Below are 228274 nucleotides of genomic sequence, written 5' to 3'. Positions count from 1 at the left end.
CGCTGCCCGCGCCCATCTGCGTATACGAAGCCTCCAGGCCGACCGAGGCGCCGCAACCATTGGACAGCAGGGTCTGGGTCAGCACGATCAGGTTGTCGCGCATTGACATGCGGCCGCCGTGCAGCGCATTGGCTTCGACCGCATCGAGCAGGGGCCGCTTGAGCCGGGTCGCGGCCAGGCTGACCAGGCCGACCAGCAGGCCACCCAGTGGCAGCACCAGCAGCGCGGTCCAGGTCAGCGAGGGCAGGGAGCTCAGGCGCATGCCGTCGTCCAGCCCGTACAGGGTGCCCTGCAGCCAGCGTGCGATGCCCGACTGCAGCAATGTCAGGTAGCCGGCGATCAGGCCGACCAGCAGGGCAAGCGCGATGAACCACAGGTCACTGCCACGCAGGCGCAGGCGCAGGCCCTGGAAGGCCAGGTGCAGGCGCGATGGCGAAACAGGCAATGACATGGTGGCGGCATGATACGCCGCCACCGTGAGCACCGCCGTCACTGTATCGGGCGGCTATCGCCTCAGAACCGGTAGCGGCCCTGCACGTAGAAGGTGCGCGGCGCAGCCACCATGCGGCCGGCATTGCCATCGACGTTGCGGGTATACCAGCGTTTGTCGGCCAGGTTGTTCACGCCCAGCGCGATCTCGCTGTCACCCAGTCCCGGCACCTGCCAGGCCACCTGTGCATTCCACAGGCGCACGCCGGGCACGCGGCCCACGCGCGCATCGGCGGTTTCTTGCCAGGTGTTGGCGGCATCGGAGAACTGGCCGCTCTGGTGGGTGCTGGAGACATTGAAGGTCCAGCCGGCCAGCGCGTAGCGGGCGCCGACGCTGTCGGTGTCGCGCGAGTAGAACGGCACGTCCAGGCCGCGGTTGTCACCGGACTGCTGGATCGCCTTGGTCCAGGTGTAGTTGGCGTACAGCTCCAGCCCGGCCAGCGCGCTGTCCTCGGCGAAGCGGTACTCCAGCGCGCTTTCCACACCCTTGTGGTCGGTGGCGCCGATGTTCTGGAAGGTCGGCGGGGTGATGCCCGGTACCTGCAGGATCTGGTTGTCGAAGCGCATCTTGAACACGGTGACTTCCGCGCGCAGTGCACCGTCCTGCCAGCGCGCACCCAGTTCGGTGGTCCTGGCGATTTCCGGGTTCAGCGGGTTGCTGGCGCTCTGCGAATTCAGCTGGATGTTCTGCACCGGCCCGAACGAGGTGGTGTAGTTGCCGAACACGGTCAGCTGCGGGGTCAGCAGGTAGGCGATGTTGATCGAGGGCAGGGCCTTGTCGTTGCGGCTGCTGAAGGTCGCCGCGCCACCGGCCTGGCGGCGGTCCATGTCGATCCATTCCATGCGGACGCCCGGGGTGATCCGCCACTGGCCGATCGCGATGCGGTCGTCGATGTAGACCGCGTGCGCGTCGGTGGCGTTGTCGAAGCGGTTGGTGGCGCTTGCCACGCCGGTGCGGCGGGTGACGGTGTAGCTGCGGTCGTTGCCACGCTCGCACAGGAAACGGTAGCCGGCGGTGATGTCGTGCACGCTGGCGCCCCAGTGCAGGCGCTGGGTGTAGCGCGGCTCGATGCCGAGCACACGGTAGTCGCGCGGCTGCACGGTCACCTGCGTACTGGTGGCGTTGATCAGCGAGCTGGCACGGGTGCTCTCGTTGTAATAGGCCAGCACCTCGAACTCGCTGTTGTCCGACAGCGTGTTGGTGTAGCCCAGGTCGATGCCGGTGCGGTGGCCCTTCCAGAAATCGGTGGGACGGGTGTTCTGGAACGGGTCGGCCTCGTACTGCGCACGGGTCAAGCCGCCCGGGGTCAGCGAGCGCACATCGTAGTAGGACAGCTTGGCACGCAGTTCCTGCTGGGCGTCGATGGCGTAGGCGAACTTCAGCGCCAGGTCGTTGAAGCGGTCATCGCTGCCCTGGCGCCAGCCGCGGCCATCCTGGCCGGAGTAAAGCAGGGCCGCGCCCAGGCCATTGCCGCCGGTGCCGCCCAGGAAGGCGTTGTATTGCGTGCTGTCTCCGCCGCCATGGTCGTAGGCGGTATGGCGCACGCCGGCTTCGCCGTGCAGGCCGGCTTCGGTGGGAATGGCGCGGGTGCTGAAGTTGATGATGCCGCCCACGTTCTGCGGCCCATAGCGCACCGCGCCGCCGCCACGCACCACGTCGATCGATTCGATGTTGGACAGGCTGGTCGGCGCGAACGACAGCTGCGGCTGGCCATACGGCGCCACCGCCAGCGGCACGCCGTCCAGCAGTACGGTCGAACGCGGCGAGTAGCGCCCGGTCAGGCCGCGCACGCCGATGTTCAGCGACACCGAGCTGCCGGCGGTGCCGGAGTTATCGGTGACCTGCACGCCCGGGATGCGGCGCATGGCATCGCCGATGCTGGCCGCGCCACTGGCCTCGATGCGCTGGCGGTCGACCACCGTGCGTGCGCCGGCAAAGCGCTTGACGCTGTCATGCAGGCCGGTGCCCAGCCAGCTGCCGGAGACCTGGATGCTGTCCAGCGTGGTGGCGCCGTCCTGGGCGAAGGCACTGGTGGCCGGGAGCAGGCACAGGGCGAGGGCGGCAGCCAGGGGCAGGCGGGCCGGTTGCAGGGCGTGGATGGGCATTGGCGCGGGTCGTGGAAGGTGGTAAATGAGAATTATTGCTGATTCCATTCGCCATTGGAATGCGCCGCCGGTTCATGCCGATGGCCCGGTGGTAGAGTGGGCGATTGCTTCCTGACTCGCTGAGATCTGCCATGTCCCAAGCCGCTTTCTACCCCGTCGGAACCCCTGGCCAGCCGTGGGGAGCGGCGGAACGGGAGGCGTGGCGTGGCCGCCAGCAGCGCCTGCGTCGCTATGACGAGGAGGTGCTGCCGCGCATCGAGGCGCTGGCCTCGCGCTTCGACAAGGTGGCCTATGGCCAGCTCGACTATGCCGGCGAGACCTACACGCTGTTCGCTCTGCGCAGCCGCGACTGGAACCCGGCGCTGCCGGCCGCGCTGGTCACCGGTGGCGTGCATGGCTACGAGACCAGCGGCGTGATGGGCGCGCTGGAGTTCCTCGAGAAGCACGCGGCCGACTATGCCGGCAGGGCCAACCTGCTGGTGGCGCCGTGCGTGAACCCGTGGGGCTTCGAGCGCATCAACCGCTGGAACTTCGATGCGATCGACCCGAACCGCAACTTCCGCGCCGATGGCCCGGCCCGCGAGTCGACCGCGTTGATCGAACTGGTTGCACCGATCAAGGACCAGTTCGTGCTGCACATCGACCTGCACGAGACCACCGATAGTGACGAGAGCGAGTTCCGCCCGGCGCTGGCCGCGCGTGATGGCAAGCCGTTCGAGCCGGGCCTCATTCCCGATGGCTTCTACCTGGTGGACGACAGCGAGAACCCGCAGGCAGCCTTCCAGCAGGCAGTGATCGCTGCGGTGGAGAAGGTCACCCACATCGCGCCGGCTGACGACAAGGGCGAGATCATCGGTTCGCCGGTGGTGGCGCATGGCGTGATCGAATACCCGCTGGTGAAGCTGGCGCTGTGCGCCGGCATTACCGGTGCGAAGTACACCACCACCACCGAGGTCTATCCGGACAGCCCGCGGGCGACCCCGCAGCAGTGCAACGACGCCCAGGTGGCGGCGGTGTGCTCGGCGCTGGATTACGCGCTGGCGCATCGCTGACAGATAAAAGGGGACGGAGGGGATTAAGTCGTTTGTGCCCAGTACCGCCGGGGCACAAACGACTTAATCCCCTCCGTCCCCTTTTTCACCCCAGCGCGTCGGCCCACCAGAGTGCGGCCGGTCCCGGCGGTGTGTCGCGGCGCCACAGCAGGTCGCTGTGGATGCGCCTCGGCCAGCCGGGCAGCACTACTTCCACCAGCCGCCCGCGGTCGTAGCGCTGCACCAACGCCCGCGGCAGTTCGGCCCAGCCGATGCCGTCCTCAGCCATCTCCATCACCATCAGGTAATCGGTGGCGGTCCAGGCCAGGCCGGTAACCACGCGCGCGTGGTCGACCTCGGCGCTCAAGCGCACCTGCCGGTGCCGCGCCAGCTGCGCGGCAGCGCGACGGCCGGCGCTGGCCAGCGGATGTTCGCGCGCCACATACACCGACAGTTCGCTGTGGTGCGCCAGCGGCCGTGCCATCAGTTCATCCGGATAGCGCTCCTGGCGCGGCAGCAGGCCCAGCGCGGCGCGGCCGCTGCTCACCAGTTCAAGTACGTCCTGGCCTTCGGCATCCAGCCATTCCAGCTCGATCTCCGGGAATGCCTCGGCGAACCGCTGCAGGATCCGCTGCTCCGGATCCAGCTGGTAGACATCGGAGAACACCACGGTCAGGCGCGACTCGACCGGCGCAGCCAGGCGCACGCTCAGCTGCTGCAGACGGGCATCGGCGGCAAGGATCTCCTGCGCGTGGCCCAGCACCTGCCGGCCGGCCTCGGTCAATTGCGGATAGCGCCCGCTGCGGTCGAACAGGCTGACGCCCAGATCAGCTTCCAGGTGGGCGATGGCGGTGCTGACCGTCGACTGCGTCTTGCGCAGGCGACGTGCCGCCGCCGAGAAGGAGCCCAGCGCCGCGGCTTCCACGAAGGCCTGCAGGGATTCAGGGGAATACGGCATTGATCCATCGCTCCTGTCGATGGAATCCATTTTGATACCACCGCAAAAGGCGATGATACTGGCTTCCGTCGCCCCCGTCTGCGGGGCGTTCCGGACCCTCCACGCACGGCGTGGCTTGACTGAAAAAGGCGGCGCGGTCCCCGCCCTGCAAGGAGCTTCACATGTCCCGTACTGTTCCTGCCCGTGGCGCGCTGGTCGCCTGGGCCTGTCTGACCGTGGCGATCGTCGCCGAAGTGGTCGGCACCTCGTTCATGGCCCATGCCGCCCGCGATGGCGGCTGGACCGGCTATCTGATCATGGCCGGCGCGCTGGCGCTGTCCTACTTCTTCCTGGCGCAGTCGGTGCGCCGCATCGCCGTGGGCGTGGCCTACGCAGTGTGGGAAGGCCTGGGCCTGACCCTGCTGACCGTGGTCGGCCTCACCGTCTTCGGTGAAAGCCTGTCGCTGCAGCAGCTGGCCGGCCTGGTGCTGGCGGTGGTCGGCATCGTCTGCGTCACCCTCGGGGAGGCGCACTGATGAACGCCCTGGCGCTGTTTTTCGTGATCTGTTCTGCGCTGATCGACGTTGCCGCCAACATGATGGTGGCCAAGTCGGAAGGCTTCCGTCGCTGGCGCTGGGGCGTCGCTGCGATCGTCATGGTCTGGATCGCCTTCGCCCTGCTGGGCCAGGCCGTGCGTTACATGGATCTGGCCACCGCCTATGCGATGTGGGGTGCGATCGGCGTGATCGGTACCGCCACCTGCGGCCGCCTGTTGTTCGGCAACCGCCTGCGTCCGATCGGCTGGGTCGGTATCGCACTGGTCACCACCGCGGTACTGCTGCTCAGTACCGCGCAGTAACGCGTCGCTGTGCCAACCAAGGTTGGCACTTACCAGAGCGTGAGCCGCCGCAAGCCAACGCCCCGGGGACGATCTCCCCGGGGCGTTGCGGTTTCTGCAGCACTCAGAAACGTGCGGTGAAGTTCAGCCGCGTGGTGCGGCCCGGGCCGGGCATCAGGCTCATCGCCAGCGTGTCCATGTAGTAGGTGTTGCGCAGGTTGCTGACCACCAGCTCCACTTCGCTGCGTGGGGTGAACTGCCAGCGTGCGTAGAAGTCATAGATCGCGGTCGGCAGGTAGATGTTCTGCAGGCCGGTCGAACCGGTGGTGTTCCACGGCTTGTCCAGTTCGTGGGTGGGGCCGCTGTTGTAGGTGCGGCGGATGCCGGTATCCAGCCGCTTGTCGAACAGGCGGAAGCCCAGTGTGCTGTGGATCGAGTACTTCGGCGGGTTCTGTGCGTTGACGAACGAGGTGCCGAAGCCACCGTCCACGCAGTCCGGCGTGGTGTCCAGCTTGCTCCACTTCGCATACGGGTCTTCGCGCAGGCGCTTGGCGGTGGCCGCATCGCAGGTGCGCGCGCGCTGGTAGTAGCTGGCCGACAGGTCAAGGTAGGCGATGCCAGCGTCATAACCGGACTGCAGCTCGTAGCCGGACACCGTGTAGTTGTCGACGTTGTCGACGTAGAACGCCCAGTTGCTGGAATCGAAGCGACGGGTGATCGCGTTGTCGATATCGTTCTTGAACCAGGCCACCTTGAACGCCAGGCGGTCACCGTCACGCCACAGGTCCTGCTTGAGCAGGCTGAAGCCGATGTCCCAGGAACGGTTCTTCTCCGGCTTCAGGTCAGCCACCGGTGCCGAGGTGCTGTTGCCAAGCGTCGACTCGAACAGGCTGGGCATCTTCCAGCCCTGCGCGTATTTCACGTAGAAGAAGATGTCCGCGTCCAGGTTGAAGCGCGCCTCGGCATACGGCGCAAAGCCGTGGCCCGAGCGGCGGATCGCCGGCTTGTAGCCCCAGGCGGTGGGAATCTGCTTGGTGTAGAAGCCGTTGGCGCCGCGCGGATCGGGAATGAAGCCATCGAAGTCATAGGCCTGGCCCAGCGTGCTGTCGCCATAGGGCGTGGCACGCAGCGAGTCATAGGTGTAGTTGCCCTGTGCATCCGGGTACCACTCCTTGTACCAGCCCGGCAGCAGCTGGCCACCCTTGCTCAGGCGCGCGAAGGTGTAGCGCAGGTCGCGCGATTCGCTGACGAAGGCCACGCGGTTGCGGTCACGGGTGCGGTAGTCGATGAAGCGGCCGCCAGCGGTCAGCGACAGCCAGTCCCACGGCTGCCATTGCAGCGATGCCACCACACTGGCCTCGCGGCGCGTGCCCGAGCGCAGGTAGCGGTTGTTGTTGTAGTCCACCGGCAGCACCGGCGAGTTGGGGGCGGTGTCTTCATGCTGGAAGGCGGCGCCATAGCGCAGCGTCCAATCGCCCAGGCTGTTGCTGAAGCGCGTGGTGTTGCTGCTGTCCACGCCCCAGCGCCGGGTCTTCACGTCCGACTGCAGGCCGGGGCCGTAAGTCTCGCCCAGCGTGTCGGGCATCTGGTCGGATGCCATTTCCTTGAACAGCGGCGTATTGGCGATATTGCTGTTGAACATGCGGCTGGTGGCGGTGGTGAACCACAGCGTGCTGCTCAGGTCCAGCCACGGATGTGCCTCGGGCCGGTAGCGGTGGCGCAGCGAGGTGGCGTTGACCCGCATTTTCCCCGGCTCGAACTGGAACATGGTGTTGGCCTGGTCCACGTAGGTCACCCATTCGTTGGACTCGCCCACGCGACCGATCGCCGACGGCATGATCTCGCCGAAGCTGGAATTGAAGTAGCGGTGGCTCAGCTCCAGGCGCTGGTCCGGGTTGGGTGTCCAGGTGAATTTCAGCAGCGCCGATTCGTTGTCGGTGTGCGTGTTGAGCACTTCATCGCCCGGGTGGTACATGTCCGAGACCGCCTGGCTGGACATGCCCGTGCCGCCGCTGGACAGGTGCTGGTCGTCGTAGCGATGCGCACCGTTGCTGCCGGCGAAGTAGTTGCCCTGGCGTCGGCGTGCGTAAGCGGCCACCAGCTGCCAGTCTTCGCCGCGCTGGGCGAAGGCCACGCTGCCATTCCAGTCACGCGGGTCGCGCAGGCTGTTGCGGTTCTCGCTGCCACGCGCCACCTGCTTGAACACGCGCGTGCGGTCGATGCTGTTGTCGGCCACGCCGCCGCGCACGCGCAGGCCCCAGGCCTGGCCGTCGTCGAGGATGTCATCGACATTCAGTGTTTCCATGTAGACCACGCCGCCGATCGCGCTGGCCGCGTTGGCGGCCAGGCTCGGCCCCTTCTCGATGCTGACTGCGCTGATCAGGTCCGGGTCCAGATAGCTGCGCTGCTGCACGCCGGCATAGCCGCGGTACACGTCGATGGCCTGCTGGCCACCGTCGATGATCACCGGCACCCGGTTCTGGCCCTGCAGGCCGCGGATGTTGACGTCGAGTGCGCCGCCATTGCGCACGTCTGCGGTATGCACGCCCACCGCACCGGCCAGCACGTCGCCGATCGACTGGCCGCGGAAGCGTTCCAGTTGCTGGTGGTCCAGGTGCACGCGCGAGCCGCTGTCACGGTAGACCGCATCGGCATCGGCGAGCCCCCACGGCGAAGCGCCTTCGCTGGCCTCGCCGGCCACGCGCAGGGTGCCGATCTGGCGCACGCCGGCTTCGGCGTTCGGTGCCGCCTGCAGCACCACGCCGCTGGCATCACGCTGGAACGCCAGGCCGGTACCGGCCAGCAGCTGTGCCAATGCGGCATCCGTGCCGAGCGTGGCCTGCACGCCGTTGCTGTGGCGGCCGCGGGTCAGGTGCGCGTCGGCGGCGATGGACAGGCCCGATTGCTGGCCGAACGCGGTCAGGGCCTGGTCGAGCGGGCCAGCCGGGATCTGCCAGCGAGTGGCGGCCGCAGTGTCCTGTGCATGGGCGGCCGCCGGCAGCAGGCACGGGGACGCCACGGCCAGGCACAGCGCGATGGCCAGGGGGCGAGGGGAGGGGCAGGGCAGTTTCATGGGGGCGGCAACATCCGCAATGGGTTCCCTTGTAGTGCCCGGTGAGCGCACAGAAAGGGAACCGCGATTTCAAAGCGGACGCACGACGGTCCACCACGGCCAGCGCTGCTCGATGCGGATCGGCAGGGCGCGGGCCAGCAGTTGCAGCGCCTGCAGGCTGTCCAGGCGCGGCAGTACGGCAGTGACATTCAATGCGGCGAGCGCCGGATCACAGCCCAGATAGCCCTGGTGGTGGCGCGCCAGTTCGTCGATGACGCTGATCAGGGGCGCGTCCTGCACATGCAGTCGGCCGTCCTGCCAGTCGCCACGCAGCGGATCCGCAGCCACCGGGGAGAGTCCGCCCATCGGGCCGATCTGCACCGCACGGCCGGCGGGCACGTCCAACGATGCGCCGAACAGCGGCAGGCAGCGCACCACACCGTCGAACACGTCCAGGCGGCTGCCCTGCGCCTCGCGGCCGACCGCGAAGCGGGTGCCGATCGGCTGCAGGCGTGCGCCCGGCACATGCACGCTCAAGGGCATGTCGGCGAAGGCGGGGTGGTGGCCGGTCTGCAGCAGCAGTTCGCCACGCAGCAGGTGCAGGGCGCGGCGGCCGCTGCCGATGTCGATGGTGACTTCGCTATCGGCGTTGAGCCACAACTGGCTGCCATCCATCAGCGTCCAGTGCCCGGTATGTCCGGCAGCGGTGCGCTGTGTCTGCAGGCCGCGTTGTTCGCGCAGCCCGTGCAGGCCGAGCAGGGAGACCGCACCGATGCCGAGGGCGCCACCGAGACTGCGAAGCGCGCGACGGCGGCGACGGCCGGCAGCATCGAGCGCCGTTGCTGCCGCCGGTGCAGAGAGGGGAGCAAAAGACTGCCAGACCGTCTCGACCCGGCGCCACGCATCGGCATGACGGGTATCGGCCTGCAGCCATGCGCGCCAGCGCTGCTGGTCGCCGTCACTCCAGCCCTGCTGGCGCAGCGCGAACCACTCTGCCGCCTGCTCCAGCGCGGGGCTGGCCAGTGCGGCATTCATGCCGGGGCGTCGCCGGACAGGCGCAGGCAATGCAGCATCGCCTGCGCCATGTACTTCTTGACCATGCGCTCGGACACGCCCAGCTGTTGGCCGATCTCCGCATAGCCCAGGCCGGACAGTCGTGCCAGCAGGAACGCACGGCGTGGGCGTTCGGCCAGGCCGGACAGCATGTCGGCGATGGCATGCAGCAGCTGCAGCGCCTGCGTGCGCTCCTCCGCGGACGGGTGCACCGGCTCCGGTTGCGCAGCCAGTGCGGCCAGGTAGGCGCGCTCCAGGTCCGCGCGCTGCCAGTGGTTGACCAGCAGGGCGTGCGCGATGGTGCTGAGATAGGCACGCGGCAGGCGCAGTTCGGACGGATCGACGCGACGGCTGAGCAATCGCAGGAAGGTGTCCTGGGTCAGGTCGGCGGCGCAGTCGGCATTGTGGGTACGTCGGCGCAGCCAGCCGAGCAGCCAGCCATGGTGTTCGCGGTAGAACCCCGCCAGCGCAGTGCTGGAGGCGGCGGGCACGGCCATCGGCATCGATCATTAATGAGAATGATTCCCATTATAGGGTGATCGAGCGGCGCGCGACAAACCCTGTGCACGCAGCAGCGGGCCGAAGGCGTGCATTTGCGATGCCCGCCGCGCTCGCCGACACTGCGGCTTTCCACAAGGAGTGCCCGCATGTTCAGCCACATCACTGTTGGAACCAACGACATGGACGCCGCGCATCGCTTCTACGATGCCCTGTTCACAACTCTGGGCGCCCGTGCGGGTGTCTTCGATGACAAGGGTCGGCTGGTGTACTTCAAGGATGGCCGCATGTTCATCGTCACTGCACCGATCGATGGGCAGCCGGCGTGCCATGCCAACGGTGGCACCATCGGCTTCACCCTCGACAGCGCCGAGGCCGTGCGTGGCTGGCAGGATGCGGGCGTGGCCCATGGCGGCACCGCCATCGAAGACCCGGCCGGTATCCGCACCATGGCCGGGCGCCAGCTGTTCCTGGCCTACCTGCGCGATCCGGATGGCAACAAGCTGTGCGCGGTGCACGTAATGTCGTGATTGGCCAATACGCGCGTGGCCGCGACACACGCGGCCCGCGCGGCTGTGCTCGCAGGCACGCGCCGGCGCGCGCGTGATAACACGGAATCACCAGTGCGGCCTGCGACAGCAGGCCGCAACTTCATGCTCTGTCCACTGCGGTTCAGCCAGAATCGGTCGGCTAACCCTTTGATCTGCCGGAGAACGCCGCCCCATGGAAGCATTGGAGCCGCAACAATCCCCGGTGCGCACCCTTCGGCCTGTGTTCGCCTTCGCGGCGATCATTGTCGTGGCGTTCGCGCTGTTCGTCAGCCTGTTCCCGCTCGGTGCGGGCCGCCTTCTGGTCAAGGCGCAGGACTGGGCCGCCCTCAATGTCGGCTGGTACTACCTGCTGGCGATGACCCTGTACCTGGTGTTCGTGGTCGGCGTGGCGCTGTCCAAGTACGGTGGCATCAAGCTTGGTGCCGACCATGACGAGCCGGAGTTCAGCTACCTTTCCTGGGCCGGCATGCTGTTCGCCGCAGGCATCAGCATTACGCTGTTCTTCTTCTGCGTCTCCGAACCGCTGACCCATTACCTGCAGCCGCCGCAGGGCGATCCGGCGGCCGGTGAAGCCGGTGCGCGCCAGGCCATGCAGCTGCTGTTCCTGCACTGGGGCCTGCATGGCTGGGGGGTGTTCGCGCTGGCGGCGATGGCGATGGCCTACTTCGCCTACCGCCACAACCTGCCGCTGGCGCTGCGCTCGGCGCTGTACCCGCTGATCGGCAAGCGCATCAATGGCCCGATCGGCTACACCGTGGACGCGCTGGGCATTGTCGCCACCGTGTTCGGCATCGGCGCCGACATGGGCTTCGGCGTGCTGCACCTCAACGCCGGCTTGTCGCACCTGTTCAACATCCCGCACTCCAACCTGGTGCAGATCATCCTGGTGGTCAGCATGATGGGCGCGGCGGTGGCCGTGGCCGTCTCCGGCGTGGAGAAGGGCGTGCGCTGGATGGCCAACATCAACATGCTGCTGGCGATCGCGCTGGTGCTGTTCATGCTCTGCGCAGGGCCGACCCAGTACCTGCTGAGCACGCTGATGCAGAACCTGGGCGACTACCTGGGCAGCGTGGTCGGCAAGAGTTTCGACGTGTATGCCTATGGCGGCCGGCCGGAATGGCTGGGTGGCTGGACGGTGTTCTACTGGGCCTGGTGGATCGGCTGGGCGCCGTTCGTCGGCCTGTTCATCGCGCGCATTTCGCGTGGCCGCACCATCCGCGAGTTCGTGTTCGGCGTGCTGCTGATCCCGCTCGGCTTCACCCTGGCGTGGTTGTCGATCTTCGGCAACAGCGCGCTGGACCAGGTGCTGCACCACGGCCAGCAGCAATTGGCGCAGCTGGCGGTGGATGACCCACCGACCGTGCTGTATGCACTGCTGGATGGTTATCCGTGGAGCCGCACGGTGATCGCGGTGACGGTGCTGGTCAGCTTCATCTTCTTCGTGACGTCGGCGGATTCGGGGGCGGTGGTGTTGTCCACGCTGTCCTCGCACGGCGGTGCGCCGGAGGACGATGGCCCGCGCTGGCTGCGTGTGTTCTGGGGCACGGTGATCGCGGTGCTGACCGCTGGTCTGCTGCTGGCCGGCAGCATCGATGCATTGAAATCGGCAGTGGTGCTGGCGTCGCTGCCGTTCTCGGCGGTGCTGTTGCTGATGATGTGGGGCCTGACCCGCGCCTTCAGCGATGAGTCGCATCGCAAACGCGCGCAGCAATACCGGCCTTCGCCGCTGATCGGCGATGACCGCCACCACCAGGGCTGGCGCCAGCGCCTGAGCCAGGCCATGCACTTCCCGGTGCGCGACCAGGTCTACCGCTTCATGGACGACACCGTGAAGCCGGCGATGGAGGCGGTGGCCGAGCAGCTGCGAGGGCAGGGTTGGGATGTGGCGACGCGCTTCGAGGCCGGTGACATGGAGCTGTCGGTGAATCACGGCGAGCAGCAGGATTTCCAGTACCGGGTAATCCTCAGTGGCTATCTGACCCCGTCGTTCGCCGCACAGCAGCTGCGCAACCAGCGCTACTACCGCGCCGAAGTGCATCTGTACGAAGGCAGCCAGGACTACGATCTGGTGGGCTACAGCCGCAAGCAGATCATCAACGACATCATCAGCCAGTACGAACGGCACCTGCAGTTCCTGCACCTGAGCCGCTGATTCGGTGGGTGCGGACCGTTGGTCCGCACTCCTCCCGGGGGTCAGCTCCTTTCCAACGCAAAGGGATCTGACCCCGGTTGCCCGGCCATCACGGCCGCAGCAACACCTTGCCGTTGCGGCCCGATCCGGCACCAGCCTTCACCGCCTGGGCGATGTCGTCCAGTGCAAAGACCTGCTCCACCGGCAGTGTCAGTTCACCACCGGCCGCACGCTTGAGCAGCTCGCCGACCAGCCGGCGCTTGTCCTCCACCGCCATCGCCTGGCTGACCTTGCTGCCCCAGAAGCCTTTCACCGTGGCTTCCTTGTAGATCAGGCCGCCGGCGGGAATGCGCATCGGCTCGCCGCTCATCACCCCGAACGACACCAGGGTGCCGTGGTGACCGAGCAGGTCGACCAGATCACCACTGGCATCACCGCCGATCGAATCCACTGCGGCCGCCGCCTGCGCTTCGCCAGTGGCGGCGCGCACGCGATCCTTCCAGCCGTCCACCGAGGTATCGAACACGTGATCGATGCCCAGTGCCTGCAGCTGCGCGACGGCATCGGCGTTGCGCACCAAGTTGGCCACGTGCACGCCGCGCGCCCGCGCCAGCATCGCCAGCGACTTGCCGACGGCACCGTTGGCGGTGTTCTGCACGATCCACTGGCCCGCTTCGACACGCAGGAACTCCAGCAGCATCAACGCGCTCAGCGGCATCGCGATCAGCTGTGCGGCCATTTCGTCGGGGATCGCCTCCGGCATCGGAATCACCATGCGTGCCGGTGCAATGAACGCTTCGGCCCAGGTGCCATGCACCGAGGCGGCGGCCACCCGCTGGCCAACCTGCAGGCCGTCGACGCCGTCGCCGAGTGCATCGACCACGCCCAGTGCTTCACTGCCACCGATCGCCGGCAGCGTCGGCTTGTAGCCATACAGCCCGCGCACGGTCAGCAGATCGTGGTTGTGGATCGAGGCCAGCACGGTGCGGATGCGCACCTCACCGGGGCCGGGCTCGGGCAGGGCGGCATCGGCAATCGCAAGGACGTCGGCCGGGTTGCCGAAGGAGGAGTACTGGGCAGCGCGCATGGGCGGTGTTCCGATGAAAGTTGAAGTTGTATCGAACTGGGGACGCAGGGGATGTCGACAAGGCGTCGCCGCTGCAACACGGCATCCTGCGACGGATCGTCGCGGCATGTCGTGATTACCGCATCTTGTGTTGACGACTCGGAACATCCCCACTATGTTGTGGCCGTCACTCCCGGTCAGCCGCCGCCGCCGGACATGCAGCAAACGTCCCGCGGCCCGCCCCTGAAGGCTTGCCGTGTCGACGCGGCCGCCATCGTGCGGACACAGGTCGCCCCCACGGCCCGGATACCGGCCGCAGGCGCAGGCGCATGCCGACGACCTGATGTTCCCGCGCTTTGGCATCCCACCCCGATCGCCCCGTGCGCCGGTATCGCGTGCAGGGCTGCCACGGCATCGACGCCACCGTGCGTGCGAGCCTGGAGACGCAGGACCATGACCGACAACACCTACCGCGCGGCCGATCTGGCCGGCGCCGGCGACGCTTTGCTCGCTGGTGGCGAGCGCGTGCCGACCTGGATCACCAAGGAAGCCGGCAACCGCCGCCTGCCGTTCGACGCCGAGCGCCTGCAGCGCAGCATCGATGCGGTGCATGCCGAGTTCCCGCAGCTGGATGTGAGCGACTACCGCCGCGTGGTGCAGGCGATGGTCGAGCGCAAGCCGAGCATCAGCGCCGACGATCTGGTCGATCTGCTGATCCGTGAGGCCGAATCACGCGTGGACCTGGTCGCGCCGGAGTGGGAGCAGTTTGCCGCGCGCATCTACCTGCGCCGCCTGTACAAGCGTGCCAGCCGCAACCGTTTCTACGATGTGAGCCTGAAGTACGGCTCCTACGTGGGCCTGCAGGAAAGCCTGGCTGACCGCGGCATCTACAGCAACGACATCCTGCGCTGCTATTCCAAGGAAGAGCTGCAGCAGGCCGGTGAGATGATTGATCCGGATCGCGACCGCCTGTTCGCCTACAACGGCCTGTACCTGCTGGCCACGCGCTACCTGGCCAGCGACCGCAGCCGCGAGGTCTACGAACTGCCGCAGGAGCGCTGGCTGACCATCGCGCTGTACCTGATGCAGGAGGAAAAGCCGCGCGAGCGGCGCATGCAGCTGGTCGGCGAAGCCTACTGGGCGCTGTCCAACCTGTACATGACCGTGGCCACGCCCACCCTGGCCAATGCGGGCAAGGTCGGCGGCCAGTTGTCCAGCTGCTTCATCGACACGGTGGATGACAGCCTGCAGGGTATCTACGACTCCAATACCGATATCGCCCGCGTGTCCAAGCACGGCGGCGGCGTCGGGGCCTACCTCGGTTACGTGCGCAGCAGCGGCGCGCCGATCCGTGGCGTGCCCAATTCCTCCGGTGGCGTGGTGCCGTGGATCAAGCAGCTCAACAACACCGCGGTATCGGTCGACCAGCTCGGCCAGCGCAAGGGCGCGGTGGCGGTGTACCTGGACATCTGGCATCGCGACATCGAGGCCTTCATGGACCTGCGCCTCAACAACGGTGACCAGCGCCTGCGCGCGCACGATGTGTTCACCTCGGTGTGCGTGCCGGACCTGTTCATGGAAGCGGTCGAGCGCCGTGCCGACTGGTACCTGTTCGATCCGCACGAGGTGAAGCAGGCCAAGGGCTGGTACCTGCAGGACTTCTACGACGAGAAGCGTGGTTCGGGCAGTTTCCGCGACCGCTATGCCGAGCTGGTGGCCGACGAGCGCATCAGCCGACGCACGGTGAAGGCCATCGATCTGTTCAAGCGGATCATGCTCAGCCAGCTGGAGACCGGCAACCCGTTCCTGTTCTACCGCGACGAGGTCAACCGGCGGAACCCGAACAAGCACGCGGGCATGATCTATTCCAGCAACCTGTGCACCGAGATCCTGCAGAACATGAGCCCGACGCGGATGATCCAGGAGATCGTCAGCGGCGACCAGATCGTTACTACGCGCCGCGCCGGTGACTTCGTGGTCTGCAACCTGTCCTCGATCAATCTCGGCCGGGCGATCAGTGCACCGGATGACCTGCTGGCCACCGACGTGCTGGAGCGCCTGATCCCGATCCAGGTGCGCATGCTCGACAACGTGATCGACCTCAATGCACTGCCGGTGCCGCAGGCCACGATCACCAACCGCAAGTACCGCGCCATCGGCCTGGGCACCTTCGGCTGGCACCACCTGCTGGCGCAGCAGGCGATCCAGTGGGAATCGCCGGATGCCGAACAGCTGGCCGACCGCCTGTACGAGCGCATCAATTTCCTGACCATCCAGGCCAGCGCGCAGCTGGCGAAGGAGAAAGGGAGCTACCCGATGTTCGCCGGCAGCGATTGGCACAGCGGGCGCTACTTCAGTGATCGCGACTACAGCGGCGCGGCCTGGGAGAGCCTGGCCCGCGAGGTCGCCACGCACGGCCTGCGCAACGGTTGGCTGCTGGCGGTCGCGCCGAACATGAGCACCGCGCAGATTGCCGGTTCCACTGCCTCGATCGACCCGATCTACAGCGCGTTCTACTACGAGGAAAAGAAGGACTTCCGGCGGCCGGTGGCAGCACCGGGGCTGTCGCTGGAAACCTGGCCGTACTACGAGAAGGGCGCCTACAAGGTCGACCAGTTCGCCAGCGTGCGCCAGAACGCCCGCCGCCAGCGCCATGTCGACCAGTCGATCAGCTTCAACCTGTACGTGCCCAGCACCATCCGCGCCAGCACGTTGCTGGAGCTGCACCTGAGTGCCTGGCGCGAGGGCCTGAAGACCACCTACTACGTGCGCTCCAACGACATCGACATCAGCGAATGCGAGTGGTGCTCCAGCTGACCTCCGCTGACCCACGGTAGTGCCGGCCGCTGGCCGGCAACACGATAGAAAGAGAACGAAGGCAGAAACCCATGGCAACCCCCCTCGACCGCATCAAGATCCTCGAACCGCGCCATCCCAACCGCAGCACCGGCATCATCAACGGCCGCACCAGCGGCATCCTCAACTGGAACGACATCCCATACCCGTCGTTCTATCGGGCCTACAAGGAGCTGTCGACCAACTTCTGGATTCCCGACGAGGTCGACATGAAGCTTGATGCCCGCCAGTACGGCGAGCTCAACGCGCGCGAAAAGAACGCGTACGACTCGATCATCGGCCTGCTCGCCACGCTCGATTCGCCGCAGACGCGGTTCATCTACAACGTGGCGGAGTACATCACCGACCCGGCCGCGCATGCCAACGCGGCGATCATCGGCCAGCAGGAAGTGATCCACAACGAAAGCTACAGCTACGTGCTGGCCTCGATCACCGACCTGCCGAACCAGAACCGGGTGTTTGAACTGGCGCGTACCCATCCGACCATCATCAAGCGCAACGCACCGATCATGGGCGCGTATGACGACTTCATGCGCGAGAAGACCGCCGAGACCCTGCTGAAGTCGCTTATCCAGTCCTCGATCCTGGAGGGCATCAACTTCTATTCCGGGTTTGCGTACTTCTACAACATGGTGCGGCAGAACCGCATGACCGGCACCGGCAAGATCATCAGCTTCATCAACCGCGACGAGCTGGCCCATACCAAGTTCATCAGCGAGCTGATCCGCGCCATCATCGGCGAGAACCCGGAACTGCAGACCAACGAGCTGACCGCCTATGTGCACCAGGCGTTCGAGCACGCCATCGAACTGGAGACCGAGTGGTCATCGGAAGTGCTGGACGGCATCGACGGCATCGATGTGGAGGAAATGACACGCTACGTGAAGTACCGCGCCAACAAGATGGCCGGCATGCTCGGCATCGAGCGCCTGTACAGCGACACCACCGACAACGTGATGCCGTGGATCAAGGCCTACGCCGACAACTTCACCGAGACCAAGACCGACTTCTTCGAGATGCGCAATGCAAGTTACAAGAAGACCAACGTCGACAACGGCTTCGACGACCTCTGAGCCCGGCGCGGCGCTGAGCATCCTGCTGGTGGTGGCCTCGCTGAGTGGCAACACCCGCGAGCTCGGCCGGCAGATTGCCGAGCGTTGCCGCGCTGCGGGGCATGCCGTGCACTGGCAGGAGGCCGACGACCTGCGCCAGGCACCGCCGCTGGCGGCCGATGAGGCCGACCTGGTGCTGCTGGGCTGCTGGACCGACAACGCCGGCCGCACGCCGGCAGAAATGAAGGCGTGGGTGGCCGGCATCGCCGAGCGTGGCGAGCGGCCACGGCAGCTGGCGGTGTTCGGAACCGGCGAGACGCAGTGGGGGCAGGAGTACTACTGCGGTGCCGTGCACCGCCTGATCCGCTACTTCCGCAGCGACTACCCGCCGCTGGAGATCGAACAGATGCCGCACGGCGAACGCCATGCCGCGGCCATCGAGGCCTGGACCGATGCGGTCCTGGCCCATTACTGGAGCAACACCGATGCAGATCATCGACGCCACCACGCCTGAGCAGTTCCAGCAGTTGCTGGCCGAACACCCGAGGGTGCTGGTGGACTTCCACAAGGACCAGTGCCCGGGGTGCCGGATGCTGGAGATGTCGCTGCACCGTGTGGCCAACAGCGTGGCGGGGCAGGGCACCACGTTGCTGCGCGTGCAGCTGGAGGTGCTGGGCGAGGCGTTCTTCAGGGAACTGGGGCTGCGGCAGACGCCGACGCTGTCGCTGTTCCGTGACGGCGACGAACGCACGCGCCTGGCCGGGTTCCAGTCGCCGCAGCAGATCGAGGCCGCGATCGCGTTGCATCTGTAGCGTGGAGATGGCGGGGTCGGATCCCTTGCCAGAGGCAAGGGCTCTGACCTCACACCGCGTAAAGGCATCCACGCATGGCGTGGATCTACTGGGGCAGGACCGATCCCGGCATTGGCGTCACCCGCCGGTGAAGGTGTCGACCAGCAGCTTCACGTTCAGCACCACGATCACCAGTGCGATTGCCCACGCGATGCCGCCCAGCCAGCGTGGCGCCACCAGCGCGCCCATCGTCACCTTGTCAGTCACGATCCGCACCAGCGGGATGATCGCGAACGGCAGCTGCATCGACAGCACCACCTGGCTCAGCACCAGCAGCTTCACTGCGCCCTGATCGCCGAACAGCATGATCACCACCACCACCGGAATGATCGCCAGTGCGCGGGTGGCAAGACGCCGCAGCCACGGCGGCAGGCGCAGGTGCAGGAAGCCTTCCATCACGATCTGGCCGGCCAGCGTCGCGGTCACTGTCGAATTCAGGCCGGATGCCAGCAGGGCAATCGCAAACAGCGTGGCCGCTGCACCCACGCCCAGCATCGGCGCCAGCAGTTGATGTGCCTGCTCGATGTCTTCCACGTCGAACCGGCCATTGGCATGGAAGACCGCCGCCGCCAGGATCAGGATGCTGGCGTTGATGAACAACGCCAGGGTCAGCGCTATGGTGCTGTCAGTGACCGCCCAGCGCAGCGCACTGCGACGGCCTTCGTCGGTACGCGGATAGGCGCGGGTCTGCACGATCGACGAGTGCAGGTACAGGTTGTGCGGCATCACCGTGGCGCCAATGATGCCGATCGCGATGTACAGCGCTTGCGGATCGGTCACCACCTGTGCGCGCGGAATGAACCCGCCCAGCACCGCCATCACCGGTGGTGCGGCCATCGCGATCTGCACCACGAAGCAGGCGAAGATCACCATCAGCAGCGCGATCACGAAGGCTTCCAGCGCACGGAAGCCGCGGTTCATCAGCAGCAGTACCAGCAGCGTGTCCAGTGCGGTGATCACCGCACCCCACAGCAGCGGCAGGTCGAACAGCAGCTTCAGCGCGATGGCAGTGCCGATCACCTCGGCCAGGTCGCAGGCGATGATCGCGGCCTCGCACAACGCCCACAGCGCCAGGTTCACCGGCTTCGGGTAACGCGCGCGGCAGGCCTGGGCCAGGTCCATGCCGGTGGCGATGCCGAGCCGGGCCGACAGCGCCTGCAGGATCACCGCCATCAGGTTGGAAATGAGGATGACCGACAGCAGCAGGTAGCCGAAGCGCGAACCGCCGGCGAGGTCGGTTGCCCAGTTGCCCGGGTCCATGTAGCCGACCGAGATCATGTAGCCCGGGCCGAGGAAGGCCAGCAGGCGGAACCACCAGTGGCCCTTGTCGGGCACCGCCACCGAGGCGTTGAGCGCGCCCAGGCTGGCCGGAGCAGAGGCCGAAGGGTTGCCGGGCGCCAGAGTGTTCATGGACTCGAATATAGCCCCTGCTATAGTCATTAGCAACGTGAAACAATCGTCTTTATCGCGTTACTGGTCCAGAATTCAGGTTCAACACCGGAGCACACCGGAAGGACAGGCGCAGGCGTGGGCAAGACCGACGATTCGACATCGCTGAAAAGCACCCCCTTGATCGAGGCCGAGCGCCAGGTCGAGAGCTTCCGGCAGGTGCGCGAGGCGCACCGGATGGAGCTGGTGGAGGACTATGTCGAGCTGATCTCGGACCTGCTGGCCGATGGCGGCGAGGCCCGCCAGGTCGACATCGCCACCCGCCTGGGCGTGGCCCAGCCCACCGTGGCGAAGATGCTGCGGCGGCTGGCCCGTGATGGTTGGGTGGTGCAAAGGCCGTATCGCGGCGTGTTCCTCACTCCCGAAGGCGAGGCGCTGGCCCATGCCAGCCGCCAGCGCCACCAGACCGTGGAGCGTTTCCTGCTGGCGCTGGGCGTTGACCCGGATACCGCACGGCGTGATGCCGAAGGTATCGAGCATCACGTGAGCGAGCAGACGTTGGCGTTGTTCGAAGCGTTCGTGCGCAAGGCCGAGGGCGGGGCGCCGTAGCGGTAGCGCCGGGCCATGCCCGGCGCTACCGTGATTGGATGCCGGCGTTGGGACAATGGGCCTGCTGCTGCGCGCACGCCCGTTTCGTCCATTCCTTCAATACAGGTTGCAGTCCTTCGTAGCGCCGGCCTTGCCAGCCATTGGCCAGCACTGCACCGTCGGCATCGATCAGCACCAGGTTCGGTGGTCCCAAACCGGCCAGGGCCTGCAGTGCAGGCATGCGCGCGGCGCGGCGCGGGTCCAGCACGGGCCACGGCATGTCCTGCGCGTGCATGTAGCGGCGCAGCGCAGCCTCGCTCTCATCGAGGCTGACATACACCACTTCGGTGTCGGCGCCGGCCTCGCGCAGCGCGTCGCGCACGCTGCGCAGTGTGGGTACGAAGGCATGGCACGGCGCGCACCAGTCGGCACCGAAGTACAGCGCCACCAGTTTCGGTGGCGGCGACCACTGCATCGGCCGCAGCGAGCGCTGCTCGGGCCGCATCAGCGAGGCGGAAACCTGCGCATGCAGGTCCGCGCCCGTCGCCGGTGCAGCCAGCAGCAAGGCACACGTCAGCAACAGCGTTCGCAGGGCCTCAGAACGCATAGCGCAGGTTTACGTACCACGAGCGCGCGAAACGCGGCCCGTAGACATAGTCGCTGTCACGCAGCGCGCCCACTTCCAGGTCCTTCTGGCGCTGGTCGAACACGTTCTTGACGCCTGCGGCCACCGATACTTCCTGGTGTGCCTGCGCGCCCAGGTGACGGTGCCAACGCGCACCGAGGTCGGTCACCAGGAATGAACGCGTGCGGTGCAGTTCGCCCAGCCGGTTGTTCAGCACCGACATCGGTCCGGTGTGGCGCAGCGCCACGAAAGTTTCCCACGGCTCGGCCGGCATCCAGCTGAGCTGGGCCAGGCCGGTCCAGCGTGGCGTCTTCAGGTAGTCGCGGCTTTCGATGACCGTGTCGCCACCGTCGCCGGTGTCGTCGAAGATGCGTTGCGGTTCGCGGAAGCGCGAGCGGTACCAGGAGGCACCGGCGGTCAGGCGCCACTGTGGCGACGGCTGCCAGCCGAGGTTGGTCTCTGCGCCCAGCACATTCGAGCCGGAGGCGTTGTAGCGCAGCTGGCTGAGCTGGCCGTCATCACCGCGCTGGATCTCGCCCAGCGCGAAGGTATCGCGGATGCGCGCATACGAGGCGGTGGCATCCCAGCTCCAGACCGGATTGGCCGGGTCCGAACGCCAGTCGAAGCCGAACAGGGTGGTCAATGCGCGCTCTTCCTTCAGGCCGTCGGCGTTTCGCACGCGCACCTGTTCGCCACCCAAGGTATCGACATGCACGTCCTCAACGAAGATCTCCGGGGCGCGGAAGCCGGTGGCGATGCCCGCGCGCCACTTCAGGTTCGGGGTGGCCTGCCAGGCCAGCGCGATGCGCGGCGAGAACACCGCGTTGTCCAGCTCCGAGCTCTTGTCCACGCGTGCGCCCAGCACCAGGTCGACGTCGTCGCGCAGGCTCCATTCGTCCTGGATGAAGGCGCCCAGGTTGTGGAAGGTTGCATCCTCCAGCACGGCAAGACGCTGGCCGTCACCGGTGCGGTTGTCGTCGCGCAGCGCCTCGTGCTTGTACTGCACGCCGAAGGCCAGCGCGTGCGCGCCCAGCCGCCAGTTCAACTGGCTGTCGATGTAGTGCAGCGGGTTGTGGGTACGGCCGTACTGGCGCCACGAGCGCGAGGCCGCGCTGCCAGCCACGTTGGGGTCCAGCTGCGAAGGGTCATAGCCAGGGGCAGAGGGATCGGTGACCACGTCACCCAGGCCACCATAGAAGCTGTCACGGTCGATGTCGGCGAAGGCATAGGCCAGGCGGAAGTCGACGTCGGCATTGATCTCCTGGTCCCACGACACGCTGCCGCGCCGGTACTTCGTATCCAGCGATTCGGCGATGTTGGCCAGGTACTCGGGCTGATCCAGGCGGTTGCCGCCGCGGCGGGTTTCATCGGTCACCTGCAGGTCCAGGCGCAGCCGCGTGCCCGGCGTGGGCGCGTACCAGGCCTGCAGCCCGCCGACCTTGAGGTTCTTGCGGGTGATTTCGGTGTAGCCGTCACCGTTGTAGTCGATGCCGCTGTTCCAGTTGCGCTGGGCAATCACCGACAGCCCGGCATCGGCGTCCTTCGCCACCAGGTCCAGGCGCACGTCGGCATTCTTCTGCGGTGTGCCCTTCAGCACGTCCACGCCGGCCTGCACATGGCCACCGCTGCGCGCCGGCAGCGGGGGAATCAGGTTGATCACACCGGCCACCGCACCCGGCCCATAGAGTGCCGAGCCGCCGCCCTTGACCACTTCGATGCGGTCGACGAAGCCGGCCGGAATCTGTTCCAGGCCGTACACGCTGCCCAGCGTGGACAGCAGCGGAATGCCATCGAACAGCAGCTGGTTGTAGGCGCCCGGCAGGCCCAGCAGCTGCACCTCGCTGGTGTTGCAGTTCTGGCAGTTGCTCTCCACGCGCAGGCCGTTGATCAGCTCGGCGGCACGCGAGAAGTCGGTGGCCGCACGCAACGCGATGTCTTCCTTGCGCAGCACCTCGGTGCGGATCGGCACGTCCGACAGCAGGCGTTCGCTGCGGGTGGCGGTGCTGACTTTCACCTGCACCCTGTCCAGTTCGGTGGGTTTCGGCGCGGCCGCCAATGCGGGCAGTGGCAGGGTGAGGGCAATGGCGGCAGCCAGTGGCAGGCGGCGAATGAGGGAAACGGGCATGAGGCGTCGTCCTTGGGGAGGGAGGGCGGCGAGGGCGACCTGGCTGGTGCATATGAAAGCAGTGGCTTATGAATATAGCAAGGGCTATATAACGAAGCTGCAGCAATTTGGTGAGGAGCACCATCCAGGCGGATCATGCGAGTGTTATAACATTACATAAGGCAGCCGCAACCCTGCCGGTGGTCATGCACGGAGGATGGCGTTGCCGTGTGGTGCAGGGGGACGGGGTCAGGGCCCTTTCCTTTGGAAAGGGATCCGACCCTGGAGCGGATCGTCAGCCGCGGCGGAATGCGGCGGGAGTGCGCGCGCCGACGATGATCATGCGGATCATCGTGGAGATCTGCTCGACCAGCTCCGGATCCTTCTCAGGCGGCAGGTCCATGGCAGTGGCGCCCATCGCGAACACCAGCCGGGTGATGGCCTTGGCCACCAGTTCCGGGGCATGCAGCACGGCGCCATCCAGCGCGGCCAGGCGCACGAGGTCGTGCTGCAGCTCTTCCTCGAAATAGTGCAGCTCGCGTTCGACCGCGTGCTTGAAGTCGTCCGAGCCGACCGCGCCCTCGCGCAGCAGCACGTGCAGCAGCTTGTCGTCGGCGCGCAACTGTTCCATGAAGGTCTCCACCGAGACCCGCACGACGCTGCTGGCGGTAGAGGTGGCGCGCTGGCGGGCCTCGCCGATGATGGTGCGCAGCGAGCGGCCGGCGGCATCGATCAGCGCCACGGCCAGTTCGTCCATGTCGCGGAACTGCCGGTAGAAGCTGTTCGGCGCGATGCCGGCCTCACGTGCCACTTCGCGCAGGCTGAGCGTGGACAGGCTGCGGTGCGGCCCGATCAGTTTCAGGGCGGCGGCCAGCAGATCCTCGCGGCTCACCGTACGGCGGGCCGGGCTGTTGGCATCTTCGGGCGTCGACAAGGCGGTGGCGGCGGCCATGGGGGTTCCGGTGGGGCCAGGCTGAATCATACCCAATCCGGTTCAATATACACATGTATACACAGGTGTATGTGCGCCCGTATAGTTCGCCCATGAGCGCTGTCGTCCGTCCGTCCCTGTTCTCTCCGTACCGCTGGGTCTCGCCGTCGCTGTTCGATTTCTGGGCGGGCCAGCTCAATCCCCTGTGGACCCTGCATGAGCCGGTGGCCCGCCTGGTCCGGCGTGAGCCGGCCGGCGACGTCGCGTCGACCCTGGTCCTGCGCACCAACCGGCACTGGGCCGGCATGCGCGCCGGCCAGCACGTCACCCTGGGTGTAGAGATTGAAGGACGCCTGTGGCAGCGCAGCTACAGCCCCACCGCGTTGGGGCGGCGCGAGCTGGCGCTCACCGTCAAGGCGGTCGATGGCGGCCGGGTCAGCCAGCATCTGGTCCACCATGCGCAGCCGGGCGAGTTGTTCCGCCTGGGGGCTGCGTTCGGTGAATTCCAGTTGCCGGCGGCGGCGCCGGCGCTGTTGTTGGCCGCCGGCAGTGGCATCACGCCGATGCGCAGCCTGCTGCGCGAGGCTTGCCAGCGCCCGCTGGCCGCGCCCGTGGATCTTTTCTACTGGGAGCGCAGTTCCGCCCACCTGCAGTTCCGTGATGAACTGCAGGCGCTGGCCGCGAGCCAGCCGAACCTGCGCGTGCACCTGTTGACCACCCGCGAAGGCGATGTACCCGCCGCACGCATCGATACCCACGACCTGCAGGTAACCGGCGATGACACGCCGCTGGCGCAGCGCCATGTACTGGCCTGTGGCCCGAATGGATTCGTTGCCGCTGCGCGCGAACGCCTGGCGCACCAGGTCGCGGGTTTCCAGGCAGAAGCGTTCACTCCGCCAGCGCCCCTGAACGACGCCAGCAGCGAAGGCGAGGTGGTGCTGACGTTGGCCCGCAGTGGCCGCCAGCTGAGCGTGCCGCGCGGCAGCTCGTTGCTGGAAAGCCTGGAAGCCCATGGCATCAAGCCCAGGCACGGCTGCCGCATGGGCATCTGCAACACCTGCAGCTGTGACCGCGTCAGTGGCGCCACCCGCCACCTGCGCACCGGCGCCCTGCAATCCGGATCGGCGCAGCCGGTGCGGATCTGCGTGAGCGCACCGACCACCGACCTGACCCTGGATCTCTGAGGACGCCTGCCATGACCCGCGCTACCGACCGTGCCCTGAGTACTGCCGAGATGCATGCCTTCGGTGAGGAACTCGACGCGATCCGCGACCGTGTGATCGGCAGCCTCGGTGCCTCCGATACCCGTTACATCCGCCGCGTGGCCGCCGCCGTGCGCTGGTTCGGCGTGGGTGGCCGTGGCCTGTTGTTCCTGGCGGCGTTCTCGCCACTGTTCTGGATGCCGCTGCTGTGGCCGGCCGCGATCACCGGCACGCTGCTGCTGGCGCTGTCGAAGATCCTGGAGAACATGGAGCTGGGCCACAACGTGATGCACGGCCAGTTCGACTGGACCGGCGACCCCAAGCTCAACGGCAACACCTACGAGTGGGACATCGTTGCCACTGCCGACAACTGGCGCAAGACCCACAATTTCCGCCACCACACCTACACCAACGTGCGTGGCATGGACGATGACATCGGCTACGGCCTGCTGCGGATCTTCCCGGAACAGCGCTGGAAGCCGTTCTACCTGCTGCAGCCGATCATCGCGCCGATCTTCGCACTGCTGTTCCAGTGGGGCGTGGCTGCGCAGGACCTGCGCCTGGGCCGCTGGCTGAAGGGCCGCATGAGTGCGCGTGCGATGTGGCTGCAGACCCGCCCGGTGGCGCGCAAGATGCTGCGCCAGGTGCTGAAGGACTACGTGTTCTTCCCGCTGCTGGCCGGCCCGTTCTTCCTCACCGTGATGCTGGGCAACCTGGTGGCCAATGGCCTGCGCAACATCTGGACCTACGTGATCATCTTCTGCGGCCACTTCACCGCCGAATCGGAGACCTTCCCGAAGGAGTGCCTGCGCAATGAATCGCGTGGACACTGGTACCTGCGCCAGCTGCGCGGTTCGTCCAACATCAGTGGTGGCTTCCTGATCAACGTGCTGTCGGGCAACCTCAGCCACCAGATCGAGCACCACTTCTACCCGGACCTGCCGGCCAACCGCTATGCGGCCATTGCCAAGGAAGTGAAGGACATCTGCCGCCGCTACGGCCAGCACTACAACAACGGGTCGCTGCCGCGCCAGTTCGGCCAGGTGGTCTGGCGCATCCTGCGCCACGCGTTCCCGAGCAAGCCACGCCGCCTGCCGATGTCGGACATCATGTCCGCACCGGCATCGGCCAACGCGGGCTGATCGGCTCAGCCCGCTTTCGCCAGGGCCGCTTGATCGCGGTCCAGGCGTCGCAGGAACACCTGCATTTCCTTGCGTGCCTGCTGGTCGCCCTTGCTGCCGGCCACGCTCAGGCCGCGTTGCCAGGCCTCGCGTGCCGCCTGCGGTTGGCCACTGGCCAGCCAGGCTTTGCCCAGCAGCTTCCACGCCGCCGAGTACTGCGGATCAAGCACCACGCAGCGGCCCAGATGGGTGGCCGCGCGCACCGGGTTGCCGGCATCCAGCCAGCCCTTGCCCAGGCCGAAGCGCAGCAGCGCGCCGTCCTTGCCGCTGGCAAGCATGCATTCCAGAGCCTCGATGTTCATCCGCGCACCTCCACAAGCAGCTCGGCCGGGCCGGGCTGGAAGCGGCCACGATGGAACAGCAGCGGCGCGCCGCCGTTCTCGTTGACCTCGATGATGCGGCCGGCCAGCAACAGGTGATCGCCCACCGGCCACTGCGCGTGGCGGGTGCAGGTGAGATGGGCCACCGCACCGGCAATGCGCGGCGGTGCCTCTTCGTCGTCGTCCAGCAGTGGCAGGTCGTCGAAGCGGTTGCGTACCTGCGGATCGGCGAAGCGCCGTGCCAGCCCCTCCTGATCGGCTGCCAGCACGCTGATCGCAAAGCGGGTGGCACGCTGGAAGGTGGACAGGCTCTGTGCATGCAACGCCAGGTTCCACAGCACCAGTGGCGGCTGCAGCGACACCGGTACGAACGAATTGATGGTCAGGCCGACCGGCTTTCCCTGCGCATCGCGTGCGCAGACGATGGCCACGCCGGTAGGGAAATGGCCGAGCAACCGCCGCAAGGCACGCGGCGGCATCTCGACCGACGGCACCGGGGCCGGGGCAGGGAATACCCCCGCCCACGGCCCGGCGTACGGCAGTGTCTCACCGCTCATGAGGCCCGGGCCTGGCGGTAGCGCCGGCCGACCTCGGCCCAGTTGATGATGTTGAAGAACGCACCGATGTAGTCCGGGCGACGGTTCTGGTAGTGCAGGTAGTAGGCGTGCTCCCAGACGTCCAGTGCGAGGATCGGGGTATTGCCGGACAGGCCGACGGCTGCACCCATCAGCGGGCTGTCCTGGTTGGCACTGCTTTCGACCTGCAGGCGGCCAGCGCGATCACTGGTCAGCCAGGCCCAGCCGCTGCCGAAGCGGGTCTGTGCGGCCTTGGTGAAGGCGTCCTTGAAGGCATCGAAGCTGCCGAGGTCGCGGTCGATGGCGGCGGCCAGCTCATCATCGGGCGTGCCGCCGTTGGCGCCGAGCACGGTCCAGAACAGGCTGTGGTTGGCGTGGCCACCGCCGTTGTTGCGGACTGCGCCACGCTGCGCCTCGGGCACGGCATCGAGGTTGGCGATCAGCGCCTCGACCGGTTGCGCAGCCAGGCCGGCCTGCTCGATGGCGGCATTGAGGTTGTTGACGTAGGTCTGGTGGTGCTTGCTGTGGTGGATTTCCATCGTGCGCGCATCGAAGTGCGGCTCGAGGGCGTCATAGGCGTAAGGGAGCGGGGGAAGCGAGTAAGGCATCGAAGCAATCTCCGTGGGGAAGGCCAGCGGGCTGGCCGTGGGGAGATTGTTATCGCACCTCAACATTGGTTGAGGTCAAGGGGCGGGATTGAAATGCTTGCGCGTTCGTCGCCTTGATTCTTCCTGGCAGGCAGGGGCTGATGGGCCAGCGCAGGACACGCCGTTAACCCCGCTCCGCGGTCCGGCCCAGCCGCTGGCGGCTGTGCGTTCGGGCGCTTGCGAAGCAGTGCTTCGCAAGCAAAGCGCCCTCACCCATGGGGGCTCGATGGCGCCATCCATGGCGCCAACGGTCCTGCGCTGACCCATCAGCCCCTGCAGGACAGCTCCCTGCGCTGGCGCGGAGACGGAGTCAAAGGCAGGAGCAGAAGCGACGTGGTAGTGCCGGCCGCTGGCCGGCAATCAGCGAAGGTCGGGTTGCCGGCCAGCGGCCGGCACTACCAGAACCCGCTTTTCGAACCTCACCGGCGCGTTGATGCGCTGCCCGCGCTCGCAGGAAACTGTCAGGAGGGGGCGGGGGCCGCTGGACAGGACCGTTGGCGCCAAGGATGGCGCCATCGAGCACCATGGAGGGGCTTTTGCGTGTCCTGGCCAGCGGCCCCCGCCCCCTCCCACACGGATCAACAAAAGCGCCGGCAGGCGAACCAGCCGCCAGCGCTTTCATCAACTCAGCTCAACCAGTCCTTGCAGGCACCATCCACCTGTTCACCGCATGCCTGCTGCATCCGCTGCTGCAGTCGTGCCAGTGTCTCTGCGCCCCGGTGCTTGCTGCTCCACGCCTTCAGCTGCCCGGCCAGGCGCTCGAAACGCTGGCGGGTACGCTGGTGATAGCCCGACGGTTGTGCCTCAAGCTCGGCAATCAACGAGGCGGTGGCCTGCTCGATGCGCGGTGCATCGTCCGGCGCCAGCTTGAGCAGGCCTTCCACGTAGAGCACGCCCCACTGCACGCGGGTGGCCGGGCCCTGCGCGCCATCGTAGGCGCGCTTCAGCCACGCCAGCGCACCGGCGGTGTCGCCGCGCTGCTCGGCCAGTTCGGCCAGTTCGGGCATGTAGTAGTACGGCTGTTCGCTGCGCTTCAGCTCGGCCAGCAACAGCGCCTCTGCCCCCGTGTCGTCGCCGACCTCGCGCAGGGCATAGACCGCACTGCTGATGGTGGCCTGGCGTGCATGCGCATCGGTGGCGGCGGCATCGGCAGCGGCCACGAGCTGCTTCACCCGTTCCACCAGCGCGGCCGGCAACACGCCCTTTGGCTGCTGCTGGCGGGCCAGCGATACTTCGGTCAACGCACGCGACAACGCATCGTCGGCGCGGTCGCCGCGTTCGGCATCGGCGCGCTCCAGTGCGACCAGCAGCTGCTGGCCCAGTGTATTGGACGTGGCCGGGCCTGCGCTGGCCTGCTTCACGAGTTTGGCGCCGGCATAGCCCAGCAGCTCGCGGTTGCGACGGACCTCCGCAGGTTGCGCCAGCACGGCCTGCAGCAGTTCGCGCACTTCGGTGGGCGAGGCATCGGGCTTTTCGGCTGTAGCCAGGGCAAGAAGGGCGAAACGGCGCTGCAGGGCGGCGCCGGGTGCGGCCTTGGACAGCTGGCGCAGCACGTCCTGGCTGTTGCGCTCGCCGGCCAGGCGATTGGCGTCGACCTCCCAGCCGTAATCGCCCAGCACCTGCCAATCTTCGGTGGCCAGTGAGCCCGGTGTAGCCAATGCGGTAGCCAGGGTGGCAGCAACAGCACTGCGGCGGCCTGCAGCCACGGTCAGGGCCCGGGTCAGTTCGGCGGCGTCATTGCCACCGGCCACGCGGGTGATTTCGTTGCGCTGCGGGTCCAGCACGATCAGCGTCGGGTAGCCGCGCACGCCGAAGCGCTCGCCCCAGGCCTGCGCGCCTTCCTCGTCGCCATCCAGGTAGACCGGCACGAACTTGCTGGTCAGCGCGATGAACGCCGGGTCCTTGAACAGGCCGGCCTTGAGCTGGTTGCACGGTGGGCACCAGACGGCGCCCCAGTACAGCAGCACCGGCTTGCCGCTGTCGGCGGCCTCGGCGAAGGCATCATCGACGTCGCCCTGGCGCCAGGCGATTCCCTTGGCCGGTGCGGGCGCCTCGGCGGAGTTGGCGGTGGAAACCGGGGCCGGGGTGCAGGCGCTCAGCGCCGAAGCCAGCAGCAACACGGAAAGCGCGACGCGCATCGGCAGCATCTCGAAGGGCGGGGTGACAGGCCATTGTAGGAACGGCCGGCGCAGGCGCTGATTCAGTTTGCTTATGACGGGCGTGCTGCAGGGCATGACGGCCGGCGCGCATTGCAGGGCAGTTGCCTTCAGGCCGTTGCCCGCACCATCTGCTGATACACCAGACCATTGAACTCGCCTACATCACCATCCAGCACGAAGCCATAGCGGAGGTAGGTCGGCACTGCATTGAGGGATGCGCGCACGGTCAGCACCGGTTCGCGCACCTGCGGCAGCACCGCCTCGAACAGCGCATGGCCGATGCCCTGGCCCTGGCAGGCGGGATCGACGAACAGCATCGCCAGATGCCGGCCTTCCTTCAGTTCGATCACGCCGACGATGAGGCCGTCCTGCTCGGCCACCAGGATGTGGTTGTCACCCTGCAGGCGCACAGCGAACGCATCCGCTGCAGCGACACTGCCGAACGTGGCAATGCCGGCAGCGCCGAGCGTCGGCGCCACTGCCTCGTTGAACGCGGCCAGGCACAGCGTACTGATCGCAGGCAGGTCATCGGCATGAGCGGGACGGATCTTCGGCATGCAGCGTTCTTCCTGTGGTGTGTGGCGTGTCATCGTCGCCAGGTACCTGCACGCTAAGCTGGCGGCATGAGTGAATTCAATCCCGCCTACGCTTCGTTGTTTCCGCAACAAGGACTGAGCCTGGGCCTGATGACGCCCGTTGCGGCGCATGGGCTGGCCGATCCGCGCGAGGCGCGGCGCATTGCACGGCTGGCCGATGACCTGGGCTTTGCCGCGTTGTGGACGCGCGACGTGCCGTTGATGGTACCGCAGGGCCCGGATGCGACAGCGAGCGCACTGGATGACCCGTTCCTGTGGCTGGGCATGCTGGCCGCCGCGACCGAGCGCATCGTGGTCGGCAGCGCGGCCATTGTGCTGCCGCTGCGGCAACCGCTGCAGGTGGCGAAGTCGGCCTTGAGCCTGGACCGGATCAGTGACGGGCGCTTCGTACTGGGCCTGGGTTCGGGTGACCGCCCGGAGGAGTTCGCGGCGTTCGGCGAGGATCTGGAGGGGAGGGCGGCCACGTTCCGCGAGCGCTGGTCGCTGCTGCGCGCCGCACTGTCACCCGATGCCGGGGAACGGGCGACAGTGCTGCAGGCGACCGGTGGCTTTGATGTGCTGCCGGCGCCGGCCACGCGCATCCCGATGCTGGTTGTGGGTACCGCGCGGCAGAGCCTGCAGTGGATCGCGCGCGAAGCCGAGGGCTGGGCCACGTATCACCGCGAGGAGGCCGCACAGGAAGGGCGCATCGGCCTGTGGCAGCAGGCGCTGGGGCAGCGCAGTGGGCCAGGCAAGCCGTTCGTGCAGTCGATGCTGCTGGACCTGCAGGCGGATCCGCAGGCGCCAGCCGAGCCGTTGCCGCTGGGCCTGAAGGTCGGCCGCGACGGTCTGCGCGCCTATCTGATGCGCGTGCATGCGCAGGGCGTGGCGCATGTGATGTTCAACCTGGTCGACACCGGGCGGCCGATGGACGCGGTGCTGCGCGAGATCGGGGAGCAGGTGCTGCCGCATATGCTCCGGTAGGTGTCCACCTTGGTGGCCCGGCGCTACCCGGCGCTACCCGGCGGTGTCCGGAACGTTCGCATCTGCGTATCATTCGCATTTGATATCCCGATGCCGGAGCCCCGCGTGACCCAACGTTCCCCCATGCACCCGACCGGACGCCTGTTCGCGGCGGTCGCTTTCATCGAGGCCGTGACCTGGGCCGGCCTGCTCATCGGCATGTGGATGAAGTACGGCCCCATGGCCAACGTGGCGTTGGTGAAGCTGTTCGGCCCGCTGCACGGCGTGGCGTTCCTGGTCTATGTGGCGGTCACCCTGTTCGCGGCGGTGCGTCTGCGCTGGCCGTGGTGGGCGAGCGCGCTGGCCCTGCTGGCGGCCATCCCGCCGCTGGTGACGCTGCCGCTGGAATGGTGGTTCAAGCGCCGCGGCCTGCTGGGCCTGCGTGCAATGCGCTGAACCCACTGTTGCACGCCCATTCAAGAGAATGGGTATCAAATGCAAATACGAGCCGTTATCATTTAAGGGCGGCATCCAGTCCTGAACAGGGCCGGTGCCGGGCGGGGCGCAGGTGCGCCCGGCCATCCTTTCCTGTTACGGCTGGTGTTCCATGCACGCACGTCCCGTCGTTCCCGGCTTGCCGGCGCTGGTGTTGGCTGCCCTGATCGGCACCATGGCGATGATGTCCTTCGTCGCTGTGATCGGCCCGGTGGTCCGCATGCTCGGTCTGTCCGAGTGGCATGCCGGCCTGTCGGTCACCGCCGCCGGCGTGCTGTGGATGCTGGCTGCCCGTCCGTGGGGCCAGCTCAGCGACCGCATCGGCCGCAAGCGCGTGCTGATGTTGGCGATGAGCGCGTACACCGTGGTCTACATCGCGCTGGCGGTGTTCATCGACGTCGCCCTGCAGGCGGTGCCGCCGGTACTGGTATCGGTGCTGGTGCTGGTCGGTGCGCGTGGCCTGATTGGCCTGTTCTACGCGGCGGTGCCGCCCACTGCTGCCGCGCTGATTGCCGACAAGGCGCCGACCGGACAGCGTGCCAATTTCCTCGCCCGGCTGGGTAGTGCCAACGCATTGGGCATGGTGCTGGGGCCGGCTGCCGCGGGTTGGCTGGCCTATACGAACCTGTCATTGGCGCTGTATGTGGCCGCCGTGCTGCCGCTGCTGGCGCTGGCATTGCTGGCCTGGCGGCTGCCGGCCACGCCACCAGTGGCCGGCGGCGGAACGCAGCGGCGCGCGCCGATGCGCCGTCTCGACCCACGCTTGCGCCTGCCACAGTTGGCTGCATTCATTGCCATGATCTCGGTGACCATCGCACAGGTGACGGTGGGTTTTTTCGCGATTGATCGCCTTGGCCTGGATGCAGCTGCGGGTGCACGCATGGCCGGCATCGCACTTACCGCGGTTGGCGTCGGACTGATCCTGGCGCAGGCGCTGGTGATGAAACTGGACGTGCATCCACGCCGCTGGATCGTGCTCGGCGCCCTCGTTTCCGGAATCGGCTTTGCTTCGGTAGCGGGCGTGCAGCAGGGCTGGCAGTTGCCGGCGGCGTACGCGCTGGCCGCGTTCGGCATGGGCTTCGTATTCCCCTCGTTCCAGGCGCTGGCCGCGGACGCGGTGGAAGCGCACGAGCAGGGTGCGGCTGCGGGCACCGTTGCTGCCGCGCAGGGCCTGGGCATGGTGGCCGGGCCGATGCTCGGCACGCTGTTGTATCGCGGCGGGCCCAGCCTGCCATACCTGCTGGTCGGCACGCTGCTGCTGTTGCTGTGCGCGCTGGCCGCAGTGCATCGCATGAAGGAGACCCCATGAACGATTCCCTGATGCAGGCGGCGTGGCCGGAGGCTGCGCCGGCGGCGCTGGAGAACACCGACGATGCGTCGCTGTTCCTGCTGCAGCATGCTGGCCAGCATGTGCACGCACGTGGTTGCCGGGCGACGCTGCCCGGTGGCGCACTGGCAACCCTGGCCGAGCGGGTTGCGGAGTTCTTCGCCCAGCAGCGTGGCGGCCCGGGCCTGCTGGTGGGCGCGGTGCCGTTCGAGCCGCGTGCCGACGACGCGCTGTACCAGCCCGAGCGGCTGCTGTCGGCGTTGCCGCTGCAGCCACAGGCGGCGCCGCCGCTGGAGGGGGCGCTGCAGGCCGAGCCCGCAGCGCAGGACTATGCCGGCGCGGTTGCCGCAGCCGTGAGCGCGCTGCGCGCGCCCGAACAGGACCTGCACAAGGTGGTGCTGGCACGCAGCCTGCTGGCCCGCACCCGGCAGGCGCTTTCGCCGGAGGTGCTGCTGGCACGGTTGGGTGCGGATCCCTCGGTGGCCACCTATGCGGTGCCGTTGCCGGTCGAACTGGGGCAGGCGCCGGCCTGGCTGGTCGGGGCAACGCCGGAGCTGCTGCTGCGCAAGCGTGGCGTGCAGCTGCTGTCGCACCCGCTGGCCGGGTCCGCGCGCCGCAGCGCCGATGCCGTCGAAGACGAGCGTGCCGCGCAGGCGCTGCTGGCCTCGCGCAAGGACCATGACGAGCATCGCCACGTGGTCGAAGCCATCGTCGAAGGCCTGGCGCCGTACTGCAGCCACATCGATGCACAGCCGCGGCCGGCGCTGCATGCGACTGCCAGCATGTGGCACCTGGGTACCCGCATCCACGCGACCCTGAAGGATCCGCAAACAACGGCGGCCGAGCTGCTGGCGCAACTGCATCCCACACCGGCGGTCTGCGGGACACCGCGCTTGGCGGCACTGCAGCGCATCCGTGAGCTGGAGCCGGTGCCGCGTGGTTTCTACGCTGGCGCGGTCGGCTGGCTGGATGCACAGGGTGATGGCGACTGGTACGTGGCGATCCGCTGCGCACGGCTGCAGGGCACGCAGCTGCGTCTGTACGCCGGCGCCGGCATCGTCGCCGACTCAGCGCCCGAGGCCGAGGTCGCCGAAACCGCAGCGAAGTTCGCTGCCCTGTTGAACGCGCTGGGCGTCCATGACGCCGCGCCCGCCATCGAGCCTGCCGTATGAATACCTCCGCTGATACTTCCCGCTTGCCACTGCAGCAGGTATGGCCTGATGAGCTGGTGGCGCGCTATCGCGAGGCCGGTCATTGGCGTGGCGAAACCTTCCCGGCATTCCTGCGCCAACGCGCGGAACGCTACGCCGATGACATCGCAGTGGTCGCCGGCGATGTACGCCTGAGCTATGCGCAGCTGTGGCACGAAGCCGGTCGCATCGGCGCCGGCCTGCTGGCGCTCGGCCTGCAGCCAGGCGAACGGGTGCTGGTGCAGCTGGGCAACACCGCCGGGTTCATCACCACGGTATGCGGGCTGTTCCGTGCCGGGCTGGTGCCGGTGTATGCGCTGCCTGCGCACCGCATCACCGAGCTGGTGCACTTCGCCAACAAGGCCGAGGCCAGTGCCTACATCACTACCGACCTGCACGATGGCTTCGATCATCGCGGGCTGGCGCGGGCGCTGCAGGCGGAGGTGCCGTCGGTTCGCTATGTGGTGATCGATGGCGGTGCCGCGGAATTCATCGCGCTGGAGTCACTGCAGGGCGACCGCAGCGAGCTGCCGGCCGATCCGGATCCGCAGTCGGTGGCGTTCCTGCAGATCTCCGGTGGCAGCACCGGGCTGTCCAAGCTGATCCCACGCACCCACGACGACTACATCTATTCGTTCCGTGCCAGCAATGACCTCTGCGGCATCGACCGCGACAGCGTGTACCTGGTCGCGCTGCCGGCCGCGCACAACTTCCCGATGAGTTCGCCCGGCTTCTTCGGTGCGCTGTATGCCGGCGCCCGCGTAGTGCTAAGCCCCGGCCCCGGACCGGATGCGGCCTTCCCGCTGATCGCCCGCGAGAAGGTGACCTGCTGTGGCCTGGTGCCGCCCTTGGCGCTGTTGTGGGCACAGGCGGCGGCGACCACCCCACACGATCTGTCCAGCCTGCAGGTGCTGCAGGTGGGCGGTGCCAAACTGGTGCCGGAAGCGGCACGGCGCGTGATCGACGGCCTGCGCTGCACCTTGCAGCAGGTGTTCGGCATGGCCGAGGGGCTGGTCAACTACACTCGCCTGGACGATCCGGAGGAACTGATCGTGGCCTGCCAGGGCCGGCCGATCAGCCCGGATGACGAGGTGCGCGTGGTCGATGACCACGATCAGCCGGTGCGCGAAGGTGAAGTAGGCCATCTGCTGACCCGCGGCCCGTACACCATCCGTGGCTACCACAACGATGCGGTGGCCAATGCGCGTTCGTTCACCAACGACGGCTTCTACCGCACCGGCGACCGTGTGCAGCAGCTGCCCGGTGGCTACCTGGTGGTGCAGGGCCGCGCCGGTGACCATATCAACCGGGCGGGCGAGAAGATTTCCGCCGAGGAGATCGAAGACCATCTGCTGGCGCACCCGGGCGTGTTCGACGCCGCCGTGGTCTCCATTCCCGACGAGTATCTCGGTGAGCGCAGCTGCGCGTTCGTGATCCAGCAGGGTGAGCCGATCAAGGCACCTGCACTGAAGGCCTGGATGCGCACGCGCGGCCTGGCCGCCTTCAAGGTGCCGGACCAGGTCGTGTTCGTCGAAAGTTTCGATACCACTGCGGTCGGCAAGATCAGCCGCCGCGAACTGCGCGCGCAGCTGCGTGCGCGTCATCTGCAACAGACAGGAGGAACGCGCTGATGGCGCTGCCCCGCATCACCCACTATCCCTTGCCGACCGCTGCCGAACTGCCGCAGGCGCGCGGCCCGTGGCGCCCGCAGCGCGATCGTGTCGCACTGCTGGTGCATGACATGCAGCGCTACTTCCTGGCCGCATTCGACGCCGGGAACGCGCCGTTGCGGCCCGCGGTGGACAACATCGCGCGCCTGCTGGCGCATTGCCGCGCACATGGCATTCCGGTGTTCTACACCGCCCAGCAGGGCGACCAGGATCGCCGCGACCGTGGCCTGCAGGCCGACCTGTGGGGGCCGGGCATGCGCCGCAGTGCCGATCATGAGCCGATCATCGAGGCGCTGGCACCGCAACCTGGCGAGCACGTGCTGGTGAAGCACCGCTACAGCGCGTTCCAGCGCAGCAACCTGGAAACACTGATGCGGGTGCGTGGCCGCGACCAGCTGCTGGTGACCGGCGTGTACGCGCATATCGGCTGCACTGCCACCGTGGTCGAAGCCTTCCAGCGTGACATCGAGGCGTTCATCGCAGCTGACGCGGTGGCGGATTTCTCGCGCGCCGACCACGATCAGGCGCTGCACTGGATCGCACGCACCTGTGGCGTGCCGATGACCTCGGATCAGCTGCTGGAGGTGCTGTGATGGCGGCCACGGCTGAGGTGCTGGATCTGGAGCGGATGCGTGCAGACGTGGCGCGGGTGCTGGAATGCACGCCGGCCGAGATCGGTGACGACGACAACCTGATCGACCTGGACCTGGATTCGATGCGCATGCTCGGCCTGGTCCTGGCCTGGGGCAACACCGGTCTGCCGCTGGAGTTCTCGCAGCTGGCCGAGCACACCACGCTGCGCCAGTGGTGGGGTGTGGTGCAGAAGCTGCAGGCCGCGCAGAACGCATGAACGCCGCCGCGCTGGCCACGCCGGTGGCATTGACCGAGGCCCAGGCCGGACTGTGGTTCGCGCAGCGGCTGGCACCGGGCAATCCATCGTTCAATACCGCGCATGCGCTGTGGATCGACGGCCCGCTGGATGTGGCCGCGTTCGCTGCCGCGGCAGACCAAGCGGCGGGCGAAGCCCAGGCCTTCGCACTGCGCTTTGCCGAGGGAGCCGACGGTCAGCCGCTGCAGTGGCGTGATCCGGCGCATGTGCCGCTGCTGTCGCTACGTGATCTATCCAGCGAGGCCGACCCGGCGTCGGCGGCGCGCGCCCTGATGCAGGCCGACCGGCTCAGCGCGGTCGATCCGACCCGCGACCGTATCAGCCAGCAGGTGTTGTTCGATCTGGGCGGGCAGCGCTGGGTCTGGTATCTGCGCGTGCATCACCTGGCCGCCGATGGCTATGGCATGGCACTGTTCACCGATCGCGTCTGCGCGTTGTACGCAGGGCGTGGTGGTGAGGCACTGCCCGCCTTGGCGGGAGTGCTCGCCGATGATGCCGCGTACCGTGCCGATCCGCGCCGTGCGCAGGCCGGACACTGGTGGCGCGAACAGTTGCAGGGGGCGCCGGCAGGCGTGGGCCTGGCGGGCACCATGGCGGCCAGCGACGATGCGCTGCGCTGGGTACAGCCGCTGGATGCCGGGTTCCGTGAACAGCTGCTGCAGGCCTCGGTGCATTGGTTGCAGCCGTGGCCGGATGTACTGGCCGCACTGTCTGCCGAGTATCTGCGACGAATGAGCGCCACCGATGAAGTGGTGCTGGGCGTGCCCTATATGGGCCGGCTCGGCAACGCATCGGCGCGCGTTCCGGCAATGGTGATGAACGTGCTGCCGCTGCGGGTGGCGGCCGGCGAGGGCAGTGTCGAGGCGTTTACCCGGGCATTGGGCCGGCAACTCAGCCAGGGCCGCAAGCACGGCCGCTATCGTGGTGAGCAGTTGCGCCGTGACCTGGGCCTGGTGGGCGCGCAGCAACGGCTGCATGGGCCGCTGGTGAACGTGCAGCCGTTCTACACGCCGCTGGCCATGCCGGGGGTGCAGGCCACGCTGGAGGTGCTGTGCACCGGGCCGGTTGACGATCTGACGCTGGGCTTCCGTGGTGACGGCCAGCGCCTGCTGGACCTGGAGATTGAAGCCAATCCCGCGCTCTACAGCCGCCAGGATGTGCAGGCGCACGCGGCGCGGCTGCTGCATTTTGTGTCGGCGGCGCTTGAGGCTGAAGACATCGCGGCGGTGCCGCTGGCCACCGTTGAAGAAGCGCAGCAGGTGGTGCACGGTTTCAATGCCACCGCGCATGCATTGCCGCAGACCACGCTGGTCGAGCTGCTGCAACAGGGCATGGACCGCGATCCACAGGCACCCGCGCTGGTGTTCGGCGACGCCGCGCTGGATCACGCAACGCTGGAAGCGCGCAGCTTCGCACTTGCCGCGCAGCTGCGCGCGATGGGCGTCGGCCCGGGCAGTGTGGTGGCGGTGGCGCTGCCGCGCTCGCTGGAACTGGTGATCGCGCTGGTGGCGGTGCTGCGTGCCGGTGCCGCCTACCTGCCGCTGGATCTGGCCCATCCTGACGAACGCCTGGCCCGCATCCTTGCCTCGGCACGACCGGCCTGCGTGCTGGCAGCGGCGGACGTGTCGAAGCGCATGGCCGGCGTACCGGTGCTCGCACCCAAGCAGTGGACCGCGCTGAGTTTCGCGGCACCATGGGCCGATCCGGCGCCCAGCGATGCAGCCTATGTGATCTATACCTCCGGTTCCACCGGGGAGCCAAAGGGCGTGGTCATCGAGCACCGCGCCATCGTCAACCGCCTGCTGTGGATGCGCGAGCACTACGGCATCCGTGCCGACGACCGGGTGTTGCAGAAGACACCGGCGACCTTCGATGTCTCGGTCTGGGAATTCTTCCTGCCGCTGCTGTGCGGGGCCACGCTGGTGATCGCCGGGCCGGATGCACATCGGGATCCCACAGAGCTGGCGCGACTGATCCAGGCCCATCGCATCACCACGGCGCACTTCGTGCCGTCGATGCTGGATGCCTTCCTCTCTGCACCGGCCTCCGAAGGCCTGCAGCTGCGGCGCGTGTTCACCAGTGGTGAGGCGCTGGACGCGTCGCTGCGCGATCGTTTCCACGGGCGCGTGCATGCCGAGCTGCACAACCTGTATGGCCCGACCGAAGCAGCAGTAGACGTGAGCTACTGGCCGGCCTCGGCGCAGGATCGCGCACGGCCGGTACCGATCGGTTTCCCGGTCTGGAATACCCGCCTGTACGTACTGGACGCGCGGATGCAGCCGCTGCCGGTGGGCGTGGCTGGCGACCTCTACCTTGGGGGCGTGCAGTTGGCGCGTGGCTATCTGGGTCGCGATGACCTGACCGCCGAACGCTTCCTGGCCGATCCCTTCCTGCCGGGTGAGCGCATCTACCGCACTGGCGACGTAGCGCGTTGGCGCAGCGATGGCGCAGTCGAATACCTGGGCCGCAGCGATCACCAGGTAAAGCTGCGTGGCCTGCGCATCGAACTGGGGGAGATCGAGGCGGCGCTGCGTGAGCTGCCGGGCATGGAGCGGGTGGAAGTGCTGCTGCGCCAGGACGCACCCGGTGATGCCCGGCTGGTCGCCTATGTGCCGTCCGCGCTGGCAGACGCCAGCGTGCTGCGCAGCCATCTGGCCACACGCGTGCCGGACTACATGATGCCGTCGGCGTTCGTTGCCGTGGATCATTGGCCGGTGACCGCCAACGGCAAGCTCGACCGCAACGCCTTGCCGAAGCCGCCGCAGAACGAGCTTGCTGGGCTGGCGCCGCGCACGCCGCTCGAACAGGAACTGGCCGTGCTGTTCGCACAGGCGCTGGGCCGCGAATCACCGGTGGCGGTGGATGCGGACTTCTTCAACCTCGGCGGCGACTCGCTGTCGGCAGTGCACCTGCTGCTGGCCATCGAACAGCGCTGGCGCTGCGATCTGGGCCTGGGCGCCTTGTTCGCACAGCCGACCGTGGCCGCACTGGCGACGCACATCGCCGAACCACCGGCGCTGGCCGATCACGCGTTGGGGCCGGTGATCTCGTTGGCCGCGACCGATGCGGCCGAGCTGGCGCCCTTGTTCGTACTGCACCCGGCTGGCGGCATTGCCTGGAACTATCGCAGTCTGGCGCGGGCCCTGCAGCCGACGCGCGCGGTATACGGCCTGCAGTCGCCCGCGCTGGATCCGAAGCAGCCGTTGCCGCCCAGCATCGAAGCCATGGCCAACGACTACGTGCAGCGCGTGGTCGCATTGCAGCCGAAGGGACCGGTGCACCTGCTGGGCTGGTCGGTGGGCGGCATCCTCGCCCAGGCGATGGCGGTGCGCCTGCATGAGATTGGTCGTGAGGTCGGTGAACTGGTGCTGCTGGATGCCTACCCCAGCGAAGTGTGGCGCGCCGAGCCGGAACCCGATCCTATCGCAGCACTGCGCGCCCTTCTGGCGATTGCCGGGCATGACCCCGACGCGCATCCGGAGCTGGACAGCCGTGAGCGCATCCTCGCCTTCCTGCGCCGTGGCGGCAGTGCGCTCGGCAGCCTGCCCGATGTCGTGCTGGATGGGGTGGTGCGTGCAGTGACCGGTACCAATCGCTTGATCCGGGAGCATCATCATCGGCCGTTCGACGGCACGTTGGTGCATGTGCGCGCGGGTCGCGACCATCAGGCGCGGCCGCAGCTGCAATCGGCGTTGTGGCGCGCACACGCACTCAGGGTGCAGGCACTGGAACTACCGTTCCTGCACGCCGAGCTGACCGGCCGCGATGCGGTGGCGCAACTGGCGCCGTGGTTGTCGGCGCGCCTGCGCCACTGGGATGAGCAACAGGAGATCGCAACATGCAGTTGACCGGCTTTGGGGGTCGCGTGGCACTGGTGACCGGCGCTGCGGGCGGTATCGGCGAGGCGCTGGTTCGCTTGCTGGCCGAGGCTGGCTGCACGGTGGTGGCGACCGATTGCGAGGCGCCCGTGGTAGCAGACGCACGTGTGCAGGCGTTTGCGCTCGATGTGACCGACAGCGTGGCGGTGGACGCGCTGGTGGATCGTGTAGAAGCCAGCATCGGGCCGATCGGCCTCGCCGCCAGCGTGGCCGGGGTGCTGCACGTGGGCGAGGTGGCCGGCACCACCGATGCCGATTGGCGCCAGGTGTTCGCGGTCAACGCCGATGGCGTGTTCCATGTCGGGCGTGCGCTGGCGCGGGTCATGTCACCACGACGGCACGGCGCGATCGTCACCGTCAGTTCGAATGCGGCCGGCGTGCCACGGCACGGCATGGCGGCCTATGCCGCGTCCAAGGCCGCCGCCACGATGTTCACCCGCTGCCTCGGGCTGGAACTGGCGCCACTCGGCATTCGCTGCAACATCGTCGCCCCGGGTTCAACGCTGACCCCGATGCAGACCGGCATGTGGCAGGACGAGCATGGGGCAGAGCGGGTGATCGCCGGCAGCCCGGAGACCTACAAGGCCGGCATCCCGCTGCGCAAGCTGGCCACCCCGGAGGATGTCGCGCACTCGGTGATGTTCCTGCTCTCCGAGCAGGCCGGGCACGTGGCGATGAGCGACCTGTACGTGGACGGCGGCGCTACCCTGCGCGGCTGAGGTCTGCCAATGCCGGGAGGCAACCCATGGTGCCGGTAGTGCCGGCCGTTGGTCGTTGGCCATCGCCTCCGCCTGGTCCGGCGTTCGATTGCCGGTCAGGTCTACGACCACATATCTGCGCCGCCGGCTCTTTGAAAGCGAAGCTGCAGTGGCATGTGTAATCGACCCGTTAATTACATCGAACGCCGGGGGCTGGTGCAGTCACTCGCGTGGGTTGTCGTGCCGGATCATGTTCACTGGATGTTCGAGCTGCGTGCAGCCCACCTTCCAGCGGCCGGCACTACCCATCGGTGTTCAGCGCGGCTTGCGCGTGCGCTTCGGCTTCGTGGCATCGCCGCCGCTGGCCGCACCATCCTGCAGCGCCTGCAGCCAGGACAGAGTGTCCACATAGTCGATGAAATGGCGCAGGTAGCCGGGGCTGGTCGCCTGCATCGTGTCCAGCATGCGCTGCACCAGCACCGCCGAGTTCAGCGGGCCGCCGTCGGCGGGCGCTTCGGTGCGCAACGAGCGGCGCACCTGCAGTTCGCTGCGCAGTTCCGACCACTCGCGCTGCACCTGCTGCAGCATCGGCACTTGGGGATAGTGCGGCAGCGAGCGCGACCCCGCATCGAGGTCGCGCACCAGTGCGCGCAGGCCCTCCAGCGCGGGCGGCTTACTTGGCATCGGTGGCCTTGGGCTTGGGAATCGGTGCGATTTCCACGCGCCGGTTGCGTGCACGGCCGTCTTCGCTGGCATTGGGGCTGACCGGCTGCCCGCTGCCGAACGCGGCAGCAAATACAGCGTCGGCAGGTACGCCGTCGGCGATCAGGGTGCGGGTCACGGTCAGCGAACGCTGCGCGGACAGCTCCCAGTTGTCGGCGAAACGCCGGTTGCCTTCGCGCACCGGTGCGTCATCGGTGAAGCCGCTGACCATCAGGATCTCTTCGCGCGTGCCCAGGTAGGCGGCCAGCGGTGCGGCCAGGCTGCGCAGCAGCTCCTGGCCTTCCGGCTGCAGCTGGTCGGAGTTCAGCGCGAACAACACGCTGCCACTGATGCCGATGCGGCCGTCGACCAGGGTCACGCGACCGGCGGCCAACGGGCCAGCCAGCGCCTGTTCCAGGGTCTGCAGGCGCTTGGCCTCGGCCTGGCGCTGCTTCACTTCCTGGTCCAGCCGCTGCGACAGCTCCAGCTGCACGGCGACCACACCGACCAGTATCAGCACGAACGCACCCAGCAGCACCGACATCAGGTCGCCGAAGGCGGCCCAGATCGGGGCGTGCGAACCGCCATCGACCTCCAGCTCGTCGCTCATGCGCTGCCGGCCTTGGCGCGGCGCGCAGCCAGCTGCTGCAGTTCTTCCATCACCTGCTTCTGCGACAGCAGGCTGAGGTCGACCACCTCGCGCGCCTGTGCCACGTAGTAGGCCAGCTGTTCGTCGCTGCGGGCCAGCGAGGCATCCAGCGCGCCGCCGATCTGTTCCAGGCGGCTGGACAGTTCGGTGGAGGCGCTGCCGAACTGCGCGACCGCGTCACCGAAGGCGCCAGCCAGCTGGCCGACGTCGCCGGCGCTGCCGCTGAGCGCTGCGGCAATGCCATCCAGCTTGCCGGTCTCGGCGGCGATATGGTCGGTGAAGCGATTGCCGACGCGTTCCAGCAGCTCAGCCGAACCGCCGACCAGGGCGTCCACCGCGGTGCGCTGCTCGTGCGAAGCGTGGTTGATTGCATCCAGCAGGGTCTGCACGGTGGCCAGCAGGCGGCCGCGCTCTTCCAGCATCGCGTTGTCGCGCACCAGGCTCTCGGACAGCGTGCTGCGCAGCTCGTTGATGACGTCGGCGGCGGCCTTCGGCGCAGCGGCGGCCGTCTGCAGCAGGGTGGACACTTCGGCCAGCGTGGCGCTGGCCTGGGCGCGACCGTTCTCGCCGATCTGCTGCGCGGTTGCCGCCAGCGTGTCGCAGACCTGCTGCTGCTGCGCGGCCAGGCGTTCGCCGTTGGCCTGCAGGCGCTCGGCCAGATCGGTGGAAACGTGCTGCAGGGCATCGCTCCAGCGCTGCAGGCGCTGCTCGTCGCTGGCCTGCAGCTGGGCCTGCAGCGCGGCGTGGGCCTGCTGCAGTTCGGCACTGACCGCATCCCAGCGCGCCTGGCGCTGCTGCTCGCGGCTGTCCAGGCTGGCCTGCAGTTCGGCGTGCGCGGTCGCGGCGGCGGCCTGCGCGGCCTGCCACTGCTGCGAACGCTGCAGTTCGTGATCCTGCAGCAGCGCCTGGCTGGCGCTGTGGTGTTGTTCCAGTGCCTGCAGCAGGGCCTGCGCACGCGCATCCAGATGCTCGCTGGCGGCCAGCAACGCCTGCTGCTGGCGTTCGACCAGCGCGGTATTCAGTGCCTGCTGCTGTTCGGCGGCGGCGCGCCAGGCCTCGGCATTGCCGCTGGCATCGGCCTGCAGGCGCTCGCCGATGCGCGCGACCAGTGCTTCGGCGTGCGTGCCCTGGCCATCGCTGAAGGCCTGCAGGTGCTGTCGCAGATCACTCACCAGCGCCTGTTGTGCCTGGGTCTGCTCGCTCACCACCTTGGCCCAGCTGGCCTCGGTGGCGACGCGGCTGCGCTCGAAACCGTCGCTCAGGCCAGACAACTGCTGCTGCACCGCCTGCTCGACACGGGTGTGCAGTGCTTCGCCGTGACGGGCCAGGCCAGCCAGGGTGGTTTCGGCCATCGGCTGCAGCGCGCCACCGATGGCAGCAGCGCTGGCCTCGGCACCTTCGCGCAGCGACTGCTGCAGCGAGACGGCCAGGCGTTCCTGCAGCGCCTGGCTCTGGGCCAGGAACTCGGCCTGGCCGGCCAGCAGGCGCTCATTGGCGACCGCACTGTGCTGTTCGAAGGTGCTGGTCATCGCCTGCAGGCGGTCGACCAGCGCCGGCAGCGCGGCGGACTGTGCCTGCAGCAGGCGCAGCGATTCAGCGCGCTGCCACGCCTGGGAGTACGGGTGCAGGTCGCCGGCAATGGCACGGTCCAGCTGCTGCACGGCCTGCAGGCGGTCACGGCGCAGCAGCGCGGCCAGCAGGCCGAGCATGGCCGAGCTGGCCACACCGGCGATCGAGGTGCCGAATGCCACGGCCAGGCCTTGGACCGGCGACGCCAGCGAGCCGCGGATGGCGGCCATGTCGGTTGCGCTCTGCAGGGCCAGGCCGGTGCCACGCAGGGTGTCCATCATGCCCAGCAGAGTGCCGAGCATGCCCAGCAGCACCAACAGGCCAACCAGGTACGGGGTCAGCACCGGCGCGGGCAGGGCGGTGCGCTCGCCTTCCACGCGCAGGCGCACCGCGTTGCGCAGGCCCACCGGCACGCGTTCCAGCCAGGGGGCAAGGCTCTCCTTCGCGCTGGACAGGTCACTCAGTGCGCTGCGCAGGCCGTTGCTGGCCTGGCGGTAGCGGTACAGCTCCACGCCACCGGCGATGTAGCAGGCCGCGATGATCGCCGCCACCGCTGCACCCAGCGGATGCACCGAAACGTAGCCAATGCCTATCCAGCACACGGCCAGCAGGCCGACAAGGAAGACAACGACATGGAAAGCAGTTCTGGACATGGTGTTCCGGTCAGTGGGAGCGCAGGGCGTCTTGCAGCCCTTCGATCGGGTGGAAGCGCAGCTGCAGCTCGGCGAGCAGCAGTGTGCGCATGTCATGGCGGAAGGCCGCGCGCCAACCGGGCTGGCCGTGCACGCGTTCAAAACGGGCGCCGAGCACCGCCGGCGCAGTGGCCAGCAGGCTGTGCTCGCGCGGGGTGAGGGTCTGCTCCATCACTGCGTCGACCTCGGCCAGCCGTGCCAGCTCGGGTGAAACCTGCACCAGCTGGTCGCGCAGGCGGCCGCGCAGGCGCCCGGTGGCGGTCTGGATGGCCTGCTGCAGCACCCGGTAGCGCTGGCGCAGCGAGGCGAAGTTGGGTGCGGCGGCGGCTTCGGCCAGGTCGAGCAGGCGCTCGGCCTCGGCATCCTCGCTGATCGAGGCCAGCAGGCTGGCATGGGCCTGGGCGCAGTCGTCCAGCACATCCCCGGCCGCTTCGGTGGCCTCACCCGGCTCGGGCAGGCGTCCGCCGAGCGCGCCGGACAGGGCCACGGCACGGCTCCAGTCCACCCACTGGCCGAGGCGATCGGTCAGGGCGGGACTGCTGGCCGGCATCGCGCCGTCGCTGAGACGGGCGAGCAGGCGGAGGAATTCCGGTCCACCCAGGACCGGCTGCGCTGCTTTCGCCATCAAGGTGTGAGGGGCCAAAAACCGCTGATTTTACAACCAGATGACCCGGCCTGGATGAAGGCGGGGCCGGGGGGAGGGCACCCGCAGGCGCGACAGGGCTTAGAATGTCCGGCTGCACCCATCCGTTCGACCCCTGGAGTACCCAATGACTGTTGCGCAGTTCTACCCGATCGGCACCCCCGGACAGCCCTGGGGCGACGCGGAACGCGCACAGTGGCGGGCCCGCCAGCAGCGCCAGCGCAGCTACCACGACGATGTAGTGGCCGCGCTTGAACGCCTGGACGACAGCTTCGATGTGATCCAGTACGGCCAGCTGGACTATGCGCCGGACCATTACCCGCTGTTCGCCGTGGTCAACCACGACTGGAACCCGGCGCTGCCGACCGCGCTGATCACCGGCGGCGTGCATGGCTACGAGACCAGCGGCGTGCATGGCGCCCTGCAGTTCCTGGAGCAGCAGGCCGAGCGTTACCTGGGCCGGTTGAACCTGATCGTGGCACCGTGCGTCAGCCCGTGGGGCTACGAGCGCATCCAGCGCTGGAACCCGGATGCCATCGACCCGAACCGCAGCTTCCGTGACGGCGGCCAGATCGAGGAAGCCGCCGCGCTGATGCGCTGGGTGGCCGAGCGCAAGCCGAACCTGCTGGTGCACCTGGACCTGCACGAGACCACCGACAGCGACCTGCACGAGTTCGATCCGGCGCGCTGCGCCCGCGACGGCAAGCCGTTCGAGCGCGACACCATTCCGGATGGCTTCTACGTGATCGGCAACAGCGAAGACCCGCAGGCCGAGTTCCAGAAGGCATTGATCACCGCCGTTGCCCCGGTCACCCACATCGCGCCGGCCGACGCCGAAGGCAACCTGGTCGGCTTGCCGCTGCAGTCGCCGGGCGTGGTCTGGGGCGAATCGCGCTCGATCGGCGCCTGCGCCGGCTTCACCGACGCGCGCTTTGCCACCACCACCGAGGTCTACCCGGACAGCCCGCGCACCAACCCGCAGGAATGCAACGACGCCCAGGTGGCGGCGGTGTGCGCGGGCCTGGATTTCGCCCTGGCGGCGCAGTAACGCAGCAACACGAGGTAGCGCCGGGCCCTGCCCGGCGGCTCGGGCGTGAGCTAGCCCAGCAGGATCACGCCCCACACCGTGCCGACCATCAGCAGTGCGGTGGTCTGTGCGGCGCTGCCCATGTCCTTGGCGTTCTTGGACAGTGGGTGGTGGTCAAGCGAGATGCGGTCGACCACCGCTTCGATGGCCGAATTGAGCAGCTCCACCAGCAGGCTGATGAAGCAGACCGCCAGCACCACAGCACGTTCGACGCGGCTGATGTCCAGCAGGAAGGCGGTGGCGATCAGCAGCGCATGCAGCAGCAACAGCTGCCGGAAGGCCGCTTCGCCACGGAAGGTGGCGATGAAGCCATCGCGCGAATGGATCAGCGTATGGAAGATGCGGGCAAGCCCGGTCTTGCCGTGCGGGTACTTGCCGCTGTCCCTGGGGTGAGGTGGCTGCATGCCGCTCCTGCCATGAATTGACCTCACGACAGGATGTACAGGCGGGCGTCGGGAAAGCGTCGGACGCCCGTTGGATTTTCCTTCAGCCGGCCTGGCGCTGCGCCTGGATGGCCTGGTCGAGGGTGTCGAGCTCATTCGTCGGCGAGGCCAGCCATGCCGGGTACGCCTCGGTCTCCACGAAGTCGGAGGACCGCAGCACGTCATCGAACGCAGGATTGTCCTTCTCCGCATGACGCAGCAGGCCGGGCATCAACCCGCAGATGCGGACGGCCGCCTGGAAGGCACCCTGCAATGAACCGGCCGGCTCGGTGACCGTGTTGAGGAAGGCGGCATAGGCCGGGCCATCGAAGACGAAGTCCTCGCGCTGCTGGAAGGCGTCGCCGCTGAGGTTGGCTTCGCCGGAGACGTGCCGCGAAAACCCCCAGGACCAGATGTCGAGGAAGCGCAGGTCATCCAGCATCCGGCGCGCATCGTCTGTCAACGGAACTGCGCCGGACAGAGCGTGCTCCAGCGTGGCTGCCGCGAAGGGCTCGGTGCCCTCGTGGGCCAGGAAATCGCTCAGGCAGCGCAGCGCACCGGGATGATGCGGGTCCAGTTGCAGCGCCCGGTAGATCACGCGGGCGCCTTCCACATGGCGGCCCTGGGCGATGAAGATGTTGAGCGCGTGGTGGGCGAGCTGGTCGGCGTTGAGGTCGGCAATCCGTGTCATCGGGGTCTGGCTGGCGTGGGTAAACGGTGGGCTTCAGTCTGGCAGATCACTCATTCGGCCGGGCTGCGTGAATCACGCATCGAGTAGATCACCGAGAAGATCTTCCAGCCCCGCTCGGTGCGGACCAGCTGCCACATCTCCTTGCCCCAGTTGGTCTTCACTCCATCGTCGTGGAAGCTGTAGTCGAACGATACCGAGGCCACATCGCCATCCGTCTCGATCTTCGTGTTGGAGAATGTCTCCTCCTTCGGCTTCGGCGAGGCCACCGCCCCGTCGATCAGCGCGATGAAGTTGTTGGCGGGAATCTGCCGTGCCTTGATCGCATCGGGCTTGGCCTTGCGGATGTCCTGCAGGCGTACATCCTCGGAGACGACCTGCCAGCCGATGTCTTCGGGTTTATCCGAGAAGAACAGCCCCATGTAGGTCGGCTTGTCCTTGTTGATCAGCGAGGTGCGGAACGATTCGACCACCTGTTCGATGGCCTTGACGTCGGCGGGTGCGTTCTGCGTGGCGTAGGCCGGCAGGCAGGCGCAAAGGCAGAGGGCAACGGTGGCAAAACGTGCATGCGTGATGGACATCGGTCAATCCTGATGGGAAGAATGGCTGCGCAAGCGCATCAGCGCGGGTACGCCCGCCAGAAAAGCACGCGGTCTTCGTTTCTGTTCACCGCGACGAAAACTGATTTTCCGGATTCGGGCGTGCAGCGAAAGACCCTGTATGACTCGTTGAGCGTCCCCTCACCCGGCCACCAGGATCGATCGAACGCAACAGGATCGCTGTCGCCGGACGCGGTCGCTTGGCAATCGGCAGGCAACTTCAGCAGCACAACACGGGGCTTGGTGAACGCCAGCGCGCTGGTGTTTGAGTCGAGGTCGTGCACCTCGCGCAGGTCGGTCGCCTCGTGGGGCACCCAGCCGGGAATCCATCCCTTGTTCACCATGTCGGAGTCGATGGCCTGCTGCAGGGTGTCGAACGAACTGTCCATCACCAGGCCGCAGGCGCATAGCGCGCTACAGACTGTCACGACGATGGTGCGCCTGGCTATTCCGGCGGGGCTAGTCATCGTCGTCCTCTTCTCCAGAAAGCAGCCTACCCAGTTCTTCCGGTGGCAAGCGCTTGAACCGCTCTTCCAGTTTCCGATCGTACGGCCGGTCGTTGGGTTCGGTATGCCGCTGCGCCTTGCGCGCGTACTGCTGCATGAACAGGCCGATCTCCTGCGCGATCCTGTCCTTCCGTCTTTTGCCTGCCATCGACGGGCGTCCCTGTGTTCATCCTGAATCATCGGTCGGCGCACGCTAGCACGGATGCCGGGCGCCGCAACAGGCCGGTTTGACGTTGAATAGGGTCTGCGCGGATGATGCGCGGGCGCGTGCTTCAGCCGCTATGCCAGCAGGGGATCCAGTGGTCGCTGTGCGCAGCGATGGTGGTATGAGAACCGGTTGGGCCTGGATACCGAGGCCTGGTCGGTGGAGCTGGATGCTTCCGATCGCGTGCTCGCAACGTCGCGCTGGACATCACCCTAGAAGACCGCGACGAGCGCATGCGCATCCATCGACCTTTCATCTTCATCGCAAGCCTGGCCCTGATGGCGTTGTGCGGGCTGATGGGCGTACTGGTGCTCATCCATGGCTTCAACGAGCAGGGCCTGCGCTGCGGCAGGCTGTGCTCACTGCAGATCTCCATCCGCCTGCTCTTTGGTGATCGCGGATTCGAAATGCTGGTGGCGATGGGGCTCTTTGCCGCGGCGCTGATGCTCGGGCATATCGCACTGCGGGAGGGCCTGCATGCCGGGCAGCCGCGGAGGCAGGTGCGACGTCGGGGGCGCAGGCGCTGACGGCCAGGGCGGTCGCGGTCATGAAGTGCGTTGTCGCAGGGCGCTAGGGCTGGTCCACAACATTTCTGATGGCGGCCACCACCGCAGCAGGATCCTCGCGCTGGAGCGTGTGCCCGGTTGCCAGGTAGCGGTGCGAGCCGCGCGTGAACCCCGAGAAGAGCAGGGCGTGCTGGGCCTTCCAGAGCTCCTTGCCCGCTGCGGTTTCTTCGAAGAACAGCGGTTCGGCAGCCAGCTGGGTTGCAGTCAGCAGCGCCACCGGCACGTCCGGCATTGAGCGCGGGGTTTCCGCCCCGGGTGCATCCAGTTGTTCGGTCAGCACGGCATAGTCGGTGGCCATGGTCGGCGGCAGCATTGCCCGCAGCTGGGCATCGTCTGCCTGCACGCGGGCACTGTCGGCATGCTTGAACGCATGGCGCTGCCCCATCGTGGCCGGGTCCACCAGCACCAGGCCCTGCAGGCGCTCCGGATGGCGGCGTGCAAACTCCGTGGCCAGCAGGCCGCCATAGGAATGACCCACCAGCACAACGCGGCGACCGGGAGCGAGCGTATCGATCACGGCCGTGAGGTCGGCCAGATGCGCATCGATGCGCTTGGGGTGACCGTCGCTGCCGGACTTGCCGAGTCCTGCACGGGCGTAGGTGATGCTGTGGTACTCGCGCCCGAGACCCGCAACCACCTCCTTCCAGGCGCCCGCGCCCTGCCCGAAACCGGATTCAAAGACCACGGTGATCTGGCCGGCGCCGGTCTCTTCGGCCTGCAGTGCGTAGGCGCCCCGATCCACCTGGATTTCCCCTGCGTGGGCGGTGCCTGCAGCGGCCATCACCGCGGCCAGCACCCACAACGTCACTCGGCTGCTTTTCATTGCCATTCCCCTGGGCCGTGACGCGTGCCAGCCCTTCCGATGGGTCAGGTCTGTAGCGGAGCGCCGCAGCCTGCCGACCTCGCGACAGGTCGTACTGGTAATGTAGTGAGGTATAACACTGACTCCCTGTGCAGGAAGTCATGGGGACAGGACGCAGCCCGCTGAATGGCTATGGATGCTTGAATCTGTGATCGATTCCGCGTCTCCACACTTGTATGTGAAAGCGTCCTCAACGATAAAGGCGGCATGTGGCACTGCCGCATTCCGGACCAGGGACGATCCGAAGCATGACGCGGGAGCACCCCGCGTTCTCGTTCCCGCCGGCGCTGTGTTCGTCCAGGAAGGAGAACAGGGATGTTGGAACGACTGAAGAGTTTCTCGCGTGCCGCGCTGACCGTTGTTGCCGTCGGCTGCTTCGCTCCTGCAGTGGCACAGGCGCAGGAAAGCAAGATCACCTGGCGTATTTCGCAGCCCGGCGGCGATGCGACGCAATACAAGACCCAACAGGCTGCGGTGGCCGCCATCAAGAACCTGCCGGCGCCCAGCCCGTTCCCGCCGGAGTTCCAGTTCGGCTGGCAGTCTGTCGACAAGATCAAGTCGAAAGTCGTGGACTTGAACGGAAACACGTCGATTACCTACTGGATGGGGAAGGCGCAGCCCTCCGACCCGGACTGGTCCTACATCGGGCGTGACATATTCCCGACGGAAGAGGCGATGGTGGCCGATTTTCTTGCGGACCAACAAGCCAGCAATCCCGTGTGCCCCGGGGCGGCGGTCACTCCGTCTGGCGATTGGTTTGCGGCTTCGCCCGATCAGGAAGGTGTCATCGAGTCACGCTACTACGATCTGACTTCAATGGCTGGCAACAATACGGCTGAATCGCCCTGCACCCCGTATACCGGGACGGTTGCGGTCGCGCGTACCCGGCGCTTGAACTGCCCGATTCCGCTCACTCAGTGGTCCAACAAGCACAACGCCTGCGTCAACGAGGACTTCGTTGCGACCATCACCTCGAAGTCGCAGAAGTGCGACAAGGACGGCGGCAACGGTAACTGCCCCATGTCCCGCAACGATACAGCTGCGAACATGAGTCCGATTCCCGACAATGACCCGGCCTCCAACGGCGGTACCTGCGACGGCAATGTCGGCAACCCATGTGATGTTAAAACGGGCGAGAAGTATGAGATTGCGCCGGACTTCGATCTGGGCTGGATCGCACTGACGCGTTTCTATCACTCCGGCATTTCCACGTCCTCCGGTGGCTTCGGTTATGGCTGGACCCATTCGCTGGGCGCCCACCTGGCGCTGGATGGCGTTGACAGCGTTGGCATCATTGAAAGCACCGGCTTCCAGCGGGCGTTCAAGAAGATCGGCCAAGCCTACGAGGCGGATGACGATAGCGGGGATCGTCTGGTCCAGAACGGCAACTGGACACTGTACTCGGCGGGCTCCATCTCGACCTTCGGCGCAGACGGGCGTCTTGCCGCCAAGCGCTTCCCGGATGGTACGTCGCTGACCTATATCTACGATGACAGCGACCGCCTGGCGGCCGTCACCCACAGCAGTGGCCGCACGCTGGAGTTCGTCTACCAGTCCAACGACTACGAGGCGCTGATCAGCTCGGTCCTGGTCGAAGGCATTGCGCTCGCCACCTATACCTACACGCCGCAGAACCAGGTCGCCACGGTGACCTATGCGGGTGGTGGTGTGCGGACATATCACTACGAGAACCAGGACTTCCCCCAGCACCTGACCGGCATCACCGCTGAGGACGGTCGCCGCTACAGCACCTTTACCTATGACTCCATCGGTCGTGTGATCTCCAGTCAGCATGCCGGCGGTGCCGATGGCGTGACACTGGCCTACAGCCCCAATGGTGGTGCGGTGGTGACCGACGCGCTGGGGCGGCAGACCGACTACACCCTGACACCCGGCGGCGACACCGCGCCGTCGCGCAAGGTGACCGGCCTGACGGATTCGCAGGGAACCGTCAGCCGAACCTACTACGACCGGAGTGTCGACTTCCGCCGGCGTCTGGATACCTACACCGATCGCCGCGGCATCCAGACCAAGCACACCTATGCGCAGGGCACCGACCCGGTGAGTGGTCGTGCCGTCAGCATCCATACCGTGACCGAAGCGGTCGGCCTGCCCGAACAGCGGGTGGTGACCACCGCGCGCGACGTCGAAACCAATGCGGTACTGACCACCCAGATCGGTAGCCGCGAAGTGCGTACGGCCTTCAATGCCCGACGCCAGCCGACGGCCAGCACGGTGACCGACACCGCGTCCGGTCAGACGCGCATCACCAGCTACACCTACTGCGAAGCTGCGGACGTGGCTGCGGCAGGGAGCTGCCCTGTGGAAGGGCTGCTGAAGAGCGTGGATGGTCCGCGCACGGATGTGGTTGATGCCGTTACCTACGCCTACTACCCGGCAGATGATGCGGGATGCGCGGCCAATGGCGCCTGCAGCTATCGCAAGGGCGACCTGCGCAGCGTGACCAATGCGCTGGGCCAGACGGTCGAGACCTTGGCCTACGACGTGTTCGGGCGGCCGTTGTCGGTCAAGGACGCCAACGGCGTGGTCACCGATTACACGTACCATGCGCGCGGCTGGCCAACCTCGGTCACCGTACGCGGCGCGACCACTGCCGAGGATCGGGTCACCCAGCTGAGCTATTGGCCGACGGGCCAGGTGCAGAAGATCACCGAGCCGGATGGCAGCAGCGTTTCCTACGTCTACGATGCTGCGCTGCGCTTGACAGACATCGAGGACAACGCAGGCAACACGATTCACTACACGCTGGACAATGCTGGTAACCGCCTCAAGGAAGACACGCTGAATACTGGCGGCACCCTGCGTCGCACCCTGGCACGGACGTTCAACACGCTCGGCCAGCTGACTGCACTGAAGGACGCAGGCAATCACGCTACCGGCTTTGCCTACGATGCCAACGGCAACCCGCAGACGGTGACCGACGCCCTGCAGCGCGTGACCAGCCAGCAGTACGACCCGCTGAACCGCCTGGCCCAGACCCTGCAGGACGTGGGCGGCGTGGCGGCGGAGATCCGCAGCCAGTACAACGCGCTGGACCAGGTCACCCAGGTCACCGACCCGAAGGGCCTGCACACCACCTACGCCTACAACGGGTTCGGCGATCTGACCGGACAGGCCAGCCCGGACAGTGGCGCCAGCAGCTTCACTGTGGATGCGGCCGGCAATCGCAAGACCGTCACCGATGCGCGCGGCGTCACCGCCACCTACCACTACGATGCACTCAACCGCCTGATCGGCGTCGCCTATCCGGATCCCAATCTGGACGTGGGCTACAACTACGACGTGGCGCCAGCAGCCTGCGCCGCCGACGAGCGCTTTGCCAAGGGGCGCCTGGGGCAGGTGCTGCATGCAAATGGCAGCACCCAGTACTGCCATGACCGCTTCGGCCAGGTCACCCGCAAGGTGCAGACCGTCAATGGTGTGGCCAGCACACTGCGCTATGCCTACAGCAAGTCGGGTCGCCTGACCGCGTTGACCTACCCCGACGGCAGCGTGGCCGACTACGTGCGTGATATCCAGGGCCGCATCAGCCAGATCGGCCTGACCCGGCCCGGCCAGGCGCGCCAGATCGTGGTGAACAACGTGACCTATGCAGCCTTCGGTCCGGCGACCGGCTGGACCTACGGCAATGGCCGCCAGCTGCAGCGTCCGTTGGACCTGGACTATCGACCGCAAGCGGTGCACGACCCGGCCGCGGGCGGCCTGTCGCTGGGCTACGGCTATGATCCGGTCGGTTCGATCACCGAGCTGAAGAACGGCACAGGCTCGACGGTGCTGGCCAAGTACGCTTACGACACGCTGGGCCGCCTGACCCAGACCCAGGACGGTACGACCGGCACGCCGATCGAAACCTATGCCTACGACGCCACCGGCAATCGCACTTCGCTGACTACCTCGGCAGGCACCGCCAGCTACACCTATCCCGCAACCAGCCACCGGCTGACCGCAGTGGATGGCGAAGCGCGCAACCATGACGCGGTGGGCAACACCACCAGCATCGGCGGCAAGACGTTCACCTACAGCGATGCCAACCGCATGAACGCGGTGAAGCAGGGCAATTCCGTACTGGAAAGCTACGCCTACAACCATCGCGGCGAGCGCATGCTGCGCAGCCCGGCCGGTGGCGCTGCACAGATCACCTTGTATGACGAGGCGGGGCAGTGGCTGGGCAACTACTCGGCCACAGGCCAGGCGCAGCAGCAGGCCATCTGGCTGGACAACTATCCGGTAGCGCTGATCAATGTGCCGGCTACCGGCGTGCCTGAACTGGCCTACGTGCAGCCGGATCATCTGGGCACGCCGCGCGTGGTGATCGATCCGGTACGGAATGTCTCGATCTGGGAGTGGAGCAACAAGAGCGAGGTGTTCGGCAACCAGATTCCGAGTGCAGACCCGGACGGCGATGGTGTGGCGTTCGAGCTGGCGCTGCGCTTCCCGGGCCAGCAGGCGACGGATGCGAGTGGGTTGTTCTACAACTACCAGCGCGAGTACGACCCGGCGGTGGGGCGGTATTCTCAGAGTGATCCGATTGGGTTGATGGGCGGTGTGAGCACTTACGCGTATGCGCGTGGGTACCCAGTAGCCGCACTTGATCCGCTGGGACTTGATACGCTGGTCATCGACTCCGGAGCGGTTGATGGCAATCCTTTTGGCCACATAGCCATAGCTACATCAAGCGGAGGCGTGTTCAGCTACGGTACTGTCCATCCCTACGGAGGGAGTACCTACGAATACTTGAAGTCCCAAGTGAAAGATAGATTTGTTCAGATTGTTAGACTTCGTACTACGCCCCAGCAAGAGGCTGCGATCGCAGCAGAGATGAGGAAGCATAATCCGGGCAACTATTCTGTTATTTCCAATAACTGCGCAACAGCAGTGGACAGTTCTTTGGAGGCTGCCGGAGTGGCTATATCGAGCGGCCATATCCATCCGGGATTTGTCTATGCACACGCGTTGGCTAGTCCATTGCGAATCGGCACTTCCCTCATTCTTCGGGGTGGCGAGATCCCCCCGGAACTTCAGAACTTCGACGGAAAGAATGGGCCGTGAAATTCATTTATATATTAATATTTGCGATTCTCGTGGGCGTCGCGATCTGGTTCTTTAGGGGGCTTTCCAGAGGGGAGCTCGCAGATAAACCTGTTTATGCCTCTCTACAAGCGGCGGAGCTGCAATTCAGAGGCAAGCCGGGACCGGGCCTGATTTATGACGAGACTGGGGGGCATCTGCTGGCCGGATTTTCAGTGGGACCACAAAAAAGAGTGTGGGTTGCACTAAACTCCAGGAAGCATAATGGAGATCTTCTGACGGTTCCCGAGCATGGGGAGGCTAAGATTCCTTGCGGGCTTGTCGATCAGCTGGCATCGTCCAATATCGGCGATTCTGACGTGAAGACTGCTTTGGCAGTTTCATGCATAAAGTGATGTGGTCCGACGCTTCTGCCAAGGGGCGCCTCGGGCAAGTGCCGCACTCCAAAGGCAGCACCCAGGACTGCCCTGACCGCTTCGACCGGTCACCTGCAGTGTTTCCGTCTCGAAACCAGCTTGACTGGAAGCGTCATTCTCATCTACGCCAGGACATGGCGGATCGAGCATCTGCCGATGGCGGGTGCAGTGCCCTGAAGGACATCCCGTGCCCAGATTCCTCACCCCCGACGAGGTTTCTCTCATCCACAGGCTGCTGCCTGAGACGACCGAGCTGTCCGAACGGTTGTTGAAGGATCTGGCGCTCGCTCAGGTGGAGGATGTGGGTGTCGTCGGATTCGAGGGCGTGGTGTTCCTGTCCAGCACGACCCAGCTCTTCGGTAGTGACATTGCTACGGCCATGCTTGCCGATGCCGATGGCGTGCCGGTGAGAGTCACCCTGTGCCTGGATAATCACGATCAGCTCTTCGAGCTGGAACTGTGCAAGGTGGACTTCTCGCCGATCATCGGCGTCGATCTGAGAAGCGCTTTCAGGGAGCATTGACGCCTGTTGAAAGCGTTCCTCGCTGAAGGCCGTTGCGCCTGGCGTTCACCCGTCGGGCTGCAACCGCCCCACCGCCTGCGCGCACAACGACTGGCAGGCCATGACCAACCCCTCCATCACCCGGTCGCCCACGTACTCTTCCGGTTCGCCGTTCTGGCGGGTGCGCTCCGCCGCCAGCAGCAGTTCCAGCACCACCCGCAATCCACTCAACGCGCAATCGGCGTCGGCCAGGGCCAGGCAGCGGCCGGGCAGTTGATGGCGCTCCGGCCAGGGTTGGCCATCGGCCGCCGCACCGACGCCGATGCGATGGAGGTTGGCAATGAAGGTGTTCCTGTCCACTGCGGGCGCAGCCTGTGGCGGACCGTCCTCGTGGGCAGTGCTGCGGTAGGCGTGCAGATGCGGGAAGTCCGATTCGTTCATGGCAAGGCTCCGTGGAGGGCAATCGGTAGCCGCCACCCGAAAGGTGGCGGGCGGTACGTGGTTCGAATCCGGGTTGGCTTCAAGCCGGCGGGCGCGAACGCCCCCAACGCACCGCCCGCCATAGCCGGCAGACGGATTGCCAGCCGGCGCCACGCATGGTGACGCCGGCTGGCAAGCGCACTTACTCAAAGCCAACACGGGATTCGAAGCCCGGCCACCCTTTTCCGGTGGCACGCCATCTGAGTCCCTGGCGCTGTGCAATGCCAATCAGAAGAGTTGCAAACATCGCTCGATTGGAGACGCTTTCGGCATTCTCCCACGCTGTTAAGCACTGCCAGCGCGGGCTGGCGCGGTGATCCGCCCGCACCGTGCAATCTGCGACAGGTGTCGAGGTTGGGCGAGGAAAGGAAGCGGGTGGGGAGGGGCGATGGCGACAGGCTCCGCGCGAGGCTGAGTCGAGCCTGGCCGGGCCCCAGCAGCGCCAAAGCGTGACGTGCGACTCGGGTTGACGTTCCCAGCCACCAAGCGCAGGCTGGTCCGGCACGTTTCCTAACCAGAAGGAGACTTATGACCGCGACCGCTTCGCTGCACCCAACCCCCGACACCCAAGGCCGTTCCCGCCTCTGGAGTGTGTTCTGGCTGCAGGGCGTCATTCCCAGCAACATTCTGTGGGCGGTAGCCCTCTGGGCCCTGGCCAACCAGCGCACCACGCTGCTGCTGGGGGTATTTGCCGTGCTGCTGCTCTATACCGGCTGGATCATCCCGGCGGTATGGCGGGCGGCGCCCACCGCGCACAACCCCAACCTGGGCGTAGCCGCGCGTGGGCTGACCGTCGCCTGGGGGCTGAACACCGTGCTGGTGATCTTCTTCCTGACCCTGCAGCTGGTGGCTCAATAGAACTGAACGGGCTCGCCGCCACGGTCGAAGGCGGCGAAGCGGCCGATCTGACCGTCATGGATGGCGTTGACCATCAGCTTCAGCGGGCGCGCGGCTTCGTCGCTGTTGGGGGCGAAACCGGCGCGGCCGTCCAGCGCCGCCACGAAGACCAGGTCCCAGTCGATGCCGGTGGTGGTCGATTCGGCCGCCAGCGCCTGGAAGCTGGGCACCTCGGCCGGCAGCTTGTCCACGCACAGCACCGGCGAGAGGGTGCCGCCCTCGCGACGGTCATGCCGGTCGCGCTGGTCGCTGGTGGGCGATTCGGGCAGCTCGGCGCGCACGAATACGAACAGCAAGCGTTGCGGTTCAGCCTGCTGGCCTGCGGCGTGCAGCAGCTGCTGGAAATCGTTCATCATCATGAGGGTTGTCACACGCCCGCTGCACGGAAAGCCGCATGCTGCCACAACGCCTGCCGCGCGGGGCCGAAGACGATTGATTTAAGTCATGCCCATGGAACTGACTGCCGCGTACTCTGGCAATCGTTCCAGCAGACGAGGGTTTCCGGGCCGTTCCGGGCACAGGCAAGACGGTGGAGCAACAAGGTGGACCAGCCATGAGCCAACTCACCGACGGTTTCGGACGCAGCTTTCCGTACCTGCGCCTGTCGTTGACCGAAGCCTGCAACTTCCGTTGCAGTTACTGCCTGCCCGACGGTTACCAGGCCGATGGCCGCCCGCGCTTCCTGCAGGTGGATGAAATCGCGCGCCTGGTGCGTGCGTTTGCCGCGCTGGGCATGAGCAAGATCCGCCTGACCGGTGGCGAGCCCAGCCTGCGCAAGGACCTGGACGAGATCATCGCCACCGTGGCGGCAGTGCCGGGCATCCGCAAGGTGGCCATCACCACCAACGGCACCCTGCTGCCGCGGCGCCTGCCGGGCTGGCACCGCGCCGGCCTGACTGCGCTGAACGTGAGCATGGACAGCCTGCAGCGCGAACGCTTCAGGACCATCACCGGGCATGACCGCCTGCCGGAGATCGAACAGGGCCTGGCCTTGGCACAGGCGTTGGGCCTGCCGGCGATCAAGCTCAACGCGGTGCTGCTGCGCGGCCTGAACGACGACGAGTTGCCGCAGTGGATGGACTACCTGCGCGACCGTCCCTTCAGCGTGCGCTTCATCGAACTGATGCGCACCGGCGACAACGAAGCCTATTTCCAGCGCCACCACCTGCGCGCCGACCTGGTGATCGAGCAGCTGCTGGCCGCCGGCTGGCACGAGCGTCCGCGCGCGGCCGATGCCGGCCCAGCGCGGGAGTTCGGCCACCCTGACCATCGCGGCAGCATCGGCATCATCGCCCCGTATTCGCGTGACTTCTGCAAGGGCTGCAACCGCCTGCGGGTAACCGCCAAGGGCGATCTTCGGCTGTGCCTGTTCGGCGAGTTCGGCGTACCGCTGCGCCCGCTGCTGCAGAGCGACGACGACCACGACGCGCTGCTGGCACGCATCACCACACAGCTTGGCCTGAAAGCGGCCGGGCATGGACTGCACCAGGGCCAGACCGGGCTGACCCCGCACCTGGCCTCCATCGGAGGATGAGCAACACGATGAGTGGGGAATTGAATGCGGCCTTCCACATGGCCGATGTCCGCGACAAGCGCATCACCCGCCGCCGTGCGGTGGCGGTGGGCGAGCTGCATGCCGGCCCGGTGGCCTACCCGCTGATCGTCGAGCGCCGCCTGCCCAAGGGCGATGCGCTGGTGATGGCCGAAATTGCCGGCCTGCAGGGCGCCAAGATGGCCTCGATGCTGATGCCGCTGTGCCACCCGCTGCCGCTGGAACTGGTGCAGGTGTTCTGCGCGCCGGTGCCGGAACGGCAGGCGATCCGCGTGTGGTGCGAGTGCGCGAGCGAAGCGCGCACCGGCGTGGAGATGGAGGCGCTGGCTGGCGTCAACGCGGCGCTGCTGACCCTGTACGACCTGAGCAAGCCGGTGGAACCGGCCCTGCGCATCGAAGGCATCCGCCTGCTGTTCAAGGAAGGCGGCAAGCGCGGTGTATGGCTGCACCCGGACGGCATGGACGATGCCGAGCGCGCGCGCTTCAAGCCGCGTGCGCCGAAGGGCCTGGCGGGCGCGGCCTGTGCGGTGATCACGCTGAGCGATCGCGCCAGCGAGGGCACCTATGAAGATGTGTCTGGCCCGACCCTGGTGAGCGGCGTGAAGAAGCTGGGCGGTGAGGTCGTGGCCGCGGAGGTGTTGCCCGATGGCATCGAGCCATTGGCGGGCCGCCTGCAGGCGTTGGCCGCCGATGGCGTGCGCCTGTGCCTGTGCACCGGCGGTACCGGGCTGGGCCCGCGTGACCTGACCCCGGAGGCGCTGCGTTCCTTGAACGCACGGCCGGTGCATGGCCTGGCGCAGATGGTGCGGGCACTGAGCGCACAGCACACGCCGATGGCCTGGCTGAGCCGCGCCGAAGTGGTGCAGCTGGGCAATATGCTGGTGTTCGCAATGCCCGGCAGCCCGAAGGCGGCGGCGCAGTGCCTGGACATCCTGGCGCCGGTACTGGGCCACGCCCTGGCGATGGTCGATGGTGGTGGCCACTGATGATTGCCTACAGCGAAGCCCTGCAGCACCTGCTGGACGCGGCCACGCCGCTGCCGGCCGAGCACCTGCCGTTGCATGCGGCTGCAGGCCGTACCCTGGCCAGTGACGTCATCAGTGGGCAGTCGCTGCCGCCGTTCGACAATTCGGCGATGGACGGCTTCGCGCTGCGCGCCAACGGCGCGACGTTCGAAGCTGGTACCGAATTCGCGGTGCAGGGCTGGCAGGCGGCCGGCGATGCCGGTGCCGAAGGCGGCGAGGGTGCCTGGGAAATCATGACCGGCGCGCGCATGCCGGTTGGGCTGGATACGGTGGTGCCGGTCGAGAACGTGGAGGTCCTCGCCAGCGAAGATGGACGCCCGACCCGCATCGCCCTGAAGGGCACGGTGAAGCCGGGCCAGAACGTGCGGCTGCGCGGCCAGGATGTGAGCGATGGCGAGCGCGTGCTGCAGGCTGGGCAGGTACTGGACATCAACGCGCGCACCCTGCTGCATGCCATCGGCGAGGGCGAGGTGGCGGTGGTGGCGCGGCCGAAGGCGGCGGTGATCGCCACCGGCAAGGAGCTGGTGACCGAGGCGGCGCAGACGCTGGAATCCGGCCAGATCCGTGACAGCAACCGACCGTACCTGGTCGGCCGCCTGCAGGCCGCCGGTGCCGAGGTGGTCTGGCAGGGCACGGTGGGTGATGACGTGGCCGCGTTCAATGCGGTGCTGGATGACGCGCTGGCTGCCGGCGCGCAGCTGCTGATCAGCACGGGCGCGGTGTCGGCCGGCCGCTACGATTTCGTTCCCGATGCGCTGCGTGGTCGTGGCGCTCGCATCGTGTTCCACAAGGTGGCAATCCGCCCGGGCAAGCCGCTGTTGTTCGCGGTGCTGCCCAATGGCGCGCTGTATTTCGGTCTGCCCGGCAACCCGGTCTCGGCCGCCGTGGGCCAGCGCTTCTTCGTGGAGCCGGTGCTGCGCCGCCTGCTGGGGCTGGCACCGGAACCCGTGTTGCAGCTGCCGCTGCAGGCCGACGTGCGCACGCCGCCGGGCCTGCGCTTCCATGCGCGGGCGCGAGTGGAAGTGGACGGTCAGGGGCGCCTGAGTGCGCGCGTGCTGTCCGGGCAGGAGTCATTCCGTTTGATGTCCATGCTGCAGGCCAACGCCTGGGTGGTGCTGGAGGCCGAGGGCGACCTGGCCACCGCTGGCACGCCGGTGCGGGTACAGGGCTGGGGTCACCATGACCCGGTGCAGCTGGCGAGCCAGGAGTCATGATGAAACAGGTGAATCTGCAGTTGTTCGGTGCGTTTTCCGATCTGGATGCCAGCCGCGAGATCGCGATGGAGGTGGCCGGTGGCACCGTGGCCGACCTGCGCCAGGCGCTGCGCGAGCTGCTGCCCGTGCGTTGGCCGGACTTCCGTGCCGGCCTGCTGGATTATTCGGCGTTCGCCGACCAGCAACGCGTGCTGCGTGACCACGAGGCGCTGCCCGACGATGGCCGGGTGGCGATCCTGCCGCCGGTAAGCGGGGGCTGAGCGATGAGCGAGAAGATCATCGCCAAGGTGGTGGACCGCGCGCAGGCAGCGATCGATCCGGCCGAGGGCATCGCGGCGGTGTCTGATGCGGGTTTCGGTGGCATCGATGTGTTCATCGGCAAGGTGCGCGACGTCAACATCGGCCGGCCGGTGACCGGGATCACCTACGATCTGTTCGAACCGTTGGTGTTGAACGAGTTCAAGCGACTGGCGGCGGAGGTCGAGGCCACGTTCGGGCCGAAGCTGAAGCTGTACGTGGCGCACGCCAGGGGCCGGCTCGGCATTGGCGATGTGGCGGTGGTGGTGGCCGCAGGCAGCCCGCACCGTGACGAGGCGTTCCGTGCCTGCCGGCAGTTGATCGAGGTGGTGAAGCACCAGTGCCCGATCTGGAAGCAGGAACATTACGAGGACGGCGACAGCGAGTGGAGCGAGGGCTGCAGCCTGTGCCACGCGGACAACGAACCCGCACACGGCCATGACCACGCGCACGATCACCGGAATTGATGCCGCCGCAGCCACGCATGGCGTGGCTCCACTGCGATGAGCATCAACGGCATCGTGCTGGCCGGGGGCCTGTCCAGCCGGATGGGGCGCGACAAGGCGCTGCTGCCGTGGCAGGGGCGCACGCTGTTGGAACACATGCGGGGCCTGTTGATGCAGGCGGGCGCGCGCGAGGTCTGGGTCAGCGGCAATTACCCGGCGTTCGGCGCCGTGCCGGACCGCGTGGCACGTTGCGGGCCGCTGGGTGGGCTCTACAGCGTGGCGATGCGCATGCCCGATGGCCCGGCGTGGGTGGTGCCGGTGGACACGCCGTTGCTGGCGCCGCAGCTGCTGCAACGGCTGGCGGCAGAGCGGCAGGGGGCATGCACGATCTTTGACGGGCATCCCTTTCCCATGCTGCTGAATGTGGACAATGCCACTCGTAGCGTGCTGGCCGCGATGCTGGATGATGCGCAGGGGCAGCGCTCGGTACAGGCCTTCCAGCGTCGCCTGCAGATGCACGTGCTGGCGCTGGAAAGCGTTGACGAAGCCTGCCTGGTCAACTGCAATACCCCCGAACAATGGGAGGATGTTGCGTCATGAAAGTGCAGTTGCAGGACCAATCGGTACGGCTTCGCCTGGATGAGGCCGAACTGGCGCGCCTGCTGGCCGGCGAATCGGTCGAGAACATGACCCGCTTCGGCGGTATCGAAGGCTGGGGCATGGCGGTCTCGCTGCATGGCGGCGAGCAGCCCGTGCTGCTGGACGGTGGCACCTTCTGCCGCCTGGTGCTGCCACGTTCGGCCGTTGAGGCCTTGGCGGCGCGGCTGCCGTGCCGTGATGGCCTGCCGTTCGACATTGCCCTGGAAGATGGCGGCCAGCTTCAGCTGCAGTTCGATGTGGACGTGCGTGACAGCGTGCGCCAGCGCGGGGTGACCCGCCGCAACACCGCTTCATCGGTTTGACATTTGTCAGGGGCAGGCTGGAAACCGGCCCCTGATTGATCCAGATCAACCCCGTCGTCCGTGCTGCACGGCCTAATGGCTGCATGACGACGGGTCACAACTTGAAACGCAGTACCCACGTCATTCCACAGCCTTGGAGCCATGTATGACCGTCGGTAGCGATCCTGTTGTCCGCAGCACTGCCCGTCCGGGTCGCGTCATCAGCGACTGGACGCCGGAGGACCCCGGCTACTGGGAGCGCACCGGCAAGCGGGTCGCCACCCGCAACCTGGTCATCTCGATCCCCTCGCTGCTGCTGGCCTTCTCGGTCTGGGTCCTGTTCTCGGCGGTGTCGATCAGCCTGCCGAAGATCGGCTTCAACTTCAGTACCGACCAGCTGTTCTGGCTGGTGGCGCTGCCCAGCCTGTCCGGCGCCACCCTGCGCATCTTCTATTCGTTCGTGATTCCGATCTTCGGCGGCCGCCGCTGGACCGCGCTGTCGACCGCGTCGTTGCTGGCGCCGACGCTCTGGCTCGGCTTTGCGGTGCAGGACCCGGCCACGCCCTACTGGGTGTTCGTGGCCATCGCGATCCTGTGTGGCTTCGGTGGCGCGAACTTCTCGTCGTCGATGTCCAACATCTCCTTCTTCTACCCCAAGCAGAAGCAGGGCCTGGCGCTGGGCCTGAACGCCGGCCTGGGCAACGTGGGCGTGTCGGTGGCGCAGGCGGTGATTCCCCTGGTCATCACCGTGGGCGTGTTCGGTGCGCTGGGTGGTGCACCGCAGCCCACGGTGGAGGGTGGGGCGCCGCTGTTCCTGCAGAACGCCGGCTTCATCTGGGTGCCGGCCATCGCGCTGTGCGCCATCGCGGCCTGGTTCGGCATGAACGACCTGACCAGCGCCCGCTCGTCGTTCTCCGAACAGGCGGTGATCTTCCGCCGCAAGCACAACTGGCTGATGTGCTGGTTGTACATCGGCACCTTCGGTTCCTACATCGGCTTTTCGGCCGGCTTCCCGATGCTGGTGAAGAGCCAGTTCCCGGATGTGAACCCGCTGGCCTACGCCTTCATCGGCCCGCTACTGGGGGCACTGATGCGCTCGGTGGGTGGCAGCATGGCCGACCGCTGGGGTGGCGCACGCCTGACTTTCTGGGTGTTCGCGCTGATGATCGCGGCGGTGTTCGGCGTGCTGCACTTCCTGCCCAGTGATGGCCAGGGCGGCAACTTCCATGGCTTCCTGCTCAGCTTCATGGCGCTGTTCGTGCTCAGTGGCATCGGCAACGGCACCACCTTCCGCATGATCCCGGTGATCTTCCGCACCCTGCACGAGCGCTGGTCGGCCAACGACAACGCCGAGGGCAAGGTGGCTGCTGCCCACCAGGCCAGCATCGAATCGGCCGCGGTGGTCGGCTTCTCCGGTGCGATCGGTGCCTACGGCGGCTTCTTCATTCCCAAGAGCTACGGCTCATCCATCACCTTGACCGGCAGCCCCGACATGGCGCTGTACGGATTCGTTGTTTTCTACGTCACCTGCCTGGCCGTGACCTGGTGGTGGTACTACCGGCGCGGTGCCGAGACACCCTGCTGACGACATGAAAACGCACCGCAGCCAGATGACACACACAGCCACGATGCCGATGTCCGCAAAGGGAGACCCCCGATGAGTTATTTCCTCGATCGCTTGCAGTTCTTCAAGCGTGACCCCCAGACCTTTGCCGATGGCCACGGATTCGCCAAGAGCGAAGGCCGTGACTGGGAAAACAGCTACCGCGCCCGCTGGCAGTACGACAAGATCGTGCGTTCCACCCACGGCGTGAACTGCACGGGTTCGTGCAGCTGGAAGATCTACGTCAAGAACGGCCTGGTCACCTGGGAAACCCAGCAGACCGACTACCCGCGCACGCGCCCGGACCTGCCCAACCATGAACCGCGTGGCTGCCCGCGTGGCGCCAGCTATTCCTGGTACCTGTACAGCGCCAACCGGCTGAAGTACCCGCTGATCCGCGGCACGCTGCTGCGCCTGTGGCGCGAAGCGCGCAAGAGCAAGGCCCCGGTCGACGCCTGGGCCAGCATCGTGGAGGACAAGGAGAAGGCGCGCTCGTACAAGACCCGCCGCGGCATGGGCGGCTTCGTGCGCCTGCAGTGGGAAGAGGCCAACGAGATCATCGCCGCCTCCAACCTGTACACGGTGAAGCAGTATGGCCCGGACCGCGTGGTCGGCTTCTCGCCGATTCCGGCGATGTCGATGGTCTCCTACGCCGCCGGCGCGCGCTACCTGTCGCTGCTGGGCGGCGCCTGCCTGTCCTTCTATGACTGGTACTGCGACCTGCCGCCGGCCTCGCCGCAGATCTGGGGCGAGCAGACCGACGTGCCCGAATCGGCCGACTGGTACAACAGCCGCTACATCATCGCCTGGGGCTCGAACGTGCCGCAGACGCGCACGCCCGACGCGCACTTCTTCACCGAGGCGCGCTACAACGGCACCAAGACGGTGGCGATCTGCCCGGACTATTCCGAGCTGGCCAAGCTGACCGACCATTGGCTGCACCCCAAGCAGGGCACCGACGCGGCACTGGCCTTCGCCTTCGGCCATGTGATCCTGCGCGAGTTCCACGTCGATTCGCCCTCGCAGTACTTCCAGGACTACTGCCGCCAGTACTCGGACATGCCGATGCTGGTGCGCCTGGAACGCCGCGACGATGGCCGCCTGGTGCCGGGCCGTTTCCTGCGTGCCAGTGAACTGGGCGGGCTGGGCGAAGCCAACAACCCGGACTGGAAGACGCTGGCCTATGACGAGACCAGCGGCCAGATCGTGGTGCCCAACGGCTCGATCGGCTTCCGCTGGGGCGAGAAGGGCAAGTGGAACATCGAGGAGAAGGAAAGCAAGGGCGCCGAGACACGCCTGCGCCTGAGCCTGGCCGATGGCCATGAGGGCATCGAGGCGGTGAGCTTCCCGTACTTTGGTGGCATCGAGACCGACGGCTGGACTGCCGCGCCGGCCGACGACGTGCTTGAGCGCCACATCCCGGTGCGTCGCCTGGCGCTGGCCGACGGTGGCCAGACCCTGGTGGCCACGGTCTACGACCTGCTGCTGGCCCAGTACGGCGTGGACCGTGGCTTTGGCGGCGGCAACGTGGCATCGAGCTTCGACGACATGGTGCCGGGCACCCCGGCCTGGCAGGAGCGCATCACCGCCGTGCCGCGTGCCGAGGTGATCGAGATCGCCCGCGAGTTCGCGCGTACTGCCGACAAGACCCATGGCCGTTCGATGATCATCGTCGGCGCGGGCATGAACCATTGGTTCCACAACGACATGAACTACCGCGGCCTGATCAACATGCTGATCATGTGCGGTTGCGTGGGCCAGACCGGTGGTGGTTGGGCGCACTACGTGGGCCAGGAGAAGCTGCGCCCGCAGACCGGCTGGCAGCCGCTGGCGTTCGGCCTGGACTGGAGCCGCCCGCCGCGCCACATGAACGGCACCTCGTTCTTCTACTTCAACACCGGGCAGTGGCGCTACGAGAAGCTGCAGGTGGATGAGCTGCTCTCGCCGCTGGCAGATGCCAGCAAGTACAGCGGCAGCCTGGCCGACCTGAACCTGCGCGCGGTGCGCATGGGCTGGCTGCCGTGTGCCCCGCAGCTGGACCGCAACCCGCTGCAGTTGGCACGCGAGGCCGAAGCGGCCGGCGTGGCCCCGGCCGACTATGCGCTGGGCAAGTTCAAGGACGGTTCGCTGGACTTCGCCTTCGCCGACCCGGACGCCAGCCAGAACCACCCTCGCATGATGTTCATCTGGCGCTCGAACCTGCTGGGTTCCTCGGGCAAGGGCCACGAATACATGCTGCGGCATCTGCTCGGCACGCGCCATGGCCTGCAGGGCAAGGACCTGGGCGAGATGGGGGCGATCAAGCCGGAGGAAGTGAGGTGGCGTGACGAGGCACCGGAAGGCAAGCTGGACCTGCTGGTCACGCTCGACTTCCGCATGTGCACCACCGCGCTGTACTCGGACATCGTGCTGCCAACCGCGACCTGGTACGAGAAGGACGACCTCAACACCTCGGACATGCACCCGTTCATCCACCCGCTGTCGAAGGCGGTGGACCCGGCGTGGGAATCGCGCAGCGACTGGGAGATCTTCAAGGAGGTCGCCCGCACGGTGAGCGAGATGGCGCCGGGCGTGCTGGGCGTGGAGAAGGATCTGGTGCTGGTGCCGACCCTGCACGACACCCCCAACGAACTGGGCATGCCGTTCGGCGTGGCCGACTGGAAGAAGGGCGAGTGCGAGGCCATCCCGGGCCAGACCATGCCGTCGATGACGGTGGTAGAGCGCGACTACCCGAACCTGTACCGCAAGTTCACCTCGCTGGGCCCGCTGCTGGACAAGCTGGGCAACGGCGGCAAGGGCATGAGCTGGGACACCAAGCACGAGGTCGAATTCCTCGGCAAGCTCAACCACACCGTGCACGAGGCGGGCGTGAGCCAGGGCCGTCCGGCCATTTCGACCGCGATCGACGCGGCCGAGGTGATCCTGCACCTGGCACCGGAAACCAATGGCCACGTCGCAGTGAAGGCCTGGGAGTCGCTGGGCACCTTCACCGGCCGCGAGCACACCCACCTGGCGGTGGGCAAGGAGCACGAGGCGATCCGCTTCCGTGACATCCAGGCGCAGCCGCGCAAGATCATTTCCTCGCCGATCTGGTCGGGCCTGGAGGACGACAACGTCAGCTACAACGCCGGCTATACCAACGTGCACGAACTGATTCCGTGGCGCACGGTGACCGGCCGCCAGCAGTTCTACCAGGACCACGAGTGGATGATCGACTTCGGCGAGGCCTTCATGGGCTACCGGCCGCCGGTCAACACGCGCACGGTGGAGCCGCTGCTGAACCAGCGCCCGAACGGCAACAAGGAGATCGTGCTGAACTGGATCACCCCGCACCAGAAGTGGGGCATCCACAGCACCTACAGCGACAACCTGATCATGCAGACGCTGTCGCGCGGCGGACCCATCGTGTGGATCAGCGAGGACGACGCGCGCAGCGCCGGCATCGTCGACAACGACTGGATCGAGCTGTTCAACGTGAACGGTGCGATTGCCGCGCGTGCGGTGGTCAGCCAGCGCGTGATGCCGGGCATGGCGATGATGTACCACGCCCAGGAACGCATCATCAACGTGCCGGGCTCGGAGATTTCCGGTACCCGCGGTGGCATCCACAACTCGGTGACCCGGATCGTGCTCAAGCCCACCCACATGATCGGCGGCTACGCGCAGCTGGCCTACGGCTTCAACTACTACGGTACCTGCGGCACCAACCGCGACGAATTCGTGATCGTACGCAAGATGGACAAGATCGATTGGCTTGATGGCGAGGCCGTACCGGCCGCCGCCAAGGAGGTGGTGTGATGAAGGTCCGTGCACAGATCGCGATGGTGCTGAACCTGGACAAGTGCATCGGCTGCCATACCTGCTCGATCACCTGCAAGAACGTCTGGACCTCGCGCGAGGGCGTCGAGTACGCCTGGTTCAACAACGTGGAAACCAAGCCGGGCATCGGCTACCCGAAGGAATGGGAGAACCAGGACAAGTGGAACGGCGGCTGGGTGCGCACCCGCGCCGGCAAGCTGGTGCCGCGTGCCGGTGGCCGCTGGCGCATGCTGGCCAAGATCTTCGCCAACCCGGACCTGCCGCAGATCGACGACTACTACGAGCCGTTCGATTTCGACTACCAGAACCTGCACACCGCCAAGGACAGCCAGCACCAGCCGACCGCACGGCCGCGCTCGCTGATCAGTGGCGAGCGCATGCAGAAGATCGAGTGGGGCCCGAACTGGGAGGAAATCCTGGGCTCGGAGTTTAGCAAGCGCTCGCGCGACTACAACTTCGACCAGGTGCAGAAGGAGATCTACGGCGCCTTCGAGAAGACTTTCATGATGTACCTGCCGCGTCTGTGCGAGCACTGCCTGAACCCGGCGTGCGTGTCGGCGTGCCCCTCGGGTGCGATCTACAAGCGCGAGGAAGATGGCATCGTGCTGATCGACCAGGACAAGTGCCGCGGCTGGCGCATGTGCGTGTCGGCCTGCCCGTACAAGAAGATCTACTACAACTGGAAGAGCGGCAAGTCCGAGAAGTGCATCTTCTGCTACCCGCGCATCGAGATGGGTGAGCCGACGGTGTGCTCGGAGACCTGCGTGGGCCGCATCCGCTACCTGGGGGTGATGCTGTACGACGCCGATCGCATCGCCGAGGCCGCTTCGGTGGCCGCCGAGAAGGACCTTTACCAGGCCCACCTGGACATCTTCCTGGACCCTAACGACCCGGCGGTGATCGCCGCCGCGCGCAAGGAAGGCATCCCGGACAGCTGGCTGGACGCGGCCAAGCAGTCGCCGGTGTACAAGCTGGCGATCGACTGGAAGCTGGCGCTGCCGCTGCACCCGGAATACCGCACGCTGCCGATGGTCTGGTACGTGCCGCCGTTGTCGCCGATCCAGTCAGCCGCCGAGCGTGGCCGCGTGGGCATGAGCGGCGAACTGCCGGACGTGGCGTCACTGCGCATTCCGATGCGCTACCTGGCCAACCTGCTGACGGCCGGTGACGAGGCGCCGGTGGTGCGCGCGCTGGAACGGCTGATGGCCATGCGCGCCTGGCGCCGGGCCAAGAACGTGGACGGCGTGGAAGACACCGCCGTGCTGGAACAGACCGGGTTGAGCATCGCCCAGGTGGAAGAGATGTACCGCTACCTGGCCATCGCCAACTATGAGGACCGTTTCGTGATTCCCACCGGCCACCGCGAATACGCCAACGATGCCTTCGGCGAGCGCGGCGGCTGCGGCTTCACCTTTGGAAACGGCTGCAATGGTGACAGCCCGGCCGACCTGTTCGGTCAACGCAAGAGCACCACCTTCGTGGTGGACAAGGGGCCGAACCACCGCCGCAAGGAGGTGGTGTGATGAGCGTGCTCAAGCTGGTCGGGGTGTTGCTGGACTACCCCCGTGAAGAACTGTGGCAGCACGGCGAGGAACTGCTCGCCGCCTGCGACGATCCGGCACTTGGCGCCGCCCGCCGCCAGCAGCTGCGCAGCTTCGTGCAGCAGCTGCTGGCCACCGATGCGCTGGATGCGCAGGCGGCGTGGCTGGCCAGTTTCGACCGTGGCCGCTCGATGAGCCTGCTGCTGTTCGAGCACATCCATGGCGAGTCGCGCGACCGTGGCCAGGCGATGGTCGATCTGGTCGAGACCTACCGCCGCAACGGCTTCGAGCTGGATGCACGCGAGCTGCCGGACTACCTGCCGCTGCTGCTGGAGTTCCTGGCCCATCGCCCCGGCAGCGAGGCCCGCGAGTGGTTGCACCACATCGGCCATATCGCCGGGATGCTGGCGGCGCGTGCGGCCGAGCGCGAGCTGCCGCACCGGGTGCTGTTCGAGATCCTGGTCGAAGCCGGCGACGGCAAGGCCGATCTGCAGGCGCTGCGCCAGCGTGCCAGCGAGGAAGTCCGCGACGATACCGCCGAGGCCATGGACCGCTTGTGGGAGGAGGAGGCGGTGCGCTTCGGTGCCGAAGCCCCCGCTGAAGACTGCAAGCCGCCCGTGCGTTCGCCGGCCCGTCCTTCGCATCGAGAGGTCCAGCCATGAGTTACTCCCTGCATCAATTCGCCTTCCAGTACTACCCGTACATCGCCGTGGCGGTGCTGCTGATCGGCAGCTGGGCGCGCTATGACAAGGCCATGTACACCTGGCGCACCGGCTCCAGCCAGATGCTGTCGGACAAGGGCATGCGTATCGGCAGCAACTGCTTCCACATCGGCATCCTGGCCATCCTCGGTGGCCATCTGGTCGGCCTGCTGACCCCGCACGCGGTGTACGAGCACTTCATCACCTCGTCGCAGAAGCAGATGCTGGCGATGGTTGTGGGTGGTCTGTTCGGCGCGCTGTGCTTCATCGGCATCAGCATCCTGCTGGTACGCCGCCTGTTCAATGCGCGCGTACGGGCCACCGGCAGCTTCGGCGATACCCTGGTGCTGGTGCTGCTGTTCGCCCAGCTGTGCCTGGGCCTGTACAGCATCCGCATCTCGTCCGGCCACCTTGATGGTGGGGTGATGGTGCAGTTGGCCGAATGGGCGCAGCACATCGTGACCTTCCGCGCCGGTGCCGCCGATTACATCGAGGGCGTCAGCTGGGTCTACAAGATGCATATCTTCCTGGGCCTGACCCTGTTCCTGATCGCACCGTTCACTCGCCTGGTGCACGTGTGGAGCATTCCGATCAGCTACCTGTGGAGGCCGTACCAGGTGGTGCGCCGCCGCCAGGCCACGCTGCGCTACGGTCCGCGGGAGTAAACCATGGGCAGCCTGCCGAAATTCCTGCCGATCACCGTGATCGACTCCGCCGCACCGGTTCCTGCCGAGGCGCATTCGCATCACCACGACGCGGCAGCGCAGGGGCCGCGCTCGCTCGGGCAGCCGGCGCCGTGCCGGCTGTTCGTGGACGAGACCGCGATCAGCGAGGCCGATATCGCCCGTGAAATGCAGCACCACCGGGCGATGCGCCCGGAACAGTCACGCGCCGAAGCGGCGCGTGCACTGGTGGTGCGCGAGCTGCTGCGACTGGAAGCGCAGCGGCTGGGCCTGCAGGCGCCGGAGGGCGGCCGGGTCAGCGATGAAGAGGTGCTGATCCAGCAGCTGCTGGAAGACGCGATCGAGGATCGGGTGCCGACCGACGCGGACTGCCGCCGCTACTTTGAGCAGAACCCCGAGCGCTTCCGCTCGCCCGATCGCGTGCGCCTGCGCCATATCCTGCTGGCCGCGCCGGCCGACGATGTGGCCGGGCGCTTCGCCGCTCGCACCGAAGGCGAGCGGCTGGTCGGGTTGCTGAAGGAATCGCCGCACCTGTTCGCCGATTTCGCCCTGCGCCATTCGCGCTGCCCGTCCAGCAGCGAAGGTGGTGACCTGGGCTGGCTGCAGCGCGGGCAGACCACGCCGGAGTTCGACCGCCAGGTGTTCCGCCTGCGCGAAGGCCTGGCCGGGTTCCCGGTGGAAACGCGCTGGGGCTACCACGTGGTCTGCGTCGATGCCCGCGAGGAGGGCCAGCCGCAGCCATTCGAGGCGGTGCTGCCGCAGCTGCGTGACTATCTTGAACTGCAGGTGCGCCAGCGCGAGGTGCAGGCTTACCTGCTGCAGCTGCAGGAACGCTACCCGGTGCGCGGGCTGGACGAGATCGAAGCCGAAGCGGATATCGGCTGACCCCCATTGAACGAGGAAATCCCATGAACCAGGCGCTTGCCCCCGCCAGTGCCGGGCAGCAGCAGCGTGCGCTGTGGCTGAGCACGTTCGCCTTCACCGTGTGCTTCGCGGTGTGGATGATCTTTTCGATCATCGGTATCCAGATCAGCCAGCAGCTCGGGTTGAATGACACCCAGTTCGGCCTGTTGATCGCCACGCCGGTGCTGACCGGTTCGGTCAGCCGGGTCTTCCTCGGCATCTGGTCCGACCAGTTCGGTGGCCGCAAGGTGATGGTGCTGGTGATGCTGTGTGGCGCTGTGGCCACCTGGATGCTGACCTACGCGCAGACCTACACCCAGTTCCTGATCGCCGCGCTGTGCGTGGGCATCGCCGGTGGCAACTTCTCGGTAGGCGTGGCCTATGTGTCGAAGTGGTTCCCGGCCAGCAAGCAGGGCACTGCGCTGGGCATCTTCGGTGCAGGCAACATCGGCTCGGCGGTGACCAAGCTGCTGGCGCCGCTGGTGATGGTGGCCGCCGGATGGACCATGGTTGCCAAGGTATGGGCGGTAGCGCTGGCCGTCACCGCGGTACTGTTCTTCCTCTTCAGCAAGGAAGACCCGTCGCTGGAGCAGCGCCGCCGCGAAGGCGTGAAGCCGGTCCCGTTCGCGGAGCAGATGGCGCCGCTGAAGAACCTGCAGGTGTGGCGGTTCTCGCTGTACTACTTCTTCGTGTTCGGCGGCTTCGTGGCGCTGGCGCTGTGGCTGCCGCACTACCTGGTGGGCGCCTATGGCATGGACGTGGGCCACGCCGGCATGCTGGCGGCGTGCTATTCGATCCCGGCCAGCCTGTTCCGCGTGGTCGGTGGCTGGATGTCGGACCGGATGGGCGCGCGGCGGGTGATGTACTGGACCTTCGGCGTATCGGCCATCTGCACCTTCCTGCTGGCCTATCCGGATACCGAGTATGTGGTGCAGGGCATCCATGGCCCGATCCACTTCCATCTGGCCATCGGCGTGGTGATGTTCACCGTGCTGGTGTTCGTGCTGGGCTTCTTCATGTCGCTGGGCAAGGCGGCCGTCTACAAGCACATTCCGGTGTATTACCCGCAGCACGTGGGTGCGGTAGGCGGCGTGGTCGGCATGATCGGTGGCCTGGGTGGGTTCATCCTGCCGATCGTGTTCGGCGCGTTGAACGATGCGGTCGGCATCTGGAGCAGCTGTTTCATGCTGCTGTTCGTGCTGGTGGCGGCCGCACTGGCGTGGATGCACTTCGCGATCCGTCGCATGGAACGCCGCCACTTCCCGCAGATCGACCGCGAAACCGATCTGCCCGAAGCCATTGATGCGGCCGCCGCCGAGCGGGTGCGCGCTGGGTGAAGGCGCGTGCCGGCCCCTGGCCAGCATGAACGCGCAGATGCGCCACGCTTGATTTCAATCAGGGCTACGCGAAGAGGAACGCCCGAAGATGTGTGCCATGAGCTTCCACGTCGATGAGAGTGAGGACACTGCGCTGCAGGCGGCACTGCTGCGGCAGCCCCGGCACGTGCTGTTTCCACCGGCTGACCAGTTCAGCACCGGCTTTGGCGAAAGCGGGTGGCGCGCCGCCGTACGCGCCAGCAACGAGCACCTGATACCGCGCGGCTTGACGCTCGGCTTCCAGGCCGGTCGTGGCGGACGCGATGCGCCACCGCAGGCGTATCTGGATACCCTGATGCTGGCGTTGCGGCTGCAGGCCGACGCTCTGGCCGAGGATCGCGAAGTGGTGGCGATGGTGTTGCAGCTGGGATTGGCCGAGACGCTGCCGCCGCCCCAGCTGGGCCAGCTGCTGGACGCGGTGCCGCAGCACCTGCGCACGGTGGCGCGGCCACAGGTGGAGGTGCGGCTGGACGCCGGCAGCGCGCTGGCGCCGGCGCAGCTGCGCGCGGTGGGCTGCACCCGCCTGAACGTGATCGATCGTGCCGATGCGCCGGGGCCGACCCTGCTGGCACAGGCGCGGCAGGTCGGCTTCACTGCGCGCTACTACCAGCTGCGCGTGCCCAGCTGCGAGGACGCCGGCTTCATCGAACGGCTGCATGAAGTTCTGGCTGAAGCACCCGAGCGTATTCTGCTGCCGGCGCCGTGTGCGCTGCCAGAGCATGCCTCGGCCGCACGATGGCTGCAGAGCTGGCGGCTGCTGCGCGCAGCCGGCTACGAGGCGATCGGTGGCGATCATTACCAGCGGGGCGACCTGCCGAACCCGCACGGGCCGGGTGACGGCCAGCGCCATTGCGACCTAGCCGGCGTGCCGCGTCGCGACCGCAGTGATTTCATCGGCCTCGGCCTGTCTGCCTGCAGCCAGATCGGCGAGGTGTTCTACCGGCTGGAGGACGAACTGGGTGAATGGCGTGCGCGTTTGCAAGCGGGTCACATGGGTGTGGCTGCCGGGCTGATTCTGTCCGAAGACGAGCGCTTGGTGGCTGAAGTGGCGCAGAGCATCGCCTGCGACCATGCCCTCGATGCCGCGGCCTTCGAATGGCGCAACGAAGAACCGTTCGAGGAATGCTTCGCCGAGCAGCTGCCCGCGCTGTCGCCGCTGCTGGCGCGCGGCTGGGCACACTGGGATGCACGCGTGCTGCGGCTGGCCGAAGAAGGGCGCCTGCTGTGGCGTATGATGGCCGCATGCTTCCGGCCGGCGGCCGCCATCGCTTGAGTCCTGCCTCGATGTCTTCAACTCCGCCTACCCAGGGCCGCCTCGGCCGGGCCACGCCGAATCCCGCTGCCGCCGATGACGGCGACGCGCTGCATTTCTGCAGTACCTGTGCATTTTCTGATGCCTGCATGTCGCAGGGGTACGACAAGACCGCGCTGGGCGACCTGCACGTGCTGGTCGACCACGTCGGTCCGTTCCATGCGGGTGACTACATCTTCCGCGCCGGCGAATCGTTCGATTCGATTGCTGCGGTGCGCGCCGGCATGGTCAAGACCTTCGTCGATGACAGCCAGGGCAACGAGCAGGTGCTGGGCTTCAGCCTGCCGGGCGAAGTGATCGGCCTCAACGCAATTCACGGTTCGCGCTTCCCCTGCAATGCGGTGGCGCTGGACACCGTGCACCTGTGCCGCATCTCGTTCCCCAAGTTGAGCCTGCTGGCCACGCGCATGCCGGGGCTGCAGGCCAAGCTGTTCAGCCTGCTCAGTGCGGAGATCGGCAAGGTCGCCACGCTGGCCGCCAACCACCGTACCGAAGAGCGCATGGCTGCGTTCCTGCTGGACATGTCCGAGCGTTACGCGCGGCGCGGTTTTTCCGCCACGCGTTTCAACCTGACGATGGCACGTACCGAGATCGCCAATTATCTGCGGATGGCGCCGGAAACCGCCAGCCGCGTGCTGCGCCGCCTGAGCGATGATGGGATCATCGCGGTGAAGCAGCGTGAGATCCTGCTGCTGCAGCCCGAGCGTCTGGCGGCGCTGGCGGTGGCCGACGAATCTGATCCGAACTGAACCTGGCCGGGAGCCGATGATGAAGCGCGCTGGACTGTTGTTGCTGGGACTGCTGGCCACGCTGCCGGCCTGGGCGGCCGAGCTGACGGTGTCGGCGGCCTCCAGCCTGACCGAGAGCTTCCGCGAACTGGGCGCTGCCTATGAGAAGGCGCACCCGGGTACCAAGGTCGATTTCAACTTCGCCGCCTCTGGCGTGCTGCTGCAGCAGATCAGCCGTGGCGCGCCGGTGGACGTGTTCGCGTCGGCCGATGAAACCACGATGGACCAGGCCCAACAGCAGGATCTGCTGGCGGTTGGCACCCGCGAGGTGTTCGCGGTGAACGCGCTGTGGGTGGTGGTGCCGCCGCAGGCCAAGGCCGCGCCGCGTAGCTTGAAGGACCTGGCCGGTGCCGGCGTGCAGCGCATCGCACTGGGCAACCCGGACAGCGTGCCGGTCGGCCGCTATGCCAAGGGCGCGCTGCAGGCAGCCGGTCTGTGGCCGTCGGTGCAGGGCAGGATCATCACCACGCAGAACGTGCGCCAATCACTGGATTACGTGGCGCGCGGTGAAGTGGATGCCGGCTTCGTCTATGCCACCGATGCGCAGGCGATGCCCGACCGGGTGCGCCGCGCCTTCGTGGTGCCGGTGTCGGGGCGCATTGCCTATCCGCTGGCGGTGACCAAGGCCAGTGCGCAGCCGGCCGAGGCCAAGCGGTTTGCCACGTTCGTGCGTTCGGCGCAGGGCCAGGCGATCCTGGCCAGGCATGGGTTCGGCAAGCCCTGAGGCATGGATCTCGACTGGAGCGCACTGGGGTTGTCGCTGAAGGTGGCCGGCTGGGCCACTGCGATCAATCTGGTGCTGGGCGTTGCTCTGGGCGCGCTGCTGGCGCGCCGTCGCTTTCCCGGTCGCGAGCTGCTGGATTCGGTGTTGACCCTGCCGATGGTGCTGCCGCCGACCGTGCTGGGTTATTACCTGCTGGTGCTGATCGGCCGCAACGGACCGATCGGTGCATGGCTGCAGTCGTGGTTCGGCATCAACCTGGTGTTCACCTGGCAGGCGGCGGTGATTGCTGCGGCGGTGGCTTCGCTGCCGCTGGTGTTCAAACCGGCGCGCGCGGCGTTCGAGGAAGTGGACGGTCAGCTGGAGCAGGCCGCACGCACGCTCGGTGTGTCCGAAGCGGCGGTATTCTTCCGCATCACGTTGCCACTGGCCTGGCGCGGCATCCTTGCCGGCCTGTTGCTGGCGTTTGCACGCGCGATGGGCGAGTTCGGCGCCACGCTGATGGTGGCCGGCAGCATTCCGGGCCGCACGCAGACGCTGTCGATCGCCATCTACGAAGCGGTGCAGGCCGGTCAGGACGGCAAGGCCAATGCGCTGGTGATCCTGACCTCGGTGGTGTGCATCGTGATCCTGCTGCTGGCCGCGCGGCTGGTGGGCAGGCGTCGCCGGGAGCTGCGTGATGTGGCTTGACCTGCAGGTACAGCGCCGACTGCAGGCGGCCGGCCAGAGTTTCGTGCTGGACGTGGCGTTGCAGTGCACGCAGCGGCAGGTGGTGCTGTTCGGACCCTCCGGCGCGGGCAAGAGCCTGACCCTGAAGGCAGTGGCCGGGTTGCTGAGGCCAGGCCAGGGCCATGTGCGCCTGCAGGGGCAGACGTTGTTTGACGGGGCGGCAGGCGTGGACCTGCCGCCGCAGCGTCGGCGGCTGGGTTATGTGTTCCAGGACTATGCGTTGTTCCCGCACCTGAGCGTGCGCCAGAACGTGGCGTTTGGGCTGGAGAAGGGCTGGCTCAATCCGCGCGCCGGCCAGCGCTTCGAGGCGGTGGAGCAGTGGTTGCATGCATTCCGTATCGACACCGTGGGCGATCTGCTGCCCTCGCAGGTCTCCGGGGGACAGCGTCAGCGTACCGCCCTGGCGCGTGCCCTGGTGACGCAGCCGCAGGCGCTGCTGCTGGATGAGCCGTTCTCCGCGCTGGACCATGATCTGCGCCAGCACCTGCGCCAGGAGCTGGAGACCGTGCTGGACACCACCGGCATCCCGCTGCTGTTGATCAGCCACGATCCGCAGGATGTGGCGATGTTCGGCCAGCAGGTGGCGCGCATGGTGGACGGCCGCATCGTCGGCGGTTGATCCGTGATGGTAGTGCCGGCCGCTGGCCGGCAACCGTGGAATCCGGGGCAGCCGGCCAGCTGCCGGCTCTACTGATCCAGGGTTCGTGCGGTCCAGTGGAATGGATCAGTACAACTCGCAGTGCGTGCGGCCTTCACCTCGCAGCGCGTCCCAGTGCCCTTCGCCACTGATGGCATCGATGGCCTCGCGCACCGCGCCTTCCAGGTGGCTCTTGTTGCCGCACAGGTAAAGATGCCCGCCGCGGGCCAGCACATCGCGCACTTCATCGCCGCGCTGCTGCAGCACATGCTGCACATAGACCTTTTCGGCGCCATCGCGCGAGAACGCGGTATGCAGGCCGGCCAGCACACCACGCGTGTGCCAGTCCTGCAGCTGGTCGCGATACAGGTAGTCGTGCTGGCTGTGCTTCTCGCCGAACACCAGGTGCACTTCGCGTTGGCAGGCGGTGGCCTGCAGCTCCTGCATCAGGCCCATCAGCGGCGCGATGCCGGTGCCGGTGCCGACCAGCAGAAGGGGAGCTTCGCCGGTATCTGGCAGATGGAAGCCGGGATTGGAGCGGCAGTACACACGGGCGTGGTCGCCGCCGTGCAGCAGGCTGCCGGTGGCAGTGCCGAAGCGCTCGCGGCCGCGCAGGGTGTAGCGTACTTCGCGCACGCACAGGCTCAGCTGGTCGTTGCAGGGGTGCGAGGCGATGGAATAGGCGCGCGGCAGTCGCGGTGACAGTAGTTCGCGCAGCCGGGCCAGCGGCACGCTGTCCGGCGTGGCGTGGTCCTGCAGCACGTCCAGCACGTCCAGCCCGTGCAGGTAGGCTTCGAACTCGCGCTTCTGGCTGACCTTCAACAGGCCCTTCAGCACCTCGCTGCCGCCGAGCTTGGCCAGTTCGCGCAGCACGCCCTTGCTCAGCAGGCGCAGCTCGCGGTCATGCAGGGCGGCCACGGCGGCGGTGTCGCCGTACCAGGTGGCCAATGCCTGCAGCAGGGCAGGGTCGTTCTCGGGTACCACGTGCAGGGTGTCGCCCGCGCGGTAGGCCATGCCGCTACCGGCAATATCCAGCTGCAGGTGCCAGGCGGCCGGGTCGCTGCTGTTCAGGCGGCGGCGTTCGAGAATGGGGGCGGCAAAGGCGTTGTCTTCGCCATAGGCGGTGACCTGCAGGCGCAGGTCCTGGCCAGCACTGAGGTCGCCATCCAGCACCTGGCCGAGGACCGGCTGCCATTGCTGGAAGAACTGCTCGTAGCCCAGGTCGGCATCCACGCGGTGCAGCAGCGGCTGCGCCTGGCGCTCGCTCAGCGCCGCATCCAGCGCCTTGGTGAAGCCACAGAAGCTGGGGTAGCCGGTGTCACCAAGGCCGAACACCGCATAGCGCAGGCCGCTCAGCGTCGGAGTCTGGCGCAGTGTTTCGAAGAACTGCTCGCCGTTGGCCGGCGGTTCGCCATCGCCGAACGAGCTGGAAATCGCCAGCAGCACATCGCCCTGGCCGAGGCTGGCCACGTCGATGTCATTGAAGGGGAGCACCTGCGGCGCGTGCGGCTGCAGGTCCGCGCCCAGGCGCTGGGCCAGGGCGCGGGCATTGCCCGACTCGGACGCGAAACCCACCAGCAGGCGGCTGAAGGGCGTACTGGTCGGGAGGGCGTTCACGCGGCCTCGTAGAAGTCGTCGAACTTTTCCTTGCTGAACTCGACCAGGTCGTAGTTCTGCATCAGGTCGTTCACCACGCGGCGGATGCTGATGTACGAGGTGATGTTGCCGTCGGCGTCGAACAGCGGCTGCACGGTGGTGTCGACCACGTAGAGCACGCCACCCTTACCAAGGTTGGGCACGATGCCGGTCCAGGTCTTGCCGGCCTTGATGGTGTCCCACATGTCCTTGTAGACGGCCTTGGGCACATCCGGATGGCGCACGATGCTGTGCGGCTGGCCGATCAGTTCCTCGCGGGCGAAGCCGGTGAGCGTGCAGAACAGGTCGTTGGCGTAGGTGATGTTGCCCTGCAGGTCGGTGGTGGAGATCACCATGACGTTCTGCATGGCGTTCAGCAGCTGGGCGTTGTCGGGGGTGTAGCTCATCGCAGGGTCCTTGTGGATGCCGGTAACGCCGGCGTGTTCGGTTCCTGCATAGAAATACGCCCGCACGGCGGCGGGCGGTTTGACATTGATCAAGTAGGTGGCGCGATGGCCTGCGACCGGGTGTCGCAGGGGGCGTTCACTGCTGCTGGGGAAAGCCGATGGTCTCGTGGCAATGCTGCACGAGGTGGCGACCTCCCTCATTGATGTGCAAGATGTCTGCGCCACCGAAGAACCGCAGCAGTGCTGCCCCGGTCGTACTGCCCGCATGCGCGGAGCGCCTGGCTGCGGATGGCAGGAACGGATCAGCTCGCGGATCATGTCCGCCAGGCAGATCCGCACGTGCAAGGGCGCCTTCGATCACTAGCTGGGCACATGAGCCTGCCAGATAGGCGTCTGGTTCCCGCTGCCGGCCGCGCCGCGGCTGCCCTGACAATGCGGTGGCGATATGCTGGAACTCATGGGCGGTGGTGGCGATCACGTGCCTGCGCAGTGAGTCGGTGTCGGGGCCGGAGGGAAACCAGAAACTGACCATCTGGCCCTGCGGCTCTGGTCCTGGCAGCTGTCGCCAGATGCCGCCTCCGTCACTTACGATCGTGAGCTGATAGCGCATTGGTGTCCGTTCCTGCCCATTGGCCTGGAGCGGCAATTCAGCGGATCGTGCGGCGGCCTCGCAGAGCCGCGACGCCTGCATGGCTGAAAGCGCTCGATCTGCCCAGAGGACTCGAGTTGTGACGGATGACCTCCTGCACTCGATGGATCGATTGGGATACTCCGAGCTTTCCGGGCCGGGTAGCACCGATACTGTGCTGATCTTCAGATGCGAGAAAGGGCCTCGCAGCAGGGTGGCATACCCTCCATCGGGACTGACCAGGTTCCGGGGAGGCAGCTGGAGGGATTGGCACGCACTTGTGGCCAGAAGGATTGCCGCCAGCCCAGCATAGTGCCCGAGGGCGGGGTCTGGTTGGGTACGCCTGGACTGGCGGCGCTGCATCAGGGGGTCAGCCCGCATTGATACGGCGATGGATATTTCGTACAGACTTGAAAGTCCGAGACTGAGGCCGCCTTGGTGGCTCCGCCGTATCGAGAGGCCGCCGCGATGGTGTTTGGTCCAGGGGCTGCACCTACATCGAATGTTGCGAGGTCGTACCTCAACTCGGTCGCTGGACCGGACGCAGATGCGGCCCAGGCGTTCGCATCATCCGGATCGACAAGCCGGAGGACGGTTCCTGTTCGATGCCATTGGAACTGCTTGGCGGCGATGGTGGCTCCTTGCCGGGCATCAAACAACAGCAGGGTTACGAATCCATTGGCTGGGAAGGCTATGGATGAACCCGAGACGTCGATTTCGAACTGCGCGGCATCTGGTACTTCTGATGTCGACGCCAGCAGAACTCGCTCGAACCAAGGTAGGCCATCGCTTTCGCCTACGCCGATCTTGCCTCCAATCCTGCCTTCTATCCGGCACTTCTTGGTTTCTTCGCACGATGCGCTCAACTGCCACTCCATCGGCCCGCAGCCAGCAGAGACGAGGGTGATACCGACAGCTGCCACGACAACTCGCAGATTGCTCATTGGTAATCTCCACGTTGGACGTCGATTGACCGATCAGCTCAACCTGCTGATTCGGCAGTCGATCCGTACCGGCTCAGGCTCGATCAGGCAATCGGAAGTGTTTCAAGGACCTCTGGTAGCTGGCTCCGGGCCTCATTCGACGCGCCAGACACATGCGCAGGTCGCGCCAATGGCGACACTTGCGCCTACACTCACACCACGTGGGGAACTCGCGGGCGCATCAGCCCATCAGATAGCGCAGCACGCCGGCCGAGACCACGCCGATCAGCACGGTCGGCAGCATCGACAACCGTGTGGCGGCCAGCAGGGTGATCGCCAGCGCGGCCAGGTCGGCGGGCTTGTCGGCGACGAAGTCGGGCGCGATCACCGAGATCAGCACGCAGCCCGGCGCGGCTTCCATCACCGTTACCGCGCGCTTGCTCAGCGTGCGGTTGCGCAGGGCGAGGAAGCCGACGATGCGGGTCAGGTAGGTGGCGGCGGCCATCAGCACGATGGTCAGCACCGAGGTCCAGTGGATCAGGCCGTTGAAGATCATGCTGCGTCCTCCGCCAGCAGCCAGGCCGCGGCCAGGCCCGCCAGTGCGCCGCTGGCCACGTACCACGCACCCGGCACCAGCAGGTAGGTGGCAGCGGCCACCACCAGGCTGACCAGCCAAGGCCGCGCGGCCTTCATGCCCTGCCACATGCCACGCAGCAGCACCAGGAACACGGCGGGGAAGGCCATGTCGAAACCGTAGGGGTGGATGTCGCCCAGCATCGGCCCAACGATCGCGCCCAGCGCGGTGCAGGCGACCCAGACCGTGTACAGGCCTGCCGACACGCCCAGGTAATAGGCCAGGCTGAAGCCGAACGCACGGCGCCGTGCATCGGCCACGCCCATGGCCCAGCTTTCGTCGCACATGAAGAACAGTGCCGGCAGCACCCGGCGGCGCGGCAGATGCTGCAGCACTGGGGCCAGGCTGGCGCCCATCAGCAGGTGGCGGCTGTTGACCAGCGCGGTGATCGCGACGATCAGCGCGATGTGCGGCGGCGAGGTCCACAGTTCGACGGCGGCGAACTCCGAGCCGCCGGCGAAGTTGAGGCCGGTCATCAATGGCACTTCCAGGGCGCTGAGGCCTTTCTGGGCGGCCTGGGCGCCGAGCACCAGGGCGAAGGGAATGAAGCCGATCATCACCGGCACGGCGGCGCGCAGGCCGCGCAGGAATTCGGCACGCGGCGCGGTATCGCAGGTGTCGGGCAGGGGGAGGGTGGTACGGGCGTCCATGGAACGGCACAACGAGGTGGGGGTGGCCCATGCTATCGGTCCGATCGCGAAATCGGGTTGCGTTGATGCCATTTGATTCGGGAATATTGAGATTCCATGCGGCCAATGGCGCCAAAGGTGAAATTCCATGCAGTACCAGCTCGACAACCTTGATCGGCGCATCCTCGACGCCCTGCAGCGTGACGGACGCCTGCAGAACCTGGAGCTTGCCCGGCAGGTCGGCCTTTCGCCCTCGGCCTGCCTGCGGCGGGTGCGGCTGCTGGAGGAGGGCGGCTACATCGACCGCTATGTTGCCCTGCTGAATGAGGCCAAGGTGGGACGTGGCTTCACGGTGTTCGTGCGGGTGTGGCTGCGCGGGCAGGACGAGGACACGACCAATCACTTCATCAACAGCATCAAGTCTTTCCCGGAAGTACTTGAATGCCATCTGATGGCGGGGGACTGCGATTTCCTGCTGCGGGTGGCGGTGGCGGATCTGGATGCCTACCGGCAGTTCCAGATGCAGCACCTGAACCGGATTGCCGGGGTGCAGAACACCAAGACCGAGATCCCGATGCAGCGGATCAAGCAGACGACCCAGTTGCCGCTTTGAGGGATGGGGGTTGTGGCCGGGTTGCACCCGGCACCCGCAGAGGCAACGGCCGGAGCAACAGCGTGCATTCCGTGGGACGGCGGGGTAGGTCCGGTTGCAGGGGGCATGAGCTGCTCTTGGTGGGTGTCGACCTTGGTCGACACGATTTGGTCGGCACGGGTCGGATCCCGTTGCTGCGCAACGGGCTCTGACCCCAGGCGTGACGTGGTCTGTTCGATTCATTGATGCCCGATGCGTGACTGGCTTCATGGCGCCAGTCACGCCGCCAGCCGTGGGTGGCGGTCATCGCAATGACATGTGACCCCGGTACGGTTTGAGCCCGCTTGCTGGTCGCGCGCGGGCCGGGTTCCGGTCGTGGGCGCGTCCACTGCAGCTGCTGTCGCTGCCGAGGGTCATGTGTTCTACGTCAGGGGGCTGAATGGACACCATGCGGTCAGAACTTGGAAGGTGGCCATCGCCGCATGGCTGCTGCTGTCCTCTGCCGCTGCCGCGCAGGACGGTGTTCATGCCTACGATATCCCTGCGCAGCCGCTGGAACAGGCGGTCGAGCGCTTCAGTGTCATCAGCGGGTGGTCGGTGATGTACCCGGGCGACCTCGCCGCGGGCCGCAGCAGCCATGCGCTGCGCGCCAGCCTGATGCCGCTGCCTGCGTTGCAGATGCTGCTGCAGGACACCGGCATCGAGGCCGAGGTGATCGGCGAGCAGCGCGTGGTGCTGCGCCGGGGAACGTCCTCGGCCGCCGAACCCGGTGTTGGCGTCGATCTTCCCGAGGCCGAACGTCGCCGCCGCTATGGCGGCCTGCAGCAGCGCCTGCGCGCGGCGTTCTGTGACGACCCTGAGATCGCGCCCGGCCGCTATGCCGCAACCCTGCGCTTCCGCGTCGACGCCGAGGGCCAGGTGCAGCAGCCCGAACTGCTGTCCGGTAGTGGCAGTGCCCGCCGCGATGCGCGCCTGCTGCAGGCGCTGCAGGGCCTGGTGCTGGCGCCCGATGCCGCTGCGCTGCCGCAGCCGGTGACGCTGCAGATCCGTCCTTCCGGCACCGACCACGACTGTGGCCGGCGCGCGCCCCTTCCATGACTTCAAGGATCCGAACATGAGCAACGGTACGGCTGGGGCAGTTGACCTGATGGACCACCTTCTGGGGGCCTACGACGAGCTGAAGCGCCGCTTGGTGCGCAAGCTGGGCTCGGAAGAGCTGGCCGGCGACGCGCTGCAGGACACCTGGATGCGCCTGAGTGCGCGCCGTGACCGTCTGGATGCCGTGCAGAATCCCGCGGCCTACCTGCTGCGCATGGCGATGAACACCGTGATCGACCGCCAACGTGCCGACCACCGCCTGCTGAGCCTGGAAGAGGTGGATACGCTGATGGACATGGCCGACCCAGCACCGGGCCCGGCGCAGGTAGCTGAGCTGGACTTCGCGCTGGAAGACATGGTCGGGCTGCTGCAGCGCATGCCCGAGCGTCGTCGCCGCATCCTGCTGGCGATCCGCGTCGACGGCCTGCAGCAGCGCGATGTCGCCGATCACCTGGGCGTGTCGCTGCGGCTGGTGCAGCGCGAGCTGAAGGCGGCCCAGGACTATCTGGCCGAGCGCAGCGGGCAGGGGCGCCAGGTGCGGTTCTGAGCGGCGGCATCCGTCTACACTTTGACGCCGAGCAGAACCCCGCAGCGTGCGGGTCCGGCATGAGTCCCCATGGATCCTGACGATCGCCCGCAACGCCCGCTGGATGCCGTCGAGCGTCAGGCCCACGCGTGGGTGGTGCGGCTGACCTCGGGCGAAGCCACTGCCGCTGATGCACGCAGGTTTCGTGCGTGGTGCGAGGCCGACCCCCACCATCGCGAAGCGTTCGGCCGGGCGCGCCGGCAATGGGAACAGGTACGGCTGGCCGGCGAGCAGCTGCCCGCCACGGCACGGCAGCCGGTCGCGCCGACGCCGGCCCAGCGCTGGAGCCGGCGCGCCTTCCTGGGCGCCGCGATTGCTGCGCCAGCCAGCCTGGTGGTGGTGGCGGCGATCCGCCCACCGCTGGGGCTGTGGCCGTCGGTGACGGCCATGACGGCCGATTTCCACACCGGCACCGGCGAACGGCTGCGGATCGCGCCCCTGCCGCAGTTGAAGATCGAACTGGATACGCAGAGCAGCCTGCGCCGCCGTGCGGACGCGCAGGGCGAAGGCTTCGAGCTGGTGCAGGGCCAGGCCGCGATCGAAACCGAGGCTGGCCTGCGCCTGGCCTTGTTCGCGGGGCCAGGCTGCGTGATTGCCGAGGAAGGTGCGGTGCGCCTGGACGTGCGCAATACCCATGGACAGGTACGGGTGACCTGCCTGCAGGGCAGTGCACGCATCGAGCACCCACAGGGCCGCCTGCAGCTGCAGGCGGGCCAGCAGACCCAGTACGACGAGCGCCTCAGTGGCGTGGTGGCCGAAGCCGTGGCCTCGGAAGTGAGTGCCTGGACCGAAGGCATGCTGGTATTCCGCCGCGCACCGCTGCGCGAGGTGGTGGATGAAATCAACCGATACCGCCGCGGCAAGGTACTGCTGGGCGAATCGGCGTTGGCGCGTGCCCCGGTCAGTGGCCGCTTCCGCATCGATGATCCGGACGCCGCGCTGGAGCAGCTGCGACTGACGATGTCGCTGGATCTGCGTCGCTTTCCGGGTGGCATTGCCGTCCTTGGTTAGGTGAAGACGCTGGCTGCGCGCGCCGCGCGGGGCTGTTGCAAGCACGGAGAAGCCAAGGATGCGCAACGAGACCATCGGTGTGCTGGATCTGCGCCGCAATCTGTCGGCGTTGCTGGAAACCACCCAGCGACGGCCTTTGATGGTGCACCGCTACGGCTCGCCATGGGTGTGCGTGGTGTCTGACGCACAGTGGCAGCAACAGGCTGTGCTGCTGGACTTCGATCCGCAGTCGCACCCGCTGGCGATGCTGCTGCGCCTGCAGCAGCAGGTGCTGCCGCTGGCTGAAACCGGTGCGTTGCCGCCTGCGGCGCTTGCACGCGCACTGCTGCTGATGGGCATGCATGGCATCGACGATCTGGCGCAGTTGCACGAGCAGGTGCTGCACCACCGGCTGTGGCACTGGTTCGTGGCGGGCACCCGCGGCGTGATGGACGGCTGGCAGCTGCCGGCGCTACGCATTGCGATGGCGTCATGGTGCGATGACGTGGAGATGACGGGTGCGCTGGCTGCGTTCGCCACGCGCAGCGACGTGGCGGTATTGGCCCGGCGCTGCGGCGGCGACGCACCGCGCCTGCTGCGCGAAGCCTGCAGGCGGATGACGCTGCGATGACGGTGCCGATGAAGCACCACCCAGCGCACAGAGTTGCATTCGCGCTGTCGCTTCACCTGCCTTGCTGACGTCTTCTCCAGAGTACGACGCACCACGCGTCGCGGAGCGCGGGCGACGCAGATGGCAGACAGTCGCAGGATCAGCATGCTGGAGCTGGATCGCCACCTGAGCCAGTCACTGGAGCAGGCGCGGCACACGCCCTTGAACGTGCAACGTTACGGGCATTCCTGGGTATGGGTGCTGTCCAGTGATGCCTGGGCGGAAGCGGCGCGCTGGGCGGCGCTGGACAGCAGCGCGCATCCGCTGGCGGCGCTGCGAAGCGCGCTCGATCTGCAGCTGCGGCCCTGGCCGGAAGCGGCCATGAACGCGCTGCCGCTTGAGGCGGGCGATGCGCGGCTGCTGCAACGCGCGGCCCTGCTGCTGGTCGTGCGTGACCTCAACAGTGCGCAGCGCGTCTATGACGACCTGCGCTACCACCAGGCCTACCGGATGTTCATCGGCCTCGACCACGGCACCGCGTGGTCGCCGATGCAGTGCGTGCGCCTGCTGCAGGCGTGCGCGCATCCGCTGGTGCGCGGCTGCATCGACGAAACGCTGGCCAGCGTGCCGCAACACCTGTTCGACGCGGCACGCGCGCAGGCGGCCCCTGCGCCCGCGCAGGCACATGCGCAGCGAATTGCCGGCGGATGTTTATCGTACTGACACATGCACCGCTGACCATGGCGCAGCGGTCTCTTCCAGGATGACGAGGGCGGAACAATGGCAAGGCAGGTTCGTGGTCGCAGGGCTCGGCAGCAGGGGTTCAGCCTGATCGAAATCATGGTGGTGGTGGTGATCATCGGCATCCTCGCCGCATTGATCGTGCCGCGCCTGATGGACCGCCCTGACCAGGCGCGCGTGGTCGCGGCGCGGCAGGATATCGCGGCATTAATGCAGGCGCTGAAACTGTTCAGGCTGGACAATGGGCGCTATCCGAGTGCCGAGCAGGGCCTGCAGGCACTGGTGAAGCCGCCGCAGGGCAGCGGTTCGATGCCGGTTCCGCCGTATCTGGATCGCCTGCCGAATGATCCGTGGGGCCATCCGTACCAGTACCAGAGTCCCGGAACCCATGGCGACATCGACGTGTTCTCGCTGGGTGCGGACAGCAAGCCAGGTGGCGTCGCCGGGAACGCGGATATCGGCTCCTGGCAGCTGTGAGGCGCGCTGATGGCAACCCGGACACGTGCGGTCCCGTGCACCCGCCAGCGTGGCATGGCGGTGATCGTTGCGCTGCTGGTGGTGGCACTGGTGGCGGTGATTGCCACCGCGCTGCTGACCCGGCAGTCGGCGCAGCTGCGCGCGCTGCGTAGCGACCAGTTGCGTGCGCAGGTGCGCATGGCGGTCGACGCCACGCTGGAGCGTGCGGCGCAGCAGCTGCGCGAGGATGTGCGCGAGCAGTTGACTACGGTGCGCAGCGGTCGCTGGGCGCGTCCGCTGACGCTGCAGGCGCCGTTGCCGGTGCAGTTGCAGCTGGTCGACGCGCAGTCGATGTTCAACCTGCGCAACCTGCTGGCGCATGGCGGGCCGGACCCCGAGGCGCGACGCGCGTTCATCGCGTTGTGTGCCGGGCAGGGGCTGGGCCTGGGCGCCTGCGCATCCGCAGCGGACCACATCCAGGCGCGCCTGCGCGACGGCGGCATGCAGGCGCAGGCGCCGCTGCCGCGCGAATCACTGATCGTGCAGGCGCTTCCTGGTGCCGATCCGATGGCGGTGCAGGCGCTGGCGCGACGCACCGTGGTGTTGCCGGCGCAGACCCTGGTCAACGCCAATACCTGCGACCTGAGCGTTCTGCAGGCAGTGACGCCTGCGGTCGAGCCGGCGCGGCTGCAGGCGCTGCTCGGTGAGCGCGACGGTGGCCGTTGGCTGCTCAACCGCGGCGACATCGCCAATCGGCTGCAACTGAGCAACGAACAGATGGCCATGCTTCCCTTGGGCATCCATAGCGAGTGGTTCCTTGCGATCGGCCAGGTGCAGGCCGATGGCAGTGCGGTCGAGTTCCGTGCGTTGCTCTGGCGCGAGTACCGTGACGATGGGGCACGTGTGCAGCGAGTGTGGACGAGGATCGGTGCATGAGCGTGCAGCTACGGGTGCGCCTGCCGCCGCTGGAGCACCTGCGCGCCGACAGCGCAGTGGACTGGGTGCAGCTGCACAAGGGCGAAGTGCTGGCACACGGCCGCGACACACTGGCGGCGCTGGGCCTGCGTCATCCGAATGCGGCGGTGCGCGCCTGCCTTGATCCGCACGACCTGATCCTGCTGGAACTGCAGCTGCCGCCGTTGTCCGGGCGCCGCCTGCAGTCGGCGTTGCAGGGTGAAGTGGAGGCGATGCTGCTGGACGACCTGCAGGAGGTGGCGTTGGCCCACGGTGCGCAGGCGGCGGACGGCACGGTTCCGGTGGCCTGGCTCGGCCAGCAGGCAGTCCTGCAGGCGCAGCAGCTGCTGGCCTCGTGCGCACTGCAGCTGCAGGCACTGTATCCCACGCCATTGCTGCTGCCCTGGCAGGAGGGCCAGGCCACGCTGCAGGTCAGCGGCGAGCACCTGCTTGTGCGCAGCGGGCGCGATCGGGGCTTCGTCCAATGGTGTGGCGGACGTGACGCGTCCGCAGTGATGCAGGCCCTGGCAGTGCGCCTGCAACAGGCCGGCGCGCACGCCGTGCAGTGGCTCGACAGCGTGCCCCCGACGTGGCCGGCGAGCCTGCCCGCCACCGCCGTCGCGCATGAGCGGCAGGCCTGCGGCCCCGTGCCGGCGTGGTCGTTGCCGCTGGCTGGTACTGGCCAGCGGGCGCCCCGGTTGGCGATCGGCCTGGCGTTGGCGGCGGTGCTGCTGGCCGCGCTCGGCCTGCAGCTGCAGGTCTCGCGGTGGCGAAGTGAGGGCGAGGTGCTGCAACAGGGCATGACGCGGCAGTTCAATGCACGCTTCCCGGAGATCACCGATGTGGTGGACCCGGTGCTGCAGGCAAGGCGGGCATTGGCGGTGCCATTGCCACCGCCGCCGTTGCCGCCACTGCAACGCCAGGTGGCCAGCACGCTGCAGGCGGTCCCGGAGTTGGCGGGGCAGGTTCGCAGCCTGCATTACCAGCCGGGCCAGCTGGACATGGCGTTGGACGCCGATGCCCAGGCATTGGCCGATGATCCGCAGCGGCTCGAGCGCTGGCAGCAGGCGGTGCAGGCGCAGGGCCTGCAGCTGGCACGTGGTTCCGATGGACAACTGCGGGTGAGCGGAGCCGGACAGTGACGACCCGCACCCTGCGCTTGGGCGAGGGACTGGCCGGCCTCCGGCAGCGCTGGCAGCGCCTGCCAGCGCGCGACCGGCTGATGCTGTGGGTGATGGTGGTGGCGCTGCTGGCGGCAGGCCTGTGGTCGTTGTGGCTGGACCCCCTGCTGAAGCAGCACGCGTACTGGCAGGCCGAACTCCCACGGCTGCAGGCGCAGTCCCGCGCACTGGCGCCGCTGCTGCGGGCCCGGGAGCGCCAGCAGCAGGCCCAGGGCCAGCGCCCGACGCTGGCCAGCCTGCGGGACGGAATCAGATCCGCCGGCCTTGCCGACGGCCTGCATATCGAAGCGCGCGACGGGCGCTGGCACCTGCAGGTGCAGGCGGTGCCCGCCGACGCGCTATGGAACTGGCTGCTGCCGCTGCTGGCCGACCCGGCCATCGAGCTGCAGCAGCTGCAACTGACACGCACAGGGGATGCGAACATGCCGGCGGCACGGATTTCCGGAAACATCGTGATGGTGGCCACTGCGGGTGCCCATCCATGAGGGCGATGCGCAGCCTTGCCTGCAGTACTGCATTGGCGCTGATCGTGGGCATGGCCCACGTGCCGGCGCCCGTGCTGGCGCAGGACACCCGCGATGAGCCGGTGCAGCTGAACCTGGTGGATACCGATATCGGCGGCGTGCTGCGCATGGCGGCACGGTTCACCGGCCGCCAGTTCCTGGTCGACCCGCGGGTGACCGGCAAGATGACGGTGGTCTCCGATGGCCCGGTCAGCCGTACCCAGGCCTACCAGCTGCTGCTGGGCGCGCTACGCATGCGCGGCTTCGCCGTGGTCGAGAACGGCGGCGTCAGCCGGGTGGTGCCGCAGGCCGACGCCAAGCTGCTCGGTGGCCGGGTGGGCAGCGGCGGTGCAGGGGGCGAGATCGCCACGCGCACCTTCGCGCTGCGCTACGAGAACGCGGCCGCGCTGGTGGCAGTGCTGCGGCCGATGATCAGCCCGGACAACCCGATCACTGCCAACCCAGGCAACAACACCCTGGTGATCACCGACTATGCCGACAACCTGGAGCGCATCGCACGGGTGATCGCCAGCGTCGACACGCCGGCTGGCATGGACACCGATGTGGTGAAGCTGCAGCAGGGCATTGCCGTTGACGTGGCGGCAATGGTCGCGCCGCTGCTGGATGCGCAGGGCGCCGAGCCCAGCCAGAAGGTGGTGGTGATGGCCGACCCGCGCAGCAACAGCGTGCTGCTGCGTTCCAGCAGCCCCGGGCGTACCCGCCTGGCACGGCAGCTGGTGGAGAAGCTGGACCGCGCCCAGGATGAATCCGGCAACCTGCATGTGGTCTACCTGCGCAATGCCCAGGCCAACCAGCTCGCTGGTGTGCTGCGCGGCGTGGTGGCCGGACAGAGCGATGCACCGGCAATGGGCAGCAACGAGGGCATCACGCCACTGCCCGGCGATGCCAACGGTTCCACACCGGCGCAGCCGTCGCAGCCGCAGCAGGCCAAGGCCGGTGGCAATGCGCTGGAATCACAGCGGCTGGACCCGAACCGCCGCGACCCGATCGACGCCGGAAGCACCGGCTTCAGCCAGAACGGCATTTCGGTGCAGGCGGACGTGGCCACCAACACGCTGCTGATTTCGGCCCCCGAGCCGGTGTACCGCAACCTGCGCCGGGTGATCGACCAGCTTGACCAGCGCCGTGCGCAGGTGCTGGTGGAAAGCCTGATCGTGGAGGTCAACCAGACCGACGCCGCCGAGCTGGGCGTGCAGTGGATGCTGGGCAATGGCCGCACCTTCGGCGGCACCCACTTTGGTGGCGCCACCGGCGGCAGTGGGCTCAATACCGGTGCACGCACTACCTTGGACGTGCTGCCAAAGGATGGCCTGAAGATCGGTGTGATCGACGGCACCATCAACCTGCCCGGCGTCGGTCAGATCCTCAACATGAAGGCGCTGGCCAACGCGCTGCAGAGCAAGGGTGGCGCCAACATCCTGTCCACGCCGAACCTGATGACGCTGGACAACGAAGCGGCCAGCATCATGGTCGGCCAGACCGTACCGTTTGTCAGCGGCCGCTACGTGACCGACGGTGGTGGCGGCAGCAACAACCCGTTCCAGACCATCGTGCGCGAGGACGTGGGCCTGAAGCTGCGGGTACGCCCGCAGATCTCCGAGGGCGGCACGGTGAAGCTGGACATCTACCAGGAGGTCAGCAGCATCGACGCGCAGAGCGCCAACAGCACGGCCGGCATCATCACCAACAAGCGCGCCTTGGATACCAGCGTGCTGCTGGACGATGGCCAGATCATGGTGCTGGGTGGCCTGCTGGAAGACAGCGTCAGTCATGGCCGTGATGCGGTTCCGGGGCTGGGCAGGATCCCGGTGCTGGGCGCCTTGTTCCGCAGCGACACGCGCAAGCGCGCCAAGACCAACCTGATGGTGTTCCTGCGCCCGCACGTGGTGCGTGACCCCGCCGCCGGCCAGCGCCTGACCCGCGACCGCTACGACTACATGCGCAACGCGCAGGCGGGTGCGCAGCCGGCGCAGAGCTGGGCATTGCCGGCGCTGTCCGCACCGCAGCTGCCGCCGCAGGATCTGTCCGTGCTGGGCCAGGGCAATGCCCGCGACGGCCAGGGCCAGCCGCTGCAGAACACCAGCCTGGCGGCGTTGTATCCGCCCGGTGAGGGCGACGCGCAGCTGGTGCAGTTCGCGCAGGGGCTGGACCCGGCGCGTGCCAGCCAAGGCGTGGCGCAGGTGCGTGCGCTGGGCCTGCAGGCCTATGCCGAAGCCACGCCGGGCGAGAGCGGGCAACGCCTGCGCGTGCGCCTGCCGCGCGATCCGGCGACGCTGGACCCGGCACTGCAGCAACTGCGCGGGCTGGGCTACACGCCGGAACTGGTGATCGGGCCGTGAGCGCCGCCGCGCCGCTGCCGTACGCCTGGGTGCGCAGCCATGGCGTTATGCTGTCCGAGGCCGGCGGCGAGCCCGTACTGCTGGGCACCGCCGAAACTGCCGCGTGGGCCGTGGCCGAACTGCGGCGCCGGCATGGCCCGCTGCCGTTCCAGGCGCTGGATGCGGCGACCTGGCAACAGCGGCTGGGTGAACAGTACCGTGACGGCGGCGATGCCGCTGCTGTGGTCGGGGCTGCTGAAAGTGAAGTGGATCTGGACCGGCTGATGCAGGACATGCCGGAGGTCACCGATCTGCTGGATGCGCAGGACGATGCGCCGGTGATCCGCATGATCAACGCGCTGCTGGCACAGGCCGCACGCGATGGCGCCAGCGATCTGCACATCGAGCCGTTCGAGACCCACTCGGTGGTGCGCTACCGGGTGGACGGCACGCTGCGCGACATGGTGCAGCCGCGGCGCGCACTGCACGCGGCGCTGGTGTCGCGCATCAAGATCATGGCGCACCTGGACATCGCCGAGAAGCGCCTGCCGCAGGACGGGCGCATCGCGATCCGCGTGGGTGGGCGTCCGCTGGATATCCGTGTCTCCACGGTGCCGACCGGGCATGGCGAGCGCGCCGTGCTGCGACTGCTGGAAAAGGATGCCGGCCGCCTGCAGCTGCAGCGCCTGGGCATGGCCGATGACACCCTGGCCACGTTCACCGGATTGATCCGGCAGCCGCATGGCATCGTGCTGGTCACCGGGCCGACCGGCAGCGGCAAGACCACTTCGCTGTACGCCGCGCTGGGCCAGCTCGACAGCAGCACCAGCAACATCCTCACCGTGGAAGACCCGGTGGAGTACGACTTCGCCGGCATCGGCCAGATCCAGGTCAACGCGCGTATCGGCATGAGCTTCGGCACCGCGCTGCGCGCGATCCTGCGCCAGGACCCGGACACCATCATGATTGGCGAGATCCGCGATCTGGAAACCGCGCAGATTGCGGTGCAGTCGTCGCTGACCGGGCATGGCGTGCTGGCCTCCCTGCACACCAATGACGCGATCTCAGCGGTAACCCGTCTGGCCGACATGGGGGTGGAGCCGTTCCTGCTCGCCTCGTCGCTGCGCGGTGTGCTGGCGCAGCGGTTGGTGCGGCGGCTCTGCACGCAATGCAGGCGTGCCGAGGTGGATGGCGAAGGCCGCACCGTGTGGCGTGCGGTGGGCTGCGCGGCCTGTGCCAACAGCGGCTATCGGGGGCGCACCGGCATCCATGAGCTTTTCGTGGTGGACGATCGCGTGCGTGCGCTGATCCATGAAGGGCAGGGTGAGCCCGCGCTGCGCGAAGCGGCGCGGCATGCCGGCATGCGCACGCTGCGCCAGGACGGCCAGCGTTGGGTCGACAGCGGGGTGACCACGCTGGAAGAAATCCTGCGCGTCACGGGCGACGACTGAGGCCTGCATGGCGCTGTTCGACTACCAGGCCGCCAACGCGCAGGGCCGCATCGAGAAGGGCCAGCTGGACGCGGACAGCCCGCGCGGCGCGCGCCAGCTGCTGCGCGGCCGTGGGTTGACGCCGGTGCAGGTGAGCGCGGCGCGCAACGCCGGCAGTGGCTGGGGCACGCGCCGGCTGTCCGCCAGCGAGTTGGCCTGGGCAACCCGCCAGCTGGCCAGCCTGCTGGCCGCCAGCCTGCCGTTGGAAGGTGCATTGAGTGCGGTGATCGAACAGGCCGAGCGCCCGCATGTGGCCCAGGCACTCACCGCGGTGCGCGCCGACGTACGTGCTGGACAGCGCCTGACCGTGGCATTGGCTGCGCGGCCACGTGATTTTCCGCCGATCTACCGGGCGCTGGTGGGCGCCGGTGAAGACTCCGGCGACCTGGCACGGGTGATGGAGCGCCTGGCTGACTACATCGAAGAGCGCAATGCGCTGCAGGCCAAGGTGCTGACGGCTTTCATCTATCCGGCGGCGATCAGCCTGGTGTCGGTGGCGATCGTGGTCTTCCTGCTCAGCTATGTGGTGCCGCAGGTGGTGACCGCGTTCGTGCAGGCACGGCAAACGCTGCCGATGCTGACCCAGGTGATGCTGGCGGCCAGTGCATTCGTTCGCAGCTGGGGAGTGTGGGCGGGGCTCGGCATCGCTGCGTTGGTGGTGGCATGGCGGTTGGCTCTGCGCAAGCCCGAGCTGCGCCTGCGCTGGGACGCGATGCTGCTGCGGGTGCCGATGGTCGGGCGTTTCGTACTGGGTGTGAACAGTGCGCGCTTTGCCTCGACCCTGGCGATCCTGCTGGATGCCGGCGTGCCGCTGCTGCGTGCATTGGAAGCGGCGCGGCAGACGCTTGGCAATGCACTGCTGGCGCATTGCGCTGATGACGTGTCCGCGCGCGTACGCGAAGGTGCCGCGCTGGGTGCTGCGTTGAAGGTGCAGAAGGTGTATCCGCCGATCCTGGTGCACCTGGTGGCCAGCGGCGAAAAGACCGGCGCATTGGCACCACTGCTGGATCGCGCGGCACAGACGATCTCGCGCGAGATCGAGCGCCGCGCGATGGCACTGACCGCGTTGCTGGAGCCGACCATGATCCTGGTGATGGGCGGCGTGGTGCTGACCATCGTGCTGGCCGTGCTGATGCCGATCATGGAAATGAACCAGCTGGTGCAGTGATGCGCAACGCGCATCACGGGTAGAGTCGACTGTTAGTCGACTGCTTCTCAAACGCACTTCGACAAGTCCAGCGCTTCGCGTGCCAGTCGACTAACAGTCGACTCTACCCGGTGGGCGTCTTCGATTCTCCACACAATCCTCCACACCTTTTTTCGATCTTCCACAGGTTTCTTAAGCGGCCTGTCATCGGCACGGACCAGCATAGCCACGTCGTCGCAGAGCGGGCTGGGAGGCCCCTGGCGACAGCAGGCGTGCAATGACCGTTCCTCCCTTGGCGTTTCCCTTCGCAGTAAACCCTTCAGGAGAAGATCATGACCAAGTACAAGACCCTGGCCGCGCTGGTTGCCACCGCGCTGCTCGCTACCGTGGGCGCCGCGTCGGCGCAGACCGTTACCGGCGGCGGTGCATCGCTGCCGGCCGACCTCTACAAGGGTTCGGCCGACAGCATCCTGCCGGCGAACTTCACCTACGCCGTGACCGGTTCGGGCACCGGCAAGAAGGCGTTCCTGGAAAACAACTCGGCGCTGTTCTCGACCACCGGCACCGTGCATTTCGCCGGCAGCGATTCGGTGCTGAGCAGCACCGAGCTGAACACCTACACCACCAACTTCAACCAGCCGACCAATGCCAACCGCTACGGCGCGCTGATCCAGGTGCCGTCGGTGGCCACCTCGGTCACCATTCCGTTCAACAAGGCCGGTTCGGCGGTGGACCTGAGCGTGGCGCAGATCTGCGGCGTGTTCTCGGGCGCGATCAGCGACTGGTCGACCATCGATGCCAACCGCAGCGGCCCGATCCAGGTGGTGTACCGCCCGGAAAGCAGCGGTACCAGCGAAATGTTCAGCCGCTTCCTGACCGCCGCCTGTGCCGCTGAGAACGCTGAAACCTCGAAGCTGGTGGGTGGCAAGTTCGCCATCAAGTCGACCTTCGCCGACCTGTACAAGCGCGATGACAACGGCGCCTTGCCGGCGTTCCTGGTGGCCGCCCCGGCCACCGGTGGCACCTCGCTGTACAACGCTGTCTACGCTGCTGACGGCCGTATCGGCTACGTCGGCCCGGACGTGATCCCGAGCCTGACCGATGCGACCAAGGTCGCCAAGGTCAAGGGCTTCTCGCCGGACCAGGTGAGCGTGCAGGCTACCCTGGACACCGTCGCTCCGCCGACCGGCGCCGCAGCCGAGGACCCCGCCAACTGGGTGCCGGTGTTCGGCAACCCGTCGGCCGGCTATCCGATCGCCGGCTACACCAACCTGGTGATCGGCCAGTGCTACAAGGATTCGAGCGTCGCCACCAGCCTGCGCGGCTTCCTGGCCCGCCACTATCCGGCGACCTACACCGTCGCGTATGAGAAGTCGATCACCGACCACGGCTTCATCCCGCTGACCAAGGCCTGGCGCGATGCGATCCGCAACCGCTTCGTGCTGGCCAGCAGCGCTGCCGGCCTGAACAACCCCAGCACCTGCTCGGGCATCGGTCGTCCGCTGTAATCCGCAGCACTGGTTGAGTCCTGCTTGACCCGACGCCGGCCTCCTGGGCCGGCGTCGCCATTTCCGCGACGGTGCCGCCACTGCAGTGTTTCGCTGTCGGCTTCGTGTCACATGAACCGTCTATCAGGGGCAGGGCATGCGTTGCGCGTGCCTCCCCGATCGTCGCCGCAGCCGCGGCCCACCAGGTTGATGAGGTTCCGATGTCGCACCCGCTCCCGTCCGCTGTTCATCCGGCCGCGCCGATGCGCCGCAATCATCCGATGGCGTGGGCCATCGCGGTCGCCCTGGGCAGCATGGTGGCCCCGGCCAGCCAGGCGCAGCAGGCATTCAGTCCGGGCTGGTTCGCCGAACGCGGCGCGGCCCAGGGCAGCGCGGCACAGAGTGGCCGCATGCCCAACGGCGTGCCGATCCAGTTCCAGTTGCCGGCCCAGCAGCAGGATGCAGCACGGCAGAAGCTGCAGCAGTCGATCGACAATCTCGGCACCGCGGCGCAGGCGATTGCCCTGCAGCAGCGCTTGCAGGAACAGGCGCGGCAGGCGCGCCGCGAGGCTGGCTTCATCGTTGCCGATGGCCTCGGCAAGGACGGCCTGAGCGTCGACCAGAACCCGCTGACCCGTGGCTGGCTCAACGCGCGCGACGCGGTCCAGTCGCAGGGCAGCGACGGGCGGGTGCAGGTCACGGTCGAGCAGACCGCGGATAAGGCGATCCTGAACTGGGAGACCTTCAACATCGGCGGTAACACCACGCTGAACTTCCTGCAGAACCCTGACTGGGCCGTGCTGAACCGGGTCAATGACCCGGGTGCGCGGCCCAGCCAGATCCTGGGGCAGCTCAACGCCAATGGCACGGTGTTCGTGGCCAACCGCAATGGCGTGGTGTTCGGCAACAACAGCCAGGTCAATGTACGTAACCTGCTGGCAGCCGCAGCACGGATCAGCGATGCGCAGTTCCGCGACAACGGCCTGTACAGCCCCGACGCCAGCAGCAGCGCGCTCAGCGATGCATTCGGCAAGGTGATGGTGGAGCAGGGCGCCCGCATCGCGACCCATGAGCCGACCAGTGCGACGCGCGGCGGTGGTTACGTGCTGCTGGCCGGGCACAGCGTGGAGAATGCAGGACATATCGAGGCGCGCAAGGGCCAGGTGCAGCTCGCTGCCGGTGACAGTTTCGTGATCCGGCGCGGCGTGGGTACGGCGACCAATACCAGCTCCACCACCCGCGGCAATGAAATCGCGCCGCGCTTCATCGCTGGCAGCACGGCTGGCAGCGTGCGCAACACCGGCCTGCTGCGCGCCCGCGAGGGTGACGTGACCCTGGCCGGGCGCAGCGTCGAGCAGGCCGGTGTGGCCGTGGCCAGCACCACGCTTGCGCAGCGCGGCACCGTGCATCTTCTGGCTTCGGCCAGTGATGCCGGCAGCAGCGTCACGCTTGCCGATGGAGCCACCACGGCGGTGCTGATCGAGGACGATGGCAAGGCTACGGTGCTGGATACGCAGCGCGACAGCCTCATCAAGGAATCGGCAGAGCAGGACGCGATCCGCGCCGGCGCGCGCTCGGCAACCTTCGACAATCTGTCCCAGCACAATGATCGCCGGGACCAGTCGCGGGTGGAGATCGTCTCGGGTGGCAACATCCATTTCAGTGCGGATTCGCTGACGGTTGCCACGGGCGGCCAGATCATTGCCGATGCGGCGGCCCGCAGCTACGTAGACGACGCGGCACGCGTGGATGTTTCCGGTGCAGTGGGCGTACAGGTGTCGATGGAGAGCAACAATGTCCAGGTCAAGGTGCAGGGCAACGAACTGCGCGATGCCCTGGACAACCGCGACAGCGGCAAGCTGACCAGCAGCGAGGTCTGGGTCGACCGCCGCCGGCTGGTCCACGTTCCGGCCGGTACCGGGGGCTACGAGGGTGAGCGCTGGTACGCGGCGGGTGGCCTGCTGGAAGTGGGCGGCTACCTCGACAACCAGGGGCACTCGATCGGCGAATGGGCCGCGCAGGGAGGCACCGTCCTGCTGGGCGGCAGGGAAGTGATCACGCATGGCGGCTCACGCATCAACCTTGCCGGTGGCAGTCTGGATGTGCAGAGCGGCGTGATCCGGCAGAGCTGGGTGCGCGGCGTCGATGGCCAGGTCTACCGCCTCGATGATGCGCCGGCGGAGATGCTGTTCGATGGGTTGTACAGCGGCCATGAAGTAAAGCAGGAGCGCTGGGGCATCACCGAGACCTTCCGTGATCCGATCGTATTCGCGGCGCAGCGTGTCGATAACGGGTACACGGTCGGCCGCGACGCAGGACGCCTGATCGTCTCCGCACCGACCGCGGTGCTGGATGGGCAGGTTGAGACTGCCACCTTCCAGGGCGCGCAGCAGAACCGCAGGCCGGATTCCGCGCTGGAGGGTTATGCGCAGGCGCAGACGGCGGCCGCACGCAACGCGCAGCTGTACCTGGGGCGCTACGACGGCCAGGGCCGCAGCGGTGTGTTCGGCTCGGAGGTGCGCCTGGATGACAAGGCTCCGACGAAGGCGGCGTGGTCGCTGCTGGCGCCGGTCAACGAGGAGCGGCGTGACACAGTGTGGCTGGATACCGCAGAGCTGAGTGCCCAGCAGTGGGGACGGATCGACCTGGCGACCGCCGATCGCATCCGCATCGATGGCAGCCTTCGCCTTCAGGCAGGCGGACAGCTCAATCTGACCGGCAGCGAGGTGGAACTGGCAGGCGACATCGGCATTGCCGGCGGCCAGCTGTCGGCGGGCAACCTGCTGGATGTCCAGGGCCGGCCGACGGCGCTGCTGCACGATGGCCGCGCCCGCACCGCCATTGCCGACGGCACGCGGATCGATCTCTCCGGTGAATGGAGCAATGCGTCACTGGCGATGCCGCTCGACGCCAGCGGTGCCTGGACGGATGGCGGTCGCCTGAGCCTGAGCAACAGTCATGACGTGGTCGTGGGCGCCGAGGCATCGGTTGACGTGGAGGCCGGCGCCGCGTTGGACCTGCGCGGCAAGGGCCGCATCGGCAAAGGGGGCAGCGTCAGCCTGCAGGCGAACAGCAGCACGGTTGCGACCGACGGCAGTGGACGGGTGCAGCTGGGCGAGGGGAGCCGGTTCAGTGGCCGAGGACAGGGCAGTGGATCCTTCTCGCTGGGAACCGGTGGCCACGTTCGGGTGGGCGATGCGGACCCGGCGGGTGCGTCGCTGCGACTGGACCCCGGCCTGTTCGGCAGTGGCTTTGCGCAGTACGACATCAATGGCCACCAGGGCCTGGAGGTGACCGATGGCGCGCAGCTGGTCGCTGCCCTGCCGGGCCTGCAGCTGACCCAGGGCGCTCGGATGGCGACTGATCGGGCGAGCGCGCTGGCGGCGTGGGATGCGCCGCTGTACAGCGCCGATCCGTCGAGCGGGCGCGTCAGCCAGCGCGCAGGCGCGAGCATCAGCCTGCGTTCGGACCGCAACAGCGTGGGCGGTGACCTGCGGGTCGGCACGGATGCACTGGTGGCGGTCGATCCAGGGCAGACGATCTCGCTGCTTGGTGCAGGCAACATCGATGTTGAAGGCACGCTGCGCGCCAAGGGCGGCCGCATCCTGATCGACGATGTGCGACCGGAAAACGCGCTGTACGCCGGGCAGCGCACCGAACGCACCTGGCGTTTCGCCGAAGGCGCGCTGCTGGATGCCGATGCCGACGCGATTTCGCTGCCCGATGCCAGCGGCCGCCTGCGCGGGCAGGTGCGCGCGGGCGGACGCATCGAGATTGGTGGGGCGCTGGACTGGGAGAGCACAGCATTCGTCGACAACCGTCCACCGGAAGCCTTCGTGGTGGTCGAACGCGGTGCGCGCCTGCAGGCGCGGGGCGCGTCGGCCGAACTGGACATCGACGGCCAGGGCCGTGTGCGCGTGGACAGCGACGGCGGGCAGATCGTGCTGCGCTCTGCCAATGCGCTGTACCTGGACGGCGGGATGGACGCGGCCGCCGGTGGTGCCGGCGCACGCGGCGGCACGCTTGGCCTGGCCTTTGGCGGCAGCATCCATGCACGTGGCGCCAGCGATGAGGTACTGCGGGCGCGTGCGATCAGCCTCAGCCAGCACAACGCACCGGCGCAGCCACTGCCGGCCGCATTGGAATATGGCCACGCCGCGTTGTCGGTCGAGCAGCTGCAGGCCGGCGGCTTCGGTAGCCTGTCCGTGTTCGGTGACATCCGCGCCGCCGGCGATGTCGACCTGCGCCTGGCCCAGAGCCTGCGCTTCCACGGCCAGGGAACGTCGAGCCTGGGCATGGCCGTGGATGCCGGGCCGTCCTCGGGGCTGCGACTGAGTGCGCCCTACGTCCGCCTGGCGCAGGCACGCTGGCGCCAGCTGCCGGGCGAGAACCTGCTGGTCACGGCCGATGTTGCCTCGGCGGCGCCGGACCAGCATGCGCTGGCGGTGCAGGCCGAGCTGATCGACATCCGCGACGTCACCTGGCTGCCCGGGTTCGAACACGTGGCGCTGGAAAGCCGCAGTGATGTGCGCCTGACCAACAGCATTGCCAGCAATGGCAACACCAGCGCGTTGATGACGGCCGGTTCGATGGATGTGACCGCTGCCCGCCTGTACCCCACCACGGGTGCGGCCGGCACGCTGGTGGCCGGCGCTTCTGCGCAGACCGTGCAGACCGCTGATTACTGGGCTGATCCAGATGCCGTGCTGCGCATCCACGGCATCGGTGCGGGTACGCAGCCGGCGCCGGAATCGGCGCGGGGCACGCTTCGCCTGGTGGCCGCCACGGTGCAGCAGGGCGGCAACGTACAGGTGCCGATGGGCACGCTGCAGCTGGGCGGCCTGATCCAGAACGGAACCGTCGGCAGCCGGGTGGAACTGCTCCCGGGCAGCGTTACCTCCACCAGCGGTGCCGGCCTGTCGCTGCCCTATGGTGGCACCGTCGATGGTGTCGACTGGCGGGTCGGCACGCGCAGCGTGAGTTCGCTGACGCCGGCCGGCATCTCCTCGATGGGGGTGACCCTGAAGGCCAACGAGGTCGAGGTGGCGCCGGGGGCACTGCTGGACATGTCCGGCGGTGGTGAGTTGACGGGTGCGGCCTTCGTGTCCGGGCGCGGCGGCTCTGTCGACGTGCTGCGCACGGCGTTGGCCGACGCCAATCCGCGCTATGAATTCAGTGCGTCGGGCAACCCGGTGTATGCAATCGTGCCAGGACGCGCCGGGACATTCGCCCCCAGCGGCGAGGAAGGATTCGCCGCACCGGGGGTGGGTCAGCAGATCACCGTGCCGGCGGGCGTGCCCGGCCTGGTGGCAGGCACCTACACGCTGATGCCGGCCAGCTATGCGCTGCAGCCCGGTGCCTTCCGGGTGGAGCTGGGCGCCACCGGTACCTCGGGCATCGCGCAACCCATCGCGACCGGCACCGGCACCTGGCGTGTGTCCGGGCAGCAGCGCGCGGCGCTGGGCGCGGCAATCTCGCCGTTGCTCACCGACATCCTGCTGACCCCCGCCGCGGTGGTACGCCGGCACTCGGGCTACAACGAAACCTCCTACAACAGCTTCGCGCAATCGGTGGCCGACCGCCGCGGCGAGTCGCGCGGCTGGCAGACCATCGATGCGCTCGGGTTGACCCTGGCGCTGGGCGAAGGCGCAGGTCGTGCAGACACGCCTGCCATCCGCTTCGCCGGCACCGCGCGGTTCGGCGCCGCCACCGACAACGGGCGCGGCGGCACGCTGACAGCCACGTTGGCCAGCCCGGCGGTCGGTTCACTGGAGATCGTCGATGGCGGTGCACAATCGCAGGCGCGTGATCGCGGTGCCACCTTCAGCGACGACGCGCTCAATGCCTTCCTGCCTGTGCGGATGATGATCGGCGGGCAGTTCAACCAGGTGACTTCGCAGGTGGCGGTGACCGGCCAGGCACGCAGCGTGGCGATCCGTTCCGGAGTCACCCTGAACGCACCGGAAGTGCTGGTGGCAGCGGCCTCCGGTGGCAGCGGCGTGCTGGTCGAGGCCGGTGCGACCCTCGATACACTGCCGTTCGCATCCGCCAACGCGGATGCCAGGGCGACGCTGCCTTACCAGGTCTCCGGCGGCCTGCTGGCGGTGTCCAACCAGCGCCTGAACCTGATCACCGGCACCACCGGCGTGGAGGCCGGTCCGGTGGCAATCGACATCGGGGGGTGCCAGACGGCGTGCGACGGCCAGACCCGGCTGGTTTCCGATGGCAGCATCGCGGTAGCGACCGATGGCACGCTGCAGATGCGCGACTCGGCCAGCTATGGCACCCGTCAGCTCGGCCTGAGCATGGCGGCGCTGAACCTCGGCAGTGCCGAAGCGATCGCGCAGGCCGCTGCGGCAGGGGCGCTGCCCAGTGGCATGACCATGAACCAGTCCGTGCTGCAGCAACTGCTGCGCGGCAATGATGCCACCGGCGCGCCGGCGCTGGACACGCTGAGCCTAATCGCACGGGATTCGGTCAACGTCTTCGGCAGCGTCGACCTGGATGCGCGCGACAGTGCCACCGGCCGCGGTGGCCTGCAGACGCTGGTACTGGGCGCGCAGGCCATCCATGGCTATGGTGCGGCGAGCGACCGTGCGCGCATCCTGGTGGACACGCTGGTCTGGGACGGCTCATTGGCGGCGAGCCAGGCGCCGGGCAGCGACGCGTCGGTGCCGCCGGCCGATCCGATGGTGGACCGGCTCGGCGCCGGGCAGCTGGACATCGTCACCCGCAACCTGCAGCTGGCGCGCGCCCCGTTCAGCCGTCCCAGCTCCGAGGTGCCTGCCAACCGTCAGGTACTCGGATTCAGTGCGCTGAACCTGAGTGCTTCGGAGCAGCTGTCGTTCTCCGCGCAGGGCACGCTGGACGTGTTCCAGCAGCGCGGCGACTATCTGGCCGACAAGGGCTGGCAGTACAGCGGAGGCAGCCTGGGTATCGATACACCGCTGTTGACCGCCGATCCCGCCGCGCAGCTGCGCGTGCGCACCGGCGGCGACTTCCGCCTGCAGGGGGGCACCGGCAAGGCGGGTGGCGATGCACTGGGCAGTGAGCTGAGCATCGACGCCAACCGGATCACGCTGGACAGCACGATCGCGCTGGCGTCAGGACGGCTGTCTGCGAACGCGCGCGAGGGCATCACGCTTGGCAGCCGGGCGGCGCTGGACCTTGCCGGGCGCAAGGTCTCGCTGTACGACGTGGACAAGTTCAGCTGGGGCGGTGATGTCCTGCTGTCCAGCGACACGGGGGACATCCGCACCGATGCGGCCTCCCGCATCGATGTTTCCGCCCGCAACAACCGCGGCGGGCGCATGACGGTCACCGCAATGGCCGGCCGAGCCGATCTGGCCGGTGATCTGCAGGGCACCGCCAGTGGCCGCTACGATGCCGGTGGCACGCTGGTGCCCTACGACGGTGGTGAACTGGTGGTGCGGGCACGTCAGTTGCAGGACTTCACCGGCCTCAACCAGCGATTGACCGCCGGCGGCGTCGTCGGTGGTCGCAGCTTCCAGATCGGTGAAGGCGATCTGCGGATCGGCGACGAAGTGAAGGCGCGCCGGGTCGACATCAGTGTCGACGCGGGCAGCATGACCGTGGCCGGCCGCATCGATGCCAGCGGCGAGCAGGTCGGCAGCATCCGCCTGTACGCCCGTGATCAGTTGCAGGTGGACGGCACGCTGGACGCGCACGGTACCGGCCTGCGCGTGGACAGCCATGGCAAGATCATCGACAGTCCGAACCGGGCCACCATCACGCTGGGCAGCGCCGAAGGCGCCGTTGGTCTGGGCAGCGCGGCGCACCTGGACATGCGTGCAGGCAGCGACGTTGCCCTCGGTGACGGCCCTGGACAGAACGACGGCATGGCGCGGGGCTCGTTGAAGATCGATGTGCCGCGGCTGGGCAGCAACGACGCGGCGATTGCTGCGGCCAGCGGCCTGCGCATCGATGGCGCGGCCGACATCCAGCTCAATGGTGTCCGTCGCTACGACGATGCGCCCCTGGCCACCACCGCTGATGTGCGCGGCAACCGCGCGCAGCTGCTCACCCAGCAGTGGCTGGACCAGGTGGTCGATCCGCACAGCGTGGCCTGGATCGATGGCGCGCTGGGCAATCCGGATCTGCAGCAGCGCACCGCCGCGCTGGGCGACGTCCGCCTGCGTCCCGGCGTGCAGGTGGTGGCGCGGCGCAGCGAGGCCAATCCCGAGGGCGACCTGACCATTGCCGGCGACATCGATCTGTCCGGCTACCGCTACGGGCCCGAAGCCAACCGCGCCGATCCATCGCGGCGTGGCTTCGGTGAATCGGCTTCGCTGGTACTGCGCGCCGAAGGCAACATCAACGTCTATGGCAGCATCAACGATGGTTTCGCACCGCCGCCGTCCACGCCGGACGAGGGCGGTTGGCAGTTGTATGAGGCTCGCAATGGCAGCGCCGGGCACACCCCCTTCGGTGGCGACCTGGTGGTGCCGGTGGACGGAGTGAAGCTGCAGCCCGGCACCGAGTTCCAGGCCGGCACCCGCCTGAACTATGACGTGCCGGTCGAATCGGTAACCCTTCCGGTCGGTACCGTGCTGCCCGCGCCGATGGTGATCTCGCAGACCCTGCGCCTGCCTGCGGGCACGGTGCTGGGTGCGGCGGTGACCACCGACTCCGGGCAGACGCTGGCGGCGGGCACCGTGCTGCAGGAGCCGCTGGTGCTGGCGGCCGGTGCGCGCCTGGGGGCCGGCTTCCGCCTGCGCAGCGCCGTACAGATGGCGGCACAGGAGTGGCCCGCCGGCGCGGTGCTGCCGGTTGCGCTGCGCCTGGCACGCGAAGTCGAGCTCAAGGTGGGCGCCTACATCCCATCGTTGACCAAGGTGGAGCTGCCCGGCAACGGGCCGGTGAATCTGCGGCCGGCCGATGCCAACGGCAACCAGGGGCGCAACTGGGCGCTGGCGCCGATGCTGGCCGAGGGCACCACCTCCTGGGACCTGACCGTGGTTGCCGGTGCCGATTCCGGGGCGGCCGATCCACGCAGCCGGCGCTGGGGCGCCGAAGGCAGCGTGGTGCTGGCCGATACCCACCAGGGCTCAATCGGTACGGTCAAGACCGAAATCATCTGGGTGGGTGATCGTGTGTTGACTGAGCGGGCATCGCTGGACTGGATCGGCGACACCTCCTATGCGGGCCGTCCGATCGCGGAGCTGGCCGACATGTACGGCTTCACCGAAGATGAGTTCTGTGCGATGTCGGCTGACTACTGCGGCCCGGCCCCCCGCCAGGTGGCCGCGCAGGGCTCGCTGGATTACTGGGGCGATGAGTCCTACGTGGGCACCCCTGCGAAGGACTTCGCGGCGATGTTCGGCATGACCGAAGACGAGTTCTGCAGCACCGCACCCAGCTACTGCGCCGGCGGTGGCACGCAGACCGAAGTGACCACCTACGGCAAGCGCGCGGGCACGCCGGCCTGGAGCGTGCTGCGCACCGGCAAGGGGGACCTGGAACTGCTCGCTGCCGGTGATGTCGTGATGAAGTCCGGCTTCGGTGTGTACACGGCGGGCACTCCCACCACGCTGGGCGAGGGCCGCGACGCTGCCTTCAATTCGCCCCGTGCAGCAGCCCCCAGGAACACCGCACTGCTGGGTCCGAACCTGGTGCCGGGCAGCTATGATGCCGCGTTGGCCGGCTACCAGGCCTGGTATCCCGATCATGGCGGCAACCTGCGCGTCGAAGCCGGGCGAGATATCGTCGGTGACGTCTGGACCGGGCGCGCAGAGTCGGGCACCAGCGAGCGTGACTGGGCGCTGTACTCCAGTGCCGCGGTCGGCAACTGGCTGTGGCGGCAGGGAACCGGCAGCACCACCGGCGTGGAGCCGGTGCCGACCAGCTGGTGGGTGAACTTTGGCGCCTACACCAACGTGTCCGCTGCTGCTGGCGCCTCTCCGCGGATGGTCGGCTTCACCGGCTTCGGTACATTGGGCGGCGGCAACTTGACGCTGGAGGCCGGGCGTGACGCCGGCGTGCGCGATGCGATAGGTGACGCGCTGGACTCGACGATCGCACCGCGCTCAGGTGCGATCATCGCGGCGGTGGGATCGACCGGCCGGGTCAGCGATGGCCAGCTGCACCTGACCGGCGGCGGCGACCTGCAACTGCGTATCGGTGGCGCACTGAATCCGAATCTGCGGGCGACGTTCTCCAGCCTCAATGCCTCCAGGGCGGGACAGAATCTCGACCTCAACGGTACCTTCAGCAATCTGCGTGGCAGCCTGCAGCTGGATGCGGGACGCATCGGTGCAATGGGCGTCACCCTGGAAAGCTACGCGACGCTGGGCCAGCTGCGTGCGGCCGATCTGTTCGCCGCCGACGCCGCTCGCCCGATGGGCGGGCCGGTGCTGGTGCTGGGCGATGCGGTCGCGCAGCTGCAGGCGCGGGGTGACGTCGTGCTCGGCGGCGTCGCCGATGCCGGTCGGGTTCCACTGGCCAACTACAGCGCGGTGGTGCAGGACAACGGCAGCCGCGCTGCGGGCAGCACCTGGTTCTCCCTGTGGACCGACACGACCGCCGTGGACCTGTTCAGTGCCGGTGGCGACCTGGCGCCGGGCCTGGCCGGGCCGGAGAACGTGACCGGCAGCAATCTGTGGCCCGAGCAGGTTGCGCTGGCACCGGGCAGCCGGGAGGAGCTGCTGAACTACTGGCTCTATCCTTCGCGCTTCAGCGCCGTTGCTGCGCAGGGCGACGTCAAGCTGGACCGGATCAGCACCACGCCGGGGACGCAGGATGTGATCCTGCTGGCACCCTCGGCGACAGGACGGCTGGACGTCCTGGCCGGTGGCGGCATCTTCGCCCAGCGTGGCGCGACCCAGATCGCGCGCTCCGCCAGCGACGCGCGCCTGCCGGGACCCTTCGACCCTGCATTCATGGCCGAGCAGGGGGATTCCAGCGGCAATGTGACCCGCTCGCGTCACAACCTGTCGGTCGACGGCAACATTGCATCGCCGCAGGCGTCGCTTCCGCTGTTTGCGTTCGGTCCGAATACTCCGCTGTCCACCGTGTCTGCGGCCCTGGCGCCGAGCCGCTTCTACGCGGTGCAGGGCGACATCATCGGTCTGGCCACCGGCGCCCAACGCACGCTGACTCCCAACGGGGGGCAGCGCACGCAGCTGAACTGGTTCGAGGCCGCCGGCGCCGTGCAACTGCGGGCAGGCCGGGACATCCTCGGGGTGTCGATGACCGCGCTGAACACCGCGTCCACCGACTTCACGGTGGTGGCGGCGGGCCGCGACATCGTGCATCTGAACGCGATCATCGCCGGCCCCGGCAACACCGAGATCAGTGCCGGCCGCCAGCTGCGCCAGGAGGATGCGGGCAGCATCGTCAGCCTCGGTGGCATCGTGCAGGGCGATACCCGTCCCGGCGCCAGCATCGCGCTGACGGCCGGCAACCAGCAGATCGATTTCGCGGCCCTGCGTGCCCGCTATCTGGATCCTGCGAATCTGGCCGATCCCGCGCAATCGCTCGCGTCGCAGCCGGGCAAGGCCGTCAAGGTCTACAACCAGGAGCTGAAGCAGTGGCTGCAGCAGCGCTTCGGCGTGGCTGCCGACGGCGACGGGGCGCTGGCTGCATTCGACGCACTGCCGCAGGAACAGCAGCGCATCTTCCTGCGCCAGGTGTACTACGCCGAACTGCGCGAAGGTGGGCGTGAGTACACCGATGCAGAAGGGCCCCGCTTCGGCTCCTACCTGCGCGGGCGCGAAGCCATCGCCACGCTGATGCCGGACAGGAATGCGGCCGGTGCGACGATCGACCGTACCGGCGATATCGTGATGTACGGCGGTTCCGGCGTGCGCACCGAGGCGGGCGGCAACATCGAACTGATGGCACCGGGCGGACAGATCGTGGTCGGCGTACAGGGCGTGGTGCCGCCTGCCACCGCCGGCCTCGTCACCCAGGGGCAGGGCGATATCCGCCTGTTCAGCCAGGACAGCGTGCTGCTGGGCCTGTCGCGGGTGATGACCACGTTCGGCGGCGACATCCTGGCCTGGTCGGAGCAGGGTGACATCAATGCCGGTCGCGGTTCGCAGACGACGCTGCTGTACACGCCACCGCGTCGCCTCTATGACGGCTGGGGCAATGTGATCCTGTCGCCGCAGGCTCCCGCCAGTGGCGCAGGCATTGCGACCTTGAACCCCATCGCCGAAGTGCCGCCGGGCGACGTCGACCTGATCGCGCCGCTGGGCACCATCGATGCGGGCGAGGCCGGTATCCGCGTCTCGGGCAACATCAATCTGGCGGCGCTGCAGGTGCTCAACGCCGCCAATATCCAGGTACAGGGCGAGAGCAAGGGCCTGCCGGTGCTGGCCACGGTGAACGTCAATGCGCTGGCCTCGGCCAGTGCGGCGGCGAACAGTGCCAGCCAGGCCGCACAGGATGTGATGCGCAAGAGCCAGGACGATGCACGGCGCAACCAGCCATCGGTGATCAGCGTGCAGATTCTGGGCTTTGGCAGTGGTACAAGCAGCATCGCTCCGCCTGCGCGTGGCACGACCGCCGGCAGTGGCTACGACGCCAACAGCGCCTTCCAGTTCCCGCAGGCCAGCCGGGACGAGGGCACCGAGCGCCGCTAGGCATCCACGCCCCGGCAGGTGCCGACCTTGGTCGGCACGCATTGCCCGGTGCAGCGCATCGGGCTGCAGCATCGGGCCAGCCGCCACGGAACGGTGGCGGCCCCAGCCAGGACGGCACGGAGGGCAGGGAGCGGCCATCAGCGGTGAGGACCACCGACACAGCGCCGTCGGGTGCAGGAGAGCACCCGGCGGCAGGAGGGCAGGGGATCCATGCCATGCCTGGAGCAGTCTCTGCAGTAGATCCTCGCCATGCGTGGATGCGGTGCCACGAACGAACCCTACAACTCCAGCACCCGCCGGTAGCTCAGCGGCCCACGCCCATCGCGAAGGCCCAGCCGCAGCTCCAGCCCCGTCGCCGGCAATACCTCGCCTTCGCCCGGCAGCACCGCCCAACCGGCACCGGGCTGCCAGGCACGCACCTCGAACCGCTGCACATCACGGGCCACCGCGATGCCCCTCGATTGCTCAGGCGCTGGCAGCGGATACCGGTCGGTCGCCTCGCCACTGGCCCGCCACAGCGTGTTGCCCTGTTGCCACCAGCGCACCCGCTGCCAGCGCAGCCCGTCGCTGCCGACGCTGCGGGTGATCTCCAGCGCGAAGCTGCCATCCGGATGCCGTTCGCTCACCAGCGAAGGTGGCAGCAGTCGCTGCGGCTGGTCCGCCGGGCGCACGGCGCCATTCATCAGCGCGTCGTCTGCGCGCATGTCGATATCACGCTGGAACTGCTGCAGCACGCGCAGCGCCGTGGTGGTCTCGGCATCGGCCTGGCGCAGGCGCTGGTCGCTGCTGGCCACGCTGTCGAGCGTACGCCAGCAGATCAGCGCCAGCACGCCCATGATGGTGATCGCGATCATCACCTCGATCAGGGTGAAGCCGCGCACGGCGCGCTTCACGGTGCGAGCGTCCACGGCAGCTGCATCCGCGCCAGCGGTCGCCGCGGTGCGTCCTCGGCCACCACGCTAAGTTCCAGCTGCGGCTGGCCGTCGCTGCCCGTGCCAAGATGCTGCAGCACCAGGAAGCTGCCGCGTCCCTGCACGCAGCGCTGGCGGCCATCCTGCGCTGCCTGTCCGGTCAGGCGCAGTTCCTGCCAGCGGTCCTGCGCGCACATCAGCGCCAGGCGGCGATCGCGCAGCCGCGATTGATCGTCGGTCGCCACCGCCACCGAACGCATCACCGCCGCCAACGCAATCGATACGATCGCCAGCGCGATCAGCACTTCGATCAGGGTGAATCCTCGCATCGCCTGCTTCACTGCACGACCTGCAATTGTCCGCTGCCATCATCACGAAGACGCAGTGTGCGGCCCTCCAGCGACAGCCCCAGCTCCCAGGCAGTGCCGATCCATTCCGGGCTCAGTTCGATGGCGCTGGCGGGCACTACCGCAATGCCAGCGGCCTGCCACTGCTGCGGCCGCAACAGGTCATCGCGTTCCACGGTCACCCAGCGGCCGCCTTCGCGGCGGCTGAAACGATAGCCCTTGGCATCGGACTGCCAGCGCAGGGGCCGGCCATCGATTCGGGCTTCGTCGCGTGCCACCTGCAGCCGCTGCGCCAACCGCTCGGCTTCCTGGCGCAGTTGCCGGGCCGGATCGAGCAGGCTGCCCAGGCCAAGGCCGATACCGGCAGTGCAGATGCCGATGATCACCAATACCACCATCAGCTCCAGCAGGGTAAAACCGCGCGGGATGCGTTGCACCGACATTGCCTCCGGTCCTTGCCGATACGCGCCAGCATAGGCCTGTACGATGAAACAAAAGCGTCAGCCGCAGCTGCTAGCGTAGGCGGACACGAACGTGGCGATGGTGCGGAACATGGATGGCAGGCGCTGGGATCGCAATCGCATGCTGACCCTGCTGGCAGCGATGCTGCTGCTGGCCGTGGTGGCCTATTGGAGTGTCACCCTGTCTGCGGTGGCGCCAGCGGTGGCGGCCGGTGAAGCGCAGGCCGAGGCGCCGGTACGGCCCCTGTTCGATGCGATGGCCAGCCTGCCGCTGGTGCGGCTGCTGTCCCCCGGTGCGGTACGGACCGAGGTGGTCGTGCTCGGCGTGATGGCCGGCGAGCACGCGCCACTGGCGCTGCTGTCGGTGGATGGTCGTCCTGCGCAAGCGTACGCACCCGGGCAGCGGTTGGGGCCTTGCACGGTGCTGGCCAGCATCAGTGCCAGTGCAGTGGAACTGAATCAGGCCGGCCAGTCGCGCAGCGTGCCGGTGCCCGAGCTGCCGCCGGTGCCGACCGATGGCATCGTGCCTGCGCCCTCGAACGGTGGCTCACTGTAGAGCCGGGTCCACGCCCGGCGGCTTCTGCATGAACGTTGAAGGGCGCGCTGGAGCAGCCGGGCGTGGGCCCGGTTCTACAGCTGCGCAGGCTCAGCGCGCCGGGCGCTGCGGCACCACCGAGCGGCCGAAGGCATCGCCCATGCGCTGTCGCGTGCCTTCCAGGTTGTACTGCATCAGCTGGTTGCCGGGCTGCCGCATCAGGCGTTCGGCTTCAGGCAGCGCCGGTGACTTGGCTGGCTTCGCCGCCGGTGCCAGCTTGCGCTGCAGGCAGTCCCACGCCGGAATCCGCTCGCCGTTGACCTGCACTTCAATGCACGGCACGGCCTCTTCCCGCGTCTTTGCCTCCTCGGCACGGAGCGATGGCAACGCCAGCAGCAATGCCAGCGCCAGGGCAGGGCGGATGCCCGCTATCGATAGTGCACTCATTTCCAATCTCGCGCGGCAACCGGCGTTCTGCAAGGAAGACGTGTGGCGAAGGCAGTCTCCGCCCGCCACCGTTTCGGCCGGGTCAAAAGATGACAGTGCTGTCACAAAACTATTGGCGGTTTTGACGCGACGTGCACGTCCTGTTGGTAGACCCACGCGCCGCTCCCTGGCCACTCCCTTCGATACGACGCGATGCCTTCGATGACTCCTGTTCCGTGCCGAGCCGTCCGCCTTCCGCTGCACCTGCATCCGCTGGTGCTGGCCCTGGCCGCGATGCCGCTGCCGTTGTTCGCGCAGGCGGCTGCACCTGCGCCCAGCGTGAACATCAATGAATACATCGTGCGCGGCAACACCGTGCTCGATCCGCGCCAGATCGAACGCGCGGTGGAGCCGTTCCTCGGCCCGGGCAAGACCCTGGCCGATGTCGAGAAGGCGCGCGATGCAGTCAATGCGCTGTACCAGCAGGCGGGCTACCAGTCGGTCTATGTGGAACTGCCCGAGCAGCAGGTCAGTGGAGGCGTGGTACTGCTGAAGGTACAGCAGACACCGATCGGCCAGCTGCGGGTCGTGGGAACGAAGCACGAATCGCCCGAACGCATCCGCGAACGCGTGCCGGCGCTGGCCGAGGGCAAGGTGCCGGATTTCGACCAGGCGCAGAAGGAACTGACCGCGCTCAATGAAGGTGGACGTCGCCAGGTGATGCCCTTGGTGCGCGAAGGCCAGGTGCCGGGCACGATGGATGTGGACCTGCAGGTCGAGGAGAAGTCGCCGTGGCGCGCCAGCGCGGCGCTCAACAACGACCACAGTGCCGACACCGAGAAGCTGCGCCTGAGTGCGTCGCTGGCCTACGACAACCTGTGGAAGCGCGGGCACAGCGCCACCATCGGCGTGTACCTGGCGCCGGAAGATACCCAGCAGGCCAAGGTGTTTTCGGCCTCGTACATGATGCCGTTCGAGGGCACGCCGTGGAGCCTGGAAGCGTCCGGCTACACGTCCGATAGCCGCGTGCTGAACGCGGGCGGACAGGTCGGTACCGGCACCGGAACCAATGTGATCGGCAACGGTCACTCGATCGGCCTCAAGCTCAACTACCGCCTTGCTGGCAGCAGCCAGTGGTGGCGCCAGCTCAGCCTTGGTGTGGATTTCAAGGACACCGAGGAAGACACGCAGATGGGCGGGGACAGCCTGAAGACGCCGCTGAAATATGCGCCGATCACGCTGGCCTTCGTCGGCGTGCGCCAGGGCGAGCACGATCAGCTGAGCATCAACACCCAGCTGGTGGCCGGCACCCGCCGCCTGTTCGGTTACGGCAGCGACGCCACCGCCTTCGGCCAGAAGCGCTACTGGGCCGACCCGAGCTTCGTGGCGTTCAAGGCCGATGTCGCCAACACCCATACCTTCGGCAGCGACTGGCAGTGGTACGCGCGCGGCTCGCTGCAGGTGACCGACGCGCCGCTGGTGTCGGCCGAACAGTTCGCCGCCGGTGGCATGTATACCGTACGTGGCTATCTGTCGGCCGAGGCGATCGGCGACTACGGCGGCCTGGCCAGCCTGGAATGGCGCACCCCGGCGTGGTCGCTGTGGAGCGGCACCGATCTGCGCGTCTACAGCTTTGCCGACGCGGCCTATCTGCGCCTGCGCCAACCACTGCCCGAACAGCGTGACAAGTACAACCTGGCCTCGGTCGGCCTGGGCGCGCAGCTGCGCCTGGGCGAACACCTGCAACTGCGCCTGGACTACGCCTGGCCCTATGCCGATGGCCCGGTCACGCGCAAGGACGACCCGCGCCTGCATTTCAACATCAGCACCAGTTACTGACCCTTCCCTTGAACATGCGTTCTCCGGAGACCCTTCGCATGGACCGTTTGCTTTCCCGAGTGTTGCTGCTGCTGGCCGCGCTGGTTGCGTTGCCTGCTGCTGCGGCCGATGCCAATTGGTGGCAGGCCGAATGGAAGTACCGCAAGCCGATCACCGTCGACGCCGGCCCGCAGGGCGCGGGCCTGGCCGGCGACCCGGGCCGCACGCCGCTGCTGCTGCGCCTGCATACCGGCAACTTCGGTTTCGACGGTACCCAGGATGCGGGCAACGACCTGCGTTTCGTGTCGGGCGATGGCCGCACCGTGCTGGCCCACCAGATCGAACAGTTCGACCCCAAGCTGGGCCTGGCCCTGGTCTGGGTGGACGTGCCGGCAGTCAGCGCAGCCGCGCCGCAGACGATCTGGATGTACTACGGCAATGAGAAGGCACCGGCCAGCGGCAATGGCCAGCAGGTATTCGACCCGGACTACACGCTGGTCTACCACTTCGCCGAAGCCAATGCGCCGGCGCGCGACACCACGGCCTACGGCAACAATGCCGGGGCCGTCGTGCCGCCGTCCGAAGGCTCGGTGATCGGCCGTGGCGTGCAGCTGGGTGCGGGCCCGCTGCCACTGCCTGCCAGCGCGTCGCTGGCGCAGGAAGCCGGCGCGCCGCTCACCGTTTCGGCCTGGATCAAGCCGGGCAGCAACAACGCCGCACAGGCGATCTACGCCCGTCGCGACGGCGCTTCGGAACTGGTGCTGGGCATCGAGAACCGGGTCCCGTTCGTGCAGCTCAATGGCCAGCGCAGCACGCCGGCGCAGCCGATTCCGGAAGGGCAGTGGGCGCATGTGGCGCTGACCGCGGAGAAGGGCGCGTTGCAGCTGTACCTCAACGGTCGCGTGGTGGCCCAGCTGAGCGGCGAGCTGCCGGCGCTGGGCAGCGCGCCGGTGGTCGGTGCCGATGCCCCGGGCGCGGCGCAGCCACTGGCCAACTTCGAGGGGGCGCTGGATGAGCTGCGCGTCTCGCGTGTGGCACGCCCGGCGGCGCTGCTGCTGGCCGACGCCACCGCGCAGGGTGCCGATTCGCGCCTGATCAGCTACGGTGCCGATGAGCAGTCGGCCGGCCAGAGCCACTTCGCCTTCATCCTCAAGGCGATGCCGTTCGATGCCTGGGTGGTGGTCGCCATCCTGGGCCTGATGATGCTGCTGTCGTGGGCGATCATGATCGCCAAGAGCCGCCACTTCGGCCGTACCAGCAAGGCCAATGCGGTATTCACCGAGAGCTTCGGCAAGCTGTCCGGCGTGCCGTTGCGCACCCTGTCGGACATGGATCGCCAGGGCAAGGCACCGACCGCCATGCACGATGGCTCGTTGTGGCGCATCTACCAGGTGGCCATCGATGAAATGCAGCAGCGCCACCAGCGCGACGGCAACAGCGGTTACCTGAGTGGCGCCACCATCGCCGCGATCCGTGCCTCGATGGATGCAGTGATGGTGCGCGAGCAGGAGGCGATGGCGCGGCGCATGAACTGGCTGTCGACCACCATCGAGGGTGCGCCGTACGTGGGCCTGTTCGGCACCGTGATCGGCATCATGCTGGTGTTCGTGGTGGCGGCGATGGCCGGCGCGGTGGACATCAACTCGGTGGCGCCGGGCATGGCCGCGGCGCTGCTGTGTACCGCCGCCGGCCTCGGCGTCGCGATCCCGGCACTGTTCGGTTACAACTACCTGGGCGCGCGTGCCGAAGCGATCGGCGCGGACATGGCGGTGTTCATCGACGAGTTCGCCGCGCGCCTGGCCGAAGAGCAGGACGGGCGCGGCCCGGCCGCGGTCCAGGGCTGAGGGGCGCGCCATGGGCCAGAAGGCGAAGTTCGGCATCAAGAAGCGCGAGAAGGGCATCAACGTGACGCCCTTCGTCGATGTGCTGCTGGTGGTGCTGGTGATCTTCATCCTGACCAGCAACGCCTCCATCCCCGGCATCGAGGTCAACCTGCCGAAGGCCAGCAACAGCGTCGCATTGGAGAAGCCGAAGACCAAGGCAATCACCATCGACCCCAGCGGCCAGGTGTTCCTGGATGCGTATCCGGTGACCATGGCCGAGCTGGAGGATCGCCTGCGCACCGAGCGCGCGACCACGCCGGACTTCCCGGTGATCGTGCGCGGGGATGCGCAGGTGCAGTACGCGCGCGTGGTCGAGGTGCTGGACCTGCTGCGGCGGCTGGAGCTGGCCCAGGTCGGCCTGGTCACCGGCAAGGCACAGGGCTGAGGCATGACGGCCCATCAACCCCCCCGGCCCGAGCCCGGCATGCGCGGCCGCCAGTTGCTGGTGACCGTCGCGCTGGTGCTGGCTGCGTTGCTGGTGCTCGGCATCGCGGTGTGGTGGCTGCTGTTCAAGGACACTGCCAGTACCCGCCGGCCGGTGGTGCAGCCGCCGATGCTGGCGCTGCCGCCGCCCCCTCCGCCGCCGCCGCCGCCGCCGGAAAAGCCGCCGGAACCAGAAACGCCGCCGGAGGAGACGATGCCCGAGCCGGAGCCGCTGGATCAGCCGACGCCGGCCGAAGAGCCGACGCCGACGCCGGACAACGCCGATCCGGTGACGATGAACGCCGATGCGCAGGCCGGCGGTGACAACTTCGGCATCCAGTCCGGCAGTGGTGGCGGATCGTCCGGCGTTGGCCGTGGTGGCGCCGGCAATGCCACCTATGGGCGCTACCTCGGCTACCTGATGCAGCAGGCGATCTCGCGCGACGACAAGGTCAAGCGCCTGGCGTTCCAGCTGCAGGTGAACGTGTGGCTGGCCAATGACGGCCGCCTGGAGAAGGTCGAGCTGGTGCGCGGCAGTGGCAACGAGGAGGCCGACGCGGCCGTGCTCGACGCCCTGCGCCGCATCGGCAAGGTCGACCAGGCACCGCCGCCGTCGCTCGATTTCCCCGCCCGCGTGCTGATCCAGGGCCGCCGGCCCGGGGCCTGATTCCCGACCTCCGTGATTTCCCTTCTTTCGATGAGAACCGTGATGAACGACCACGTCCGCGCACGAACCGACTCCCGCCGCCCGCGGCCGGCCCGACGGGCGCTGCTGTGCTGTGCCGTGCTGCTCAGCCTGGCTGCCCCGGCCGGTGCGATGGCCGCCGAAACCACCATGGTCAAGCTGATCAAGGGCCTGATCGCCAGCGGTGCACTGAAACCCGAAGATGGCCAGGCACTGCTGGTGCAGGCCGAAGCCGAGGCCGCGGCCGCACAGCGCACTGCAGCCACTGGCAGCGCGGCCGCCAGTGGTGGCGTGGCCCTGGAAGCCGGCGACGTGCGCGTGCCCTACGTGCCGCAGAGCGTGCGTGACGGCATCCGTGACGAGGTGCGCCAGGACGTGATGGCGCAGGCGAAGTCCGAAGGCTGGGCGGCACCCAACGAAGTGGCCGAGTGGACCAAGCGCATCAAGGTCACCGGTGATGTGCGCGTGCGCAGCGAGTCGCGCTTCTACTCCGAGCGCAACAGCGATATCGTGAGCAACTGGGCGTCGATCAACTCCGGCAGCGGCTTCGATACGAACAGCAACACCAACCTGCAGTTGCCGCCCTTGTTGAACACCCGCCAGGACCGCCGCAACCTGTGGCGCATCCGCGCCCGCCTCGGCATCGAGGCGATGATCGGACAGCACACCACGGCCGGCGTGCGCCTGGCCAGCGGCAGCAGCAATGGCCCGGTGTCGACCACCGAGCAGCTGGGCGGTGGCCTGAGCAAGAAGGACGTGTGGCTGGACCAGGCCTGGCTTGCCTATGCTCCGGCCGACTGGGTGACGGTGCGCGGTGGCCGCTTCGGCAATCCGTTCTGGACCAGCGATACGCTGTTCTCCAACGACCTCAACTTCGACGGCCTTTCCGCCAACCTGAAGCATGACTTCGACGGTGGCGACGTTGATCTGTTCGGCAACCTCGCGGTGGTGCCGCTGGAGTACACCTCCGACAATTCGCCGAACCGCAACCAGGTCAAGACGCCCAACGAAAACAAGTGGCTTTCCGGTGCGCAGGTGGGCGTGGACTGGCGCTTCAACGACGAAAATTCGCTGCGCGCAGCGCTGGGCTACTACGACTTCAAGAACATCAGTGGTCGGCTGTCGTCGCCGTGCGCGTTGTTCTCGGGCGTCGATGGCTGCGACACCGATTGGTCGCGCCCGGCGTTCATGCAGAAGGGCAACACCCTGATGCTGATCCGCGACATCGCGCGCAATCCGCTGGATCCGGCCAACACGCCAACCCCGCAGTATGTCGGCCTGGCCTCGGCATTCCGCCTGGCCACGCTCAACCTGCGCTGGGATACGCAGCTGGCGCAGGGCGTCGGTCTGCGCCTGGATGGCGACTACATCCGCAACCTGGCCTACGACAAGCAGGCCATGTTCAACCGCGCCAACGGCGGCATCGTCAACAACTACGGCGCCGGCGGCACCGCCAGCATCGATACCTTCCGCAGCGGCGACACCGCCTGGATGCTGCAGGCCACCTTCGGCGCCACCGAGCTGAAGGAGAAGGGCCAATGGCAGGCATTGCTGGGCTACAAGCACATCGAGGCCGACGCGTTGCCCGACGCCTACAACGATTCGAACTTCCACCTGGGCGGCACCAACGCCCGTGGCTATTACGTGGGCGGCGCCTATGCGCTGGATGCGCGCAGCTGGATCAGCGGCAAGTGGATGGCGGCCAAGGAAGTATCCGGGGCACCGCTGTCGATCGACGTGTTCCAGCTGGAGTTCAACACCGGCTTCTGAGTGGCGGGCGTGATTCGGTTCACGTAGCGCGTGGCGGGGGCGCAGCGATGCGCCCGTCTAAGGAAAGGAGACCACGCGTTGTTCAAAAGGAGGAGTGGATGAGCCGTCGCAAGCTGTTCGAGAGTCCCGAACCGTCCAGCCAGTCGCTGGGCATCGGGCCGGCCTACGTCTCGGTGGAGGGGCTGCGCCAGCACCTGGCCGAGTTCCTGCTGTATGCGGGCCGGCCGGTGGTGATCATGCGCGGGCGCAGCGAAGTGGGCTATTTCCTGCCGGCGCGCTGCTGGCGTCAGCGTGACGATGATCCGCTGGCCGCCGCCGCCGCCGACCAGCTGCTGGATGCGGCCGGTTTTCAGGCAGAAGACATCCAGCAGGTGGAGCAGGAATTCAACGCGATGCGCCAGCGCACCGTGCTGCACTCGCGGCGCTGATGTAGATCCACGCCCTGCGTGCATGGGGTTACGCTGCCACCCCGCGTTCGCTGGTGATGCGCGCGCCCTCGCGCATCACCAGGGTCACTGGAGTCTTCTCCACCACTTCCAGCAGGCGCTGCCATTGCGCATCGCTCAATTCGGCGCTGGCATGCAGCACGCGGTGCACATGGAAGCGTCCATCCGCGTCGCGTTCCGAACGCAGCTCGGCATGGAACTCACCCAGTTCCCAGCCCTTGCGCTGCGCATACATGCGCAGGGTGATGGCGGTACAGGCGGCCAGCGAGGCCAGGTACAGATCGAAGGGCGCGAAGCCCTTGCCCTGGCCGCCCAGCGATGCAGGCTCGTCCGCATCCACATCAAAGCTGCCATTGCTGACGTGGTGCAGGTAGTTGTCGCCGGTCGAAACAATGCGCGCGTAGGCCATCGAAGTCTCCATCTGTCTATAGCGTCGAGCCATGCTCGACTGCTCCAAAAGGCGGCGCCAGCCAGAACCGGCGCCGCCACCCAATCACTCGGTACGATCGTACGAGAACTGGATGCCTGCCGTACCACCGGTTTCAATGAAGAGGTTCATGAAAGCCGGCACCGTTTCCGAGCGGGCCCAGTCGCGCTGCAGCTCGCAGAACAGCTGCGGCACGCTGATCAGCTGGCCCCCGGCCTGTTCGATGCGGCGCAACGCGGCATCATGCGCCGCCAGCGAAGTGCCACCAACGGCGTCGACCACCACATACACCTCATAGCCTTCCTTCAACGCATCCAGGGCCGGGAAAGTCAGGCAGGCCTCGGTCCACAGTGCGGTCATGATCAGCTTGCGGCGGCCGGTGGCCTCCACCGCCTTGCGGAACTCGACGTCTTCCCAGGAGTTGATGGTGGTGCGGTCGTAGGTGGGGTAGTCGCCCAGCACCTTGCGCAGTTGCGGAATCGGCGGCTTGTTCAGGCCGGTCTTGACGTTTACCGTCGAATGCACGATCGGCAGACCGTAAGCCACAGCGGCCTTGGCGGTGCCGACGATGTTGTTGACCAGCAGCTGGCGGTCCATCGAGGCGATGGAGTTCACCTGCACCGGCTGGTAGTCGATGATGATGAAGGCGGAATTCTGCGGGGTCAGCAGGTGGTCGCTGGCCGGGTCGCGGATCGGTTCACTGGACATGATGGGTCTCTGGTTGGGAGGAGTGCCGGCAGCGGGCCGGCACCCCGGGGGCAGCTCAGCTGCGCTGCGAATCCAGCTGCTCGTGGTTCTTCTGCACGTCCTGCGCCTTCAGGTAGCTTTCGATCAGCAGCTGGTAGTTCGGGAAGATCTTCGTGTAGACCTCGGCCCATTGCTGGGCATCGTCGCGGTTCCAGCTGCGCTGGATCTCCGAGGCCACCGCGGCGGTGTCCATCGGCACCACGCCGGCCTGCACCACGCGGGCCAGGGTGATCTCTTCGGCCATCTTCGAATAGGTGCCCGAGGCATCGATCACCGCGAACACCTGGTAGCCATCGGCCACGGCGGCGATCGACGGGAATGCCATGCACACGCTGGTGATGGTGCCGGCGATGATCAGCTGCTTGCGGCCAGTAGCCTTCACTGCGGCAACGAATTCCGGGTTGTCCCAGGCGTTGATCTCGCCCTTGCGTGCCACGTACTGCGCATGCGGTGCAGCCTCGTGAATCTCCGGAATCAGCGGCCCGTTCGGACCCTGTGGGACCGAGGCGGTGGTGATCACCGGCATCCTGGCCAGCGTGGCCATCTTCGCCAGCGCCGTGGCGTGGGCGCGCACGCTGGTGAACGGCATGTCACCGATGGTCTGGAACAGGCCGCTCTGGTGGTCGATCAGCAGCATCGCGGCGTTGTCCGGGTCGATCACCGGGCGGGCACCGTTGAAGTTGGCGGGGGTACTCATGATCAGTCTCCTGGGGAAGGTGGGCGATGGCCCATTGGCGCGGCGGGTCATCGCCCGCCGCGCGGAAGCGCTCAGTGCGCGATCTGGCCGAAACGGCCGCTGTTGAAGTCGTTGACCGCCTGTGCGATCTCGGTCTGGCTGTTCATCACGAACGGGCCGTAGCCCACCACCGGCTCGTCGATCGGCTCGCCGCTGAGCAGCAGCAGGGTGGCGTCGCTGTCGGCGTCGACGAACACGTCCTCGCCGTTGCGGTCGAAGGTGACCAGCTGTGCTTCGCCGACCGGTTGGCCGCCGTTGATCCGGACCGTGCCCTTCAGCACCACCACCGCCAGCGTGCGGCCATCGGCCACCGGCAGTTCGGCGTGGTGGCCCTGCCGCAGGCGGATGTCCCAGACATCCATCGGCGTGTGGGTACGTGCCGGACCGGCGTGGCCGTCGAAGCGGCCCGCGATGACACGCACGCGGCCGGCGCCATCGGGTAGATCCACCGAGGGGATCTCTGCGTCGAGCAGGGTCTGGTAGCCCGGTGCGCCCATCTTGTCCCGCGCCGGCAGGTTGACCCACAGCTGGACCATGTCCAGCGTGCCGCCGCGCTTGCTGAATGCCGGCGTGTGGAATTCCTCGTGGAGGATGCCGGAGGCAGCCGTCATCCACTGCACGTCACCCGGGCCGATGGTGCCGCCGGCCCCGGTCGAATCGCGGTGGGCGACCTCGCCCTCATAGACGATGGTGACCGTCTCGAAACCGCGGTGCGGATGCTGGCCGACCCCACGCGGGGTATCGCTGGGGGCGAAGGTGTACGGACCGGCATAGTCCAGCAGCAGGAACGGGCTCAGGTGCTGGCCATGGGTGTTGTAGGAAAACATCGAGCGGGCGGGGAATCCGTCGCCAACCCAATGCGGGCGAGGGGCGCTGTAGGTACCGGTGACACGCTTCATGGCGATCTCCTGGCCGGGGCTGCCGGCCGCTGTTCTTCGTTGCAAAGAAGGTATCGCCGCGACAATGGGGCCAGTAGACGCCAATATTTGCCGTCATAGTCCTATCAGGTGAACAATGGTGCAGGCATTGCGCCGCCATAGGAGATCGCCCGTGTTCATCGCAGATATCCGCCGTTGTGACCTCAACGACCTGTTCTACTTCGCCATGGTGGTCGAGCACGGCGGCTTTTCGCAGGCTGGCCGGGCGCTGGCCATGCCCAAGTCGAAGCTGAGCCGGCGCATCGCGCTGCTGGAGGAGCGCCTGGGCGTGCGCCTGATCCAGCGTTCGACGCGGCGCTTTTCAGTCACCGAAGTCGGCCAGGACTACTACCGCCACTGCAAGGCAATGCTGGTCGAGGCCGAAGCAGCCGAAGAAGCCATCGCGATGTCGCGCGCCGAGCCGCGCGGCACGATCCGCCTGGCGTGCCCGATCGCGATCCTGCACGCGCGCATCGGGCCCATGCTGGCCGACTTCCTGGCCCTGCACCCGCAGGTCACGGTGCAGCTGGATGCCACCAACCGCCGCGTGGACGTGGTGGGCGAGGGCGTGGATGTGGCGATAAGGGTGCGGCCGCCGCCGCTGGAGGACAGCGACCTGGTGGTGCGCGTGCTGGCGCGCCGGGTCTGGTGCACCAGTGCCAGCCCGGCCCTGCTGGAACGGTTCGGCACGCCGCTGGTGCCGGCCGACCTGGCGATGATGCCGACCGTCGATCTGGCATCGCCCAGCCAGCAGCATGCCTGGGAATACACCGGGCCGGACGACGTGCAGGCCGGCGTGCATCACCGCCCGCGCCTCGTCAGTGACGACATGATCGCGCTGCGCGCTGCCGCGGTGGCCGGGGTCGGGTTGTTGATGCTGCCGCGGATGATGATCACCGATGAGCTGGAGAGCGGGGCGCTGGTGCCGGTGCTGCCGGAGTGGGTGCCCAGGCACGGCATCGTGCACGCGGTGTTCCCGTCGCGACGCGGCCTGTTGCCTGCGGTGCGTGCGTTGATCGATTACCTCGCCGAGCGTTTCGGGGCGTTGGACGAACCTTAGGTTGCGGCGAGCGTGGAGGTGGCCCGCGCAGGCCCACCCCGCAAGGCCTGGATCTACCGGGCCGGGGTGGTCCCCTCCGGCACATACACCATGCGTCCGTCCGGCAGCCGATAGGTCACGCCGGCCTTGACCCCGCCGCCTTCGCCGATCTCGCCGGTGGACTCGTAGCGGGTCAGCTCCTCGCCCTGCTTCACGGTGATGCGCATGTCGGCCTGGCCGGGGTTCTCGATCACGGTGACGTCCTGGCTGGCGAACGGATTGAGCGGATTGCGCACGATCACGATCATCAGGATGCCGGTGACCACCAGGAACAGGTCGATCAGGTTCACCACCGACAGGATCGGGTCGTCGGCTTCGTCGTCATCCAGGAAGCGCATCAGTGCGCCTCCTGCTGGCGTTCGAACAGGCGCAGTTCCTGCAGCAGCCAGCGCCGGCGCACGGTCAGCACCAGATAGGTCAGGCTGGCGGCAACCAGGGCCAGGATCACCGACGAGAAAGCCACCACCATGTTCTCGCCCACGCCTTGCGCGTCGCTGCGGGTCAGCGCCAGCAGTGCCGGGCCCATCGGGATCATGGTTGCGACCAGGCCCAGCATCGGTGCGGTGCGCGAGACGATGCGCAGGCCTTCCAGGCGTTTGAGGATATGCAGTTCCAGATCGTCGCTGCAGCCGCCGTGGCGGGCCTGCCAGGCCAGCAGCTCGGGCCGGTGGCGGCCGCGGCGGCGCTGCAGTCCTTCCCACAGGAAGGCACCGAAGCTGAGGAAGGCATAGGCCAGCGACAGCAGGATCAGCAGCAGGACCGGAACGAGGAACAGGTGGGAGAGATCGTAGAGCGTGGATTCAAGCGCGTTCATGCGGAAGCCGTGTTGGAAGGGGAACGGGAAGGACCGGCGCGCCGTGCGTTGCGCCGTGACTGCAGCGCGGCACCTGCACCGAGCAGGGCCAGCAGCACACCGGGCGCCCAGCGCGTGGCAGGCGAGTGCGCAGCCGGCGGCGGCACCTGCCGCATCACCTGGCCTCGCACCTTCGGCGAAGGAGCGGCGGCCGCTTCGACGGTGGCGGGTTGTTGAGCCGCGGAGGCCGCAGCGCGGGTTGCCGGTGTGGCGGCGGCGCGGCCGAGCCCATAGCCCGGGCGTGCCTGCGTTGGTGCCGGCCCCGGCGCTGGCGAAGCCTGCAGCTGCTGCAGCCGTGCCTGCAGTTCCGCGCGGGTGTGGTCATCGGGTTGCCAGTAGCCGCGCGTGATCGCCTCCTGCAGGCGCTGGATCATCTGCACCTGCGCGCTGGCGTTGTGCTGCTCGAACCACTGCGCCAGGCCCAGCTGCCGGCTGTCGCGCACGAAGGTGTCATGCACCGCCTGCCACTGGTCGGCGCGGACGGTGGCTGGCGCGGTCACCTGCCAGCCGAACAGGTTGTCGACGTTCTTCAGTACTTCCAGCGTGCCGGCATAGCCCTCGGCCTGCATCGCACCGATCCACTGCGGGTTCAGTGTCTGCGCGCGCAGCTCATCGGCGAGGAAGCGTGCGGTGCTGCGCGTGCGCGGTGCCGGTTCGCGCAGGTCGGAGACGTACAGTGCCGGGCTGGTGCCATCGAGGTGGCGCACGGCCAGCGCCAGCCCGCCCAGGTACTCGAAAGGATGGTCGGTGCTGAGCAGCCCATGGGTGTTGGAGGAGCGCGACAGCACCGCCGCCTGCACGCCGCGCAGCTGTTCGGCGAACAGGTTGCCGCCGGGCAGGGTGGTCGCCTGGCCATCGCTGCCGTAGCCGTGCTGCAGGCGATCCAGGAAGCCGCGGGCCAGCGCCGCATCGTCCTTGCCCGCCGCGCTGCCGCGCGCCAGCACGGCATGGTTCAGGCCGCTGCCATACTCGCCGGGCGCATTGCTGAAGATGCGCAGGCGCGACAAGCGCTGCGCCTGGTCCGCAGGGACGCCGTCACGCTGCAGGCGCTGTCGCAACGCCAGTGCATTGGCGGCAATCGGGTTGCCGGGCGAGGCCGGCATCGCCGCCAGTTGCTCGATGGCGCCAGCCAGCAGTCGCAGGAACGGATCGAACTGGTCGCGGTAGACGCTGGTGGCCTGGATCACCACGTCGATGCGTGGGCGTTGCAGTTCTGCATCGGGCACGATGTCCAGGGCGATCACCTTGCCACCACTGTCCCAGCGCGGGCGCAGGCCCAGTGCGTGCAGTACCTGCGCCTCCAGCACGCCAAGGTGGCGGATGGCCTCGCTCGACCATAGGCTGATGGCGAGTTTGCGTGGCAGCTGCCCATCGTGATCATCACGATAGGCCTGCAGCAGCTGCTGCAGGGCGAGCTCGCCGGTGTCGAACGCTGCGCGGGTGGGAATGCGGTCGGGTTCGAACGCGAACAGGTTGCGGCCACTGCGCAGTTCCGGCGTGCGTATCGGGTCGCCACCGGCGCCGGGCAGTACGAAGCCACCCCCGAGGCCATGCAGCAGCGATTCGATCTCCTGTGTATCGGCCAGAGCTGCATCCAGTTGCACGGCATGCTGCAGCGCTGCGCGCAGGTCAGGGGTGGCGACGCTGCCGATCGGCGCACCTTCGCGCAGGTGGTGCAGCAGCGTGCGATAGCCGAGGCCCTGCTGGATTTGCCGGTAGTCCACCGCAGTGGCCTCCATCGGATCCTCGCCCAGCGCTTTCAGATAGCCCGGCCCCAGCTGCTGCATCACCACCAGCAGGCGGTGCTCGGGCGAAGCCGGTTCGCCGAAGGTATGCAGCCCCAGTGGCAGGTTGCGCCGGGCAAGTTCGTGCAGGTGGTCGTGCAGCACCGGCAGGAAGCTCTCGAAGCGGGCCTGCATGTCCACCGCGCTCCAGCCCAGGTCGGCGGCGATGCCACTGTCGGTGGCCAGGGTGCGCAGGCGTGCGGCGGTGGCATCACGCACCGGCCCCTGGTCCAGCTGCTGCAGTTCGTGCACCACCGCGTGCAGGTCGCGCAGCTCGTCGTACAGGCCGGACGGCGCGAACGGCGGGGTCTGGTGGCTGACCACCACCGCACGGCCACGGCGCTTGGCCTGGATCGCCTCGCCGACGTTGTCCTGGATGTACGGGTAGAACACCGGCAGCTCGCCCACCGCCAGCCACGGATAATCGGCAATCCACAGGCCGCGGTCCTTGCCCGGCGTCCATTCCTGCGTGCCGTGGGTGCCGAAGTGGATCAGCGCATCGGCCCTCCACTGCTGGCGCAGGTACAGGTACGCCGCCAGGTAGTAATGGCTCGGCACCGATGCCATATCGTGGGTGGCCTCGCCGACTCGGCCCGCGCGCGGGGGCTGCGGCATCAGCAGCAGGTTGCCCAGGCGCAGGCGCGGCAGCACGAACACGGCCTGTCCGTGCCGCTGGCGTACCGCGGGGTGGTGTGCAGGATCGCCCCACTGTGTGCGCAGTTCATCGCGGCGCGAAGCGGGCAGGGTGGCCAGCCAGCGGCGGTAGTCGGCCACCGGCAGGGTATCGGCCAGCCCGGCATCGAGCAGCGCGTCCAACCGCTCGGGATGGTAGTAGCCTCCCAGCAGCGCCTGCAGCTGCTCGATCAGGGTCCTTTCATCCACCGGCTGCGTCGAATACCCGGCCTGTGCCAGGCGTGGCAGCAGCGCCTCGATGCTGCGCGGCACGTTGAGATGCGACGCGGACAGGTTGCGTTCGCCGTCCGGCGCATTCCAGAACAGCAGCGCCACGCGTTTGTCGGCCGCGGCGGTGTGGCGCAGCGCGGCCAGCCGCTGCAGCTTGGCGGCCAGTGCATCGATCTGTTCGGGAATCGGCTGCAGTTCGCCGCGCGCATTGGCCGAGACCACGATCGGATCACTGGCGCCCCAGGCTTCGGGCACGGCGACGAAGGTTGCCAGGGTCGCCATCGGGATGCCGGTGGTCGCCGCGCGCCAGTCATCCGCGCCGCCTTGCCGGTGGTTCAGTGCCTGCAGCACCGGCACGTCCAGTGCGGAAAATTCGGCGGCACGCGCGCTGCCGTTCTGCAGATGGGTCAGGTTGACCAGCGCATCCACCTCGATGCCGCGCAGCGCCTGCTGCAGGCCGTCCTCGGCGGCGGCATCGAACCAGACGCCGAACAGCGCAACCTTGCGCACGCGTCCTGCCTCGATCAGTGCGTCCAGCACCTGGGTCTGCATGCCGCTGAGCATGCTGCCGGAAATCAGCACCGCCACCTTCGGCCATGTCACCTGATTGTCGCGCTGCCACTGCGCCTGCAATGCGTGTGGGCTGTCCAGCCAGTGGCTGCCGCCCGTGCTGTAGCCGGTGGCCGGCAGCACCTGCGGCAGCGGCAGTCCGTCGGTCCCGGCACCGCTGCGCCAGGCCTGCAGGTATGCCGCCAGCGTGCGGATGTTGGCCTCGCCACCGTTGCCGTAGTAGCCGGCGATCCTGCGCGCGGCTTCGGCCGGAAGCTGCCCGGAGGCAGGTGCGCCGCCACCCACGCGCAGCCAGGGTACCTTGCCGTTCTGCAAGGGGCCACCGACCACCGCCATGACCTCTTCGACATCCGTCGGTCGCGGCGTGTCCAGCAGCACCAGGTCGGCGCCCGCTGGCCAGCCAGCGGGCAGCGCCGCCGCCGGGTCGACCACGCGCTGCTGGAAGCGCACCCTTGCAGGCGCACCCAGCGCGTCCAGGCGGGCGATCCTGCCGGGCAGCACGAAGCTGCTGCTGACCACCTCCACCCGCAAGGGGGCGGGCTCGGCACGGGCCGAGGTGCCAAGCATCAGCCACCCGAGCAGCAGCCATGTCCACCCGCCGCGCATGGTCAGAAGGCCAGTTCGATGCCGGCATGCACGTAGCGGCCGGTTTCCGGGTACGGGTACAGCGCACCGGTTTCATCCAGCCGCGTGTCGGCCAGGTTGTCGATGCCGGCCACCACGCTCACCGCCGTGCTCACGCGCCAGCGCGCGTCCAGCGACCACAGCCAGTAGTCGGGCAGGGTCACCTGGCTGCTGCCGGCCACCTGCTGCTGTGGGCCGATGTACTCGCCGCGCACGGCGGCCTGCAGGGGGCCGCGCTGCCAGTTCAGCGCGGTTGCACCGCTACGGCGCGGACGTTCCGGCAGCCATTGGTCGGCCTGACGGTCGCGTGGGTCCAGCCAGCTCCAGTTCGCCTCGAAGGACAGATGCTCGCTGATCGGCGCGGTACCGGCCAGCTCGAGGCCACGGATGCGTGCACGGGCCACGTTGGTGTAGTTGCGCAGTTCGCGGCCGCGCACGCCGCAGGCACGCACGCAGGTGGTCTGGATCAGGTCCTTCAGGTCATTCTGGAAGGCAGTGGCCTGCAACGACCAGCGCTGCTGCTGCCAGGCCACTGACAGCTCGGCGCTGGTGTTCTGTTCCGGCTTCAACTGTGGGTTGCCGACAATGGTGAAACGCCCACCGCCGCCCACGGCGGAGTACTCCGGCGAAAGCTGTTTCAGGCTCGGGGCCTTGAAGCCGCTGCCGATGCCGCCCTTGATTGTCAGCGCGTCGGTGGCATGCCACACCGCATACGCACGGGGGCTGTGGTGCCAGCCGAACTCGGGATGGCGATCACCGCGGCTGCCGAACACCAGCGAGAGCGCGTCGCTCACCTGGATCTCGTCCTGCACGAACAGCGCGCTCTGGTTGGACTGCAGGTGACCACTGCGTGCGCCCGCCGCATCGTCCAGTTCCTGCCGCCGCCATTCGCCGCCGACGCTGACGCGGTGGCGTGCACCCAGCGCAACGGTGGCGCGCGCATCGACGATCTGGTCGGTCAGCTGCTGCGGCCGCGAGGCCTCGCCGCGGTCGCGACGGTTGTCGCGGTCCAGCGTCGCTCGGTAGGCACTGACCCGGGTCTGGCCCCAGTCCCAGTCGCCCTGATGGCTCAGCGTGGTCTGGCGGCGACGAATGTCGTCGATGGTCTCGTACACATAGGGTGCGGCACCGGCCTGCAGCGCATGGCGGCGGCGTTCCTCGCGGCCCTGCAGGTGCGACAGGTCGATGCGCTGGTGTGCGTCCGGGGTCCAGGTCAGTACCGCGCGGCCGGTGTTGGCGCGGCGTCCCTCCTGCTCGTCCAGGCGGTCGTCGGTTGGGTCGCGGGTGGCGTCCTTCTGCCGGTGTTCGGCAAATACGCTCAGGCCCAGCGTGCCGGGCAGCAGTGCGCCACCCGCATAGACGCCGGCCTGCGCGGTGTTGCCGCCGCGGTCGCCGCCCACCACGCCAGCGTTGTAGACCAGGTTGCCCTGCCAGTCGTCGGTGGCGCGGCGGCTGATCACGTTGACCACGCCGCCCAGTGCCTCCGAGCCATACAGCGAGGACATCGGGCCGCGTACCACCTCAATGCGTTCAATCGCCGCAGCCGGCAGCCAGCCCAGGTCGAAATCCGAGTGGGCGATGGCATCGGCCGACGCGCTTACGCGCTGGCCGTCCAGCAGCACCAGTGTGTAGCCAGGGTCCATGCCGCGGATGCGGATGCCACGACGCCCGAAGCCGACGCCGGCCACGGTGACGCCCGGACTGCCGCGCAGTGCGTCGGCCAGATCCAGCACCGGCCGCAGCTGGATCTGCTCACGGGTGATCACGCTGATGGAGGCGGGGGCGTCGCTGGCCAGGCGATCGGTGGCAGTGGCGGTCACCACGATCGGATCCAGCTGCGAAGGTGCCTCTGCCGCCGCTGCCAGTACGGGGGCCAGGGCAAGGAGGATCGCGCCGGACAGTCGGCGGGCGGGGACGGAACGGGACATGGGAAGGGGTCGCTACGAATGTGACGATATAACATAGCATCATCTTCACGAAATCTTCATAGGCCGAAGGTCCTGCCTGTGGCGACGTCGCTGAACGGGGGTGCGGTATCGCGGCCGGACGCCTACAATCCCGGCTCGGACCGTCGCCATCACGCCCATCATTCCCCGGTCCGGCCTTGGCACCTATGTCTCCCAATGCCCTGGCGCTGGTCGAGCTGCTGATCCGCGAGCGCCGTGCGTTGTCTCGCTTCATCGCGCGCTACCTCGACCCGGCCAGTACCGAGGACACCCTGCAGAACCTGTACCTGAAGGCCAGCAGCGTGCCCGGCGACCCGCCCATCCTGGAGCCGCGCGGCTATCTGTACCGGATGGCCTACCACCACGCGCTCAACCGCAGCCAGGCCGACGCCCGCGAGCGGCGTGCGATGGCCGAGTACGCCACCGACATGGCGGAGGTGGGCCACGACGGCGAGGCCCAGGCGCTGGACCAGGCACAACTGCGCGAGATCACCCAGACCATCCTCGCGTTGCCAGCGCAGGTACGCGAATGCTTCGTGCTCAACCGCTACCTAGGCCTGAGCGAGCGCGAGATCGCCGCCCGGCTCGGCATTTCCAAGAGCCTGGTCGGCAAGCATGTGCTACGCGCTGCGTTGCTGATCCAGCAGCACCAGCAGGGAATGCATCGATGAGCGGCGATTGCCGTGGGCAGATCGCGCCCGCCGTTGTCACAACAGGAAAGCGCACCCGTTCGTGGTGCGGCAGGCCACAACCATGACCACGTCCGAACCCTCGCCGCGTCAGGCCAGGCAGGCGTTGCGCTGGGTGATCCGGTGCAGTGCAGGCCCGCTGCCGGAACGCCAGCAACGAACCCTGCAGCGCTGGCTGCAGGCCGATCCCCGCCACGCGCTGGCCTGGCGTCGGCAGCAGGCCTTCTGGCAGGGGCTGGATGCTGCCGGGCCCGACGTGCTGGCCGCGCTGCCCGAGTTGACGGCTGATCGCCAAGGGCTGCGTCCGATCGCGCCGCGCCGCCGCCTGCCGTGGCTGCTGGCCAGTGCTGCCGCGGTGGTGCTGATGGTTGCCGCTGCGCCGCACGCGCTGCTGCTGGCACGTAGTGACCTGCGCAGCAGCGATGCACCGCGCGTGGTGCAGCTGGAGGACGGCAGTACGGCGGTACTCGATGCCGGCACCGCGTTGGCACTCGCGTTCGACGGCGAGCAGCGGCGCGTGCGCCTGCTGCGCGGGAAGGCCTGGTTCCAGGTGGCGCATGAGCAGCGGCCGTTCCAGGTCGAGGCCGGCGGTGGCCAGATCCGCGATATCGGCACGGCGTTCAGCGTGTCGATGCAGGACGCCACCATAACCACCGAAGTCAGCGAGGGCGTGGTCGATGTGCGCCCGGGCGATGGCAGCGTGCAGCGCCTGCACGCCGGGCAGGCACGTGTGTTCCGTGACGGGCGCTGGCTGCAGCCGGTGCAGCGGGAAGATCCCGGGTCCATGGCACCGTGGCGGCGGGGAGAGGTCGTGATCGACGATCAGCCGGCCACGCAGGCCATCGCCGATCTGGCACGCTACCGTCGTGCCCCGGTCTGGGTGCTGGGCGGGCAGGGCGCACGCGTACGGGTCAGTGGCCTGTTCCACCTGCAGCAACCGGAGACCGCCATCGACGCGGTGGCCGCGCAGGCAGGACTGCGCGTACAGCGCTTGCCCGGCGGCGCGCTGGTGGTGTGGTGAGGTGCCGCCGTTTCCTGGCGGAAACCGCGGCATGAAAAAAAACATGAAAAAACCGTGGGCACTCGCTGTGCCCCGCTGTCTATAGAGGTATAGCCAGAGCGAAACACCGTTTTTCCTCAAGCCAGACACGCCACCGGCACCGGATGTGCCGGTGGTCCCGCCCCGCTTGAGGAGTTCCTGTCCATGCCGTCCACGGCATCCGCCTGTCATCGCCGCGCCACTGTCCTGGCCCTGGCCATCTCCACCGTATTGCTGCCGCTGGCCTGGGTGCCGGCCGTGCAGGCGCAACCGGCGATCGTCGCGCCGCTGCGCCAGTACACCATTCCGGAACAACCCCTTGCTGATGCCGTGCGTGCCTTTGGCCGCCAAGCCGATGTGCAGGTGGTGTTCCGCAGCGACCTGGTGGAAGGCCGTCGCTCCAGCGCGGTGAGTGGCGAGTACAGCCAGATGCAGGCCCTGCAGCAGCTGTTGCGCGGCAGCGGCGTGCGCGCGCAGCGCGGCATGGACGGCACCTGGAGCCTGCGTGCCGCAGTGGAGGCGGGTGAGGGGGAAGGGGTGCGGGTGACCGAGACACTGGACGTGGCCGGTCGCCTTCAGTCGGAAGGGGGTGAGGCGCGCGATCGGCGCGGCTACGATGATGTGTTCGCGCTGGACCTGACCACGGCGTATTCGGGGCGCGACCGGGTGGAGCGCTACCGCGGCTCCAACCCGGCCGACGTGGTCAAGGATCTGGTCGGCGTGTTCAGCGGCGATGCGCGCAACAGCGGCGCGCTGGACATCAACATCCGCGGCATCCAGGGGCCGGGGCGGGTGCCGGTCAGCATCGACGGTGGCGAACAGGCGCTCACGGTCTGGCGCGGCTACAACGGCGTCAGCAACCGCAACTACATCGATCCCAACCTGATTGGTGGCATCCAGGTCATCAAGGGGCCAGGGCTGGTGCGCGATGTGCACAGCGGGATCGGTGGTGCGCTGGTGATCAAGACCATCGACGTTGACGACATTGTTGCTGCCGGCGAGCGCTTCGGCGGGGAGCTGAAGATCGAAGGCAGCAGCAATGCGGTGGCCCCACGCCTGCCTCGCCTGCACACCGGCGAGGACTACCGAAACGTACCGGGCTTCCCGCAGGGCTCGCCGAACTCGCCCTATGACGACCGCACCCTGGTGGTGCCGGTGAAGTCGCGCAGTGGCAACAACCCCTTCGATGGCGAGGACCAGGCCTGGCGCCTGGCGCTGGGCGTGCGTGGCGACAACGTCGACCTGATGGCCGCCTACGCCTGGCGCAAGCGCGGCAACTACTTCTCCGGCAGCAAGGGAAGCGCGTACTACGACCAGGACCGGCGCGAGCAATACGAGTACCAGGGCATCGACTACATCACGACGCTGGCGCGCTACTTCAAGCCGGGCGATGAAGTGCCCAATACTTCCAGCGAACAGGAGTCCTGGCTGGTCAAGGGCAGCTGGCAGATCAACGATGACCAGCAGTTGAAGGCGACCTGGCGGCGCACGCTGTCGCACTACGGCGAGATCATGCCGTCGCGTATCCTGTCGGCGCCGGATTATGGTCGCATCCAGTGGCCGCTCAGCCGGGTCGATTCCGATGCGTGGAACCTCGAGTACCGTTTCCAGCCCGCCGACAGTCGTTGGCTTGATCTGTACGCCAACCTGTGGCGTACCGAGACAGACAGCGATACCTACACCGCCGGTGGGTTTCCCAATTTCGCACCGGGCAATCCGGCGTGGAATCCCGGGGTCAGCCCGATCCTGCGCAACACCGCACTGGCAAATGCGCGCAATGACCGCACCGGCCTGACCCTGAGCAACCGCTTTGCGCTGCATTCCACCCTGGACCTGACCGTGGGCGGCAACTGGCAGTACGAGAAGCTGGGTTCGCGCGACCCGTACTTCGGCACGACCGATGGATGGCGCATGTTTCCACGTGCTGGCCGGCGCCAGGAGGGCGAAGGCTATCTCAACCTCGAATGGCGTCCGGTCGACTTCCTGACCCTCAACGCCGGCGTGCGCTACAGCCGCTACTGGGCCTTCGATGATTTCCTGCAGGCGCATCCGGAGCTGCTGACGAAGGGCGTGGGCAGCAAGGAGGCGACCTACCGGACGAATGAGTTGCCCGAGCGGCCGGCCAGCCTGCAAGCGGAGATCGATGCACTGGAGGCCGAACGCGAGTTCTGGGAGAGCATCGGCATGGGTTCGGTGATTGACGATGCACTGCATGGTCTGCTGGCGTACTATGAGACGCCGCAGGCGGTGGAACATCGGCTTCCGTGGTTGCCCGATGCCAACGGCAACTATGCCCGTGCGACCAACCCCTGTCTCAACGGCAAGGTGGCGGCCATACCCGGCGTGCTGCCGATCTACCCCGGCAGCGACCTGGTCTGCAATATCGGCAACACCATGCAGTCGCGGCCGGTGGACGGGCGCAATGACCGCCGCCGCGATCACGCGTGGTTGCCCACTTTCTCGGCCACGGTGAACCTGTCCAGCGCCGCGCGCGTCTACCTGCGCTACAGCGAAGCAGTGCGCTTCCCCAGCATGTTCGAAAGCACCATCGCTTTCTCCAGCAGCCTCAATCCGCTGTACACGCTCAAGCCCGAGCATGCCTACAACTACGAGCTGGGCTACGTGCACAACCTGTCGGGCCTGTTCGGCAACACCGCCGATGCCGACGTCAAACTGGCCTATTACGTGCACAAGACCCGCAACGTGATCGAGCGCGACGCCTACTTCCTGTTCGACAACATCGACAAGCAGACCATCCGCGGCATCGAGCTGCAGGCACGCTTCGACAACCGGCGGTTCTTCACCGACCTGGGTATTTCGCGCACGCTGGAAAACGAGGTGTGCGACGAAAGCACGGCAGTGCTGCTGGACGCCAACCGTGGCCTGGTGCCGAACTGCGTGCAGGACGGCTTCGTCAGTGGCTACCTGCTGACCCAGGCGATTCCGAAGTTGTCGGTGAACCTGTCGCTCGGTACGCGCCTGTTCGATGAACGGTTGGAACTGGGCAGCCGCATCGTGCACTACCAGCGCCACGAAAACCCCGACCTGCAGGCCTACCGCGACCGGTTGCTGGCCGGTGGCAGCAGCCTGCTGTGGCAGAACGTGCCGTTCACCTGGGGCAACATCACCACCGTCGATGCATACGCGCGCTGGCGCTTCAACGAGCACGCCAGCGTCGAGCTGGTGGGCAGCAACCTCGGCAACCGCTACTACGTCGACCCGGCCACGCGCTCCACGCTGCCGGCGCCGGGCCGCACCCTCAAGCTCGGCATCACCGCGCGCTTCTGACCTCCCGCCTTCAAGCGTTGTACCCGTAGTTCCCACAACCCAAGGAGCAATACCATGAAGATGATCTCCCGCTCGGTGCTCGCCGTTGCTGCCACCTTTGCCCTGGCCGGCGCCGCGCATGCCGCTGACATCGTCGGTGCGGCCAGCCCGGTGACCGACGCCGAGCTGTACGTCGCCGTCGGCGAATCGCAGGTCAACGGTGGCCCGCACCAGGCAGGCAAGGCCGGTATCGGCGTCGGCACCGTGTCCAACGCAAAGCCTGTCGATTTCCAGGGCCTGAGCCTGTACTCGGGCACCACCACCGTCAATGGCACCGCCGTGCGCACCCTGGCCATGCCGATCACCGGCGCACCAGGCAGCCATGCCGGCATGGGCCACTTCAACTTCGTCAAGGTCGGCAGCGGCGATGTGTGGTTCGGCGAATGGTCCAAGGATGGCGCCGCCGGTGGCTTCAACAACCGCCAGGTGTACTTCGTCGGTGACCGCGCCGGCACCACGCTGCCGGCCGGCGTAGCCACCTACAGCGTCGCGGGCCTGAACAAGTTCAACGGCAGCAACCTGCTGTCCGGCACCTTCCGTGCGGACTTCGGCAGCGGCAAGCTGCTCGGCGGCCTGACCGGTGGCGGCCTGGCGATCAACGTCAACGCCAACATCAACGCCGCCAACGCCTCGTTCGCGGGTACCGCCACCGCCAACGGCACCGTTGCCGGTGCCACCCAGGGCCAGTTCTTCGGCGCCAACGCCGCCACCCTGGCCGGTATCGCCACGTTCGCCGGCAACAGCCAGTACGACACCGCCTTCGGCGGCAGCAAGAACTGATCGCCACGCCCCTGACGGGGCAGGGCAGGGACAAGCCGCGATCCGCCAGTCCCTGCTTCGGCCCGCTGCATGCACCACCACGGATCGACCATGCGCCACTCCATCTTCCTTGTCGTACTGCTGTTGGCTGCCACCGATGTGCGCGCCCAGCAGGACGATCTTCGACGCGTGCTTGAACAGGGCACCGACCTTCGCCACCAGCAGCAGGACCAGCAGCGCCTGCAGCAGGCCGAGTCGGCGCGGCCGACCATCACCATCGACGGCCAGACGCTGCGCGTGGAGCGCACCGTCGACGATCTCGGCCAGGCGCTCTACCTGTCGCTGCAGCATCAGCAATGGCAGGCCGCCGCTGCGTTCCTCGAGGAGTACATCGAACTGCCGGGGCATGACCCTCTGCTGCGCCACTATGCGCAGGGGGCGCTGGCGCGGGTGGCCGGCGACCATCGCCGCGCGGCGAAGGAGTACGAACTGCTGCTGGCGGCGCAGCCGGATTTCCTGCCAGCCCGCCTCGAGCTGGCGCGTGTCTATGCGGAAGACCAGCGCGATCGCGATGCGGTTGCGCTGTTCACGGCCATCGCTGCAGGCATCAATGCCGATGATCCAGCCACGGCCGGCGTCCGTGCCCGCGTGGACGGCTACCTGGGTGCCCTGCAGGCGCGCCAGCGCTGGAAAGGCGCGCTGTCCGCCGGCCCGGCGTGGAGTGACAACATCAACCGCAGCTCGGCCAGTCGCACCTGCCTGTTCGGCGTGGGCGACGCCTGCATCATCGAACGGAAACTGCCCGACGCCCAGCGCGCGGCGGGCCTCGACTACGACGCCAGCCTGGAACGGCGCTGGGTGCTCGGCGGGCATCATGGGCTGTACGTGCGCGGTCTCGCCTTCGGTCAGGCATGGCGCGGGCACAGTGCCTACAACGAGCTCAATGCCAACGTGCAGGCGGGTTACAGCTGGCGTAGCGCACGGCAGACCGTGATGCTGGCCCCCAGCTATGACTACCAGGGCCTGGGCAACCATGCGCTGCAGGGCGGCAGCGGCGTGCACGGGGAATGGCAGTACGCTCTGGATGCGCGCAGTCTGCTCAAGCTGGAGGCCGACTGGAAGCGGCAGCGGTATCGCCAGCAGGGCCTGGCCAGCAACTACGACGGCGAGCTGGCATCGTTGTATGCCACCTGGTTCCGCGCGCTCAATCCGCGCTGGACGGTGTTCGCCGGGCTGGATGTCACCGGCAGCAGCGCAGCCGACCCGGCCAACGGCTACCGCCAGCGCGGCCTGCGGCTGGGCGCGGCACGGCAGTGGAGTGGCACCACGGCCACGGTGTTCGTGTCGCTGCGCCATCGCGATTACGATGCCTGGAGTCCGCTGCTGGAGGCGCGCAGGCAGGACGACGAGCAGAACCTGATCGCCATCGTACGCAGCGAGCGGCTGGCCGTGGCCGGGCTGGTGCCCAGCCTGAGCCTGCGCTACGCCCGCATCGACAGCAACGTCGGCTGGCTGTACAGCCACGACCGCAGCCTGCTCAGCCTGAAATGGGAGCGTGCGTTCTGAACGCGCCGCTGCAATGCCGGAGTGAATGCGCCGTGGCGGTGCTCTTCATCGATCATCACGCGCCCTTGTAGCCCGGTTCGCGCATCCTGCGGGCGTTGCGGCAGAGGTGGGCCGCGTGTATCGAGGAGCGCCGGTCGTGCTGGAAGCGGGCAACAAACCAGAGGGCCTGAAGGGGCTGAGAGTGCTGGTGGCGGAGGATGAATTCGCCATCGCGATGTTCCTGGTGGACTACCTGGAGCTGAAGGGCGCGCAGGTGGTTGGGCCGGCCGGAGATCTGCAGGCCTTGGGGCGGCTGGTGGATGACAACCCCATCGATGTGGCCCTGCTGGACATCAACCTGGGCGGCGAGCAGGTGTACCCGTTGGCCGATCGCCTGGCCGAAGCGGGCACGCCGTTCATGCTGACCTCCGGCTACGACGACAACCTGCCCAGCCGCTTCGCCAGCGCGCCCCGCTGCACCAAGCCTTATCACATCGAGGCCCTGGTCCAGCAGTTGGCGGGCCTGGTGGCGACGCCGCAGGCCCCTGCGGGCGTCGCCTGATTGCGCGGCATGTCGCGCCGCATCGAAGGCCTCCAGGCCGCCGGCCCGAGGGGCGGAATGCTGCCGGCCCCGCGCCTGCAGGCGCGCCACGATGGCATGGCCGCGCGCATCGCGCGCCACGACTGGTCGTCCACGCCATTGGGCGCTTGTGAGCAGTGGCCGCCCCACCTGCGCGCCACCGTCGACCTGATGCTGGCCCACGGCTTCCCGATGATCGTGCTGTGGGGCGAACAGTTGGTGCAGCTCTACAACGACGGCTATGCCGAGATCCTCGCCGACAAGCATCCTGGCGGACTCGGCCAGCCGACCCGCGAGTGCTGGCCCGAGGTCTGGCACATCAACGGGCCGATCTACCAGCGGGTCTGGCAGGGCGAGACCATCACCTTTGAGGACAAGCTCTATCCGCTGGCGCGGCGGGGGCGGTTGGAGGATGTCTGGTTCACCATCACCTACAGCCCCATCTGCGGAGAGGAAGGCCGCATCAACGGCGTGCTGGTGACCATGTTCGAGACCACCGCGGCGCACGTTGCGCAGGCGGCCCGCGAGCGCGAGGAGCGCAAGCGGCGGGAAAGCGATCGCCGGTTGGCGCTGGCATTCAAGGTGCTGCCGGTGGGTGTCTGCATTGTCGACGCCGAAGGCCGCCTGCAGCTGTCCAATGATCAGATGCGTGCGTACCTGCCCAGTGGCAAGGTGCCCTCGACCGATGCAGAGAACCAGCATCGCTGGCGCGGCTGGCATGCAGACGGTTCGGCCATCGGCCCCGAGGACTTCGCCATCGCCCGGGCGTTGCGGGGCGAGACGGTGGTTCCGGGCCTGGAGTTCCAGTTCACCCATGATGACGGGCGCGCACGCTGGACACGCGTCGCCGCCGCGCCACTGCGCGATGCAGACGGCGAAGTAACCGGCGTGTTCGCCATCGCCGTGGACATCGACGATCTCAAGCGCGCCACCGAGCGCCAGTCGGTGTTGCTGGCCGAACTGCAGCACCGGGTGCGCAACATCATGTCGACCATCCATGCCATTGCCTGGCGGACCCGCGAGTCGGTTGGCAGCGTGGATGAGTACGCCGAACGCCTGTGCGGGCGGCTGATGTCGCTGGCGCGCACGCAGAGCCTGCTGACCCGTGGTGCCAACGCGGGGGTCTGCCTGCGCGGCATGCTCGACGAAGAGATCGCGGCACAGACACCGGCAGCGGCCGCCTACCGCCTGCAGGGCGAGGACGTGCTGCTGCCGCCGAAAGCAGCCGAAGTGCTGTCCCTGGCGATCCACGAGCTGGCGACCAATGCCCTGCGGCATGGCGCACTGACCCATGAGGATGGCCGGATCGAGGTGGCCTGGGATCTGCAGGTTCAGGCCGGCCAGCCATGGCTGGGCCTGCACTGGTGCGAGCGCCATGCCGAGGTGGAGGACTGGGAGCTGCCCCGCCAGCGTGGCCTTGGCCGGGCGCTGATCGAGCAGCGCGTGCCGTACGAGCTGGCCGGCAGCGGCGAGCTGCGCTTTGGCCCGCAAGGCCTGGACGCCTGGATCCGCTTCCCGCTGCGCGAGCGCGACAGCCTGCTGCAGACTGACGCCCCGGATACCCGGCCCAACGGGTAAAAGGGAATTTATCTCCAATTTGGCCAAATTGGGTATAGTGGCTCTCATCACCCCCGCCTGGAGCCATGCCATGACCCTGCCGCTGGACCTGCCTGGCCTCGAGAAGGCCCCGGCTTCGTCCGTGAAGACCCGGGGCTGGCCGAGCCTGATGCGCACCGTGCGCGAGAAGCAGGCGCTGGTCATCACCAACCACAATCATCCGGAAGCGGTGATCGTGGACATCCGCACGTACCAGGAGCTGCTGGCCAAGGCCGCCGGCGGTGACGCCGGTGAGCGCAGTGAAGAACTGCTGCGCCTGCGCGGTGAGTTCGACCAGACCCTGGCCGGCCTGCAGCGCGGTGAGGGGCTGGACAAGGTGCTGGGCCAGCCGATCCGCCGCGGCCGCAAGGTCACCCTCGGCCGTCCGCTCTGACCGATGGGGCGGATCCTGGTGCTGGCCGGCGTCAACGGCGCCGGCAAGAGTTCGCTGCTGGGTACCTGGCTGGAAGCCGAAGGGCTGGGCTGGTTCAACCCCGATTCGTTCACCCGCCGCCTGGTGGAGGCCGGCTGGCCGTTGCCGGAGGCCAATGCCGAGGCCTGGCAGGAAGGCACCCGCCGCCTGCGCCAGGCCATGGCCGATGGCACCGACTTCGCCTTCGAGACCACGCTGGGCGGCAACACCATTCCACGCCTGCTGCGTGAGGCCTGCGAACGGCATCAGGTGGCGATCTGGTTCTGTGGCCTGGCCACGGTCGAGCTGCATATCGCCCGCGTTGCGGCACGGGTGGCTGCCGGCGGCCATGACATCCCGGTGGAGAAGATCCACGCGCGCTTTGATTCGGCGCGCGAGAACCTGCTGGAACTGCTGCCACACCTGGCCGAGCTGCATGTCTACGACAACAGCGCCCCGGCCGACGCCGAGGGCTGCGTCGAACCGCTGCCGGTGCTGGCGATGGCGCATGGCCAATTGCAGTATCCGGTGTCGGTGGCCGAACTGCTGCATACGCCGGACTGGGCCAAACCCATCGTAATGCGTGCGATGGAGTTGGACACCCCGCCGTAGATCCACGCCATGCGTGGATGCCTGGGCTGCACGGCTGGACAGATTCCTGGCGCCATCCGCGTCATCCGCAACCAGGGTGATCGCATCATTGTCGATTTCACAGTCACTGCCGGGGCAACAGTCTGTGAATGGAAGAGCCCGAACCGCCACGTCTGCCCGCCGGAGGGTCACTACACCTGGATGCTGCGCTGGACGCCGGGGAAGCTGGCCCGCATCAAGAAGTAACGCCAACGTAGCGCCGGGTGTATGCACCCGGCGCCAGTGTCCCCTGGGATCCACGCCAAGCGAGGATCGCGTTCTGCGCCCAGCCTCAGGCCGGCTTCACCTGCTCGGGTTCCGCAACGTCCGGTAGCGGTGGCAGGTTCGGATCCACCGTCACGGGTACATCGCTCTTCAACAGCGCAGCGGCTTCCTTCCTGCAGCCGACGGCCGGCGGCGAACCGCGCAGCGGCAGGCCGGCGGTCTCCTTCACGAACAGCATGGTCACCAGGCCGATCACCGCCGCGCCCATCAGGTAGTAGGCCGGTACCAGCGGGTCGCCGGTGCGTTCCACCAGCCACGCGGTCACCAGCGGCGTGGTGCCACCGAACAGCGACACCGACACGTTGAAGGCGATCGACAGCGCGCTGTAGCGCACCGGGGTATAGAACAGTGCCGGCAGCGTGGATGGCATCGAACTGGTGAAGCACACCAGCGCCAGCCCCAGCAGCATCAGCCCGAGGAAGATCAGCCCATCATTGCCGCTGCCGACCAGCAGCAGGCACGGCACCGCCAGCACCAGCAACGCGATGCAGGCGCCGATGATCATCGGGCGGCGGCCCAGCTTGTCACTGAACAACCCGCCGACGATGTTCAGCGGCATCATCACCAGCATCACGATGATGATCAGCAGCAGGCCCTTGCTCTCGGCGTAGCCCATGGTGACGCTGAGGTAGCTGGGCATGTAGGTCAGCAGCATGTAATCGGTCACGTTGAACACCAGCACCAGGCCCATGCAGACCAGCAGCTGGCGGCCATGTACCTGCAACAGCGCGCCCAGCCCGGGCCGGTCGTGCTCGCGCTTTTCGGCTTCTTCGGCAAAAGCGCGGAATGCCGGGGTTTCCTCCAGCCTCATGCGCATGTACAGGCCGAGCAGGCCCAGCGGGCCGGCCACCAGGAACGGAATGCGCCAGCCCCAGTCCAGCATCTGTTCGCTGCTCAACAGCATGTGCAGTGCCGTTACGGTACCGGCGCCGGCGATATAGCCGCCCAGCGTGCCGAACTCCAGCCAGCTGCCCATCAGGCCGCGGTTGCGGTCGGTGGAGTACTCGGCGATGAAGGTGGCCGCGCCGCCATACTCGCCACCGGTGGAGAAGCCCTGTACCACGCGTGCCAGCAGCAACAGCACCGGCGCCCAGATGCCGATGCGCTCGTAGGCGGGAATCAGGCCGATCGCAAAGGTGCCCAGCGCCATCAGGATCATGGTGAATGCCAGCACTTTCTGGCGGCCGTAGCGATCACCCAGCGGGCCGAATACCAGGCCGCCCAGAGGGCGCACCAGGAACGCCACGGTGAAGGTGGCGAACGCGGCGATCACCTGTGCGGTGGGATTGCTGGACGGGAAGAACACCTGGCCGATGGTGACGGCCAGATAGCCGTAGACACCAAAGTCGAACCACTCCATGGCATTGCCGAGGGCGGCGGCGCCGACGGCGCGCTTGAGCATGGGCTTGTCGACGACGGTGATCTCATCGACCTTCAGGTGGCGGCGGCGCTTGAACCAGCCGAAATGGGCATGTGCATCGGGGGTGTCCTGCATGGGGGGCTCCCTTGTAGGTAGAAGAGGGGAAATGTGCGGTGAGACAGGTCCCGGAAATCGGAAACGGCGATGCAGGCGCAGGGGGCGCAGGGGCATCGGTGAGTGGCGTGGGGGCCGGGGAATGTGTGCAGGCGCAACGCCCCGCGCATGGCAAAGCACCGCTGCCATGGCGGAAACGCAGCAACGCAATCACAGCGGCCGCGCAGTCAGCGGCCGGGGGTCACATCAGCGTAGGGAGTGCAGGCAACGGGCCTGCGGGCGTCATCCGCCGGGATCCAGCGCGAGGCGATGGAAATGCAGGGCGGGAGCATTCGTGGCAAGCGAAGCGCCGGTCGGCAGTGCTTCCCACGTAACAGGTGCGCCCGTCACGTAGTGGGTCATGTCGATCATCCGTTCATCATAACGGCATTGGCGTGAGCATGCAGCGAAGCGGGCTGATCTGCACGCTGTGTTCCATCGCGCCTGTTCATGCGCGAATGCAACGCAATGACATGTGTTGAACGAACTCTGGCCGCAGCGCTCACACCGTGCTGTCTACGGTGGGGGTGAACGCAATCGAGAAGGAGCATCGCATGACCCGTCGCATTCCCGAAGGTACGCTGATCATCGTCGCCGATGGTGGTTCGGCCCGCGTGTTCACCAACGTTGGCAGCGAGCATCAGCTGGCCCTGAAGCAGGAAGGCGAGCTGCGGCTGCAGGACATCAGCGAGCAGGGTGTATCCGGGCAGGGCCCGGCCGGGGCGGTGCCAAAGGACATGTCCATCTCACAGCTCAACGAAGCGACGTTCGCCAAGCAGGTCGCCGAGCAGCTCAACGAGGATGCACTGAACAACCGCTATGCGCACCTGGTACTGGTGGCCGACCCGACCACGCTGGGGCGCATCCGGCCGCTGCTGCACAAGGAGGTCCAGGCGCGCCTGCTGGGTGATATCGCCAAGGACCTGACCAACGCGCCGCTGGAAGACATCCAGAAAGCGCTGGCGGCGTAGCACGCATGCCATTCATGCGTGACCATGTTGCCGCCGAACCGGCCCGCGCCGATGTTGATGCGCAGGCCGGTTGGCTGCTGCTGGAGTTCGGCGCGCCGTGGTGTGGCCACTGCCAGGCTGCGCAACCGGCGCTGCAGGCAGTCGTGGATGCGCACGACCTGCCGCACTGGAAGATCGAGGATGGCAAGGGCAAGCCGCTGGGTCGCTCGTTCCAGGTGAAGCTGTGGCCAACCGTGGTCCTGCTGCGTGACGGCCAGGAAGTGGCGCGGGTGGTGCGGCCGGTGGAACGCGCAGATCTGGCAACCTTGGAGAGCGCGCTACCCGATTGATCGGTACCCGCCTTATGCGGCGTCGCGCCACGCTCAACTGATTGCCGTGGAGCCAAGCTCCACGGACGTCCAGCAAAGCCGTGCCCGATTGTGCCGCACGGTTCAATGCAACGAGGCCCGCGCGTCGTGCAACCCTTCATGCCGCCCAACAGCAAAGGGCGGCCCGGGCCTGCGCCGGAGTCGCCTTCTCCAGGCCCAAACGCCTTACCAGTGGTAGCTCATGCCCACCTGCGCACTGGTCTGGTGATAGCCACTGGCGTGTTGCAGCGACAGCCCACCCCAGGCGCCGATGCCGTTGCTGAACTTCAGCGACGCACCGGCACTGAACTCGCCACGGCTGCGCGGAATGCGGGCATCCACCACCTCGTCATCCATGCGGATCTGCGATTCGGCACGGGTATGCAGCCAGTGGGCGGCCAGGTACGGCTGCACCTCGGTGGACCCGTTGCCCCAGCGGGTCACGCCGGACAGGCGTAGGCCCGCACGGCCGAACAGGCCGTTGGCGTTCTCCGCACCCACCACCGTGCCGTTGGCTTCGGTGTGGCGGTTGCTGTCCCAGCGTGTGTAGCCCACCTGCAGCTGCGGCTCCAGATAGAGGCCGCCATTGCGGGCGCCGCCTACACGGAACGCGTAGCCGGTTTCCACCGCACCCTGCCAGGCGCGGCTGTCGTAGCGCTCGGCTGCCAGGCCGATGCCCTCCACGCGGTTGCGGAACTGCGCACGCTGCACCGAGCCATCCACGTAGAAACCTGCATACGGATCGGATCCATTGCCGCCGCGCAAGGTGCCGTAGAGGCCCAGTGCTTCGCCCTTCACCTTGCCGCGGGCGTAGTAGCCGGTCAGTTCATTGGTGGAGGTGCTGGTGGCATTACCGCTGGACAGCACTACACCCGCGCTGCTACCCGAATCGTGACGCCATAGATCGGCACCGACAGTCAGCGCCTGGCTGTTGCCTCGGATATCCAGTTGCTTGCTGACCGCATCGAAGCCATTGCGCGAACCATCCACGCGCGCCCAGGCGCGGCCGCTGTTCTGGCCGGCATGCCGGTCGTGATAGCCGAGGCGGAACATGTTCTGCGCGGCCTGCAGATTGGCCAGGTAGGCACCCGGTTCCGGGCGCAGCACCGGTTCCGGTTCAATCGGATCCACGGGCTCCACGGGATCGATCGGTCGGCATTGCGGTAGGCGGGGATCGACAACACACGGGTCCGGCACGGTCGGCAGCTGCGAGCGCAGGTACCAGTTGCCGTCGGTGCCAGTGCCCTTGTGCAGGAAGTACTCGTACTGACCGCCCACCGCGCGGCCGGCCAGGTTGAACTGGCCATTGGAGGCACCGCCGACCTGGATCAACTGGATGCCTTGGTGGGTCTGCGCACCGGCACCCCCTACGTTGTTGACGCGCACGTTGGCCGTGCCGCTGGTGTCGCCGCCGATGACGAGCCTGTCGGTGGCCGCATCATCGCCAGCCAGCAGGGTGTTGAACACGATCGTGCCATCCGCGCCGCTGAAGTTGCCAGCCACGTTGAGCGTGTGGAAGGCGGAGCCGTCGCCCAGGGAGACGGTGCCATTGCCGAGGCTGAGAGCACCGACCGTGGAGTTTCCGGTCATGTTCCAGGTGGCCGAGTCCAGCGTGGCGCTGGTGACGCTGGTCATGACGCCGGTGATGCTCGCGCCGTTGGACAGTGCGACGTCAACCGTGCCACCGGCTGCGTTGACAATGCCGCCGGTCGCGCGCGAGGCATCCAGATTCAGGTCGATCACTGCGCCCGCATCCTCAACCAGGAGTGCGGTTCCGCTGCCGCCGATCAACTCGCTGCCGTTGCGGAAATTGAACGTCGCGACGACAGAAGGCCGGCTGCCAAGGCGCACGACGTGTATACCCGCGCCGTTTCGACCTTCGACGCGGGACGCGTCTATTTCCACATTGCCTCGATCACCGGGCGCGGCCAGTTGATACGATGCCGTAATGCCAGCGTCGTCACCAATGAGGGTGCTTCCATTCCGGGCAAGCAGGTGGGCTGGGTCGGCCAGCAGGAATCCAATGCCGCGGTCAAAGGTGCCGCTGGAGTTGAACGTACCCTCAAGCCGGCTTGCGTCCAGCGTCAGGGCAGCACCCTGTGTGGCACTGCCGCCGAAGCCGGCACCGGACACTGTGCTGCGCTCGATGAATGCGATCGACCAGCCGGCACCGCCACCGGAGGTGGTCAGGCTCAGGGCGGGGCCAGCGGTGTTGTGTAGGGTGCCCTGGATCAGCGTAATTGAGCTGTTGGTCAGGTTGACCCGCCCCTCAATGGATGTACCAATTGCGATGATGTCGGATCTGTTGGTTGCATTGATCCCCAGAAGACGGGCGCCTGGCTTGGCATTCAACCCTGCGCCGTTCAGGACCCATGTTTCGGGCGTGTCGCCCGGGTTGACCTCGGCGCCCTGGCCAGGTCCAAGACTGCCGGCCTGCGCCGTGTGCGCGAGGGCGATGCCGGCGGCGATGGCCAGTGCAAGGGAATGACGAACTGCGATCTTCATCGTGGAACTCCTGTAGGAATCGAACTTCAGGAAAGGGATCGCATTCCCTTCGTCGCTGTGAACAAAAGGCCGGGATGACGCGGGGGGCGAAGTGATTTCGGTGCCTTTGCCAGCCCGTGGCTGCAAAGTGGGGGAGGGGCGCATGAGTACTGCGAATGCCGCCACAGGCTTTGCACCGCTGTGCCAGGCTTGGGGACAGTGTGGCAAGCGTGTCTGGATCGATCCATGCAATTAATTGCAATCTCTGCTTGCCATAGGCTGCGCCAGTGGAACCGTTCAGCCGCAGCGCAACATGCGGCGCCGATACGTGAGTGCTAGGATCTGGCCACCACCTGAATCGATCCAAATGCCGATGCCCACGCTGGACCGTCGTCTCCTGATCGCTGTCGCCGCCACGGCGATGTTCGCTTCCGGCCTGGCTTCTGCTACTCCTGCCAGATCGGTCGCCGACAAGGCCTATGCCTCGGTTGACCCGTTCATTGGTACCGGCGGCGAAGGCCACACCTACCCCGGCGCCACGGTGCCGTTCGGCATGGTCCAGCTCAGCCCGGACACGCGCATCCAGCCGCGCGAAAAGGCCTACGGCTGGGCCGCGGGCTACCGCTACGACGACAGCAGCATCGTCGGCTTCTCGCACACGCACTTCTCGGGCACCGGTCACTCCGACCTGGGCGACATCCTGCTGATGCCGTTCACCGGCGAGCCGGGCCTCGAGCGCGGCGATCCGCAGAAGCCTCGCAGCGGCTATGCCTCGCGCTTCCGCCATGACGACGAGAAGGCCGAGCCGGGCTACTACGCGGTCACCTTGGACGACTACAAGGTGCGCGCCGAGCTGACCACCAGTGCGCGCGTGGGCGTGCACCGCTATGCCTTCCCCAAGGGCACCGACGCCAAGGTGCTGCTGGACATGCGTACCAGCATGTACGACTACCCGGGCAAGGTGCTGTGGTCGCGGGTGCGGGTGCGTGCCGACGGCACGGTGACCGGCTTCCGCGAGACGCGTGGCTGGGCGCCGGGCCGCCAGCTGTACTTCGCGATGCGTTTCTCGCGACCGCTGGCCGGGCACGAGCTGCACAACACCGAACAGGACATCGTCTACAAGGGCTTCCCGCCACCGGGTGAGAAGGACCCAGCGCAGCGTGCGCAGATCGAAGGGCGGCAGCTGGTCGGTACGTTCGCGTTCGGCAAGCTGGACGCACCATTGGTGGTCAAGGTGGCCATTTCACCGGTCAGCGAAGCCGGTGCCATCGCCAACCTCGACGCGGAAGTGGCCGACTTCGATTTTGACCACGTTCGCGCGCAGGCAAAGCAGGAATGGACGCAGGCGCTGTCGGTGCTCGATATCGATGCGCCGGAACATGCGCGACGCAGCGCCTATACCGCGCTGTACCACACCCTGTTGGGGCCGACCCTGTTCATGGATGCCGATGGCCAGTACCGCGGCCCGGACAACGCCGTGCACAAGGCCGAGGGCTATACCAATTACTCCACGTTCTCGCTGTGGGATACCTATCGCGCGCTGCATCCGTTGCTGACGCTGGTGCAGCCGGAGAAGCGCAACAGCGACTTCGTCAATTCGATGCTGGCCCACCATGAGCACAGCCCGTACGGCATGCTGCCGGTGTGGTCGTTCCACGGCCTGGAAGACTGGTGCATGATCGGCTACCACGCCGTGCCGGTGATCGCCGATGCGTACGTGAAGGGCATCCGTGGCTTCGACGCCGACAAGGCGTTGAAGGCGATGGTCGAGACCGCGAACTACGGCCCCTATGACGGCATCGCGCAGTACCGCGAGCTGGGCTATGTGCCGATCGACGAGGAAGGCGAAGCGGCCAGCAAGACGCTGGAATATGCCTTCGATGACTGGACCATCGCGCGCATGGCGCAGGCGATGGGCAAGGCCGATATCGCGGCCACCTTCGACAAGCGTGCTGGCAACTGGCGCAACGCGTTCGACAAGGACACCGGCTTCATGCGAGCGCGCAATCGCGATGGCAGCTTCCGCACGCCGTTCGACCCCAGCGCCAGCGGCTACGGCACCGACTATACCGAAGGCAATGCCTGGCAGTATTCATGGTACGTGCCGCAGGACGTGGCCGGCCTGGCCGCCGCGCACGGCGGCAGCGACAAGCTGCTCGCGCGCCTCGATGAGGTGTTCAACGCCAAGGTCGATCCGTCCATCTTCGAGCACATGGAAGATATCACCGGCCTGATCGGCTGGTATGCGCATGGCAACGAGCCCAGCCATCATGTGGCCTATCTGTATTCGCATGCCGGCCAGCCGTGGCGAACGCAGGCGCGCCTGAAGCAGATCATGGACAGCCAGTACGCCGACCGCCCCGATGGCCTGGCCGGCAATGATGACGTCGGCCAGATGTCGGCGTGGTACGTGTTCACCGCGCTGGGCTTCTACCCGGTGGCACCGGGCTCGGGCGAGTACATCCTGGGTCGTCCGTTCCTGCCGAAGACCGCGATGCGCCTGCCCAACGGCAAGACGTTCACCATCGTGGCCGATGGCCTGGACGACAAGCACACCTATGTGGGCAGCGTGAGCCTCAACGGCAAGCCGCTGCAGCGCGCCTTCCTGCGCCACGACGAAATCCTGGCCGGCGGCGAGCTGCGTTTCAGCATGCAGGCCGAGCCGAACAAGGACTGGCCGGGGCAGGGTGCGCAGGCGCCGTATTCGATGAGCCGGTGATGCGGAGCGGCGCCGTCCTGCCGCCGCCATTGCCCCGCACCTGGTAGGTGCCAACCTTGGTTGGCACGCGGCGCGTCAGCGGGAACGAAACCGCAACCCCACGCGCGCGCCACCGATGGGGGCGGTGGCGATCACCAGCATCGCACCATGCCGCTGCGCGATCTCGGCCACGATCGCCAGGCCCAGTCCGCAGCCATCCCCCTGGCTGCTGGCCCGGTAGAAGCGTTCCGTGACGCGCGTGCGTTCGGCTTCGGCGATGCCGGCGCCGTCATCGTCCACCCATACCTGCACGCCCTCGGCATCCTGCTGTAGTCCCAGGGTGATCACACCGGGCACGGCACCGTAGCGCAGCGCATTGTCCAGCAGGTTGCCCAGCGCCTCGCGCAGCAGCTGGGGGGCACCCTGTACCTGCACGCCGTCGTCGGGTCCGTCGTAGCCCAGGTCCACGCCCGCCGCCAACGCACGATCGGCGTAGCGCTCCACCACGCCACGCGCCAGCGCGGCCAGGTCCAGCGGTTGCAGCGGCAGTGCGCTGCCATGCGGATCCTCGGAGCGGCTGAGCATCAGCAGCTGGTTGACCAGGTGCTGCAGCCGCGCCAGCCCGGCCAGCGTGCCGGACAGCGCCAGCTGCTGCGCCTGCGGATCATGCTGGCGCAGCGAACTCTCCAGCTCCACCTGCATCGCCGCCAGCGGCGTGCGCAACTGGTGTGCGGCGTTGCTGACGAAGCGGCGCTGCGCAGCCTGCATGGCGTCAAGTCGCTGCAGCAGCGCGTTGTACGCCTCCACGGCTGGCCATAGTTCGCGGGGGGCTTCCTGCGCGGGCTCCAGCGGCGCCAACGGATCCGGCCGCGGGCTGGCGAGCTTCCGCGCCACTTGATTGGCATGCCGTGCGGCAGCACCGGTACCGGACCAGGCCAACCATGCGGCCAGCGCCAGGATCGCGGCCTGGAACGGGATGCTGGTCAGCAGCAGCTTGCGTTCCAGGCGATGGCGCTTGCGCAGCGTCTCGGCGACGCGCAGCCGGATATCGTGGCCCGGCCCGGCGCTGACCACCACCTCCACCATGCGCACCGGCTGCCCACGCACACGTGCATCGTAGTAGACGGCATCGTCATCATTTCCAGCCGCGATTGCGGGGCGTGGCAGGGCTTCGGGCAGGTCGCCATACAGGCGCCCGCCATCGGCATCCACCACTTCGCCATGCACTTCGTCGGCGGTGTCCCAGGTGAACATGCGCGACACCGCCGGGGTGATCTCGATCGAGGCACGCCCGTCCTGCACCTTCACCAGCTCGGACAATGACATCGCCGAGTCCAGCAGCCAGCGGTCGTAGACCTGGCCGGCGTAGAAGCGGGCCAATGCGAACGATCCAACCGCGCTGCACAGCAGCAGTACCAGCAGCGGCAGCCACAGGCGGCGCAGCAGCAGGCCACGCAGGCTGAGCACGCGCTCAGTCACCCATGGCCTCCAGCCGATAACCCAGGCCGCGCAGCATGCGGATGCCGACGCCGGCGCGGGCCTGCTCCAGTTTGCGGCGCAGGCGGCTGACATGCACTTCAATCACCGACAGGTTGGCCTCGTGGTCCCAGCTGTACAGCGCGTCGAACAGGCGCTGCTTGGTGACGGTGCGGCCGGGATGCTGCATCAGCGTTTCGACCAGCGACAGTTCGCGCGCGGTCAGCTCGATGCGCTGGCCTTCGACCTGCACTTCGTTGCGGATGCTGTCGAAGCACAACCGGCCCAGACGTTTCTGCGCCGGTGCATCACTGCGGCGGCGTGACAGCGCGCGCAGGCGCGCCTCCAGTTCACCCAGGGCGAAAGGCTTGGCCAGGTAATCATCGCCGCCGCGGTCGAGGCCGAGGATGCGGTCCTCCACGCCATCGCGTGCAGTCAGGATCAGCACCGGCAGGGTGACACCATCGTTGCGCAGGCGCGAGAGCAGGTCGAGGCCATCGACGTCGGGCAATGAAAGGTCAAGCACCATCACGTCATACGGCGCGCTGGCCAGTGCAGCCGGCGCGTGCAGCCCGCGCGAGAGGTGGTCGCACAGATGGCCGGCGCCCTGCAGGGCGCGGATCAGTCCATCGGCCAGGGCGGCGTCGTCTTCGATCAGCAGGATTCGCATTGCAAGCTTCGTGCAAGGTTGGGGCAAGTCTGGCGCAAGTGCGTCACCTTACCGTGACGTGCATGAATTTTGCCCACCGTCTTGCGGCCCTGCTGGCTGCCCTTTCGTGCGCGCCTGCGGCTTCGGCGCTGTCCCTGGCAGAAGCGCAGCGTGCAATGGACGCACACAATCCGGACCTGCGTGCGGCGGCACTGGAGTTGCGCGGGGTGCAGGGCGATGCGCAGACCGCGGCACTGCGCCCGGCCACCGAGCTGTCGATCGGCACCAGCAAGGTCAGCCCCAGGCACGGCATCGGCCCAGGGCGCTGGCAGGACAAGCGCGTGGACAGCACGCTGGGCCTGGGCTGGACCTGGGAACGCGGTGGCAAGCGCGCGTTGCGCATCCGCCAGGCGGACGCGCTGCTGGAAGTGGCCGGACTGGACATGCTCGATGCCCGGCGCCGCCAACAGGTGGCGCTGCATGAAGCCTATTTCGGCCTGAAGGGCGCGCAGGAGCGGGCGCGGATTGCCGATGCCAACCGCCAGAGTTCGGCCGAGCAGATGGCGGCGGCCGACAAGCAGGTGGCGACCGGGGCGATGGCGCCGGTGGATCGCGCGCGGCTGGCGGTGGACGATCTGGCGGTGGCTGACGCGGCGCGCGAGGCGGCACTCGATCTGCGCGATGCGCGGCATGCGCTGGGCCTGCTGCTCGGCAGCGATGACAGCCGCGACCTCAGTGCCGATGACCCCTGGCCGGATGCCAGCAGCGTGGCCGACGTGCGCGCGTTCGATCCGACGCAGCGCGCCGACCTGCGTGCCGCGCGTTCGCGGCTGGCCGCGGCCGACGCTGGCGTGGCACTGGCGCGCAGCGAGCGTCGTCGCGATATCCAGCTGGGCGTGGAGGCCGAACGTGAGCCGACCGACATCAGCGGTGTTACCTGGGGCGTGTCATTGACCATTCCGCTGGGCGGGCCGTCGCGCGCACGCGGCGCGATCCAGCGTGCCGAGGCCGACCGGGACAGCGCAGCGCTGGAGCTGCAGGTACTCCAGCGCGAAGCTCGCGCCGAGCTGGACCAGCTGCAGGCCAGCGTGCAGTCCGCCGCACAGCGCCGCAGCGACTACGAGGGGCTGCAGTCCGACACTGCCCGCAAGGCGGCGGAGGGCATCGAACTGGCCTATCGCCGTGGCGCCGCCAGCCTGACCGATCTGCTCGATGCACGCCGCAGCTGGCGCGATTTCGAGGCCGCGCTGATCGAAGCGCGTGCCGACCATGCCATTGCCCTGGCGCGCTGGGAAGCGGCCACATCCGTTGCTGAAGGAGAGTCCCGATGAAGTCGATCGTCGCCCATCGCCCGCGGGCGCGGCACGCCATGCTGCCCGCCCTGCTGGCGCTGGCCCTGCTGGGCGGCTGCGGTCGCGAGCCGGCGTCCTATGCCGAGGACGCGCCCCAGGTCAGCGCCGGCCAGATCCAGTTTCCCGCCGGCAGCCGCCAGCTGGACGTGCTGCGCAGCGAAGCGGTGAGTGCCGGCGCCAGCGCCAGCCTGCAGCTGCCGGGCCGGGTGGTCTGGGACGAGACGCGCTCCAGCGCACTGCGCACGCCGTTGCCGGGGCAGGTGGCGCGCATCGAGGCGCAGCCGGGGCAGAAAGTGAAGGCCGGCCAGGTGATCGCCTGGATCACCTCGCCCGAGTTCGGCCAGGCGCAGGCGGAGGGCGTGCGAGGCCGCGCCGAGCTGCAGCAGGCGCGCAGGGAACTGGAGCGCACCCGCGAACTGCACGCGGCGGGGGTGGCGTCGGGCCGCGAGCTGGACGAGGCCGAGACCAACTTCGCCGGCAGCCAGGCCAATCACACGCGTGCGACCGCCTTCGCCAGGGCCTATGGCAACGGCCAGCACGTCGACCAGCGCCTGCCACTGCGCGCGCCCATCGATGGCGTGCTGGTGGAGCGGCGGATGAGCCCGGGCATGTCGGTCAGCCCCGACAGCGAACAGCCGTTGGCGGTGATCGGCGATCCGGACCGCCTGTGGTTGCTGCTCGATGTTCCCGAGAGCCTGGCGGGACGCCTCAAGGCGGGCATGCAGGTGAGCGTGCCCGGTGCCGATGGCCAGCCATTGCAGGCGACCCTGCAGCACGTGGATGACTTCGTCGACAGCGAGCGCCGCGTGGTGCAGGCGCGCGCCGAGCTGGACAACCATGCACGTGCCTTCAAGGCCGGCCAGTACGTGCGTGCTCAGGTTGCGTTGCCGGCCGAGGGCGGTGTCTCGCTGCCCGATGCCGCGGTGTTGCTGATCGACGGCACGCAGGTGGTGTTCGTGGAGGAGGGCAAGGGCCGCTTCGTGCGCCATGCCGTGCACGCAGAGGAGCTGGGCGACGGGCGGCTGTGGGTGCGAGAGGGCCTGCCGATGGGCAGCAAGGTGGTGGTCGAAGGTGGCCTGCTGCTGCAGCAGCTGGTCGACAGTGCGGGACCGGGCGCCAGCACCGGCACGGGGCATGCCGCCCCATGATCGATCGCCTGATTGCCTATTGCCTGCGCCAGCCGCTGATGGTGATGCTGGCGCTGCTGCTGTTCATCGGTGCCGGCATCGCCGCGTTCCGCGTGCTGCCGGTGGAAGCCTTCCCGGATGTGTCCGACACCCAGGTGACGGTGGTGTCGCTGCACCCGGGCCGTGCCGCCGAAGAGGTGGAACGCGAAGTGACGATGCCGCTGGAAGTGGCGCTGTCCGGCATTCCGCATTCGGTGCGGGTGTTCTCGCATACGCAGTTCGGCCTGTCGATGATCATCCTGACCTTCGACGACAAGGCCGATGACTATTTCGCGCGCCAGCAGGTGCTGGAGCGCCTGCAGGGCGTGGCGCTGCCGGAAGGGGTGACCCCGGAGCTGGAGGCGATGAGCTCGGCGGTGGGCGAGATCTACCGCTACGTGCTCAAGGGCCCGCACATGACGCCGACCCAGCTGCGCACCGTGCAGGAATGGACGATGGAGCGCAGCCTGCGCACCGTGCCGGGCGTGGCCGATGTGATCAGCTTCGGCGGCTTCGCGCGCACCTTCCAGGTCAAGCCGGACCTGGACAAGCTGCGTGACCGCGGCATCAGCCTCGGTGAATTCGCCGAGGCGCTGGAGAAGGGCAGCGCCAATGCCGGTGGTGGCTACGTGGAGCGCGGCCAGCAGCAGTTCCTGATCCGCGGCGTGGGCCTGATGCGTTCGCCGGCCGACATCGGCAACGTGGTGGTGGCGCAGCGCGGGGGCACGCCGATCCTGGTGCGTGACCTGGCTGGCATCGCCGATAGCGGCCTGCCCCGGCAGGGCCTGGTCGGCCAGGATGACAATGACGATGCGGTGTTCGGCATGGTGCTGATGCGCAAGGGCGAGAATCCGTCCGACGTGCTCGACGCCCTGCATGCGCGCATTGCCGAGATCCAGGCGAACCAGCTGCCGGCCGGGGTCAGCATCGAGCCGTTCTACGACCGCTCGTGGCTGGTATCGACCACGCTGAAAACCGTCTTCCGCAATCTTCTGGAAGGCGCGGTGCTGGTGTTCCTGGTGCTGTGGCTGTTCCTGTACAACGCCCGCGCCGCGCTGATCGTGGCGGCGATGATGCCGCTGGCGTTGCTGTCGACCTTCCTCGGCCTGCATCTGTGGGGCGTGCCGGCCAACCTGCTTTCGTTGGGCGCGATGGACTTCGGCATCATCATCGATGGTGCGGTGATCGTCACCGAGCACATCGTTTCGCGGCTGACCAAGCTGCCACCCACGGCAGACAGGAAGACGCGCTTCTCGACCATTCTGTCGGCAGCATCGGAGGTGGGGCGGCCAACGTTCTTCTCGATGCTGATCATCATCGCCGCGCATATTCCGATCTTCACCCTGCAGCGCCAGGAAGGCCGCATGTTCGCGCCGATGGCCTATTCGGTGACCTCGGCGTTGATCGGGGCGTTGATCCTGGCGCTGACCGTGGTGCCGCTGTTCTGCTACTGGTGGCTGCGGCGTGACCGCATGCGCGACGGCAACCCGCTGATGGACCGCCTGACCGGCTGGTACCGGCCGATCCTGGAGCACGCGCTGGCCCGCCCGCGCGCGGTGGTGCTGACCGCGGTTGCGCTGCTGGTCGGCACGCTGGCACTGGGTAGCCGCCTGGGTTCGGAGTTCCTGCCGGAGCTGGACGAAGGATCGATCTGGCTGACCGCTACGCTCGATCCAAGCACCAGCCTGGCCGAAGCGCAGCAGCAGTCGCGGCGTATCCGCGAACTGGTCGGCACCTTCCCGCAGGTGTCGACGGTGGTGGCCAAGCTGGGGCGCCCGGAAGATGGCTCCGATGCCAAGGGGGCCAACCAGATCGAAGCACTGGTGGCATTGAAGCCGGAGAAGGAGTGGCCGAAGGGCGTGGACAAGCGGCAGCTGGTGAGCGACCTGCAGCGCACGCTGGAGCAGCGCATTCCGGGGCCGGAGTTCTCGATCTCGCAGCCCGTGCGCGACAACATCCTGGAGAGCATCTCGCAGATCAAGGGCCAGGTGGTGATCAAGGTCAGTGGCTCGGATCTGGGCGTGCTGAACCAGCAGGCGCAGGCGATTCTGGGCCAGGTTCGCGGGGTGGAGGGCGTGGAGAGCGCCTTCATTGATCGCGACGGGTCGTTGCCGCAACTACAGATCGAGATCGACCGTGACCGCGCCGCACGCTATGGCCTGAACGTGCGCGACATCGACGAGGTGATCGAGACCGCACTGGGCGGGCGCCAGGTCGGTGAGCTGTGGGAGGGCGACCGCAAGTTCCCGATCACCCTGCGCCTGGACGATGCCGATCGTGACCTGCAGCGGCTGCGCACGGTGCCGGTGGGCATCGGCGATGGCCACGCCGTGACACTGTCCGACGTGGCCGAGTTCCGCATGGCCAGCGGCGCGATCAACATCTCGCGCGAGAACGCACAGCGGGTGAAGGCGGTGAGCATCTTCATCGCCGGGCGTGACATGGGCAGCGTGGTGGCCGACATGCGCAAGCGCGTGGATGCCAGCATGCAGCTGCCGGAAGGCTACCGGCTGGAGTGGTCCGGCGAGTTCGAGAACCAGCAGCGTGCGATGAAGCGGCTGGGCTGGGTGATTCCGCTGTCGGTGCTGATCATCTTCGTACTGCTGTTCGATGCTTTCAAGGACATCAGCAGTGCGGCACTGATCCTGGCCAACGTGCCACTGGCGATGATCGGCGGCATCCTGGCCCTGTGGCTGACAGGCATCCCGCTGTCAGTGTCGGCGGCAATCGGATTCATTGCATTGTTCGGGCAAGCGGTGCTGAACGGGGTGGTGATGCTCAGTCGCTTCGCCCAGCTGCGCGAGCAGGGCATGGACCTGCTGCAATCGGTGGTACAGGGTTCGCTGCAGCGCCTGCGTACAGTACTGATGACCGCTTTGCTGGCGATGTTCGGGCTGCTGCCGATGGCGACCTCGCATGCGATCGGTGCAGAGACCCAGAAGCCGCTGGCGGTGGTGGTGATCGGCGGCCTGCTGTCGGCGATGCTGCTGACCCTGCTGGTACTGCCGACGCTGTACTACTGGGTGCATCGCCGCCGCGAGGCCCGCGGCGGCTGACCGGCGCGGTGGATCCAGGCCATGCGTGGATGCGCGATCTACACCATCCCGCCGTTGGCGCGGAGCACCTGGCCGTTGATCCACGCACCGTCAGCACCGGCCAGGAACGCTACCGCACCGGCGATGTCATCCGGCGTACCCAGGCGTTCCAGAGGGTTCAACTTCGCCAAGCGCTCGATCAGCTCGGGCGATTTGCCATCCAGGAACAGGTCGGTGGCGGTGGGGCCTGGTGCCACCGCGTTCACGGTGATGTTGCGCCCACGCAGCTCCTTGCTGAGGATCGCGCCCATTGTCTCCACGGCCGCCTTGCTGGCCGCGTACACGCTGTAGTTCTCCAGCCGGATGCCGACCACGCTGGTGGACAGGGTGATCAGGCGGCCACCGTCGCGGACCCGCCGTGCACTTTCGCGCAGCACATTGAACGCGCCCTTGAGGTTGATGCCGATCACCCTGTCGAACAGGGCGTCGTCGGTGTCGGCCAGCGAGGCCAGTTGCAGCACGCCAGCACTGTTGACCACCACATCGAGACCACCCAAACGGGCCTCGATGGCCTCGAACAGCTGGCGCACCGCCTGCGGGTCTGCCACATCGGCCTGCAACGCGATGGCCTGCGCACCGGCTGCGTTGAGTTCGGCCGCCAACGCTTCGGCGTCGTCGCGGCGCCCCGCATAGTTGATGGCGACTGCGTGGCCATCGGCGGCGAGCCGGCGGGAGATGGCGGCGCCGATGCCACGGGAGCCACCGGTGACCAGGGCGACAGAGGAGGTGGGGGAGGGGGTCATGCTGGCGTCCAGTGGGGCACGCCGGAGTGGCGCTGGGCCATCTTCGCGACATTGTCCTTTCGGATAATCCTGCATAATCCGCCAACATCATCCGGATAGCCGAACAATGGACCGCTTCACGGCCATGCGCGCCTTCGTCCGTATCGTCGAGCGCCGCAGCTTCACCCGCGCCTCCGAGGACCTGGGCCTGCCGCGGGCCACGGTGACCGACGCGATCAAGACGCTGGAACAGCTGCTGGGCGTGCGACTGCTGCACCGGACCACGCGTCTGGTGGTGCCGACGCTGGAAGGCGAGGCCTTCTATGGCCGTTGCCTGCGCCTGATCGCCGACATGGACGATGCAGAGGCCGCGTTCCGTGACGTGCCGCCGCGCGGCCCATTGCGCATTGAAGTGCATGGCACGCTGGGCCGGCACCTGCTGTTTCCGCACCTGCCGGACTTCCTGCAGCGCTACCCGGAGATCGACCTGGAGGTCAGCGAGGGCGACCGCTATGTCGACCTGCTGCGCGAAGGCGTGGATGCAGCGCTGAGGGTGGGGACGCTGGCCGACAGCGATCTGGCGGCGCGACGGCTGACCCTGCTGCGCGAGGTGACGGTGGCCTCGCCGGATTACCTGCAGGCCAAGGGCGTGCCGGGCAGCATCGATGCCCTGCAGGACGGCCACCAGATGGTCGGCTACCGCTCCAGCGCAACCGGCCAGCTGATTCCGCTGGAGTTCCAGCAGGGTGGGCAAGTGCATTACCTGCCGCTGCCGGCGCGGGTGCGTGTTTCCGGCGCGGATGCGTTCCTCGGGGCCGCGCTGGCGGGCCTGGGCATCATCCAGGCGCCGCGCTACCGGATGGACCCGTACATCGCGCGCGGGCAGCTGGTTGAGCTGTTGCCTGAGGCGCCGCCGACGCCAAGCCCCTTGAGCCTGGTCTACCCACGCAACCGCACCCCATCGCCACGGTTGCGGGTGTTCATCGACTGGGTGGCCGGGGTGTTCGACCAGGAACGACGTTCCTGAGACGCCGCATGGGCTGGTGGTGCCGGCCGGCATCACAGCGCTGCCAGCGGCCCCTGCATGCGATGGAAGCTGCCATCGGTGGCGGTGAACCAGCCCAGCGAACGCCCGCCGACGAAATCATCGACATGCACGACCGTAGCGCCATCGGCTTCCTGCCACGAAATGGCATAGACCCCGTCGCTGATCCTGTGCCACTCACAGGCGGCTTCACCCCGCGCACCGGCGTAGGCGCCGGAGACGATGGCGTACTGCACGTGGCGGCCATCGGCGCTGTAGACATTGTCGGCGGCCAGTCCGTCATAGCTGACGCGGAAGCGGCGGCCGGCGAATTCGGGAAGGTCAGCGGTCGTGGTCATCGGATCGCCACCGGGTTGATGTTCACCTGGGTCGAGCCGACGTACAGCGGCTGGCCCAGCACGAACAGGAACTCCCAGGCCTTGTCGCGCACCAGCGCGCGGCTGTCGATCAGCTCCAGGTTGTAGATGCCGCGCTTGGCCAGCATGTACTGGTTGATCGGGAACTCTTCGGCACCGTTCGGGTTCGGGTAGACCTCCGAGGCCCAGGTGTCGCCACCGAAGGCGACGATGCCCTGGTCGGCCAGCCACTTCGCGGCCTCCATGCCGATGCCCGGTTCCACTTCCAGGAACTGTTTGTCGTCCTTGCCGATCAGTTCCAGCCAGCCGGTGTTGAACAGCACCACGTCGCCCTTGCGCAGGCTCAGGCCCTGCTTCTTCAGAACGGCCTGGATGTCGGCCACGGTGAACTCGGTACCGCCGGGCACGATCGCCTTGCCGTAGTACGCGGTCATGTCCAGCACGACGCCGCGGGTGACCATCGGCGGCACCTTCTCGACGCCGAGCTTGCGCACGCCGTCCACGGTGACGAAGTCGGCGGCCTTGTTGCCGTTGTAGTAGACGTTGTCGATGCCGATATGGCCGATGCCGTTGAGCTGGGTGCCAACGCCGGTCCAGGCGTTCACCAGTTCATCGTTGAAGGTGAACCTGTTGGGGCCCAGCGACTTGCCGGCCTGCTGGCCGACCTGCACGTTGTACAGGCGGAAGCTGCGGTGGCGGAACGCGGGCAGGTTCTTGTCCACCGGCACCGCCAGCGGATAGGTCTTGCCGGTCCTGACCAGCGAAACTGCGTGCTTGACCACGTCTGCGGTCAGCAGGTTGGCCGCGCCGATCTCGTCATTGGCACCGTAGGCCGAGGGATACCAGTCCTCGGCGGTGGCCTGGAAGGACAGCGGCAGGGTGGCCAGCGCAAGCGCGGCCAGGGTCTTCATTTTCATGGCAAAGCTCCGGTAACTGTCAGGCCGTCGCGGGGGCGGCAAGCGGGGCATGCGACGCGGCCGCGCCGGCATGGACCGGGAAGTGCGGCAGCACGTACTCGGCGATTTCGTGGAAGGTCTCGGCCAACGGCCGTTCGTTGCGGCGGAACTGCAGGCCGATGTGGTCGACACCGGCCGCCCGCATGGCGTGCAGCTCGGCCAGCAGGGCGTTGCGGCCGCCGCGCAGGCCGAAGCGCCAGCGCTGCAGGGGGGCATCGGCATCGGCCACCAGGTCCAGGTGGATGAAGCTGGCATACGGCTTGTTGCCGGCCACGGCGCGCCAGGCCGCCACGCGTTGTGCATGGTCCTGCGGCGTGCCCGGGTAGGCCAGGCAGCCGTCCATGTGCTGGCCGATCCACGCCGGTTGCTGCTGGGCCAGGCCGGCCACGAACAGCGGCACGGCCGGGCCGTCCGCAGGCAGCACGTCCAAGCCCTGCGGCAGGTGCGCGGCGGCGCCTTCGCGCAGCAGTGCGACCTGCTCGCGGAAGCGGCTGCCACGGCTGTCGAAGTCGCGGCCGAACAACGGGTACTCCACCGGGCGGTCGCCACTGGCCACGCCCAGCAGCAGGCGGTCACCGCTCAGCCGCTGCACGCTGCGCGCCGACTTCAGGGTCAGCAACGGCTCGCGGATCGGCAGCACCACCGCACCGGTACCCAGCAGGATGTGCTCGGTGATACCAGCCAGGTAGCCGAGGTAACTGAACACCTCGAATACCTGCGCCGCATCGCCGAAGGCCGGGTCGTACACCGGCACGTCGCGTACCCACAGCGCACGGAAGCCGAGGCGGTCGGCCAACCGTGCCAGTTCCGCATGGCGTTGCAGGTCCGGTTCGCCGGGCAGGCGCCGCGCGGCGCGTCGTGCCTGTTCGCCCTGCGGCGTCCAGTCATTGTCCAGCGGTGCCTCGATGCCGATGCTGAAACCACCGGCCTGCAGCCGCGCCAACGCACTGACCATGGCGTTGCGCCTCAGTCCCAGGCCGGGGCCAGGCCCGGCGGATCGACTTCGCGGCCGTTGCGCTCAAGCGCGGCGATCGCGGCCATGTCATCGGCATCCAGGCGCAGGTCCTGGGCGAGCAGGTTGCTGGCCAGGTTCTCGCGCTTGGTCGACGACGGAATGACCGAGTAACCGCGCTGCAGCGCCCATGCCAGCGCGACCTGGGCCACGGTGGCCTGGTGCTTGCCGGCGATGGCGGCCAGCACCGGATCCTTCAGCACCTTGCCGTAGGCCAGGGTCATGTAGGAGGTGACGGTGATGCCCTGGTCGTGCAGGAAAGCGGTCAGTGCCGGGTTCTGCAGGTAGGGACTCAGTTCGATCTGGTTGGTGGCGATCTGACCGGCACCAACCACCTCGATGGCCTGCCGGGTCAGCGCGATATTGAAGTTGGACACACCGATCTGGCGGGTCAGGCCCTGCGCCTTGGCGTCGGCCAGCGCGGTCATGTATTCGCGCAGTTCAACGCCATTGCCCGGCGCCGGCCAGTGGATCAGCAACAGGTCCACATGGTCGGTGCGCAGCTTGGCCAGGCTGTCGCGCAGGCTCGGAATCAGCTTGTCGGCGGCATGGTTGTCCACCCAGATCTTGGTGGTCAGGAACAGCTGGTCGCGCGGCACGCCGGATTCGGTGATGGCCTGGCCGACCTCGGCTTCGTTGCCGTAGATCTGCGCGGTGTCGATTGCACGGTAGCCGACCTCGAGGGCGTTGCGTACCGAGTCGATGACGGTCTGGCCGGTCAGGCGGAAAGTGCCGACGCCAAAGGAAGGAACGCTCATGGTGGACTCCAGGGACTTCGTTGGGAGCCGGTGGGCTCGGGACTGGGCGAAGTGTGGGCGCTTTACATTTGTTGATTAAGCTGTGTATACGGGAAATGCTTTTGCGCCGAGGTAAACAATGAAAACCACCCTGGATGAGTTGAAGGCTTTCGTGGCGGTGGTCGACAGTGGCTCGATCACCGCAGCGGCCGAAGGGCTGGAGCTGACCATCTCGGCCACCAGCCGCACCCTGGCGCGGCTGGAGGACAAGCTGCAGACCACGCTGCTGCGGCGGACCACGCGACGGCTGGAACTGACCGAGGAAGGCGCCGCGTTCCTGGAGTACGCGCGCACGATCCTGGCCACGGTCGACGAGGCCGAGGAACAGATGGCCGCGCGCCGCCTGCAACCGGTCGGGCGCCTGCGCGTGGATGCGGCTACGCCGTTCATGCTGCACGTGATCGTGCCGCTGCTGGAAGGCTTCCGCGCGCGCTACCCGCAGGTGGAGCTGGAGCTGAATTCCAACGAGGGCATCACCGACCTGATCGAGAAGCGCACCGACGTGGCGTTCCGCATCGGCGTGCTGCGCGATTCCACCCTGCATGCGCGGCCGATCGGCCACAGCCGCATCCGCGTGGTGGCCAGCCCCGAGTACCTGCGCCGGCACGGCACGCCCACGCGCGTGGAGCAGCTGCGCACGCATGACCTGCTCGGCTTCACCCAGCCCAGTTCATTGAACGAGTGGCCGCTGCACGATGACGATGGTGGGCCGTTCGTGATCGAGCCGGCCATCGCTTCGTCCAGCGGTGAGACGCTGCGGCAGATGGCGGTGGCCGGGCTGGGCATCGCCTGCCTGTCCGATTTCCTGACCCGCCAGGACCGGCGCGACGGTCGCCTGGTGCAGCTGTTCGCCAGGCAGACGCAGGACGTCCGGCAGCCGATCAACGCGGTGTACTACCGCAACACCGCGTTGGCCGCGCGCATTACCTGTTTCGTCGACCACGTGACGCAGACGCTGGGGCAGCGCCCGTTCGACGAGTGAGTCGCCAGCGCTGGACGGGCAGGGCCGGCGCTACCGCGGGCTGCGGTGCTGCGCGGCCCACGCGGACGGTGAGCAGCCGGCTACACGCCGGAAGGCCGCGCTGAACTTGCTGGGGTTGGCGTAGCCGCAGGCCAGTGCGACGTCGGTGACGCTGCGTCCCTGCGCTAGCTGCGTGCACGCCCACTGCATGCGGCGCCGGGTCAGGAACGCATAGGGTGGCAGCCCGGTGGTGGCACGCAGCGCACGGCTGAACGTCGATGGGTCCATCCGCAGCGCTGCCGCCAGCTGCGCAACCGCCAGCGGCTGGCCGTACTGCGCGTCGATGTACTCCTGCAGGTACTGGAGTTGCCGCACGGACAGCGCAGTGGCCCTCGGCGGCGTCGCGTGCCCGAGCCCGGCAAGCTGTCGCAGGCGGTGCAGCAGCACGCGTGCGCCGTGCTCGAGAAATCCGGGAAGGCAGGCATCGGCCTGCGCGCTGCACCGCAACGCCTGCAGCACCGAGGTGACCACCGGGTCGCGCTGCAGGCGCACCGCCAGCGGTTGCAGGTCATGCAGCCGGTGCGCCTCCTGCTGCAGGAGGCCGGTGTCGATGGCCAGGCCGAGCACGTCCACTGCGGGGCTGGCATAGGTACCGATGTCACCGGGCAGGACCACATTGAACTGGCCAGGCTGCCAGACGCCCTGCAGCAGGCCGCTATGGCTGCGTTGCTGCAGACGCCCGCCGCCACCGATGGCCATGCCCAGGCGCAGCTGGTGGGGATGGCCCATGCAGCCTTCGCTTGGCCCGAAGCGATGACGCAGCAACACCACCGCACCATCGTCGCTGGCCACCATCGCGGGCGGTTGCGGTCCGATTTCCTGCAGCAGCTGGTCGGCGAGGGCTCGCATCAGGAAAGCATGCATCACGGATCCGGAAATGGAGCAGTGCTGCCAGGAATGGAGTGGCGGCACTGCGTGAATGTTACAGAATAACACTCTTGTCCCGCGCTGCCGCCGCCTGCGCGGCTGCCATTTCACCATTGAGGTTCATCCGTTGAAGCCGTCCACGCCTGTCGCCGCGCTTGTCGCGGCATCCCTGATCATCCCTGCCATGCCCGCTCTCGCCCAGCAGGCTGACCCGGCCACGCTCGACGGCGTCCGGGTCACCGGTTCCAAGCGCGATACCCCGTACCTGAAGAGCGATCTGTCGGTGACGGTGCTCGACCGGCAAGCGCTGAAAGAGGCCGGCGTCACCGAATTCCGTGACCTGGACAAGCTTGCGCCCAACGTGAAGTTCAATGCGATGGGGCAGCTCAGCAACATGTTCATCTCGATCCGCGGCATCGAGTCCAATCCCTTCCTGGTCAACCGCGCCTCGGTCTACATCGATGGCATCCCGTTCCGGGAGTTGAGCAACGCCGTGCTCAACCAGGTCGAGTTGGTGGAAGTGCTGCGCGGGCCGCAGGGCACGCTGTACGGTGCCAACAGCGAGTCGGGGCTGGTGCTGGTGCGCACACGCGGCCCGGCCGATGCGCGCGAGGGCGAGCTCAACGTGCGCAGCACCTGGTTTGGCAACGGTAATGGCACCGCTCTTGATGGTTTCCTGGCAGGTCCGCTGGACACGGCGGGCAGCCTGTCCGGCTCGGTGGCGTTCATGGGCTCGGACGAAGATGCATACCTGAAGAACCTCACGCCCTCCGGTGCACGCGGCAGGGTGGGCGAAGGCTATCTGCAGGGCAAGCTGCGCTGGCGGCCAAGCGACTATGTCTCGGTGAACGCGCTCGCCTACCACCTGCGCACACGCGCGCCCGGCATGTTCGAGTATGAATACCTGCCGCTGGATACCAGCCTCTACAACCGCACCTACGGTACCTCGCTCAATGGCGGCCGTCGTGCCGGTGACTTCACCTACATCAATGACGCACCGAAGCGCACCGAAAAGGATGAGTCGGTTGCGGGCCTGAGCGCGCAGTGGCAGTTGCAGGCCGGCACGCTGGACGTGGCCGCCTCCTGGCGCGGCGAGGAAGTGACCTCCGCCGGCTATGACTTCGACATGACCCAAAGCCCGGCCCTGGCAGGCCGCATCTACGACAGGAAGAAGGAATGGACGGCCGAGGCGCGCTTCAGTTCGCCCAGTGACCAGGCCCTGGCCTGGATGGCCGGTGTGTCCACCTATCGCAACAGCAAGGATTCGATCCTGGGGACGTTCGTCGGCCCTGCGCTGCATGGGCTGGACAGCTACAACCTGGCACCGCGGCAGACCTCCAAGGGCGAGGACTACAGCGTGTTCGCCACCGCCAGCTACACCTTCCCCGCGCTGCCCAGGCTGACCGCCAGCGCCGGCCTGCGCCATGAGCAGGCGCGGCGTTCCACCGAGCAGCGTGCCGGTGCGCTGGACCTGGGCGCCGGTGGCCGCGTGCTGTACCGCGACGCCGCGCTGGCGCATACCTTCACGGCGACGCTGCCGCGGGTGTCGCTGCGCTACGACGCCACCGACGACCTGTCCTTCTATGCCGCTTCAGCCAAGGGCTACATCCCGGGCGGCTTCAATCTGGCCGCAGCGCAGAGCGATGTGGTCAACGACAAGGTGCTGCGCTACGAATCCGAACGTATGTGGAGCCACGAGCTTGGCTTCAAGATGAATCTGGGCGGCGGCCGTGGTCATATCGGTGGGGCGGTGTTCCACATCACCTCGGACAACTGGCAGGAGATCCAGGTGGCCACCGATGGCAACGGTCGCCCGATTTCGTCGGACTACGTGGGATCGGACGCCTCGATCCGGTCACGGGGTGCAGAACTGGAGGGTGTGTTCGAAGTAGTGCCTGGCTTCACGCTGATGGCGAATGTGGGCTACGTCGATGCGAAGTACACCAAGCTGTGGGTCAGCGTGGACCAGAATCTGGATGGCAAGCGGGTCAAGCTGACCCCGCATTACACCGGCTACCTGGCCGCACGCTACCAGTACGAGTCTGGACTTTACGCACGGTTGGAATCGCAGTTCACCGGCTCCAGCGCGCTGGATGAACGCAACCGCGCCTTCCAGCCGGCCGTCGCCGTGCTGGGTGCGCAGCTGGGTTATGAGGCCGGGCCGTGGAGCGCGCGGGTGTTCGTGCAGAACCTCACCAACAGGCGTCGCATCAATGGCCTGATCTTCGACAACCTGGCATTCGGCCGCGACGGCAACTACTACGGCCCGGTCGACAGCCCGCGGATCTTCGGGGCGGAAGTGGGCTATCGCTTCTGACCAACGCCGTGCCGGCCAGTGGCCGACATCGTGGGGCGCCGGCGCAATGCGCGCCGGTTGCCGATGTGCGCACAGGCCAGCAGCACGCCACCACTGGCCGTCGCTGCACCGTGCCAGAGCAGCGATTCCTTCAGCGGCAGGTAGAGCGAGGCGGACAGCAGCAGGATCGCGCCGGCGCAGGCCAACTGCACGGGCCGCCAGCGCCCATGCCGGCGCACCCCGGCCGAGGTACTCGCCAGTGCCAGCGACGAGGCCAGCAGCGCGAACAGCCATTCCCAGCGCGACATCATCAACAGCAACGTCATCGCGCCATGGCCGGGGTGCTGGAACGAGCGCAGCGCCATCATCGCTGCCGGCACGAACGCCAGCAGCAGGGGCAGGGCGATGCAATGGGCGGCGCAGGCCAGGGACAACCAGGCACCGGCAAGATCGAAACGGGGGTGCCAGCGTGCCGAAGTTGGCGGCTGGGCCGGGGCCCTTGCGGGCGTCGTGGGGATGTGGTCCATAATGTTACATAGTAACAATTGGAGACTCCCCCATGAAGCGTCCTGCTGCTCTTTTCCTGCTGCTGGCTGCCAGCACCGCACAGGCCCATGACATGCGCCAGCACGCACCGCACGTTCATGGCCAGGCGACCGTGGACGTTGCACTGGACCAGCAAACGCTGGAATTCGCCCTTCAAGCCCCCGGCATCGGCATCCTTGATTACGAGCGACCGCCGGCCAATGCAGCCGAGCAGGCCGCGCTGGCACGGGCGACCTCGTTGCTGAAGGGCGGCAGCTGGGTCACCTTGCCCACCGCTGCAGGGTGCCGTCTGGCCACCGGTAAAGCCGATGCAGAGGGCTTCGACGCGACGGCCGCCGCGCCGCCGCCGGGACAGCACCGGCACGCAGGTTTCAGCGCAACGCTGCAGTACCACTGCGCGAAACCGGCTGAGCTGCGCGCCATCGTCGTGCGCCTGCCCATACTGTTCCCGGGCCTGCACGAAGTCATCGTCAACAGTGCAACCGCCAATGGCCAGGATCGCAGCGTGCTCACGCCCAACAATCTGCGCGTGGTGCTGGCACCGTGAGCGCGGCACCGGTGATCTCGCTGGAAGACGTGCAGTTCGGATACGGCATGCAGCTGGTGCTGGATATCCCGCGGTTGTGGGTCGAGCAGGGCAGCAGCGTGTTGCTGCGCGGAATCAGCGGCGGTGGCAAAAGTACGCTGCTGGGCCTGTTGGCCGGTGTGCTGCTGCCCGGCAAGGGCCGTGTCGAGGTCGCCGGCCACGCGCTGCAGGCAATGCGCGGGGCCGCACGGGATCGATTCCGTGCCGACCACCTGGGCGTGATCTTCCAGCAGTTCAATCTGCTGCCGTTCCTCAGCGTGCGCGACAACATCGCGCTGGGCCTGCGCTTTTCGCGCCTGCGCAGCGCGCGCATCAGTGGGCCGCTGGATGCCGAGATCGCCCGCCTGCTGCAGGCCCTGCAGCTCAATCCCGAGCTGATGTCGCGGCGCGCGGGTACGCTCAGTGTTGGCCAGCAACAACGCGTGGCGGCAGCACGCGCCCTGATCGGCCGTCCGGCGTTGCTGCTGGCCGATGAGCCCACCTCGGCGCTCGACCGCGAAGCAGCGACCGCCTTCCTCAAGCTGATGTCCACGCAGTGCGAGGCGGCCGGCACCACGGTGCTGGTGGTCAGCCATGACGACAGCCTGCAGCCACTGTTCGATCGCACCATTTCACTGTCCGAGATCAACCAGGCAGGTGCCGGCCATGCTTGAGCTTGCCTGGGCCAGCCTGCGCAGCCGCGCGTTGAGTGTCGGCCTGACCGTGCTGGTCATCACCCTCAGCGTGGTCCTGTTGCTGGGCGTCGAGCGTGTACGCACGCAGGCGCACGAGGGATTCGCCAGCACCGTATCGGGTACCGACCTGATCGTCGGTGCGCGTTCGGGGCCGGTAAACCTGCTGCTGTACTCGGTGTTCCATATCGGCGACCCGACCAACAACGTGTCCTGGCAGTCCTACCAGGCGCTGTCCGCTTTGCCGCAGGTGAAGTGGGCGGTGCCGCTGTCGCTGGGCGATTCCTGGCGCGGCTACCGGGTAGTGGGTACCACTGGCGGCTACTTCGAACACTATCGCTATGGTTCCGGCCACGAGCTGGCCTTTGCACAGGGGCGGCCGTTCGACGATCTGTACGACGTGGTGATCGGCGCAGAGGTGGCACGTGCGCAGAAGGTCGCCCTCGGTGACGAGATCGTGCTGGCGCACGGCACCGGCGCGGTCACGCTCGCCACGCATGCCGACAAGCCGTTCCGCGTTGCGGGCATCCTGCAGCGCAGCGGCACGCCGGTGGATTCGTCGCTGCTGGTCTCGCTGCCGGCCATCGAGGCGATCCATGTCGACTGGCGATCGGGCGTGCAGCTGCGCAGCCAGAGCGTCAGTGCCGAGCAGGCGCGCCACCTCGATCTGACCCCGACCAGCATCACCGCGTTCATGCTCGGCCTGAACTCGCGCATCGCCACCTTCTCGGTGCAACGCAGGATCAACGAGTATCCCGAGGAGGCGATGCTGGCGATCCTGCCCGGCGTGACCCTGCAGCAGCTGTGGCAGTCACTGGGCACGGCCGAGCGGGCACTGCAGCTGATCAGCGCGATGGTGGTGCTGCTGGGCATGGTTTCGCTGGTGGCGCTGCTGGTCTCGACGTTGCAGGAGCGGCGGCGCGAGATGGCTATCCTGCGTGCGACCGGCGCGCGGCCGGGTTACATCGCCGGCCTGCTGGTGGTGGAAGCGGTGGCGACCAGTGCCGTGGCCTGCCTGCTGGCACTGGCGCTGCTGGTGGCCGCCAGCGTGGCCGGGCGTGGATGGGTGCTGGCGACCTTCGGTCTGTCGATCACCCATGTGTGGCCGGATGGCCGCGAACTGGCGTGGGTGGCGGGCGTGCTGGCGATCAGCGCGGCGGCCGGGCTGGTGCCGGCGTTGCTTGCTTACCGGCGCACCTTGGCCGATGGCCTTTCACCGGGAGGCTGAGCATGCGCTGGCTGCCGATGTTGCCGATGCTTATGGTCCTGGCCGCCTGCGAGCGGCCGGTGGATACCGGCGTGCAGGCCCTGCCGCCATCGCCGGTGGTTGAACCCGATAGCCATGCAGGCGCCACAGAGCAGGAGCTGGATTGGCTGCAGATGATGCCGAAGGACGAGCTGGTCGCGCTGGAGCGGGGCGAGGGCCCGGAGGTAGAACACAACGGCAACCGGCGCATGCCGCAGTTCGGCACCTTCCGCACGGTGGACACGGTACTGCAGCGGCCGGTGCGCCTGCCGGGCTACGTGGTACCACTGGCCAACGCGCAGGACGGGCGCCTGACCGAATTCCTGTTCGTGCCGTACTACGGCGCCTGCATCCACGTGCCACCACCGCCGCCGAACCAGATCGTGCACGTGGTGCTGCCGCGCCCGATCGCGATGCCGGACATGTATTCGCCGTTCTTCCTGGCCGGCACCCTGCGCGCCGAACGGTTGGATGACGACCTGGCCGGTTCGGCCTACACCATGCGCGATGCTCAGCTGAGGCCGTATGAACCGTAATGTCCTGATGGGAGTGGCGTGCTGCCTGGGCTTGCTGGGGTGCACGCAGGCAGGCGGGGACGCCACGACCGTCGCCGCTGCACCGGCCCCCGCGCCGGCACAACCCGTCACGGCTGAAGCACCCATCGACCGTTGGGATGCGCTGCGGCCCGATGAAGTGACCCATCAGCGCCCGCCACCGCAGATCGGCCTCTTACGCAACGGCATGGACGGGGTGGGCGGGCTGATCGACGACACCGGCTCGGGCACGCCACCGGGGCAGGAGATCGACCACTCCAGCCCGGACCGCGCCAAGCAGTTCGGCTCTTCGCGCGTGGTCGACGCTGTCGACGGTCGCGCAGTGGATCTGGATGGTTACGTGGTGCCGCTGGGCACCAACGATGCCGGCCTGGTCGATGAGCTGCTGTTCGTGCCGTTCTACGGCGCGTGCATCCATGTGCCGCCGCCACCACCGAACCAGATCATCCATGTGACCCTGGCCACGCCGATCGCACTGGGCGACCTGTGGGATCCGTACCGCCTTGCCGGCCGCCTGCAGGTGAAGCGCTTCGATGCGGATATCGCCAGCGCATCCTACGATGCCGCAGCGGCGACACTGACGGCGCTCCACAACTGATGCGTGCGCGCTGGATCATCGTTGCAGCAGCCTTGCTGTTGGCTGTGACGCTGCTGGTGTGGTGGCAGCGGCAAGCTGCACCCATCGCGCCACCCGCCATCGCATTTCCGGCACCTGCGGCCGATGCCCGCCAGCGCATCGAACAGCGCCTGGCCGATGACCATCCCTTTCGCAACGACGTGCTGTTCCTGCTGGCGGCGACCCTGCGCGACCGCTGCCAGCCGGCGCAGGCAGGGCTGCTGGCGCGCATGGCCAATCGTGCATCGCTGCCGGTGCTGGCGGCGGTCAGCGCGGTGACCCAGCAGGATCCATCACTGGACCGGCCGATCTACCAGTACATCCAGCATCGCGCCGATGCCACGCGCTGCGGCCAGCCGCTGCAGATGCCGTTGGCCGGTGGGCGCAGCATGCAGGTGGACATCGAGCAGTACGCGCGCACCTTCCCGGACAGTTACTTCGACCCGCAGCGCAGCAGCGAGCCGCAGGACTTCGGCGGCCTGTCGCTGCAGCAGCGTGCCAGCAACGCCTGCAACAGCGTGGTGTATTCGGTGCTGCCGTTGGGCGGCACCGATTGGCGTTGCAGCAGCCTGCGCGCGAACGCGCGCTCGCGGGTGCGCAGATTGTGCGAGGACGAACTGCGGCGCCAGCATGGGGGAACGGGCGGGGAACTGGACATGGCCGTGGGGCATGGCATGCAGAGTGCGGTGGTGTCGGCGATTGCCGCGCTGCCGGAAGACTGCCGGTGATGATCCCCTGATGCCGGCCACGACCGGCTGAGGGGGGGCACGGCAACATGAACATTGCCCGGGCCCCAATCTGAACGGGTGGTGCTGTCCCCATAACTATACAGGACATCCGGTATAGTTATGGCCGTACTTCATCCCCACCAGGTTCCCCCATGGCTTTGTCCCAGCCTTTGGCCGGTGCTCCGGCCCTGTCGCGTGCCCGTCGCTGGGCGCTGTTGTTCACCGTCGCCGCCGGCCTGCTGCTGGTCACGCTCGACAACTCCGTGCTCTACACCGCACTGCCCACCCTGACCGAGGAACTCTCGGCCAGTGCCGGGCAGGCGCTGTGGATCATCAACGCCTATCCGCTGGTGATGGCCGGCCTGCTGCTCGGTGCCGGCACGCTCGGCGACCGCATCGGCCACCGCCGCATGTTCCTGATCGGACTGGTGGTGTTCGGTATCGCCTCGCTGGCAGCGGCGTTCGCCGGTACAGCGGCGCAGCTGATCGCCGCACGTGCGTTCCTGGCAGTCGGTGCGGCGGCGATGATGCCGGCGACGCTGGCGTTGATCGGCCTGAGCTTCCACGAAGAGCGCGAGCGCAACATCGCCATTGCGATCTGGGGTTCGGTGGCCATCGTCGGTGCGGCACTGGGCCCGATCATCGGCGGCTGGCTGCTGCAGCACTTCTGGTGGGGCTCGGTGTTCCTGGTCAACGTGCCGGTGGTGGTGGTGGCCTTCGTCGCCACGCTGCTGCTGGCCCCGGAGGGCCAGCGCGACACCTCGCGCCCCTGGGACATGGTGTCCTCGCTGCTGGCACTGGCCGCACTGTCCGGCCTGGTGCTGGCAATCAAGTCGCTGATCGCCACGCCGCCGTCGTATGCACTGGGTGCGGGCGCGCTGCTGTTGGCCATCATTGCGGGAGTGGCGTTCGCACGCCGCCAGCAACAGCTGCCGTACCCGCTGCTGGACTTTGCGATCTTCCGCAATCCGGCGTTCCTGGCCGGCACGCTGTCGGCGGTGTTCACCCTGTTCGCCATGGCCGGCCTGCAGCTGGTCACCACCCAGCGCTTCCAGCTGGTGGCGGGCTTTACCCCGCTGCAGGCGGGCCTGCTGGTGTCGGTGGCGGCGCTGGGCAGCCTGCCCAGTGCGCTGCTGGGCGGCAGCATCCTGCACCGGGTCGGCCTGCGCCCGCTGATCTGCGGCGGCCTGGCCGCAGGTGCGCTGGGTGTCGGCGTGGTGGCATTCGGTTTCCCGCACGGCCTGGGTTGGGTGGTCGCCGGCATGGCCATCACCGGGTTCGGCATGGGCTCGGCCATCTCGGTGGCGTCCACCGCCATCCTCAACAACGTACCGGCGCACCGTGCGGGCATGGCCTCGTCGGTGGAAGAAGTGTCGTACGAATTCGGTGGCCTGCTGGCGGTGGCGATGCTGGGCAGCTTGAGCGCGGCGATGTATGGCGCCTTCCTGCCGGTCTCGGCCGAAATGCCCGAGCGTGCCCGCGAAGGCTTCACCCAGGCGCTGCACGTGGCACGCGAAAGCGGGCAGGGCGAGTGGTTCGCCCTGGCCACGGCCGCGTATGACCGCGGCTACCAGATCGTGCTGCTGGTGATCACGGTGATGCTGGTGGTCGGCGCGACGATCATCGCGCGCCTGCTGCGTGGTCGCGTCGGCAGCCGCGAGGGCGCGGCCGATCGCGTAAAATGACGCCATGAGAACCAGCAAGCGCGACCGGATCCTCGACGCCGCCGTCAACGTGATCAATCGTGACGGCGTGCGCGCGGTGACCTTCGAGTCGGTGGCGGCCGAGGCCAAGCTGACCCGCGGCGGCCTGCTGTACCACTTCCCGTCGCGCGAGGCACTGCTGCGCGGTATCGACGAGCACCTGGTGCAGGCCTGGGAGGCGTCGATGGAATCGCTGCTGGGCAAGCGGGCGGAGGAAGCCTCGGCACTGGAGCGCTACCAGACCTTCGTGCGCGTATCCGCGCAGAGCGCCACGCGCGCCGAACTGATGTTCATGCTGGAATCGGCCGACCCGGATGCCGACGAGCGCCCGTGGGGTCCGGCAGTGCGACGCTGGGCACCCTTGCCGCCGTCGGCCGGGCAGGATGACCCGGCCGCGCTCGACAATTTCGTGGCGCGGCTGGCCGCCGATGGCCTGTGGATCTACGAGGCGATGTACGAAGGGCAGCTGGATGAAAGCGTGCGCGGCCAGGTGGCCGAACGGATCGCCGGGCTGCTGGCGAAGCCCGATGGGGCATCCAGCTGAGCCGTCGACCGACGCACGGATATCGCTCTTGGTAGAGCTGACCGCGGGTCGGCTGCTAACGAAAATCCCACGCATCGCGCGAGAGTCGACCCGCGGTCGGGTCTACCCGGCCTGCGCTGCGGTCGCTGCCAACCACGCTCGCGGCGAAGCACCCAACCGCTTGCGGAACGCCTTCGACAACGATGCGGTATCGGCAAACCCGACCTCGATCGCTACCTGCTTGACCGCCACGCCCGCACGCAGCTGCGCGCAGGCCAGGCTCAACCGCCAATCCAGCAGATAGCTGGCCGGCGTGGCCTGCATCACTTCCTTGAACACCGCCGCGAAGGCACTGCGCGACATGCCCGCAGTCGACGCCATGCGTGGCAGCGTCCATTCGTCCTGCGGCGCGTGGTGGATTGCCACCAGCGTGCGTGCCAGCCGCGCGTCGGACAGCCCACGCATCAGCCCATGGCTGACGCCCGCCGCATCCGGATGGTCGACCACCCAGCGCAGGATCTGGATCAGCGCCACCTCGAACAGGCGGTTGGTCAGCAGCCGCGAACCGCAGCGCTGGCGGTCGGCCTCGGTGAACAGCAGATGCAGGGTGTCATCCAGCTCGCTGATCGCGGCCAGCGGCACCACCATCACCGGCGGCAGCGACTGCACGATCGGGTTGCGCGCGCCACCATCGAAGTCCAGGGTGGCGCAGGTGAAATCCGGGCCATCCAGTGGTGCATTGAAGAACACATGGTGCAACGGTTGCGGATACAGCAGCAGGCTGGGTGTGTCGATCTTCAACCGGGGCAGCGCGATATCGCCGTCGGGATGGCGGACTTCCATTTCACCCTGGCGCAGGATGTGCAGGAACGCACGACCGGGCTGCGGCTCGAAGACATGGCGCCCGCACAGCGGACCGCTGTGGAACAGCGCGGCCTGCACCCGGAAGCGTTCCAGCAGGGCGGAGAGACGATCGGGCGCGGGAGCGTCGAGGGGAATGCTCATGGACGAATGGACAATAGGTGCGGTTGATTGTTCCTGATGCGTCCAGAAAGTCTACCTAGGATGAGCGGGTCGTCCAATCCCGGGCGCTTTCCCAAGGAGATCAACCATGTCCCGTGTCCCCCTGATCGATGCCGCCACCACCACCGCCGACCGCCAGGCCTTGCTGGGCCAGGTCCACGCCGCGTTCGGCGCCACCCCGGCCATGTTCCGCGCCGTGGCCAACTCGCCGGCCGCGCTGCAGAGCATGTGGGGTTCGTTCGGCGCGCTGGGCGGCGGTCGCCTGTCGCCGCTGCTGGGCGAGCAGATCGCCGTCGCCATCGCCAACCGCAATGCCTGCGAGTATTGCCTGGCCGCGCACACTGCTCTGGGCCGCAAGGCCGGTGCCAGCGACGAGCAGATGGCCGCCGCGCAGATCGGCCAGTCCAGTGATCCGGCCACCTCGGCTGCCCTGGACTTTGCGCTGAAGGTGGTCGAGCAGCGTGCACAGATCACCGACGGCGATGTGCAGGCGCTGCGTGCAGCCGGCTTCGACGATGAGCAGATCGTGGAGATCCTCGCCCATGTGGCGCTCAACCTGTTCACCAACTACGTCAACGTCGCGTTCGACGTGCCGGTGGATTTCCCGAAGGTGGCGCTGCGCTGAGGTGCATCAGGCCGGGGGCGCGTTGCTCCCGGCCGTTCTCAGCTGTCGTGGCTGTCGTCCGGCCGAAGCCGTTCGGGATGGGTATACACATTGAACCCGCTTTCGCGCGCGAACCCGACCAGGCACAGGCCTGCACTGCGGGCCAGGTCGATCGCCAGCGCAGTCGGTGCCGAGACAGCAGCCAGCACGCTGGCGCCGGCGCGCACCGCCTTGCTGACCATTTCATAGCTGGCGCGGCTGGAAATCACCAGCAGGCCGCCTTCAATGGCATGTTCGTTGTGGTGCAGGGCGCCGATCAGCTTGTCCAGCGCATTGTGGCGACCGACGTCCTCGCGCACCCAGCCGATCCGCCCGCTGGCATCGGCCCAGGCCGCGGCGTGGGTGGAGCCGCTCACCGCATTCATCGGCTGGTGCTGCGCCAAGGTGGCCAACGCCCGTTGCAGGGCGGCGGGCGGGTAACTGCGTCGCTCGCGGATCTGCGGCAATGGGCGCAGTACTTCTTCCAGCTGGCGCGTGCCACACAGGCCACAGCCACCACGACCGGGCAGCAGGCGCCCATTGGCCGGGTCCAGGTCGGCGCCGGGCGCCTCGTCGGCCACGGTCATCTGTAGTTCGATGCCTTCCAGCTGCGGACGGATGTCGATCGACAGCAGCTGCGAGGGAGTGTCGATCAGCCCTTCGCTGAGTGAAAAACCGAGTGCGAAATCTTCCAGGTCACACGGGGTGGCCATCATCACCGCGAAGGCAGCGCCGTTGTAACGCAGCGCCACCGGTACTTCTTCGGCCACCACGTCGACCTGCGGCTGGTGCCCCTCGCTGCGCCAGCGCAGCAACGGGCGCTGGGCCGTGCCGGCAGGCGGGGTGTGCGGTGGGGTCGAATCAGGCATGCAGCGCGTCCGGGCAAGGGAAATACGCAGGTGGTGGACCACCCACGGCCTCGAGAATAGCGCAGTGGCCACGCGCTGACGCAGGTGTAACCGTTGTCATGGCAGGCTGCGTTGAAAAGGCGTTGACGCACTGGCGAAGCCGCATAGGCCGTGCTTGACTGTGGGGCTGGCCGCGCGATCGAAAGCGCCGCCGGACTGCGTTGTTGCGATCGTTGCTGCGTTCCTCCCGCCAGGTTCCCGAACATGCCCGAGCAGAAACCGCCGCGTTACAAGCCCTACAACCAGCCGGCCGGTGGCTGGGGTGCCGCCGGCGCCACCGCCAAGGTGCTGCTGCAGCAGAGCGTGATCGGCAAGGGGTCGAAGGCGTTGCTGGCAATGAACCAGCCCGGCGGCTTCAAGTGCCCCAGCTGCGCGTTCCCCGATGCTGACGAACGAAGGAAGCTGGAGTTCTGCGAGAACGGCGCAAAGGCACTGGCCTGGGAAGCCACCCAGTTCCGTGCCGGCCGCGAGCTGTTTGCCCGGCACACGGTCACCGAACTGATGGCGCAGACCGACTACTGGCTGGAGATGCAGGGCCGGCTGACCGAGCCGATGCGCTACGACGCGGCGACCGACCATTACGTGCCGTGCAGCTGGGACGATGCCTTCGCGCTGATCGGCCGCCACCTGCAGGCGCTGGACAGCCCACACCAGGCAGAGTTCTACACCTCCGGTCGCACGCCCAACGAAGCCGCGTTCCTGTACTCGATCTTCGTGCGCGAGTTCGGCACCAACAACTTCCCGGACTGCTCGAACATGTGCCACGAACCGACCAGCCGTGGCCTGCCGCCGGCCATCGGGGTGGGCAAGGGCACCATCGTGCTGCAGGATTTCGAGCATGCCGAGGCGATCTTCGTGATCGGCCAGAACACCGGCACCAATTCGCCGCGGATGATGAGCAACCTGGTTGAAGCGCGCAAACGCGGCATTCCGATCGTGGCGGTGAACCCGATGCCCGAGCGCGCATTGATCCGCTTCGCCGAGCCGCAGGACGTGGTGCAGATGGCCACGTTCGGTTCGACCGAGATCACCAGCGAGTTCGTGCACATCCGCATCGGCGGCGACCTGGCCCTGATCAAGGGCATGATGAAGGTGATGTTCGAGCGCGAAGCGCAGGGCGAGCGCGTGCTCGACCACGACTTCCTGGCCGAACACACCGTGGGCCTGGAGGCGCTGCGCGAGGACGTGCTGGCGCAGGACTGGGGCCAGATCGTGCAGGTGTCCGGCATTTCGCAGGCGCAGATCCGTCGGTGTGCGGAGATCTACATCCGTTCCAAGGCCACCGTGATCTGCTACGGCATGGGCCTGACCCAGCACCAGTACGGCTCGCACCTGCTGCAGCAGGTGGCCAACCTGCTGATGCTGCGCGGCAATTTTGGCAAGCCCGGCGCCGGCATCGGGCCGATCCGCGGGCATTCCAATGTGCAGGGCGACCGCACCGTCGGCATCGACGAGAAGCCCAAACCGGCCTACCTGGACCGCGTGCAGCAGGTGTTCGGCTTCGATCCGCCGCGCGAGCACGGCCATCACGTGGTCGAGTCGATCGAGGCGATGCTGGATGGCAGCGCCAAAGTGTTCATCGGCCTGGGCGGCAACTTCATCCACGCCGTGCCCGATACGCCGCGCGCGTACGAGGCCATGCGTAGCCTGGAGCTGACCGTCGGCATCGCCACCAAGCTCAATCGGGGTCACCTGGTGCATGGCCGCGATGCCTTGATCCTGCCGGTGGTGGCGCGCTCGGAGCGCATCGTCACGCCGGCCGGCGAGCAGTTCGTCACCATCGAAGACGCGATGTCGAACGTCACCGCATCGCGCGGTGTGCTGGAACCGGTCAGTGCCGAGGTATTGCCCGAGGTCGAGATCGTCTGCCGCATGGCGATGGCCACGTTGCCGCACAGCAGGGTCGACTGGGCAGGCTGCATGCATGACTACACCCCCATCCGCGAGCTGATCGCCGCCGTGTACCCGGAGATCTACACCGGCTTCAACGAGCGCATCCAGCAGCCGCACGGCTTCCATCTGGACATTCCGCCGCGCCGCCGGGTGTGGCCCACGCCCAACGGCAAGGCCAACATCCTGGTGATGCCCGGCCTGGACGTGGACGATCCGGTGCACGACCCGGACATGCTGCGGCTGGCCACGGTGCGTTCGCACGACCAGTACAACACGACCATCTACAGCTACAACGACCGCTATCGTGGCGTGTACAACGATCGCATGGTGCTGTTCATGAACATCGAGGACCGGCTGGCGCGCGGGCTGGAGAAGGAAGCGCGGGTCAGCCTGGAGACCATCAGTGACGATGGCGTGCAGCGGCGCATCGAAGGCCTGACCGTGCTGGATTACCCGATGCCGCGCGGTGCGCTGGCCGGCTACTACCCCGAACTGAACCCGTTGCTGCCACTGGACTACTACGACCGGATCAGTGGCACGCCGGCAGCCAAGTCGATTCCGGTGCGGATGCGGGCAATGGCAGCCGCGATTGCGTGACGCGCGCATCGGCTATCATCGCCGGGTGAACCTGTCTGGCCTGCTGCTGCGATGGATGCTGCTCGTTGCCCTGGTGCTGAACGCACCGGCGCTGGCGCTTGCCTCATCGCCGTACACCATGGCGGCCGATGCGGATCACTGCGCCGCACCGCATTCCGCTGCCATGCCCGGATGCTGCGACGAGGCAACATCAACGGTCTGCCAGAGTGGTGAGTGCGAATGCCCGCCGGCCTGTCTCGGCATGCCGGCTGCCCTGAGTGGAACCCCTGCGTCGCCCTGGCGTGAGGCACCTCTGGCGGCCAGCGCCCAGCAACGCGCATCGCCGCCAATGCCGTACCCGTTGCGGCCGCCCATCGGTTGATTCCCTGCAGGCCTCAAGCGCCTGCCGTAGTTGCTTGTCTTACCCATGACCCTGCCTGCGCCTTCGATACGCGGGCGGCGGGCCGCATGGCCCGCATCTGCAAAGGAATCAACACCATGAACCGTTCTCTCTCCCTCGGCCTGCTGCTGGGCAGCGTGCTGGCCACGGCCGCCTGCGCACGTGCTGCCGAAGAATCCGCTGCCGCACCGGTCGCCAGCGAGGCACCGGCGGCGCCCATCAAGGCCAGCCCGGCCAGACTGGACCCGGCACTGCCCATCGCCATCGTGCACAAGACCGCCAGCTGTGGCTGCTGCGGCATATGGGTCGATCATCTGAAGGCTGAAGGCTTCCAGGTGGACGTACGTGATACCGATGACATGAACCCGATCAAGCTTCGCCTCGGCGTGCCGGTCGGCAAGGGCTCCTGCCACACCGCCGAGATTGGCGGCTACGTGGTCGAAGGCCATATCCCGGCCGGGGACATCAAGCGCCTGCTGGCCGAACGCCCGGCAGCGCGCGGGCTGGTACTGCCCGGCATGCCGGCCGGCTCGCCGGGCATGGAAATGCCGGACGGCTACGTGCAGCCGTACACCGTCGAACTGGTGCGCAACGATGGCACCACCGAACCGTTCGCCCAGCACGGGCAGGGTGGCTGACAGGCAGCGGGTGCCGGCCATGTTGGCCGGCACCCTTCGGCGCTACAAAATCAAAGGGCGCCGGCTGTTTCCTTGGCCAACTGCGCGTCGAACTTCTGTTCTGCCGAATCAGCGTAGGCCTTGCAGGTCAGTGCCTTGGCGCCGGCCGTGGCACCCGCGGCATAGTCCCAGTGGCTGGCGCCCGGGTGCGGGGTCAGCAACACGTCGCACGGCAACGCCCGCACCGTCGCGAAGCTGCGTTTGTAATCCTCTACCAGGCGCGGATAGCGCACATTGCCCTGCAACTGGTAGCCCGGGGCACTCAGGCTGTCGGCGTAGGCGATGCGCACCGGCTTGCCGTCGCGGGTATCGGTCCAGGTCCAGGCGGTGCTGCCCGGGGTATGTCCCGGCATGAAGTGTGCGGTGAACGCGATGCCGCCCACCGTGACCACTTCGCCATCCATGAGGATGCGGTCGACGCTGGCCGGCGGATAGGTGATGTCATCACCGAAGTGCAGGTCGTCGCTGCCACCGCGCGCGAGCAGCACCGCGGATTCAGCGTTGGTCGCCACTTTCGCACCGGTACGGCGCTTCAGCTCCGCCACCGGCCCGGCATGGTCGGCGTGTGCGTGGCTGAGCAGGATCAGCCGCAGATCCTCCGGTGCCACGCCGCGCACCTTCATGTTGCTGATGAGGTGGCTGGCCATCTGCGGCATGCCGCCGTCGAGCAGTACCGCGCCGTCGGCGGTCTGCACCAGCAGCGCGGTCAGGTCCTGCGTGCCGATCTGCCAGGTGTGGTCGGCGATCTGCAGCGGTGCCATCGGCTGCAGCCAGGACGCATCGACGGTGTACGCCTGCAACTGCGGCAGTGGTGCCTCGGCGGCGCGGGCGTGCGCGGCCGGAAGCGCAGCGGCAAGGGCGAAGGCGAGCAGGGAACAGCGCATGATCCACATCCGTTTGAAGGAGGCCCAGAAACTAGCATGGGCCTCCTCCACCACGGTGCGCATAGATTTCATGGCTCCCATAAGGGGGCCATGGCTCAGTACCGGTACTGCCACCCCAGCGTCAGCACCCGGCCGCGTCCGGAGAAGTAGCTCGGGTTCGACGGCGTCGTCTGCGAGTAGTAGCTGATGTACTGCGTGTTGGCCAGGTTCTGCACGCCCAGCGTGAACGCGTGCTTGTCCAGCGCATAGCGCGCGACCAGATCCACGGTGGTGTAGCCCTTGAACTCGGCCACGCGCGCCCCCTGCAGGTCGAAGTCGCGGTCGAAGGCGTGGCTGGCCTGCAGGCGGGTGCTCAGCTGCGGCGTCCAGTTCTGTTCCCAGAACGCGGTCAGCCGGTTCGGCGCGATGTTGACGCCGGCCAGGTCGCTGTCCAGCCGGCCATCAATATTGGCATCGTAGCGGCCGTTGGCGCGCGCATAGCCCAGGCCAAGGCGGCTGTCACCCAAGCGCAGGCGCAGGTTGGTTTCGAAGCCTTCCACGCGGGTGGCCTGGCGCTGCACGTTGTAAGCATCGATTCCCGCGTCGTAGACCAGCACCGAGCCGAGCTTCGATTCGGACGTGTAGTAGGCGATATCGCCGCTGAAGCGGCCATCGTCATACTCCAGGCCGATCTCTCGGTTGTCCGACACCACCGGCGACAGGTCCACCAGGCTGTCCACGCGCTGCCCGTCACGGTTGATCGCGCGCAGCACGCGGCCGACATCGGCCACGGTGTAACCCTCCGAGTACGAGGCATAGGCGTTGAGGCGATCGTTGATGTACCAGACCGCACCGAAGTTGGGCAGGGTCTCGCTCATGGTCGGCTTGCCGCCGGCCACCTTGCGCGCGCCATAACGGGGCAGGGTGGTGTAGTCGCCCACCTCCAGCTCGCCCTTCTCGTAGCGCAGGCCGCCGGACAGCATCAGGTGGTCGGTCGGCCACCAGTGCAGCTGCAGCAGCGGCGACAGGCTCTGGTAGGTGGTCAACGGCACCCAGTTCATGCCGCTGGCCAGCAGGACCTGGTGGGTGCGGTCACGCAGGCCGTCCAGGCCCAGGGTCACGTCCAGCGTGGTATTGGCGATGCGGCTCCAGCTCTGGGTCAGCTTGAAGCCGCGCTTGTCCGATTCATTCTGGGTCTGGTCCCACGCAGCATTGGCGCCGGTGTTGCCCCACGGGTCCCATTGGCTGGCGCCATAGCGGCCTTCGAAGTCCACCGCGAACGCCTGCGCCTGGAAGCGGCCACCCAGCAGGTCGGCGGCGCTGTAGTCCAGCGTCAACGAACGCGAGCGGTTCATCGGCGGGTCCAGCGGCGTGTCACCGGGCACCGAAAGGGTCGGGCGGCCGCTGCGGTAATCGCCGTTCACCGCCAGGTAGTTGTCCAGCCCGCGCAGTTCGTAGCGGTTGGCCATCAGCTGCAGGCGCTGGCCCTCGGCAATTTTCCAGCCGAACTTGGCGAACACGTTCGACGACGTCGAATCCATCAGTTCGCCCTGCGCGTTGGTACCGATCGAGCGCCCTTCGCCGTCATGGAACAGGCCCTGGCGCTCGTAGGCCAGGCCGGCCACCAGGTCGAACTTCTCGCCGCGCATGCCCACCAGCGCCGACGCGCGCTGGCCGCTGTCGTCGTGGCGGCGAGGCAGGGCGGCGCTGTAGCTGAGGTTGCTGTCGAACAGGAACGCCCCGGGTTCGCTGGGCGCGCTGCGGGTGATGATGTTGACGATGCCGCCGGTACCGCCGATGCCCTGCAGGGCGTTGGCACCGTGGATGACTTCGATGCGTTCGATCATCGCCGCATCGATGGTGTGCGAATCACGCGAGCCATCGCGCAGCGGCGTCGACTGCGGCACGCCGTCGACCATGTACAGGATGCCGCGGCCACGCATGGTTTCGCCGTAGTTGGACATCTTCTCGCGGGCGGGCGCAAAGGCCGGAATCTGTGACGACAGCACGCGCGAGACATCCGAGCCCAGCGCCAGCTGCTGCGCGATGTCCTCGCGGGTCAGCACGGTGATGGTGTTGGGCATGGCGGTCTCGCCCTGCGGCATGCGTGCGGTGGATGCCGATACCGTGACGCGGGCCAGTGAGGTGGCCGCGGCCTGCGGCGCGGGGCGCGCCGGCGGGTTGGCCTTGGCCGGTGCCGGTGCAGTGGCCGCCGCGCTCAGCACGAAGACGCCCGGCGAGCGCTCCTGCAGTGCCAGGCCCTGGCCGGCCAGCAGGCGCTGCAGCGCTTCGCGCGGGGTGTAACGGCCGTCCAGCGCCGGTGCGTTGCGCCCGCCTACGCTTTCCGCGGCGAACAGCAGCTGGATGCCACTCTGCCGGGCCAGCGCGGTGAGCGAGGCCTGCAGGGAGCCTGCGGGCAGGTGCAATTCCACCGCGGCCGGCGCGGACGTCTGGGCGCCAGCGGGCAGTGCCGCGCACAGGCAGGCGGCAAGCAGGGTGGGGGCCAACCGGCGCAGCGCGGCAGGCGGGACAGGGCGGGTCATGCGGAGGTCCTTCGGAGGGGTTCAGACACCTGCCGGATGGGAGGGCGCACAACCCACCCTCGCGACGGCGATCAATCGCGGGCGCGCAGGTGCAGGCTGCCATCGGCGGCGGTCTGCAGCTGCACCGGCAGGATGTCCGGCAGCAGTGCCACGGCGGTCTCGGCGCGATCGGCATCGAACACGCCCGAGACCAGCAGCGGGCCCAGCGCCGGGTCATCCAGCACGATCGGGCGGTCGTGGTAGCGCTGCAGGATGCGCAGCACCTCCGACAGCGGCAGCCGATCGAACTGCAGCCGCCCGTGGGTCCAGTCGGCCCGGTCCGGGCTGACGGCTTCGGGGGGCGACAGCGATCCTGCCTGGGCCAGCAGGCGCTGGCCCGGCTTCAGCCGTTGCTCGGCCTCGCTGCCGTCGACCCGCACGCCCACCGCGCCGCGCCACAGGGTCACCTCGCTCAGGTCACCCTGGCGGTCCACGTCGAACACGGTGCCGTAGTTGCGTACATGCACCGGGCCAGCATCGACCTGGAAGCGGCGCCAGGCCGAGTGCTGCACCTCGAAGCGCGCCTGGCCGCGCACCAGCAGCACCTGCCGCGAGCGCAGATGACGGCGTACCTGCACGCGGGTGCCGGCATCGAGCAGTACCTGGCTGCCGTCGGGCAGGGTGACGTTGCGGCGTTCGCCGACGGCGGTCTGGTAATCGCGCACCTGCCAGGCCGGGTCGGCGGCCAGCAAGGCGCCGGCGGCCACCAGCAGCAAGGCCAGCGCGCCCTTCGCGGGGCCAGCGCTGCGCCGGCGCTGCAGTGCCCCGGGGCTCGGCAGCGGGAAGCGTTGCTTCAATGCATCGCGGTGCTGCTCCAGCACCTGCTCGGCGGAGGCGGGTGGCGGCGCGGGTTCGGAAGGGGCGGGCGTGCGGCTCACTGCAGCCCCGCGTGCAGGCGGCAGTCGGCCATCGCCAGGCGCAGGTGGCGCTCCACCGCCTTCAGGCCGATGCCCATGCGCTGCGCAACCTCTGCCTGTGGCAGTTCATGGATCTTGTGCAGGATGAACACCTGCTGGCGCCGGCAGGGCATCCGCTCGATGGTGACGCTCAACTGCTCAAGCGCGCGCATGCCCTGCGCCTGCTGCTCGGGTCCGGGGCGCGGGCACGCGCCCTCGGGCAGTTCAGCGCGCGCCTCGACCCAGTGCCGGCGCAGGTCTTCAGCGCGGCAGCGGTCCACCGCCGCGTCGTGTGCGATCCGGCGCAGCAGCGCGATCGGTTGCCGTGGGTCGTGCACGAGCGGACGCTCCAGCAGGCGCACGCAGACATCGTGGACCACCTCGCGGGCCAGCCCGGGTGAGCGGAAGCGGTGATGCAGGTAATCCACCAGCTCCTCGTAGTGGCGCACCAGCGAAGACACCAGCGACAGCGCGGGCGGGTGGGGCGAGGGTGGCTGGGACATCCGGACGGGCGGCAAAGGCGAAGGGTGAGCACAGGGAGGGCTTCCCCTGCACGATGACACAATACTAATGGGAACCGTTCGCGTTTGCCATGTGCCGCTGGCCCGGCCGATTGTTCGCTGCGGCTGGAAGGTGAAACCACGATCATCGGCTGGAGCGCAGAATCGGCCCGGGCTAGCCTGCCTGCGGGTACAAGGAGAGCGATAGATGCATGTGATGCTGGTGATCACCGCAGGCGTCCTGCTGCTGGGGGTGTTCCTGCTGTTCGGCCATCTCTGGAGCGTGGGCACCTCGCAACTGCCCACGGCGCTGATCGCATTCATTGCCACCTGGCTGCTGGTGGCCGTGGCCAACATGTGGGTAGGGGTCAGCAAGGCCGGTTATGCAGTACGCGAGGAGCTGCCGATCCTGCTGCTGGTGTTCGCCGTACCGGCGCTGCTGGCCGGTTTCCTGTACTGGCGCCTGGCGCGCTAAGGAGTTCCATGAGTCCCCGACTGCGCCTGCCCGCGCTGCGCCACCGCGATGGCCATCATGCCCGCGTGACCTACGAAGAACTGTTCTTCGATCTGGTCTACGTGTTCGCGGTCACCCAGCTCAGCCATCACCTGCTGCACCACCTGGACATGGCCGGCGTGATGCAGGCGCTGGTGCTGTGGTTCGCGGTCTGGCTGGGCTGGCAATACGCCTGCTGGGTCAGCAGCTGGTTCGACCCACAGGCACCGCGCATCCGCGGGCTGCTGTTCGCCACCATGCTGCTGGCACTGCTGATGTCCTCGTCCATTCCCGAGGCGTTCGCCGATCGCGCCTGGATGTTCGCCGGGGCCTACGCCACGATGCAGGTGGGGCGAACCGCGTTCGTGCTGTTCGAGGTCGGTGGCAACCATCCACTGGCGCCGAACTTCCGCCGCATGCTGGCCTGGGTCAGCGTCTCGGCCTGCTTCTGGCTGGCTGGTGCCGCGGCAGAAGGCAATCTGCGGCTGGCACTGTGGGCGGTAGCCGTGGCCTGCGAGTACATCTCGCCGATGTTCGGATTTGCGTTCCCGGGCATGGGGCATTCGCGCACCCGCGACTGGACCATCGAGGGCGGCCACCTGGCCGAACGTTGCCAGTTGTTCGTCATCGTCGCACTGGGCGAGACGTTGCTGGCCACCGGTGGCGTGCTGAGCGAGGTCGAGCACTGGAGCCTGCAGGTGGTATCCGCGGTGCTTGCCACCTTCGCTGGCACGATTGCCATGTGGTGGCTGTACTTCGGCATCTCCAGCCGCGATGCCACCGAGGCCATCACCCATGCCGAAGACCCCGGGCGGATGGGCGCCAACTTCCACTACGTGCACGCGCTGCTGATCGCCGGCATCATCGCCACGGCGGTGGGCAACGATCTGGTCATGGACCATCCGGCGGCGGCCGTCACCCCGGTGTACGCCACCGTGATGGTGGCGGGCCCGCTGATCTATCTGCTGGGCAGCGCGCTGTACAAGCGCGTGGTCTATGGGCACGCGCCGCGCTCGCACCTGCTGGGCGCCGCCGCGCTGCTGGTGCTGTGCCCGCTGTTGCCATGGATGCACCTGCTGGCCGCCGGATGGCTGACCAGCCTGGTGCTGCTGGGCGTGGGACTGCTGGATACGCGGCTGAAGCGGCGCACCCGGCAGGTGCAGGGCTAGAAGCCGCCGCCAGTCTTGAAGCCACCGCCACCGCTGATGCCGCCGCCGCTGTGGAAGCTGCTGCCGCTGGAACTGGAACTGGAACTGGAACTCGATCTCGAGCTGGAACTTGAACGTGAGCCCGAACGAGAGCTGGAACTGCTGGATCCGCCCGCAAGCAGGTCGAACAGGCTGCCAGAGGAGCGGGGGACGCTTCGGCTGCTGGGGGTGCTGAAGAAGGACGCGGCGACGGTGGCGGGGGCGGCGGCGCGGTAGCTCGGCGCCTCGTAGGCCTGGCGTTCGATATCCGCAGCGGCCTGGTAGCTCCTGCGCGCAGCCTGCAGGCTGTCCAGGCGTTTCTTCAGTGTGGCCATTTCGCGGGTGTGCTCAACCACCAGGCCGTCGATCTCGCCCAGGCGCAGGCGACTGCCATGGATGCGTTCGAGCACGGCATCGTCGTCGCCGGAGGCGGTGGCGGCAACGCGGCGGTACAGGTCGTCCATGCTCTTGGCCGACAGCGTGCGCGCCAGCGCGGTCAGCAGGGCGCTGCCTTCGGCATCGGTCCAGCTGCGGAAACCATCGATCTGTGCCTGCTTGGCATCCACGGTCTGCCGATGCAGTTGCTCGGCCAACAGTGCCTGCGCCACGGCGCTCTGCGCCGCGTGCAGCTGCTGGCGCAGCGGGTCGCCACCGGCGTGGGCGAGGGCGGCGTCGCGGGCCTGCTGTACCGGCTGGCGGGCGGTCTCGACGTCGGCACGGGCCCGTTCGGCATGTTCCTGCAGATAGGGCGGAAGCTCGACCAGCGTGGCGTACTCGCGGCGGGCGCGGTCGAAGCCGCACAGCTCGGCCAGCCAGCCATCGACGGTGCGCACCAGCGGCCAGCCCCGATAGGCCGCGCTACCGAAGCTGCGTCGGTGCAGGTACATGAAGATCGGGTCGGCCTGGTAGGCGCCGGCCTTGGCATCATGCTCCGACTGCGCAGAGGCGGCCATGCGCTCCACGGTGCCGGCACGCGCCTCGGCCAGCTGCAGCTCGTCCTGCAGCACCCTGTAGGTGGGTTCGGCTGCCAGCGTGGTGCCCACCTGGTCCTGCAGGGCCTGCCACTGTCCGCCGGCGGCGTCGCGTGCGGCAACGGCCTCCTGCGAGCGCTGCTGCAGCGAATGTTCGATGTCCAGCAGCGCCTGCAGCTCGTCGGCCAGCACCGCCGCTTTGCGATCGCGGCGTTGCAGGTCGGCGCTGGACTGCTGCAGCAGGTCCCTGGCCACCACCGGCGGCGAATCAGTGGCGGCTTCGGCCTGCAGCCGGGCCAGTGCATTGAAGTCTTCGCGGACCCGGCCGTGCAACGCTTCCTGTTCCTTGATCAGCTCCCGGCACTGGTCGCCACGCGCGGCCAGTTGTGCCTGCACCTGGCCGATATCGGTTTCGACATCGGCAATCGCATCGTTCAGATCTCTCATGTCAGTTCCTTGCCCATCACCATTCGGTGATGTAGCCGCCGGTGGCGGGCATGCGGAAACGCGGCGACAGGCTGCCGCGCGGCTTGCTGCCGATCTGGTCGTCTTCGATGATGCCGTTGTCCTGCTTGTCCTCGGCAACCCGGTTGTAGGTTGCCTCCGGCACGCGTACGGCGAACAGCGAGGCCCATTCGTCCTTGCCGGTTTCCTCATTGCGGATCAGCAGTTCGGTGGCCTTGCCGGCCTCGTCCAGCGCTTCGGTCACCAGGTAGTAGTTGCGGCCACCGTTGGCCTTTTCGTTGTAGCGCCAGACGCCGGTGCGCTCATCGTCGCGGTTGACGATGCGGTAGACCAGGGTCTGCGACAGCAATGCCACCAGCTGGGCGACCTCGTCCATCGCCGGCCCTGCCTCGGCCAGTGTCTCGACGCGGACCAGCCGGGCAGCCTGGTCCAGCGCACGCTCGAAGCGCTTGCGGTCTTCCCCGCCGACACCGGTGGCGAGGCCATCGGCCTTGAGCTGGGCCAGTCGCTCGTTCAGCGCGGCCAGTTTGTCGGCACTGCCGATCAGGTCCTTCAGGGTGGCCACCGCCTGGCCGGCAGCGGCCATGTCGCCGGCGCGAAGTGCGACGTCGCCGCCGGTGTAGGCACGTGCGCGTACCTTCTCGGCGTCCGGCGCGAGGCGTGCTGCTTTTGCGGCCGCGTTGGTGGTGTCCAGCAGTTCGCTGGCATCGATGGCCTGGCCGAGTGTGGTCACGCGCGCGGTCAGCGTGGGCAGGGTTTCCCTGGCCTGCGCCAGCAGGTGCGCGGCGGCCTGCCGGTGCTGCTCCACCTGCGCGGCTGCCTGTTCGCCGGTGGCGCTGCCGCCGCTGCTGATACGCGTGAGCTTGTCCTTGCGGATCAGGGTGGGCAGGTCCGCCATGGCGGCGGGCACGCCGGCAAAGCGACGCTGTGCTTCGGCCAGCGCGGCCTGTGCGCCTTCGGTCAGCGGCTGCAGGCGCTCACCGCTGGCGGTGGCACGGGGCACCAGCCCCTGCAGGGCCTGTTCCTGTGCGGCCAGCAGGGCGCGCGCTGCAGCAGCCTCCTGTTGCTGCGCGGCCACCTTGTCGTTCAGCACCTGCACGTTCTTCTGCACGTTGCTCTCGTGCACGAACGCGCCGAAGCTGCGCGCCATCACCAGCAGCATGCCGAGCACCAGCAGTACCAGGGCCGCCAGCAGCGCCCACTTCAACAAGCGGGCCCGATCGATCCAACGCCGGGCCAGCCAGGCCTTCCAGCCACGCGGCGCGGCATAGAGGTAGCGCTGCTCACGCTGGGCCTGGATGCCGGCCTCGAGGATCTCGTCGGAGACCTCGATGCCCTGCGAGCGGTACAGCTCAAGCAGGCGCTGCTTCAGCGTCGCCTTGTCATGGCCGCTGTCGGCCAGCGCCTTCATCTCGGCATTGCGGTAGCGCAGCTGGTCGACCACATCCATGGTCAGCAGCGCATCCTGCAGCTCGGCAGGAGCCATCGTCGCACTCACCTCAGCGCGACTCCGGGCTCGGCGGTGCCTGCAGCAGTGCGGCGAAACGCTGCTTGCCCTGTTCGACATACTCGGCGATCTCGGCCGAATCACGGGTGGCCTGGCTGCGCAGCTGCTCGATTTCCTGCAGCGAGGTCTCCTGGAAGCGCACCACCGCATCAACCAGCTTGCGCACCGAATCGACACCGATGGTAGCGCCGTAACCAGCCTTCAGGCCATCGTGCAGTATGTCATCGCCGATGTTGGCCACCGCTTCCAGGCCCTTGGAGGTGCCCTCGGTCATCGCATTGAGCGCCTGCGTGGACTCGTGCAGGCCCATCTGCGTGGTGAAGGCCAGGTTCAAGGCGGTGAAGCTGGTTTCATTGGTGGAGAAGAACACCACCGAGCGCTCGTTGACGCGGCGCTTCACCTCGTGCGACTGGTGCACGCGCAGCATGATCGCCTCGGAGGTGGCGTAGTTCACCTGCAGGTTCTCGGCCAGGTCCTTGGCCAGCTGGTAGCGCGACTCCTCGGCCTGGTTGTTGCGCAGGGCCTCATCGCGGGCCATTACCAGGCGGCCGGTATCGGCGGCATCAGCGGCCGGATCGGCCGATTCCACGCGCTGCTGCGCCTGCTTCAGCGCTTCGCGCGCATCGGCCAGCACCTGCTCCTGCAGCTTCAGCAGTTCATGCGCCTGGATCTCGGCATCCTTGATCGACAGGCGGAAGTCGCCGTACATCTCCAGCACGCGCGATTCGCGCTGCAGCTGCTCGGCCGAATCGCGGCTGACCTCCAGGAACGTACGGCGGATCTTCTCGAACCGGCTCGGGATGTCACCGCGGGTGACCTTCATCCACAGGTTCTGAAGGCGCTCGCCCATGTCGATCCTGCCGTCGCGCACCTGTTCGACCATGGCGCTGGCGTCGTCGCGGATGCTGTCGAAGGCGCGGATGATCTCCGTATAGCGATCGGACACCTTGGCCGAGCTGATTTCATCACGCATCACGGCATTGAAATGGCCGGACTGCTGCAGCACGCGGGCAATGGCCACCACGCGGCCCTGGTCGAGGGTGGACAGCTGCGAAACCAGGGCGATGGCCGGTGCGTTGTTGTCCTGCGGGGCAGCCAGGCCCAGGCTGCGCAGCGTGGCCATGGCGCGCTCGAGGTACTTGATCGGCGCGGTAGCGGCCGGCGTGGCAAGAAGAGTGTTCTCGGGCATTTCGACGGCTCCGGTCAGGGCAAACGATGAAGAACCTGCCGCGCGGAACGGGCAGGGTGCTGCGAAACGAAGGGGAAGGGGCGCGGCGGCCGTGCGCTGCACGGCACGACAGCCCGGGCGAGGGCGGCTGGCCCGGCAAGGGCGAGGATGGCGTCCTGTTCAAGCATGGTGCATTCCCTGCAGATCGCCCCCCTGGCGATTCCGCGCCCATTGTAGCGGTGGCGGCGGGCAGGTGAAGCCCTACCGATGGCAGGGGGGAGCAGCGTTGGTGCGCAGGCCGGTGCCGCCGCCGTCGACTGCGCGCAGCATCGCGGCGTGGATGTTCATGGCGTGCCCGCCTGCAGTCGGTCGTACATGCGTACCAGGTCGACCAGGGTGCGTGCGCCCATCTTGCGCATCACCTGCGCGCGGCGCACCTTCACCGTGATCTCGCTGACCCCGAGGTCGCCGGCGATCTGCTTGTTGAGGCGGCCGCGCACCACGCCATCGACCACCTCGCGCTCGCCCGCGTTGAGCGTGTTCCAGCGCTGCTGCAGGGCATCGAGCGCCTCGCCGTCGCGACGGCGCTGGCGGTCGATCTCGATGCCCTTGTGGATCGCATCCAGCAGTTCCTGGTCACGGAACGGCTTGGTCAGGAACTCGATGGCACCGTCCTTGATCGCGTTGACGCCCATCGCAATGTCGCCGTGGCCGGTGATGAACACCACCGGCAGCTGCAGGCCGTGGCTGCCCATCGTCCGGTGGAACTCCAGGCCGCTCTGGCCGGGCATGCGCACGTCCAGCACCAGGCAGGCCGGTGCGTCCTCCAGTTCGTATTCGAGGAACGCCTGGGTGGAGGCGAAGGCCCGTACCTGCAGGCCCATCGAGGCCAGCAGGTCTTCCAGCGCCGCGCGCACCGACGGATCGTCGTCGATCACGTAGACGATGGGTGCCGGGTCGGCGATGGGTGCAGCGGGCTTACGCATGGGGAGAATCCGTGGCGATGGGCAGGTCGAACACAAAGCAGGCGCCGCCACCTGCCGGTCGCTCAGCGCGGATCTGGCCGTCATTGGCCTCGATCATCGAACGGCTCAGGCTCAGACCGAGACCCAACCCGTGTGATTTGGTGGTCCAGAACGCATCGAACACGCGCTCGGGATGGTCGGCGGGCAGGCCGACACCGCGGTCGCGCACGCTGAGGCTGATCCGCTGTCCATCACGCTGGGTCAGCAGCGACAGGCGGCGGTCGGCAGGCGGCACTGCTTCCATCGCGTCCACCGCATTGAGGATCAGGTTGCCGATCACCTGCTGCACCTGCACCCGATCGGCCTGCACCAGCGGCAGGTCGGCATCGAGCAGCAGGGCCACGGCCACGCCGTGCTGGTCCAGTTCACTGCGCGACAGCGCCAGCATTTCCTCCACCGCCTGGTTCAGGTCGAAGGCGCGCCGTTCCGGTGCGGCACCCTGGGTCAGGCCACGAATACGGGCGATCACGTCACCGGCACGATGCGCATCGGCCAGGATGCGGGCCACGGTCTGCCGCGCCTTGTCCACGTTCGGCGGGTCCTGTGCCAGCCAGCGCTGGCAGGCCTCGGCGCTGCTGGCGATGGCCGCCAGCGGCTGGTTCACCTCATGGGCGATGGAGGTGGTGAGCTCGCCCACGGTGGAGGCGCGCGCCACGCGCAGCAGGCGGGCCTGCGCTTCCTGCACGGCGGCCTTGGCCGCTTCCATGTTCAGGGCGAGGTAGGTGGTGATGCCGATCACCAGCATGCCGATCACCGAGTTGACCAGGCCGATGCGATAGGTGCCGAAGCGGGTCAGGAAGAAGCTCAGCCCGGTCAGCGCGATGCAGGCGATGGCCAGCGTGATCAGCCCGCGCGCGCTCAGCACGCGCGATGCCGCGAGGATGACCGCTGCGTAGAAGCAGGCAGCGGCGACGGCGTAATCGGTGACGGTGTCGATCAGGAAGATCGCCGCCATCACGACGATCAGGGCCAGCAGCACCAGCGGGCGACGGGGCGACAGCGATGGCATCGGAACGGCTCCCGGGCGTGGGTGGAAAGGATAGCAAAGCCGCCTTGGGCAGGTGCCGACTCCTGGTGGGTGCCGACCGTTGGTCGGCACAACCTCGGATAGCCCACCACGCTACTCCTCCAGGCTGGCGTTCCAGAATCCCTGCAACACCCCGGGCGTCGTCGCCAGCGTGGCCAGCACCGCATCCAGTTCACCGGCATCGACGGTGGTGGCATACAACACCGCTTCGATCTCCACGTCGCGCTCGCCGAACGGGCGCTGGTCCACCGCGCGCACCGGGTAGTGCGCCTGTTCCAGCAGCAGCAACAGCCGGTCCAGCACTTCGGCCTGCTGCTCACGCTGGCAGACCACGTTGATCGCATAGGTCGCCTCGCTGAACGCCTCCGGCAGCGGTTGCCGCTGGATGCGGTTCACCACCGGGCGCAGCAGGGTGTTGGCGGCCAGCACGAACACCGCCGCCAGCACCGCCTCCGGCAGCAGCTTGATACCCGCGCAGGCGCCCACTGCCGCCGAGCCCCACAGCGTGGCGGCGGTGTTCAGGCCGGATACCTGCGCGCCGTCCTTCATGATCGCGCCCGCGCCGAGGAAGCCGACGCCGGAGATCACATACGCCACCACATGCAGCGGCGAGGGCGGCCCGCCGTACAGGTCATGGAAGCGCACGGCCAGGTCGACGAACACCGCTGCACCCACCGCCACCAGCGTATTGGTACGCAGGCCGGCGGTGCGTTGGCGCAGCTGCCGTTCCAGGCCGATGACCGTGCCCAGCACGAACGCCACCGACAGGCTGATCAGCGAGCTCAGGGTTGCGCCGGCGTTGAACGCCGGCAGGTTCGGATTGATGTCGAGCATCCATTTCTCCCTGGACAAGGCGGCGGGCGCTTACTGCCAGCCGTAGCGACGGATGTAGAATTTCTTCAGTGCGGTGGTCAGCACTGCATAGCCGAACAGGATCGCCACCAGGAACGGCCAGTAGCCGGTCGGCAGGGCCTGCAGCTTGAAGTAGCCGGCCAGTGGGCTCATCGGCAGGGCCACGCCGATGGCCATGATCAGGCCGGTCATCACCAGCAGCGGCGGCGCGGCGATGCTCTGCAGGAACGGCACCTTCGGCGTACGGATCATGTGCACGATCAGGGTCTGGGTCAGCAGGCCCACCACGAACCAGCCGGACTGGAACAGGCCCTGGTCGGCCGGCGTGCGTGCATCGAACACGTACCACATCAGTGCGAAGCAGCTGAGGTCGAAGATCGAGCTGATCGGCCCGAAGAACACCATGAAACGGCCGATGTCCGCCGGGTTCCACTTCAACGGCCTGCGCACCAGCTCCTCGTCCACGTTGTCGAACGGAATGGCGATCTGCGAGATGTCGTACAGCAGGTTCTGCACCAGCAGCTGCAGCGGCAGCATCGGCAGGAACGGCAGGAAGGCCGAGGCCACCAGTACCGAGAACACGTTGCCGAAGTTCGAGCTGGCGGTCATGCGGATGTACTTCAGCATGTTGTTGAACGTGCGCCGTCCCTGCACGACGCCTTCCTCCAGCACCATCAGGTTCTTTTCCAGCAGGATGATGTCGGCGGCTTCCTTGGCGATGTCCACCGCGCTGTCCACGCTGATGCCGATGTCGGCCGCGCGCAGCGCCGGTGCATCGTTGATGCCGTCGCCGAGGAAGCCGACTACCTTGCCCTGCGCGCGCAGCTCGCGTACCAGGCGCTCCTTGTGCAACGGCGTCAGGCGGGCAAACACGCGGTGATGGTACAGCGCCCGCGACAGCGCGCCGTCATCCATGCGCTCGATCTGCGGGCCGGTCAGGATGGTGTCGGCCTCAAGCCCCACCTGCGCACAGACGCGGGCGGTCACCAGCTCGTTGTCGCCGGTGAAGACCTTCACCTCCACGCCATGCGCGGCCAGCGCCTGCAGCGCCTGTGCAGCCGACTCCTTCGGCGGGTCCAGGAAGGCCACGTAGCCGACCAGGGTCAACCCGCACTCGTCCGCCTGCGAATAGGTCGTCTGGCTGGCGGCGGTTTCCTTCATCGCTACCGCCACCACGCGCAGGCCCTGTTCGTTCAGTTCCTCGGTGGTCTGCCGCACGCGCGCCAGGCGGCGCTCGTCCAGGGGCATGTCCTGGCCGTTCTCGCGCACCGTGCTGCACACAGCCAGCATCTCCTCCACCGCGCCCTTGCAGATCAGCTCGTGGTGGTCCTCGCGCTCGGACACCACCACCGACATGCGGCGGCGCTCGAAGTCGAACGGAATCTCATCCACCTTGTGGTAGTCCTGCGACAGCCGCAGCGAACTCTGCAGTTCCACGTGTTCGAGCACCGCGCGGTCCAGCAGGTTGATCAGGCCGGTCTGGAAGTGGCTGTTGAGGTAGGCGAACGTCAGCACGTCCTCCGAATCGTGGCCGAACACATCGGTGTGGCGCTCCAGTGCGATCTTGTCCTGGGTGAGGGTGCCGGTCTTGTCGGTGCACAGCACTTCCATCGCGCCGAAGTTCTGGATGGCGTCCAGGCGCTTGACGATCACCTTGCGCCGCGACAGCAGCACCGCGCCCTTGGCCAGGGTGGAGGTGACGATCATCGGCAGCATTTCCGGGGTCAGGCCCACCGCCACCGACAGCGCGAACAGGAACGCCTCGGTCCAGTCACCCTTGGTCCAGCCGTTGATCAGCAGCACGAACGGGACCATCACCAGCGCGAAGCGGATCAGCAGCCAGCTGACACTGTTGACGCCGGCCTGGAAGGCGGTGGGCGCACGGTCGGTGGCGGTGCTGCGCTGGGCCAGGGTGCCGAAGTAGCTGCGGTTGCCGGTGGCCAGCACCACGGCGGTGGCGGTGCCGGACACCACGTTGGTGCCCATGAACAGCAGGTTGTGCTGCTCGAGCAGGCCGGCCAGGCCATCGCCCGGGTGCGCGAACTTCTCCACCGGCAGCGACTCGCCGGTCATCGCCGCCTGCGCCACGAACAGGTCCTTGGCGGTCAGCACGCGGCAATCGGCCGGAATCATGTCGCCGGCCGACAGCACGATGTGGTCACCGGGCACCAGCTCACGGATCGGCAGGTCCAGCAGGCGTGCCGGGCGACGGCTGTGCAGGTGCGCGCCGAAGTACTGGTCGGCCACATCGGCCGCTTCGGTACCGGCACTGCGGCGCAGCACGCGTGCGGTGTTGCCGACCAGCGCCTTCAAGCGCTCGGCGGCACGGTTGGAGCGGCCTTCCTGCACGAAGCGGATCAGCGTGGACAGCAGCACCATCGCACCGATCACGATCGTTGCCTTGAGGTCCTCGGTCAGCCAGGACACCGCCGCCAGCACGGTCAGCAGCAGGTTGAACGGGTTGCGGTAGCACTGCCACAGGTGCCGCCACCACGGCAGCGGCTTTTCGTGATCCACCTCGTTGGGGCCGAGCGTGGCCAGCCGCTGCTCGGCCTCGTGCGGGCTGAGGCCATCGGCATGCGATTCCAGCGTGGCCAGCAGCTGGGTTTCATCCTGCTGGGCAAGGGTGACCAGCCCGGTGGTGAGCGCGAACGGCGCGGCCTCGGCGCTGCCCGGGCCGAAGCCGGCTTCGGGCATCGCGCGGCGGCGGAACAGGTTGCCTGCGCGACGGCTGCGCAGGAAGGCGTTGAACCAGGCGTTGAGCAGGCTCATGGGACTCTCCTCGAATGTCAGAGCCGGCCGGGGCCGGAACACGAACGGAACGGACAGAACAGGTCAGGCGTGGCGCATCGCCAGCACCGCGGGCGACCACGGCTGCATGTGCAGGCGCTGGCTGCCGCCGATGCACAGCGGCTTCATCGCATCGCGCAGCGGGTAGGGCAGGTGGCGCAGCACATTGATGCGCTCGCTGATCGGCAGCAGTGACAGCGCGTCGGCCACCACGCGAGGCGAGCCGAGCGACAGCGAACGGGCGAACATGACCGGGCCGTGCTGCAGCAGCTGGCTGCGCAGGGCGGCAACATCGCGCTCACCGATCAGGCGGCGCAGGGTGATGTAGAGGATCTTGTAGGACATGGGGGTGATCTCCAGGCAAGCGGCACCTGGCGATCCCCCGTCACTCAGGCAGGCAGGGACCGGCGGGCAGGCGCCAGGAACAGGCAACAAGCGGGCATCCGGGGCGCGGTGCGCCCGGCCGGGTCGGGGTCCATCTGCGTCTCCATGAAGTGGGAGTGCCGGCCAGGGTTGCCCAGGCCAGTGGCGCTATTGTCCGCCTCTGAATGGGGCAGTCCTAGAGGCTCGTGGGTTAGCCCGGCTATACGTTGGTATATGCATGGGGCAGCGCTTGCGCCGGCCCATTGCCGGAGCGCATGGCGCGCTCCTGTTTCGAACCGGTCTGATGGAAGCGTGCCGCTGGCGAGCTGCAGGTAAGCGACGGCCTTGTCGCCCTCACGACCCCTGAGGCGGCGGAGAATACCGTGGACGGCGGCTGTATTGCGCCGGTCTGGCGGGGAGCGTCGGCAACGCTGTTCGTGCAGCCGCAGGTGCAGCTCATCTACACCCGGTTCCAGGCCGGGCAGCATGTGGAACGACAAGGCACGACGGTCGGCAATGCCGAGGCGGGTGGTCTGGGCGGGCGCATCGGCGCGCGCGTATTCGGCCACTCAACGGCACTGGGCAACCGCGTGCAGCCCTATCTGGGCGTGAACTGGTTGCGCGGTGCAGCCACCAACGCGCTGAATTTCAATGGCCAGACCCTGGCCGCCGGCAATTCGCGCGACCGCTATGAAGTGCAGGGCGGCGCCGAGCTGGAGCTGGGTGGACGCGTCGGCGCCTGGGGCGGAATGAGCCTGCAGCGCGGCGGCCAGAACTACCCCAATGTCATCGCGCAGGCCGGCATCAGGGTGGCCTGGTAAGGCGACACAGGGCAGGGTGGCGGAAAGGCCGCCCTGCCTGCCAGCAGCCGTCGACTGGCAGTCGACGCTACCAAGTCGGCATCAGAAGCGGTCGGCAAACGCATCCGTCGCGCGCACCAGCGCATCCACCGTCGCCGGCTCATTCGCGCTGTGGCCGGAGGTCACCATCTCCAGCCTGGCTTCCGGCCAGGCCTTGGCCAGGTCCCAGGCGCTGCGCGGCGGGCAGATGATGTCGTAGCGGCCCTGCACGATCACGCCGGGCAGGTGGCGGATGCGATCGATGTTGCGCAGCAGCTGGTCCGGTTCCAGGAAGATGCCGTTCCGGAAGTAGTGCGCTTCGATGCGGGCCTTGGCCAACGTGTCCAGCGGATCATCGGTGGACACCGCATCCACGTCATGCTGCAGGGTGGCGGCGTTGTCCTCCCAGCCCAGCCAGGCCTGCGCGGCGGCGATGCGGGTGGCCTCATCGGCGCTGTCCATGCGCGTCCAGTAGGCCGCAATCATGTCGATGCGCTCATCCTCCGGGATATGGGCCTCGTAGCGGTCCCAGCGTTCCGGGAAGATCCAGCGCGCACCACCGCTGGTTTCCGCGAACCAGCGGTTCTCCATCTCGCGGCCGAGGAACACGCCGCGCACGATCAGGCCGGTGGCGCGTTCGGGATGGGCCTGGGCGTAGGCCAGCGACAGGGTCGAGCCCCAGGAGCCGCCGTAGACCAGCCAACGTTCGATGCCCAGGTGCCCGCGCACCTTCTCGATGTCGGCCACCAAGTCCTGCGTGGTGTTGTCGCGCAGCTCGCCGAACGGCGTGGAGCGGCCGCTGCCACGCTGGTCGATCAGCACGATGCGGTAGCGCGCCGGATCGAAGAAGCGGCGGTGCGTGGGCGAAATGCCCGCACCCGGACCGCCGTGCAGGTACACCACCGGAATGCCCTCCGGCGTGCCGCACTCTTCAATGTGCAGGGTGTGCAGATCGCTCACCGGCAGGGTGAACTGGCGGTAGGGTTCGATGACGGGGTACAGCGTGCGCATGGCGGGCATCTCACAAACAGAGGCCGCCAGCATAGCGCCGCCGCCTGCGGCCTGCAGTGGCGTGCGCCTTCCCGGCGCTGGAAATGCGCTGGCCGATGCGCATAAGCTTCCGCGATGCAAGCGACCACGACAGGGACGTCCACGCTCAGACCCACGCTCAGCAGCGGCGGCCGCGAGCTGCTGAAGTGGCTCGCGCTGCTGGCCATGACCGGCGACCACGTGGCAAAAGTGGTCTACGGTGGCTACCTGCCGGTCGTGAGCGAACTGGGGCGCATCGCGTTCCCGCTGTTTGCGCTGGTGATGGCCTGCAACCTGGCCCAGCCGGGTGCGGACCTGCGCAAGTCGATCAGCCGTTTGGCCGCATGGGGCGTGATCGCGCAGCCGTTGCATGCACTGGCCTTCGGTTACTGGTTGCCGCTCAACATCCTGCTTGCCTTCGCGCTGGCTGCGGTGGCCGTGCATGCGCTGGCCAGTAACCGCCCACTGCTGTTGCTGCTTGCTGCTGGCATGGCGCCGATGCTGGTGGATTACCAGTGGGCCGGCGTTGGCTTCGTGCTGCTGGGCTGGCTGGCGTTCCGGCATCGCGCGTGGTGGCTGTTGCTGGTCGGCTGGGCGGCAGTGTGCTGGGTCAACCACAATGGCTGGGCGCTGCTGGCCATCCCGGTTGCGTTGGCGGTGGCGCGCGTGCAATGGCGGCTGCCGCGCTGGCGCTGGGCGTTCTATGGGTATTACGTCGGGCATCTGGCGCTGCTGGCCGTGTACGTGCATCTGCACGGTTGAGTGCGTGCGTGGCGGCTGCAACGCTATCGTCGCTGTCCGATGGAAGGCCTGCCTGCCGGGGTAGAGGATGGAACGGTGGCGGGACAGACCGCCACCTGTCCACTCAACCCACCGGAGCATTGCATGAGCATCGAATCGATCCTGTACTCAGCCCAGGCCACCGCCGTCGGCGGGCGCGAGGGCCGCGCCACCTCGTCCGACAAGATGCTGGACATCGCCCTGTCCACCCCCGCCGAACTGGGCGGCACCGGCGGCACCGGCACCAACCCGGAACAGCTGTTCGCCGCCGGCTACTCGGCCTGCTTCCTCGGTGCGCTCAAGTACGTGGCGGGCCAGGAGAGCATCGCCATCGGCGATGATGCTTCCGTGACCGGCCGCGTCGGCATCGGTGCGGTCAGCACCGGCTTCGCCATTGACGTTAAGCTGACCATCTCGCTGCCGGGCGTGCCCACCGTGCAGGCCGAGGACCTCGTGCGAAAGGCACACGTCGTCTGCCCGTACTCGCATTCCACCCGCAACAACATCAACGTATCGCTGATCATTGCGTGATGAAGCCCGCCGCAGCACGGAAACGTGCTGCGGCCGGTTGCGGCGGCTACCTGTCCAGGTCAGCCCAGTCATGCGGGGCAGTGGCAAGAAAGGCAAGCGCCGCAGCCCGGAGCGAGGCGGCGCCGCCGGCCATCGACTCGGCGCCGAATTCGCCCAGCACGTGCAGTGTCCCGGCCTCGCTGTCATCACAGCGGTGGCCCAGCAGCAACACGGGCACCTGCGCCAGGCGGGCAAGCCGCAATGGCCCAGGCTCGCGGCCATCTCCGCTCCAGGGGTCGAGTTTGGTCACCACCGAGGCGCCGCGTCGAAGATGGCGCCAAGCCTGGCCGGACTGCCCTGATTGCCCGATATCCAGGCGATGGCCCTGCCGCTGCAGCGCCGCCAGCACGCGATGGCGAGGTGACCCCTGCCGGTGGTAGGTGCTGATGAAGTAGTGTGACGGCGCGCCCGGGCGATCCAGCAGCGCCGCCATGGCCAGCTCCATGTCGCCGCTGGGCAGTATGCAGATGACCCGTCGCCGGCCGGCGGCGGCGGCCCACAGCGCGAGCGGGTCGTGCCACCTCATCGCACGCAGCACGTCCTGCTGGGCAGGGAACGGCAGATGCCGCAGGCGATGGAACCTGGCCTGGCGGATCCAGCTGGTGGCCAGGAAACGCGCGGCCAGCCGGGTTGCTGCGGAGGATTTGTGGCCCAGCTGCTGCAGCGCTCCGAGGGCGCGAGTGTGGCGATGCGGTTGCAATCGGGGCCCGATCCAAGCGAAGGCCTCTTCCGCCATGCGGTTCTGCATCCGCGGCGGCAGGCAGGGAAGCAGGGCCGCGCCCACCCGCAGGCTTGCACGGTGACAGGCATGGCCAGCCATCAGGCGCACTGCCCAAAGGCGTTCGCGGCTCCATGCAGACTTCATCGCGATGTCCTCGACAACGGGGGGAGCATCAGCGTCCCCAGTCCCGGCCCTCACAGGAACAGGACAAGTTCGAAATGTGGGCAGCGCCCTCTGGTGGGATGAATGCGTCATGCATTGGCGCGTTTTTGGATCTTGTCCTACATCGGCTGCCAGCCCTGCCGCGCATGCTGGCGCTCCATTCTTCCCGCCGCGCGCTTCCCGTCGCTCGATGCCATGCCCTCTGCGTCGCCGTCCCCTGCAGATTCCCTGCGCCGCCTGCACACCCGTGCAGGGCCGGGCGCCGTGGACGCCGGTGAGCTGCAGGCGCTGAAGCAGTATCCGCGCCGGCTGATGCTGGCCTGCGGCGCGGTGTTGAGCCTGCTGTCGCTGAGCGTGCTGATCACCCTCATCGTGGTCCAGGTCAATGGGTACGAGGCCCGGCGCATTGCCGAATTCCGCCGCGCCCACACTGCGCTGCAGATCCAGCTTGCGCGCCAGGACGCCAGCTACGCCCGCCTGGCGAACATGGCCGAGTACGCCTGGGACCGCAACATCCAGCTCGGTGACGCCAGCGCCGACGATCTGCGCCGTGCCTATCTGCAGGGTGGGCAACGGCTGGTGGTGGTGGCCGATGACAGCAGCCGCCCGCAGATGGCGCTGGGCCTGGACACCGCCCAATGGCGCCCCCGGGAGCTGGAGCGCTACCTGCAGCTCACCACGGCGGTGTCACTCATCCAGCGCCTGACCGCCACCAGTGGCGAAGGTGAGCCAGCCAGCGCCTCCTATTTCTTCGATCCCAGCGGCCAGTACCTCTCCCTGGACAAGGGCCTGACCGAGCGCAGCCTGATCAGCGCGCTGGCGGCCACTTCGCGCCGCGAAGTGTTCGAGCACCTGCGTGCACCCGCCCAGCTGCTGGCTCCGGCCTCCGGGCACGACCAGGTGCCCCTGCTGGAGAGTGTCGAACGCAGCGACAGCCCGCGCAGAACGTTCGGCCGCCACCCGATCACCGGCGAGCCGTCGCTGGTGTCGGTGTTCCAGGCCAGCGTTGCCGCTGCGCCCATCGCAACCTTCGTGGCCTACGAACCGATGGCCCGCCTGCAGGCGCTGCTGCGCCGGAACAGCCAGGGCCATATCGCGCTGCTGGATCGCGATGGGCTGCGGGTGCTGGCCTCCGATGACGTGGGCGGCGCGCCTGGCCATCGGGCGGATACTGACTGGGTGCTGCTGGGCGATGCCACCCGTGCGCGCTTCCACAACGGTCGTTTCACCCTGGCGTTGCCGGTCACCGGTACGCCGTGGACGCTGGTGGAGACCTACCGCTGGGGCGACATCCTGCGTGACATCGCGTCGATGCTGCTTACCGGCGTCGCCTGCCTGGTGGCCGCGCTGGCACTGCTGTGGTTCCTGCTGCTGGGGCTGCACCGGCGCATGTATACCCCGGCGTTCCGCCAGGTGAAAGCCATCTACGCCCGCGACCGCCGGTTGCGCCTGCTGCTGGAGCACGTGCCGGTGGGCGTGGCGCTGCTGGAGGCGGGTACCGGCCATGTGCAGGATTGGAATGGACCGCTGCAGCGCATGGACCGGGCCGCCGGTGGGCGGCTGATGCCGCAGCTGCGTGAGGCGATGATGCAGGCCGACGTCCGCCACGGTGCGGTGAAGGTGGAGGGCGAGCTGCCGCTGGCCAACGATCCGCAGCAACGGCTGTCGCACCGCACTCACATCCACTCCGGAGGGGACGCCTGGCCGGGTGGCGTGCTGCTGATGGTAGAGGACATCAGCCACGACAGGCGCGAGCTGCAGGCGGAGCAGAAGCGGACCGCAGAAGCAGAAGCCTGCAGCCGCGCCAAATCGAATTTCGTGGCGGCGATGAGCCATGAGATCCGCACGCCGCTGCACGGCATCATCGGCCACCTGGAGCTGCTTGCACGCAGCCCGTTGCAGGCCGAGCCCGCCGAACGCGTGTTGCGCCTGCGCCAGTCTGCCGATTCGCTGATGGACGTCATCACCGACGTGCTTGATCTATCGCGTATCGAGTCGGGCCAGTGGACGCTTACCCCTGAGCGCTTCTCGCCATCGGCGCTGGTGGAGCGCGTCGCCGTGCTGTACGCCCCGGTGGCACAGGCCAAGGGCCTGCAGCTGGATTGCGTGGTGGACGCTGATGTACCCGCTGCCGCGGTCGCACCGATGGCGGCCATCGAGCGGGTACTGCGCAATCTGGCCAGCAACGCGCTGAAGTTCACCGCCTCCGGGCGGGTACAGCTTCGCGTGTCCCACCAGCAGAGCGGGCAAGGCCAGTACCTCTGCCTTGAGGCCACCGATTCCGGTATCGGCCTGAGCGCCGCCGAGCGGGAGCGGTTGTTCCAGCCCTTCGTGCAGGCCGGGCCGGATATCGTGTCGCGCTTCGGCGGCTCCGGCCTGGGGTTGGCGCTGTGCCAGCAGCTGTGCCAGCGCATGGGCGGGCGGATCTGGGTGGAAAGCACGGCAGGGGTGGGCAGCCGGTTCGTGGTCGAGGTGCCGTTGTTGACGTCGATTGCCATTCCGGTGCCGTTGCCGCTGGCCGGGCAGCGGATCAATCTGCTGGCCGCGCCCGGGCCATGGCGTGGGGAACTGGAAAGGCGGCTGCGCAGCTGGGGCGCGTACGTGCATCCCATACACAGCCCAGCGGCGGATGCGGCGCCGGCGGCGGCGTGGTTGCTGTTCGAGGCGCCGGACGAAGACGCCCGCTGGGTGTGGCGCAGCGGTCAGCCGTGGGTCCGGGTCTGCCGCGAGGGGCCCTTGCGCCCGCAGCCAGCGCACGGTGGCTGGACGGTGTCCTGCTATGCCAGTGAAGCCCTGCGCCAGGCACTGCTGCAGGCGCTGCGCCGAAACGAGTCAGATACGCCAGCTACTGACGCAATCGGATAAATTGCATGGGCACCCACCTCAGGATCACGTTTATGGCAGGTACTGAAGCCGCGCAGCGCCCTGGCGGTCCGGCGGTTGCCGCGCGCCTGGACGACCTGCGGCGGTTGCGCCGCCGCCTGCTGTTCGGCGGCGGTGCCCTGATCACGGTGCTGGTACTGTTGGCCGCCATCGTCAGTTCCATTGCCGATGTGGAAGAGTTCCATGCCCGCGAACGGCAGTCCTTCCTGGAGGCCCGCGCGGCGCTGGACTACTTCCTCTACCAGCGCGACCGCGCCTACGCCACCTCGGTCAATGGCAACGACGTGCTGTGGCGCGACCAGCGCCCCGCGCTGACCGCGGTCGGAACCCCCCTGGCCGAGCGCTTCCACGCCCAGGGCGCGGAAGTGGTGGTGCGGGCCGAAGGGCGTACCGCCGTGCCATGGCTGGTGCTGGGCGCCCGTGACAATCCGTTGCCGCCCGAGGAGCTGAAGGCCTACCTCGGCATGATCGACATCTACTCGGCCTACACCGCCGATTCGATCACCTCGCAGGATGCGCCCGGGCCGGTGGCCATGTTCGCCTACGAGCCGCAGGGGCGGCTGCTGGCCGTGTCCAACATCCGCGACGAGGCCCAGCTGCTGCAGACGCTGGGCGTGGCCACCCGCCAGCAGGCCTTCGCGCGGTTGCTGCGTGACGAGCCCGAGGTACGCAAGCTGCTGCCACGCCCGGGCCCGATCCGCTCGGCCTCCCGCGAGGGACGGTTGCTGTCGCGCTTTGCAGTCAACCCGCTCAACGGCCAGCGGTCGCTGGTCGGCGTGGTGACCATGGCCGAGGGCACCACGCCGTACTTCCGGCGCGTGGTGTTCGAGTCGATCGACACCATCAAGGCCCGGCTGGAGGCGCGCGAAGAAGGGCGCTACCTGGTGATGGCCGGCAACCGGCAGGTGGTGCTCAGCAGTGGCGGCTTGACGCTCCAGGAGCAGGCGCTGCTGTTGGGGGCGCTGCCCGGCGCAGCGGCGACCAAGCCCGCACGACAGCATGCGCAGGGGCGCTTCATCCTCAGTTGCAGCCTGCCGGGCGTGGACTGGACGCTCAGCCACGTTTACGACTGGTCGGACATCTGGAAAGCGCAGGGCCCTTATCTTCTGGCGCGCAGCCTCAGTGCCCTGGTGATCATCGGCCTGCTGTGGTGGCTGCTGCTGCGCATCGACCGCCGCGTGTTCAAGCCCGCACTTGCTGACGCATCACGTGTGTATGAGAGCGAGGCGCTGAGCCGCGCCATCATCGGCACCGCGCCGATCGGGCTGGCGCTGATTGCCCGCGACACAGGCATGCCGCTTCTGCAGAACGAAACTGCACGGCAGCTGGTGGGCGACCAGGCCGATGAAGACGGCAACGCAATCGCAACGCTGTATGCGCGGTTGGCCGAGCTGGGGCGCAGCAGCCATGGCGAGGAGGCGTTGGAACTGCAGTGGTCACCCGAGGAAGAGGGCGCCGGCACCCAGCTGCAGATCAGCATGGCGCTGGCTACCTACCACCACCAGGCCGTATGGGTCTGTGCCCTGCGCGACGTGACCGCCCAGGTGGAGCTGGAAGACACGCTGCGCCGTGCCCGCGAGGATGCCGAGGCTGCTCGCCAGGCCGCCGAAGCGGCCACGCGTGCCAAGTCCGCCTTCGTCGCCACGATGAGTCATGAGATCCGTACCCCGCTCAACGGTGTACTGGGCCACCTGGAACTGCTGGCCCGTTCGCCCCTGCAGCCGGGCCAGCGCGAACGGCTGGACCGCATCCGCTTCTCCGCCGACGCACTGATGCGGATCATCAGCGACGTGCTGGATTTCTCCAAGATCGAAGCCGGGCAGCTCGATGTGGAGCCGGCACCGTTCGCCCTGCGCCCGCTGATCGAAGGCGTCGCACTGCTGTATGCGCCCGATGCCCTGCGCAAGGGCGTGCGCCTGTTCTTTGCGGTGGACGCGCCGGCCGGGCAGGACTGCATTGGCGACGCACACCGCATCCGCCAGATCCTCAACAACCTGGTCAGCAACGCGGTCAAATTCACCGAATCCGGTCGCATCATCCTGCGGGCCGAAGTGCAGAATGTGGACGGCAAGGGCACGCTGCTGCGCGTGCAGGTGGTCGACTCCGGCATCGGCATGAGCCCGCAACAGGCCGGGCAGCTGTTCCAGCCGTTCCAGCAGGCCGATGCCAGCGTCTCGCGCCGCTACGGCGGCAGCGGCCTGGGCCTGGCGTTGTGCCAGCAGCTGGCGCAGGCGATGGGCGGGCAGGTGGCGGTGGAAAGTACCGAGGGCGTGGGCAGCAGCTTCAGCCTGCTGTTGCCGGTGCGCCTGCAGCCCGCCGCAAACCCGGCGTCGCAGCCGCTGCGTGGGCAGCGCATCACCGTGCTGTCGTCCACGCCGGAGTGGCGCAACGAGATCGGGCGGCTGCTGACGGAGTGGGGCACCGAGCCCGTGCTGCTGGACGCCCCGCAGGCCGACGCGACGGGTGACGTGCTGCTGATCGTGGGCGACCACCGGCCGTGGACCCGCGAGGAGGAACAGCACCTGTCCGCGTCCCATCGCCACGTGGTGTTCGCCCATGCACAGGGGCCGTTGACCCCCGAAGTGCGCGGCGACCGTACCGAAGTGACCTGCTATGCCAGCGACGCCTTGCTGGCCGCCATCGGCACGGAACCGCACAGTGCATCCTCGCTCCCGCCAGTCGAGCAGGCGCCAGCACCACGCTCGCGCGGGCGCGTGCTGCTGGTGGAAGACAACGCCGTCAATCGCGAACTGATCCAACAGCAGCTGGAAGAACTCGGCTACGACGTGGATGCCGCCGAAGACGGTGCCGCCGCACTGGCGGTGTGGCGCAACGACGCCTACGTGGCGGTCCTCACCGATATCAACATGCCGGTGATGGACGGCTATGCGCTGGCGCGCGCGCTGCGCCAGCGCGGGCAGTCGCTGCCGATCCTGGCCATCACCGCCACCGCACTGGCCAGCGAACGTGAGCGCTGCCTGGCGGCGGGCATTGACGACCTGCTGCTGAAACCGCTCAATCTGGATCGGCTGGAAGCCGGGCTGGGCAAGGCCAGCAAGGCGGCGGTTGCGCCGGTTTCGCCCGCGCCTACGCGTCGTGCATCCAGCAGGGTATCGGCGGCCATCCGCCGCCTGTTCGTGGAAACCGGCGACAAGGATCTGCAGGCCATGACCGAAGCGCGTGCGGGCAACGACATGCAACGCCTGCTCGATCGCGTGCACGCCTTCAAAGGGGTGCTGCAGATGCTGGGCGAGCAGTCGCTGGGCGAACACTGCGGCGAGGTGGAACAGGCGCTGCGCGACGGCCTGGCAGTACCGCCATCGCAGCTGGATGCATTGCAGGCGGCGTTGCGGGCATGCCTGGATGACTACCGGCACGAACTGGAGCAGGAATCGTGACCTGCCCAGGAAAGAACGTACGCTCAGCGCTTCGGGTCAGTCTCCTTCAATCCAAGATCGGCAGCGAACGAGAAGATCTCAGAATCCTTCACGATGCCGAGCTTGCGCATGGCGTTGACTTTCTGCGTGCTGACGGTCTGCTTCTTGCGTTTCAGGCGTTGCGCGATCTCGGTGACGGTCAATCCGTCCAGGAACAAGGCCACAACCTCCAGTTCCTTCGGCGAAAGCGTCGTTACCCGGCGCTGCTCCCTGTGCCGCATCATGTCCATCACGGACGGGGAGTAATAGCGGCGATGCGCATAGGCCGCCATCACCGCTGCCTTTATCTGAGAGGGGTCGTCGGACTTGCTGAGGATGCCAGCCACACCGCTGTCATCAAGCCGGTGGATCAACCCGGGTTGATCCAACCCGGTCATCACCACAATGCGCAGGGAAGGGAAGTGCAGCGTCAGGTAGCCCAGCAGTTCCAGCCCATCGCCGAACGCACCGCCGGGCATCGCGTAGTCGGTCACCAGCACATCGCAGGGCTCGCGCTCGAGCAGAGCGACCAGCTCGGTCGAGTCGGCCACCGCACCGATGCATTGGATGGCCGGCGCTTCCTCAAGGGTCCTCCGCACTCCCAGGCGGATCACCGGGTGATCGTCAGCAACGGCAACGCGAATGGCCAGCGAGTTCATCAAGGCGGGTATCCGATGGAAGCAGGAAGGAACGGCGTGCCGGCTACCGGCACCGACAGAACAGTGAAGAACCGCAAGGACATCATGTCATGAACATCCGCATTGTCATCGCCGATGACCATCCCGTCATTCTTGCCGGGGTGCGTGAATCGCTGGCCCAGGAGCCTGGAATCGACATCGTCGCCACTGCCGGCGATTCTACGGCATTGGTCGAGGCCCTGAGCAAGCATGGCGTGGATGTGGTCGTGACCGACTTCTCGATGCCGGGCGGCGAGTATGGCGACGGCGTGGCGATGCTGGGCTTCCTGCGGCGGCGCTTTCCGAAGCTGCCCCTGGTGGTGCTGACCAGCATCTCCGGCGTGCAGGTGCTGGCCAGCATCGGCAAGGCGGGCGTGGATTGCATTGTCGGCAAGCTGGATCCCGCAGCGGACCTGGCGCTGGCCATCCGCGCCGCATTCCGCCGCGACGGCTATCTCTCCGCCAGTATCGTGCAGCAACTGGAGCAGTTGCAGGACGTCGCGTTGACCAAGCGCGAAATCGAAGTGCTGCGCATGATCGCCCATGGCATGAGCCAGAAGGAGATTGCCGAACAGCTCAAGCGCAGCAGGCAGACCGTCAGCACGCAGAAGCACTCGGCCATGCGCAAGCTGGGCCTGAAGCGTACCAGCGAGATCTTCGACTACGCGCTGGACCAGGGCATGGTCTCGGCCTCGCAGGTGGCACGTGGCCTTCCCGAGGGCAGCGATGATGGATGAGCACCTCGCAACCCGACATTGTCCGATGGAATCGCAGGATGAGGGCGCTACGGTGGACGCATCGATTGCCGACCTGCGTGGAGTCGCCGTGCCGTCACTACTTGATGCCCATATCGCTTCGCTGATGTGGAGCTTTGCCCAGCTGACTCCGAGCAGGCAGAAGCGCTTCATGGAGCTTCTCAACGATTATCTGTATGCCTCGCCGCTGAAGCGCAGGCAGATGCGGGGAGAATGGGAAACCGAACTGGCGGCGCCGTGTACCTGTGGGCATGAACCACACCCGATGCCATTGCACGCGCGGCACAAGGCGTGAACGCAGATTGGGAATGGGACAGGTCAGATAGCTTCATTGAGTGATTCGGCGCACGTTGGCGATGCCGGTGGCAGCACAGATGCGTAGCGGTATCTGGCGGCCGGTGTCCTCTCGATGGAGCCGTCTTGATGAAGAGAACACGTTGCACTGGCCTGGCTGTGGCGTTGATGGCAAGCCTGTCCCCAGGGCTGGCCTGGGCTGCAGACGTCCATCTGACGCCTGCAAGCAAGGACGGCAGTGGCGCCTCCCGTGCGGCCGCACCGGCGCGCCTGGATGCCGCGGACACAACGTTCCCGGCGCTGGATGAAATGACCTCGCGCCCGCTGGCGCCGGCACCCGACGAGCATGACGCGACCCTCCAGCCGCGCGGCCTCACCCTCATCCAACTGCACGACAAAGGGTGGGCGCACACGGTGCTCAGACTGCCGGTGCAGGCACCCGCCGACGCACGGCCTTCGCTCAGCGGCACCGAGCGCAACGACATCGAGCTTCGAGACGGCAGTGACGCGGCGGGTCGTCGGCAGTGCCGCGAGTGAGCAGCGGAATCCACGCCTTCCATTTCGATGCCCTCAGGAAAATCTGGATGCTTCAGCCGAAGTAGGGGCGTCGGCGCGCGCAGGCGGGGCTGTTCCTGGCCCCGCCTGCATGCAGTGAAGATCGAGTGAAAATTCGGACGAGTCAGACAGCTTGAAGAGAGGGATTCGGCCATCGTGGCCGGGCTGTGCACCGCTGCACGCGCTGCGTCGCAGAGTGCCGGCCCATCCCGTATCGAGAGAACTGTTCTGATGAAGAATTCGCGTCGCAATAACCTGCTCGCCGCCCTGCTGGTGTGCCTGGCCCCGGCCGCCGCTTCGGCCGCTGAAGGCTACCTGACCCCGTCCACCAACAACGGCAGTGGCAACATGCCTTCGGGTTACAGCACGCTGTACTTCGAGCTGTCTGACACCGACTGGGTGCCGAAGCTTGCGCTGCCGAAGCAGCCCAAGCAGGGGGATATGGTCATCCTCAGCTCGCTGTCATCGAAGTATGCAACGCTGAGCTCCGCCCGCACTGCATTTGCGGCGCAGTCGTATATCCCGGTGGAGAACCTGAGCAACATCGTGCTGCGCTGGAGCGACAGTCACCAGCGCTGGGATGTCAATAACGGCGAGTCCTCCCGTGTGGTGTATGGCCAGCGCAAGGACACGCTCGAGGTGCCGATGTCCGATCATCTGGTGACCCAGGTGGGCCTGTACGACACCACCAAGTGGGCCAATCAGGTGAAGCTGCCGGCATGGGCACCGCAGGGTGCGGTGCTGGTCGTGGCCAACAGCACCAGCAACGATGTCCAGGTGGGGGGCGATGCCGTTGCCAACGGCGCAACGTCGACCTGCGAGTCCCGCCAGAACTGCAGCTTCGTGTTCGGTGCTGATGGCAAGTGGGACGTGCGCGAAGGCAATGTCCGCGTCAAGCCGGCTGCCCAGTTGCAGGCGCCCGTTGCTCGCTGGAACCACGTGTTGCTGGGCAACCCGGCCGTGGACGTCGACATGCAGCCGACGATGCGCCTGCCGGCTGAAGGCAACGAGGGCGACGTCTTCCAGATCGCCAACGTGTATGGCGCCAAGTTCACCGAAGTACTGCCGGACAACACCAACATGGCGGGAGGTACGTACGTGCCGAAGGGCATTCCTCTGGTGCTGCGTTACGACGCTGCCCAGCGCCGCTGGATGCAGCAGCCGATCCGCTGATTGCCGCCTTGCAGGGCGCGGCGGCCTACGCCGCGCCCTGCGCGCTTCCCTATCTGGAGATTCACTTGAAGAACGCCTTTGCGCTGTCTGCGCTGGCGGCCTGCTGCCTGCCGCAGTTGGCCAATGCCGAAACCCCCAACGGCTACTACGCCACCGCCCGCATCATCGATGCCGACCATCGTGCCAACAACATGGATGCCAGCGCCCGCCCGGGCATCGGCCGCTTTGTTGCGGGCGACGAGCACCAGCGTTTCGTCACCGGCGCCATCGGCTTCGGTCATGCGCATGGCAATGGCTGGCGCACCGAAGGCGAATACACGCTGCGCCGCAACGATACCTATACCAGCGGCTCCAGCCTGTTCGCCACCAGCTTCAACAACCATGAAGTCAGCTCGCAGCGGCTGATGCTCAATGCGTATCGCGATTTCGCCATCAACGATGCGTGGTCGGTATACGGCAGCTCCGGTGCCGGCCTGGCCCAGCTGAAGTCCGGTGGCTGGCAGGGCAACACCAGCCGCCGCTACGACACCACCACCCGCACCGGCTTGGCGTGGTCGGTCGGCGCCGGTGTTTCGGTGGCCGCCTCCGACCGCATGACGGTCGACCTAGGCTACCGCTACGTGGACATGGGCACGACCGAAAGCGGGTGGAACACCTTCGGCAATGCCCGCGGCCTGCAGGACGAAAAGATGCGCCTGGACCTGACCTCCAGCGAGTTCCACCTGGGCGCTCGCCTGGCTTTCTGAACGGCCTGCCGTGCATGGGCAGGTGCGACATAACTCGTCGTTGTCCTATGCCTGCCCACGCACGGCATCCGTAGCATTTCCTCTCGAAGGGAATGCCCTTCGCTCAAGCCCATGAACGCGCGGCTTGAACGCAAAACCACAAACCCTAAACAGGAATTCAACAACATGAACAAGCTTGCAATTGCTCTCTCCGCCGCGCTGTCGCTGGGCGCTGCTGCTTCGGCCAATGCCGCGGATGGCACCATCACTTTCACTGGCCGTATCGTTGCCGCGACTTGCACCATCGACTACTCAGAAGGCACCACGATTGCTCTGGGCCAGATCAGCTCGGGCAACCTCGACAGCAACGCAGATGCTGGTAATCGCGCCTTCGACGTGACCCTGAAGGCCGGTGCGAGCGGTTCCAGCGCAACGTGCTCGAAGGATAACGCCAAGCTGCACATCGATACCGGCGCCAGTGATCTGGATTCGAACGGGTACATCGCGAATACGGACAGCGGTGGTGCATCCATCGCTGTGGCGCTGTACCGCACTGATGGTGGCTCCGAAAAGCTGCTGAACCTCGGCAGCATCACCGATGAGCTGGACCAAGCTAAGAGCGGTGGTGAGTTCAAGTACTCGTTCCTCGCCCGCTATAAGAAGACCAAGACTGGTGGTGATTTCGTTGAAGGTGACTTCGCAGGCAAGCTGGTCTTCGACGTCGAGAACTACTGAGCCTCCTCATGTTGGGGGCGGCAATCCGCCCCCATCAGCCACTTCATCCATTGGGAACTTCCTCATGAACATGATCGCTCGCAATGCTCTATGGCTCGCGCTGTGTACGTCGGCGGCCATCGTCTCGCCGCAGGCAGACGCACGAATCGCTATCGAGTCGACACGCGTGATCTACCCTGAAGGAGCAAAGGAGGCCAGCGTTCGAATTGAGAATGCGGGCAGTACGCCTTCGCTGGTTCAGGCCTGGGTGGATGAGTACGGGGTCAAGGGAAATCCGGCTGCCTCGAAGGCTCCCTTCGTGCTGCTTCCGCCGGTGGTCCGTGTGGATGCCGGGAAGCAGCAGGTGTTGCGCATCCGTTTTGCAGGGGCTGACCTTCCGCAGGATCGAGAGAGTGTTTATTCCCTGAATGTATTGGACGTTCCGGCGCGCGGTGAAGCGGCTAGCGAGGGCGGATCGATGCTGAACATCGCGGTCCGCAATCGAATCAAGCTGTTCTATAGGCCGCAGGCGATAAGCAAGATCAACCCAACGACGGCGATCGACAGCCTGCATTGGAGCATTGCCCGCAGTGGCAACGCTTGGGTGCTGCGGGCCCACAACGAAAGTCTGTTCCACATCAGTGCGGTGGCGGCCACCGTCGTTGCAGGTGATCGCAGCATCGAGGTTGCGGACGTCAGCATGATTGCGCCGAAGTCCAGCAAAGATTTCCCCCTTGCTGGCGGTTCTTTGCAGCATCACGGCGCACTGGTCAAGTTCAAGTTCATCTCCGAGTACGGCTCGGTCATCGAGCGCACCGCAGATCTCCAGGTCGATTAATCGGCCGTCGAACTTCGCTCAAATCCGCTCGAACCACGTGCTGGCCCTGGCCGGCAAGGGCGAGCTTTACCCAATCTTTGGATGACTGTCATGAATCGACATCGCCTGCATCTAGCTCCTTGCCGCGCCCCTCTGGCGGTGGCAGTCGTGGCTGCGCTGCTGCCCATGTCTGCAGTGGCTGCGCCCAAGGTTGAGTTCAATGCCGATATGCTGTTTGGCGGGAGTGCAGGGTTGGATCTGGCTCGTTTCGAACGAGGCGACCTGCTGCCTGGCACGTACAACGCTGACATCATGATCAATGATGCTCTTGTTGGGCGTCAGGATCTGGTGGCCCGATTGAATGAGCTCGATGAGGTCCGCATTTGCCTTGATCCCGCATTGTTCGAGCAGATGGGGCTGAATCGAGCCCGCCTGGATGCCTTGCGGGAGTCCGGTGCCGCCGAAGGTGGCACCCTGCTTCCGTTGCCCGAAGAGGCTACGTGCCGTCCGCTTTCGGCTTATGTGCCGGGTGCGAGCAGCGAGTTCGACGTGGCCGAGCAGACCCTGCGGCTGACCATCCCGCAACTGTACCTGAGCCGCAATCCGCGCGGCTGGGTCGACCCGGCGCTGTGGGAACATGGAATCACCGCCGCAACACTGGGTTACAGCATCAGCCACAGCCGCCAGCAAAGCGGTGGCCAGGAGCGCGTGCACACCAGCATGACCGTGGATGCCGGTCTGAACATGGGCCAGTGGCGCCTTCGCCACAGTGGCTATCTACAGCATACCGCCGAAGGAACGAACTACTCGGCCGGCAATACCTATGTGCAGCGCAACCTGCCGAAGCTGGGGGCCCAGCTGCGCCTGGGCGATTCGTCCACCCAGGGCGACATGCTGCAGTCGGTCAACTATCGCGGCATCAACATTAGTTCGGATGCGCGCATGCTGCCGGAATCGCAGCGCGAGTTTGCGCCGGTTGTGCGCGGCGTGGCGCAGACAAATGCGCGAGTTACGGTCCGTCAGCGTGACCATGTCATCTATGAAACCACCGTTGCGCCGGGGCCCTTCGAGATTGACGATCTCTATGGCACCGGCTCCAGTGGCGATCTGGAAGTGGAGATCACTGAGGCTGACGGCCGTGTGGAGCGATTCATCGTCCCGTACACGGCAATGCCGCAGCTGCTGCGGCCCGGCCAGCTGCGCTACAGCCTGACGGCTGGCCAGCTGCGCGACGAGGCCTTTGGCGACGATCCGGGCTTCGTCGAGGCCACGCTGCGCCGGGGTCTGAGCAATCAGTTCACCGGCTATGCCGGTGGCACGGCGGCGCCAGGCTACAGCGCATTGGTGCTGGGCGGCGCCTGGAACACGCCGGTCGGTTCACTCTCGGGTGACGTCACCTTCAGTGATGCCCGACTGCCTGGCAACGATTCGGTTTCGAGCGAACGCCGGCGTGGTCAGTCGTATCGCGTTGCCTTCAACAAGGCGCTGTTTGGTGACAGCACCAACATCACGCTGGCGGCCTACCGCTACTCGACCAGCGAGTACCTGTCGCTGAATGATGCGATGCGCCTGCGTGCGCAGCCGCGCACTGATGACTATGACCTGACCGGCCGGCAGCGAAGCCGCCTGGATCTGACGGTGAACCAGCGCCTGAGCGAGGGCAGGGGCAGCCTGTACTTCAACGGCAGCACCACGGATTACTGGAGCGACAACCGCCGCCAGACCAACTACTCGCTGGGGTATAGCAACCGGCTTGGCCGTGGCAGCTATTCCATCAGTGCCAGGCGCACGCTGGAGTCGTCCTTGTTCTCAACGGGTAAGGCAAAGGCCAGCAACAGTGTGTATCTCAGCTTCAGCATGCCGCTGGGAACGCCGCCGGCTGCGCCACGGGTGAGCGCCAGCCTGAGTCGCGACAGCGATGGCCGGAGCGGCCAACGCCTGGGTGTGACGGGGGCGATTGGTGACCAGTGGCAAGGCAGCTACAACGCCTCGTTGGCCAGGGATGATGGTCGCACCAGTTTCGGTATCGGAGCGAACTACCAGTTGCCGACGGTGAATCTGACCGGGTCCTACAACCGGACCACGTCGTCCAGCCAGCTGGCCCTTGGCGCGTCTGGCGGCCTGATGTTGCACAGTGGCGGCTTGACACTTGCCCAGCGCATGGGTGAGACCATGGGTCTGGTGCATATTCCGGGTGCGGGGGGCGTTGGCGTAGGTCAGATGACCAACGTCAAGACCGACTCGCGTGGCTACGCGGTGGTGCCGTACATGAGCCCCTTCCGCCGCAATGAGCTGAGTGTGGATCCGACCGGCTTGTCGATGGATGTGGAACTGAGCGCAGCATCGGTGACGGCCATTCCGAATGCAGGTGCCATCGTAAGAATGGTGCTGCCGACGGAAACCGGTCGCAATGCCCTGATTGAAGCCCTGCTGGCCGATGGTACGCCGCTACCGTTCGGTACGGATGTGACCACCTCAGACGGAACGATCGTCGGAGTGGTGGGTCAAGGCAGCCGTCTGTGGGTACGCGGGATTGAAGAGCAGGGTGAGCTGTTCGTCCGTCATGGTACGGGTGAAGGGCAACAGTGCCGTATTTCCTATGACCTACGCGAGGTCGCCACCGGTGATGTGCTGCCAGCACAGTGTCGGAACGCTGAAGCTGAGATTGCTTCCAGCGTCGGCGACGTTCGCTAGGTCGTTCATTCCAGAAACATTGAAGGCAGATTCCATGAGTATTGATACCTGGCTGAAACTAGCCGTGCTTGTTTGCGGCTCTGGACTTGCGGGCAGCGCTTCCGCAGCCTGTGTAATCTGGGGTTCACCCACCCGTGAGTTTGCCGTTTCGGCGCCAATCACGATCGTAGGCAATGCCGCAGAACCAGGTGAGGCATTGACGTCGTGGAGGAAGACCGATGAACAAGAGGTGGCCGCCTGTGGTGCTTCAAGCCAGGGCGAGTACTTCCAGTATGAAGGCCTGGGCACAGAAATAGGGACTTTCAAAGAAGGGGACAAGACCTTTTCGATATACGACGTATCCATTCCGGGCGTAGGTATGATCGTGGGAGTCAACACCCTGAGGGACGACTATAACGTGCGCGACTATCACCCCATACGAGCCGGTAGCAGCACTACTCAGGGTATCCCGAGTGCAGCTGGCCGGCAGACCTCTCTCTATCAGGATATTGCCGTCAGGTTCATCAAGACCGGCAATACGACGCCGGATGACTATGTTGCGAGCAAGCTGCAGTTGACTGAGCTCACATTGAGGAGGAATAGCAACGGGGGGGTTCTGGATCGGCAGACCCACGAGGTCGCCTCGGTTTCGGTAACGGTCGAGCACCGGCCTCTCTGCCATGTCCAGCCGAAGACCGTGCTGATGGGCATGGCTGCGATTCCCGCCTTCGAGGAGGTCAACTCGAAGGGGCCCGATGTGGACTATTCCGTCGAAATGCTGTGCGAAGCGAGCGCTGGCCGTGTCGGATACTATCTTGAAGAAGTTACCCCGAGCATTGATCGTAGCCTTGGCATCATTGGAACGACGGGTGAGGCGGTAGGATTCGGCATCCAGCTGCTGGATGCCGCAGGCGATCCGATCAGCATTGGACGCGCCTACCCCTTTGGCAGCAGCAGTGCCGACGGGTTGCGCAGCGAAAATTTCAAGGCCCGATATATTCGTACCGAGCCTGATGCCAGCAAGCTGGAGGCTGGTAGGATCGAGGCGCGCGTCAGGTATCGTGTGGACTACCCTTGAAGATCGCTTTCGGTAAAGTCAAAGAGCTGGATGTCCCTTGCCCATACTCCTCTTGAAGTGGCGGCGATGCAGGACACCATGGGGATGCGGTAGATTGATGTCATCCCTCAACCCTCCTGAGTTGGCTGGAATGAACACAATGATTCCGGGCTCCCCCAAGCCGCCGTCCATTCTGGCAGTACGCAGGATCTGTGCCCTTGCTGCGTTTGTCGTGTGCGCGATAGCCTCCATGGGGCCAGCGCAGGCCCAGATCGCCATTCCCGGCACGCGGATTGTCTACCCCGCTGCGCAACGGGAAGTGGTGGTCCCCATCAAAAACATGAGCAGCGCACCTGTTCTCGTCCAGGCCTGGATCTCTGACGGAGCGCCGGATCAACTGCCGGAGGCCTCAAAGGCCCCCTTCGTGCTTGCACCGCCGGTCGTGCGACTGGAATCGGGGAAAGATAATTACCTTCGTATCCGCAGTATCCCGACGATAGCCCCGCGTGACAGTGTGGAGCACCTCTACTGGCTGAACATCCTTGGAGTTCCATCAAAGCAATCAGATGCTTCGCAGAATGTGCTGGAACTGGCTGTACGAAGCAGATATAAGGTGCTCTATCGGCCAGAGGGGCTCGCCCCGCCCGGCCCCGATCAGGACAAGGCTTTGACATTCCGCCTTGTGGGCGAGGGAGATGTGCGAAGGCTACAAGTATCGAACCGCTCTCCATATGTGATCAATCTGGGTAGCCTGGTGGTGCTCAACGGGGCGCGGGAGGAGGAGCTGGACAACCCGTTCGTTCCGCCCATGGCAGACATTGAAGTTGCTCTGCCCCCGGGCATGGCCGCCACCGCAGAGGTTCGCTTCGACTGGATAGACGACGAGGGAAGGTTGCATCGAAGTTCCCGCTCCATTGCGCGCTGAAGATGCGCGATGGCCTTCAGGACGTCATTTGAACTCTAGAACGGCGGGCTGCGGCATTGTCCTGCGGCTCGATCTGATCAGGGCAGGTGAATCGTGCGTATGAGCTCTCTGAATTCACTTCCACACAGAATTGCTGCATGTATTGGGGGCATTTTTCTGTTGGCTGTTCAGCAATGCGCGTACGCACGCTGTGACAAATCGGGGGAGGGCGATTTTTCTGTCCCTGCGACAAGCATCACGCCTAATGGAACCGCGATAGGCCGCCCAGTGTCACCTTGGCTTACGGGGAGCGTGGTGAACATCGGCGGCTGTACGGACACTGGAACGATGAATCTCTATGTCGAAGCGACGGCAGTAGGCACTTACATAGAGGACGGTAAATCCACCTACGGCATCTTCGCTACTGGAGTTCCAGGTCTTGGCCTGGTCGCGGCGATACGCTCCACCTACGTATCGGGCCTGGAATTCCTCCCCCTTACGGAGGGCAACAACGGGAAGATCGATTTCCGGAACTCCTGGCCCTATCCCGAAATGCGGGTGCGTTACATCAAGACGGGGGACATCCCGCCGGGAGATTACGTGAGCCAGGGCGTGATGCTTGGCGACATTCGTGTCAATGACTGGTCCACCGTATGGTTCTTGTCGAGGATGTCGAGTCAAGGCGCCCCTGTAAACGTGACCAACCGGCCCATGTGTTTCCCGCAGGCAACGCACGTCAACATGGGGTCGGTGCCGATGGCACGATTCTCAGGACAGTTCAGTGGCAGCGAGCCAAGGGATTTCGATGTGTCGGTCCATTGCGAAGCGGATGTGGGCGATATCCTGTTCTATCTGGAATCCACGGGTGACAGTGCTGTAATTGACGCGGCAAGGGGCGTCGTGGCGGTATCTGGTGGTGCCAGGGGCGTGGGCATTCAGATGCTGCATGGTGAGGGTGCCAATCAACCCATTCCCCTTGAAAAGACATTTCCGTTCGGCAGCACGCTGGCAGCGGGGCGCCTCAGTAAGGCGTTCAAGGCGCGTTACGTGCAGACGTCCAAAGACGCGAAGGACATCCTGGCCGGGCCTGCCAACGCGACGATCCGGCTCGTGCTGGAATACCCCTAGGCAGACGCGCGCGGTGCTGCAGGGTGAATGTGTGATGTCGCGATTGAACAGCCGATACCGCTGTTTGGTTGGACGGGCTGGGTCTGTTCGGGGCCCTTGCCCGGGTTGAATTTCCGCCCCTGTAGACGTTGTAAATCGCTGAAAAGAAGGGCGTTCTGGTTTGTTTGCCAGTATGCGACAATGCCGCCCGCTGCATGATGGCCCTTCCAGTTCTCGGAAATCGCCTGGCCATCGCCCGGATGCCCTGTACTAGGATGGGTTGCCGCCGAAAAAGGGCGGCCGGGTGTGGAAACCCGATGACTATGTGCTGGCCACGCTTGCCAGCCGGCGTCGCCTCGAACGGCGCCGGCTGGCAATCCGTTCGCGTTCCATGGCGGGCGGTACGTGGGGTGTGCGCAAGCGCATCCGCCGGCTAATAGCACTAGTCACCGGTTTCCACACACGTACCGTCCGCCGCCATTGTTAAGCGCGGCGGTCCCGTATGCCTTGCACGGAGACCTGCCATGAACGCATCGGATATTCCCCATCTGCGCGCCCAGTACGCCCCGGCCAATGCCGAAGAGGGGGGCGCCGCACCACCTGATCCCAACAACCTGATCGCGTTGCTGCACCAGATCGGCCGTGGCGCAGCGGCTGACGGCCAGCCCTGGCCAGAGCGCCATCAACTGCCCGGCCGATGCCTGGCGCTGGCCGATGCCGATGGCGCGTTGGCGGGCCTGCGCGTCGTCCAGGAAATTTCGCTGGCCGCCGAACGCGCCCGGCAGACTGGCGGCCCCGAGCAGTACGTAGGCGACCGCGTGATGGAAGGGCTGAAACTGGCCGCGTTGGCGTTGACGAACCACGCCATCTACCGCCTGCACCCGGAATGAAATGGAAGGCCGAGGATCCGTAGAACCATGCCTTGCGTGGATGCTTTCGGCAGATCACCATGGCGCCGCAGCATCTGCAAACGTTCAATCAGGCAACCTTTCATCGCAGTCCTATGGAAGAAGCGTCTGCCGGTGGCGACGCTTCCAGGTTCCTTTCGGCGGTTTCACGTCCGCCAAAGGTCGTACCGTTCCATGCTGATTACGAGGTTTGTTTGAAACGCTCACGCACCACGCTTGGCCTGGCCCTGTGCCTGGCATCCACGTCCGCAGTTGCCGCGGCTCCCTATTGTGGAACCACGTATTGGACGCCGGAAGACATTGGATTCAAGGAACAGTTGCCAAATGTCTACCTGCCTCCAAACGTTGACTGCAGGGTTACGGAGTTCTATGTGGGTGAGAGGGACTGGATGGACAAGATACGTCTCCCTGAAGAACTCAGGCTCCTGGACATCATCAACAATGCAACCGCCAGCGGAAAGACGCTGGAAATCCATGGCCCCATCTGGAACGTTCCCGGCGAACCGCTCAAGCTGGCTGCCGGCCGCTCCGTTCTTTTCTCTTCGCGCAAGCAGGGCGGGCTCACTTTTCCTTTCAGTAACCCGACGCAGAGCCCTCCCAATGCGCCGCGATGGCAGATTCCAGCCAACAGCGAGCTGATTTCCGTCATTGAACTGCGTGATGGCAAGCATGCCGGTGAACTGACGCTGCCCCCTGCAGGCAACGCATTTGATTCGATCACCATCACCAACAAGGCAGCATGGACGACCCAGGTACTGGGAGCAAATACGCCATTCCCCGGTCAGCGCATGGATGTTGAGCCGTGGGAATCGGTCCGCGTCGAATTCGATCCCGTCGCCCGTCAATGGATGTGGGCACATGCGCCCTACAAAAAGAAACCCGTAAAAGACCACGACCTCCGCATTGCGTCCCGTACTGTCGTGGAGCTCGAGGATGGTGATTGGGCGTCTCCATTGGTCCCCCCGCGCAAGCCCTATGACCGGGACCGGATCATTCTGCGCTCGAACGCAACCTGGGACTCGAAGACCAGGGTCAACAACGAGGATCTCCCCCTGCGCCGTGGCGACGAGTACGAGTATGTTTTCGTTGCCGAGAAGGACCGTTGGCATCAACTGCGTCAACCCGTTCGCAAGGTTGATACAACCTACCAGAGGGAAGTCCGGCTGCAGGATGAGGGCTATGGCGTGATCGAAGTGACCGCGCCGGTGAGCGGCACGATCACGCCCAGGGTCATCCTTCCCAAGCCGCGGCAGGGGCTTCGCGTGATTGCCGTGGGTCATCCTGTGAACACGATGAACATCGTCGCCGATAGCCTCAATGTCTCCGTGCTCAGCAACGAGAAGATCGCGTTCCGCGTGAACGATCGCGGCCTTTGGGAGCGTGAAACCACGACCATCGACCTGGTACGTGTACTCGATATGAGCTCCGGGGAGGTCCCGCGCAGATGGGATGCGTTGATGCTCATGGACGAGAACCTCCGGCTGGCCAACGAGGCACTGGAGAACTCCGGTGCCACGTTCCGCTACAGGGTGGTCGGCAGCCAGATCGAGAGCTTCACCTACCCGGGCGTGGACCTCAGGCGCGTGCCGGCCGATCTGGCTCGCGATCCCAATGTGCAGGCGCTGGTCAAGAAACATCGTGCAGACGGCATCTACTATGGCGGCAGCAACCGCTGGAATACCGAGGTCTGCGATTCGAGCCACATTTCGTATACCGAGAAGACCTTCGTCATTGCCACGGCGCTCACGTGCCCCACATCCACGTTCCGTCGTAGTGCAGGCTTTGCTTTGGGTGTTCCGAACAACACTGTTGCGAAACCCGTACAGGTCATTGGCTCCGGCGACCAGTTCCCGTTCTACCCGACACCGCACCGGATGCTGCCGGACGGCCGCTGGGCCTTCAATCCAGGGCAGGAGAAGGTGCTCGAGAACATGAACTCAAGGGCGGAGTACATTGGCCGTTTCTCTGATAAATGGTGAGCACTCCTTGAGGGCAGGCTGACGCTTCACACGTGAAGCAATGGCGCCCGAAGCATCATCGGCTTCGGGCGCTTTTTGCCTACAGGTAGTGCAGTAGATCCACGCCATGCGTGGATGCCTTTCAGAAATCCATCGTGGCCGACAACATCACTGTCCTCGGTGCCCCCAGCGCCAGGCTCGACAACAACGGCATGCCCCAATACGCCTTGTTGGTCACGTTGTTCACGCTCGCTCTCAGGGCAAGCGGTCGGCCCGCCATCGTCGTGCTGTAGCGCGCCCCCACATCGAACACCGTGCGCCCCGGCACCGACAGGCGGTTGTCCGCACTGATGTACTGCTTCGACATCGCGGTGGCGTTGCCGGTCAGGGTCACGCCTTCCAGCGCAGGCACATCCCATTCCACACCCAGCTTGGCCTGGCGCTGCGCAACCGCCGTGGCGATGCGGCCTTCATTCACGCCGCCGGCCGTGCGGGTCAGCTTCGGCTGTACGTAGGCCACGCCGCCCAGCAGGCGCACGCCGTCCATTGGGGAACCGAAGAAGCCCCATTCCACGCCACGGTTACGCTGCTCGCCACCGAACGAGAAGATATTCGTGACCGGGTCGGTGTAGCTGCTCGGGCGTTTGATCTCGTACACGCTGAAGGTGTGCGCGAAGCCGCCCAGGTCCAGCTTCAGGCCCAGCTCCTTCTGCTTGGTGCGGAACGGTGCGAACACATCGCCGGCATTGGCGGCGGTCATTGGCGCGGTGGCGCCCTGGCTGAGGCCTTCGATGTAGTTGGTGTAGACCGAGAGCGTGTCGGTGGCCTTCACCAGCAGCGCGGCCGCCGGGGTGGTGGCGCTCTCGTCATAGCGCGAGGTGCGTGCGCCGCTGGCCACGTTGAAGGTCTCGCTGACCACCTGCTGGCGACGCACGCCCAGTGTCAGCTGCACGCGGTCATCGGCAAAGGACAGGGTATCGGCGAAGCCGAGGCTGTCCAGCCGCAGCTCGGTGTGCGAGATATGCGGTGCAACGAAGGGTGCGGCCGGGCCCCACACCGGGTTGTACAGGTTGGTGGTCCAGTCCCAGCCCGGCACGCTGCGGCGGCCATAGTCGTTCTGGGTGTGCTGGTAGTGGGTCACGTTGGCAGCCCACTGGTGGCCGACAGCGCCGGTGCGGAAACTGCCACGCAGGCCGGCGTCACCGGACTGCTTCTTGATGTCGAAGGCCAGCTGGCCCATCACCGTGGTGAAGTCACCGGCCGGGTTGAGGATCTGCGCACTGATCGAGCCGTTGTAGCGGTAGTCGGTCTTGCTGGTGCCATAGGCCAGGTAGGCCATCAGGTGATCGTTGATGTCCAGCTCACCGCGCAGCATCGCGCCCTTGTCCCGGCTGTCCACGTAGGCCCAGTCCGGATTGATCAGCGTGTCGCCGCGCGGTGGCCGCGGAATGGCGACGCCCGGTGCCAGGCCGACGCCACGGGCCGGACCGTCCACGCGGTCGTCGGCGCTGTACAGATCGGCCGACAGGCGCGCGCGCTCGCCGTGCCAGTCCAGCGCCAATGAACCCAGCTGCACCTTCTTGCGCTGCTTGCCCACCGCGCCGTCGCCATCACGGTAAGCACCGTTGAAGCGGATGCCGAACTGCTTGTCGGCACCCAGCCGGCGGCCCACATCCACATGGGTACCGAACTGCGCATCGGAGGCGAAGTTGGCGCTGACCCGCATCAATGGCTGCTCGCCCGCACGCTTGGGCACCAGGTTGACGCTGCCACCGACCGAGCCGCCCGGCGGCATGCCGTTGAGCAGCGCGGACGGACCCTTCAAGACCTCGATGCGCTCGAACATCTCCGGCGAGGTGCGGTAGTACGGCGCCATGCCGCTGAGGCCGTTGAAGGTGGTATCACTGGTGCTGGAAGCAAAGCCGCGGATGGCGTAGTTCTCGCTCCAGGCGCCGGTCACGCCGTTGCTGAACACCGTAGGGTCGGTGGCGGCGATGACGTCGGTGAGGTCCTTGGCCTGGCGGTCGCGGATGAAGGCTTCGGTGTAGCTGACCGTACTGAACGGCGTGTCCATGAAGTCCTTGTCGCCGAGCAGGCCGACCCGGCTGCCGGAGGCCACCTGGCCGCCGGCATAGTCGCCGGTCACCCGGCGCTGTTCCTGCACCTGTACCGAGGGCAGGGTGGACGGCGCCGGTTCGGCCAGCGCGGCAAACGAGGCCAGCATCCCCAGTGCCAGCGCACACACCCGGTAGCGCCGGGCCATGCCGGGCGGATGGTTCAGCACGCGGGTCGTACCGGCGGCGGCGCGCTGCAACGGGGAGGGAAGGTCGTACACGGTCATGCCAGGTTCCTGTGAATCGCGGGCGCGAACGCGCCTGGCGCGCTGCCATCGGCAAGCACGGGGGAGGGCGCAGCGCAGGGTTGTCGGCTGGGTGGGGACCTGGCGGGAAGTGAGCCATAGGCTCGATTGCGGACGGCGGCGGGGTTGCGAACCCGGCGCATTCCTAATTAGTTGAGTAAAGTAAACTAAATCAATGGAAGCGGACAAGAGGGTCCCTTTGCTGGCACCCTCAGCAGGGTATGAACACACCCCGTAAGAGCACGTACCCCGATCCAACGGCGCCGACCCGTGGCCGCCCGCCCACCATCACCCCGGAGCGCCTGGCCGACATCGGCATCCGACTGGGCCTGCCCAACCTGACCATGGCCAACGTGGCCGCCGAACTGGCGGTGACCCAGGCGGCGCTGTACAAGCGCGTGGCCAACCTGGAGGCACTGAAGCGCCTGGTGGCGGAGGCGGTGTTCCAACGCTGGCAGATTCCGCGCGCGTCGGTCGACACACCGGGCGGGCTGGAGGCTTACCTGATGGGGTTCGTGGAGTCCCTGTGCGAGGTGGTGAAGGCGCATCCCGGGCTGCCTCCGTACCTGCTGCGGCGCACGGTGGCGACCGCGCCGATGCTGGAGAAGATCGCCTCGCATCAGGCGCACGTGGCCGAGGTGTTTGGCCTGCCGGTGGACAAGGCGCGCTGGCTGCTGGCCACGATCGCCTTCTACTGCATCGCCGGTGCCGACACCATCTACGCCATCGCGGACGACGAAGAGGGACAGGTGATCACCGAGTTCAAGCAGGGCATGCGGGCGCTGGTAATCGGTTCGCTGGAAGTATCGCGGCTTCGGTAGATGCACGCCCTGCGAGGATGCCGTTGCACGGTTCGCCATGGCCCCTTCCACGCAGGGCGTGGATCTACAATGCGGCCATGCCTGCCAAGCCCACTCTCGATGATCTGCGCCGCTATGCGGTGGCGCGCACGCTGTTCAAACCCACCACGTTGCTGACCGCGATCCGGCGCCTGGGCTTCGTGCAGGCCGACCCGATCCGGGCACCGGCACGCGCGCAGGACCTGACCCTGCGCCATCGGGTGAAGGACTACCGCGCCGGTGACCTGGAGCGGCGCTACACGCGCCTGCCGGTGGAAGAAGATTGCCTGGTGAACTACGGGTTCCTGCCGCGCGAACATCTGGCGCTGATGCATCCGCGCGTGTCCAGGCGCGCGTGGGACGCCGAGACCCAACGCCGCGCGGCGGACGTACTGGCCTTCGTGCGCGAGCGCGGCAGCGTGCATCCGCGCGAGGTTGACCAGGCGTTCGCGCATGGCCGGGTGACCAACTACTGGGGCGGCACCAGCAATGCCAGCACGCACCTGCTGGATGGCATGCACTACCGTGGCCTGCTGCGCGTGCAGCGGCGCGACAGCGGCACCCGCATCTACGCCGTGGCCGACCACGCCGAGGCGGATGCCAGCGAGCAGGCGCAGATCGAACGTGCCGCCGCCCTGATCGACCTGGTGGTACGCAAGTACGCGCCGCTGCCATCGGCCAGCCTGACCTATCTGGTACGCCTGCTGGGCTACGGCGCACCGCATCTGGCCGAGCAGACCCGGCAGGCGTTGAAGCTGGCCAGGCAACAGCTGGCCAGCTGCACGCTGGACGGAACCACCTGGTACTGGCCGGCCGACGAGAACCCGCGCTCGCGCCGGCACGCGCCGGACGAACAGGTGCGCCTGCTGGCGCCGTTCGACCCGGTGGTGTGGGACCGCCGCCGCTTCGAGCTGCTGTGGGGCTGGGTCTACAAGTTCGAGGCCTACACGCCTGCGCCGAAGCGCCAATACGGCTACTACGCGTTGCCGGTGCTGTGGCACGATCAGGTGGTGGGCTGGGCCAATCTCAGTGTGCGCGACGGTGAACTGGCGTCCAGCGTGGGCTATGCCGGCAAGTCACTGGCCCGCGACAAGGTGTTTCGTGGCGCGTTGGAAGACGAACTGCAGCGCATGGCAGCTTTTCTGTAGAGTCGAGCGGCGCATGGGTGCCTGCTGGTCCAGGTAGCCGCCAACCTTGGTTGGCGCCGCGATGCATCGGTGCCCACCAAGGTGGGCAGCTACCAAAGCAACGCCGCTCAGGCCCGGTAGTCGCCAACCTTGGTTGGCGCCGTGGTGTATGGGTGCCCACCAAGGTGGGCATCTACCGATTCCACCGCCCATGCGCCACCATCGCCAGCACCACCACGCCCGCGGCAACGCTGGTGTGTCCAGACAATGCGGCCAAGCCAAAGCCCACGCCCAACCCGCGCACGGCAAACACGGCGCTGAACACCAATAGCGCCCAACCGACTGCGCGCAGTTGTTGAACGGCGTGCACGCTCAACACGCGATGCAACACATCGCGCTGATGACGTTCCATCGCCAGTGCCAGGCAGGCGAACGCGACCAGCGACAACACGAACAGAATGACGTGGATCATGCGCTGGCCTCCGGTGCCGCAGTGCGTGACGCGGCAGACGGCCGCGCGCGTTTCACCTTCGGCGCATGCCGCCAGGTGCGCCAGGCCAGTAGCATGTGCAGGGCGGCCAATGCCAGCAGGGTAAGGTCGGTGCCGGCAAACGCCCAATCGCCCGCGGCCAGCGTGTGCCACAGCGGATGCAGCGTGGTCACCGCGGTCAGCACCGGCAGCAGCGCCAGCAGCAATGCCGCCAGCAGGAACTGTTCGATCCATGCACGCTTCGGTGTGCGCAGCGTGGCGTGCACGAACATGGCCGCCCAGACCAGGAAGAACACATGCACCTCCCACGCCGCGCGCCCGTCCATGGCAGTCGGTAGCAGGCGGTTCGCCCATAGGTAGGCGGTCATCGCCACCGACAGGCCGGCGACGGTGGCGATGTTGAGCCGCTCGACCAGACGGAAGCCGAAGTAGGGTCGCTGCGGATCGGGCAGCTGCGCGCGGCGCTTGACCGTCCACAGCACCAGCCCGGTGCCGACCATGGCCGTGCCGGCCAGGCTGACGATGAAGTACAGCCAGCGCAGCGCAGCGTCGGCAAAGCGTCCCAGGTGCAGGCCATACAGCACGCCCTGGGTATCGGCGGCAACGCCCGAGTGTTCCTTGACCTGCAGCAGCTGCCCACCGCTGCCGTCGAACAGCAGATAGTTCGGCGTGGTCGAAACGCGGCTGGACTGCGCACGCACTACGGCCACGCGTGCGTTCTCGTCGCCGGGATTCTGCACCTGCACGCTGCCTACAGCGCCGGCTCCCCAACGCCGCTCGGCCTGTTGCACCAGCGCACCGACATTGGTGAGCGGAGCAGGGTGGCCGGCGGCCTTCTGCGGTGGCAGGAACAGGCGCATCTCGCTGACCACCTCGGCCTGCTGGCGCTTGTCCGGCAGTTTGGCCAGGCCCCACGGCATGTACAGCACCGACAGCATCACCAGGCCGCTCCAGGTGATCATGAAATGGAAAGGCAGCCCGAGCACCGACAGCGCCGCGTGCCCATCCAGCCATGAGCGCTGGCCCTTGCCCCAGCGGAAGGTGAAGAAGTCGGCGAAGATCTTCTTGTGGGTGATCACGCCGCTGACGATGGCCACCAGCATGAACATCGCGCACAGGCCGACGATCCAGCGGCCCCACATCGCCGGCATGTAGTGCAGGTTGAAGTGGAAGGCGTAGAAGAAGTCGCCGCCGCCGGTCTCGCGTGCCTGCAGCGGCGCGCCGGTGCTGGCGTCGAACAGGCTCGAGTCGAAACCATGTCGGCCTCTTCCACCCGGGCTGGCCCACATCGCCGACACCCACGGCATGCGCGTGCTCGGGAGGCCCAGGTTGATCTGGCTGGCCGCAGGCGTGTCGGCCATGATCGCCGTGACGATACGCTGCGCGACCGTGGCGGCGTCCGGCAACGTGGACGGTGTGGCGATTTCCGGGCGGGTGTAGCGCGAGAGTTCGTCGCGGAAGTAGCTGGCAGTGCCAGTGAGGAACATCGCGTACAGGATCCAGCCGGCCAGCAGCCCGACCCAGATATGCAGGTCGGACATGGTCTGGCGGATGCCGCGTGGCTTGGGGGTGCGATCGACCTTGCTCATGCAGCGCCTCCGTTGCCGACCGTCTGTGCGATCAACCACAAGGGCAACGCGGCGATGAGCAGGCCCAGCCACGCGCGCCACGCCGAGCGCACCGCGAACACCCAGACCACGGCGCCGGCGTACAGCAGGAAGCTGGCCAGCATGCCGGTGAACACGGCCTGGCGACCATCGATGGGCAGCGCCAGTGCGGCGATGCTGCACAGTGCGGCCAGCACATAGCCGCCGAACAACGCGGCGATGATGCGTGAGATCAGGGGCAGCCAGGTCAGCACGGGGGTGGTACGGGAAACGGTCAAAGCACTTCTCCAGGACACCACGCGCAATGGCGTGGTGCCCTTGAAACGAGGATCAGAAATCGACGGTGGCCGACAGCAGGGCGGTGCGTGGCGTACCCAGCCCGGAGCCGAGGCTGCCCGCCCAGTACGCCTTGTTGGTCAGGTTCTGCACGGTGGCGCGCAGCACCAACGGGTGACCGGCGGTCTGCAGTGCATAGCGGGCACCGAGGTCGAACACGGTGCGGCCGGCCACCCATTGGCTGTTGTCGGCGTTGATATAGCCCTTGGACATACTGACCGCATTGCCGGTGAGGGTGAGGCCGGCCACGGCCGGCACGTCCCATTCCACGCCCAGCTTGCCCTGCCACTGCGGTGTGGCCGTCGCCAGCCGGCCTTCGTTGATGCCGCCCTGGGTACGGGTCAGCTTCGGCTGCAGCCAGCCGATGCCACCGAGTACGCGCAGGTGTTCGGTGGCCTGGCCGAACACGGTCCATTCCACGCCTCGGTTACGCTGCTGGCCGCCGAA

The 228274-nt window shown here is 67.2% G+C and carries 201 protein-coding genes (2 of these 201 running past the window's edge); 122 read left to right on the top strand and 79 right to left on the bottom strand.

Translation table 11 applies throughout. The features are described 5' to 3' along the window. Both B9Y82_RS10010 and B9Y82_RS10005 read right to left on the bottom strand, forming a co-directional pair. A protein-coding gene (locus B9Y82_RS10010) for a chloride channel protein (RefSeq protein WP_238381583.1) crosses the window boundary here: on the bottom strand, positions 1-451 show its 5' portion. The gene continues 1322 nt to the left of window position 1, outside the view; 451 of the gene's 1773 nt are visible here — the first part of the coding sequence; it begins with the start codon at positions 449-451; the stop codon falls past the left edge of the window. Between the two features lie 62 nt (positions 452-513). Beyond that, positions 514-2595 (bottom strand): TonB-dependent receptor family protein, encoded by a 2082-nt coding sequence (locus tag B9Y82_RS10005; protein WP_100472968.1) that lies wholly within the window; start codon positions 2593-2595, stop codon positions 514-516. 131 nt (positions 2596-2726) lie between these two features. Between B9Y82_RS10005 and B9Y82_RS10000 the strand changes: the two genes are divergently transcribed. Further along, positions 2727-3647: a M14 family metallopeptidase gene (locus tag B9Y82_RS10000; protein ID WP_100472965.1), complete on the top strand. Its 921-nt coding sequence runs from the start codon at positions 2727-2729 to the stop codon at positions 3645-3647. Between the two features lie 85 nt (positions 3648-3732). On the opposite strand, the gene B9Y82_RS09995 is transcribed toward B9Y82_RS10000, so the two are convergent. Beyond that, complete coding sequence (locus B9Y82_RS09995) at positions 3733-4584, bottom strand: LysR family transcriptional regulator (RefSeq protein ID WP_100472961.1); 852 nt, start codon at positions 4582-4584, stop codon at positions 3733-3735. 161 nt (positions 4585-4745) lie between these two features. On the opposite strand from B9Y82_RS09995, the gene B9Y82_RS09990 reads away from it, so the two are divergent. Both B9Y82_RS09990 and B9Y82_RS09985 read left to right on the top strand, forming a co-directional pair. After that, positions 4746-5099: an SMR family transporter gene (locus B9Y82_RS09990; RefSeq protein ID WP_010485170.1), complete on the top strand. Its 354-nt coding sequence runs from the start codon at positions 4746-4748 to the stop codon at positions 5097-5099. Continuing rightward, entirely contained in the window at positions 5099-5422 is a 324-nt protein-coding gene (locus B9Y82_RS09985; protein ID WP_100472959.1) for a DMT family transporter, read from the top strand. Before B9Y82_RS09990 ends, B9Y82_RS09985 begins: the two co-directional genes overlap by 1 nt. 103 nt (positions 5423-5525) lie before the next feature. Here the strand turns inward: B9Y82_RS09985 and B9Y82_RS09980 are convergent, their stop codons facing one another. The 3 genes from B9Y82_RS09980 to B9Y82_RS09970 all read right to left on the bottom strand — a co-directional run bounded on the left by B9Y82_RS09980 (position 5526) and on the right by B9Y82_RS09970 (position 10003). Further along, complete coding sequence (locus B9Y82_RS09980; RefSeq protein WP_100472956.1) at positions 5526-8474, bottom strand: TonB-dependent receptor; 2949 nt, start codon at positions 8472-8474, stop codon at positions 5526-5528. A 69-nt stretch (positions 8475-8543) separates the two neighbouring features. Further along, a complete protein-coding gene (locus B9Y82_RS09975; RefSeq protein WP_100472952.1) occupies positions 8544-9488 on the bottom strand; it encodes a FecR family protein in 945 nt (314 codons plus the stop codon). Further along, the gene (locus B9Y82_RS09970) at positions 9485-10003 is read right to left on the bottom strand and encodes a sigma-70 family RNA polymerase sigma factor (RefSeq protein ID WP_100472949.1); all 519 of its coding nucleotides are present in this window, start codon (positions 10001-10003) and stop codon (positions 9485-9487) included. The genes B9Y82_RS09975 and B9Y82_RS09970 overlap by 4 nt, the downstream gene beginning before the upstream one ends. 150 nt (positions 10004-10153) lie before the next feature. Here B9Y82_RS09970 and B9Y82_RS09965 point away from each other — a divergent pair, with 150 nt between their 5' ends. Continuing rightward, complete coding sequence (locus B9Y82_RS09965; RefSeq protein WP_100472948.1) at positions 10154-10534, top strand: VOC family protein; 381 nt, start codon at positions 10154-10156, stop codon at positions 10532-10534. A gap of 193 nt (positions 10535-10727) precedes the next feature. Continuing rightward, positions 10728-12707 carry a choline BCCT transporter BetT gene (gene betT / locus B9Y82_RS09960; RefSeq protein ID WP_100472946.1) on the top strand — a complete coding sequence of 660 codons (1980 nt, stop codon included), beginning with the start codon at positions 10728-10730 and terminating at the stop codon, positions 12705-12707. 88 nt (positions 12708-12795) lie between these two features. On the opposite strand, the gene B9Y82_RS09955 is transcribed toward betT, so the two are convergent. Then, on the bottom strand, positions 12796-13773 hold the full coding sequence (locus B9Y82_RS09955; RefSeq protein WP_100472943.1) for a zinc-binding dehydrogenase: 978 nt from the start codon (positions 13771-13773) through the stop codon (positions 12796-12798). A gap of 432 nt (positions 13774-14205) precedes the next feature. Here B9Y82_RS09955 and B9Y82_RS09950 point away from each other — a divergent pair, with 432 nt between their 5' ends. From B9Y82_RS09950 to B9Y82_RS09935, 4 genes are all read left to right on the top strand, one after another. Further along, entirely contained in the window at positions 14206-16569 is a 2364-nt protein-coding gene (locus B9Y82_RS09950; RefSeq protein ID WP_100472940.1) for a ribonucleoside-diphosphate reductase subunit alpha, read from the top strand. 71 nt (positions 16570-16640) lie between these two features. After that, positions 16641-17681, top strand: coding sequence for a ribonucleotide-diphosphate reductase subunit beta (locus B9Y82_RS09945; protein WP_100472937.1), 1041 nt, complete (start codon positions 16641-16643; stop codon positions 17679-17681). 25 nt (positions 17682-17706) lie between these two features. Next, positions 17707-18174 carry a flavodoxin gene (locus B9Y82_RS09940; RefSeq protein WP_083797426.1) on the top strand — a complete coding sequence of 156 codons (468 nt, stop codon included), beginning with the start codon at positions 17707-17709 and terminating at the stop codon, positions 18172-18174. Continuing rightward, positions 18146-18472, top strand: a complete 327-nt coding sequence (locus tag B9Y82_RS09935) for a thioredoxin family protein (RefSeq protein ID WP_005409967.1) — start codon at positions 18146-18148, stop codon at positions 18470-18472. The genes B9Y82_RS09940 and B9Y82_RS09935 overlap by 29 nt, the downstream gene beginning before the upstream one ends. A gap of 117 nt (positions 18473-18589) precedes the next feature. On the opposite strand, the gene B9Y82_RS09930 is transcribed toward B9Y82_RS09935, so the two are convergent. Further along, positions 18590-19921, bottom strand: a complete 1332-nt coding sequence (locus tag B9Y82_RS09930; RefSeq protein ID WP_100472934.1) for an Nramp family divalent metal transporter — start codon at positions 19919-19921, stop codon at positions 18590-18592. Between the two features lie 117 nt (positions 19922-20038). On the opposite strand from B9Y82_RS09930, the gene mntR reads away from it, so the two are divergent. Continuing rightward, positions 20039-20509: a manganese-binding transcriptional regulator MntR gene (mntR, locus tag B9Y82_RS09925; RefSeq protein WP_014037494.1), complete on the top strand. Its 471-nt coding sequence runs from the start codon at positions 20039-20041 to the stop codon at positions 20507-20509. A gap of 25 nt (positions 20510-20534) precedes the next feature. On the opposite strand, the gene B9Y82_RS09920 is transcribed toward mntR, so the two are convergent. From B9Y82_RS09920 to fabR, 3 genes are all read right to left on the bottom strand, one after another. Further along, positions 20535-21095: a thioredoxin-like domain-containing protein gene (locus B9Y82_RS09920; RefSeq protein ID WP_100472931.1), complete on the bottom strand. Its 561-nt coding sequence runs from the start codon at positions 21093-21095 to the stop codon at positions 20535-20537. Then, entirely contained in the window at positions 21085-23238 is a 2154-nt protein-coding gene (locus B9Y82_RS09915) for a TonB-dependent receptor plug domain-containing protein (RefSeq protein WP_100472928.1), read from the bottom strand. The genes B9Y82_RS09920 and B9Y82_RS09915 overlap by 11 nt, the downstream gene beginning before the upstream one ends. A gap of 274 nt (positions 23239-23512) precedes the next feature. Continuing rightward, on the bottom strand, positions 23513-24169 hold the full coding sequence (gene fabR / locus B9Y82_RS09910) for an HTH-type transcriptional repressor FabR (RefSeq protein ID WP_100472925.1): 657 nt from the start codon (positions 24167-24169) through the stop codon (positions 23513-23515). Positions 24170-24261: 92 nt separating this feature from the next. On the opposite strand from fabR, the gene B9Y82_RS09905 reads away from it, so the two are divergent. Both B9Y82_RS09905 and B9Y82_RS09900 read left to right on the top strand, forming a co-directional pair. After that, the gene (locus B9Y82_RS09905) at positions 24262-25332 is read left to right on the top strand and encodes a ferredoxin reductase (protein ID WP_202908123.1); all 1071 of its coding nucleotides are present in this window, start codon (positions 24262-24264) and stop codon (positions 25330-25332) included. A gap of 11 nt (positions 25333-25343) precedes the next feature. Continuing rightward, complete coding sequence (locus B9Y82_RS09900) at positions 25344-26492, top strand: fatty acid desaturase family protein (RefSeq protein ID WP_075677930.1); 1149 nt, start codon at positions 25344-25346, stop codon at positions 26490-26492. A gap of 5 nt (positions 26493-26497) precedes the next feature. Here the strand turns inward: B9Y82_RS09900 and B9Y82_RS09895 are convergent, their stop codons facing one another. The 5 genes from B9Y82_RS09895 to B9Y82_RS09875 all read right to left on the bottom strand — a co-directional run bounded on the left by B9Y82_RS09895 (position 26498) and on the right by B9Y82_RS09875 (position 30789). Continuing rightward, a complete protein-coding gene (locus tag B9Y82_RS09895) occupies positions 26498-26833 on the bottom strand; it encodes a tetratricopeptide repeat protein (protein ID WP_100472919.1) in 336 nt (111 codons plus the stop codon). After that, positions 26830-27408 carry a flavin reductase family protein gene (locus B9Y82_RS09890; protein ID WP_100472917.1) on the bottom strand — a complete coding sequence of 193 codons (579 nt, stop codon included), beginning with the start codon at positions 27406-27408 and terminating at the stop codon, positions 26830-26832. The genes B9Y82_RS09895 and B9Y82_RS09890 overlap by 4 nt, the downstream gene beginning before the upstream one ends. Next, positions 27405-28034: a superoxide dismutase gene (locus B9Y82_RS09885; RefSeq protein WP_100472914.1), complete on the bottom strand. Its 630-nt coding sequence runs from the start codon at positions 28032-28034 to the stop codon at positions 27405-27407. The genes B9Y82_RS09890 and B9Y82_RS09885 overlap by 4 nt, the downstream gene beginning before the upstream one ends. A 665-nt stretch (positions 28035-28699) precedes the next feature. Then, positions 28700-30220, bottom strand: a complete 1521-nt coding sequence (locus tag B9Y82_RS09880; protein ID WP_100472911.1) for a thioredoxin family protein — start codon at positions 30218-30220, stop codon at positions 28700-28702. 119 nt (positions 30221-30339) lie between these two features. After that, a complete protein-coding gene (locus B9Y82_RS09875) occupies positions 30340-30789 on the bottom strand; it encodes a GNAT family N-acetyltransferase (RefSeq protein ID WP_100472908.1) in 450 nt (149 codons plus the stop codon). A gap of 66 nt (positions 30790-30855) precedes the next feature. On the opposite strand from B9Y82_RS09875, the gene B9Y82_RS09870 reads away from it, so the two are divergent. From B9Y82_RS09870 to B9Y82_RS09830, 9 genes are all read left to right on the top strand, one after another. Next, positions 30856-31791 carry a TIGR03571 family LLM class oxidoreductase gene (locus B9Y82_RS09870; RefSeq protein ID WP_100472905.1) on the top strand — a complete coding sequence of 312 codons (936 nt, stop codon included), beginning with the start codon at positions 30856-30858 and terminating at the stop codon, positions 31789-31791. 123 nt (positions 31792-31914) lie between these two features. Next, entirely contained in the window at positions 31915-32226 is a 312-nt protein-coding gene (locus B9Y82_RS09865) for a DUF3817 domain-containing protein (protein ID WP_032129991.1), read from the top strand. A 151-nt stretch (positions 32227-32377) separates the two neighbouring features. Further along, entirely contained in the window at positions 32378-33574 is a 1197-nt protein-coding gene (locus B9Y82_RS09860; RefSeq protein WP_100472902.1) for an MFS transporter, read from the top strand. Then, positions 33571-34764 (top strand): isochorismate synthase, encoded by a 1194-nt coding sequence (locus B9Y82_RS09855; protein WP_100472899.1) that lies wholly within the window; start codon positions 33571-33573, stop codon positions 34762-34764. Before B9Y82_RS09860 ends, B9Y82_RS09855 begins: the two co-directional genes overlap by 4 nt. Then, a complete protein-coding gene (locus B9Y82_RS09850) occupies positions 34761-36413 on the top strand; it encodes a (2,3-dihydroxybenzoyl)adenylate synthase (protein WP_100472896.1) in 1653 nt (550 codons plus the stop codon). Before B9Y82_RS09855 ends, B9Y82_RS09850 begins: the two co-directional genes overlap by 4 nt. Beyond that, positions 36413-37045, top strand: a complete 633-nt coding sequence (locus B9Y82_RS09845) for an isochorismatase family protein (protein ID WP_100472893.1) — start codon at positions 36413-36415, stop codon at positions 37043-37045. Before B9Y82_RS09850 ends, B9Y82_RS09845 begins: the two co-directional genes overlap by 1 nt. After that, positions 37045-37302: a phosphopantetheine-binding protein gene (locus B9Y82_RS09840; protein ID WP_100472890.1), complete on the top strand. Its 258-nt coding sequence runs from the start codon at positions 37045-37047 to the stop codon at positions 37300-37302. Before B9Y82_RS09845 ends, B9Y82_RS09840 begins: the two co-directional genes overlap by 1 nt. Further along, on the top strand, positions 37299-41189 hold the full coding sequence (locus tag B9Y82_RS09835; protein ID WP_100472887.1) for an enterobactin synthase subunit F: 3891 nt from the start codon (positions 37299-37301) through the stop codon (positions 41187-41189). Before B9Y82_RS09840 ends, B9Y82_RS09835 begins: the two co-directional genes overlap by 4 nt. After that, positions 41180-41938 carry a 2,3-dihydro-2,3-dihydroxybenzoate dehydrogenase gene (locus B9Y82_RS09830; protein ID WP_100472884.1) on the top strand — a complete coding sequence of 253 codons (759 nt, stop codon included), beginning with the start codon at positions 41180-41182 and terminating at the stop codon, positions 41936-41938. Before B9Y82_RS09835 ends, B9Y82_RS09830 begins: the two co-directional genes overlap by 10 nt. A 294-nt stretch (positions 41939-42232) precedes the next feature. On the opposite strand, the gene B9Y82_RS09820 is transcribed toward B9Y82_RS09830, so the two are convergent. The 4 genes from B9Y82_RS09820 to B9Y82_RS09805 are packed head-to-tail and all read right to left on the bottom strand — an operon-like array spanning position 42233 to position 46154. After that, positions 42233-42673 carry a DUF2894 domain-containing protein gene (locus B9Y82_RS09820; protein ID WP_329809544.1) on the bottom strand — a complete coding sequence of 147 codons (441 nt, stop codon included), beginning with the start codon at positions 42671-42673 and terminating at the stop codon, positions 42233-42235. After that, on the bottom strand, positions 42591-43229 hold the full coding sequence (locus B9Y82_RS09815; RefSeq protein ID WP_100472878.1) for an OmpA family protein: 639 nt from the start codon (positions 43227-43229) through the stop codon (positions 42591-42593). The genes B9Y82_RS09820 and B9Y82_RS09815 overlap by 83 nt, the downstream gene beginning before the upstream one ends. Continuing rightward, positions 43226-45490 (bottom strand): DUF802 domain-containing protein, encoded by a 2265-nt coding sequence (locus tag B9Y82_RS09810; protein WP_100472875.1) that lies wholly within the window; start codon positions 45488-45490, stop codon positions 43226-43228. The genes B9Y82_RS09815 and B9Y82_RS09810 overlap by 4 nt, the downstream gene beginning before the upstream one ends. Before the next feature lie 10 nt (positions 45491-45500). Then, positions 45501-46154 (bottom strand): DUF3348 family protein, encoded by a 654-nt coding sequence (locus B9Y82_RS09805; RefSeq protein ID WP_088026226.1) that lies wholly within the window; start codon positions 46152-46154, stop codon positions 45501-45503. Positions 46155-46299: 145 nt separating this feature from the next. Between B9Y82_RS09805 and B9Y82_RS09800 the strand changes: the two genes are divergently transcribed. Further along, positions 46300-47220, top strand: a complete 921-nt coding sequence (locus B9Y82_RS09800) for a M14 family metallopeptidase (RefSeq protein WP_014037468.1) — start codon at positions 46300-46302, stop codon at positions 47218-47220. A gap of 50 nt (positions 47221-47270) precedes the next feature. On the opposite strand, the gene B9Y82_RS09795 is transcribed toward B9Y82_RS09800, so the two are convergent. From B9Y82_RS09795 to B9Y82_RS09775, 5 genes are all read right to left on the bottom strand, one after another. Continuing rightward, the gene (locus B9Y82_RS09795; RefSeq protein ID WP_088026224.1) at positions 47271-47663 is read right to left on the bottom strand and encodes a diacylglycerol kinase; all 393 of its coding nucleotides are present in this window, start codon (positions 47661-47663) and stop codon (positions 47271-47273) included. A gap of 82 nt (positions 47664-47745) precedes the next feature. Then, the gene (locus tag B9Y82_RS09790; RefSeq protein WP_100472872.1) at positions 47746-48372 is read right to left on the bottom strand and encodes a hypothetical protein; all 627 of its coding nucleotides are present in this window, start codon (positions 48370-48372) and stop codon (positions 47746-47748) included. 50 nt (positions 48373-48422) lie between these two features. Next, positions 48423-48950 carry a nuclear transport factor 2 family protein gene (locus tag B9Y82_RS09785; RefSeq protein ID WP_100472869.1) on the bottom strand — a complete coding sequence of 176 codons (528 nt, stop codon included), beginning with the start codon at positions 48948-48950 and terminating at the stop codon, positions 48423-48425. A 38-nt stretch (positions 48951-48988) separates the two neighbouring features. Then, positions 48989-49357: a hypothetical protein gene (locus tag B9Y82_RS09780; RefSeq protein WP_238381582.1), complete on the bottom strand. Its 369-nt coding sequence runs from the start codon at positions 49355-49357 to the stop codon at positions 48989-48991. Positions 49358-49427: 70 nt separating this feature from the next. Then, positions 49428-49622 carry a hypothetical protein gene (locus B9Y82_RS09775; RefSeq protein ID WP_100472864.1) on the bottom strand — a complete coding sequence of 65 codons (195 nt, stop codon included), beginning with the start codon at positions 49620-49622 and terminating at the stop codon, positions 49428-49430. Positions 49623-49912: 290 nt separating this feature from the next. On the opposite strand from B9Y82_RS09775, the gene B9Y82_RS09770 reads away from it, so the two are divergent. Next, on the top strand, positions 49913-50206 hold the full coding sequence (locus tag B9Y82_RS09770) for a hypothetical protein (RefSeq protein WP_100472861.1): 294 nt from the start codon (positions 49913-49915) through the stop codon (positions 50204-50206). A 43-nt stretch (positions 50207-50249) separates the two neighbouring features. On the opposite strand, the gene B9Y82_RS09765 is transcribed toward B9Y82_RS09770, so the two are convergent. Beyond that, positions 50250-51068, bottom strand: a complete 819-nt coding sequence (locus B9Y82_RS09765) for an alpha/beta fold hydrolase (RefSeq protein WP_100472858.1) — start codon at positions 51066-51068, stop codon at positions 50250-50252. 354 nt (positions 51069-51422) lie between these two features. Between B9Y82_RS09765 and B9Y82_RS09760 the strand changes: the two genes are divergently transcribed. From B9Y82_RS09760 to B9Y82_RS09755, 3 genes are all read left to right on the top strand, one after another. Next, on the top strand, positions 51423-56177 hold the full coding sequence (locus B9Y82_RS09760; protein WP_238381581.1) for an RHS repeat-associated core domain-containing protein: 4755 nt from the start codon (positions 51423-51425) through the stop codon (positions 56175-56177). Further along, positions 56174-56551 (top strand): hypothetical protein, encoded by a 378-nt coding sequence (locus B9Y82_RS20615; RefSeq protein WP_157804622.1) that lies wholly within the window; start codon positions 56174-56176, stop codon positions 56549-56551. Before B9Y82_RS09760 ends, B9Y82_RS20615 begins: the two co-directional genes overlap by 4 nt. Before the next feature lie 208 nt (positions 56552-56759). Further along, positions 56760-57095 (top strand): DUF6984 family protein, encoded by a 336-nt coding sequence (locus B9Y82_RS09755; RefSeq protein WP_100472855.1) that lies wholly within the window; start codon positions 56760-56762, stop codon positions 57093-57095. 45 nt (positions 57096-57140) lie between these two features. Here B9Y82_RS09755 and B9Y82_RS09750 read toward each other — a convergent pair whose 3' ends face one another. Beyond that, positions 57141-57515 carry a hypothetical protein gene (locus tag B9Y82_RS09750; protein WP_100472852.1) on the bottom strand — a complete coding sequence of 125 codons (375 nt, stop codon included), beginning with the start codon at positions 57513-57515 and terminating at the stop codon, positions 57141-57143. Positions 57516-58082: 567 nt separating this feature from the next. Here B9Y82_RS09750 and B9Y82_RS09745 point away from each other — a divergent pair. Further along, positions 58083-58412, top strand: a complete 330-nt coding sequence (locus B9Y82_RS09745) for a hypothetical protein (protein WP_005416862.1) — start codon at positions 58083-58085, stop codon at positions 58410-58412. On the opposite strand, the gene B9Y82_RS09740 is transcribed toward B9Y82_RS09745, so the two are convergent. Further along, entirely contained in the window at positions 58406-58810 is a 405-nt protein-coding gene (locus B9Y82_RS09740) for a ribonucleotide reductase subunit alpha (protein WP_100472849.1), read from the bottom strand. The genes B9Y82_RS09745 and B9Y82_RS09740 overlap by 7 nt on opposite strands. Before the next feature lie 194 nt (positions 58811-59004). On the opposite strand from B9Y82_RS09740, the gene moaA reads away from it, so the two are divergent. The 19 genes from moaA to B9Y82_RS09645 all read left to right on the top strand — a co-directional run bounded on the left by moaA (position 59005) and on the right by B9Y82_RS09645 (position 78721). Further along, the gene (moaA, locus tag B9Y82_RS09735) at positions 59005-59985 is read left to right on the top strand and encodes a GTP 3',8-cyclase MoaA (RefSeq protein ID WP_075677992.1); all 981 of its coding nucleotides are present in this window, start codon (positions 59005-59007) and stop codon (positions 59983-59985) included. 8 nt (positions 59986-59993) lie between these two features. Continuing rightward, a complete protein-coding gene (gene moaCB / locus B9Y82_RS09730) occupies positions 59994-60989 on the top strand; it encodes a bifunctional molybdenum cofactor biosynthesis protein MoaC/MoaB (protein ID WP_100472846.1) in 996 nt (331 codons plus the stop codon). Next, a complete protein-coding gene (locus B9Y82_RS09725) occupies positions 60989-62242 on the top strand; it encodes a molybdopterin molybdotransferase MoeA (protein WP_100472843.1) in 1254 nt (417 codons plus the stop codon). Before moaCB ends, B9Y82_RS09725 begins: the two co-directional genes overlap by 1 nt. After that, positions 62242-62502, top strand: a complete 261-nt coding sequence (locus B9Y82_RS09720; RefSeq protein ID WP_100472841.1) for a MoaD/ThiS family protein — start codon at positions 62242-62244, stop codon at positions 62500-62502. The genes B9Y82_RS09725 and B9Y82_RS09720 overlap by 1 nt, the downstream gene beginning before the upstream one ends. Before the next feature lie 3 nt (positions 62503-62505). After that, positions 62506-63006 carry a molybdenum cofactor biosynthesis protein MoaE gene (locus B9Y82_RS09715; protein WP_100472840.1) on the top strand — a complete coding sequence of 167 codons (501 nt, stop codon included), beginning with the start codon at positions 62506-62508 and terminating at the stop codon, positions 63004-63006. A gap of 36 nt (positions 63007-63042) precedes the next feature. Further along, the gene (gene mobA, locus B9Y82_RS09710) at positions 63043-63585 is read left to right on the top strand and encodes a molybdenum cofactor guanylyltransferase (RefSeq protein ID WP_049439037.1); all 543 of its coding nucleotides are present in this window, start codon (positions 63043-63045) and stop codon (positions 63583-63585) included. After that, entirely contained in the window at positions 63582-63947 is a 366-nt protein-coding gene (locus B9Y82_RS09705; protein ID WP_049439036.1) for a DUF7009 family protein, read from the top strand. The genes mobA and B9Y82_RS09705 overlap by 4 nt, the downstream gene beginning before the upstream one ends. 145 nt (positions 63948-64092) lie before the next feature. Then, positions 64093-65511: a NarK family nitrate/nitrite MFS transporter gene (locus B9Y82_RS09700; protein WP_100472837.1), complete on the top strand. Its 1419-nt coding sequence runs from the start codon at positions 64093-64095 to the stop codon at positions 65509-65511. Between the two features lie 72 nt (positions 65512-65583). Then, positions 65584-69327 carry a nitrate reductase subunit alpha gene (locus B9Y82_RS09695; protein WP_100472834.1) on the top strand — a complete coding sequence of 1248 codons (3744 nt, stop codon included), beginning with the start codon at positions 65584-65586 and terminating at the stop codon, positions 69325-69327. Continuing rightward, positions 69327-70871, top strand: coding sequence for a nitrate reductase subunit beta (gene narH / locus B9Y82_RS09690; protein WP_012511273.1), 1545 nt, complete (start codon positions 69327-69329; stop codon positions 70869-70871). Before B9Y82_RS09695 ends, narH begins: the two co-directional genes overlap by 1 nt. Further along, a complete protein-coding gene (gene narJ, locus B9Y82_RS09685; protein ID WP_065723459.1) occupies positions 70871-71551 on the top strand; it encodes a nitrate reductase molybdenum cofactor assembly chaperone in 681 nt (226 codons plus the stop codon). Before narH ends, narJ begins: the two co-directional genes overlap by 1 nt. Next, a complete protein-coding gene (gene narI / locus B9Y82_RS09680; RefSeq protein WP_100472831.1) occupies positions 71548-72255 on the top strand; it encodes a respiratory nitrate reductase subunit gamma in 708 nt (235 codons plus the stop codon). Before narJ ends, narI begins: the two co-directional genes overlap by 4 nt. 3 nt (positions 72256-72258) lie before the next feature. Next, positions 72259-73158, top strand: coding sequence for a peptidylprolyl isomerase (locus B9Y82_RS09675; RefSeq protein WP_100472828.1), 900 nt, complete (start codon positions 72259-72261; stop codon positions 73156-73158). Between the two features lie 23 nt (positions 73159-73181). Continuing rightward, the gene (locus tag B9Y82_RS09670) at positions 73182-74513 is read left to right on the top strand and encodes an MFS transporter (protein ID WP_100472825.1); all 1332 of its coding nucleotides are present in this window, start codon (positions 73182-73184) and stop codon (positions 74511-74513) included. A gap of 97 nt (positions 74514-74610) precedes the next feature. Further along, positions 74611-75825, top strand: coding sequence for a coproporphyrinogen III oxidase (locus B9Y82_RS09665; protein ID WP_100472822.1), 1215 nt, complete (start codon positions 74611-74613; stop codon positions 75823-75825). Between the two features lie 11 nt (positions 75826-75836). Beyond that, positions 75837-76613: a helix-turn-helix domain-containing protein gene (locus tag B9Y82_RS09660; protein WP_100472820.1), complete on the top strand. Its 777-nt coding sequence runs from the start codon at positions 75837-75839 to the stop codon at positions 76611-76613. 19 nt (positions 76614-76632) lie between these two features. After that, entirely contained in the window at positions 76633-77376 is a 744-nt protein-coding gene (gene modA / locus B9Y82_RS09655) for a molybdate ABC transporter substrate-binding protein (protein WP_100475207.1), read from the top strand. A 3-nt stretch (positions 77377-77379) separates the two neighbouring features. After that, the gene (modB, locus tag B9Y82_RS09650) at positions 77380-78063 is read left to right on the top strand and encodes a molybdate ABC transporter permease subunit (protein WP_100472817.1); all 684 of its coding nucleotides are present in this window, start codon (positions 77380-77382) and stop codon (positions 78061-78063) included. Beyond that, positions 78053-78721 carry a sulfate/molybdate ABC transporter ATP-binding protein gene (locus B9Y82_RS09645; protein ID WP_100472814.1) on the top strand — a complete coding sequence of 223 codons (669 nt, stop codon included), beginning with the start codon at positions 78053-78055 and terminating at the stop codon, positions 78719-78721. Before modB ends, B9Y82_RS09645 begins: the two co-directional genes overlap by 11 nt. 105 nt (positions 78722-78826) lie before the next feature. Here the strand turns inward: B9Y82_RS09645 and B9Y82_RS09640 are convergent, their stop codons facing one another. From B9Y82_RS09640 to B9Y82_RS09620, 6 genes are all read right to left on the bottom strand, one after another. After that, positions 78827-80356 carry a diflavin oxidoreductase gene (locus B9Y82_RS09640; RefSeq protein WP_100472811.1) on the bottom strand — a complete coding sequence of 510 codons (1530 nt, stop codon included), beginning with the start codon at positions 80354-80356 and terminating at the stop codon, positions 78827-78829. Beyond that, positions 80353-80781 (bottom strand): PAS domain-containing protein, encoded by a 429-nt coding sequence (locus B9Y82_RS09635; RefSeq protein ID WP_005409905.1) that lies wholly within the window; start codon positions 80779-80781, stop codon positions 80353-80355. The genes B9Y82_RS09640 and B9Y82_RS09635 overlap by 4 nt, the downstream gene beginning before the upstream one ends. A 136-nt stretch (positions 80782-80917) precedes the next feature. After that, a complete protein-coding gene (locus B9Y82_RS09630) occupies positions 80918-81391 on the bottom strand; it encodes a hypothetical protein (protein WP_100472808.1) in 474 nt (157 codons plus the stop codon). A gap of 380 nt (positions 81392-81771) precedes the next feature. Further along, a complete protein-coding gene (locus tag B9Y82_RS20610) occupies positions 81772-82353 on the bottom strand; it encodes a hypothetical protein (protein ID WP_157804620.1) in 582 nt (193 codons plus the stop codon). A 220-nt stretch (positions 82354-82573) separates the two neighbouring features. Further along, a complete protein-coding gene (locus tag B9Y82_RS09625) occupies positions 82574-82888 on the bottom strand; it encodes an AzlD family protein (RefSeq protein ID WP_005409898.1) in 315 nt (104 codons plus the stop codon). Further along, a complete protein-coding gene (locus B9Y82_RS09620; protein WP_100472805.1) occupies positions 82885-83616 on the bottom strand; it encodes an AzlC family ABC transporter permease in 732 nt (243 codons plus the stop codon). Before B9Y82_RS09620 ends, B9Y82_RS09625 begins: the two co-directional genes overlap by 4 nt. Before the next feature lie 127 nt (positions 83617-83743). Between B9Y82_RS09620 and B9Y82_RS09615 the strand changes: the two genes are divergently transcribed. The 15 genes from B9Y82_RS09615 to B9Y82_RS09545 all read left to right on the top strand — a co-directional run bounded on the left by B9Y82_RS09615 (position 83744) and on the right by B9Y82_RS09545 (position 110374). Continuing rightward, on the top strand, positions 83744-84208 hold the full coding sequence (locus B9Y82_RS09615) for an Lrp/AsnC family transcriptional regulator (RefSeq protein ID WP_005409896.1): 465 nt from the start codon (positions 83744-83746) through the stop codon (positions 84206-84208). A gap of 396 nt (positions 84209-84604) precedes the next feature. Further along, positions 84605-85285 (top strand): TonB C-terminal domain-containing protein, encoded by a 681-nt coding sequence (locus B9Y82_RS09610; protein WP_100472802.1) that lies wholly within the window; start codon positions 84605-84607, stop codon positions 85283-85285. Between the two features lie 16 nt (positions 85286-85301). Then, positions 85302-85832, top strand: a complete 531-nt coding sequence (locus B9Y82_RS09605) for an RNA polymerase sigma factor (protein ID WP_094001013.1) — start codon at positions 85302-85304, stop codon at positions 85830-85832. A 69-nt stretch (positions 85833-85901) separates the two neighbouring features. Then, positions 85902-86882 (top strand): FecR family protein, encoded by a 981-nt coding sequence (locus B9Y82_RS09600; protein WP_100472799.1) that lies wholly within the window; start codon positions 85902-85904, stop codon positions 86880-86882. A gap of 58 nt (positions 86883-86940) precedes the next feature. Then, positions 86941-87492, top strand: a complete 552-nt coding sequence (locus B9Y82_RS09595) for a hypothetical protein (RefSeq protein ID WP_100472796.1) — start codon at positions 86941-86943, stop codon at positions 87490-87492. A 144-nt stretch (positions 87493-87636) separates the two neighbouring features. Beyond that, complete coding sequence (locus B9Y82_RS09590; RefSeq protein WP_238381579.1) at positions 87637-88194, top strand: hypothetical protein; 558 nt, start codon at positions 87637-87639, stop codon at positions 88192-88194. 57 nt (positions 88195-88251) lie between these two features. Next, positions 88252-88689 carry a type II secretion system major pseudopilin GspG gene (gene gspG, locus B9Y82_RS09585; RefSeq protein ID WP_100472790.1) on the top strand — a complete coding sequence of 146 codons (438 nt, stop codon included), beginning with the start codon at positions 88252-88254 and terminating at the stop codon, positions 88687-88689. 9 nt (positions 88690-88698) lie between these two features. After that, positions 88699-89604: a type II secretion system minor pseudopilin GspK gene (gene gspK / locus B9Y82_RS09580; RefSeq protein WP_100472787.1), complete on the top strand. Its 906-nt coding sequence runs from the start codon at positions 88699-88701 to the stop codon at positions 89602-89604. Then, a complete protein-coding gene (gspL, locus tag B9Y82_RS09575; RefSeq protein WP_100472784.1) occupies positions 89601-90764 on the top strand; it encodes a type II secretion system protein GspL in 1164 nt (387 codons plus the stop codon). The genes gspK and gspL overlap by 4 nt, the downstream gene beginning before the upstream one ends. Then, positions 90761-91288 carry a type II secretion system protein GspM gene (gene gspM / locus B9Y82_RS09570; RefSeq protein WP_100472781.1) on the top strand — a complete coding sequence of 176 codons (528 nt, stop codon included), beginning with the start codon at positions 90761-90763 and terminating at the stop codon, positions 91286-91288. The genes gspL and gspM overlap by 4 nt, the downstream gene beginning before the upstream one ends. After that, entirely contained in the window at positions 91285-93666 is a 2382-nt protein-coding gene (gene gspD, locus B9Y82_RS09565; protein WP_100472778.1) for a type II secretion system secretin GspD, read from the top strand. The genes gspM and gspD overlap by 4 nt, the downstream gene beginning before the upstream one ends. Continuing rightward, positions 93663-95096: a type II secretion system ATPase GspE gene (gene gspE / locus B9Y82_RS09560; RefSeq protein WP_100472775.1), complete on the top strand. Its 1434-nt coding sequence runs from the start codon at positions 93663-93665 to the stop codon at positions 95094-95096. The genes gspD and gspE overlap by 4 nt, the downstream gene beginning before the upstream one ends. Positions 95097-95103: 7 nt before the next feature. Beyond that, positions 95104-96303: a type II secretion system inner membrane protein GspF gene (gspF, locus tag B9Y82_RS09555; protein ID WP_100472772.1), complete on the top strand. Its 1200-nt coding sequence runs from the start codon at positions 95104-95106 to the stop codon at positions 96301-96303. 311 nt (positions 96304-96614) lie between these two features. Then, a complete protein-coding gene (locus B9Y82_RS09550; RefSeq protein WP_100472769.1) occupies positions 96615-97790 on the top strand; it encodes a substrate-binding domain-containing protein in 1176 nt (391 codons plus the stop codon). A 200-nt stretch (positions 97791-97990) separates the two neighbouring features. Then, positions 97991-110374 carry a filamentous haemagglutinin family protein gene (locus tag B9Y82_RS09545; RefSeq protein WP_100472766.1) on the top strand — a complete coding sequence of 4128 codons (12384 nt, stop codon included), beginning with the start codon at positions 97991-97993 and terminating at the stop codon, positions 110372-110374. A 278-nt stretch (positions 110375-110652) separates the two neighbouring features. Here B9Y82_RS09545 and B9Y82_RS09540 read toward each other — a convergent pair whose 3' ends face one another. The 3 genes from B9Y82_RS09540 to gspH are packed head-to-tail and all read right to left on the bottom strand — an operon-like array spanning position 110653 to position 112069. Next, positions 110653-111267 carry a prepilin-type N-terminal cleavage/methylation domain-containing protein gene (locus B9Y82_RS09540; RefSeq protein WP_049423096.1) on the bottom strand — a complete coding sequence of 205 codons (615 nt, stop codon included), beginning with the start codon at positions 111265-111267 and terminating at the stop codon, positions 110653-110655. Continuing rightward, the gene (gene gspI / locus B9Y82_RS09535) at positions 111264-111614 is read right to left on the bottom strand and encodes a type II secretion system minor pseudopilin GspI (RefSeq protein WP_193391262.1); all 351 of its coding nucleotides are present in this window, start codon (positions 111612-111614) and stop codon (positions 111264-111266) included. Before gspI ends, B9Y82_RS09540 begins: the two co-directional genes overlap by 4 nt. Before the next feature lie 8 nt (positions 111615-111622). After that, positions 111623-112069: a type II secretion system minor pseudopilin GspH gene (gene gspH, locus B9Y82_RS09530; protein ID WP_049423094.1), complete on the bottom strand. Its 447-nt coding sequence runs from the start codon at positions 112067-112069 to the stop codon at positions 111623-111625. Positions 112070-112184: 115 nt separating this feature from the next. Here gspH and B9Y82_RS09525 point away from each other — a divergent pair, with 115 nt between their 5' ends. Then, on the top strand, positions 112185-112649 hold the full coding sequence (locus tag B9Y82_RS09525) for a general secretion pathway protein (RefSeq protein ID WP_049423092.1): 465 nt from the start codon (positions 112185-112187) through the stop codon (positions 112647-112649). A gap of 90 nt (positions 112650-112739) precedes the next feature. Here the strand turns inward: B9Y82_RS09525 and B9Y82_RS09520 are convergent, their stop codons facing one another. Further along, positions 112740-113075: a hypothetical protein gene (locus B9Y82_RS09520; RefSeq protein ID WP_100472763.1), complete on the bottom strand. Its 336-nt coding sequence runs from the start codon at positions 113073-113075 to the stop codon at positions 112740-112742. Between the two features lie 201 nt (positions 113076-113276). Here B9Y82_RS09520 and B9Y82_RS09515 point away from each other — a divergent pair, with 201 nt between their 5' ends. The 6 genes from B9Y82_RS09515 (at position 113277) to B9Y82_RS09490 (ending at position 120061) form a co-directional block, all read left to right on the top strand. Next, on the top strand, positions 113277-114893 hold the full coding sequence (locus B9Y82_RS09515; protein WP_100472760.1) for a ShlB/FhaC/HecB family hemolysin secretion/activation protein: 1617 nt from the start codon (positions 113277-113279) through the stop codon (positions 114891-114893). A gap of 38 nt (positions 114894-114931) precedes the next feature. Beyond that, positions 114932-116716 (top strand): DUF2341 domain-containing protein, encoded by a 1785-nt coding sequence (locus B9Y82_RS09510; protein WP_100472757.1) that lies wholly within the window; start codon positions 114932-114934, stop codon positions 116714-116716. Positions 116717-116726: 10 nt separating this feature from the next. After that, complete coding sequence (locus B9Y82_RS09505) at positions 116727-117140, top strand: ExbD/TolR family protein (protein ID WP_005409874.1); 414 nt, start codon at positions 116727-116729, stop codon at positions 117138-117140. Between the two features lie 39 nt (positions 117141-117179). Then, on the top strand, positions 117180-117845 hold the full coding sequence (locus B9Y82_RS09500; protein ID WP_049462486.1) for a cell envelope integrity protein TolA: 666 nt from the start codon (positions 117180-117182) through the stop codon (positions 117843-117845). Between the two features lie 42 nt (positions 117846-117887). Further along, positions 117888-119633 carry a putative porin gene (locus tag B9Y82_RS09495; RefSeq protein ID WP_100472754.1) on the top strand — a complete coding sequence of 582 codons (1746 nt, stop codon included), beginning with the start codon at positions 117888-117890 and terminating at the stop codon, positions 119631-119633. 98 nt (positions 119634-119731) lie between these two features. Then, positions 119732-120061, top strand: coding sequence for a hypothetical protein (locus B9Y82_RS09490; RefSeq protein ID WP_049409507.1), 330 nt, complete (start codon positions 119732-119734; stop codon positions 120059-120061). Positions 120062-120089: 28 nt separating this feature from the next. Here the strand turns inward: B9Y82_RS09490 and B9Y82_RS09485 are convergent, their stop codons facing one another. The 4 genes from B9Y82_RS09485 to B9Y82_RS09470 all read right to left on the bottom strand — a co-directional run bounded on the left by B9Y82_RS09485 (position 120090) and on the right by B9Y82_RS09470 (position 122888). Next, positions 120090-120488 (bottom strand): OsmC family protein, encoded by a 399-nt coding sequence (locus B9Y82_RS09485; protein WP_100472751.1) that lies wholly within the window; start codon positions 120486-120488, stop codon positions 120090-120092. Between the two features lie 84 nt (positions 120489-120572). Next, positions 120573-121214 (bottom strand): hydrolase, encoded by a 642-nt coding sequence (locus tag B9Y82_RS09480; RefSeq protein ID WP_005409869.1) that lies wholly within the window; start codon positions 121212-121214, stop codon positions 120573-120575. A 55-nt stretch (positions 121215-121269) separates the two neighbouring features. Then, positions 121270-121950: a hydrolase gene (locus B9Y82_RS09475; protein ID WP_100472748.1), complete on the bottom strand. Its 681-nt coding sequence runs from the start codon at positions 121948-121950 to the stop codon at positions 121270-121272. Between the two features lie 71 nt (positions 121951-122021). Then, the gene (locus B9Y82_RS09470; RefSeq protein ID WP_100472745.1) at positions 122022-122888 is read right to left on the bottom strand and encodes a pirin family protein; all 867 of its coding nucleotides are present in this window, start codon (positions 122886-122888) and stop codon (positions 122022-122024) included. Positions 122889-123039: 151 nt separating this feature from the next. On the opposite strand from B9Y82_RS09470, the gene B9Y82_RS09465 reads away from it, so the two are divergent. Beyond that, a complete protein-coding gene (locus B9Y82_RS09465) occupies positions 123040-123966 on the top strand; it encodes a LysR family transcriptional regulator (protein WP_100472742.1) in 927 nt (308 codons plus the stop codon). Between the two features lie 53 nt (positions 123967-124019). Here B9Y82_RS09465 and B9Y82_RS09460 read toward each other — a convergent pair whose 3' ends face one another. The 4 genes from B9Y82_RS09460 to B9Y82_RS09445 are packed head-to-tail and all read right to left on the bottom strand — an operon-like array spanning position 124020 to position 130667. Continuing rightward, positions 124020-124343, bottom strand: a complete 324-nt coding sequence (locus B9Y82_RS09460; protein WP_100472739.1) for a DUF2149 domain-containing protein — start codon at positions 124341-124343, stop codon at positions 124020-124022. Continuing rightward, the gene (locus tag B9Y82_RS09455; RefSeq protein ID WP_100472736.1) at positions 124343-124819 is read right to left on the bottom strand and encodes a MotA/TolQ/ExbB proton channel family protein; all 477 of its coding nucleotides are present in this window, start codon (positions 124817-124819) and stop codon (positions 124343-124345) included. Before B9Y82_RS09455 ends, B9Y82_RS09460 begins: the two co-directional genes overlap by 1 nt. Then, positions 124816-128721, bottom strand: coding sequence for a cobaltochelatase subunit CobN (gene cobN / locus B9Y82_RS09450; RefSeq protein WP_100472733.1), 3906 nt, complete (start codon positions 128719-128721; stop codon positions 124816-124818). Before cobN ends, B9Y82_RS09455 begins: the two co-directional genes overlap by 4 nt. Before the next feature lie 2 nt (positions 128722-128723). Continuing rightward, positions 128724-130667 (bottom strand): TonB-dependent receptor domain-containing protein, encoded by a 1944-nt coding sequence (locus B9Y82_RS09445; RefSeq protein ID WP_100472730.1) that lies wholly within the window; start codon positions 130665-130667, stop codon positions 128724-128726. A 185-nt stretch (positions 130668-130852) separates the two neighbouring features. On the opposite strand from B9Y82_RS09445, the gene B9Y82_RS09440 reads away from it, so the two are divergent. From B9Y82_RS09440 to B9Y82_RS09395, 10 genes are all read left to right on the top strand, one after another. Next, entirely contained in the window at positions 130853-131356 is a 504-nt protein-coding gene (locus tag B9Y82_RS09440; RefSeq protein ID WP_100472727.1) for an RNA polymerase sigma factor, read from the top strand. An 82-nt stretch (positions 131357-131438) separates the two neighbouring features. After that, complete coding sequence (locus B9Y82_RS09435) at positions 131439-132395, top strand: FecR family protein (protein WP_100472725.1); 957 nt, start codon at positions 131439-131441, stop codon at positions 132393-132395. Between the two features lie 183 nt (positions 132396-132578). Then, complete coding sequence (locus B9Y82_RS09430) at positions 132579-135701, top strand: TonB-dependent receptor (RefSeq protein ID WP_100472723.1); 3123 nt, start codon at positions 132579-132581, stop codon at positions 135699-135701. A 54-nt stretch (positions 135702-135755) separates the two neighbouring features. Then, positions 135756-136520: a Slam-dependent surface lipoprotein gene (locus B9Y82_RS09425; RefSeq protein ID WP_049422975.1), complete on the top strand. Its 765-nt coding sequence runs from the start codon at positions 135756-135758 to the stop codon at positions 136518-136520. A 90-nt stretch (positions 136521-136610) separates the two neighbouring features. Next, the gene (locus B9Y82_RS09420) at positions 136611-138065 is read left to right on the top strand and encodes a porin family protein (RefSeq protein ID WP_100472720.1); all 1455 of its coding nucleotides are present in this window, start codon (positions 136611-136613) and stop codon (positions 138063-138065) included. A gap of 136 nt (positions 138066-138201) precedes the next feature. After that, on the top strand, positions 138202-138606 hold the full coding sequence (locus B9Y82_RS09415) for a response regulator (protein ID WP_100472717.1): 405 nt from the start codon (positions 138202-138204) through the stop codon (positions 138604-138606). A gap of 9 nt (positions 138607-138615) precedes the next feature. Further along, on the top strand, positions 138616-140202 hold the full coding sequence (locus B9Y82_RS09410) for a sensor histidine kinase (RefSeq protein WP_100472715.1): 1587 nt from the start codon (positions 138616-138618) through the stop codon (positions 140200-140202). A 70-nt stretch (positions 140203-140272) separates the two neighbouring features. Continuing rightward, positions 140273-140614, top strand: coding sequence for a type II toxin-antitoxin system prevent-host-death family antitoxin (locus B9Y82_RS09405; RefSeq protein WP_100472712.1), 342 nt, complete (start codon positions 140273-140275; stop codon positions 140612-140614). A gap of 3 nt (positions 140615-140617) precedes the next feature. Continuing rightward, positions 140618-141244: an AAA family ATPase gene (locus tag B9Y82_RS09400; RefSeq protein WP_100472710.1), complete on the top strand. Its 627-nt coding sequence runs from the start codon at positions 140618-140620 to the stop codon at positions 141242-141244. Between the two features lie 9 nt (positions 141245-141253). Further along, positions 141254-141469 (top strand): hypothetical protein, encoded by a 216-nt coding sequence (locus tag B9Y82_RS09395; RefSeq protein ID WP_238381577.1) that lies wholly within the window; start codon positions 141254-141256, stop codon positions 141467-141469. An 85-nt stretch (positions 141470-141554) separates the two neighbouring features. Here B9Y82_RS09395 and proP read toward each other — a convergent pair whose 3' ends face one another. Continuing rightward, the gene (gene proP / locus B9Y82_RS09390; RefSeq protein ID WP_100472707.1) at positions 141555-143042 is read right to left on the bottom strand and encodes a glycine betaine/L-proline transporter ProP; all 1488 of its coding nucleotides are present in this window, start codon (positions 143040-143042) and stop codon (positions 141555-141557) included. A 572-nt stretch (positions 143043-143614) separates the two neighbouring features. Between proP and B9Y82_RS09385 the strand changes: the two genes are divergently transcribed. Both B9Y82_RS09385 and B9Y82_RS09380 read left to right on the top strand, forming a co-directional pair. Next, entirely contained in the window at positions 143615-144031 is a 417-nt protein-coding gene (locus B9Y82_RS09385; RefSeq protein WP_100472704.1) for a host attachment family protein, read from the top strand. Between the two features lie 5 nt (positions 144032-144036). Continuing rightward, complete coding sequence (locus B9Y82_RS09380; RefSeq protein WP_100472701.1) at positions 144037-144360, top strand: thioredoxin family protein; 324 nt, start codon at positions 144037-144039, stop codon at positions 144358-144360. A 204-nt stretch (positions 144361-144564) separates the two neighbouring features. Here the strand turns inward: B9Y82_RS09380 and B9Y82_RS09375 are convergent, their stop codons facing one another. After that, positions 144565-146883, bottom strand: coding sequence for an autotransporter outer membrane beta-barrel domain-containing protein (locus B9Y82_RS09375; RefSeq protein ID WP_100472698.1), 2319 nt, complete (start codon positions 146881-146883; stop codon positions 144565-144567). A gap of 346 nt (positions 146884-147229) precedes the next feature. On the opposite strand from B9Y82_RS09375, the gene B9Y82_RS09370 reads away from it, so the two are divergent. Then, positions 147230-149581, top strand: coding sequence for a GH92 family glycosyl hydrolase (locus tag B9Y82_RS09370; RefSeq protein ID WP_100472695.1), 2352 nt, complete (start codon positions 147230-147232; stop codon positions 149579-149581). Between the two features lie 75 nt (positions 149582-149656). Here the strand turns inward: B9Y82_RS09370 and B9Y82_RS09365 are convergent, their stop codons facing one another. Further along, the gene (locus B9Y82_RS09365; RefSeq protein ID WP_100472693.1) at positions 149657-151039 is read right to left on the bottom strand and encodes a sensor histidine kinase; all 1383 of its coding nucleotides are present in this window, start codon (positions 151037-151039) and stop codon (positions 149657-149659) included. Beyond that, positions 151032-151706: a response regulator gene (locus tag B9Y82_RS09360; RefSeq protein WP_100472690.1), complete on the bottom strand. Its 675-nt coding sequence runs from the start codon at positions 151704-151706 to the stop codon at positions 151032-151034. Before B9Y82_RS09360 ends, B9Y82_RS09365 begins: the two co-directional genes overlap by 8 nt. Before the next feature lie 62 nt (positions 151707-151768). Between B9Y82_RS09360 and B9Y82_RS09355 the strand changes: the two genes are divergently transcribed. Genes B9Y82_RS09355 through B9Y82_RS09345 form a run of 3 tightly spaced genes read left to right on the top strand, consistent with a single transcriptional unit; the run spans position 151769 to position 157259 of the window. Next, positions 151769-153016, top strand: a complete 1248-nt coding sequence (locus B9Y82_RS09355) for a TolC family protein (protein ID WP_100472687.1) — start codon at positions 151769-151771, stop codon at positions 153014-153016. Beyond that, positions 153013-154185, top strand: coding sequence for an efflux RND transporter periplasmic adaptor subunit (locus B9Y82_RS09350; RefSeq protein WP_100472684.1), 1173 nt, complete (start codon positions 153013-153015; stop codon positions 154183-154185). The genes B9Y82_RS09355 and B9Y82_RS09350 overlap by 4 nt, the downstream gene beginning before the upstream one ends. Then, complete coding sequence (locus B9Y82_RS09345; protein WP_100472682.1) at positions 154182-157259, top strand: efflux RND transporter permease subunit; 3078 nt, start codon at positions 154182-154184, stop codon at positions 157257-157259. Before B9Y82_RS09350 ends, B9Y82_RS09345 begins: the two co-directional genes overlap by 4 nt. A gap of 38 nt (positions 157260-157297) precedes the next feature. Here B9Y82_RS09345 and B9Y82_RS09340 read toward each other — a convergent pair whose 3' ends face one another. Then, on the bottom strand, positions 157298-158041 hold the full coding sequence (locus B9Y82_RS09340) for an SDR family oxidoreductase (protein WP_100472679.1): 744 nt from the start codon (positions 158039-158041) through the stop codon (positions 157298-157300). Between the two features lie 106 nt (positions 158042-158147). Here B9Y82_RS09340 and B9Y82_RS09335 point away from each other — a divergent pair, with 106 nt between their 5' ends. After that, positions 158148-159047, top strand: coding sequence for a LysR family transcriptional regulator (locus B9Y82_RS09335; RefSeq protein WP_100472678.1), 900 nt, complete (start codon positions 158148-158150; stop codon positions 159045-159047). A 32-nt stretch (positions 159048-159079) separates the two neighbouring features. Here the strand turns inward: B9Y82_RS09335 and B9Y82_RS09330 are convergent, their stop codons facing one another. From B9Y82_RS09330 to dkgB, 4 genes are read right to left on the bottom strand one after another with little or no spacing between them, the layout of a single operon-like run. Further along, entirely contained in the window at positions 159080-159403 is a 324-nt protein-coding gene (locus B9Y82_RS09330; protein WP_100472677.1) for a MoaF-related domain-containing protein, read from the bottom strand. Beyond that, positions 159400-160338, bottom strand: a complete 939-nt coding sequence (locus B9Y82_RS09325; RefSeq protein ID WP_100472675.1) for a cyclase family protein — start codon at positions 160336-160338, stop codon at positions 159400-159402. The genes B9Y82_RS09330 and B9Y82_RS09325 overlap by 4 nt, the downstream gene beginning before the upstream one ends. Positions 160339-160357: 19 nt before the next feature. Continuing rightward, a complete protein-coding gene (locus tag B9Y82_RS09320; RefSeq protein WP_100472674.1) occupies positions 160358-161332 on the bottom strand; it encodes a TIGR03571 family LLM class oxidoreductase in 975 nt (324 codons plus the stop codon). Between the two features lie 11 nt (positions 161333-161343). Next, complete coding sequence (dkgB, locus tag B9Y82_RS09315; protein ID WP_100472673.1) at positions 161344-162147, bottom strand: 2,5-didehydrogluconate reductase DkgB; 804 nt, start codon at positions 162145-162147, stop codon at positions 161344-161346. Between the two features lie 118 nt (positions 162148-162265). Here dkgB and B9Y82_RS09310 point away from each other — a divergent pair, with 118 nt between their 5' ends. Continuing rightward, positions 162266-163168 (top strand): LysR family transcriptional regulator, encoded by a 903-nt coding sequence (locus tag B9Y82_RS09310; protein WP_100472672.1) that lies wholly within the window; start codon positions 162266-162268, stop codon positions 163166-163168. Between the two features lie 30 nt (positions 163169-163198). Here B9Y82_RS09310 and B9Y82_RS09305 read toward each other — a convergent pair whose 3' ends face one another. Continuing rightward, the gene (locus B9Y82_RS09305) at positions 163199-164056 is read right to left on the bottom strand and encodes an AraC family transcriptional regulator (protein ID WP_100475206.1); all 858 of its coding nucleotides are present in this window, start codon (positions 164054-164056) and stop codon (positions 163199-163201) included. Between the two features lie 202 nt (positions 164057-164258). Between B9Y82_RS09305 and B9Y82_RS09300 the strand changes: the two genes are divergently transcribed. After that, a complete protein-coding gene (locus tag B9Y82_RS09300; protein WP_100472671.1) occupies positions 164259-166391 on the top strand; it encodes a TonB-dependent receptor in 2133 nt (710 codons plus the stop codon). On the opposite strand, the gene B9Y82_RS09295 is transcribed toward B9Y82_RS09300, so the two are convergent. Continuing rightward, positions 166379-166897 (bottom strand): MerC domain-containing protein, encoded by a 519-nt coding sequence (locus tag B9Y82_RS09295; protein WP_100472670.1) that lies wholly within the window; start codon positions 166895-166897, stop codon positions 166379-166381. The genes B9Y82_RS09300 and B9Y82_RS09295 overlap by 13 nt on opposite strands. 32 nt (positions 166898-166929) lie before the next feature. Between B9Y82_RS09295 and B9Y82_RS09290 the strand changes: the two genes are divergently transcribed. The 8 genes from B9Y82_RS09290 (at position 166930) to B9Y82_RS09255 (ending at position 173564) form a co-directional block, all read left to right on the top strand. Further along, entirely contained in the window at positions 166930-167463 is a 534-nt protein-coding gene (locus tag B9Y82_RS09290) for a ZrgA family zinc uptake protein (protein WP_100472669.1), read from the top strand. Continuing rightward, the gene (locus tag B9Y82_RS09285; RefSeq protein ID WP_100472668.1) at positions 167460-168155 is read left to right on the top strand and encodes an ATP-binding cassette domain-containing protein; all 696 of its coding nucleotides are present in this window, start codon (positions 167460-167462) and stop codon (positions 168153-168155) included. The genes B9Y82_RS09290 and B9Y82_RS09285 overlap by 4 nt, the downstream gene beginning before the upstream one ends. Beyond that, a complete protein-coding gene (locus B9Y82_RS09280) occupies positions 168148-169401 on the top strand; it encodes an ABC transporter permease (protein ID WP_100472667.1) in 1254 nt (417 codons plus the stop codon). The genes B9Y82_RS09285 and B9Y82_RS09280 overlap by 8 nt, the downstream gene beginning before the upstream one ends. A gap of 2 nt (positions 169402-169403) precedes the next feature. Further along, a complete protein-coding gene (locus tag B9Y82_RS09275; protein WP_100472666.1) occupies positions 169404-169955 on the top strand; it encodes a DUF3299 domain-containing protein in 552 nt (183 codons plus the stop codon). After that, positions 169945-170571, top strand: coding sequence for a DUF3299 domain-containing protein (locus B9Y82_RS09270; RefSeq protein ID WP_100472665.1), 627 nt, complete (start codon positions 169945-169947; stop codon positions 170569-170571). The genes B9Y82_RS09275 and B9Y82_RS09270 overlap by 11 nt, the downstream gene beginning before the upstream one ends. Then, the gene (locus tag B9Y82_RS09265; RefSeq protein WP_100472664.1) at positions 170571-171317 is read left to right on the top strand and encodes a hypothetical protein; all 747 of its coding nucleotides are present in this window, start codon (positions 170571-170573) and stop codon (positions 171315-171317) included. Before B9Y82_RS09270 ends, B9Y82_RS09265 begins: the two co-directional genes overlap by 1 nt. A 152-nt stretch (positions 171318-171469) precedes the next feature. Then, the gene (locus tag B9Y82_RS09260) at positions 171470-173002 is read left to right on the top strand and encodes an MFS transporter (protein ID WP_100472663.1); all 1533 of its coding nucleotides are present in this window, start codon (positions 171470-171472) and stop codon (positions 173000-173002) included. 4 nt (positions 173003-173006) lie between these two features. Beyond that, complete coding sequence (locus B9Y82_RS09255; RefSeq protein ID WP_100472662.1) at positions 173007-173564, top strand: TetR/AcrR family transcriptional regulator; 558 nt, start codon at positions 173007-173009, stop codon at positions 173562-173564. A gap of 102 nt (positions 173565-173666) precedes the next feature. On the opposite strand, the gene B9Y82_RS09250 is transcribed toward B9Y82_RS09255, so the two are convergent. Continuing rightward, positions 173667-174548, bottom strand: coding sequence for an AraC family transcriptional regulator (locus B9Y82_RS09250; RefSeq protein ID WP_100472659.1), 882 nt, complete (start codon positions 174546-174548; stop codon positions 173667-173669). A 106-nt stretch (positions 174549-174654) separates the two neighbouring features. Between B9Y82_RS09250 and B9Y82_RS09245 the strand changes: the two genes are divergently transcribed. After that, positions 174655-175191, top strand: coding sequence for a carboxymuconolactone decarboxylase family protein (locus B9Y82_RS09245; RefSeq protein WP_100472656.1), 537 nt, complete (start codon positions 174655-174657; stop codon positions 175189-175191). Positions 175192-175229: 38 nt separating this feature from the next. On the opposite strand, the gene fdhD is transcribed toward B9Y82_RS09245, so the two are convergent. Then, a complete protein-coding gene (gene fdhD, locus B9Y82_RS09240) occupies positions 175230-176078 on the bottom strand; it encodes a formate dehydrogenase accessory sulfurtransferase FdhD (RefSeq protein WP_100472653.1) in 849 nt (282 codons plus the stop codon). A gap of 243 nt (positions 176079-176321) precedes the next feature. Here fdhD and B9Y82_RS09235 point away from each other — a divergent pair, with 243 nt between their 5' ends. From B9Y82_RS09235 to B9Y82_RS09225, 3 genes are all read left to right on the top strand, one after another. Next, positions 176322-178607: an FdhF/YdeP family oxidoreductase gene (locus tag B9Y82_RS09235; RefSeq protein WP_100472651.1), complete on the top strand. Its 2286-nt coding sequence runs from the start codon at positions 176322-176324 to the stop codon at positions 178605-178607. Continuing rightward, entirely contained in the window at positions 178600-178968 is a 369-nt protein-coding gene (locus B9Y82_RS09230; protein WP_238381575.1) for a hypothetical protein, read from the top strand. Before B9Y82_RS09235 ends, B9Y82_RS09230 begins: the two co-directional genes overlap by 8 nt. A 116-nt stretch (positions 178969-179084) precedes the next feature. After that, a complete protein-coding gene (locus B9Y82_RS09225) occupies positions 179085-179624 on the top strand; it encodes a DUF411 domain-containing protein (RefSeq protein ID WP_100472648.1) in 540 nt (179 codons plus the stop codon). A 50-nt stretch (positions 179625-179674) separates the two neighbouring features. On the opposite strand, the gene blaL1 is transcribed toward B9Y82_RS09225, so the two are convergent. The 4 genes from blaL1 to B9Y82_RS09205 form a co-directional block, all read right to left on the bottom strand. Then, positions 179675-180547: a L1 family subclass B3 metallo-beta-lactamase gene (gene blaL1 / locus B9Y82_RS09220; protein WP_100475204.1), complete on the bottom strand. Its 873-nt coding sequence runs from the start codon at positions 180545-180547 to the stop codon at positions 179675-179677. 95 nt (positions 180548-180642) lie between these two features. Then, complete coding sequence (locus tag B9Y82_RS09215; RefSeq protein WP_100472645.1) at positions 180643-183069, bottom strand: TonB-dependent receptor domain-containing protein; 2427 nt, start codon at positions 183067-183069, stop codon at positions 180643-180645. Between the two features lie 71 nt (positions 183070-183140). Beyond that, positions 183141-183986: a FecR family protein gene (locus B9Y82_RS09210; protein WP_100472642.1), complete on the bottom strand. Its 846-nt coding sequence runs from the start codon at positions 183984-183986 to the stop codon at positions 183141-183143. Continuing rightward, a complete protein-coding gene (locus B9Y82_RS09205) occupies positions 183983-184507 on the bottom strand; it encodes an RNA polymerase sigma factor (protein WP_100472639.1) in 525 nt (174 codons plus the stop codon). Before B9Y82_RS09205 ends, B9Y82_RS09210 begins: the two co-directional genes overlap by 4 nt. A 205-nt stretch (positions 184508-184712) precedes the next feature. On the opposite strand from B9Y82_RS09205, the gene B9Y82_RS09200 reads away from it, so the two are divergent. Next, positions 184713-184979: a hypothetical protein gene (locus B9Y82_RS09200; protein WP_100472636.1), complete on the top strand. Its 267-nt coding sequence runs from the start codon at positions 184713-184715 to the stop codon at positions 184977-184979. Between the two features lie 8 nt (positions 184980-184987). Beyond that, positions 184988-186166 carry a low temperature requirement protein A gene (locus B9Y82_RS09195; protein ID WP_100472632.1) on the top strand — a complete coding sequence of 393 codons (1179 nt, stop codon included), beginning with the start codon at positions 184988-184990 and terminating at the stop codon, positions 186164-186166. Here B9Y82_RS09195 and B9Y82_RS09190 read toward each other — a convergent pair. The 8 genes from B9Y82_RS09190 to B9Y82_RS09155 form a co-directional block, all read right to left on the bottom strand. Further along, on the bottom strand, positions 186163-187602 hold the full coding sequence (locus B9Y82_RS09190) for a hypothetical protein (RefSeq protein WP_100472629.1): 1440 nt from the start codon (positions 187600-187602) through the stop codon (positions 186163-186165). The genes B9Y82_RS09195 and B9Y82_RS09190 overlap by 4 nt on opposite strands. 16 nt (positions 187603-187618) lie before the next feature. After that, on the bottom strand, positions 187619-189106 hold the full coding sequence (locus B9Y82_RS09185) for a DUF6384 family protein (protein WP_100472626.1): 1488 nt from the start codon (positions 189104-189106) through the stop codon (positions 187619-187621). A gap of 13 nt (positions 189107-189119) precedes the next feature. Beyond that, positions 189120-190316 (bottom strand): cell surface protein, encoded by a 1197-nt coding sequence (locus B9Y82_RS09180; protein ID WP_100472623.1) that lies wholly within the window; start codon positions 190314-190316, stop codon positions 189120-189122. Positions 190317-190639: 323 nt separating this feature from the next. Beyond that, positions 190640-191281: a response regulator transcription factor gene (locus B9Y82_RS09175; protein ID WP_100472620.1), complete on the bottom strand. Its 642-nt coding sequence runs from the start codon at positions 191279-191281 to the stop codon at positions 190640-190642. Next, a complete protein-coding gene (locus tag B9Y82_RS09170) occupies positions 191274-192329 on the bottom strand; it encodes a sensor histidine kinase (protein WP_100472617.1) in 1056 nt (351 codons plus the stop codon). The genes B9Y82_RS09175 and B9Y82_RS09170 overlap by 8 nt, the downstream gene beginning before the upstream one ends. A 111-nt stretch (positions 192330-192440) precedes the next feature. Beyond that, the gene (locus tag B9Y82_RS09165; protein WP_100472614.1) at positions 192441-193181 is read right to left on the bottom strand and encodes an MgtC/SapB family protein; all 741 of its coding nucleotides are present in this window, start codon (positions 193179-193181) and stop codon (positions 192441-192443) included. Between the two features lie 30 nt (positions 193182-193211). Next, positions 193212-195971 carry a magnesium-translocating P-type ATPase gene (mgtA, locus tag B9Y82_RS09160; protein ID WP_100472611.1) on the bottom strand — a complete coding sequence of 920 codons (2760 nt, stop codon included), beginning with the start codon at positions 195969-195971 and terminating at the stop codon, positions 193212-193214. A 63-nt stretch (positions 195972-196034) separates the two neighbouring features. Continuing rightward, positions 196035-196334, bottom strand: a complete 300-nt coding sequence (locus B9Y82_RS09155) for a hypothetical protein (RefSeq protein ID WP_006447714.1) — start codon at positions 196332-196334, stop codon at positions 196035-196037. Between the two features lie 401 nt (positions 196335-196735). Between B9Y82_RS09155 and B9Y82_RS09150 the strand changes: the two genes are divergently transcribed. Further along, positions 196736-197173 carry an autotransporter outer membrane beta-barrel domain-containing protein gene (locus B9Y82_RS09150; RefSeq protein ID WP_238381574.1) on the top strand — a complete coding sequence of 146 codons (438 nt, stop codon included), beginning with the start codon at positions 196736-196738 and terminating at the stop codon, positions 197171-197173. A gap of 81 nt (positions 197174-197254) precedes the next feature. Here the strand turns inward: B9Y82_RS09150 and pip are convergent, their stop codons facing one another. Next, positions 197255-198202, bottom strand: a complete 948-nt coding sequence (gene pip, locus B9Y82_RS09145; protein WP_100475203.1) for a prolyl aminopeptidase — start codon at positions 198200-198202, stop codon at positions 197255-197257. Between the two features lie 114 nt (positions 198203-198316). Here pip and B9Y82_RS09140 point away from each other — a divergent pair, with 114 nt between their 5' ends. Both B9Y82_RS09140 and B9Y82_RS09135 read left to right on the top strand, forming a co-directional pair. Further along, entirely contained in the window at positions 198317-198982 is a 666-nt protein-coding gene (locus B9Y82_RS09140) for a TraX family protein (RefSeq protein WP_100472605.1), read from the top strand. Between the two features lie 123 nt (positions 198983-199105). Further along, the gene (locus tag B9Y82_RS09135) at positions 199106-199531 is read left to right on the top strand and encodes an organic hydroperoxide resistance protein (protein WP_100472602.1); all 426 of its coding nucleotides are present in this window, start codon (positions 199106-199108) and stop codon (positions 199529-199531) included. 46 nt (positions 199532-199577) lie between these two features. Here the strand turns inward: B9Y82_RS09135 and B9Y82_RS09130 are convergent, their stop codons facing one another. Beyond that, positions 199578-200270: a hypothetical protein gene (locus B9Y82_RS09130; protein ID WP_238381573.1), complete on the bottom strand. Its 693-nt coding sequence runs from the start codon at positions 200268-200270 to the stop codon at positions 199578-199580. 378 nt (positions 200271-200648) lie between these two features. Between B9Y82_RS09130 and B9Y82_RS09125 the strand changes: the two genes are divergently transcribed. Together B9Y82_RS09125 and B9Y82_RS09120 are read left to right on the top strand one after the other, a co-directional pair. Further along, entirely contained in the window at positions 200649-203318 is a 2670-nt protein-coding gene (locus tag B9Y82_RS09125; RefSeq protein ID WP_100475202.1) for an ATP-binding protein, read from the top strand. Positions 203319-203350: 32 nt separating this feature from the next. Then, complete coding sequence (locus B9Y82_RS09120) at positions 203351-206734, top strand: ATP-binding protein (protein WP_100472596.1); 3384 nt, start codon at positions 203351-203353, stop codon at positions 206732-206734. A gap of 23 nt (positions 206735-206757) precedes the next feature. Here B9Y82_RS09120 and B9Y82_RS09115 read toward each other — a convergent pair whose 3' ends face one another. After that, the gene (locus B9Y82_RS09115; protein WP_100472594.1) at positions 206758-207411 is read right to left on the bottom strand and encodes a response regulator transcription factor; all 654 of its coding nucleotides are present in this window, start codon (positions 207409-207411) and stop codon (positions 206758-206760) included. A gap of 89 nt (positions 207412-207500) precedes the next feature. Here B9Y82_RS09115 and B9Y82_RS09110 point away from each other — a divergent pair, with 89 nt between their 5' ends. The 13 genes from B9Y82_RS09110 to B9Y82_RS09050 all read left to right on the top strand — a co-directional run bounded on the left by B9Y82_RS09110 (position 207501) and on the right by B9Y82_RS09050 (position 221090). Beyond that, positions 207501-208166, top strand: coding sequence for a response regulator transcription factor (locus tag B9Y82_RS09110; protein WP_100472590.1), 666 nt, complete (start codon positions 207501-207503; stop codon positions 208164-208166). Beyond that, positions 208156-208479 carry a hypothetical protein gene (locus B9Y82_RS09105; protein WP_157804619.1) on the top strand — a complete coding sequence of 108 codons (324 nt, stop codon included), beginning with the start codon at positions 208156-208158 and terminating at the stop codon, positions 208477-208479. Before B9Y82_RS09110 ends, B9Y82_RS09105 begins: the two co-directional genes overlap by 11 nt. Before the next feature lie 128 nt (positions 208480-208607). Continuing rightward, positions 208608-209015 (top strand): hypothetical protein, encoded by a 408-nt coding sequence (locus B9Y82_RS09100; protein WP_100472584.1) that lies wholly within the window; start codon positions 208608-208610, stop codon positions 209013-209015. A 249-nt stretch (positions 209016-209264) separates the two neighbouring features. After that, positions 209265-210206, top strand: a complete 942-nt coding sequence (locus tag B9Y82_RS09095; protein WP_100472581.1) for a hypothetical protein — start codon at positions 209265-209267, stop codon at positions 210204-210206. Positions 210207-210271: 65 nt separating this feature from the next. After that, positions 210272-210952 (top strand): outer membrane protein, encoded by a 681-nt coding sequence (locus B9Y82_RS09090; RefSeq protein ID WP_100472578.1) that lies wholly within the window; start codon positions 210272-210274, stop codon positions 210950-210952. 165 nt (positions 210953-211117) lie between these two features. Next, on the top strand, positions 211118-211666 hold the full coding sequence (locus tag B9Y82_RS09085) for a fimbrial protein (protein WP_157804617.1): 549 nt from the start codon (positions 211118-211120) through the stop codon (positions 211664-211666). 64 nt (positions 211667-211730) lie between these two features. Further along, positions 211731-212483, top strand: a complete 753-nt coding sequence (locus B9Y82_RS09080) for a fimbrial biogenesis chaperone (RefSeq protein WP_100472573.1) — start codon at positions 211731-211733, stop codon at positions 212481-212483. Between the two features lie 90 nt (positions 212484-212573). Beyond that, entirely contained in the window at positions 212574-215156 is a 2583-nt protein-coding gene (locus B9Y82_RS09075) for a fimbria/pilus outer membrane usher protein (protein ID WP_202908122.1), read from the top strand. A gap of 34 nt (positions 215157-215190) precedes the next feature. Further along, positions 215191-216213, top strand: coding sequence for a fimbrial protein (locus B9Y82_RS09070; RefSeq protein ID WP_157804615.1), 1023 nt, complete (start codon positions 215191-215193; stop codon positions 216211-216213). 97 nt (positions 216214-216310) lie between these two features. Continuing rightward, a complete protein-coding gene (locus B9Y82_RS09065) occupies positions 216311-217117 on the top strand; it encodes a fimbrial biogenesis chaperone (RefSeq protein WP_100472567.1) in 807 nt (268 codons plus the stop codon). Between the two features lie 327 nt (positions 217118-217444). Then, positions 217445-218224 (top strand): fimbrial protein, encoded by a 780-nt coding sequence (locus B9Y82_RS09060; RefSeq protein ID WP_157804613.1) that lies wholly within the window; start codon positions 217445-217447, stop codon positions 218222-218224. A 503-nt stretch (positions 218225-218727) separates the two neighbouring features. Beyond that, the gene (locus B9Y82_RS09055; RefSeq protein ID WP_100472565.1) at positions 218728-219093 is read left to right on the top strand and encodes a hypothetical protein; all 366 of its coding nucleotides are present in this window, start codon (positions 218728-218730) and stop codon (positions 219091-219093) included. A gap of 59 nt (positions 219094-219152) precedes the next feature. Then, positions 219153-221090, top strand: coding sequence for a hypothetical protein (locus B9Y82_RS09050; RefSeq protein WP_157804611.1), 1938 nt, complete (start codon positions 219153-219155; stop codon positions 221088-221090). Positions 221091-221211: 121 nt separating this feature from the next. Here the strand turns inward: B9Y82_RS09050 and B9Y82_RS09045 are convergent, their stop codons facing one another. Then, entirely contained in the window at positions 221212-223410 is a 2199-nt protein-coding gene (locus B9Y82_RS09045) for a TonB-dependent receptor (RefSeq protein ID WP_100472563.1), read from the bottom strand. A 239-nt stretch (positions 223411-223649) separates the two neighbouring features. Here B9Y82_RS09045 and B9Y82_RS09040 point away from each other — a divergent pair, with 239 nt between their 5' ends. Together B9Y82_RS09040 and B9Y82_RS09035 are read left to right on the top strand one after the other, a co-directional pair. After that, entirely contained in the window at positions 223650-224249 is a 600-nt protein-coding gene (locus tag B9Y82_RS09040; RefSeq protein WP_100472561.1) for a TetR/AcrR family transcriptional regulator, read from the top strand. Between the two features lie 77 nt (positions 224250-224326). Next, complete coding sequence (locus tag B9Y82_RS09035; RefSeq protein ID WP_100472558.1) at positions 224327-225415, top strand: DNA glycosylase AlkZ-like family protein; 1089 nt, start codon at positions 224327-224329, stop codon at positions 225413-225415. Between the two features lie 172 nt (positions 225416-225587). Here the strand turns inward: B9Y82_RS09035 and B9Y82_RS09030 are convergent, their stop codons facing one another. The 4 genes in view from B9Y82_RS09030 to B9Y82_RS09015 are tightly spaced (at most 52 nt apart) and all read right to left on the bottom strand, a layout consistent with a single transcriptional unit that may run on beyond the window. Beyond that, positions 225588-225866, bottom strand: a complete 279-nt coding sequence (locus B9Y82_RS09030) for a DUF3325 domain-containing protein (protein ID WP_100472556.1) — start codon at positions 225864-225866, stop codon at positions 225588-225590. Next, a complete protein-coding gene (locus B9Y82_RS09025) occupies positions 225863-227473 on the bottom strand; it encodes a PepSY-associated TM helix domain-containing protein (RefSeq protein WP_100472553.1) in 1611 nt (536 codons plus the stop codon). The genes B9Y82_RS09030 and B9Y82_RS09025 overlap by 4 nt, the downstream gene beginning before the upstream one ends. Continuing rightward, a complete protein-coding gene (locus B9Y82_RS09020; RefSeq protein WP_100472551.1) occupies positions 227470-227769 on the bottom strand; it encodes a DUF3649 domain-containing protein in 300 nt (99 codons plus the stop codon). Before B9Y82_RS09020 ends, B9Y82_RS09025 begins: the two co-directional genes overlap by 4 nt. Positions 227770-227821: 52 nt before the next feature. After that, positions 227822-228274: the 3' end of a TonB-dependent receptor gene (locus B9Y82_RS09015; RefSeq protein WP_100472549.1), read on the bottom strand. It continues 1725 nt past the right edge of the window; 453 of the gene's 2178 nt are visible here — the last part of the coding sequence; its start codon lies off the right edge, out of view — the gene reads right to left on this strand; it ends in the stop codon at positions 227822-227824.

It is taken from the genome of Stenotrophomonas maltophilia, assembly GCF_002799155.1.
Taxonomy (GTDB): Bacteria; Pseudomonadota; Gammaproteobacteria; order Xanthomonadales; family Xanthomonadaceae; genus Stenotrophomonas; species Stenotrophomonas maltophilia_R.
This window is presented reverse-complemented; position numbering and strand designations above follow the sequence as displayed.

Excerpts from the sequence above, each read along its gene's own strand:
- B9Y82_RS10005 (WP_100472968.1), bottom strand. The coding sequence starts at position 2,595 with ATGCCCATCCACGCCCTGCAACCGGCCCGCCTGCCCCTGGCTGCCGCC.
- B9Y82_RS10000 (WP_100472965.1), top strand. The coding sequence starts at position 2,727 with ATGTCCCAAGCCGCTTTCTACCCCGTCGGAACCCCTGGCCAGCCGTGG.
- B9Y82_RS09995 (WP_100472961.1), bottom strand. The coding sequence starts at position 4,584 with ATGCCGTATTCCCCTGAATCCCTGCAGGCCTTCGTGGAAGCCGCGGCG.
- B9Y82_RS09990 (WP_010485170.1), top strand. The coding sequence starts at position 4,746 with ATGTCCCGTACTGTTCCTGCCCGTGGCGCGCTGGTCGCCTGGGCCTGT.
- B9Y82_RS09985 (WP_100472959.1), top strand. The coding sequence starts at position 5,099 with ATGAACGCCCTGGCGCTGTTTTTCGTGATCTGTTCTGCGCTGATCGAC.
- B9Y82_RS09980 (WP_100472956.1), bottom strand. The coding sequence starts at position 8,474 with ATGAAACTGCCCTGCCCCTCCCCTCGCCCCCTGGCCATCGCGCTGTGC.
- B9Y82_RS09975 (WP_100472952.1), bottom strand. The coding sequence starts at position 9,488 with ATGAATGCCGCACTGGCCAGCCCCGCGCTGGAGCAGGCGGCAGAGTGG.
- B9Y82_RS09970 (WP_100472949.1), bottom strand. The coding sequence starts at position 10,003 with ATGGCCGTGCCCGCCGCCTCCAGCACTGCGCTGGCGGGGTTCTACCGC.
- B9Y82_RS09965 (WP_100472948.1), top strand. The coding sequence starts at position 10,154 with ATGTTCAGCCACATCACTGTTGGAACCAACGACATGGACGCCGCGCAT.
- betT (WP_100472946.1), top strand. The coding sequence starts at position 10,728 with ATGGAAGCATTGGAGCCGCAACAATCCCCGGTGCGCACCCTTCGGCCT.
- B9Y82_RS09955 (WP_100472943.1), bottom strand. The coding sequence starts at position 13,773 with ATGCGCGCTGCCCAGTACTCCTCCTTCGGCAACCCGGCCGACGTCCTT.
- B9Y82_RS09950 (WP_100472940.1), top strand. The coding sequence starts at position 14,206 with ATGACCGACAACACCTACCGCGCGGCCGATCTGGCCGGCGCCGGCGAC.
- B9Y82_RS09945 (WP_100472937.1), top strand. The coding sequence starts at position 16,641 with ATGGCAACCCCCCTCGACCGCATCAAGATCCTCGAACCGCGCCATCCC.
- B9Y82_RS09935 (WP_005409967.1), top strand. The coding sequence starts at position 18,146 with ATGCAGATCATCGACGCCACCACGCCTGAGCAGTTCCAGCAGTTGCTG.
- B9Y82_RS09930 (WP_100472934.1), bottom strand. The coding sequence starts at position 19,921 with ATGAACACTCTGGCGCCCGGCAACCCTTCGGCCTCTGCTCCGGCCAGC.
- B9Y82_RS09920 (WP_100472931.1), bottom strand. The coding sequence starts at position 21,095 with ATGCGTTCTGAGGCCCTGCGAACGCTGTTGCTGACGTGTGCCTTGCTG.
- B9Y82_RS09915 (WP_100472928.1), bottom strand. The coding sequence starts at position 23,238 with ATGCCCGTTTCCCTCATTCGCCGCCTGCCACTGGCTGCCGCCATTGCC.
- fabR (WP_100472925.1), bottom strand. The coding sequence starts at position 24,169 with ATGGCCGCCGCCACCGCCTTGTCGACGCCCGAAGATGCCAACAGCCCG.
- B9Y82_RS09905 (WP_202908123.1), top strand. The coding sequence starts at position 24,262 with ATGAGCGCTGTCGTCCGTCCGTCCCTGTTCTCTCCGTACCGCTGGGTC.
- B9Y82_RS09900 (WP_075677930.1), top strand. The coding sequence starts at position 25,344 with ATGACCCGCGCTACCGACCGTGCCCTGAGTACTGCCGAGATGCATGCC.
- B9Y82_RS09895 (WP_100472919.1), bottom strand. The coding sequence starts at position 26,833 with ATGAACATCGAGGCTCTGGAATGCATGCTTGCCAGCGGCAAGGACGGC.
- B9Y82_RS09890 (WP_100472917.1), bottom strand. The coding sequence starts at position 27,408 with ATGAGCGGTGAGACACTGCCGTACGCCGGGCCGTGGGCGGGGGTATTC.
- B9Y82_RS09885 (WP_100472914.1), bottom strand. The coding sequence starts at position 28,034 with ATGCCTTACTCGCTTCCCCCGCTCCCTTACGCCTATGACGCCCTCGAG.
- B9Y82_RS09880 (WP_100472911.1), bottom strand. The coding sequence starts at position 30,220 with ATGCTGCCGATGCGCGTCGCGCTTTCCGTGTTGCTGCTGGCTTCGGCG.
- B9Y82_RS09875 (WP_100472908.1), bottom strand. The coding sequence starts at position 30,789 with ATGCCGAAGATCCGTCCCGCTCATGCCGATGACCTGCCTGCGATCAGT.
- B9Y82_RS09870 (WP_100472905.1), top strand. The coding sequence starts at position 30,856 with ATGAGTGAATTCAATCCCGCCTACGCTTCGTTGTTTCCGCAACAAGGA.
- B9Y82_RS09865 (WP_032129991.1), top strand. The coding sequence starts at position 31,915 with ATGCACCCGACCGGACGCCTGTTCGCGGCGGTCGCTTTCATCGAGGCC.
- B9Y82_RS09860 (WP_100472902.1), top strand. The coding sequence starts at position 32,378 with ATGCACGCACGTCCCGTCGTTCCCGGCTTGCCGGCGCTGGTGTTGGCT.
- B9Y82_RS09855 (WP_100472899.1), top strand. The coding sequence starts at position 33,571 with ATGAACGATTCCCTGATGCAGGCGGCGTGGCCGGAGGCTGCGCCGGCG.
- B9Y82_RS09850 (WP_100472896.1), top strand. The coding sequence starts at position 34,761 with ATGAATACCTCCGCTGATACTTCCCGCTTGCCACTGCAGCAGGTATGG.
- B9Y82_RS09845 (WP_100472893.1), top strand. The coding sequence starts at position 36,413 with ATGGCGCTGCCCCGCATCACCCACTATCCCTTGCCGACCGCTGCCGAA.
- B9Y82_RS09840 (WP_100472890.1), top strand. The coding sequence starts at position 37,045 with ATGGCGGCCACGGCTGAGGTGCTGGATCTGGAGCGGATGCGTGCAGAC.
- B9Y82_RS09835 (WP_100472887.1), top strand. The coding sequence starts at position 37,299 with ATGAACGCCGCCGCGCTGGCCACGCCGGTGGCATTGACCGAGGCCCAG.
- B9Y82_RS09830 (WP_100472884.1), top strand. The coding sequence starts at position 41,180 with ATGCAGTTGACCGGCTTTGGGGGTCGCGTGGCACTGGTGACCGGCGCT.
- B9Y82_RS09820 (WP_329809544.1), bottom strand. The coding sequence starts at position 42,673 with ATGCCAGCGAAGACGGCCGTGCACGCAACCGGCGCGTGGAAATCGCAC.
- B9Y82_RS09815 (WP_100472878.1), bottom strand. The coding sequence starts at position 43,229 with ATGAGCGACGAGCTGGAGGTCGATGGCGGTTCGCACGCCCCGATCTGG.
- B9Y82_RS09810 (WP_100472875.1), bottom strand. The coding sequence starts at position 45,490 with ATGTCCAGAACTGCTTTCCATGTCGTTGTCTTCCTTGTCGGCCTGCTG.
- B9Y82_RS09805 (WP_088026226.1), bottom strand. The coding sequence starts at position 46,154 with ATGGCGAAAGCAGCGCAGCCGGTCCTGGGTGGACCGGAATTCCTCCGC.
- B9Y82_RS09800 (WP_014037468.1), top strand. The coding sequence starts at position 46,300 with ATGACTGTTGCGCAGTTCTACCCGATCGGCACCCCCGGACAGCCCTGG.
- B9Y82_RS09795 (WP_088026224.1), bottom strand. The coding sequence starts at position 47,663 with ATGCAGCCACCTCACCCCAGGGACAGCGGCAAGTACCCGCACGGCAAG.
- B9Y82_RS09790 (WP_100472872.1), bottom strand. The coding sequence starts at position 48,372 with ATGACACGGATTGCCGACCTCAACGCCGACCAGCTCGCCCACCACGCG.
- B9Y82_RS09785 (WP_100472869.1), bottom strand. The coding sequence starts at position 48,950 with ATGTCCATCACGCATGCACGTTTTGCCACCGTTGCCCTCTGCCTTTGC.
- B9Y82_RS09780 (WP_238381582.1), bottom strand. The coding sequence starts at position 49,357 with ATGGACAGTTCGTTCGACACCCTGCAGCAGGCCATCGACTCCGACATG.
- B9Y82_RS09775 (WP_100472864.1), bottom strand. The coding sequence starts at position 49,622 with ATGGCAGGCAAAAGACGGAAGGACAGGATCGCGCAGGAGATCGGCCTG.
- B9Y82_RS09770 (WP_100472861.1), top strand. The coding sequence starts at position 49,913 with ATGCGCATCCATCGACCTTTCATCTTCATCGCAAGCCTGGCCCTGATG.
- B9Y82_RS09765 (WP_100472858.1), bottom strand. The coding sequence starts at position 51,068 with ATGAAAAGCAGCCGAGTGACGTTGTGGGTGCTGGCCGCGGTGATGGCC.
- B9Y82_RS09760 (WP_238381581.1), top strand. The coding sequence starts at position 51,423 with ATGTTGGAACGACTGAAGAGTTTCTCGCGTGCCGCGCTGACCGTTGTT.
- B9Y82_RS09750 (WP_100472852.1), bottom strand. The coding sequence starts at position 57,515 with ATGAACGAATCGGACTTCCCGCATCTGCACGCCTACCGCAGCACTGCC.
- B9Y82_RS09745 (WP_005416862.1), top strand. The coding sequence starts at position 58,083 with ATGACCGCGACCGCTTCGCTGCACCCAACCCCCGACACCCAAGGCCGT.
- B9Y82_RS09740 (WP_100472849.1), bottom strand. The coding sequence starts at position 58,810 with ATGATGATGAACGATTTCCAGCAGCTGCTGCACGCCGCAGGCCAGCAG.
- moaA (WP_075677992.1), top strand. The coding sequence starts at position 59,005 with ATGAGCCAACTCACCGACGGTTTCGGACGCAGCTTTCCGTACCTGCGC.
- moaCB (WP_100472846.1), top strand. The coding sequence starts at position 59,994 with ATGAGTGGGGAATTGAATGCGGCCTTCCACATGGCCGATGTCCGCGAC.
- B9Y82_RS09725 (WP_100472843.1), top strand. The coding sequence starts at position 60,989 with ATGATTGCCTACAGCGAAGCCCTGCAGCACCTGCTGGACGCGGCCACG.
- B9Y82_RS09720 (WP_100472841.1), top strand. The coding sequence starts at position 62,242 with ATGAAACAGGTGAATCTGCAGTTGTTCGGTGCGTTTTCCGATCTGGAT.
- B9Y82_RS09715 (WP_100472840.1), top strand. The coding sequence starts at position 62,506 with ATGAGCGAGAAGATCATCGCCAAGGTGGTGGACCGCGCGCAGGCAGCG.
- mobA (WP_049439037.1), top strand. The coding sequence starts at position 63,043 with ATGAGCATCAACGGCATCGTGCTGGCCGGGGGCCTGTCCAGCCGGATG.
- B9Y82_RS09705 (WP_049439036.1), top strand. The coding sequence starts at position 63,582 with ATGAAAGTGCAGTTGCAGGACCAATCGGTACGGCTTCGCCTGGATGAG.
- B9Y82_RS09700 (WP_100472837.1), top strand. The coding sequence starts at position 64,093 with ATGACCGTCGGTAGCGATCCTGTTGTCCGCAGCACTGCCCGTCCGGGT.
- B9Y82_RS09695 (WP_100472834.1), top strand. The coding sequence starts at position 65,584 with ATGAGTTATTTCCTCGATCGCTTGCAGTTCTTCAAGCGTGACCCCCAG.
- narH (WP_012511273.1), top strand. The coding sequence starts at position 69,327 with ATGAAGGTCCGTGCACAGATCGCGATGGTGCTGAACCTGGACAAGTGC.
- narJ (WP_065723459.1), top strand. The coding sequence starts at position 70,871 with ATGAGCGTGCTCAAGCTGGTCGGGGTGTTGCTGGACTACCCCCGTGAA.
- narI (WP_100472831.1), top strand. The coding sequence starts at position 71,548 with ATGAGTTACTCCCTGCATCAATTCGCCTTCCAGTACTACCCGTACATC.
- B9Y82_RS09675 (WP_100472828.1), top strand. The coding sequence starts at position 72,259 with ATGGGCAGCCTGCCGAAATTCCTGCCGATCACCGTGATCGACTCCGCC.
- B9Y82_RS09670 (WP_100472825.1), top strand. The coding sequence starts at position 73,182 with ATGAACCAGGCGCTTGCCCCCGCCAGTGCCGGGCAGCAGCAGCGTGCG.
- B9Y82_RS09665 (WP_100472822.1), top strand. The coding sequence starts at position 74,611 with ATGAGCTTCCACGTCGATGAGAGTGAGGACACTGCGCTGCAGGCGGCA.
- B9Y82_RS09660 (WP_100472820.1), top strand. The coding sequence starts at position 75,837 with ATGTCTTCAACTCCGCCTACCCAGGGCCGCCTCGGCCGGGCCACGCCG.
- modA (WP_100475207.1), top strand. The coding sequence starts at position 76,633 with ATGAAGCGCGCTGGACTGTTGTTGCTGGGACTGCTGGCCACGCTGCCG.
- modB (WP_100472817.1), top strand. The coding sequence starts at position 77,380 with ATGGATCTCGACTGGAGCGCACTGGGGTTGTCGCTGAAGGTGGCCGGC.
- B9Y82_RS09645 (WP_100472814.1), top strand. The coding sequence starts at position 78,053 with ATGTGGCTTGACCTGCAGGTACAGCGCCGACTGCAGGCGGCCGGCCAG.
- B9Y82_RS09635 (WP_005409905.1), bottom strand. The coding sequence starts at position 80,781 with ATGAGCTACACCCCCGACAACGCCCAGCTGCTGAACGCCATGCAGAAC.
- B9Y82_RS09630 (WP_100472808.1), bottom strand. The coding sequence starts at position 81,391 with ATGCGCTATCAGCTCACGATCGTAAGTGACGGAGGCGGCATCTGGCGA.
- B9Y82_RS20610 (WP_157804620.1), bottom strand. The coding sequence starts at position 82,353 with ATGAGCAATCTGCGAGTTGTCGTGGCAGCTGTCGGTATCACCCTCGTC.
- B9Y82_RS09625 (WP_005409898.1), bottom strand. The coding sequence starts at position 82,888 with ATGATCTTCAACGGCCTGATCCACTGGACCTCGGTGCTGACCATCGTG.
- B9Y82_RS09620 (WP_100472805.1), bottom strand. The coding sequence starts at position 83,616 with ATGGACGCCCGTACCACCCTCCCCCTGCCCGACACCTGCGATACCGCG.
- B9Y82_RS09615 (WP_005409896.1), top strand. The coding sequence starts at position 83,744 with ATGCAGTACCAGCTCGACAACCTTGATCGGCGCATCCTCGACGCCCTG.
- B9Y82_RS09605 (WP_094001013.1), top strand. The coding sequence starts at position 85,302 with ATGAGCAACGGTACGGCTGGGGCAGTTGACCTGATGGACCACCTTCTG.
- B9Y82_RS09600 (WP_100472799.1), top strand. The coding sequence starts at position 85,902 with ATGGATCCTGACGATCGCCCGCAACGCCCGCTGGATGCCGTCGAGCGT.
- B9Y82_RS09595 (WP_100472796.1), top strand. The coding sequence starts at position 86,941 with ATGCGCAACGAGACCATCGGTGTGCTGGATCTGCGCCGCAATCTGTCG.
- B9Y82_RS09590 (WP_238381579.1), top strand. The coding sequence starts at position 87,637 with ATGCTGGAGCTGGATCGCCACCTGAGCCAGTCACTGGAGCAGGCGCGG.
- gspG (WP_100472790.1), top strand. The coding sequence starts at position 88,252 with ATGGCAAGGCAGGTTCGTGGTCGCAGGGCTCGGCAGCAGGGGTTCAGC.
- gspK (WP_100472787.1), top strand. The coding sequence starts at position 88,699 with ATGGCAACCCGGACACGTGCGGTCCCGTGCACCCGCCAGCGTGGCATG.
- gspL (WP_100472784.1), top strand. The coding sequence starts at position 89,601 with ATGAGCGTGCAGCTACGGGTGCGCCTGCCGCCGCTGGAGCACCTGCGC.
- gspD (WP_100472778.1), top strand. The coding sequence starts at position 91,285 with ATGAGGGCGATGCGCAGCCTTGCCTGCAGTACTGCATTGGCGCTGATC.
- gspF (WP_100472772.1), top strand. The coding sequence starts at position 95,104 with ATGGCGCTGTTCGACTACCAGGCCGCCAACGCGCAGGGCCGCATCGAG.
- B9Y82_RS09550 (WP_100472769.1), top strand. The coding sequence starts at position 96,615 with ATGACCAAGTACAAGACCCTGGCCGCGCTGGTTGCCACCGCGCTGCTC.
- B9Y82_RS09545 (WP_100472766.1), top strand. The coding sequence starts at position 97,991 with ATGTCGCACCCGCTCCCGTCCGCTGTTCATCCGGCCGCGCCGATGCGC.
- gspI (WP_193391262.1), bottom strand. The coding sequence starts at position 111,614 with ATGCGAGGATTCACCCTGATCGAAGTGCTGATCGCGCTGGCGATCGTA.
- B9Y82_RS09525 (WP_049423092.1), top strand. The coding sequence starts at position 112,185 with ATGGATGGCAGGCGCTGGGATCGCAATCGCATGCTGACCCTGCTGGCA.
- B9Y82_RS09520 (WP_100472763.1), bottom strand. The coding sequence starts at position 113,075 with ATGAGTGCACTATCGATAGCGGGCATCCGCCCTGCCCTGGCGCTGGCA.
- B9Y82_RS09515 (WP_100472760.1), top strand. The coding sequence starts at position 113,277 with ATGACTCCTGTTCCGTGCCGAGCCGTCCGCCTTCCGCTGCACCTGCAT.
- B9Y82_RS09510 (WP_100472757.1), top strand. The coding sequence starts at position 114,932 with ATGGACCGTTTGCTTTCCCGAGTGTTGCTGCTGCTGGCCGCGCTGGTT.
- B9Y82_RS09505 (WP_005409874.1), top strand. The coding sequence starts at position 116,727 with ATGGGCCAGAAGGCGAAGTTCGGCATCAAGAAGCGCGAGAAGGGCATC.
- B9Y82_RS09500 (WP_049462486.1), top strand. The coding sequence starts at position 117,180 with ATGCGCGGCCGCCAGTTGCTGGTGACCGTCGCGCTGGTGCTGGCTGCG.
- B9Y82_RS09495 (WP_100472754.1), top strand. The coding sequence starts at position 117,888 with ATGAACGACCACGTCCGCGCACGAACCGACTCCCGCCGCCCGCGGCCG.
- B9Y82_RS09490 (WP_049409507.1), top strand. The coding sequence starts at position 119,732 with ATGAGCCGTCGCAAGCTGTTCGAGAGTCCCGAACCGTCCAGCCAGTCG.
- B9Y82_RS09485 (WP_100472751.1), bottom strand. The coding sequence starts at position 120,488 with ATGGCCTACGCGCGCATTGTTTCGACCGGCGACAACTACCTGCACCAC.
- B9Y82_RS09480 (WP_005409869.1), bottom strand. The coding sequence starts at position 121,214 with ATGTCCAGTGAACCGATCCGCGACCCGGCCAGCGACCACCTGCTGACC.
- B9Y82_RS09475 (WP_100472748.1), bottom strand. The coding sequence starts at position 121,950 with ATGAGTACCCCCGCCAACTTCAACGGTGCCCGCCCGGTGATCGACCCG.
- B9Y82_RS09470 (WP_100472745.1), bottom strand. The coding sequence starts at position 122,888 with ATGAAGCGTGTCACCGGTACCTACAGCGCCCCTCGCCCGCATTGGGTT.
- B9Y82_RS09460 (WP_100472739.1), bottom strand. The coding sequence starts at position 124,343 with ATGCGCTTCCTGGATGACGACGAAGCCGACGACCCGATCCTGTCGGTG.
- B9Y82_RS09455 (WP_100472736.1), bottom strand. The coding sequence starts at position 124,819 with ATGAACGCGCTTGAATCCACGCTCTACGATCTCTCCCACCTGTTCCTC.
- cobN (WP_100472733.1), bottom strand. The coding sequence starts at position 128,721 with ATGCGCGGCGGGTGGACATGGCTGCTGCTCGGGTGGCTGATGCTTGGC.
- B9Y82_RS09445 (WP_100472730.1), bottom strand. The coding sequence starts at position 130,667 with ATGTCCCGTTCCGTCCCCGCCCGCCGACTGTCCGGCGCGATCCTCCTT.
- B9Y82_RS09440 (WP_100472727.1), top strand. The coding sequence starts at position 130,853 with ATGTCTCCCAATGCCCTGGCGCTGGTCGAGCTGCTGATCCGCGAGCGC.
- B9Y82_RS09435 (WP_100472725.1), top strand. The coding sequence starts at position 131,439 with ATGACCACGTCCGAACCCTCGCCGCGTCAGGCCAGGCAGGCGTTGCGC.
- B9Y82_RS09430 (WP_100472723.1), top strand. The coding sequence starts at position 132,579 with ATGCCGTCCACGGCATCCGCCTGTCATCGCCGCGCCACTGTCCTGGCC.
- B9Y82_RS09425 (WP_049422975.1), top strand. The coding sequence starts at position 135,756 with ATGAAGATGATCTCCCGCTCGGTGCTCGCCGTTGCTGCCACCTTTGCC.
- B9Y82_RS09420 (WP_100472720.1), top strand. The coding sequence starts at position 136,611 with ATGCGCCACTCCATCTTCCTTGTCGTACTGCTGTTGGCTGCCACCGAT.
- B9Y82_RS09410 (WP_100472715.1), top strand. The coding sequence starts at position 138,616 with ATGTCGCGCCGCATCGAAGGCCTCCAGGCCGCCGGCCCGAGGGGCGGA.
- B9Y82_RS09405 (WP_100472712.1), top strand. The coding sequence starts at position 140,273 with ATGACCCTGCCGCTGGACCTGCCTGGCCTCGAGAAGGCCCCGGCTTCG.
- B9Y82_RS09400 (WP_100472710.1), top strand. The coding sequence starts at position 140,618 with ATGGGGCGGATCCTGGTGCTGGCCGGCGTCAACGGCGCCGGCAAGAGT.
- B9Y82_RS09395 (WP_238381577.1), top strand. The coding sequence starts at position 141,254 with ATGCGTGGATGCCTGGGCTGCACGGCTGGACAGATTCCTGGCGCCATC.
- proP (WP_100472707.1), bottom strand. The coding sequence starts at position 143,042 with ATGCAGGACACCCCCGATGCACATGCCCATTTCGGCTGGTTCAAGCGC.
- B9Y82_RS09385 (WP_100472704.1), top strand. The coding sequence starts at position 143,615 with ATGACCCGTCGCATTCCCGAAGGTACGCTGATCATCGTCGCCGATGGT.
- B9Y82_RS09380 (WP_100472701.1), top strand. The coding sequence starts at position 144,037 with ATGCCATTCATGCGTGACCATGTTGCCGCCGAACCGGCCCGCGCCGAT.
- B9Y82_RS09375 (WP_100472698.1), bottom strand. The coding sequence starts at position 146,883 with ATGAAGATCGCAGTTCGTCATTCCCTTGCACTGGCCATCGCCGCCGGC.
- B9Y82_RS09370 (WP_100472695.1), top strand. The coding sequence starts at position 147,230 with ATGCCGATGCCCACGCTGGACCGTCGTCTCCTGATCGCTGTCGCCGCC.
- B9Y82_RS09360 (WP_100472690.1), bottom strand. The coding sequence starts at position 151,706 with ATGCGAATCCTGCTGATCGAAGACGACGCCGCCCTGGCCGATGGACTG.
- B9Y82_RS09355 (WP_100472687.1), top strand. The coding sequence starts at position 151,769 with ATGAATTTTGCCCACCGTCTTGCGGCCCTGCTGGCTGCCCTTTCGTGC.
- B9Y82_RS09350 (WP_100472684.1), top strand. The coding sequence starts at position 153,013 with ATGAAGTCGATCGTCGCCCATCGCCCGCGGGCGCGGCACGCCATGCTG.
- B9Y82_RS09345 (WP_100472682.1), top strand. The coding sequence starts at position 154,182 with ATGATCGATCGCCTGATTGCCTATTGCCTGCGCCAGCCGCTGATGGTG.
- B9Y82_RS09340 (WP_100472679.1), bottom strand. The coding sequence starts at position 158,041 with ATGACCCCCTCCCCCACCTCCTCTGTCGCCCTGGTCACCGGTGGCTCC.
- B9Y82_RS09335 (WP_100472678.1), top strand. The coding sequence starts at position 158,148 with ATGGACCGCTTCACGGCCATGCGCGCCTTCGTCCGTATCGTCGAGCGC.
- B9Y82_RS09330 (WP_100472677.1), bottom strand. The coding sequence starts at position 159,403 with ATGACCACGACCGCTGACCTTCCCGAATTCGCCGGCCGCCGCTTCCGC.
- B9Y82_RS09325 (WP_100472675.1), bottom strand. The coding sequence starts at position 160,338 with ATGAAAATGAAGACCCTGGCCGCGCTTGCGCTGGCCACCCTGCCGCTG.
- B9Y82_RS09320 (WP_100472674.1), bottom strand. The coding sequence starts at position 161,332 with ATGGTCAGTGCGTTGGCGCGGCTGCAGGCCGGTGGTTTCAGCATCGGC.
- dkgB (WP_100472673.1), bottom strand. The coding sequence starts at position 162,147 with ATGAGCGTTCCTTCCTTTGGCGTCGGCACTTTCCGCCTGACCGGCCAG.
- B9Y82_RS09310 (WP_100472672.1), top strand. The coding sequence starts at position 162,266 with ATGAAAACCACCCTGGATGAGTTGAAGGCTTTCGTGGCGGTGGTCGAC.
- B9Y82_RS09305 (WP_100475206.1), bottom strand. The coding sequence starts at position 164,056 with ATGCGAGCCCTCGCCGACCAGCTGCTGCAGGAAATCGGACCGCAACCG.
- B9Y82_RS09300 (WP_100472671.1), top strand. The coding sequence starts at position 164,259 with ATGCCCGCTCTCGCCCAGCAGGCTGACCCGGCCACGCTCGACGGCGTC.
- B9Y82_RS09295 (WP_100472670.1), bottom strand. The coding sequence starts at position 166,897 with ATGGACCACATCCCCACGACGCCCGCAAGGGCCCCGGCCCAGCCGCCA.
- B9Y82_RS09290 (WP_100472669.1), top strand. The coding sequence starts at position 166,930 with ATGAAGCGTCCTGCTGCTCTTTTCCTGCTGCTGGCTGCCAGCACCGCA.
- B9Y82_RS09280 (WP_100472667.1), top strand. The coding sequence starts at position 168,148 with ATGCTTGAGCTTGCCTGGGCCAGCCTGCGCAGCCGCGCGTTGAGTGTC.
- B9Y82_RS09275 (WP_100472666.1), top strand. The coding sequence starts at position 169,404 with ATGCGCTGGCTGCCGATGTTGCCGATGCTTATGGTCCTGGCCGCCTGC.
- B9Y82_RS09270 (WP_100472665.1), top strand. The coding sequence starts at position 169,945 with ATGAACCGTAATGTCCTGATGGGAGTGGCGTGCTGCCTGGGCTTGCTG.
- B9Y82_RS09265 (WP_100472664.1), top strand. The coding sequence starts at position 170,571 with ATGCGTGCGCGCTGGATCATCGTTGCAGCAGCCTTGCTGTTGGCTGTG.
- B9Y82_RS09260 (WP_100472663.1), top strand. The coding sequence starts at position 171,470 with ATGGCTTTGTCCCAGCCTTTGGCCGGTGCTCCGGCCCTGTCGCGTGCC.
- B9Y82_RS09255 (WP_100472662.1), top strand. The coding sequence starts at position 173,007 with ATGAGAACCAGCAAGCGCGACCGGATCCTCGACGCCGCCGTCAACGTG.
- B9Y82_RS09250 (WP_100472659.1), bottom strand. The coding sequence starts at position 174,548 with ATGAGCATTCCCCTCGACGCTCCCGCGCCCGATCGTCTCTCCGCCCTG.
- B9Y82_RS09245 (WP_100472656.1), top strand. The coding sequence starts at position 174,655 with ATGTCCCGTGTCCCCCTGATCGATGCCGCCACCACCACCGCCGACCGC.
- fdhD (WP_100472653.1), bottom strand. The coding sequence starts at position 176,078 with ATGCCTGATTCGACCCCACCGCACACCCCGCCTGCCGGCACGGCCCAG.
- B9Y82_RS09235 (WP_100472651.1), top strand. The coding sequence starts at position 176,322 with ATGCCCGAGCAGAAACCGCCGCGTTACAAGCCCTACAACCAGCCGGCC.
- B9Y82_RS09225 (WP_100472648.1), top strand. The coding sequence starts at position 179,085 with ATGAACCGTTCTCTCTCCCTCGGCCTGCTGCTGGGCAGCGTGCTGGCC.
- blaL1 (WP_100475204.1), bottom strand. The coding sequence starts at position 180,547 with ATGCGCTGTTCCCTGCTCGCCTTCGCCCTTGCCGCTGCGCTTCCGGCC.
- B9Y82_RS09215 (WP_100472645.1), bottom strand. The coding sequence starts at position 183,069 with ATGACCCGCCCTGTCCCGCCTGCCGCGCTGCGCCGGTTGGCCCCCACC.
- B9Y82_RS09205 (WP_100472639.1), bottom strand. The coding sequence starts at position 184,507 with ATGTCCCAGCCACCCTCGCCCCACCCGCCCGCGCTGTCGCTGGTGTCT.
- B9Y82_RS09200 (WP_100472636.1), top strand. The coding sequence starts at position 184,713 with ATGCATGTGATGCTGGTGATCACCGCAGGCGTCCTGCTGCTGGGGGTG.
- B9Y82_RS09195 (WP_100472632.1), top strand. The coding sequence starts at position 184,988 with ATGAGTCCCCGACTGCGCCTGCCCGCGCTGCGCCACCGCGATGGCCAT.
- B9Y82_RS09190 (WP_100472629.1), bottom strand. The coding sequence starts at position 187,602 with ATGAGAGATCTGAACGATGCGATTGCCGATGTCGAAACCGATATCGGC.
- B9Y82_RS09185 (WP_100472626.1), bottom strand. The coding sequence starts at position 189,106 with ATGGCTCCTGCCGAGCTGCAGGATGCGCTGCTGACCATGGATGTGGTC.
- B9Y82_RS09180 (WP_100472623.1), bottom strand. The coding sequence starts at position 190,316 with ATGCCCGAGAACACTCTTCTTGCCACGCCGGCCGCTACCGCGCCGATC.
- B9Y82_RS09175 (WP_100472620.1), bottom strand. The coding sequence starts at position 191,281 with ATGCGTAAGCCCGCTGCACCCATCGCCGACCCGGCACCCATCGTCTAC.
- B9Y82_RS09170 (WP_100472617.1), bottom strand. The coding sequence starts at position 192,329 with ATGCCATCGCTGTCGCCCCGTCGCCCGCTGGTGCTGCTGGCCCTGATC.
- B9Y82_RS09165 (WP_100472614.1), bottom strand. The coding sequence starts at position 193,181 with ATGCTCGACATCAATCCGAACCTGCCGGCGTTCAACGCCGGCGCAACC.
- mgtA (WP_100472611.1), bottom strand. The coding sequence starts at position 195,971 with ATGAGCCTGCTCAACGCCTGGTTCAACGCCTTCCTGCGCAGCCGTCGC.
- B9Y82_RS09155 (WP_006447714.1), bottom strand. The coding sequence starts at position 196,334 with ATGTCCTACAAGATCCTCTACATCACCCTGCGCCGCCTGATCGGTGAG.
- pip (WP_100475203.1), bottom strand. The coding sequence starts at position 198,202 with ATGCGCACGCTGTACCCCGTCATCGAACCCTACCGCCAGTTCACCCTG.
- B9Y82_RS09140 (WP_100472605.1), top strand. The coding sequence starts at position 198,317 with ATGCAAGCGACCACGACAGGGACGTCCACGCTCAGACCCACGCTCAGC.
- B9Y82_RS09135 (WP_100472602.1), top strand. The coding sequence starts at position 199,106 with ATGAGCATCGAATCGATCCTGTACTCAGCCCAGGCCACCGCCGTCGGC.
- B9Y82_RS09125 (WP_100475202.1), top strand. The coding sequence starts at position 200,649 with ATGCCCTCTGCGTCGCCGTCCCCTGCAGATTCCCTGCGCCGCCTGCAC.
- B9Y82_RS09120 (WP_100472596.1), top strand. The coding sequence starts at position 203,351 with ATGGCAGGTACTGAAGCCGCGCAGCGCCCTGGCGGTCCGGCGGTTGCC.
- B9Y82_RS09115 (WP_100472594.1), bottom strand. The coding sequence starts at position 207,411 with ATGAACTCGCTGGCCATTCGCGTTGCCGTTGCTGACGATCACCCGGTG.
- B9Y82_RS09110 (WP_100472590.1), top strand. The coding sequence starts at position 207,501 with ATGAACATCCGCATTGTCATCGCCGATGACCATCCCGTCATTCTTGCC.
- B9Y82_RS09105 (WP_157804619.1), top strand. The coding sequence starts at position 208,156 with ATGATGGATGAGCACCTCGCAACCCGACATTGTCCGATGGAATCGCAG.
- B9Y82_RS09100 (WP_100472584.1), top strand. The coding sequence starts at position 208,608 with ATGAAGAGAACACGTTGCACTGGCCTGGCTGTGGCGTTGATGGCAAGC.
- B9Y82_RS09095 (WP_100472581.1), top strand. The coding sequence starts at position 209,265 with ATGAAGAATTCGCGTCGCAATAACCTGCTCGCCGCCCTGCTGGTGTGC.
- B9Y82_RS09085 (WP_157804617.1), top strand. The coding sequence starts at position 211,118 with ATGAACAAGCTTGCAATTGCTCTCTCCGCCGCGCTGTCGCTGGGCGCT.
- B9Y82_RS09080 (WP_100472573.1), top strand. The coding sequence starts at position 211,731 with ATGAACATGATCGCTCGCAATGCTCTATGGCTCGCGCTGTGTACGTCG.
- B9Y82_RS09075 (WP_202908122.1), top strand. The coding sequence starts at position 212,574 with ATGAATCGACATCGCCTGCATCTAGCTCCTTGCCGCGCCCCTCTGGCG.
- B9Y82_RS09070 (WP_157804615.1), top strand. The coding sequence starts at position 215,191 with ATGAGTATTGATACCTGGCTGAAACTAGCCGTGCTTGTTTGCGGCTCT.
- B9Y82_RS09065 (WP_100472567.1), top strand. The coding sequence starts at position 216,311 with ATGTCATCCCTCAACCCTCCTGAGTTGGCTGGAATGAACACAATGATT.
- B9Y82_RS09060 (WP_157804613.1), top strand. The coding sequence starts at position 217,445 with ATGAATCTCTATGTCGAAGCGACGGCAGTAGGCACTTACATAGAGGAC.
- B9Y82_RS09055 (WP_100472565.1), top strand. The coding sequence starts at position 218,728 with ATGAACGCATCGGATATTCCCCATCTGCGCGCCCAGTACGCCCCGGCC.
- B9Y82_RS09050 (WP_157804611.1), top strand. The coding sequence starts at position 219,153 with ATGGCGCCGCAGCATCTGCAAACGTTCAATCAGGCAACCTTTCATCGC.
- B9Y82_RS09045 (WP_100472563.1), bottom strand. The coding sequence starts at position 223,410 with ATGACCGTGTACGACCTTCCCTCCCCGTTGCAGCGCGCCGCCGCCGGT.
- B9Y82_RS09040 (WP_100472561.1), top strand. The coding sequence starts at position 223,650 with ATGAACACACCCCGTAAGAGCACGTACCCCGATCCAACGGCGCCGACC.
- B9Y82_RS09035 (WP_100472558.1), top strand. The coding sequence starts at position 224,327 with ATGCCTGCCAAGCCCACTCTCGATGATCTGCGCCGCTATGCGGTGGCG.
- B9Y82_RS09030 (WP_100472556.1), bottom strand. The coding sequence starts at position 225,866 with ATGATCCACGTCATTCTGTTCGTGTTGTCGCTGGTCGCGTTCGCCTGC.
- B9Y82_RS09025 (WP_100472553.1), bottom strand. The coding sequence starts at position 227,473 with ATGAGCAAGGTCGATCGCACCCCCAAGCCACGCGGCATCCGCCAGACC.